Origin of the sequence: Microbispora sp. CA-102843, assembly GCF_050936215.1 — a bacterium.
Lineage (GTDB): Bacteria > Actinomycetota > Actinomycetes > Streptosporangiales > Streptosporangiaceae > Microbispora.
Genome location: NZ_JBNJNF010000001.1, coordinates 3,435,406 through 3,663,095 on the forward strand (window position 1 = coordinate 3,435,406; position 227,690 = coordinate 3,663,095).

At 72.3% G+C, this 227,690-nt stretch carries 203 protein-coding genes and 1 pseudogene (2 of these 204 only partly in view); 118 read left to right on the forward strand and 86 right to left on the reverse strand.

Going from position 1 to position 227,690, the window contains the following annotated elements:
* Positions 1-707, forward strand: partial view of a GNAT family N-acetyltransferase gene (locus tag ACQEVJ_RS16145; RefSeq protein WP_433101673.1) — the 3' portion only. 370 nt of this gene lie to the left of the window's left edge; 707 of the gene's 1,077 nt are visible here — the last part of the coding sequence; the start codon falls outside the window, past its left edge; the stop codon is at positions 705-707.
* A gap of 71 nt (positions 708-778) precedes the next feature.
* Here ACQEVJ_RS16145 and ACQEVJ_RS16150 read toward each other — a convergent pair whose 3' ends face one another.
* Positions 779-1,345 carry a YciI family protein gene (locus ACQEVJ_RS16150; RefSeq protein ID WP_433101675.1) on the reverse strand — a complete coding sequence of 189 codons (567 nt, stop codon included), beginning with the start codon at positions 1,343-1,345 and terminating at the stop codon, positions 779-781.
* Positions 1,346-1,382: 37 nt separating this feature from the next.
* Between ACQEVJ_RS16150 and ACQEVJ_RS16155 the strand changes: the two genes are divergently transcribed.
* On the forward strand, positions 1,383-2,279 hold the full coding sequence (locus tag ACQEVJ_RS16155) for a hypothetical protein (protein ID WP_433101677.1): 897 nt from the start codon (positions 1,383-1,385) through the stop codon (positions 2,277-2,279).
* Positions 2,280-2,521: 242 nt separating this feature from the next.
* Here the strand turns inward: ACQEVJ_RS16155 and pgl are convergent, their stop codons facing one another.
* Genes pgl through tkt form a run of 6 tightly spaced genes read right to left on the reverse strand, consistent with a single transcriptional unit; the run spans position 2,522 to position 10,873 of the window.
* A complete protein-coding gene (pgl, locus tag ACQEVJ_RS16160; RefSeq protein WP_433101679.1) occupies positions 2,522-3,301 on the reverse strand; it encodes a 6-phosphogluconolactonase in 780 nt (259 codons plus the stop codon).
* The gene (locus tag ACQEVJ_RS16165; protein ID WP_433101681.1) at positions 3,298-4,221 is read right to left on the reverse strand and encodes a glucose-6-phosphate dehydrogenase assembly protein OpcA; all 924 of its coding nucleotides are present in this window, start codon (positions 4,219-4,221) and stop codon (positions 3,298-3,300) included. The genes pgl and ACQEVJ_RS16165 overlap by 4 nt, the downstream gene beginning before the upstream one ends.
* Positions 4,222-4,258: 37 nt before the next feature.
* Positions 4,259-5,938, reverse strand: coding sequence for a glucose-6-phosphate dehydrogenase (zwf, locus tag ACQEVJ_RS16170; RefSeq protein WP_433101683.1), 1,680 nt, complete (start codon positions 5,936-5,938; stop codon positions 4,259-4,261).
* Positions 5,939-5,984: 46 nt separating this feature from the next.
* A complete protein-coding gene (locus tag ACQEVJ_RS16175) occupies positions 5,985-7,610 on the reverse strand; it encodes a glucose-6-phosphate isomerase (protein WP_433101685.1) in 1,626 nt (541 codons plus the stop codon).
* 7 nt (positions 7,611-7,617) lie between these two features.
* Complete coding sequence (gene tal, locus ACQEVJ_RS16180) at positions 7,618-8,721, reverse strand: transaldolase (RefSeq protein ID WP_433101687.1); 1,104 nt, start codon at positions 8,719-8,721, stop codon at positions 7,618-7,620.
* A gap of 10 nt (positions 8,722-8,731) precedes the next feature.
* Positions 8,732-10,873, reverse strand: coding sequence for a transketolase (tkt, locus tag ACQEVJ_RS16185; RefSeq protein ID WP_433101689.1), 2,142 nt, complete (start codon positions 10,871-10,873; stop codon positions 8,732-8,734).
* A gap of 213 nt (positions 10,874-11,086) precedes the next feature.
* Here tkt and ACQEVJ_RS16190 point away from each other — a divergent pair, with 213 nt between their 5' ends.
* Positions 11,087-12,040 (forward strand): heme o synthase, encoded by a 954-nt coding sequence (locus ACQEVJ_RS16190; protein WP_433101691.1) that lies wholly within the window; start codon positions 11,087-11,089, stop codon positions 12,038-12,040.
* A gap of 100 nt (positions 12,041-12,140) precedes the next feature.
* Here ACQEVJ_RS16190 and ACQEVJ_RS16195 read toward each other — a convergent pair whose 3' ends face one another.
* Complete coding sequence (locus tag ACQEVJ_RS16195) at positions 12,141-13,691, reverse strand: N,N-dimethylformamidase beta subunit family domain-containing protein (protein ID WP_433101693.1); 1,551 nt, start codon at positions 13,689-13,691, stop codon at positions 12,141-12,143.
* A 145-nt stretch (positions 13,692-13,836) separates the two neighbouring features.
* On the opposite strand from ACQEVJ_RS16195, the gene ACQEVJ_RS16200 reads away from it, so the two are divergent.
* The gene (locus tag ACQEVJ_RS16200) at positions 13,837-15,270 is read left to right on the forward strand and encodes a PrsW family intramembrane metalloprotease (protein ID WP_433101695.1); all 1,434 of its coding nucleotides are present in this window, start codon (positions 13,837-13,839) and stop codon (positions 15,268-15,270) included.
* A gap of 226 nt (positions 15,271-15,496) precedes the next feature.
* On the forward strand, positions 15,497-16,576 hold the full coding sequence (locus ACQEVJ_RS16205) for a lytic polysaccharide monooxygenase auxiliary activity family 9 protein (RefSeq protein WP_433101697.1): 1,080 nt from the start codon (positions 15,497-15,499) through the stop codon (positions 16,574-16,576).
* Positions 16,577-16,951: 375 nt separating this feature from the next.
* Here the strand turns inward: ACQEVJ_RS16205 and ACQEVJ_RS16210 are convergent, their stop codons facing one another.
* Both ACQEVJ_RS16210 and ACQEVJ_RS16215 read right to left on the reverse strand, forming a co-directional pair.
* The gene (locus ACQEVJ_RS16210; protein ID WP_433101699.1) at positions 16,952-17,692 is read right to left on the reverse strand and encodes a SanA/YdcF family protein; all 741 of its coding nucleotides are present in this window, start codon (positions 17,690-17,692) and stop codon (positions 16,952-16,954) included.
* Between the two features lie 6 nt (positions 17,693-17,698).
* Positions 17,699-18,697 carry a COX15/CtaA family protein gene (locus ACQEVJ_RS16215; RefSeq protein WP_433101701.1) on the reverse strand — a complete coding sequence of 333 codons (999 nt, stop codon included), beginning with the start codon at positions 18,695-18,697 and terminating at the stop codon, positions 17,699-17,701.
* Positions 18,698-18,854: 157 nt separating this feature from the next.
* Between ACQEVJ_RS16215 and ACQEVJ_RS16220 the strand changes: the two genes are divergently transcribed.
* Positions 18,855-19,562 (forward strand): GntR family transcriptional regulator, encoded by a 708-nt coding sequence (locus tag ACQEVJ_RS16220; RefSeq protein WP_433101703.1) that lies wholly within the window; start codon positions 18,855-18,857, stop codon positions 19,560-19,562.
* A 10-nt stretch (positions 19,563-19,572) separates the two neighbouring features.
* Here the strand turns inward: ACQEVJ_RS16220 and ACQEVJ_RS16225 are convergent, their stop codons facing one another.
* From ACQEVJ_RS16225 to ACQEVJ_RS16235, 3 genes are all read right to left on the reverse strand, one after another.
* Positions 19,573-20,487, reverse strand: a complete 915-nt coding sequence (locus tag ACQEVJ_RS16225; protein WP_433101705.1) for an EamA family transporter — start codon at positions 20,485-20,487, stop codon at positions 19,573-19,575.
* Positions 20,488-20,659: 172 nt separating this feature from the next.
* The gene (locus ACQEVJ_RS16230) at positions 20,660-21,376 is read right to left on the reverse strand and encodes an ABC transporter permease (protein ID WP_433112781.1); all 717 of its coding nucleotides are present in this window, start codon (positions 21,374-21,376) and stop codon (positions 20,660-20,662) included.
* A gap of 56 nt (positions 21,377-21,432) precedes the next feature.
* Positions 21,433-22,389, reverse strand: a complete 957-nt coding sequence (locus ACQEVJ_RS16235; protein ID WP_433101707.1) for an ABC transporter ATP-binding protein — start codon at positions 22,387-22,389, stop codon at positions 21,433-21,435.
* Between the two features lie 338 nt (positions 22,390-22,727).
* Between ACQEVJ_RS16235 and ACQEVJ_RS16240 the strand changes: the two genes are divergently transcribed.
* The 10 genes from ACQEVJ_RS16240 (at position 22,728) to ACQEVJ_RS16285 (ending at position 33,180) form a co-directional block, all read left to right on the forward strand.
* Positions 22,728-23,480, forward strand: a complete 753-nt coding sequence (locus ACQEVJ_RS16240) for a helix-turn-helix transcriptional regulator (protein WP_433112784.1) — start codon at positions 22,728-22,730, stop codon at positions 23,478-23,480.
* The gene (gene sufB / locus ACQEVJ_RS16245) at positions 23,477-24,889 is read left to right on the forward strand and encodes a Fe-S cluster assembly protein SufB (RefSeq protein ID WP_433101709.1); all 1,413 of its coding nucleotides are present in this window, start codon (positions 23,477-23,479) and stop codon (positions 24,887-24,889) included. The genes ACQEVJ_RS16240 and sufB overlap by 4 nt, the downstream gene beginning before the upstream one ends.
* Positions 24,889-26,013, forward strand: a complete 1,125-nt coding sequence (sufD, locus tag ACQEVJ_RS16250; RefSeq protein ID WP_433101711.1) for a Fe-S cluster assembly protein SufD — start codon at positions 24,889-24,891, stop codon at positions 26,011-26,013. Before sufB ends, sufD begins: the two co-directional genes overlap by 1 nt.
* Positions 26,010-26,339 carry a non-heme iron oxygenase ferredoxin subunit gene (locus ACQEVJ_RS16255; protein ID WP_433101713.1) on the forward strand — a complete coding sequence of 110 codons (330 nt, stop codon included), beginning with the start codon at positions 26,010-26,012 and terminating at the stop codon, positions 26,337-26,339. The genes sufD and ACQEVJ_RS16255 overlap by 4 nt, the downstream gene beginning before the upstream one ends.
* A 6-nt stretch (positions 26,340-26,345) precedes the next feature.
* A complete protein-coding gene (sufC, locus tag ACQEVJ_RS16260) occupies positions 26,346-27,098 on the forward strand; it encodes a Fe-S cluster assembly ATPase SufC (RefSeq protein ID WP_433101715.1) in 753 nt (250 codons plus the stop codon).
* Positions 27,098-28,360 (forward strand): cysteine desulfurase, encoded by a 1,263-nt coding sequence (locus ACQEVJ_RS16265; protein WP_433101717.1) that lies wholly within the window; start codon positions 27,098-27,100, stop codon positions 28,358-28,360. The genes sufC and ACQEVJ_RS16265 overlap by 1 nt, the downstream gene beginning before the upstream one ends.
* A 3-nt stretch (positions 28,361-28,363) precedes the next feature.
* Positions 28,364-28,801, forward strand: a complete 438-nt coding sequence (sufU, locus tag ACQEVJ_RS16270; RefSeq protein ID WP_357221914.1) for a Fe-S cluster assembly sulfur transfer protein SufU — start codon at positions 28,364-28,366, stop codon at positions 28,799-28,801.
* Positions 28,802-28,868: 67 nt separating this feature from the next.
* The gene (locus ACQEVJ_RS16275) at positions 28,869-29,267 is read left to right on the forward strand and encodes a metal-sulfur cluster assembly factor (protein WP_433101719.1); all 399 of its coding nucleotides are present in this window, start codon (positions 28,869-28,871) and stop codon (positions 29,265-29,267) included.
* 414 nt (positions 29,268-29,681) lie between these two features.
* On the forward strand, positions 29,682-31,241 hold the full coding sequence (locus tag ACQEVJ_RS16280) for a DEAD/DEAH box helicase (RefSeq protein ID WP_433112787.1): 1,560 nt from the start codon (positions 29,682-29,684) through the stop codon (positions 31,239-31,241).
* Positions 31,242-31,353: 112 nt separating this feature from the next.
* Positions 31,354-33,180, forward strand: a complete 1,827-nt coding sequence (locus ACQEVJ_RS16285) for an alpha/beta fold hydrolase (protein WP_433101721.1) — start codon at positions 31,354-31,356, stop codon at positions 33,178-33,180.
* A gap of 16 nt (positions 33,181-33,196) precedes the next feature.
* On the opposite strand, the gene ACQEVJ_RS16290 is transcribed toward ACQEVJ_RS16285, so the two are convergent.
* From ACQEVJ_RS16290 to ACQEVJ_RS16300, 3 genes are all read right to left on the reverse strand, one after another.
* Positions 33,197-34,156 carry a carbohydrate ABC transporter permease gene (locus ACQEVJ_RS16290; protein ID WP_433101723.1) on the reverse strand — a complete coding sequence of 320 codons (960 nt, stop codon included), beginning with the start codon at positions 34,154-34,156 and terminating at the stop codon, positions 33,197-33,199.
* The gene (locus ACQEVJ_RS16295; RefSeq protein ID WP_433101725.1) at positions 34,156-35,070 is read right to left on the reverse strand and encodes a carbohydrate ABC transporter permease; all 915 of its coding nucleotides are present in this window, start codon (positions 35,068-35,070) and stop codon (positions 34,156-34,158) included. Before ACQEVJ_RS16295 ends, ACQEVJ_RS16290 begins: the two co-directional genes overlap by 1 nt.
* A 156-nt stretch (positions 35,071-35,226) precedes the next feature.
* Positions 35,227-36,483 carry an extracellular solute-binding protein gene (locus ACQEVJ_RS16300; protein ID WP_433101727.1) on the reverse strand — a complete coding sequence of 419 codons (1,257 nt, stop codon included), beginning with the start codon at positions 36,481-36,483 and terminating at the stop codon, positions 35,227-35,229.
* A gap of 331 nt (positions 36,484-36,814) precedes the next feature.
* Here ACQEVJ_RS16300 and ACQEVJ_RS16305 point away from each other — a divergent pair, with 331 nt between their 5' ends.
* The 3 genes from ACQEVJ_RS16305 to hisG all read left to right on the forward strand — a co-directional run bounded on the left by ACQEVJ_RS16305 (position 36,815) and on the right by hisG (position 39,050).
* Positions 36,815-37,780 (forward strand): acetylxylan esterase, encoded by a 966-nt coding sequence (locus ACQEVJ_RS16305; protein ID WP_433101729.1) that lies wholly within the window; start codon positions 36,815-36,817, stop codon positions 37,778-37,780.
* A gap of 100 nt (positions 37,781-37,880) precedes the next feature.
* Positions 37,881-38,144: a phosphoribosyl-ATP diphosphatase gene (locus ACQEVJ_RS16310; protein WP_030507281.1), complete on the forward strand. Its 264-nt coding sequence runs from the start codon at positions 37,881-37,883 to the stop codon at positions 38,142-38,144.
* Positions 38,145-38,204: 60 nt separating this feature from the next.
* Entirely contained in the window at positions 38,205-39,050 is an 846-nt protein-coding gene (gene hisG / locus ACQEVJ_RS16315) for an ATP phosphoribosyltransferase (protein ID WP_433101731.1), read from the forward strand.
* A gap of 23 nt (positions 39,051-39,073) precedes the next feature.
* Here the strand turns inward: hisG and ACQEVJ_RS16320 are convergent, their stop codons facing one another.
* Entirely contained in the window at positions 39,074-40,669 is a 1,596-nt protein-coding gene (locus tag ACQEVJ_RS16320) for an FAD-dependent monooxygenase (protein ID WP_433101733.1), read from the reverse strand.
* A 131-nt stretch (positions 40,670-40,800) separates the two neighbouring features.
* Here ACQEVJ_RS16320 and ACQEVJ_RS16325 point away from each other — a divergent pair, with 131 nt between their 5' ends.
* A complete protein-coding gene (locus tag ACQEVJ_RS16325) occupies positions 40,801-41,226 on the forward strand; it encodes a MarR family winged helix-turn-helix transcriptional regulator (protein WP_433101735.1) in 426 nt (141 codons plus the stop codon).
* A gap of 35 nt (positions 41,227-41,261) precedes the next feature.
* Here the strand turns inward: ACQEVJ_RS16325 and ACQEVJ_RS16330 are convergent, their stop codons facing one another.
* Entirely contained in the window at positions 41,262-42,335 is a 1,074-nt protein-coding gene (locus tag ACQEVJ_RS16330) for a PP2C family protein-serine/threonine phosphatase (protein WP_433101737.1), read from the reverse strand.
* Positions 42,336-42,531: 196 nt separating this feature from the next.
* On the opposite strand from ACQEVJ_RS16330, the gene ACQEVJ_RS16335 reads away from it, so the two are divergent.
* The 5 genes from ACQEVJ_RS16335 to ACQEVJ_RS16355 all read left to right on the forward strand — a co-directional run bounded on the left by ACQEVJ_RS16335 (position 42,532) and on the right by ACQEVJ_RS16355 (position 46,539).
* A complete protein-coding gene (locus ACQEVJ_RS16335) occupies positions 42,532-43,416 on the forward strand; it encodes an ABC transporter ATP-binding protein (protein WP_433101739.1) in 885 nt (294 codons plus the stop codon).
* Between the two features lie 2 nt (positions 43,417-43,418).
* Positions 43,419-44,156, forward strand: coding sequence for an ABC transporter permease (locus ACQEVJ_RS16340; RefSeq protein WP_433101741.1), 738 nt, complete (start codon positions 43,419-43,421; stop codon positions 44,154-44,156).
* A gap of 28 nt (positions 44,157-44,184) precedes the next feature.
* Positions 44,185-45,354, forward strand: a complete 1,170-nt coding sequence (locus tag ACQEVJ_RS16345) for a sensor histidine kinase (RefSeq protein WP_433101743.1) — start codon at positions 44,185-44,187, stop codon at positions 45,352-45,354.
* Positions 45,351-45,956, forward strand: a complete 606-nt coding sequence (locus tag ACQEVJ_RS16350) for a response regulator transcription factor (RefSeq protein WP_433101745.1) — start codon at positions 45,351-45,353, stop codon at positions 45,954-45,956. The genes ACQEVJ_RS16345 and ACQEVJ_RS16350 overlap by 4 nt, the downstream gene beginning before the upstream one ends.
* A gap of 229 nt (positions 45,957-46,185) precedes the next feature.
* Positions 46,186-46,539 (forward strand): hypothetical protein, encoded by a 354-nt coding sequence (locus tag ACQEVJ_RS16355; protein WP_433101747.1) that lies wholly within the window; start codon positions 46,186-46,188, stop codon positions 46,537-46,539.
* Between the two features lie 282 nt (positions 46,540-46,821).
* On the opposite strand, the gene ACQEVJ_RS16360 is transcribed toward ACQEVJ_RS16355, so the two are convergent.
* Positions 46,822-48,156, reverse strand: a complete 1,335-nt coding sequence (locus ACQEVJ_RS16360; RefSeq protein WP_433101749.1) for an EAL domain-containing protein — start codon at positions 48,154-48,156, stop codon at positions 46,822-46,824.
* Positions 48,157-48,274: 118 nt separating this feature from the next.
* Here ACQEVJ_RS16360 and ACQEVJ_RS16365 point away from each other — a divergent pair, with 118 nt between their 5' ends.
* The 5 genes from ACQEVJ_RS16365 (at position 48,275) to ACQEVJ_RS16385 (ending at position 54,103) form a co-directional block, all read left to right on the forward strand.
* Positions 48,275-48,970: an acVLRF1 family peptidyl-tRNA hydrolase gene (locus ACQEVJ_RS16365; protein WP_433101751.1), complete on the forward strand. Its 696-nt coding sequence runs from the start codon at positions 48,275-48,277 to the stop codon at positions 48,968-48,970.
* 130 nt (positions 48,971-49,100) lie between these two features.
* A complete protein-coding gene (locus ACQEVJ_RS16370) occupies positions 49,101-50,699 on the forward strand; it encodes an ABC-F family ATP-binding cassette domain-containing protein (RefSeq protein WP_433101753.1) in 1,599 nt (532 codons plus the stop codon).
* Positions 50,700-50,814: 115 nt separating this feature from the next.
* A complete protein-coding gene (locus ACQEVJ_RS16375) occupies positions 50,815-51,030 on the forward strand; it encodes a helix-turn-helix domain-containing protein (RefSeq protein WP_030507271.1) in 216 nt (71 codons plus the stop codon).
* 202 nt (positions 51,031-51,232) lie between these two features.
* Positions 51,233-52,087 (forward strand): enoyl-CoA hydratase/isomerase family protein, encoded by an 855-nt coding sequence (locus tag ACQEVJ_RS16380; RefSeq protein ID WP_433101755.1) that lies wholly within the window; start codon positions 51,233-51,235, stop codon positions 52,085-52,087.
* A gap of 129 nt (positions 52,088-52,216) precedes the next feature.
* On the forward strand, positions 52,217-54,103 hold the full coding sequence (locus tag ACQEVJ_RS16385) for an ABC transporter ATP-binding protein (RefSeq protein ID WP_433101757.1): 1,887 nt from the start codon (positions 52,217-52,219) through the stop codon (positions 54,101-54,103).
* 9 nt (positions 54,104-54,112) lie between these two features.
* On the opposite strand, the gene ACQEVJ_RS16390 is transcribed toward ACQEVJ_RS16385, so the two are convergent.
* Positions 54,113-54,991: a sulfotransferase family protein gene (locus tag ACQEVJ_RS16390; RefSeq protein ID WP_433101759.1), complete on the reverse strand. Its 879-nt coding sequence runs from the start codon at positions 54,989-54,991 to the stop codon at positions 54,113-54,115.
* 31 nt (positions 54,992-55,022) lie between these two features.
* On the opposite strand from ACQEVJ_RS16390, the gene ACQEVJ_RS16395 reads away from it, so the two are divergent.
* Positions 55,023-55,985 carry a S66 peptidase family protein gene (locus tag ACQEVJ_RS16395; protein WP_433101761.1) on the forward strand — a complete coding sequence of 321 codons (963 nt, stop codon included), beginning with the start codon at positions 55,023-55,025 and terminating at the stop codon, positions 55,983-55,985.
* Positions 55,986-56,028: 43 nt separating this feature from the next.
* Entirely contained in the window at positions 56,029-56,934 is a 906-nt protein-coding gene (locus ACQEVJ_RS16400) for a hypothetical protein (protein WP_433101763.1), read from the forward strand.
* 127 nt (positions 56,935-57,061) lie between these two features.
* On the opposite strand, the gene ACQEVJ_RS16405 is transcribed toward ACQEVJ_RS16400, so the two are convergent.
* From ACQEVJ_RS16405 to ACQEVJ_RS16420, 4 genes and pseudogenes are all read right to left on the reverse strand, one after another.
* Positions 57,062-57,499 carry a hypothetical protein gene (locus ACQEVJ_RS16405; RefSeq protein WP_433101765.1) on the reverse strand — a complete coding sequence of 146 codons (438 nt, stop codon included), beginning with the start codon at positions 57,497-57,499 and terminating at the stop codon, positions 57,062-57,064.
* 195 nt (positions 57,500-57,694) lie between these two features.
* The gene (locus tag ACQEVJ_RS16410) at positions 57,695-59,473 is read right to left on the reverse strand and encodes a glycoside hydrolase family 15 protein (RefSeq protein ID WP_433101767.1); all 1,779 of its coding nucleotides are present in this window, start codon (positions 59,471-59,473) and stop codon (positions 57,695-57,697) included.
* A 110-nt stretch (positions 59,474-59,583) separates the two neighbouring features.
* A pseudogene (locus ACQEVJ_RS16415) lies at positions 59,584-61,383 on the reverse strand (glycoside hydrolase family 15 protein); the annotation flags it as partial.
* Between the two features lie 66 nt (positions 61,384-61,449).
* The gene (locus tag ACQEVJ_RS16420) at positions 61,450-62,088 is read right to left on the reverse strand and encodes a YczE/YyaS/YitT family protein (RefSeq protein WP_433101769.1); all 639 of its coding nucleotides are present in this window, start codon (positions 62,086-62,088) and stop codon (positions 61,450-61,452) included.
* Positions 62,089-62,152: 64 nt separating this feature from the next.
* Here ACQEVJ_RS16420 and ACQEVJ_RS16425 point away from each other — a divergent pair, with 64 nt between their 5' ends.
* Positions 62,153-63,610, forward strand: coding sequence for a PLP-dependent aminotransferase family protein (locus tag ACQEVJ_RS16425; protein ID WP_433101771.1), 1,458 nt, complete (start codon positions 62,153-62,155; stop codon positions 63,608-63,610).
* 26 nt (positions 63,611-63,636) lie between these two features.
* Here the strand turns inward: ACQEVJ_RS16425 and ACQEVJ_RS16430 are convergent, their stop codons facing one another.
* Positions 63,637-65,142 carry a peptide MFS transporter gene (locus ACQEVJ_RS16430; RefSeq protein WP_433101773.1) on the reverse strand — a complete coding sequence of 502 codons (1,506 nt, stop codon included), beginning with the start codon at positions 65,140-65,142 and terminating at the stop codon, positions 63,637-63,639.
* 179 nt (positions 65,143-65,321) lie between these two features.
* Here ACQEVJ_RS16430 and ACQEVJ_RS16435 point away from each other — a divergent pair, with 179 nt between their 5' ends.
* The 4 genes from ACQEVJ_RS16435 (at position 65,322) to ACQEVJ_RS16450 (ending at position 70,117) form a co-directional block, all read left to right on the forward strand.
* Positions 65,322-67,163 (forward strand): AMP-dependent synthetase/ligase, encoded by a 1,842-nt coding sequence (locus ACQEVJ_RS16435; protein WP_433101775.1) that lies wholly within the window; start codon positions 65,322-65,324, stop codon positions 67,161-67,163.
* A gap of 108 nt (positions 67,164-67,271) precedes the next feature.
* Positions 67,272-68,168: a hypothetical protein gene (locus ACQEVJ_RS16440; RefSeq protein WP_433101777.1), complete on the forward strand. Its 897-nt coding sequence runs from the start codon at positions 67,272-67,274 to the stop codon at positions 68,166-68,168.
* 170 nt (positions 68,169-68,338) lie between these two features.
* Complete coding sequence (locus tag ACQEVJ_RS16445; RefSeq protein WP_433101779.1) at positions 68,339-69,271, forward strand: hypothetical protein; 933 nt, start codon at positions 68,339-68,341, stop codon at positions 69,269-69,271.
* A gap of 189 nt (positions 69,272-69,460) precedes the next feature.
* Complete coding sequence (locus ACQEVJ_RS16450; RefSeq protein WP_433101781.1) at positions 69,461-70,117, forward strand: response regulator transcription factor; 657 nt, start codon at positions 69,461-69,463, stop codon at positions 70,115-70,117.
* Here ACQEVJ_RS16450 and ACQEVJ_RS16455 read toward each other — a convergent pair.
* From ACQEVJ_RS16455 to ACQEVJ_RS16495, 9 genes are all read right to left on the reverse strand, one after another.
* Positions 70,019-71,827 (reverse strand): ATP-binding cassette domain-containing protein, encoded by a 1,809-nt coding sequence (locus ACQEVJ_RS16455; protein WP_433101783.1) that lies wholly within the window; start codon positions 71,825-71,827, stop codon positions 70,019-70,021. The two genes, ACQEVJ_RS16450 and ACQEVJ_RS16455, sit on opposite strands and share 99 nt — an antisense overlap.
* On the reverse strand, positions 71,824-73,557 hold the full coding sequence (locus ACQEVJ_RS16460) for an ABC transporter ATP-binding protein (protein ID WP_433101785.1): 1,734 nt from the start codon (positions 73,555-73,557) through the stop codon (positions 71,824-71,826). Before ACQEVJ_RS16460 ends, ACQEVJ_RS16455 begins: the two co-directional genes overlap by 4 nt.
* Before the next feature lie 127 nt (positions 73,558-73,684).
* A complete protein-coding gene (locus tag ACQEVJ_RS16465) occupies positions 73,685-73,825 on the reverse strand; it encodes a SapB/AmfS family lanthipeptide (protein WP_433101787.1) in 141 nt (46 codons plus the stop codon).
* A 70-nt stretch (positions 73,826-73,895) separates the two neighbouring features.
* Positions 73,896-74,039 carry a SapB/AmfS family lanthipeptide gene (locus ACQEVJ_RS16470; protein WP_433101789.1) on the reverse strand — a complete coding sequence of 48 codons (144 nt, stop codon included), beginning with the start codon at positions 74,037-74,039 and terminating at the stop codon, positions 73,896-73,898.
* Positions 74,036-76,651: a class III lanthionine synthetase LanKC gene (lanKC, locus tag ACQEVJ_RS16475; RefSeq protein WP_433101791.1), complete on the reverse strand. Its 2,616-nt coding sequence runs from the start codon at positions 76,649-76,651 to the stop codon at positions 74,036-74,038. Before lanKC ends, ACQEVJ_RS16470 begins: the two co-directional genes overlap by 4 nt.
* A 380-nt stretch (positions 76,652-77,031) precedes the next feature.
* Complete coding sequence (locus ACQEVJ_RS16480) at positions 77,032-77,754, reverse strand: sensor histidine kinase (RefSeq protein ID WP_433101793.1); 723 nt, start codon at positions 77,752-77,754, stop codon at positions 77,032-77,034.
* 250 nt (positions 77,755-78,004) lie between these two features.
* A complete protein-coding gene (locus ACQEVJ_RS16485) occupies positions 78,005-79,111 on the reverse strand; it encodes an NAD(P)/FAD-dependent oxidoreductase (RefSeq protein ID WP_433101795.1) in 1,107 nt (368 codons plus the stop codon).
* Positions 79,108-79,680 carry an isoprenylcysteine carboxyl methyltransferase family protein gene (locus ACQEVJ_RS16490; protein WP_433101797.1) on the reverse strand — a complete coding sequence of 191 codons (573 nt, stop codon included), beginning with the start codon at positions 79,678-79,680 and terminating at the stop codon, positions 79,108-79,110. Before ACQEVJ_RS16490 ends, ACQEVJ_RS16485 begins: the two co-directional genes overlap by 4 nt.
* A gap of 14 nt (positions 79,681-79,694) precedes the next feature.
* The gene (locus ACQEVJ_RS16495; protein ID WP_433101799.1) at positions 79,695-80,762 is read right to left on the reverse strand and encodes a type III polyketide synthase; all 1,068 of its coding nucleotides are present in this window, start codon (positions 80,760-80,762) and stop codon (positions 79,695-79,697) included.
* 119 nt (positions 80,763-80,881) lie between these two features.
* Here ACQEVJ_RS16495 and ACQEVJ_RS16500 point away from each other — a divergent pair, with 119 nt between their 5' ends.
* Complete coding sequence (locus tag ACQEVJ_RS16500) at positions 80,882-81,880, forward strand: UbiA family prenyltransferase (protein ID WP_433101801.1); 999 nt, start codon at positions 80,882-80,884, stop codon at positions 81,878-81,880.
* Positions 81,881-81,902: 22 nt separating this feature from the next.
* Here the strand turns inward: ACQEVJ_RS16500 and ACQEVJ_RS16505 are convergent, their stop codons facing one another.
* Positions 81,903-83,060 carry an MFS transporter gene (locus tag ACQEVJ_RS16505; RefSeq protein ID WP_433101803.1) on the reverse strand — a complete coding sequence of 386 codons (1,158 nt, stop codon included), beginning with the start codon at positions 83,058-83,060 and terminating at the stop codon, positions 81,903-81,905.
* 75 nt (positions 83,061-83,135) lie between these two features.
* On the opposite strand from ACQEVJ_RS16505, the gene ACQEVJ_RS16510 reads away from it, so the two are divergent.
* Complete coding sequence (locus ACQEVJ_RS16510) at positions 83,136-83,879, forward strand: AraC family transcriptional regulator (protein ID WP_433101805.1); 744 nt, start codon at positions 83,136-83,138, stop codon at positions 83,877-83,879.
* Between the two features lie 6 nt (positions 83,880-83,885).
* Here the strand turns inward: ACQEVJ_RS16510 and ACQEVJ_RS16515 are convergent, their stop codons facing one another.
* The 4 genes from ACQEVJ_RS16515 to ACQEVJ_RS16530 form a co-directional block, all read right to left on the reverse strand.
* A complete protein-coding gene (locus tag ACQEVJ_RS16515; protein WP_433101807.1) occupies positions 83,886-85,379 on the reverse strand; it encodes a DUF2079 domain-containing protein in 1,494 nt (497 codons plus the stop codon).
* Between the two features lie 142 nt (positions 85,380-85,521).
* On the reverse strand, positions 85,522-86,142 hold the full coding sequence (locus tag ACQEVJ_RS16520; RefSeq protein ID WP_433101809.1) for a methyltransferase domain-containing protein: 621 nt from the start codon (positions 86,140-86,142) through the stop codon (positions 85,522-85,524).
* On the reverse strand, positions 86,139-86,801 hold the full coding sequence (locus ACQEVJ_RS16525) for a TIGR04282 family arsenosugar biosynthesis glycosyltransferase (protein WP_433101811.1): 663 nt from the start codon (positions 86,799-86,801) through the stop codon (positions 86,139-86,141). Before ACQEVJ_RS16525 ends, ACQEVJ_RS16520 begins: the two co-directional genes overlap by 4 nt.
* Entirely contained in the window at positions 86,798-87,442 is a 645-nt protein-coding gene (locus tag ACQEVJ_RS16530; RefSeq protein ID WP_433101813.1) for a glycosyltransferase family 2 protein, read from the reverse strand. The genes ACQEVJ_RS16525 and ACQEVJ_RS16530 overlap by 4 nt, the downstream gene beginning before the upstream one ends.
* 103 nt (positions 87,443-87,545) lie before the next feature.
* Between ACQEVJ_RS16530 and ACQEVJ_RS16535 the strand changes: the two genes are divergently transcribed.
* Positions 87,546-88,823 (forward strand): hypothetical protein, encoded by a 1,278-nt coding sequence (locus tag ACQEVJ_RS16535; protein ID WP_433101815.1) that lies wholly within the window; start codon positions 87,546-87,548, stop codon positions 88,821-88,823.
* A 12-nt stretch (positions 88,824-88,835) separates the two neighbouring features.
* Here the strand turns inward: ACQEVJ_RS16535 and ACQEVJ_RS16540 are convergent, their stop codons facing one another.
* Positions 88,836-89,849 (reverse strand): NAD-dependent epimerase/dehydratase family protein, encoded by a 1,014-nt coding sequence (locus tag ACQEVJ_RS16540; protein WP_433101817.1) that lies wholly within the window; start codon positions 89,847-89,849, stop codon positions 88,836-88,838.
* A 151-nt stretch (positions 89,850-90,000) separates the two neighbouring features.
* Here ACQEVJ_RS16540 and ACQEVJ_RS16545 point away from each other — a divergent pair, with 151 nt between their 5' ends.
* A complete protein-coding gene (locus tag ACQEVJ_RS16545) occupies positions 90,001-91,152 on the forward strand; it encodes a cellulose binding domain-containing protein (protein ID WP_433101819.1) in 1,152 nt (383 codons plus the stop codon).
* Between the two features lie 59 nt (positions 91,153-91,211).
* Complete coding sequence (locus ACQEVJ_RS16550; protein ID WP_433101821.1) at positions 91,212-92,495, forward strand: cytochrome P450; 1,284 nt, start codon at positions 91,212-91,214, stop codon at positions 92,493-92,495.
* Here the strand turns inward: ACQEVJ_RS16550 and ACQEVJ_RS16555 are convergent.
* Positions 92,483-93,637: an RtcB family protein gene (locus tag ACQEVJ_RS16555; protein ID WP_433101823.1), complete on the reverse strand. Its 1,155-nt coding sequence runs from the start codon at positions 93,635-93,637 to the stop codon at positions 92,483-92,485. The two genes, ACQEVJ_RS16550 and ACQEVJ_RS16555, sit on opposite strands and share 13 nt — an antisense overlap.
* A gap of 116 nt (positions 93,638-93,753) precedes the next feature.
* On the opposite strand from ACQEVJ_RS16555, the gene ACQEVJ_RS16560 reads away from it, so the two are divergent.
* Entirely contained in the window at positions 93,754-94,782 is a 1,029-nt protein-coding gene (locus ACQEVJ_RS16560) for a phosphotransferase (RefSeq protein ID WP_433101825.1), read from the forward strand.
* A 190-nt stretch (positions 94,783-94,972) separates the two neighbouring features.
* Positions 94,973-95,407, forward strand: coding sequence for a hypothetical protein (locus tag ACQEVJ_RS16565; protein WP_433101827.1), 435 nt, complete (start codon positions 94,973-94,975; stop codon positions 95,405-95,407).
* Positions 95,408-95,426: 19 nt separating this feature from the next.
* Here ACQEVJ_RS16565 and ACQEVJ_RS16570 read toward each other — a convergent pair whose 3' ends face one another.
* Positions 95,427-95,759 (reverse strand): cupin domain-containing protein, encoded by a 333-nt coding sequence (locus ACQEVJ_RS16570; protein ID WP_433101829.1) that lies wholly within the window; start codon positions 95,757-95,759, stop codon positions 95,427-95,429.
* A gap of 268 nt (positions 95,760-96,027) precedes the next feature.
* Between ACQEVJ_RS16570 and ACQEVJ_RS16575 the strand changes: the two genes are divergently transcribed.
* The 4 genes from ACQEVJ_RS16575 to ACQEVJ_RS16590 all read left to right on the forward strand — a co-directional run bounded on the left by ACQEVJ_RS16575 (position 96,028) and on the right by ACQEVJ_RS16590 (position 98,580).
* Positions 96,028-96,450: a YjdF family protein gene (locus tag ACQEVJ_RS16575; protein ID WP_433101831.1), complete on the forward strand. Its 423-nt coding sequence runs from the start codon at positions 96,028-96,030 to the stop codon at positions 96,448-96,450.
* A 194-nt stretch (positions 96,451-96,644) separates the two neighbouring features.
* Positions 96,645-97,634 (forward strand): GTP 3',8-cyclase MoaA, encoded by a 990-nt coding sequence (gene moaA, locus ACQEVJ_RS16580; protein ID WP_433101833.1) that lies wholly within the window; start codon positions 96,645-96,647, stop codon positions 97,632-97,634.
* 41 nt (positions 97,635-97,675) lie between these two features.
* Positions 97,676-98,296 (forward strand): molybdenum cofactor guanylyltransferase, encoded by a 621-nt coding sequence (mobA, locus tag ACQEVJ_RS16585; RefSeq protein WP_433101835.1) that lies wholly within the window; start codon positions 97,676-97,678, stop codon positions 98,294-98,296.
* Positions 98,297-98,307: 11 nt separating this feature from the next.
* On the forward strand, positions 98,308-98,580 hold the full coding sequence (locus tag ACQEVJ_RS16590; protein WP_433101837.1) for a DUF6457 domain-containing protein: 273 nt from the start codon (positions 98,308-98,310) through the stop codon (positions 98,578-98,580).
* A 291-nt stretch (positions 98,581-98,871) separates the two neighbouring features.
* Here ACQEVJ_RS16590 and ACQEVJ_RS16595 read toward each other — a convergent pair whose 3' ends face one another.
* The gene (locus tag ACQEVJ_RS16595) at positions 98,872-99,195 is read right to left on the reverse strand and encodes a DUF3099 domain-containing protein (RefSeq protein WP_433101839.1); all 324 of its coding nucleotides are present in this window, start codon (positions 99,193-99,195) and stop codon (positions 98,872-98,874) included.
* A gap of 85 nt (positions 99,196-99,280) precedes the next feature.
* Here ACQEVJ_RS16595 and ACQEVJ_RS16600 point away from each other — a divergent pair, with 85 nt between their 5' ends.
* Positions 99,281-99,496, forward strand: a complete 216-nt coding sequence (locus tag ACQEVJ_RS16600; protein WP_079314915.1) for a dodecin — start codon at positions 99,281-99,283, stop codon at positions 99,494-99,496.
* Positions 99,497-99,499: 3 nt separating this feature from the next.
* Here ACQEVJ_RS16600 and ACQEVJ_RS16605 read toward each other — a convergent pair whose 3' ends face one another.
* A complete protein-coding gene (locus ACQEVJ_RS16605) occupies positions 99,500-100,882 on the reverse strand; it encodes a metallopeptidase TldD-related protein (protein ID WP_433101841.1) in 1,383 nt (460 codons plus the stop codon).
* The gene (locus ACQEVJ_RS16610; RefSeq protein WP_433101843.1) at positions 100,879-102,375 is read right to left on the reverse strand and encodes a TldD/PmbA family protein; all 1,497 of its coding nucleotides are present in this window, start codon (positions 102,373-102,375) and stop codon (positions 100,879-100,881) included. The genes ACQEVJ_RS16605 and ACQEVJ_RS16610 overlap by 4 nt, the downstream gene beginning before the upstream one ends.
* A gap of 77 nt (positions 102,376-102,452) precedes the next feature.
* Here ACQEVJ_RS16610 and ACQEVJ_RS16615 point away from each other — a divergent pair, with 77 nt between their 5' ends.
* The 3 genes from ACQEVJ_RS16615 (at position 102,453) to ACQEVJ_RS16625 (ending at position 104,535) form a co-directional block, all read left to right on the forward strand.
* The gene (locus ACQEVJ_RS16615) at positions 102,453-103,157 is read left to right on the forward strand and encodes a beta-ketoacyl-ACP reductase (RefSeq protein ID WP_433101845.1); all 705 of its coding nucleotides are present in this window, start codon (positions 102,453-102,455) and stop codon (positions 103,155-103,157) included.
* Between the two features lie 24 nt (positions 103,158-103,181).
* Complete coding sequence (gene fabI, locus ACQEVJ_RS16620) at positions 103,182-103,946, forward strand: enoyl-ACP reductase FabI (RefSeq protein WP_433101847.1); 765 nt, start codon at positions 103,182-103,184, stop codon at positions 103,944-103,946.
* Between the two features lie 100 nt (positions 103,947-104,046).
* Positions 104,047-104,535: a hypothetical protein gene (locus ACQEVJ_RS16625; RefSeq protein ID WP_433101849.1), complete on the forward strand. Its 489-nt coding sequence runs from the start codon at positions 104,047-104,049 to the stop codon at positions 104,533-104,535.
* A gap of 87 nt (positions 104,536-104,622) precedes the next feature.
* Here ACQEVJ_RS16625 and ACQEVJ_RS16630 read toward each other — a convergent pair whose 3' ends face one another.
* From ACQEVJ_RS16630 to ACQEVJ_RS16650, 5 genes are all read right to left on the reverse strand, one after another.
* Positions 104,623-105,780 carry an LLM class flavin-dependent oxidoreductase gene (locus ACQEVJ_RS16630; RefSeq protein ID WP_433101851.1) on the reverse strand — a complete coding sequence of 386 codons (1,158 nt, stop codon included), beginning with the start codon at positions 105,778-105,780 and terminating at the stop codon, positions 104,623-104,625.
* Positions 105,781-105,790: 10 nt separating this feature from the next.
* Positions 105,791-106,342 (reverse strand): NADPH-dependent FMN reductase, encoded by a 552-nt coding sequence (ssuE, locus tag ACQEVJ_RS16635; protein ID WP_433101853.1) that lies wholly within the window; start codon positions 106,340-106,342, stop codon positions 105,791-105,793.
* 52 nt (positions 106,343-106,394) lie between these two features.
* Positions 106,395-107,627: an SfnB family sulfur acquisition oxidoreductase gene (locus ACQEVJ_RS16640; protein WP_433101855.1), complete on the reverse strand. Its 1,233-nt coding sequence runs from the start codon at positions 107,625-107,627 to the stop codon at positions 106,395-106,397.
* Between the two features lie 4 nt (positions 107,628-107,631).
* The gene (sfnG, locus tag ACQEVJ_RS16645) at positions 107,632-108,765 is read right to left on the reverse strand and encodes a dimethylsulfone monooxygenase SfnG (protein WP_433101857.1); all 1,134 of its coding nucleotides are present in this window, start codon (positions 108,763-108,765) and stop codon (positions 107,632-107,634) included.
* A 143-nt stretch (positions 108,766-108,908) separates the two neighbouring features.
* Positions 108,909-109,835: a LysR family transcriptional regulator gene (locus ACQEVJ_RS16650; RefSeq protein WP_433101859.1), complete on the reverse strand. Its 927-nt coding sequence runs from the start codon at positions 109,833-109,835 to the stop codon at positions 108,909-108,911.
* 152 nt (positions 109,836-109,987) lie between these two features.
* On the opposite strand from ACQEVJ_RS16650, the gene ACQEVJ_RS16655 reads away from it, so the two are divergent.
* Positions 109,988-111,211 (forward strand): acyl-CoA dehydrogenase family protein, encoded by a 1,224-nt coding sequence (locus tag ACQEVJ_RS16655; protein ID WP_433101861.1) that lies wholly within the window; start codon positions 109,988-109,990, stop codon positions 111,209-111,211.
* An 82-nt stretch (positions 111,212-111,293) separates the two neighbouring features.
* On the opposite strand, the gene ACQEVJ_RS16660 is transcribed toward ACQEVJ_RS16655, so the two are convergent.
* Positions 111,294-112,325 carry a hypothetical protein gene (locus ACQEVJ_RS16660; protein ID WP_433101863.1) on the reverse strand — a complete coding sequence of 344 codons (1,032 nt, stop codon included), beginning with the start codon at positions 112,323-112,325 and terminating at the stop codon, positions 111,294-111,296.
* 151 nt (positions 112,326-112,476) lie between these two features.
* On the reverse strand, positions 112,477-113,415 hold the full coding sequence (locus ACQEVJ_RS16665) for an aldo/keto reductase (RefSeq protein ID WP_433101865.1): 939 nt from the start codon (positions 113,413-113,415) through the stop codon (positions 112,477-112,479).
* Between the two features lie 35 nt (positions 113,416-113,450).
* On the opposite strand from ACQEVJ_RS16665, the gene ACQEVJ_RS16670 reads away from it, so the two are divergent.
* The 6 genes from ACQEVJ_RS16670 (at position 113,451) to mshC (ending at position 118,446) form a co-directional block, all read left to right on the forward strand.
* Positions 113,451-114,269, forward strand: a complete 819-nt coding sequence (locus ACQEVJ_RS16670; RefSeq protein ID WP_193206615.1) for an undecaprenyl-diphosphate phosphatase — start codon at positions 113,451-113,453, stop codon at positions 114,267-114,269.
* A complete protein-coding gene (locus tag ACQEVJ_RS16675) occupies positions 114,266-114,967 on the forward strand; it encodes a histidine phosphatase family protein (RefSeq protein ID WP_433101867.1) in 702 nt (233 codons plus the stop codon). The genes ACQEVJ_RS16670 and ACQEVJ_RS16675 overlap by 4 nt, the downstream gene beginning before the upstream one ends.
* A gap of 9 nt (positions 114,968-114,976) precedes the next feature.
* Positions 114,977-115,546: a DUF3090 family protein gene (locus ACQEVJ_RS16680; protein ID WP_433101869.1), complete on the forward strand. Its 570-nt coding sequence runs from the start codon at positions 114,977-114,979 to the stop codon at positions 115,544-115,546.
* A 57-nt stretch (positions 115,547-115,603) separates the two neighbouring features.
* Entirely contained in the window at positions 115,604-116,365 is a 762-nt protein-coding gene (locus tag ACQEVJ_RS16685) for an SCO1664 family protein (RefSeq protein ID WP_433101871.1), read from the forward strand.
* Between the two features lie 94 nt (positions 116,366-116,459).
* Positions 116,460-117,224 (forward strand): NRDE family protein, encoded by a 765-nt coding sequence (locus ACQEVJ_RS16690; RefSeq protein ID WP_433101873.1) that lies wholly within the window; start codon positions 116,460-116,462, stop codon positions 117,222-117,224.
* A 10-nt stretch (positions 117,225-117,234) separates the two neighbouring features.
* Entirely contained in the window at positions 117,235-118,446 is a 1,212-nt protein-coding gene (gene mshC / locus ACQEVJ_RS16695) for a cysteine--1-D-myo-inosityl 2-amino-2-deoxy-alpha-D-glucopyranoside ligase (protein WP_433101875.1), read from the forward strand.
* A 76-nt stretch (positions 118,447-118,522) separates the two neighbouring features.
* Here mshC and ACQEVJ_RS16700 read toward each other — a convergent pair whose 3' ends face one another.
* The 3 genes from ACQEVJ_RS16700 to ACQEVJ_RS16710 all read right to left on the reverse strand — a co-directional run bounded on the left by ACQEVJ_RS16700 (position 118,523) and on the right by ACQEVJ_RS16710 (position 120,135).
* The gene (locus ACQEVJ_RS16700) at positions 118,523-119,143 is read right to left on the reverse strand and encodes a snapalysin family zinc-dependent metalloprotease (protein ID WP_433101877.1); all 621 of its coding nucleotides are present in this window, start codon (positions 119,141-119,143) and stop codon (positions 118,523-118,525) included.
* Positions 119,144-119,326: 183 nt separating this feature from the next.
* Positions 119,327-119,467: a hypothetical protein gene (locus ACQEVJ_RS16705; RefSeq protein ID WP_433101879.1), complete on the reverse strand. Its 141-nt coding sequence runs from the start codon at positions 119,465-119,467 to the stop codon at positions 119,327-119,329.
* 47 nt (positions 119,468-119,514) lie between these two features.
* The gene (locus tag ACQEVJ_RS16710) at positions 119,515-120,135 is read right to left on the reverse strand and encodes a class E sortase (RefSeq protein WP_433101881.1); all 621 of its coding nucleotides are present in this window, start codon (positions 120,133-120,135) and stop codon (positions 119,515-119,517) included.
* A 302-nt stretch (positions 120,136-120,437) separates the two neighbouring features.
* Between ACQEVJ_RS16710 and ACQEVJ_RS16715 the strand changes: the two genes are divergently transcribed.
* The 3 genes from ACQEVJ_RS16715 (at position 120,438) to ACQEVJ_RS16725 (ending at position 123,639) form a co-directional block, all read left to right on the forward strand.
* Entirely contained in the window at positions 120,438-121,136 is a 699-nt protein-coding gene (locus ACQEVJ_RS16715) for a hypothetical protein (RefSeq protein WP_433101883.1), read from the forward strand.
* A complete protein-coding gene (locus ACQEVJ_RS16720) occupies positions 121,126-122,889 on the forward strand; it encodes a DUF4012 domain-containing protein (RefSeq protein ID WP_433101885.1) in 1,764 nt (587 codons plus the stop codon). The genes ACQEVJ_RS16715 and ACQEVJ_RS16720 overlap by 11 nt, the downstream gene beginning before the upstream one ends.
* A gap of 102 nt (positions 122,890-122,991) precedes the next feature.
* On the forward strand, positions 122,992-123,639 hold the full coding sequence (locus ACQEVJ_RS16725; protein WP_433101887.1) for a hypothetical protein: 648 nt from the start codon (positions 122,992-122,994) through the stop codon (positions 123,637-123,639).
* Here ACQEVJ_RS16725 and ACQEVJ_RS16730 read toward each other — a convergent pair.
* The 6 genes from ACQEVJ_RS16730 to ACQEVJ_RS16755 all read right to left on the reverse strand — a co-directional run bounded on the left by ACQEVJ_RS16730 (position 123,626) and on the right by ACQEVJ_RS16755 (position 129,659).
* Positions 123,626-125,011 (reverse strand): polysaccharide biosynthesis tyrosine autokinase, encoded by a 1,386-nt coding sequence (locus ACQEVJ_RS16730; RefSeq protein ID WP_433101889.1) that lies wholly within the window; start codon positions 125,009-125,011, stop codon positions 123,626-123,628. The genes ACQEVJ_RS16725 and ACQEVJ_RS16730 overlap by 14 nt on opposite strands.
* A 6-nt stretch (positions 125,012-125,017) precedes the next feature.
* A complete protein-coding gene (locus tag ACQEVJ_RS16735) occupies positions 125,018-126,049 on the reverse strand; it encodes a glycosyltransferase family 4 protein (RefSeq protein WP_433101891.1) in 1,032 nt (343 codons plus the stop codon).
* A complete protein-coding gene (locus ACQEVJ_RS16740) occupies positions 126,046-127,035 on the reverse strand; it encodes an NAD-dependent epimerase/dehydratase family protein (protein WP_433101893.1) in 990 nt (329 codons plus the stop codon). The genes ACQEVJ_RS16735 and ACQEVJ_RS16740 overlap by 4 nt, the downstream gene beginning before the upstream one ends.
* A complete protein-coding gene (locus ACQEVJ_RS16745) occupies positions 127,028-128,056 on the reverse strand; it encodes an NAD-dependent epimerase/dehydratase family protein (RefSeq protein WP_433101895.1) in 1,029 nt (342 codons plus the stop codon). Before ACQEVJ_RS16745 ends, ACQEVJ_RS16740 begins: the two co-directional genes overlap by 8 nt.
* Positions 128,053-129,261: a glycosyltransferase gene (locus ACQEVJ_RS16750; protein WP_433101897.1), complete on the reverse strand. Its 1,209-nt coding sequence runs from the start codon at positions 129,259-129,261 to the stop codon at positions 128,053-128,055. Before ACQEVJ_RS16750 ends, ACQEVJ_RS16745 begins: the two co-directional genes overlap by 4 nt.
* Positions 129,262-129,335: 74 nt before the next feature.
* A complete protein-coding gene (locus ACQEVJ_RS16755) occupies positions 129,336-129,659 on the reverse strand; it encodes a hypothetical protein (RefSeq protein WP_433101899.1) in 324 nt (107 codons plus the stop codon).
* Positions 129,660-129,677: 18 nt separating this feature from the next.
* On the opposite strand from ACQEVJ_RS16755, the gene ACQEVJ_RS16760 reads away from it, so the two are divergent.
* Positions 129,678-130,550, forward strand: coding sequence for a glycosyltransferase family 4 protein (locus ACQEVJ_RS16760; protein WP_433101901.1), 873 nt, complete (start codon positions 129,678-129,680; stop codon positions 130,548-130,550).
* A gap of 13 nt (positions 130,551-130,563) precedes the next feature.
* Here the strand turns inward: ACQEVJ_RS16760 and ACQEVJ_RS16765 are convergent, their stop codons facing one another.
* The 4 genes from ACQEVJ_RS16765 to ACQEVJ_RS16780 are packed head-to-tail and all read right to left on the reverse strand — an operon-like array spanning position 130,564 to position 135,279.
* Positions 130,564-131,904: a hypothetical protein gene (locus ACQEVJ_RS16765; protein WP_433101903.1), complete on the reverse strand. Its 1,341-nt coding sequence runs from the start codon at positions 131,902-131,904 to the stop codon at positions 130,564-130,566.
* Between the two features lie 8 nt (positions 131,905-131,912).
* Complete coding sequence (locus tag ACQEVJ_RS16770) at positions 131,913-133,010, reverse strand: glycosyltransferase (RefSeq protein ID WP_433101905.1); 1,098 nt, start codon at positions 133,008-133,010, stop codon at positions 131,913-131,915.
* Positions 133,007-134,131 carry a glycosyltransferase family 4 protein gene (locus ACQEVJ_RS16775; RefSeq protein WP_433101907.1) on the reverse strand — a complete coding sequence of 375 codons (1,125 nt, stop codon included), beginning with the start codon at positions 134,129-134,131 and terminating at the stop codon, positions 133,007-133,009. The genes ACQEVJ_RS16770 and ACQEVJ_RS16775 overlap by 4 nt, the downstream gene beginning before the upstream one ends.
* On the reverse strand, positions 134,128-135,279 hold the full coding sequence (locus ACQEVJ_RS16780; protein ID WP_433101909.1) for a glycosyltransferase family 4 protein: 1,152 nt from the start codon (positions 135,277-135,279) through the stop codon (positions 134,128-134,130). Before ACQEVJ_RS16780 ends, ACQEVJ_RS16775 begins: the two co-directional genes overlap by 4 nt.
* A gap of 368 nt (positions 135,280-135,647) precedes the next feature.
* Here ACQEVJ_RS16780 and ACQEVJ_RS16785 point away from each other — a divergent pair, with 368 nt between their 5' ends.
* Complete coding sequence (locus tag ACQEVJ_RS16785; RefSeq protein WP_433101911.1) at positions 135,648-136,889, forward strand: hypothetical protein; 1,242 nt, start codon at positions 135,648-135,650, stop codon at positions 136,887-136,889.
* Here ACQEVJ_RS16785 and ACQEVJ_RS16790 read toward each other — a convergent pair.
* Positions 136,865-139,222 carry a hypothetical protein gene (locus ACQEVJ_RS16790; protein WP_433101913.1) on the reverse strand — a complete coding sequence of 786 codons (2,358 nt, stop codon included), beginning with the start codon at positions 139,220-139,222 and terminating at the stop codon, positions 136,865-136,867. The two genes, ACQEVJ_RS16785 and ACQEVJ_RS16790, sit on opposite strands and share 25 nt — an antisense overlap.
* 229 nt (positions 139,223-139,451) lie before the next feature.
* Here ACQEVJ_RS16790 and ACQEVJ_RS16795 point away from each other — a divergent pair, with 229 nt between their 5' ends.
* Positions 139,452-140,465: a class I SAM-dependent methyltransferase gene (locus ACQEVJ_RS16795; RefSeq protein ID WP_433101915.1), complete on the forward strand. Its 1,014-nt coding sequence runs from the start codon at positions 139,452-139,454 to the stop codon at positions 140,463-140,465.
* On the opposite strand, the gene ACQEVJ_RS16800 is transcribed toward ACQEVJ_RS16795, so the two are convergent.
* Together ACQEVJ_RS16800 and ACQEVJ_RS16805 are read right to left on the reverse strand one after the other, a co-directional pair.
* Positions 140,405-141,541, reverse strand: coding sequence for a glycosyltransferase family 4 protein (locus tag ACQEVJ_RS16800; RefSeq protein WP_433101917.1), 1,137 nt, complete (start codon positions 141,539-141,541; stop codon positions 140,405-140,407). The two genes, ACQEVJ_RS16795 and ACQEVJ_RS16800, sit on opposite strands and share 61 nt — an antisense overlap.
* 232 nt (positions 141,542-141,773) lie before the next feature.
* Complete coding sequence (locus ACQEVJ_RS16805) at positions 141,774-145,172, reverse strand: N,N-dimethylformamidase beta subunit family domain-containing protein (protein WP_433101919.1); 3,399 nt, start codon at positions 145,170-145,172, stop codon at positions 141,774-141,776.
* Positions 145,173-145,709: 537 nt separating this feature from the next.
* Here ACQEVJ_RS16805 and ACQEVJ_RS16810 point away from each other — a divergent pair.
* The 3 genes from ACQEVJ_RS16810 (at position 145,710) to ACQEVJ_RS16820 (ending at position 149,815) form a co-directional block, all read left to right on the forward strand.
* Positions 145,710-147,788 (forward strand): DUF4082 domain-containing protein, encoded by a 2,079-nt coding sequence (locus ACQEVJ_RS16810; RefSeq protein WP_433101921.1) that lies wholly within the window; start codon positions 145,710-145,712, stop codon positions 147,786-147,788.
* A 99-nt stretch (positions 147,789-147,887) separates the two neighbouring features.
* A complete protein-coding gene (gene rffA, locus ACQEVJ_RS16815; protein ID WP_433101923.1) occupies positions 147,888-149,045 on the forward strand; it encodes a dTDP-4-amino-4,6-dideoxygalactose transaminase in 1,158 nt (385 codons plus the stop codon).
* Positions 149,042-149,815: a GNAT family N-acetyltransferase gene (locus ACQEVJ_RS16820; protein WP_433101925.1), complete on the forward strand. Its 774-nt coding sequence runs from the start codon at positions 149,042-149,044 to the stop codon at positions 149,813-149,815. Before rffA ends, ACQEVJ_RS16820 begins: the two co-directional genes overlap by 4 nt.
* Here the strand turns inward: ACQEVJ_RS16820 and ACQEVJ_RS16825 are convergent.
* The gene (locus ACQEVJ_RS16825; protein WP_433101927.1) at positions 149,766-150,782 is read right to left on the reverse strand and encodes a glycosyltransferase family 2 protein; all 1,017 of its coding nucleotides are present in this window, start codon (positions 150,780-150,782) and stop codon (positions 149,766-149,768) included. The two genes, ACQEVJ_RS16820 and ACQEVJ_RS16825, sit on opposite strands and share 50 nt — an antisense overlap.
* Before the next feature lie 77 nt (positions 150,783-150,859).
* Here ACQEVJ_RS16825 and ACQEVJ_RS16830 point away from each other — a divergent pair, with 77 nt between their 5' ends.
* From ACQEVJ_RS16830 to ACQEVJ_RS16845, 4 genes are all read left to right on the forward strand, one after another.
* Positions 150,860-151,294 (forward strand): GtrA family protein, encoded by a 435-nt coding sequence (locus tag ACQEVJ_RS16830; protein ID WP_433101929.1) that lies wholly within the window; start codon positions 150,860-150,862, stop codon positions 151,292-151,294.
* A 180-nt stretch (positions 151,295-151,474) separates the two neighbouring features.
* Positions 151,475-152,542, forward strand: coding sequence for a glucose-1-phosphate thymidylyltransferase (locus ACQEVJ_RS16835; protein WP_433101931.1), 1,068 nt, complete (start codon positions 151,475-151,477; stop codon positions 152,540-152,542).
* Positions 152,539-153,516 carry a dTDP-glucose 4,6-dehydratase gene (rfbB, locus tag ACQEVJ_RS16840; protein WP_433101933.1) on the forward strand — a complete coding sequence of 326 codons (978 nt, stop codon included), beginning with the start codon at positions 152,539-152,541 and terminating at the stop codon, positions 153,514-153,516. Before ACQEVJ_RS16835 ends, rfbB begins: the two co-directional genes overlap by 4 nt.
* Positions 153,517-153,528: 12 nt before the next feature.
* Positions 153,529-154,812 (forward strand): nucleotide sugar dehydrogenase, encoded by a 1,284-nt coding sequence (locus tag ACQEVJ_RS16845; RefSeq protein WP_433101935.1) that lies wholly within the window; start codon positions 153,529-153,531, stop codon positions 154,810-154,812.
* 33 nt (positions 154,813-154,845) lie between these two features.
* Here the strand turns inward: ACQEVJ_RS16845 and ACQEVJ_RS16850 are convergent, their stop codons facing one another.
* On the reverse strand, positions 154,846-155,427 hold the full coding sequence (locus ACQEVJ_RS16850; protein ID WP_433101937.1) for a helix-turn-helix domain-containing protein: 582 nt from the start codon (positions 155,425-155,427) through the stop codon (positions 154,846-154,848).
* Between the two features lie 67 nt (positions 155,428-155,494).
* On the opposite strand from ACQEVJ_RS16850, the gene ACQEVJ_RS16855 reads away from it, so the two are divergent.
* Positions 155,495-156,331, forward strand: a complete 837-nt coding sequence (locus tag ACQEVJ_RS16855; protein WP_433101939.1) for an EamA family transporter — start codon at positions 155,495-155,497, stop codon at positions 156,329-156,331.
* 13 nt (positions 156,332-156,344) lie between these two features.
* Here ACQEVJ_RS16855 and ACQEVJ_RS16860 read toward each other — a convergent pair whose 3' ends face one another.
* On the reverse strand, positions 156,345-157,160 hold the full coding sequence (locus ACQEVJ_RS16860) for a peptidoglycan recognition protein family protein (RefSeq protein ID WP_433101941.1): 816 nt from the start codon (positions 157,158-157,160) through the stop codon (positions 156,345-156,347).
* A 473-nt stretch (positions 157,161-157,633) separates the two neighbouring features.
* Between ACQEVJ_RS16860 and ACQEVJ_RS16865 the strand changes: the two genes are divergently transcribed.
* The 7 genes from ACQEVJ_RS16865 to ACQEVJ_RS16895 all read left to right on the forward strand — a co-directional run bounded on the left by ACQEVJ_RS16865 (position 157,634) and on the right by ACQEVJ_RS16895 (position 167,512).
* Positions 157,634-159,004 carry an MFS transporter gene (locus ACQEVJ_RS16865; protein ID WP_433101943.1) on the forward strand — a complete coding sequence of 457 codons (1,371 nt, stop codon included), beginning with the start codon at positions 157,634-157,636 and terminating at the stop codon, positions 159,002-159,004.
* Between the two features lie 236 nt (positions 159,005-159,240).
* Positions 159,241-161,355, forward strand: coding sequence for a molybdopterin oxidoreductase family protein (locus ACQEVJ_RS16870; RefSeq protein ID WP_433112790.1), 2,115 nt, complete (start codon positions 159,241-159,243; stop codon positions 161,353-161,355).
* Positions 161,352-162,791 (forward strand): FAD-dependent oxidoreductase, encoded by a 1,440-nt coding sequence (locus ACQEVJ_RS16875; protein ID WP_433101945.1) that lies wholly within the window; start codon positions 161,352-161,354, stop codon positions 162,789-162,791. Before ACQEVJ_RS16870 ends, ACQEVJ_RS16875 begins: the two co-directional genes overlap by 4 nt.
* 32 nt (positions 162,792-162,823) lie before the next feature.
* On the forward strand, positions 162,824-165,277 hold the full coding sequence (nirB, locus tag ACQEVJ_RS16880; protein WP_433101947.1) for a nitrite reductase large subunit NirB: 2,454 nt from the start codon (positions 162,824-162,826) through the stop codon (positions 165,275-165,277).
* Entirely contained in the window at positions 165,274-165,630 is a 357-nt protein-coding gene (gene nirD / locus ACQEVJ_RS16885) for a nitrite reductase small subunit NirD (protein WP_433101949.1), read from the forward strand. The genes nirB and nirD overlap by 4 nt, the downstream gene beginning before the upstream one ends.
* Positions 165,627-166,805 carry a uroporphyrinogen-III synthase gene (locus tag ACQEVJ_RS16890; RefSeq protein ID WP_433101951.1) on the forward strand — a complete coding sequence of 393 codons (1,179 nt, stop codon included), beginning with the start codon at positions 165,627-165,629 and terminating at the stop codon, positions 166,803-166,805. The genes nirD and ACQEVJ_RS16890 overlap by 4 nt, the downstream gene beginning before the upstream one ends.
* Positions 166,802-167,512: a sirohydrochlorin chelatase gene (locus ACQEVJ_RS16895; protein ID WP_433101953.1), complete on the forward strand. Its 711-nt coding sequence runs from the start codon at positions 166,802-166,804 to the stop codon at positions 167,510-167,512. The genes ACQEVJ_RS16890 and ACQEVJ_RS16895 overlap by 4 nt, the downstream gene beginning before the upstream one ends.
* Here ACQEVJ_RS16895 and ACQEVJ_RS16900 read toward each other — a convergent pair.
* The 3 genes from ACQEVJ_RS16900 to ACQEVJ_RS16910 all read right to left on the reverse strand — a co-directional run bounded on the left by ACQEVJ_RS16900 (position 167,470) and on the right by ACQEVJ_RS16910 (position 169,081).
* Complete coding sequence (locus tag ACQEVJ_RS16900; RefSeq protein ID WP_433101955.1) at positions 167,470-168,132, reverse strand: SGNH/GDSL hydrolase family protein; 663 nt, start codon at positions 168,130-168,132, stop codon at positions 167,470-167,472. The two genes, ACQEVJ_RS16895 and ACQEVJ_RS16900, sit on opposite strands and share 43 nt — an antisense overlap.
* A gap of 86 nt (positions 168,133-168,218) precedes the next feature.
* Entirely contained in the window at positions 168,219-168,752 is a 534-nt protein-coding gene (locus tag ACQEVJ_RS16905; RefSeq protein ID WP_433101957.1) for a hypothetical protein, read from the reverse strand.
* Positions 168,647-169,081, reverse strand: a complete 435-nt coding sequence (locus tag ACQEVJ_RS16910) for an FAD-dependent oxidoreductase (RefSeq protein WP_433101959.1) — start codon at positions 169,079-169,081, stop codon at positions 168,647-168,649. The genes ACQEVJ_RS16905 and ACQEVJ_RS16910 overlap by 106 nt, the downstream gene beginning before the upstream one ends.
* Before the next feature lie 188 nt (positions 169,082-169,269).
* Here ACQEVJ_RS16910 and ACQEVJ_RS16915 point away from each other — a divergent pair, with 188 nt between their 5' ends.
* Complete coding sequence (locus ACQEVJ_RS16915) at positions 169,270-172,530, forward strand: BTAD domain-containing putative transcriptional regulator (RefSeq protein WP_433101961.1); 3,261 nt, start codon at positions 169,270-169,272, stop codon at positions 172,528-172,530.
* A gap of 13 nt (positions 172,531-172,543) precedes the next feature.
* Here the strand turns inward: ACQEVJ_RS16915 and ACQEVJ_RS16920 are convergent, their stop codons facing one another.
* Positions 172,544-173,476 (reverse strand): LLM class flavin-dependent oxidoreductase, encoded by a 933-nt coding sequence (locus tag ACQEVJ_RS16920; protein ID WP_433101963.1) that lies wholly within the window; start codon positions 173,474-173,476, stop codon positions 172,544-172,546.
* Positions 173,477-173,552: 76 nt separating this feature from the next.
* On the opposite strand from ACQEVJ_RS16920, the gene ACQEVJ_RS16925 reads away from it, so the two are divergent.
* The 4 genes from ACQEVJ_RS16925 to ACQEVJ_RS16940 all read left to right on the forward strand — a co-directional run bounded on the left by ACQEVJ_RS16925 (position 173,553) and on the right by ACQEVJ_RS16940 (position 176,989).
* Positions 173,553-174,299: a helix-turn-helix domain-containing protein gene (locus ACQEVJ_RS16925; protein ID WP_433101965.1), complete on the forward strand. Its 747-nt coding sequence runs from the start codon at positions 173,553-173,555 to the stop codon at positions 174,297-174,299.
* 182 nt (positions 174,300-174,481) lie between these two features.
* The gene (locus tag ACQEVJ_RS16930) at positions 174,482-175,426 is read left to right on the forward strand and encodes an NAD-dependent epimerase/dehydratase family protein (RefSeq protein ID WP_433101967.1); all 945 of its coding nucleotides are present in this window, start codon (positions 174,482-174,484) and stop codon (positions 175,424-175,426) included.
* A 6-nt stretch (positions 175,427-175,432) separates the two neighbouring features.
* Positions 175,433-176,359 carry an RNA polymerase sigma-70 factor gene (locus ACQEVJ_RS16935; RefSeq protein WP_433101969.1) on the forward strand — a complete coding sequence of 309 codons (927 nt, stop codon included), beginning with the start codon at positions 175,433-175,435 and terminating at the stop codon, positions 176,357-176,359.
* 246 nt (positions 176,360-176,605) lie between these two features.
* A complete protein-coding gene (locus ACQEVJ_RS16940) occupies positions 176,606-176,989 on the forward strand; it encodes a DoxX family protein (RefSeq protein ID WP_433101971.1) in 384 nt (127 codons plus the stop codon).
* A gap of 57 nt (positions 176,990-177,046) precedes the next feature.
* Here ACQEVJ_RS16940 and ACQEVJ_RS16945 read toward each other — a convergent pair whose 3' ends face one another.
* The gene (locus ACQEVJ_RS16945; protein WP_433101973.1) at positions 177,047-177,757 is read right to left on the reverse strand and encodes a TetR/AcrR family transcriptional regulator; all 711 of its coding nucleotides are present in this window, start codon (positions 177,755-177,757) and stop codon (positions 177,047-177,049) included.
* A gap of 142 nt (positions 177,758-177,899) precedes the next feature.
* On the opposite strand from ACQEVJ_RS16945, the gene ACQEVJ_RS16950 reads away from it, so the two are divergent.
* The 8 genes from ACQEVJ_RS16950 to ACQEVJ_RS16985 all read left to right on the forward strand — a co-directional run bounded on the left by ACQEVJ_RS16950 (position 177,900) and on the right by ACQEVJ_RS16985 (position 188,516).
* Positions 177,900-179,024, forward strand: a complete 1,125-nt coding sequence (locus ACQEVJ_RS16950; RefSeq protein ID WP_433101975.1) for an FAD-dependent oxidoreductase — start codon at positions 177,900-177,902, stop codon at positions 179,022-179,024.
* A gap of 286 nt (positions 179,025-179,310) precedes the next feature.
* Entirely contained in the window at positions 179,311-181,125 is a 1,815-nt protein-coding gene (locus ACQEVJ_RS16955) for an FAD-dependent monooxygenase (RefSeq protein WP_433101977.1), read from the forward strand.
* A 400-nt stretch (positions 181,126-181,525) separates the two neighbouring features.
* Positions 181,526-183,514, forward strand: coding sequence for a serine O-acetyltransferase EpsC (gene epsC / locus ACQEVJ_RS16960; protein ID WP_433101979.1), 1,989 nt, complete (start codon positions 181,526-181,528; stop codon positions 183,512-183,514).
* Complete coding sequence (locus tag ACQEVJ_RS16965) at positions 183,511-184,785, forward strand: hypothetical protein (protein WP_433101981.1); 1,275 nt, start codon at positions 183,511-183,513, stop codon at positions 184,783-184,785. Before epsC ends, ACQEVJ_RS16965 begins: the two co-directional genes overlap by 4 nt.
* Positions 184,782-186,152, forward strand: coding sequence for an MFS transporter (locus ACQEVJ_RS16970; RefSeq protein ID WP_433101983.1), 1,371 nt, complete (start codon positions 184,782-184,784; stop codon positions 186,150-186,152). The genes ACQEVJ_RS16965 and ACQEVJ_RS16970 overlap by 4 nt, the downstream gene beginning before the upstream one ends.
* Positions 186,152-186,829, forward strand: coding sequence for a TRM11 family SAM-dependent methyltransferase (locus ACQEVJ_RS16975; protein WP_433101985.1), 678 nt, complete (start codon positions 186,152-186,154; stop codon positions 186,827-186,829). Before ACQEVJ_RS16970 ends, ACQEVJ_RS16975 begins: the two co-directional genes overlap by 1 nt.
* Complete coding sequence (locus tag ACQEVJ_RS16980) at positions 186,826-187,761, forward strand: PLP-dependent cysteine synthase family protein (protein ID WP_433101987.1); 936 nt, start codon at positions 186,826-186,828, stop codon at positions 187,759-187,761. Before ACQEVJ_RS16975 ends, ACQEVJ_RS16980 begins: the two co-directional genes overlap by 4 nt.
* Positions 187,762-188,294: 533 nt before the next feature.
* Positions 188,295-188,516: a hypothetical protein gene (locus tag ACQEVJ_RS16985; RefSeq protein ID WP_433101989.1), complete on the forward strand. Its 222-nt coding sequence runs from the start codon at positions 188,295-188,297 to the stop codon at positions 188,514-188,516.
* 448 nt (positions 188,517-188,964) lie between these two features.
* On the opposite strand, the gene ACQEVJ_RS16990 is transcribed toward ACQEVJ_RS16985, so the two are convergent.
* On the reverse strand, positions 188,965-189,459 hold the full coding sequence (locus ACQEVJ_RS16990) for a MarR family winged helix-turn-helix transcriptional regulator (protein ID WP_433101991.1): 495 nt from the start codon (positions 189,457-189,459) through the stop codon (positions 188,965-188,967).
* Positions 189,460-189,527: 68 nt separating this feature from the next.
* On the opposite strand from ACQEVJ_RS16990, the gene ACQEVJ_RS16995 reads away from it, so the two are divergent.
* From ACQEVJ_RS16995 to ACQEVJ_RS17015, 5 genes are all read left to right on the forward strand, one after another.
* Positions 189,528-190,313, forward strand: a complete 786-nt coding sequence (locus tag ACQEVJ_RS16995; protein WP_433101993.1) for an SDR family NAD(P)-dependent oxidoreductase — start codon at positions 189,528-189,530, stop codon at positions 190,311-190,313.
* 62 nt (positions 190,314-190,375) lie between these two features.
* The gene (locus ACQEVJ_RS17000) at positions 190,376-191,056 is read left to right on the forward strand and encodes a hypothetical protein (RefSeq protein ID WP_433101995.1); all 681 of its coding nucleotides are present in this window, start codon (positions 190,376-190,378) and stop codon (positions 191,054-191,056) included.
* Positions 191,053-191,880 (forward strand): SGNH/GDSL hydrolase family protein, encoded by an 828-nt coding sequence (locus ACQEVJ_RS17005; protein ID WP_433101997.1) that lies wholly within the window; start codon positions 191,053-191,055, stop codon positions 191,878-191,880. Before ACQEVJ_RS17000 ends, ACQEVJ_RS17005 begins: the two co-directional genes overlap by 4 nt.
* Complete coding sequence (locus tag ACQEVJ_RS17010; protein WP_433101999.1) at positions 191,877-192,386, forward strand: NAD(P)-dependent oxidoreductase; 510 nt, start codon at positions 191,877-191,879, stop codon at positions 192,384-192,386. Before ACQEVJ_RS17005 ends, ACQEVJ_RS17010 begins: the two co-directional genes overlap by 4 nt.
* A gap of 95 nt (positions 192,387-192,481) precedes the next feature.
* Positions 192,482-193,024: a GNAT family N-acetyltransferase gene (locus ACQEVJ_RS17015; protein ID WP_433102001.1), complete on the forward strand. Its 543-nt coding sequence runs from the start codon at positions 192,482-192,484 to the stop codon at positions 193,022-193,024.
* Between the two features lie 299 nt (positions 193,025-193,323).
* Here ACQEVJ_RS17015 and ACQEVJ_RS17020 read toward each other — a convergent pair whose 3' ends face one another.
* On the reverse strand, positions 193,324-194,178 hold the full coding sequence (locus ACQEVJ_RS17020) for a PAC2 family protein (RefSeq protein ID WP_433102003.1): 855 nt from the start codon (positions 194,176-194,178) through the stop codon (positions 193,324-193,326).
* A 218-nt stretch (positions 194,179-194,396) separates the two neighbouring features.
* Between ACQEVJ_RS17020 and metH the strand changes: the two genes are divergently transcribed.
* The 8 genes from metH (at position 194,397) to ACQEVJ_RS17060 (ending at position 205,502) form a co-directional block, all read left to right on the forward strand.
* Positions 194,397-197,861, forward strand: a complete 3,465-nt coding sequence (gene metH / locus ACQEVJ_RS17025) for a methionine synthase (RefSeq protein WP_433102005.1) — start codon at positions 194,397-194,399, stop codon at positions 197,859-197,861.
* 80 nt (positions 197,862-197,941) lie between these two features.
* Positions 197,942-198,583, forward strand: coding sequence for an HAD family hydrolase (locus ACQEVJ_RS17030; RefSeq protein WP_433102007.1), 642 nt, complete (start codon positions 197,942-197,944; stop codon positions 198,581-198,583).
* Between the two features lie 69 nt (positions 198,584-198,652).
* Positions 198,653-199,123, forward strand: coding sequence for a cellulose synthase (locus ACQEVJ_RS17035; RefSeq protein ID WP_433102009.1), 471 nt, complete (start codon positions 198,653-198,655; stop codon positions 199,121-199,123).
* A gap of 366 nt (positions 199,124-199,489) precedes the next feature.
* The gene (locus ACQEVJ_RS17040) at positions 199,490-200,482 is read left to right on the forward strand and encodes an ABC transporter permease (RefSeq protein WP_433102011.1); all 993 of its coding nucleotides are present in this window, start codon (positions 199,490-199,492) and stop codon (positions 200,480-200,482) included.
* Positions 200,483-200,569: 87 nt separating this feature from the next.
* Positions 200,570-202,345: an ABC transporter substrate-binding protein gene (locus tag ACQEVJ_RS17045; RefSeq protein WP_433102013.1), complete on the forward strand. Its 1,776-nt coding sequence runs from the start codon at positions 200,570-200,572 to the stop codon at positions 202,343-202,345.
* Positions 202,346-202,435: 90 nt separating this feature from the next.
* Entirely contained in the window at positions 202,436-203,455 is a 1,020-nt protein-coding gene (locus ACQEVJ_RS17050) for an ABC transporter permease (protein WP_433102015.1), read from the forward strand.
* A complete protein-coding gene (locus ACQEVJ_RS17055) occupies positions 203,452-204,477 on the forward strand; it encodes an ABC transporter ATP-binding protein (protein ID WP_433102017.1) in 1,026 nt (341 codons plus the stop codon). Before ACQEVJ_RS17050 ends, ACQEVJ_RS17055 begins: the two co-directional genes overlap by 4 nt.
* Positions 204,474-205,502, forward strand: a complete 1,029-nt coding sequence (locus ACQEVJ_RS17060) for an ABC transporter ATP-binding protein (RefSeq protein ID WP_433102019.1) — start codon at positions 204,474-204,476, stop codon at positions 205,500-205,502. Before ACQEVJ_RS17055 ends, ACQEVJ_RS17060 begins: the two co-directional genes overlap by 4 nt.
* 210 nt (positions 205,503-205,712) lie before the next feature.
* Here the strand turns inward: ACQEVJ_RS17060 and ACQEVJ_RS17065 are convergent, their stop codons facing one another.
* The 4 genes from ACQEVJ_RS17065 to ACQEVJ_RS17080 form a co-directional block, all read right to left on the reverse strand.
* The gene (locus tag ACQEVJ_RS17065; protein WP_079315259.1) at positions 205,713-206,396 is read right to left on the reverse strand and encodes a response regulator; all 684 of its coding nucleotides are present in this window, start codon (positions 206,394-206,396) and stop codon (positions 205,713-205,715) included.
* Between the two features lie 95 nt (positions 206,397-206,491).
* On the reverse strand, positions 206,492-207,721 hold the full coding sequence (locus ACQEVJ_RS17070; protein ID WP_433102021.1) for a sensor histidine kinase: 1,230 nt from the start codon (positions 207,719-207,721) through the stop codon (positions 206,492-206,494).
* 136 nt (positions 207,722-207,857) lie between these two features.
* On the reverse strand, positions 207,858-208,718 hold the full coding sequence (locus tag ACQEVJ_RS17075) for a RecB family exonuclease (RefSeq protein WP_433102023.1): 861 nt from the start codon (positions 208,716-208,718) through the stop codon (positions 207,858-207,860).
* Positions 208,719-208,784: 66 nt separating this feature from the next.
* Positions 208,785-209,729, reverse strand: a complete 945-nt coding sequence (locus ACQEVJ_RS17080) for a sensor histidine kinase (RefSeq protein ID WP_433102025.1) — start codon at positions 209,727-209,729, stop codon at positions 208,785-208,787.
* 233 nt (positions 209,730-209,962) lie between these two features.
* On the opposite strand from ACQEVJ_RS17080, the gene ACQEVJ_RS17085 reads away from it, so the two are divergent.
* Complete coding sequence (locus tag ACQEVJ_RS17085; RefSeq protein WP_433102027.1) at positions 209,963-211,093, forward strand: site-2 protease family protein; 1,131 nt, start codon at positions 209,963-209,965, stop codon at positions 211,091-211,093.
* Positions 211,094-211,280: 187 nt separating this feature from the next.
* Complete coding sequence (locus ACQEVJ_RS17090) at positions 211,281-212,783, forward strand: FHA domain-containing protein (protein ID WP_433102029.1); 1,503 nt, start codon at positions 211,281-211,283, stop codon at positions 212,781-212,783.
* 45 nt (positions 212,784-212,828) lie between these two features.
* Here the strand turns inward: ACQEVJ_RS17090 and ACQEVJ_RS17095 are convergent, their stop codons facing one another.
* The gene (locus ACQEVJ_RS17095; protein WP_433102031.1) at positions 212,829-213,419 is read right to left on the reverse strand and encodes a TetR/AcrR family transcriptional regulator; all 591 of its coding nucleotides are present in this window, start codon (positions 213,417-213,419) and stop codon (positions 212,829-212,831) included.
* A gap of 52 nt (positions 213,420-213,471) precedes the next feature.
* Between ACQEVJ_RS17095 and ACQEVJ_RS17100 the strand changes: the two genes are divergently transcribed.
* Both ACQEVJ_RS17100 and ACQEVJ_RS17105 read left to right on the forward strand, forming a co-directional pair.
* Positions 213,472-214,377, forward strand: coding sequence for a carbohydrate kinase family protein (locus tag ACQEVJ_RS17100; RefSeq protein ID WP_433102033.1), 906 nt, complete (start codon positions 213,472-213,474; stop codon positions 214,375-214,377).
* Positions 214,378-214,426: 49 nt separating this feature from the next.
* On the forward strand, positions 214,427-215,650 hold the full coding sequence (locus tag ACQEVJ_RS17105; RefSeq protein ID WP_433102035.1) for an aminotransferase class III-fold pyridoxal phosphate-dependent enzyme: 1,224 nt from the start codon (positions 214,427-214,429) through the stop codon (positions 215,648-215,650).
* A 232-nt stretch (positions 215,651-215,882) separates the two neighbouring features.
* Here ACQEVJ_RS17105 and ACQEVJ_RS17110 read toward each other — a convergent pair whose 3' ends face one another.
* The gene (locus ACQEVJ_RS17110; protein WP_433102037.1) at positions 215,883-216,995 is read right to left on the reverse strand and encodes a GNAT family N-acetyltransferase; all 1,113 of its coding nucleotides are present in this window, start codon (positions 216,993-216,995) and stop codon (positions 215,883-215,885) included.
* Between the two features lie 302 nt (positions 216,996-217,297).
* Here ACQEVJ_RS17110 and ACQEVJ_RS17115 point away from each other — a divergent pair, with 302 nt between their 5' ends.
* The 4 genes from ACQEVJ_RS17115 (at position 217,298) to dop (ending at position 223,190) form a co-directional block, all read left to right on the forward strand.
* Entirely contained in the window at positions 217,298-218,161 is an 864-nt protein-coding gene (locus ACQEVJ_RS17115) for a tRNA (adenine-N1)-methyltransferase (protein ID WP_433102039.1), read from the forward strand.
* A gap of 205 nt (positions 218,162-218,366) precedes the next feature.
* Complete coding sequence (gene arc / locus ACQEVJ_RS17120) at positions 218,367-220,130, forward strand: proteasome ATPase (protein WP_433102041.1); 1,764 nt, start codon at positions 218,367-218,369, stop codon at positions 220,128-220,130.
* Positions 220,131-220,352: 222 nt separating this feature from the next.
* Positions 220,353-221,597: an acyltransferase family protein gene (locus tag ACQEVJ_RS17125; RefSeq protein WP_433102043.1), complete on the forward strand. Its 1,245-nt coding sequence runs from the start codon at positions 220,353-220,355 to the stop codon at positions 221,595-221,597.
* A 75-nt stretch (positions 221,598-221,672) separates the two neighbouring features.
* Positions 221,673-223,190: a depupylase/deamidase Dop gene (gene dop, locus ACQEVJ_RS17130; RefSeq protein WP_433102045.1), complete on the forward strand. Its 1,518-nt coding sequence runs from the start codon at positions 221,673-221,675 to the stop codon at positions 223,188-223,190.
* A 20-nt stretch (positions 223,191-223,210) separates the two neighbouring features.
* On the opposite strand, the gene ACQEVJ_RS17135 is transcribed toward dop, so the two are convergent.
* Positions 223,211-223,693 (reverse strand): hypothetical protein, encoded by a 483-nt coding sequence (locus ACQEVJ_RS17135; RefSeq protein ID WP_433102047.1) that lies wholly within the window; start codon positions 223,691-223,693, stop codon positions 223,211-223,213.
* A gap of 94 nt (positions 223,694-223,787) precedes the next feature.
* Here ACQEVJ_RS17135 and ACQEVJ_RS17140 point away from each other — a divergent pair, with 94 nt between their 5' ends.
* The 4 genes from ACQEVJ_RS17140 (at position 223,788) to ACQEVJ_RS17155 (ending at position 226,832) form a co-directional block, all read left to right on the forward strand.
* Entirely contained in the window at positions 223,788-224,480 is a 693-nt protein-coding gene (locus ACQEVJ_RS17140; RefSeq protein WP_433102049.1) for a response regulator transcription factor, read from the forward strand.
* 4 nt (positions 224,481-224,484) lie between these two features.
* The gene (locus ACQEVJ_RS17145) at positions 224,485-225,765 is read left to right on the forward strand and encodes a sensor histidine kinase (protein WP_433102051.1); all 1,281 of its coding nucleotides are present in this window, start codon (positions 224,485-224,487) and stop codon (positions 225,763-225,765) included.
* Positions 225,766-225,970: 205 nt separating this feature from the next.
* Positions 225,971-226,417, forward strand: coding sequence for a hypothetical protein (locus tag ACQEVJ_RS17150; protein WP_433102053.1), 447 nt, complete (start codon positions 225,971-225,973; stop codon positions 226,415-226,417).
* 85 nt (positions 226,418-226,502) lie between these two features.
* The gene (locus tag ACQEVJ_RS17155; RefSeq protein ID WP_433102055.1) at positions 226,503-226,832 is read left to right on the forward strand and encodes a PepSY domain-containing protein; all 330 of its coding nucleotides are present in this window, start codon (positions 226,503-226,505) and stop codon (positions 226,830-226,832) included.
* A gap of 101 nt (positions 226,833-226,933) precedes the next feature.
* On the opposite strand, the gene ACQEVJ_RS17160 is transcribed toward ACQEVJ_RS17155, so the two are convergent.
* Positions 226,934-227,690, reverse strand: the 3' portion of a protein-coding gene (locus tag ACQEVJ_RS17160) for a serine/threonine-protein kinase (RefSeq protein WP_433102057.1). Its footprint extends 311 nt past the window's final position; only the last 757 of its 1,068 coding nucleotides appear in the window; its start codon lies beyond the right edge, outside the window; the stop codon is at positions 226,934-226,936.

Below are 227,690 nucleotides of genomic sequence, written 5' to 3' on the forward strand. Positions count from 1 at the left end.
GCTCACGGAACGAGGACGGCGAGCGGGACGAGGGGGAGGCTCTGGAGCTGCCCGACCCGACCCTTCTGGTGGTGCCCGTGGCGCCGCGGCGGTCGATCCGGCTGCGCCGCTCCGGGCTCCCGTTCACCCTGACGGAGGCGGCCCGCGCCGCCGCGATGGTGAGGCTGGCGCAGCCGCCGGCGGAACCGTCCGCGGCCGAGGGGCCGGTGCGGCTCGCCGACGGCGCGGAGGTGCAGGTCAAGCCGCTGACCGCGCTCTACCGCGAGGCGCTGCGCGACCTGCACGAGCGCTGCTCGCCTGAGACGCGCAGGTTCCGCTACTTCACCGCCAACCCCAACCTGCCGCCGCGCGTGTTCGACCGGCTGTGCGACCGGGCCCGCGGCCAGTCGCTCGTCGCGGGGCACGACGGCCAGGTCGTCGCGCTCGCGTCGCTGATGTTCACCGCGGACCCGGGCATCGCGGAGATCGCCTTCCTCGTGGAGGACCGCTGGCAGGGCCGGGGACTCGGCGGCCGGCTGGCCAGGACGCTCCTCGCCCAGGCCAGGGACCTCGGCTTCGCCGAGGTGCGGGCGACGCTCCTGTACGACAACGCGCGCATGCGCAGACTGTTGAACTCCCTCGGCGCGACGCTCACCCACACCGAGGATCCCGGTGTGATGGAGGCGCGGATCGCCGTGGGCGTGATGGCGACGGCATCCCCGAGCTGACGTCCTCACGGGTGATCCTCCTGGTCCGGCGTAGCTCAGGGCGCCGGACCAGGACGGGTCGCCGCGGTTCGTTACCGCCGCCCGCCGAACTCCCAGTCGTGCACCTCGATGTCGGCGTACCGGTCCCGGGTCAGGACGGCGCGTGCCGTATCCGGGTCCTGCGCCCGGACCAGCAGCGCCGTACCCAGCCAGGTGGCGCCGTCGTCGGACAGCAGCGGCCCATACGCGATCAGCTCGTCCCGGTCGGGCGGCGGGACGAGGTCGGCGGCCTCCCCGGAGCCCAGGCCCAGCACCAGATATCGGTTGCCGCCGTCCCGGCCGCCGGGGAAATCCCACATGGTGCGCCCCAACACGTTGCGCCATCGGCGCACCATCACGTCCCGATACGCACCGGCCTGGTAGTTGGGCTCGTCGAAGGCGAAAGCACGAGCGGCGGCGAGATCCGGCAGGTCGACGATGTGCACGCTGCCGGTGGCGACATCGGTGACACGGTCGAAGGTCGGGCCACGGGCGATCATCTCCGCGGCGTACCGGTCCATGTAGGACCAGTGCTCTTCGAGCAGTTCGTCGCGCAGCGCCCCGGAGCCGGGCCGATCGCGGTGATAACAGAAGAACTCCATGCCGAGAGTACCTACCATTGTGGAACGCCACGGGGAACTCAGGTACACGTGGTCTGTGGACTTCGACGAGGCGGCCGACCGGCTCTACGGCATGATGCCCGAGGAGTTCACCTCGGCCCGCGACGCGCTGGCCAAGGAGGCGAAGGCGGCCGGCGACGCCGCGCCGGCCAAGCGGATCAAGGCGCTGCGCAAGCCCACGGTCGTCGCCTGGGCCGTCAACCGGACGGCCAGGGAGCGCGGTGAGGAACTCGGCCAGCTGCTCGACCTCGGCCGGCGGCTGCGGGAGGCCTGGCGGGCTCAGGACACCGACGCCCTGGCCGAGGCGGGCCGCGAACGCACTCCGCTCATCGCCCGCCTCGTGCGATCCGTACGCGAGGAGGCGGAGGCGGCCGGGCATCCGCTGGCCCCCACGGCCGACCTGGAGATCGAGCAGACCCTCGACGCCGCCGTGGTGGACGAGGACGCGGCCGAGCAGGTGCGCCGGGGCCGGCTGACCCGCCCCCTGAGCTACAGCGGCTTCACTCCCGCCCCGGTCGTACGGCCCGCACCCGAACCGGCGGCGCGCGCACAGCCCGCGCCGAAGGCCGGACGCGAAGCCGAGCACCGGGCCGCCGAGGAAAAACGCCGGAAGGCGGAGCGCGAGCGCCGTATCAGGGAACTGGAGAGTGCCCTCGCCGAGGCCGAGCAGGCCGCGCAGGAGGCGGAGCGGGGCCGCGCCGACTGGGAGGCCGAGCGGGCCGAGGCCGTAAGCGAGCACGAGCGGCGCTCGGCCAAGGTCGAGACGCTGACGGCCAGGCTGGCCAAGGCCAAGGACAAGCTGAACGCGGCCGAACACCGGCTGGAGGTCGCCCGCCGGGAGGAGACGAACGCAGAACGCGCCGCCCGGTCCGCCCGCCAGCGTGCCGACCAGGCCCGCGCCGCCCTGGACGAGGCGCGATCCGCCCAAGAATGAAGGCGAGGCAGGGAAGGAGCGGAGCGGGCGGGAGGGAGGACCGCAGCGAAGGCCCAGCGGAGCGGGCTTCGCGAGGACCGGAGCTTCCGCCCGGCGCAGTGACGTCTCAAACGGCCGGGCTGGGGCCGGTTCGTCGTGGCCTCCGACCTTGACGAACATCTGCGAGCGTGCGCAGTCGGTTGGAAACGGAACGGCCGGGCTGGGGCGTGTGCCCCGGCCCGGCCGTTCCGCTGTGATCTCCGTCAGGGGGAGGCGATCCGCCCCATGGACGGTGGGATCTTGTGCGCGGCGGCGCGGTCGAGCAGGAACAGCGTGCGCTGCCGCCCGCGCGCCCCGGCGGCCGGCACCTGGAACGGTCCGGCGTCGGACAGCGCCATCCTGACCGCCTGCGCCTTCTCCTCGCCCGCCGCGACGACCCAGACATCCCTGGCGGCCCGCAGCGCGGGGAACGTCAGCGACAGCCGGGTCGGCGGCGGCTTGGGGGAGCCGTGCACGGACACGACCGGCCGCTCCTCCTCGTAGATGGCCGGCTGGCCGGGGAACAGCGAGGCCACGTGGCCGTCGGGGCCCATGCCGAGCATCAGCACGTCGAACGAGGGCACCGGCCCGTGGTCCTCCGGCCTGGCCGCCTTGGCCAGCTCCACCGCGTACGCGTCGGCGGCCTCCTCGGCGGTCATCCCCGAGTCGGGGCCGGGCATCGGATGCACCCGCGCCGGGTCCACCTCGACGTGGTCGAGCAGGGCCTGGCGTGCCCCGGTCTCGTTGCGCTCGGGATGGCCGGTCGGCAGGAACCGCTCGTCACCCCACCAGATGTCGAGCGCCCGCCAGTCGATGGCGTCGTGCGCCGCCGTCCCCGCGAGGGCGGCGAGCGTCGCGATGCCCACGGTGCCGCCGGTCAGCACCAGGTGCGCGGAGCCGCGGGCCGCCTGCGTGTCCACCAGCCGCGTGATGAGGCGGGCGGCCACGGCCTGGGCCAGCAGTTCGGCGTCGCGGTGGACGATGACGGTGGGAACGCCGGTCACGCCCGTCCCCGCCCCTTCATCTCCGCCAGGCGGCGGATCGAGGCGGCGTAGATGTCGTCCGGGTCGAGCCTGCGCAGCTCCTCGGCCAGCAGCTCCGAGGTCGGCCTGCGGGCCAGGGCGACCCGCCGGTCGGGGTTGCCGGGCCGCGACAGCGTGGCGAGCCTGGCGTCGCCCCTGCTCACCGTCAGCTCGCCGCCACCCTCGATCGACAGCCGCACGCCCGTCAGGCCGGGGCCGCCGGAGGCGACGACCTCGATCGGCGCCTCCAGCCGGTCGCACAGCCAGGCGGCCAGCAGCGGCGCGCTCGGGTTGCCCGGCGCGGCCTCCACCACGCCCCCGGTGATCTTCCCCATGGGCTGGTCGAAGGCGGCGGCCAGCAGGCTGCGCCACGGCGTGAGCCGGGTCCAGGCCAGGTCGGTGTCGCCGGGGACGTAGCTGCCGGCCCGCGAGGAAATGGCGGTGACCGCGTCCGCGGCCGACCTGGCGTCCATGATCCGGCGGCTGCCCAGGTGCCCGATCGGGTGCTTGGCGGGGATCTCCGGGCACTCGCCCGGCCACCACACCACCACCGGCGTGTCGGTGAGCAGCAGCGGCGTGATCACCGAGTCGGCGTGCTCGGTCAGCTCGCCGTACAGACGCAGCAGCACGACCTCGCCCGGCGCCGACTCGCCCACGCGGATCTCCGCGTCCAGCCGGTTGGGCTCGGCCGGGTCGCGGATGATCACCATCAGGATGCGCGAAGGGTGCTCGCGCGCCGCATCGGTGGCCGCGCGCAGGGCGTCGTACTGCCCCGCCTCGTCCACCACCACGACGAGGGTCAGCACCATGCCGACGGCGGGCGCGCCCATCTGGTGCCGCAGGCGGGTAAGCGTCGAAGAGATCTTCGACGCGGTCGTCTCGGTCAGGTTGAAGGTCGTCACACCGCTCTCCGCTCGCTCCGCCTTGGATACGTCGCGCTCACAGCCGCCTCCAGGCGCGGCCGTCCCTGGCGAGCATCGCGTCGGCCGAGGCGGGGCCCCAGGAGCCGGACGCGTACCCCTCGGGCTGGCCCTGGGAGGCCCAGAACTCCTCGATCGGGTCGAGGATGTTCCACGACAGCTCCACCTCCCGCTGGTGCGGGAACAGCGGCGGGTCGCCGATGAGCACGTCGAGCAGCAGCCGCTCGTACGCCTCGGGGGAGGACTCCATGAACGACTCGCCGTAGGCGAAGTCCATGTTGACGTCCCTGACCTCCATGGCCGTGCCCGGCACCTTGGAGCCGAAGCGCACCGTGATGCCCTCGTCCGGCTGGACGCGGATGACCAGCGCGTTGTGCCCGAGGATCTCGGTGTCGTCCTTGCTGAACGGCAGGTGCGGCGCCCGCTGGAAGACGACGGCCACCTCGGTCATCCGGCGGCTGAGCCGCTTGCCCGTACGCAGGTAGAACGGCACCCCGGCCCACCGGCGGTTGGCCACCTCCAGCTTCACCGCGGCGTACGTCTCGGTGGCGGAGTCGGAGGAGATGCCCTGCTCCTCCAGGTAGCCGACGACGGGCTCGCCGCCCTGCCAGCCCCGGACGTACTGACCGCGGGCGGTGCCGGTGGCCAGGTCGGCGGGCAGCTTGACGGCCCGCAGCACCTTCTCCTTCTCCCGGCGCAGCGCGTCGGCGTCGAAGGAGGTGGGGTCCTCCATCGCGACCAGCGCGAGGAGCTGGAGCAGGTGGTTCTGGATCACGTCGCGAGCCGCGCCGATGCCGTCGTAGTAGCCGGCCCGGCCGCCGATGCCGATGTCCTCGGCCATCGTGATCTGAACGTGGTCGACGTAGCCGCGGTTCCAGATCGGCTCGTACAGGGTGTTGGCGAAGCGGAGCGCCAGGATGTTCTGGACGGTCTCCTTGCCGAGGTAGTGGTCGATCCTGAAGACCGAGCTCTCCGGGAACACCGCGCTGGTGATCGCGTTGAGCTCCTGGGCGCTCTTCAGGTCGTGCCCGAACGGCTTCTCGATGACGACCCGGCGCCAGGAGCCCTCGGGGCCCTTGGCCAGGTTCGTCCGCTTGAGCTGCTCGATCACGAGCGGGAAGAACTTCGGCGGCACCGACAGGTAGAACGCGTAGTTGCCGCCGGTGCCCCGGGTCTCGTCGATCTCCTTGAGCATCATGGCGAGCACGTCGAAGGCGCCGTCGTCGCCGAACTCGCCCGGGCAGAAGTGGATGCCCTCGCTGAGCTGCTTCCAGACCTCCTCGCGGAACGGCGTCCGCGCGTGCTCCTTGACCGCCTCGTACGTGACCTGGGCGAAGTCCTCGTGCGCCCAGTCGCGGCGGGCGAAGCCGACCAGGGAGAAGCCCGGGGGCAGCAGCCCCCGGTTCCCCAGGTCGTAGATCGCCGGCAGCAGCTTGCGCTTGGCGAGGTCGCCCGTGACGCCGAACAGCACGAGCACGCAGGGCCCGGCGACCCGGGGCAGGCGCCGGTCACGCGGGTCGCGCAGCGGGTTGGCGGCCACGGTCAGCTCGGTCGTCGCGGTCGTGGCGGCCTGAGCGGCGGCCAGGACCGCCTGCTCGACGCCCGTCAGCTCGTCCCCCGCCTGCTGCGCGGCACCGCGCGCCTCCGGCGCCTGCAAGGCGTCGTCGGCGGGGGCCTGCGGCTCCTGTTGCTCCGTCATGTGTCCTCCCTGCGGGCGGGCCCTTCGCCAGTAACGCATCGCATGGTCAGAGCTCCTCCGCCACGGAGAGCAGGTGCCTGACCCCGGCGACGCGATCGGTGAGGTGCAGGCGCACGGCCGGCCTGCCGCGGGAGGTCAGGGCTCCCAGGTCGCCCAGCGCCTGCGCGAGCTGCAGCCTGCCCAGGGTGTAGGGCTTGCCGGGGACCTCGACGTCGTCGGTCACCGCCCCGGTGATCTGCAGGAACACGCCCGACGCCGGCCCGCCCTTGTGATACTGGCCGGTGGAGTGCAGGAATCGCGGGCCCCAGCCGAACGTGATCGCGTGGTCGGTGCGGTAGTCGAGCAGCGCCCGCAGGGTGGCGACGTCGGCGCTCGCCCAGGTCTCGGTCATCTCCTCGAAGGACGCCTCGCCGACGACCGCCGCGTCGAACGCGGCCTCGCGGTCGAGGTACGCCATGATCGCCAGGTAGCCGCGCTCGGGAATCGCGCGCAGCAGCCAGGTGAGGACGTCGGCCAGGTTCTTCAGGTCGCCGGGCAGGTCGCCGTACACCTCGACCGGGCCGTCGGTGAGCATCGGGGTGCCGGTCGGCAGCGGGCCGTCCCCCGCCTCCTGCAGGATCCTGGTGGTGTTCTCCTTCGACTCGGCGACGTTCGGCTGGTCGAACGGGTTGATCCCGAGCACCCGGCCCGCGATCGCCGTGGCGTACTCCCAGACGAGGAACTGCGCACCGAGCGGGCCGTCGACGGCGGTGCCGCTTTCGGGCCCGATGGTGACGAGGAACTGGTCGTCCGCCTCGGCGGCCTCGGCGCCGACGACGGGCAGGATGCCCTTGCCCTCCTTGCCGGTCGACTCGGCGATGAGCTGCTCGATCCAGTCGGGCAGGCCCGTGATGTCGGACGGCGCGTCGCGCAGGATCAGCTTGTCGCGGCCGTGCAGCGCCCGCGCGCCGAGCAGCGCGCCGAGCTCCAGGCCCGGGTTGCCCTCGTCCTGCGCGAGCAGCGGCGCCACCGCGGCGGCGTCGTCGAGCAGCTTGGCCACGTCGGCGCCCGCCAGGGCGCTCGGGACCAGGCCGAACGCGGTGAGCGCGCTGTAGCGGCCGCCCACGTTCGGGTCGGCGAGCACGACCGGGTATCCGGCCTCGATGGCCGTCCGCTCCAGCGGGGAGCCGGGGTCGGTGACGACCACGATCCGCTCGGCCGGGTCGATGCCCGCGTCCCGGAACGCCTGCTCGTAGACGCGCCGGTGGCTGTCGGTCTCGATCGTGCCGCCGCTCTTGCTCGCCACCACCACGATCGTGCGGTCGAGCCGGTCGGCGAGCGCGCGCCGCACCTGGTGCGGGTCGGTCGTGTCGAGGACGGTCAGCGGCACGTCCTCGGTGGCGCAGATCACCTCGGGGGCGAGGGAGGAGCCGCCCATGCCGGCGAGCACCACGTGGTCAAGGCCCTCGGCGCGGGCCCGCTCCACCAGCTTGGCGATCTCCGGCAGCAGCTCCCGGCTCGCCTGCGGGAGGCCGAGCCAGCCCAGCCGGATCGCGGCCTCGGACTGCGCCTGCGGGCCCCACAGCGTGGAGTCGCCCGCGGCGAGGGCCGCGGGCACCCCCTCGGCCACGAGCTTGTCCTCGACCGCCTTGACGGCGTCCGCCTCGTCGCCGAGGGTCACCTCGATTGTCATATGCAGCTCAGGCCTTCCGCAGCTCGCCGTCGACGGTTTCGAGAAGCTCGCTCCAGGACGTCTCGAACTTCTCGACGCCCTCCTCCTCCAGCGCGCGGACGACGTCGTCGTAGTCGATGCCGGCCTGCTTCAGCGAGGCCATGACGTCCCACGCCTGCTGGTAGAAGGGGCGGATCGTGTCGCCCGAGATCCGGCCGTGGTCGGCCGAGGAGTCCAGCGTCTTCTCCGGCATGGTGTTGACGACCCCGGCCGTGACCAGCTGCTCCACGTACAGAGTGTCGGGGTAGTCCGGGTTCTTCACGCCCGTGGAGGCCCACAGCGGGCGCTGCGGGTGCGCGCCGGCCGCGCGCAGCGCCTGCCAGCGCGGCGAGTTCATGACCTCCTCGTACGCGGCGTACGCCAGGCGGGCGTTGGCCACGGCGGCCTTGCCCTTCAGCTCGGCGGCCTCCGGCGTGCCGATCTTGTCGAGGCGCTTGTCGATCTCGGTGTCGACGCGGCTGACGAAGAACGACGCGACCGATTCGATCGTGGCCAGGTTGAGGCCGTTGGCCTTCGCCTTCTCCAGCCCGCTCAGCCAGGCGTCCATCACCTGGCGGTACCGCTCCAGCGAGAAGATCAGCGTGACGTTGACGCTGATGCCCTCGGAGATGGCCTGGGTGATCGCCGGCAGGCCCTCGACGGTCGCCGGGATCTTGATGTGCACGTTGGGCCGGTCGACCAGCCACCACAGCGCGCGGGCCTCGGCGATCGTCGCCTCGGTCTTGCGGGCCAGGCGCGGGTCCACCTCGATCGACACGCGCCCGTCGACGCCGCGGGTGGCGTCGAAGACCGGCCGCAGCACGTCGGCCCCCCAGCGGATGTCGAACGTGGTGATCGCGCGCACGGCCTCCTCGACCGTGACGCCGCGGGTGGCGAGGTCGCGCAGCTGCGCGTCGTAGGCGTCGCCCTTGCTCAGCGCGGAGGCGAAGATCGTGGGATTGGAGGTGACCCCCGTCACGTTCTTGTCGCGGATCAGGGCGGCGAGGTTGCCGGAGCGCAGCCGCTCCCGGCTGATGTCGTCGAGCCAGATGGAGACTCCGGCGTCGGATAGCCGCTTCAGATTCTCATTCATCCTTCGTCCCTCAGTTTCCGGTCGTCTCGCCCTTGTCGGCGCCCGTCTTGGCCAGGCTGGCCTTGGCGGCGGCGACGACGCGGTCGGCGGTGAGGCCGAACTGCTCGTAGATCGTCTTGTACGGCGCGGAGGCGCCGAAGTGGTCGAGACCCAGGACCTCGCCCGCATCTCCCACGAACTCGCGCCAGCCGAGCGTGATTCCCGCCTCGACCGCGACCCGGGCCTTGACGGCGGGGGGCAGCACGGTCTGCTTGTAGGCGGCGTCCTGCTCCTGGAACCACTCCACGCACGGCATCGAGACCACGCGGGTCGGGATGCCCTGCGACTCCAGGATCGTGCGGGCCTCGACGGCGAGCTGGACCTCGCTGCCGGTGCCGATGATCACGACCGCGGGCTGGCCGTTGGACGCGTCCTGCAGGACGTAGCCGCCCCGCGCGACGGCGTCGGGGTCGCCCGCGCCGTCCAGGGTGGGGACGTTCTGCCGGGTCAGGGCGAGGCCCGCCGGGCGGTCGTTGTGCTCAAGGACGGCCTTCCACGCGGCCGCCGTCTCGTTGGCGTCGGCCGGGCGGACGACGTCCAGGCCCGGGATCGCGCGCAGCGCCCACAGGTGCTCGATCGGCTGGTGGGTCGGGCCGTCCTCGCCGAGGCCGATCGAGTCGTGCGTCCAGACGTAGGTCACCGGCAGCTTCATCAGCGCGGCGAGCCGCACCGACGGGCGCATGTAGTCGCTGAACACCAGGAACGTGCCGCCGTACGGGCGGGTGCCGTTGTGCAGCGCGATGCCGTTCAGGATCGCGCCCATGCCGTGCTCGCGGATGCCGAAGTGCAGCGTGCGGCCGTACCGGTTCCCGGGGAACTCCTTGGTCTGGTACTCGTCCGGGATGAAGGACGGCTCGCCCTTCATCGTGGTGTTGTTGGACTCCGCGAGGTCGGCCGAGCCGCCCCACAGCTCCGGCAGCACCGGCGCGAGCGCGCTCAGCACCTCGCCGGACGCCTTGCGGGTGGCGACCTGCGAGCCGATCTCGAACGACGGCAGCGCCTTGTCCCAGCCCTCCGGCAGCTTGCGCTTGGAGATGCGGTCGAACAGCTCCGCCCGCTCGGGGTTGGCCTCGCGCCAGCTCTGGTAGCCCTTGTCCCAGTCGCCATGCAGGGCCCGGCCGCGCTGGACGACCTCACGCGCGTGGTCCAGCACCTCGGCGGGGACCGCGAAGCTCTTGTCGGGGTCCATGCCGAGGACGCGCTTGGTCGCGGCGACCTCGTCGGCGCCCAGGGCCGAGCCGTGGATCTTGCCGGTGTTCTGCTTGTTCGGCGCCGGCCAGCCGATGATCGTGCGGAGCTTGATGAACGTCGGCCGCTCGGTTTCGGCGCGGGCCGCCTCCAGCGCGTCGTACAGCGCCTGGACGTCCTCCTCGTAGTCGCCGGTGGCGGTCCAGTCGACCTCAAGGACCTGCCAGCCGTACGCCTCGTAGCGCTTGGCGATGTCCTCGGACAGGGCGATCTGGGTGTCGTCCTCGATGGAGATGTGGTTGGAGTCGAAGACCACGGCCAGGTTGCCGAGCTTCTGGTGGCCGGCGAGGGCGCTGACCTCGTGGCTGATGCCCTCTTCGAGGTCACCCTCGGAGGCGAAGCACCAGATCATGTGGTCGAACGGCGAGGCGCCCTGCGCCGCGTCGGGGTCGAACAGGCCGCGCTCGCGGCGGGCCGCCATGGCCATGCCGACCGCGTTGCCGATGCCCTGGCCGAGGGGGCCGGTCGTGGTCTCCACGCCTGCCGTGTGGCCGTACTCGGGGTGGCCCGGGGTGAGGCTGCCCCACTGCCGGAGCGCCTTGAGATCGTCCAGGGTCAGGCCGTAGCCGGACAGGTAGAGCTGAATGTAAAGCGTCAGGCTCGAATGCCCGCAGGAAAGGACGAACCTGTCCCGTCCCGCCCACTTGGGATCCGAGGGGTCATGACGCAGGACCCGCTGGAACAGAAGGTAGGCGGCGGGCGCGAGGCTCATCGCGGTGCCGGGGTGACCCGATCCCGCCTTCTCCACGGCGTCCATCGCCAGGGCCCGCACGACGTCGACCGCCTGCCGGTCAAGGTCACTCCACTCAAGGCTTGCGCTGCTCAACTGCTCGATCCCCTCTTGTTTTCGCGCCGGTTCTGGCATTTCCCGCCCACAGGGGACCCTAACGGGTTCCTCGTAATACCGTTTGGTAGCCACCTCGGTAACAGAGCCTGTGGCTTCGGCCCCGGTTCGGGGACCACCTGCGGTGGCGACTACAGTGATTGACCAAGTGCCGGCTGCTGCCCGGAGACAGGCTGCCCGGAGATCCGCCCTAATCAGAGGTTACGCGTTGACCCCGCACGTGTTGGAAGCGCCTTGACGGTCCTGACGAACAAGCAGACGGTGGCCCCCCTCGGGTCCACCGCGACGGCCACGGCTCCCCGCTCCATCGGGGCGCTCGTGAAGGCCTACGTGGCGCTCACCAAGCCCCGGATCATCGAGCTGCTGCTGATCACGACCCTGCCGGTCATGTTCCTCGCGGCGCACGGTCTGCCCAACCTGTGGACGGCGACCGCCACCATGGTGTTCGGCACCCTGTCGGCGGGCAGCGCGAACGTCTTGAACTGCTACATCGACCGGGACATCGACCGGACGATGCGGCGCACCCGCAGGCGGCCGCTCGCCAAGCATGACGTGTCGCCGATGGGCGCGCTGATTTTCGGTGTGATCCTCGGCACTCTTTCCACGCTCGGGCTCGCGCTCACGGTCAACGGACTGGCCGCGGCGCTGTCGCTGGGCGCGATCCTGTTCTACGTCTTCGTGTACTCGCTGGTGCTCAAGCGGCGCACGTCGCAGAACATCGTGTGGGGCGGCATCGCCGGCTGCATGCCGGTGCTGATCGGCTGGGCCGGCATCACCGGCGGGCTTTCGTGGGCCCCGGTCGTGCTGTTCGGCGTCGTGTTCTTCTGGACGCCGCCGCACACCTGGACGCTCGCCATGCGCTACCGCGAGGACTACGCGGCTGCCGAGGTGCCCATGCTCCCGGTGGTCGCCACCGAGCGCCGGGTCGTCCAGCAGGTCGTCGCCTACACCTGGGCCACCGTGCTCTGCTCGCTGCTGCTGTGGCCGATCGCCGGCACGTCCCTGCTGTACCCGGCCGCCGCGCTCGTGCTCGGCGCGGTCTGCCTGGTGGAGGTCTACCGCCTGCTCGGCCGGGTGAACGCCGGCAAGACCGGCGTCGACCTGCGCCCGATGCGGTTCTTCCACTGGTCGAACATCTACCTGGCGCTGCTGTTCCTCGCCGTCGCGCTCGACTCCCTGCTCGTCTGATTCGACGCTCGCCTGACTCCGGCACCGCTGGGCGCACGACTCCCTGCGGCGCCGGCCGGCTTGACGATCGGGACGGAAGAGACGGCCGGCGCGTGCGGCGTCAGGCGCGGTAGGTGCGGCGGACGTTGTCGTCGGGCGTGGGAAGGCGCTCGGCGGCGGGTCCTTCGGCGAAGCCCTTCAGCAGGTTGGTCGTCGCGGTGGTGACGAAGGCCCGCGTACGCGCGCCGATCCCATGGGCCCGCGGCAGATCGCGGGTGCCCGCCATGAGCGTCTCGGCCCACCGCATGGTCCCCGAGGCGAACACCCCGGCCCCGCTCTGCACCGTGTAGTAGGCCGCGTCGGCGAAGCTGGGCCGCCCCACGCAGGTCACCGGAGAGTGGGCGAGGATCTGCAGCGGCCTCGGCGTCGGCACGTTCGTGTTCACCCGGTCGTACTCCACCCCCACGAGGTGCGGGAACGCGTCACCGCGGCGCACGCCGGTGCCCGCGAAAAGCCAGTGGCCGGGCTCGTGCACCACGAACGGCGCGTCCACGGGATACCCGTCGTAGTACACCCCGACGAGCGACGACTCGGGGTCGGCCTTCGGCGCCGCCCTGAAGTCGGTCGTCGCCAGCGACGGGCGCGTGCGGACCAGCGGGTCGCGGTCCACCGCGGTCTTGTAACAGACCACCAGCCTGCCGTCCTCCTCCATGCGGACGCGGCGGTAGCAGGTGTTGGCGCCCAGGAAGGCCAGGTTGGCGCCCGCGTCGCGGGCCTCGGTCACGGTGCGGCGCACCCCGGGCGTCCAGTACTCGTCGTGCCCCAGGAAGATCACCGCCGCGGCGCCGGTGAGCACGTCGTCGCCGGCCTCCAGGTCGCCGCCCGTCGTGTACGCCAGGGGCAGGCCGAGCCGTTCGGCCAGCGCCACCACCGGCCGCTCGTGGATGAGGAACTTCTCCATCCCCGTGCGGTCGTAGGGGCGTTCGAAGCTGACCGCGAGCGAGCGGCTCTCGTAGCGGCCGTCCTCGCCGTAGTAGAGGCTGTAGCCGCCCCACCGGTTGTACGCCTGCCAGGTGGGGGTGGCGTGGACCAGGACCGTGCGGCCGGCCCCGGAGGCCGAGCGCACGACGAGCGGCACGTACCGCTGGTGGCCGCGCTCGGTGTCCAGGCGCAGCAGGTAGGCCCCCTCCGGCCAGCCTTCGGTGGACACGTTCAGGGAGCGCCGCCACCCGGCCCGTACGGTGCGGGTGTCGCCGACGAGCCGTCCGCGGCCCTGGTCGCGCCCCCTCATCCACCCCGAACGCCACACCCGGCGGGCGAGTGTGCCGCCGTACCAGCCCATCCGGTAGGCCGTGATCCGGTAGCGGCCCTCGGTGGTGGAGACGTGCAGCCCGAACGTCTCCCCGGGCAGCACGCTCGCGCGGTCGCTGTAGCCCTCGATCGCCTCGTCGGGGCCGCGCCTGCGCGCCCGCCAGTCCGGGTCGCCGGGCAGCAGCCGTTCCTGCGCCGGCTTCCTGGCCGCCGTCGTGGAGGCGGGAGAGGACGTGGGGGAGGCGGGAGCGGATGCTTCCCGGGACCCAGGCGCGCATGCGGCGACCGAGCCGACGACGGCGGCGCACGCGACACGGAGGAAACCGCGTCGTCCGAGCCCGTCACGTGGTGCGACATCCATGATCGCCCATTGTGCCCGTAACCGGGACGTGCTCGGGACGGCCGACGCGCCCGGCCTGCGAGATACTTGTCCCGGCACGGAACGCATGGGGATCTTTTGGGGCCGGAGGAGGACCGCGGCGGGCGTGGTCGGTTACAGTCGCACAGTGGCAGGCCTCGACCCCCGCGCCGTTCTCAGGGAGCGTCCGTCCATCGGCCTCATCGTGGGTCTGGTCGTCGCCGGAATCTGCGCCCTGGTGTCGTTCTCCTTCGACATCATCAACGGCGAGCCGGTCCAGTTCTTCATCGCGCTCGGGCTCGCCGTGGCTCCGGTGCCGCTGCTGCTCGCGGGCGTGCTCGCCCTCGACCGCATGGAACCGGAACCGCGCAGCAACCTGATATTCGCGTTCGCCTGGGGCGCCGGCATCGCCGTCCTGCTCGCCGGCGTGCTCAATTCGCTCAACCTCGTCTACGTGGCCCATCAGCTCGGGGACACGACCAGCGCGCGCAACCTCGTCGCCACCTTCGGCGCCCCGCCCGTGGAGGAGACGGCCAAGGGGCTGGTCCTGCTCGGGCTGCTGTGGTTCCGGCGGCAGGAGCTGGACGGGCCCACCGACGGGATCATCTACGCCAGCATGGTCGGGCTCGGCTTCGCCATGTCGGAGAACGTCAGCTACTACCTGGCCGCCCTGGAGGAGAACGGCGCGCAGGGGCTGGCCGCCACGCTCGTGCTGCGGGCCGTGCTGTCGCCGTTCGCCCATCCGCTGTTCACCTCCCTGATCGGCATCGCGGTGGCGTACGCCGCTCAGCGCGGGGGCGCGGTGGGGGTCGTCGTCATCGTCATCGGGTGGATCGGCGCCATGCTGCTGCACGGCCTCTGGAACGGCTTCGCCTCCTTCGGCGGCCTCGGCGGGCTCGCCATCGCGTACCTGCTGCTGATGATCCTGCTCATCATCGAGCTCATCGTGATCTTCCGGGACAGACGCCGGATCGTCGGCCTGATCCAGCACTACCTGCCGCCGTACGAGCGCAACGGGCTGATCAACCAGGCCGACATCTTCATGCTGTCGTCCCTGCGCCGGAGGCGGCAGGCCAGGGCGTGGGCCAAGGCCCACGGCGGCAGGGCCGGGGCACGGGCGATGATCGACTACCAGGTCGCCTCCACCGAGCTCGGGCTGCTGCACGCCCGCGCGGCCCGGGGCGGGGTGGACGAGGAGACCTTCCGCGCCCAGCAGCGGTCGCTCGCGGACCTCATGGCCTACACCCGGCTGTCGTTCCCGCTGCCTGAACGCCACCAGGCGAACGCCGCGCGGGGGGTGCCCCCGCCGGGGTACGCGCCGGGCGCCCCGCCCCCGGGCCGGTGGCCCGGCAGCGGCCCTGCTGTGCCGCCCTGGTACGGGCAGCAACCGGGCGGGCAGGGATACGGTCCGCCGACGGGCGGGCAGGGATACGGTCCTCCGCCGGGCGGGCCGCCTCCCGGGTACGGGCAGCTCCCGGGCGGTCCCGGACAGCCTCCAGGTCCGCCACAGGGCCCGCCGCAGGGCGGTCCGGGCCCCGCCGGTGCCGGGCCGGGTCCCGGGCCCGGCGACCCGCGTCGCTGATCCCGCGGCGCTGATCCCGCGGCGCTGATCGCGCGCCGCGGCAAGATCGCGGCACCGCTTGGCCCGGACGGCCGGTGCGTGTTTCAATCACTGTGCGCGGTGGCCACTTGATGGGTGGGCTCCAGGAGGGCGTGCGGCGATGCCGCACGCGTTCTTCTCGTACGACAGCCCCGAGACGGCGCGCCCTTCCCCGAAGGCGTGCCCGCCCACCATGAGGAGAACCCCAATGCAATCCCCGCGTGTGAGATCGCTGTCCCTGAGATCCGGGCGCAAAATCGCCGTCCTCTCCGCGGTGGCGGCCGTGCTCGCCGGCCTCGTCGCGGTCCTGACGCAGACCGCGGCCGAGGCGCACGGCGCCCTGCAGGCCCCCGCGAGCCGAACGTACGCGTGCTACACCGACGGGCTCACCGGCGGCCAGATCATCCCGAACAACCCCGCCTGCAAGGACGCGGTGGCGGCCGGCGGCACCCAGCCCCTCTACGACTGGTATGGCGTGCTCCGCTCCGACGGGGGCGGCCGGACCCGGGGCTTCATCCCCGACGGCCAGCTGTGCAGCGGCGGTTTCAGCAAGTACGCCGCCTATGACGCGCCCAGGGCCGACTGGCCGACCACCACGCTGAAGGCCAACAGCACGTACGACTTCGTCTACGGCGCGTGGGTGCCGCACCCCGGCGGCTTCAAGCTCTACGTCACCAAGGACGGCTACAACCCGACCAAGCCGCTGACGTGGGCTGACATGGAGGAGCAGCCGTTCCTCACGGTCGACCCCGAGCCCGCGGTCAGCAACGGCGCCTACCGCTTCTCCGGCAGGCTGCCCGACAAGAGCGGCCGGCACATCATCTACGCGGTCTGGTACCGGTCGGACAGCCAGGAGACCTTCTACGGCTGCTCGGACGTGAACTTCATCAAGGACACCGCCACGCCCAGCCCCTCGCCGAGCGTCAGTCCCAGCGCCACCCCGAGCGCCACGCCCAGCAAGAGCCCCTCGCCCTCCCCGACCTCCGGGAACCCGGCGTGCACGGCCACGGTGAAGCTGACCAACACCTGGCAGGGCGGCTTCCAGGGCGAGGTCACGATCAAGAACACCGGCACGGGCCCGCTCAACGGCTGGTACGTCCAGTGGCAGATGTCGAACGGCGCGACGATCAACCAGGCGTGGAACGGGACGTCGATGCAGAGCGGGCCGTTCGCGATGATCCACGCGCCGGAGTGGAACTCCTCACTGGCCCCGGGGGCATCGGCCACGGCCGGGTTCCTCGGCACCGGGTCGGCCACGCCGTCGATCAGCGACATCAGCTGCGGCTGAGTGGGTCCCGGCGGTGCCGGGCGGCCGGGCGGGGCCTGTTCTCGCCGGGTGCGGCCCGGCACCGGAGTCCGCGGGAGACGCCCGGGGAGGCCGTCACGGCGGCTCCCCGGGCGTTGCGCGATGGGTGGGCGGAGGAGGATCCGCCTCGTACCCGCGGTGCGATAGCCACTGTGGGTGTGGCCTCACCTCCCTCTGGGGATGGTGGGAGCGCTCCCACATGGCCCGGACCCTAACGCGCCGCGCCGTCACCGGCCAGCGGGCCCGCCTCCGCCCGCCCTGTCCGCCCAGCTCACGGCGGGTCGTCCGATGAAAGTTTCGCCCCGCCGCCCCGCGCCGCCCCGCGCCGCTCACCGGGGCCGCCGGGGGGGGCGGGAGTCAGCCGGCCAGCGCCCGGTCGAGCGCGGTCTCGCGCCGGCCGAGGAACCGCGGCGAGGAGTGCAGGACCAGGCTGTCCAGCAGGGCCTTGGCCGAGGCGGGGAACTCCCTGACGGCGTAGGCCACCGTCTCCACCGGCCAGTCGCGGCTGGAGTCGTCGCCGACGCCGAACGCGTCCAGCCCGGCCGCGCGGCACAGCGCGACGGCCCTGGGGAGGTGGAACACCTGGGTCACGACGACGAGACGGGACGCACCGAAGATCGTCTTGGCCCGCACGCAGGAGTCCCACGTGTCGAACCCGGCGTAGTCGAGCACGATCTTTCCGGCCGGGACGCCGTGCGAGATCAGGTAGCCGCGCATGATCGAGGGCTCGTCGTAGTCCCTGCGGCTGTTGTCGCCGGACAGCAGCAGGGCCCGCACCCTGCCCGTGCGGTACAGCTCGGCCGCGATGTCGAGCCGGGCGCTCAGCATCGCGCTGGGCTTCCCGTTCCAGACGCCCGCGCCCAGCACGAGCGCGGCAGGCATCGCGGGCACCTCGGCGGTCCAGCGCGTGCCCGGCTCGGCCGTCACCCGGTGGGCGGCGCTCGTCAGCCAGGCCCAGGTCATCGGCGCCAGCGGCAGCACGCTCAGGGCGACCAGCGCCTGGAAGGCCCGGCGCAGGGCCGTACGGGACCAGGTCCAGGGGCGGCCGATCCGCGACAGGACGCCCTTGCGCGACGAGGAGCCCGGTAAGCCCTCCACCTCGGGTCACACCCCCGCGTGGTGGAGCTCCGGCTGCTCGGGAGCGGGGGCGGGCGCGGGGCCCCGGGTCCGCATCAGGAACACGACGCGCAGCGCGCAGACCCACACGAGCGTCGCTCCCAGCACGTGCAGGAGCACCAGCGCCGCGGGGACGGCGAGGAAGTACTGCACATACCCGATCACGCCCTGGGACAGTTCCACCCCGAGCAGCACGAGCGCGGCGCGCCGGGCCCGGCCGGGGGAGTCGCTGACGTGGAGGGCGAACAGCAGGGCGAACGTCAGCCCGACGACGACGTAGGCGATGTCGGTGTGCAGCCGCACCACGCTCTGGATGTCGAAGCCGAAGCGGGAGGCGGCCTCGTCTCCCGAGTGCGGCCCGGTGCCGGTCACCACCACCCCGGCCAGCAGCAGCGCGAAGGCGGCCGCGGCCAGCACGTATCCGAGCGTGCGGATGTCCTTGTGGACCAGCCGTTGCGCCGGGGCGTCGCCCTCGTCCGCCCGGGCGAACAGCACGACGGCGGCGGCGGTCATGCCGATGGACAGCAGGAAGTGGACGCTCACGGTCACCGGGTTGAGCATCGTGTGGACCACGAGCCCGCCCCACAGGGCCTGGACGACGACGCCGGCCGGCTGCAGCAGCGCGAGCCGCAGCAGGACCGGACGGCCGCGCTCGCCCCGCGACAGCTGCCACGCGGCGATCACACACGCGACCGCGACCGCGAGCACGAGGAACGACAGCAGCCGGTTTCCGAACTCGATCGCCATATTGACGGGCGCGTGGGTGTCGATCTTCGCCGGCACGAAGCTGTCCGGCGTGCAGCGCGGCCAGGTCGGGCAGCCGAGGCCGGAGTCGGTGACGCGGACGGCGGCGCCGGTGACCGTGATGCCGACGTTGACCACGATCGCCGCCAGGGCCCACCGCCGCATCGACTCGCCCGTCGGGAACATGAACGAGCGGTAGAAGGCGAGCAGCGTGCCGCGGATCCGGTCAGTCGTGGGCTTCACGGCATTCATCGTAGGCGGCCATGTGGGTGGTCCCTTCTCCGGGCCGCGCGCCGTCCGGCGAGGCCACGCCGCCCCCGGCCGCACGCGTGCTGATCATTTTCCCGGCGGGGGCCGGTACGATCGGCCGTACGGGACCGAGGAGGGCGGTGGCCGGTCGATGAGCGGGGCGTGGGACGGACCGGCGGGCCGCGAGCGCGACGACCGCCGCGCGCCGGCCGCCGGAGTGCGGCAGAACCTGCGCGAGCAGGTGGCGCAGGCGCTGCGCGACGCGCTGGTGGCCGGTGAGATGCGGCCGGGCGTCGTCTACTCGGCCCCCGCGCTGGCGGCCAGGTTCGGGGTCTCGGCCACACCGGTGCGGGAGGCGATGCTCGACCTCGCCAAGGAGGGCCTGTTCGAGGCCCTGCGCAACAAGGGCTTCCGGGTCGCGGAGGTGTCCGAGCGCGACCTCGACGAGATCATCGAGATCAGGCGGCTGATCGAGGTGCCCACGGTGGCCCGGCTCGCCGGAGAGTCCCGGGGCGCGCAGGCGGAGGCGCTGCGCCCGATCGCCGAGGAGATCGTCTCGGCCGCGGGAAGGGGCGACCTGCTCGCCTACGTGGCCGCCGATCAGCGGTTCCACCTCGCCCTGCTGGCCCTGTCGGGCAACGCGCGGCTGGTCGAGACGGTCAGGGACCTGCGCGCCCGGGCCCGGCTCTACGGACTGCGCGGGCTGCCCGACGCGCGGATGATGGCGGCCTCGGCGCGCGAGCACCTCGACCTTCTCGACGCCCTCGTACGCGGCGACGCCCAGGCGGCCGAGCGCCTGATGAACCACCATCTCCAGCACGTGCGCGCGATCTGGTCGGCCGACCCGCCCCCGGCCTGAGCGGTACGGCTCAGGCGTCGCCGACGCGGGTGGCGCCGATGGAGGCGACGACCACGCAGCCGATCGCCGCCCACTCGCGGACCTGGAGCACCTCGTGCAGGACGAACAGGCCGACGAGCGCGGCGGCGGCGGGCTCCAGGCTCATCAGGATGCCGAAGACCCGCTTGGGCATCCGGCGCAGGGCCTCGAGTTCCAGCGAGTAGGGGATGACCGAGGAGAGCAGGCCGACCCCCGCGCCGATCAGCAGGATCTCGGGCCGCAGCAAGTCGCCCCCGCCCGCGGTTACCCCGATGGGCGCGATGACGATCGTGGACACGATCATGGCGAACGACAGCCCGCTCGCGCCGGGGAAGCGGGCGCCGGTGGCCGCGGAGAACACGATGTAGGCGGCCCAGAACGCCCCCGCCAGCGCCGCGAAGCCGATGCCCACCCAGCTCGCGGTCCCCGCCCCTCCCCAGGGAGCGAGCAGGATCACGCCCGCGGCGGCCAGCGCCACCCACAGCAGGTCGAGCCGGCGGCGGGAGGACACCACGGCCAGGGTGAGCGGCCCGACGAACTCGATGGCCACCGCGACCCCGATCGGCAGCCGGGCGAGGGCTTCGTAGAACGACAGGTTCATCAGGCCGAGGCTGAGCCCGAACGCGACGCCGACGGCGAGGTCGCGCCGCGACAGCCCGCGCACCTTGGGCCGGGCGATGGCCAGCAGCATGACGGCGCCGGTGGCGATGCGCAGGAAGACCACGGCCGAAGGGGGCAGCTGCGTGAACAGGTTCTTGGCCAGTCCGGCGCCCACCTGGACCGACAGGATGCCCAGCAGCACCAGCCCCGGCGGCGGTATCGCGTCCGAAGCGGCCCGCAGTGCCCTGCCGGGCGACGGCCTCATGCGATACGGCTCGGCGGCCCCGGGCAGCGATTCAGCCGTCATGCCGCAACTCTCATTTCTCGCCCGTGATCACGCACAACGCCCGCAATCATATGCGCGGGCCGTCGGCGCGCCTCGCGGGACCTCCGGGGTTCCGGCGCGGACAAGGCGGGCGGATGCGGTGGGCCGGCCGGGATGAGGGCCGGGCGGGGTTACTCCCAGCGGCCGGGCGGGGTTACTCCCAGCGGAACGTGCGGGCGGCCAGGGCGAGCGCGGCCACCGTCCAGCACAGCAGCACGAGCAGCGCGCCGCCGGGGAAGCCGCCGCCGTCGCTCAGGACGGTCCGCAGGCCGGAGGTGAGGGCGCTGATCGGCAGCAGCCCGAGCACGTGCTGCACCCCGGCCGGGAACCGGTCCAGCGGGAACAGCACGCCGCCGAGCCCGAGCAGCACCAGGTAGACGAGGTTGGCCCCGGCCAGCGTGGCCTCCGCCCGCAGTGTGCCGGCCATGAGCAGGCCGAGGCCGCTGAAGGCCGCCGTGCCCAGCAGCAGGAGCGGCAGGGCCCAGAGCGGGTCGCCGTGCGGCGACCAGCCGAGCGCCAGCGCCACCGCGACGATCACCACGACCTGCAGCGCCTCCACGGCGACGACCGCGACGGTCTTGGCCAGCAGCAGCCCGGTCCGCGACAGCGGGGTCGCGCCCAGGCGCTTGAGCACGCCGTACCTGCGCTCGAAGCCGGTCGCGATCGCCTGCCCGGTGAACGCGGTCGACATGACCGCCAGCGCGAGGATGCCGGGGGCGACGAAGCCGACGCGCGGGCCGCCGCCGACGTCCACCAGCGGGGCCGTGGAGAAACCGACGAGCAGCAGGATCGGGATGATCATCGTGAGCAGGAGCTGCTCGCCGTTGCGCAGCATGGCGCGGATCTCCGCGCCCGCCTGGGCGAGGACCATCCGGTGCAGCGGCGCGGCCCCCGGCCGCGGCGTGAGGTCCAGCGTGGCGATCGTGCTCAACGCAGCTCCCTGCCGGTCAGTTCGAGGAAGACGTCCTCCAGCGTGCGCCGCTCGATGCGCAGGTCCTCGGCGGTGACGCCCTCGGTCGCGCACCATGCGGTGACGGTGGCGAGCAGCTGCGGGCCGACCTGCCCCTCGATGATGTAGTGCCCCGAGGGCGACTCCTTGGCGGCGCTGCCCGGCGGCAGCGCCGCCAGCAGTTCCTCCAGGTCGAGTCCCGGGCGCGCGCGGAACCTGAGCTGGCGCTCGGCGCCGGTCAGCGACTCGGGCGTGCCCTCGGCCACCACCCGGCCGTGGTCGATGACCACCACGTGGTCGGAGAGCTTCTCCGCCTCGTCCATCTGGTGGGTCGTCAGCACCACCGACACCCCGGCGGTGCGCAGCGCGGCGACCAGGTCCCAGCAGGCGTGCCGCGCCTGCGGGTCGAGCCCGGCGGTCGGCTCGTCCAGGAAGACCAGCTCGGGCCGCCCGATCACCGCCGCCGCGAGCGACAGGCGCTGCTGCTGGCCGCCCGACAACCGCCGGTACGGCGTGCGCGTGTGCCCGGCCAGGCCGAGCAGGCCGAGCAGGGCGTCCGGGTCGAGCGGGTGGGCGTAGAACCGGGAGACCACCCGCAGCCACTCGCCGGCGCGGGCGGCGGGAGGCACCCCTCCCGTCTGCGGCATGATCCCCAGGCGCGGCCTGAGGGCGGGGTCGGCCGGGTCCAGGCCGAGCACGCGCACGGTCCCGCCGTCCGGCCGGCGGAAGCCCTCGCAGATCTCGATCGTGGAGGTCTTGCCCGCGCCGTTCGGCCCGAGGATCGCCGTGACGGCGCCCCGCGCGCAGGTGAGGGACAGCCCGTCGACGGCCGTGGTGCTCCCGTAGCGCTTGACCAGCCCGTCGATCTCGACCGCCGGCGCGCCGTCGCCCGCGCTGCCGAGCGTGCTCTCGAACGTGCTGTCAACCCCCGGCACTCCCACCGGCCTCCCCTCGCAGGACCGACCGCCGGAGCCGGCCGGATGCGGGCGGCCCTGGTCAGTCGTCGACGGCATCGAGTCTAGGGAGCGGGAGGCGCGCTCTCGTCGGCGAGTACCGCCATTCCAGCCCTTGGAGGTAAAGGATGCGGAAAAGTCATGTCGTCGCAGGTTAGGTAAGGCTTGCCTACGTGAGAAATTACATCCCCATCGACCTCGCCTTGGGTTTGTCGGCGGGGAAGGAATTACGGCACACTGATGTTGTGAAATACGTGCAGGGGAAGCAGATCGCCGAGAAGGCCGTGGTGACGCGGCCCGTCTCGGCATCCCCTGTGCACATGGACATCAGTGCCGAGCGCGGGACCCGTGCCAGGGTGGCACGGCTCATCCTGGAGCACGGCCCGGTGACCGCGGCGGCGCTCGGTGAGCGGCTCGGGCTGACCCCGGCCGCGGTGCGCCGCCATCTCGACGCGCTGCTGGCCGAGGGCATGATAGAGCCCCGTACGGCCCGCCCGCGCGGCCAGCGGGGGCGCGGCAGGCCGGCGAAGATGTTCGCGATCACCGACGCGGGCCGCAGCGCATTCGTCCACGCCTATGACGACCTCGCCGGCAGCGCGCTGCGCTTCCTGGCCGAGCGCCTGGGCGGCGAGGCGGTGTCGGAGTTCGCGCAGGCGCAGGTGTCCGGGCTGGTCGGCCGGCTCGAGGCGCTGATGCGCGAGGTCCCCGCCGAGCAGCGGGTCCGCGTGCTGGCCGAGGCGCTGTCCGCCGAGGGCTACGCGGCGTCGGCGTCCGCGACGGGCAAGGGCGGCGAGCAGCTGTGCCAGCACCACTGCCCGGTCGCGCACGTCGCGGCGCAGTTCCCGCAGCTGTGCGAGGCGGAGACCGAGGCCTTCGCCCGGCTGCTTGGCACGCCGGTGCAGCGGCTCGCCACGATCGCCAACGGCGACGGGGTCTGCACCACCCACGTGAGTTCACACGCGCTCGCCGCACGGCACGCGCGTCCCGATCTATCGACCGCCGATCTATCGTCCGCCGATCTATCGGCCGCACATCTATCGAGCACAACGACGAGCAAGGAGTCCGGAAGGTGACTGTCACCGACCGCCCGGAGCTGGAAGGCCTCGGGAATTACAAGTTCGGCTGGGCCGACACGGACGTGGCCGGGGCCACCGCCCGGCGTGGGCTGTCCGAAGAGGTCGTCCGCAACATCTCCGCGCTCAAGAACGAGCCGGAGTGGATGCTCGACCTGCGCCTCAAGGGCCTTCGGCTGTTCGGGAAGAAGCCGCTGCCGACCTGGGGCTCCGACCTCACCGGCATCGACTTCGACAACATCAAGTACTTCGTCCGCTCGACCGAGAAGCAGGCGGCGTCCTGGGACGAGCTGCCCGCGGACATCAAGAACACCTACGACAAGCTCGGCATCCCCGAGGCGGAGAAGCAGCGCCTCATCGCCGGCGTCGCCGCCCAGTACGAGTCCGAGGTCGTCTACCACAAGATCCGTGAGGACCTCGAAGAGAAGGGCGTCATCTTCGTCGACACCGACACCGGCCTGCGCGAGCACGAGGAGCTCTTCAAGGAGTACTTCGGCACGGTGATCCCGGTGGGCGACAACAAGTTCGCCGCGCTCAACACCGCCGTGTGGTCGGGCGGCTCGTTCATCTACGTGCCGCCGAACGTGCACGTCGAGATCCCGCTGCAGGCCTACTTCCGGATCAACACGGAGAACATGGGCCAGTTCGAGCGGACGCTGATCATCGTGGACGAGAACTCCTACGTCCACTACGTAGAGGGCTGCACCGCGCCGATCTACTCGTCCGACTCGCTCCACTCGGCGGTCGTCGAGATCATCGTGAAGAAGGGCGCGCGCTGCCGCTACACGACGATCCAGAACTGGTCGAACAACGTCTACAACCTGGTCACCAAGCGCGCCGTGGCGTACGAGGGCGCGACCATGGAGTGGATCGACGGCAACATCGGCTCCAAGGTCACGATGAAGTACCCGGCCGTCTACCTCATGGGCGAGCACGCCAAGGGTGAGACGCTGTCGGTCGCCTTCGCCGGCGAGGGCCAGCACCAGGACGCGGGCGCCAAGATGGTGCACCTCGCGCCCAAGACGTCCTCGACGATCATCTCCAAGTCCGTGGCGCGCGGCGGCGGCCGCACGTCCTACCGGGGCCTGGTGCAGATCGAGGAGGGCGCGGCCGGCTCGGCCTCGACCGTCAAGTGCGACGCGCTGCTGGTCGACCAGATCAGCCGGTCCGACACCTACCCCTACGTGGACGTCCGCGAGGACGACGTGTCGATGGGCCACGAGGCCACGGTCTCCAAGGTGTCGGAGGACCAGCTCTTCTACCTGATGAGCCGCGGCCTCGGCGAGGACGAGGCGATGGCCATGATCGTGCGCGGCTTCGTCGAGCCGATCGCCCGCGAGCTGCCCATGGAGTACGCCCTGGAGCTCAACCGCCTGATCGAGCTGCAGATGGAAGGAGCGGTCGGCTGATGGGCCTGGAGACCAAGCCGCTGTCGACGCTGCACGAGAAGTCGTCCTACGACGTGGCCGACTTCCCGGTGCCGACGGGCCGCGAGGAGGAGTGGCGGTTCACGCCGCTGTCGCGGCTGAAGGGGCTGCACAACGGCACCGTCGCCGTCACCGGCGGCGTCGTGGTGGACGTCGAGGCGGCGCCCGAGGTGCGCGTCGAGACCGTCGGCCGCGACGACGCCCGGCTGGGCCGGGCGTACACGCCGGCCGACCGGGTCAGCGCGCAGGCGTACTCGGCGTTCGAGAAGGCCACCGTCGTCACGGTGCCGAAGATGACGGCCGCCTCCCGGCCCACCGTGATCACGCTGCGGGGGTCCGGGGCGGGCGCCGCCGCGTACGGGCACATCCTCGTGTCGGTGGAGCCGATGGCCGAGGCCGTGCTGGTCCTGGACCACGGCGGCAGCGCCGTCTACGCCGACAACGTCGAGTTCGACGTGGCCGAGGGCGCGACGCTCAAGGTCGTCAGCCTGCAGGACTGGGACGACGACGCCGTGCACGTCTCCCACCACCACGCGCGGCTCGGCAAGGACGCGACGTTCCGCTCGTTCGTGGTCACCCTCGGCGGCGACCTCGTACGGCTGTCGCCCTCGGTGTCGTACACCGCCCAGGGCGGCGACGCCGACCTGACCGGCCTGTACTTCGTGGACGCGGGCCAGCACCTGGAGCACCGCCTGCTGGTGGACCACAGCGTGCCGAACTGCCGCAGCAACGTGACCTACAAGGGCGCGCTGCAGGGCGACGGCGCCCACGCGGTCTGGATCGGCGACGTGATCATCCGGGCCGAGGCCGAGGGCACCGACACCTACGAGCTGAACCGCAACCTCATCCTCACCGACGGCGCCCGCGCCGACTCGGTGCCCAACCTGGAGATCCTCACCGGCGAGGTCGCGGGAGCGGGCCACGCGTCCGCCTCCGGCCGCCTCGACGACGAGCACATCTTCTACCTGCAGGCCCGCGGCATCCCGTTCGACGAGGCGCGCCGCCTGGTCATCCACGGCTTCTTCGCCCAGCTGCTGGAGAAGATCGAGGTGCCGGAGATCCGCGAGCGCGTCATGTCCGCGGTCGAGGCGGAGCTGGCCCGATGAGCGCCGAGACCGCCCACTGGGAGAAGGTCTGCCAGGTCGGCGACATCCCCGAGGGCGGCGTCATCGGCCTGGAGGTCGGGGAGACGCCGGTCGCGCTGGTGCGGACCGGCGACGAGGTCTTCGCCCTGCACGACGTGTGCTCCCACGCCGAGGTCCGCCTCAGCGAGGGCGAGGTCTACGACCACACGCTGGAGTGCTGGCTGCACGGCTCCTGCTTCGACCTGCGCAGCGGCAAGCCCACCGGGCCGCCCGCGACCAGGCCCGTCAACGTCTACCGAGTCAAGATCGAAGGCGACGACGTGTACGTCTCGCTCTCGAAGGAGTAAATACAAGTGTCCACCCTTGAGATTCGTGACCTGCACGTCGCCGTGGGCGACAAGGAGATCCTGCGCGGCGTCGACCTGACGGTCCGCAGCGGCGAGACCCACGCCATCATGGGCCCGAACGGCTCGGGCAAGTCCACGCTGGCGTACGCCGTCGCGGGGCACCCCAAGTACACCGTCACCTCCGGCTCCGTGCTGCTCGACGGCGAGGACCTGCTGGAGATGTCGGTGGACGAGCGCGCCCGCGCCGGCCTGTTCCTCGCCATGCAGTACCCCGTCGAGGTTCCCGGCGTCAGCGTGTCGAACTTCCTGCGCTCGGCGATCACCGCGGTCCGCGGCGAGGCGCCCAAGCTGCGCGAGTTCGCCAAGGAGTTGAAGGCGGGCATGGACGGGCTGTCCATCGACCCGGCCTTCGCCCAGCGCAACACCAACGAGGGCTTCTCCGGCGGTGAGAAGAAGCGCCACGAGATCCTCCAGCTCGAGCTGCTCAAGCCCAAGATCGCCGTGCTGGACGAGACCGACTCCGGCCTCGACGTCGACGCGCTGCGCGTGGTCTCCGAGGGCATCAACAGGTTCCGCGCCTCCGGTGACACCGGCGTGCTGCTGATCACCCACTACACCCGCATCTTGCGCTACGTGAAGCCGGACTTCGTCCACGTCTTCGCCGGCGGGCGCGTGGTCGAGGAGGGCGGCCCCGAGCTGGCCGACAAGCTGGAGAACGAGGGGTACGAGGCGTACACAACGAAGGCGGCGTCCGCCTGATGAGTGCGCCCGGCTTCGACGTGGAGAGGATCAGGAAGGACTTTCCGGTCCTCGCCCGCGAACTCCCCGGAGGCAGGTCGCTGGTCTACCTCGACTCCGGCAACTCCTCCCAGAAGCCGACCCAGGTGATCGAGACCATGCGCGATCACCTGACCTGGCACTACGGCAACGTCGGCCGGGCGCTGCACGTGCTGGGCAGCGAGTCGACCGAGGCGTACGAGGCCGCGCGCGACAAGGTCGCCGCGTTCGTCAAGGCCCCGTCGCGCGAGGAGATCGTCTTCACCAAGAACGCCTCCGAGGCCCTCAACCTCGTGGCGTACGCCTTCGGCAACCCTGTCGGCGAGGACGAGCGGTTCAGGATCGGCCCCGGCGACGAGATCGTCATCTCGGAGATGGAGCACCACTCCAACATCGTGCCGTGGCAGCTGCTCGCGCAGCGGACCGGCGCGACGCTGCGCTGGTTCCCGGTGACCGACGAGGGCCGCCTCGACATCGGGAACCTGGATGAGCTGGTCAACGAGCGCACGAAGATCGTCTCGATCGCGCACCAGTCGAACGTGCTCGGCACGGTCAACTCGGTCTCGCCGATCCTGGCCCGCGTGCGCGAGGTCGGCGCGCTGATGATGCTCGACGCGTCGCAGTCGGTGCCCCACCAGCCCGTGGACGTGACCGAGCTGGGCGTCGACTTCGTCGCGTTCACCGGCCACAAGATGGTCGGGCCGTCCGGCATCGGCGTGCTGTGGGGCCGCCGCGAGCTGCTCGACGCCATGCCGCCGTTCCTCGGCGGCGGCGAGATGATCGAGGCGGTCTGGATGGACCGCTCGACGTACGCGCCGGTGCCGCACAAGTTCGAGGCGGGGACGCCGCCCATCGTCGAGGCCATCGGCCTCGGCGCCGCGGTCGACTACCTGACCGCCGTGGGCATGGACCAGATCAAGGCGCACGAGAAGGAACTGGTCGCGTACGCGCTGGACGCGCTGCCGGAGGTCCCCGGGCTCAGGATCATCGGCCCGCACACGCCCATCGCCCGCGGCGGCACGATCTCGTTCACGCTGGAGGGGATCCACCCGCACGACGTGGGGCAGATCCTCGACGACGTGTACGGGATCGCGGTGCGGGTAGGTCATCACTGCGCCCGGCCACTGCACCTCAGGTTCGGAATTCCGGCGACCACGCGGGCGTCTTTCTACCTGTACAACACGACGGCCGAGATCGACGCGCTGGTCCGCGGCCTCCACCACGTGCAGAAGGTGTTCGGCTGAGCCATGATCGGTGAATCGATGTACCAGGAGCTGATCCTGGAGCACTACAAGCATCCCCAGGGGCGGGGCCTGCGTGAGCCGTACGACGCGGAGGTGCACCACGTCAACCCGACCTGCGGCGACGAGGTGACGCTGCGAGTGAAGGTGGCCGACGGCGGCAAGGTGCTCGACGTGTCCTACGACGGTCAGGGTTGCTCCATCAGCCAGGCCGCCGCCTCCGTGCTGCACGAGCTCGCCACCGGCTCCACGGTGGAGGAGTCGCTGTCGGTGGTGGACGAGTTCACCCGGCTCATGCAGGGCAGGGGCCAGGTGGAGCCCGACGAGGACGTGCTGGGCGACGCGGTGGCGTTCGCCGGTGTGGCGAAGTTCCCCGCCCGCGTCAAGTGCGCGCTGCTGGCCTGGATGGCCTACAAGGACGCGCTGATGAGGAGCCAGGGATGACCGGCGGCCGCCGGTGCGTTGGTGAGAACGGCGCCGCGCCGCGGGCGCCGCGAGGTGAGGAGACGACGTGAGCAAGCCGACCCAGACCCCCACGGGACCGGTCGCCGAGACGGACGGCGCCGCCCCCGGCACGTACGACGGGGAGACCGCCCTCGACGACGTGCTGGATGCGCTGAAGGACGTCGTGGACCCCGAGCTGGGGATCAACGTGGTGGACCTCGGCCTCGTGTACGGAGTGAACCTCGACCCGGCCGGCGAGGGCGAGCGCCCGATAGCCACCATCGACATGACGCTGACCAGCGCCGCCTGCCCGCTGACCGACGTGATCGAGGACCAGGCCAACTCGGCGCTCGCCGACCTGGTCTCCAACGTGGTCATCAACTGGGTGTGGCTGCCGCCGTGGGGCCCCGACAAGATCACCGACGAGGGTCGCGACCAGCTTCGCATGCTCGGTTTCAACGTCTGACCGGCCGGACCGGGTCCGGTCCTGCCACCCGTGTGTCCGGGGTCTCGCGCCCCGGACACGCGCGTTCCACCGGTCGTTCCCTCGGTGTTCGATCCTGCCGGGCTCGACGCGGCGCCTCCGCCGCCGTCCGGCCGCGGAATCGCCATCCCGGCGCGGGAATGCCGTACAGTTGTTCTTTGCTTTGCTTTGCGCGACGTGAGTGACGGGCGTCCGTGGGATGCCGCCACCCAGCGGTCTCCACTTCTGCGGGACGCACTCACGGCATCACCCGGGCGCAGGCCGCTTTCAGTCTCCGACCCGCGGCGCTCGATCGGTACGGCTCGCCTGCCGTACGTGTTCCGGCTCGTCCTTTCGCAGAAGTGACGCGCCCACGTGTTCCGGCACGTCATTGACGAAAGGCACGATTACGTGACCATGCTCGACCTCGGTGAGGGCACCGAGACCCGCGCCGAGTTCGCACTGCTGGGGCTGCCCAAGCCGCTCGTGGCGGGGCTGGCCCGGCAGGGCATCACCGCGCCGTTCCCGATCCAACGGGCGGCCATCCCCGACATCCTCGCCGGCTGCGACGTCCTCGGCCGGGGCCAGACCGGCTCCGGCAAGACGCTCGCCTTCGGCCTGCCCACGCTGACCAGGATCGCGGGGGAGAAGGCACGCCCCGGCCGGCCCCGGGCTCTCGTCCTGGTGCCCACCCGCGAACTGGCCCTGCAGGTGGCCGACGCCCTCGAACCGCTCGGCCGCGGGCTGTCGCTGCGCACCCGCACGGTCGTCGGCGGCATGTCCATGGGCCGCCAGATCGAGGACCTGCGCCGGGGGGTCGACATCGTCGTCGCCACGCCCGGCCGTCTCACGGACCTCATCGAGCAGGGCGAGTGCGCGCTGGACGACGTCCAGATCACCGTCCTCGACGAGGCCGACCACATGTGCGACCTCGGGTTCCTGCCCGTGGTCAGCGCGCTGCTGGCGCGCACGCCCGCCGACGGGCAGCGCCTGCTGTTCTCCGCGACGCTCGACGGCGACGTGGACAGGCTGGTCACGCGCTTCCTGACCGACCCGGTGATCCACTCCCTGGACCCGGCCACCTCCTCGGTGGAGACGATGGAGCACCACCTGCTCCAGGTGCACCGCGACGACAAGGCGGACGTGACGGCGGAGATCGCCAACCGGGCCGGCCGTACGATCCTGTTCGTCCGCACCCAGCACGGCGTGGACCGCGTCGTGAAGCAACTCGCCCGGTCGGGGGTCCGCGCGGGCGGCCTGCACGGCGGCAAGCGGCAAAACCAGCGCACCCGCATCCTCGACGGGTTCCGCGAGGGCACCATCGGGGTGCTCGTCTGCACCGACGTCGCCGCCCGCGGCATCCACGTGGACGACGTGAGCCTCGTGCTGCACGTGGACCCGCCGGCCGACCACAAGAGCTACCTGCACCGGGGCGGCCGCACGGCCCGCGCGGGCGAGCGCGGCGTGGTGCTGACGCTGGTCCTGCCGAGCGAGCGCCGCGCCACCGAGTCGATGACCCGCAAGGCGGGGGTCACCCCGTCCCGTCACCGGGTGGCGCCGGGCGACCCGATCCTGGCCGAGATCGCCGGGGCCCGACGGCTGAGCGGCGAGGCCGTGCCGGTGTGGGAGCCCGACGTGCGCAGGCCGCTGCGGCCCGCGCGGGACGACCGGGCCGGCCGTCGCAGGCACGGCGGGGAGCGTCATCGCGGCGCCGACCGCGCGGGCGACGGGGACGGCCGTCGCAGGCGGTCGGACCAGGGTGAGCGGCCTCGCGGTCCCTGGACCGGCGACGGCCGGGCCGACGGCCGCGCCGAGCCGCACGGCGGCCAGCGCCGTGGCCGCACGGGTGGGCACGGCGGCCAGGCCGGGCACGGGGGTCAGAGCGGGCACGGGGGTCAGGGCGGACGCGGAGGCTACGGCGGGGATGCCGGCCGTGGCGGGCGCCGCGGCGGCGGAAGCCGCTTCACCGGCCGCTGAGTCCTCCCCATCGCGCTGTCTTCCACACCAACGGGCCGTCCGAACGGGCGGCCCGTTGGCGTACGGGGGTCCTGTTGACACGAAATATGTAGACCGGTCTATTCTTCTCCGCATGGTCGGAACCAAGAGAGCCGAGCCTCGGGACGACGGGGCATCCCCTGACGACGGCACGGAGGTCTCGTCAGCCGGGGACCGGCACGCGCTGGTCCTGGGCGCGACCGGCTTCGTCGGACGCCACCTGGTTCTCGCGCTCGGTCACGCCGGCGTCCGGGTGAGCACGGCCGGCCGGAGCCACGAGTCCTACCGGCGGCTCGCCCGCTGGCTGGCCGAGCACGGGCATGACGAGGCCCCGGCCGACCTCCGGGTCGATTTCACGAAGCCGTCGCTGATCGAGGGGGGACTCGACGACGTCACGGAGGTCTACAACTGCGCCGGCGCCTACCGGTTCGGCATGCCGGCGGACGAGGCCCGCCGTGCCAACGTCGACAGCGTCCGCGCGGTCGTCGCCTTCGCGGCGCGACTGCCGCGGCTGCGCCGCCTCGTCCACGTCTCCGGGTATCGCGTGGGCCGGCAGGACCCCCGTCCCTGGAGCGAGGAGCAGCGGCGGAAGACCTACCGGGCCCTGGGCGCGTACGAGGCGTCCAAGGTGGAGGCGGACGCCGTCTTCCAGACCGAGGCGGAGCGGCTGGGCGTGCCCTGGTCGGTCGTCAATCCGGCGAGCGTGATCGGTGACAGCGTCACCGGCGAGTCAGGACAGTACCTCGGGCTCGCGTCGACCCTGCGCGACCTCTGGCAGGGCGGTCTCGCGGCGGTTCCGGGGAACGCGCGGACGTTCGTCCCCGTGGTCGCGGTCGACTACCTCGCCCGGTTCATGACCCTGCTGCCGGTGGACGAGACCGCCGAGCGCGCCTCCTACTGGTTGCTGGACGACGACACGCCCCCGCTGCCCGGCCTGCTCGCGCTCGTCGCGGAGCACTACCGGGTCGAGACGCCCCGCGTGCGGGTTCCGGTGGCCCTGGTGAAGCGCCTGCCCCGCCGGCTCACGAAGGCCGATCCGGAGACGCTGACGTTCCTGTCGAGCGACCGTTATCCCACCGGCTCGGCGCGTGCCTTCGCCGCCCGTCACGGGCTGGCCATGCCGGACACCGCCACGACGATCCGCCGCTGGGCCGACCACCTGGCGGCGACCCGCTTCGGGGACGCCCCCGCCGGCGGTGGACGGTTCACCGGCCCGGCTGGGGTGCGGACCTTCGAGCTCGGCGAGTCGGGCGCGTCCACGGTGGTGTTGCCGGGTCTGCCGGTCAACGCCGACACCTGGGCGCCGGTCGTCGCGGCGATGGGCCGCGCCCGCGCCGCCGACCTGCCGGGGCTGGGGATGAGCGCGGGAGGCCGCGACGACTGGCCGTCCTGGCTGACCGCCCTCATCACCGAGACCGGCGCACACCACCTGGTCGGTCACTCCATCGGCGCCGCCGCAGCCGTCGAGGCCGCGGCCGCCCATCCGGGCGCGGTGGACCGGCTCACGCTCGTGGCGCCGTTCTTCCTCCAGGCGCGCTCCGCTCCCGCCGTCCGGCTTATGGCCCGCTGGTACCTCAGCCGGGTCTCTCCCCGGGCGCTGTCCGAGCGGCTCACCGGAGATTCGGCGCACGCGCCCGCCCTCCACTCCAGCGTGGCGGATCTGCGCTGCGGCGCCGCCGCGGCGGCCGCCCGGCTCCTGGCCGCCGCGGCGTCGGACCGGTGGCGGGCGGACCTCCGGGCCGAGCTGGCGCGCTACCCGGGACGCGTGCACGTCGTCGTGGGCTCCCGCGACCCCCTCAGCCCGGAAGGGCGGGCCCTGCTGGACACGCTCCCGAGGGCCACCGTGACGGTGATCCCGGGCGCGGGTCATCACCCCCAGCTGACGCACCCGGAGGAGGTCGCCAGGGCCGCCGGCGCGTAGCGCGCCAGTGCGCCGTTCAGCCCTTCAGGCCGCTCAGCACGATCCCGCGGGTGAAGTAGCGCTGGAAGGCGAGGAAGAAGGCGATCGACGGCAGGGAGGCGAGCAGGCCGCCCGCCATGATCGCTCCCTGGTTCTGCGCGCCCGTGAAGTAGGAGTTGAGGCGGGCCAGCGCGACCGGGATGTTCGCCATCTCGTCGCTCTGCACGATGATCAGCGGCCAGAGGAAGTTGTTCCACTCCGCGAGCACGATGAAGATCGACATCGCGGCGAGGGCCGGGCGCAGCAGCGGCAGCACGATCTGCCACCAGATGCGCCACTCCCCGGCGCCGTCGACCCGGGCGGCCTGGATGAGCTCGTCCGGGATCGAGTGGAGGAACTGCACCAGGAAGAACAGCACGAACGCCTTGGCCAACGCCGGGATGATGTAGCCCTGATAGGTGTCCAGCCAGCCCAGGTTCCGCATGATGACGTAGTTCGGCACCAGGGTGGTCTGCCAGGGCACCATCATCGAGGCGACGACCAGCAGGAAGATCAGCCGCCGCCCCGGCACGCGGTGCTTGGTGATGACGTACGCCGCCAGCGAGGCGATCAGCAGCGACCCGACCGTGATCGCGACCGTGATGACGAAACTGTTGAACATGAAGCGGCCGAACCCGAAGTCCACCTGGAACCGCTGGAAGATGCCCTGGAGATGGCCGGGGTTGACCTGGGTGGGGGAGTAGCCGGGGTCGTAGAAGTTGTTCAGCGTGGGATGCTCGGGCACGAACGAGGGCGGCTGCCGGTTCAGCTCCGTCACCGGCTTGAACACCGTGATCAGCATCCAGTAGAACGGCGTGATCATGGTGAGCGACAGCAGGTAGAACGGCAGGCGCAGCAGGTGTCCCCGCCAGGTGGTGCCCGTCCCGGCGGCGGGCGCCTGCCGGGTCGCGGCGGCCGGGTCGGCGACGATCGGTGTGGTCGTGGGGGCGACGGCCATCACAGCTCCTTCAGGGCGCGGCCGATGCGGAGGTTGACCATGCTGAGGGCGAAGATGATCAGGAAGAGCACCCACGCGATCGCCGAGGCGTAGCCGAGCTTGAAGTGCGTGAAGCCCTGGTCGTACAGGTAGGGCACGATCATCAGGCCCGAGTCGAGCACGCCGCCGATGTTGTTGGTGCCCCGGAACACGATGTAGACGGCTTCGAAGACCTGGAAGGCCCCGATCAGGCCGGTCACGACCACGTACGTGGTGACCGGGCGCAGCAGCGGCAGCGTCACCCGGCGGAACTGCTGCCAGGCGGTGGCGCCGTCGATGCGGGCCGCCTCGTAGTACACCTGCGGGATCGTGTTGAGCCCGGCGACGTACAGGACCATGCCGTAGCCCATCCCGCCCCACACCGACATGAGCACGAGGATCGGGATCGTCAGCCCGGGGGTGGCCAGCCACTCGACGGCCCTGCCGCCGACCCAGGTGGCGACGGTGTTGGCCAGGCCGAAGTCCCCTGGGTTGAAGATCCACTTCCAGAGCAGCATGAGCGCGATCGACGAGGTCACCGAGGGCAGGAAGAAGATCGTCCGCATGATGCGGTGCGGCCAGCTCGACCCGCTGAAGGCCAGCGCGAGGCCGAGCGACAGCAGCGTGCCGATTCCGACGGACGCCACGACGTAGAGGAACGTGTTGCCGAGGGCGTGCCGGAACCGGTCGTCGTCGAACAGCAGACGGCGGAAGTTCTCCAGCCCCTGAAACTCGGGGGCGTTCACCCCGTCGAACTTCGTGAAGCTGAGGTAGAGCGAGTTGGCCAGCGGCCAGACGAGGAACCCGGCGAACAGGCCGAGGAACGGCAGCAGCATCAGATAGGAGGTGCCGTAGCGGCGCCATCGTTGCCGGGGCGCGGCGGCGTGGGTTGCCATGTCGTCTCCAGTCAGGTCGTTCCCTGGTCGGGTCGTTCCCTGGTCGGGTCGTTCCCCGGTCGCAGGGAAACCGTGGGCGGACCCGGGCAGGTGTGGAGGACGGAGGCCGCGGCCGGTGAGTGGTCAGGCGTCACCGGCGAGCCACGGCCGTCCCGGCTATCCGGCGTTGCGCTCCATGACCTCGGCGGCCTCGCCCAGGGCCGTCTTCACGTCGGCCTTGCCGAGGATCGCGGCCTGGAATTGCTTGGCCACGTCGGACGCGCTCTCGTCCCAGCCGGGACACCCGGGCGCCGCCGCGCCGGTCTTGATGATCTCCGCGAACACCGCCGAGTGCTCCGGCGTGAACGGGGAGTCGGCGACCTTGTCCGGGCGGGGCGGGATGTAGGCGACGTTGCGTGCCTTCGACTCCGCCGACACCGCGTCGACGGCCTCGTCGGTGTAGAGGAACTTGACGAAGTCCGCCGCCTGCTGGATGTGCTTGCTGTAGGACGTGACCCCGACGGCCCGGCCGCCGATGAAGGTCGTGGGCCCCGCCGGGCCGGCCGGCAGCGGGGCGATCGCCCACTTGCCCTTCATCTTGGGCTTGCTGGTGTCGATGCCGAGGGCGTTCCAGTTGCCGCCGTAGACCATCGCGGTGCCCGCGTCCAGCGCGTCGGAGGTCGTCACCGTGTCGGTCGGCGCGCCGTACTTGCGGTGCAGGTCGATCCAGTACGACAGCGCCTGCTCGGCCTGCGGGGTGTTCAGCGAGGGCTTGCAGTCCGGCGTGTAGAAGGTGCCGCCCGCCTGGTAGAGGAAGTTGAAGTAGCCGATCCAGTCGAGGTTGCCCCAGTCGATGCTGAACGGCGTCTTGACCCCCGACTTCTTGAGCTTCTCGATGTCGGCGGTCAGTTCCTCCCAGGTCTTGGGCGGCTCCTTGATCCCCGCCTTGTCGAACAGGTCGGTCCGGTAGTAGAGCGCCTCGGTGGACATGTCGAGGGGAACGCCGTAGATCGTGCCGTCGGGGGAGACGGCCGACTTCCACTGGGCGGGCTGCGCCTGGGCCTGGAGCTGCTCGATGCCGTACTTGCGCAGGTCGACCATCCCGCCGCGCAGGCCGAACTGGATGGTCCAGGTCATGCCGCCGGAGATGATGTCGGGCCCGCTACGGCTGGTCGAGGCCGCCAGCAGCTTCGCGTACGCGTCGTCCCAGCTCAGCGTCTGCACCTTGATCGTCACGTTGGGGTGCGTCTTCGTGTACAGGTCGGCCGCCTTCTGGAAGGACGCCGTCTCGTCGTCGCCCCCGGTGGACCACCACGTGATCGAGGCGGGGGCGTTCGCGTCCGCCTGCTTGGTCTCCGACGTACCGCTTGTCGCGCAGCCCGCGCCGAAGGCGGCGATCAGGGCGGCGCAGGTGGCCGCCGTCGTTCGTCGCATGGACGTCTCCGATCTCTACGGAAAGTGATCGACTGACATGTCGTGCCCCCCGAGAGGCGGCCCGCCGCGAGGCCGTGCCCGTGCGGTGCACCTCCCACGCTTCGAATTCGTGCAGAGTCCAGCACTAAACCGGATTAGTTTCAAGAGGGCGTTTCATGCCGTCAATCCGGACGTCACGCCGTTCAGGGCGCGATTTCGCAGGTCAGACGGGTTGTCGATGGCGAGGCGGTTTCCGGCGGAAGACTCTTAACCGGGTCAGAAGTCTGAAACAGGGCACTTGTGTAACCTTGCGGCGTACACGAGCCAGGCCCACCACCCACGGGAGCCCCCCATGTTCGTCGACATGCCCCTTGACCGGCTGCGCGCGTACCTGCCCGAGCGCCGGGAGCCCGCCGACTTCGACGCCTTCTGGGAGCGCACGCTGGCCGAGGCCCGCGCGCACGACCTGAACCCCGTCTTCGAGCCTTACGAGGCCGACCTCGCGCTGGTGGACGTGGCCGATGTGACGTTCGCGGGATTCGGCGGGCATCCGATCAAGGGGTGGTTCATCGCGCCCGCGGGCGCGTCAGGACCGTTGCCGTGCGTGGTGGAGTTCATCGGGTACGGCGGCGGCCGCGGCCGGCCGCACGACTGGCTGCTGTGGCCGGCCGCCGGATACGCGACCTTTGTGATGGACACCCGCGGGCAGGGCGGCACCTGGCGCTCCGGCGACACCCCCGACCCGGTGGGCGGCAACGGCGCGCAGATCCCCGGCAAGCTCACCCAGGGTGTGTTCGACCGGGACGACTACTACTACCGGCGGCTCTACACCGACGTCGTGCGCGCGGTCGAGGCTGCGAGGTCGCACCCCCTGGTGGACGCCGGGCGGGTCGTCGTGACCGGCGGCAGCCAGGGCGGCGGCATGGCGCTGGCGGCCGCCGCGCTCGTGCCGGACCTCGCCTACGCGTTCGTCAACGTGCCGTTCATGTGCGACATCCGGCGGGCCGTCGAGATCACCGAGGAGGACCCGTACGGCGAGCTGGGCCGGTTCTGCGGGATCCACAGGACCCGGGTCGAGGACGTCTTCGCGACCCTCGACTACTTCGACGGACTGCACTTCGCGGCCCGGGCCCGCACGCCCGCCCGGTTCTCCGTCGCCCTGCGCGACGGCGTCACCCCGGCCTCGACCGTGTTCGGGACCTACAACCACTACGCCGGCCCCAAGGACATCACGGTCTGGCCGTTCAACGGCCACGAGGGCGGGGAGTCGCAGCAGGCGCTCGAGCAGCTGAGGCTGGCCAGGAAGATCCTCGGCTGAACTCGATCTCGCAGGATGGACGCGGGGGGCGGCGGTCCGCCCCCGCGACTACCCTGGGGCCGATACCCTGAACGCGCAGGCCCACGACCCGAGAGAGACCATGAAGACCTTCGAAGAGCTGTACGCCGAGCTGGCAGAGAAGGCGCGCACCCGGCCCGCGGGGTCCGGCACCGTGGCCGCCCTGGACGCCGGCGTCCATGCCATCGGCAAGAAGGTCGTGGAGGAGGCCGCGGAGAGCTGGATGGCGGCCGAGCACGAGTCGGCGGACCGGGCGGCCGAGGAGATCTCGCAGCTGCTCTACCACGTCCAGGTCCTGATGCTGGCGCGCGGGATCGGGCTGGACGAGGTCTACAAGCATCTGTAGCCGCCGCGGCGGCCCCGGATCGTCCATCGACCTCGTTCTGCCTGAAAGGATCTCCTGCTCATGCTGCGCATCGCCGTACCGAACAAGGGCGCGCTCTCCGAGGCCGCCCAGACCATGCTGAAGGAGGCGGGCTACCGCCAGCGCAGGGACAGCAAGGAGCTCGTGGTCGTCGACTCCGAGAACTCCTGCGAGCTGTTCTTCCTCCGCCCGCGCGACATCGCCGTCTACGTCGGCGAGGGCACCCTCGACGCCGGGATCACCGGCCGCGACATGCTGTTCGACTCCGGCGCCCCGGCCGAGGAGGTCATGCCGCTCGGGTTCGGCCGGTCGACGTTCCGCTTCGCCTCCACGGCGGGCGCCTACTCCGACGTCTCCGCCCTGTCCGGCCTGCGCATCGCCACCTCGTACGCCGGGCTGCTCGGCAAGTACCTCGCCGACCAGGGCGTGGACGCGCGGGTCATCAAGCTCGACGGCGCGGTCGAGACGGCGATCAGGCTCGGCGTCGCCGACGCGGTCGCCGACGTCGTGGAGACCGGCACGACGCTGCGCAACGTCGGCCTGGAGGTGTTCGGCGAGCCGATCGCGCACTCCGAGGCCATCTTGATCAAGAGGGCCGGCGCCCTGGAGGCCAACGGGTTCCAGCAGCTCATCCGCCGCCTCCAGGGCGTGATCGTGGCCCGCGACTTCGTCATGATCGACTACGACATTCGGGCCGAGCGCATAGACGAGGCCATCGCCCTCACCCCGGGCATGGAGGGGCCGACCGTCTCCCCGCTCCACCGCGAGGGCTGGGTGGCCGTGCGGGCGATGGTCCCGCGCAAGGGCCACCAGCAGGTGATGGACCAGCTCTGGGAGATCGGCGCCAAGGCGGTCCTCGCCACCGCCATATTCGCCTGCCGGCTCTGACCCGTCGGACGGCGTCGGCGCGCTCACCCGAGGACGGAACGCAACGCGCCTTCCAGCTCCGGGAGGCCGGCGTCGCCGGACGACCGCCAGGCGATGATCCCGTCCGGGCGTACGAGCACGGCTCCGGCAGCCGTGATCCCGTACGCGGCGGGGAACCGTCCGTCCGGGTCGCCGAGCACGGACGGGCCGCCGACGACGTGCGTCTCCACGGCGACGCGGAGATTCCGCGCGGCCTCGGTCGCCGCCTTCTCCCAGGCCGGTCCCTCGGCGCCCGCGAGCACCGTGAACGCGGGGCCGAACAGATCGCGGGTCGAGACCGGCACGCCGTCGCGGCTGAGCCGCACATGGGGTGCCCGGGTCCCCGGACGTCCCGAGGGCGAGGCCGGGTCCTCGAAGAGCGGGCGCTCCTCTCCCGGCTCCCGGACGAACGCGCCCGACGGGCAGACGTACCCGAACAACCCGACCGCGGGATCCAAGATCTCCGCGACGGTGTCGTCGCGTAGCTGCGGCGCCTGGCGCTGGACCATGTTCGCGTACTGCTGCTCGGCGAGGGCGTCGGCGAACGGGCGGCGCTCGGCGTCGTAGGAGGCGACCAGGCCGGGACCGGCCACTCCCGCCAGCGTGTACGCGAGCCTCCAAGCGAGGTGGTAGCCGTCCATGACGGCGGCGTTGCCGCCCTGCCCGCCGGCCGGCGGCATCAGGTGCGCGGCGTCGCCGGCGAGGAGGACCCGGCCGCTGTGGAACGTGTCGGCGACGCGCGTGAGGCGCCCGCCGGAGGACGACCACGCCACGTCCACGATCGCCACCTCCAGGTCCGGCACCCCGCAGGCGGTGCGGACGATGTCGGCGAGGTCGTCCCGGCCGGGCTCCTCGCCCGGGTCGAACACGCAGCTCACGACGTACCGGCCGGGGTGGTCGGTGGTCACCACGGTGGCCGACCCACTGGGCAGGGCGGGATCGCGGAGGTAGTACAGGCCGAACGCGGCGTTCTCGAACGCGACGTCGAGGTCGGCCTCGAACTGCAGGAAAAGCGTCCGGACGGGCCGGGACGAGGTCCGTCCGTGCGCCGGGATGCCGAGGGCGTCCCTGGTCGTGCCCTTGTGGCCGTCCGCGCCGACCAGATAGCGGGAGGTCACCGTCCGCCGCCGCCCGGTGGCGGTGTCGAGGAGCGTGGCGACGACCCCGTCGCCCTCCTGCCGGAAGGACTCCAGGGTGGTGGAGAACCTGATCTCGGCTCCCAGTTCCACCGCCCTCTCGGCGAGGATGCGTTCGGCGCGTTCCTGACTGGTCGCCGCCATAGGTGCGGGGGAGAAGTCGGACAGGTCCGGCGCTGTTTGCACGAAGTCGTGCAGGGCTCTGCCGGTGACGCTCTCCGCGATCACGATGATGCCCTCGGTCCGCCCGGGCGGCGCGGCCTCCAGGAACCGTTCGGCCACGCCGGCCGTGGCGAGTGCCTCCATGGTCGGGGGCGTCTGCCCCCGCGCCTTGGGCTGGGTGGACAGGCCCGCGTGGCGTTCCACGACGAGCGCGGGCACCCCGTGCAGGCCGAGGAACATGGCGGTGGACAGCCCGGCCAGGCCGGCTCCGGCGACGAGGACGGGTGCGGACTCCATAGGCATGATCGGCTCCCCGCGATAGACTTCTTCCGATGAAGAGGAAATCTCGATTCATCGAGATATCTACTTATGAACTATCTGGAGCCCCCGTGTCAACCCACAGATCCGCGGCACTTCGGTCCCTCTCGGAGGCGATGCGCGAGAACGCCGGCCGCGCGGTCGTGCTGCACCAGGCCATCGCGGACCGTTTCGGGCTTGGGCCGACCGATCTGAAGTGCCTCGACCTGGCCCGCCACGAGCCGGAGCTGACCGCGGGGCGGCTGGCCGAGTTCACCGGGCTGAGCACGTCGGCCGTCACGTCGGTGATCGACCGGCTCGAACGCGGCGGCTTCGTCGAGCGCCGCCGGGACGACCTCGACCGCCGCAAGGTGCTGATCCGCTCGACCGGACGGCACGAGGCGGCACTCGAGGAGATCTTCGCCCGGGTGGAGTCGGAGTTCCTGGCGATCGCCGCCGACTACGACGACGACCAGCTGGAGATGTTCACCGGATTCGTCCGCCGTCTCAACGCGGGGGCGCAGGAGGTGACGGCGGGGCTCGTCGCGCGTCCGTCCGAGTGACCGCGCCGCCGTGGTGCGGCTGACGGCCGTACGGCTCAGGGATCCGGCGTCGGCAGGCGCTCGATCGCGATCATGACGGTGTCGTCTTCAGGCCGGCCGGCCACGTGGTCGAACAGGCGCTCGCGGAGCCGCTCGACGAGGGTGCCGATGTCCTCGCCGGCCCGTTCGCCCAGGTGTGCGGGAAGATCGAAGAACATGCCGGCGCGGTCGCGGGCCTCGATGACGCCGTCGGTGTACAGCAGGAGGATGTCGCCGGGTTCGAAGGGGAATGTCGCCGGCCGAGGTTCGGATGCCGTCATCAGTTCGAGTCCCAAGGGGGGAGCGACCTGGTCCGGCTGCAGGGTCAGCACCCGGTTTCCGCGGAGGAGGAGCGGCGGCGGGTGGCCACAGGCGATCACGTTCACCGTCGGTTCGGTGTCGGAGATCTCGACGACGGCCGCGGTGACGAAGCATTCCTGGGCGTCCGTGTCGGTCTCGGAGTACTCGGCGAGGTTCTGGCAGATGCTGGAATCCATACGCGTCATCAGGTCGGAGAGGGTCGTACGGCCGTGTGACGCCTCGCGGAATGCGCAGAGGGACGCCGCGGCGTCGTTGATCGCGGCCAGCCCCTTTCCCCGTACGTCACCGATCAGCAGACGGGTGGCGCCGTCCGCCCGGGTGGCCGCGTACAGATCGCCGCCGATCCTCGCCTCCGCCGCCGCGGCCAGATAGATCGAGGCGATGCGCAAGGGGCCGACCTGCCGGGGCAGTGGCCGCAGCAGGACGCGTTGGGTGATCTCGGAGACCGCCCGGACCTGGTGGAGCACGGCCTGGTGCCGCTCGTGGATCGCGCGGAAGACGACCACGACGGCCGACACGGCGAACAGGGCGATCATCTCGACGTGGTGTTCGGAGCTTCCCAGGATGCCCTGTCCCAGACCGTCCACCACTTCGGCGACCAACGCCAGCGCTCCGATCGCCGCGGTGCACCACGGGCCGGCGAACGACGCGGTGAGCGCGGGAGCGACGACGAGCAGCGGCCCCAGGTGAACGCTCTTCGGAAGCGCGAGGTCGACGGCCGTGATGATCACGATGAGCCCAAGCGGGATCACCAGCAGGACGTGGCTCACCTGGAGAACCTGGCGGAGATTTCGGAAGGCCGCCATACGGCGCATTTCTCCTGGTTATCACGTTTTGGGTACGTCCGGCACCCAGGGCCGGACGGTGGGCGGAGGACCGGCCGGCCCGGCGGATGACAAATGTCATCGCGAAGGCCGGAGGCAGGGCACTGACGGCATAGGGGTCCCGATTTCTACCGTGAAGCCCATGAACGCCATCGCCTTCACCGACGTCACCAAGAGATACGGGGACGTGCTCGCGGTCGACGGCCTCGACCTGGAGGTCCCGGCCGGCGCCACGGTCGCCCTCCTCGGGCCGAACGGAGCCGGGAAGTCCACCTCGATCAACATGCTGCTCGGCCTGCTGCGGCCCAGCTCCGGCGAGATCCGGGTCTTCGGCGAGCAGCCGGAGACGGCGGTCGCCAACGGGGAGATCGGCGCGATGCTCCAGGAGGGCGCGCTGATCCCCGAGCTGACCGTGGCGGAGACCGTCGACTTCGTCCGGCGGCTCTACCCTCGTCCGCTGCCGCTGGAGGAGATCCTCCGACTGGCCGACCTCACCGAGCTCGCCCGGCGGCGGGCCGACCGGCTCTCCGGCGGGCAGACCCAGCGGGTCCGGTTCGCGCTGGCGATCGCGGGCGGGCCGAGGCTGCTGCTGCTCGACGAGCCGACCGCGGCCATGGACGTCGAGTCCCGCCGTACGTTCTGGGACAACATGCGGGCGTACGCCGCGCGGGGCCGGACGATCCTGTTCGCCACCCACTACCTGGAGGAGGCCGACGAGAACGCCGACCGGGTCATCGTGATCGCCCGCGGCCGGGTCGTCGCCGACGGCAGCGCCGCCGAGATCAAGGCCGGGGTCGCCGGTCAGTCGGTGAGCTTCCTGCTGGGCGAGCAGCCGGTCGCCGGGCTCGACGCCCTGCCCGGGACGACCGGGGTGGAACTCCAGGGCGACCGGGTCACGCTGCGCACCACCGACCTCGACGCCACCGTCGCCGCGCTCTATCGCAAGACCACCCTCGACATCCGCGACCTCCAGCTCCACGGGGCCGATCTGGAGGACGCCTTCCTCGCCCTCACCAAGGAGGCCTGACGATGCGGCACTACATCAAGGTCGAACTGCTGCGGATGCTGCGCAACAAGCGCTACGTCATCTTCGTGGTCGCCTTCCCCGTCGGGTTCTACCTCCTCTACTCCAACCTCTGGGGGTCGGAGTCCGACCAGGCGACCGGGCTGCGGGGCAGCGTCCTGCTGATGGTCTCGATGGCCGCGTACGGCGCGCTGGCCGCCGCCATGATGTCGACGGCCGTGCCCTGGTCGCAGGAGCGGCACAGCGGCTGGCTGCGGCAGCTCCAGATCACCCCGCTGCCGGGCCGGGCGATCATCCTGACGAAGCTGGTCTCCTCGCTGCTGCTGGTCCTGCCGTCGCTGCTGCTGGTCGGCCTGGCCGCGGTGCTGACCCAGCACGTGTCGCTGTCGCCGGTGCGGTGGGTGGAGCTGATCCTGGCGATGTGGGCCGGCACGATCCCCTTCGCGGCGCTGGGCCTGGCGATCGGGTCCCTGCTGCCGCCCGACACCGCGCAGCCCGTCGCGATGATCGGCATGTTCGGACTGGCCCTGCTCGGCGGGCTCTGGTTCCCCGAGAGCATGATGCCCGCGGCCATGAAGAACATCGCCCACGTGACGCCGTCGTACGATTACGCGCGCATCGGATGGCGGATCGCGGCGGGCGAGACCCCGCACCCGGCCGACGCCGTCGGCATCCTCGCCTGGGGGGTGGCCCTGGTGGCGCTGGCACTCTTCGCCTACCGTCGCGCCACGGTGCGCGCCTGATCCACCACGTTCACGGAGGGACAGCGGGATGAGCCGGCTGGCCAGAGTGTTCACCTTCGGCGGGATGGACGACCGTCCCTCCCGCCTGAGGCGCCTGATGGGCATGTCGCTGGGCCTGATCTACCTCTTCTACCCGGTGTCCGAGGTGGTCGACGGCACGGTGAGCGGCGCGCAGGCGGTCTGGCGGATGGCCGCGCTCGCGGTCTTCGTGGCCGTCTACCTGACGGTCGTGCTGGGGCCGCGCGCCCTTGACGACCATCCCCGGTGGATGTTCCCCCTGCTCGGCGTCGCGACGGCGATGGGGGCCGTCTTCCCGTTGATCTTCCGGAGTCCTTCCTGGCTGACCCTGCCGGTCTACCTGGTGGTCGTCTACGCCATGGGACTGCCGCCCCGCCGCGCCCTGCTGGGTGTCGCAGCCATGGCCGCGCTCGTCGTCGTCGAGGGCAAGGTCATGGGCGCCGACGACGGCACGCTGTGGGCGCTCGTGTTGCAGGTCGTCACGCTCGGCGTGCTGTTCATGAGCGTCCGCAACACCCGCGTCCTCGTCGTCCAGCTCAGGCAGGCGCAGAGCGAGGTGGCCCGGCTGGCCGCCACGGAGGAGCGGCTGCGGATCGCCCGCGACCTGCACGACCTGCTGGGACACAGCCTCTCGCTCATCGTGCTCAAGAGCGAGCTGGCCCGCCGCCTGGGCGAGCAGGGCTCGCCGAAGGCCACAGGGGAGGTGGCCGACATCGAGTCGGTGGCGCGACAGGCGCTGGCCCAGGTGCGCGAGGCCGTCAGCGGATACCGCCGGCGCCGCCTGTCGGAGGAGATCGACGGCGCCAGGTCGGCGCTGGGCGCCGCCGACGTCGCCCTCACCGTGCGCACCCGCGGCACTCCGCTGCCCGAGGACCTCGACGGCCTGTTCGGCTGGGCCGTACGCGAGGCCACCACCAACGTCGTACGGCACTCCGGGGCCACCCGCTGCGAGATCGACGTGTCGTACGGCGAGGAGGGCGCGGTGCTGGAGATCGCCGACAACGGCGGCGGCGGGGCGTACGAGCCGGGCAACGGCCTCACCGGGCTCGGCGAGCGGGTGCGCGCGGCGGGCGGGAACCTGGAGGTCGAGGCGGGCAAACAGGGGTTCCGGGTGCGGGTCGCGGTTCCGCCGCCCCTGGAGCGTACGGCGGAGATGATCGCGGATAGGTTGGGCGAGTGATCAGGGTGGTGCTGGCGGAGGACCAGAGCATGGTGCGGGGAGCGCTCGCCTCCCTGCTCGGCCTGGAGCCCGACATCGAGGTGGTCGGAGAGGCGGCGAACGGGGACGAGGCGATCACCGTCGCCGAGGCGACCCGGCCGGACATCGCGCTGCTCGACATCGAGATGCCCGGCAGGGACGGGATCGCCGCCGCCGAGGAGCTGAGCCGCCGGGTCCCGGAATGCCGGGTGGTGATCCTCACCACGTTCGGCCGGCCCGGCTACCTGCGCCGCGCGATGGAGGCGGGGGCGGTGGCCTTCCTGGTCAAGGACAGCCCCGCGAGCGAACTGGCCGCGGCGATCAGGAGGGTGCTGCGGGGCGAGCGCGTGATCGATCCGGGGCTGGCCGCCGCCGCGCTCAGCGCCGGGCCGAACCCGCTGTCGCCGCGCGAGCGCGACGTGCTGTCCGCCGCCGCGGACGGCTCGACGATCAACGACATCGCGCTGCGGCTGCACCTATCGGAGGGCACGGTGCGCAACTACCTGTCGGCGGCCATCCAGAAGACCGGGGCGCGCAACCGTATCGAGGCCGTCCAGAAGGCCCAGGCGCAGGGCTGGCTCTAGCTGTACGTGGCCGGCGGGTCGGTGACACGCGCCGGGCCGTACCCCAGTGCGATCACGAGCAGCCCGTGGGACCTGCGCGAGGCCGGACGTAGCCTCGTGGCGGCCCGCGTTCTACCGGGGCCTATACCTCACATATACCGGCCCGTCCGATCCTCAACCGGAGCCGATCCCGGCTTGGTCCCCGATCGTCGGCGGGTGCGCCGTGACGCACCGCCAGGGAGAGGAAGCAATGACGACATCGAAAAGACGTGTTGGCGCCGCCACCGCGGTGACCATGATGGCGGCGACAGCCTCGGTGTTCTTCGTGGCCCACCCGGCCGGCGCGGTCACCTGCTCTGTCACTCCGGCGCCGGGGGTCAGCGCCGTCTCCATCCGGTCCCAGAAGAGCACCACGTCCGGCTACGTCATCACGACGCTCTACGCGGGCCAGTACCTCCCGTCGCTGTGCCAGAGCGAGAGCGGTGGCTACTACAGCTCTTGCGGCGGGTCCAGCTACTGGATCTACATCCCGGGTGAGCTGACCTGGCCGAGATGGGTCGCGGCCGCATGTGTGCGGCTCGTGAAGGACCGGGTCGGCATGTGACCATCGCCCTGACCGGCCTCATCCGTGGGTCCGGCGTGAGCGCGCCGGCCGCCCTCCGTCGCAGACGAGGCACCTGACGGCGGCGCAGGATCCGCGAGACGGTCCAGTCCGGGCACCCCGGTCTGCTCGGCGGTGTGGGCAGGGCCGCGACGGCCGGTGCGGCGGCAGGCCGGCACGTGGGCCTCGACGGGGGCGGGGGTGCGGTCGGCGACGTGGTGCGGGCGTGAGGAACGCTCGCGCAGACCCGCCGGACGCACCCTCAGTCGCGATCCAGTGGCGGTCTCAGCGGGCCGGCTGCGGCTGGAGGTCGGCGGCGTGCCGCAGCAGGTCGCCGACCCGGACCACGCCCATGCACCTGCCGACCTCGTCGACCACCACGAGGTCGTCGTACACGCGGGCGTTGTCCCGTCCCGCCACCTGCATGGCCGCGACCACGGGGGTCGTCTTCGCCACGATCTTCGCGGTGTCCGCCAGGCGGCCGGCCCGCTTCTTCGCGTGCAGCGCGTGGCCGTACGCCCCGGCCATGAAGAGCAGGAACCGGCTGCGATCGATGCTGCCCTGCGGCCGCTGATACTCGTCCACCAGGATCACGCTCGTGATCGAGGGCTCGGCGCTCAGCACGGCGACCACCTCCTCGGCCGTCGACTCGGCCGGCAGCGTCACCGCCGGAAGCAGGAACTCCTGCACCCGGGGGCCCAGCGCGGCGTTGACGGCTGCCGCCTCCGGCACCGGCAGCGGCACGTGGACGCGGTTGTATCCGTGGGTGGGCCGCCAGTCGGACGGCGCGAGCAGGGGACCCTGCGCGAGCCTGATGCCCCAGCCGCGTACGGCCGCCAGTTGCGCCTCGTCCCGCACGCCCGGGGCGAGCACGTGCGCGCCGACGCCGCGCGCCAGGCGGACCAGCGACTCCGCGAGCGCGCCGCGCCGGGGATCGCGCGGCCCCCGCACCACCAGGTCGGCGGACAGCGCGATCACGTACGGCGAGGCGTCGGCGAGCAGGTCGAGCGGCAGCGCGGCGGTGCCGATCCCGCCGAACGCGATGAGGTAGCCCACCGCGCGCAGGCCGTCGATCCCGGACAGCAGGGCCGTACGCTCCACGGACGCGAAATCGCCCTCGATCACGAGGATGACCTCGCGCGGGCGCCGGTTGCACACGCGCATCGCCTCGTGCAGCGGCGCGAGGCCGGCCGAACCCCCGGCCACGGCGGCGGCGGAGATCGGCAGGACCAGCGGCAATAGGGCCTCCTCGCGGGCGGCGGCCAGCACGCTGTTCACCGTGCCCGTCACCCCCGGGCCGCCGGAGGAGGCGCCCTCCGAGATCACCTCGATGGCCACGGCGCCGCCGGTGTCGAGGTCGACCACCGGGAGGAAGAGCGGAGCGGCCGGGCCGGGGAAGCCGGGCGCGGGGGTGTACGCGCGCTGGTCGTACGGCTGGGCGGCAGCCGCCGGGGTGTACCTCCGCACCATGTTCGCCGGGGCGTGTTCCCATGCGGTGTTCGCCGGGCCGTGTTCCCATGCGGTGTCCGGGGGGAACGGGGTCGCCGGGGCCGGGCCGGGCGCCGGGACGTGCTGAGGGGTCGCGGCGTGCGGCGCCGCCGAGGGGGAGGGGAGCGACACGATTGAATTGTGGGACGCCGGGCCCCGGACGTTGACGTCCGCAGGAGGAAATTCACCTATATTTCCCCGTCAGTTGGACGGAATCCGACAGACGGGTGCACGAGTAGGCTGATCAGCCATGACGGCACGGCCCGCCGCGGGAGGCGGCAGATGGGTCTCGGTCGCCCCCGAGCGGCTCGCGGGGTGGATCGCGCGCTTCGCCGAGCGGCACGGCGCGATCGAGGCCGTCGTCCTGCCGGACCTGGTCCGTCTCGACGCCGCCGACGGCGCGGTCGCCGAGTGCCCTGTGCCGTTCCCGCCGCTGCGCCCCTCCCGCGATGGTGAGGATGGCGGCGGGCGCGAGGGCGAGTTCCGCCTTCCTCCGCCTGCGGCGGCGCTGGTGGCCCACGTGTGCCGTGAGCGGACCGTCGGCGTGCTGCTGGCCCGGCTCGGCGGTCACGCCGCCGGCGTCTTCACCGGCGCCCGCCTCGTCAGCGGCAAGGTCGGCTCGCGCCAGGTCCACGGGCGCAGCGCGGCGGGCGGGTGGTCGCAGCAGCGCTTCGCCCGGCGCAGGGACAAGCAGTCGGCAGAGGCGCTGCGGGCCGCCGCCGACGTGGCCGTCCGGGTGCTCCTGCCGGGGCTCGCGGACCTGGAGGCCGTCGTGCTCGGCGGAGACCGGCGCTCGATCGACGAGATCAGGCGGGACCGGCGCCTCGCGCCGCTGTTCGCGCTGGAGACCGGCCCCTTCCTCACCGTCCCCGACCCCCGGCTGACGGTCCTGGAGGGCGCCCCCGCACTGTTCCGCGCCGTACGGATCCACCTGCTCGACCCCTGACCGGCCGCGAGAGTTTCTCCGCAGGCGGTGGTGGATGCGGCGGCACTACACTTGAGCCCATGCGCGCTCCCGATTGATCGCTCCCGGTGCCGATCCTGACCTCATCACCTACGGGAGTGTCCCCTTCATCATGATCATCGCAACCGACATCGAACTTCGCGCCGGCTCGCGCCTGCTCATCGAGGGCGCCTCGTTCCGGGTGAACCCGAGCGACAAGATCGGTTTGGTCGGCCGCAACGGAGCCGGCAAGACCACCCTCACCAAGGTCCTGGCCGGAGAGGGCCTGCCCGCCACGGGCACGGTCACGATCTCCGGCAGCGTCGGCTACCTGCCGCAGGACCCCCGCACCGGCGACCTGAGCGTGCTGGCGCGCGACCGGATCCTGTCGGCGCGCGGCCTCGACGACGTGCTCCGCGAACTGCGCGAGGCCGAGGCCGGCATGGCGGCCGACGACCAGCGCGTACGCGACCGGGCGGTGCGCGCGTACGGCCGCCTGGAGGACCGCCTGCACGTCCTCGGCGGCTATGCGGCGGAGTCGGAGGCGGCCTCGATCGCCTCCAGCCTCGGGCTGCCCGACCGCGTCCTCGGCCAGCCGCTGGAGACCCTGTCCGGCGGCCAGCGACGCCGGGTGGAACTGGCCCGCATCCTGTTCTCCGGAGCGGAGACTCTCCTGCTTGACGAGCCGACAAACCACCTCGATGCGGACTCGATCGGCTGGCTTCGTGATTTTTTGCGCTCGCACCAGGGCGGCTTGGTGATCATCAGCCATGACGTAAACCTTCTTGAAGCGACGGTAAACCGGGTGCTCCACCTCGACGCCAACCGCTGCGTGATCGACACCTACAATGTCGGCTGGAAGGCCTACCTCGCCCAGCGGGAGACCGACGAGAAGCGGCGCAAGCGCGAGCGGGCCAACGCCGAGCGGCAGGCGTCCGCCCTGCTGTCCCAGGCCGACCGCATGCGGGCGAAGGCCACCAAGGCCAAGGCGGCCCAGGACATGGAGCGGCGCGCGCGGCGGCTGCTCTCCGGCGTCGAGGGCGAGCGGCGCTCCGACCGCGTCGCCAGGCTGCGCTTCCCCGACCCCGCGCCCTGCGGGAAGACCCCGCTGACGGCCCGCGGCCTGTCCAAGTCGTACGGCTCGCTGGAGGTGTTCACCGACGTCGACGCCGCCGTCGACCGGGGCTCGCGGGTTGTCATCCTGGGCCTGAACGGCGCGGGCAAGACCACACTGCTGCGCCTGTTCGCGGGCATCGAGAAGCCCGACACCGGCGAGGTCATGCCGGGCCACGGGCTCAAGCTCGGCTACTACGCGCAGGAGCACGAGACGCTCGACCCCGGGCGCACGGTCCTGGAGAACATGCGGTCGGCCGGGCCCGACATGGCCGACGTCGACCTGCGCAAGGTGCTGGGGTCGTTCCTGTTCACCGGCGACGACGTGGACAAGCCCGCCGGGGTCCTGTCCGGCGGCGAGAAGACCCGTCTCGCCCTCGCGACGCTGGTGCTGTCGAGCGCCAACGTGCTGCTGCTCGACGAGCCCACCAACAACCTCGATCCGGCATCCCGCGATCAGGTGCTGGCGGCCCTCGGCTCCTACACGGGCGCGATTGTGCTGGTCACGCACGACGAGGGCGCCGTGGAGGCGCTCAAGCCCGATAGGGTGATTCTGTTGCCAGACGGAGTAGAAGACGCATGGAGTGACGAATTTTCCGATCTTGTGGCGCTTGCCTGATCTTAATTTGAGCGGGTAGGGATCTTTTCCCGCGGAGTAGGTAGCCGATCCCGTCGAAATGACTGATCATGGGCTGAAGTAACGCTGCGGAAGTCTGGCACTACAGGAGGTACTCGTGGCCGAGACTCTGAAGAAGGGCACCCGGGTGACCGGGGCCGACCGGGAAAAGCTGGCCGCTGATCTCAAGAAGCGCTATTCCGCGGGTGAGAGCATCCGCGCTCTGGCTGCTTCCACCGGCCGCTCGTACGGGTTCATCCACCGCATCCTGAGCGAGTCCGGCGTGACTCTGCGCGGGCGCGGCGGCGCGACCCGGGGCAAGTCCAAGCGCTAGAGATCCACCTCAAAGACGCGCGACCGCAGCCGCTCGTTCCTGCAGGAGGAGCGGTCGCGTCCGACTCGCCAGAACGATATTCGGTAAGCTCGGGCGCGACCGCGGGATGAACAGGAGGGCGGACGCCCCGGCACGGACGGTGCGCCGCACCGGACCGGCCGTGCGAGGCGACGTCGCTCCGCACCGGACGCAGGAGCAGGGCATGGCGGAAGCGGCAATGGGGGGGAATCGGGAGCACGCCCGTGAGACGGGCGAGGGCTCCGATGTGTCGACGATCTCGGCGGCCGCGCCGGCCGAGGTCGGACTGCGCTTCGAGGTGGACGGCGAGATCGCGACCGTCACTTTGGACCGGCCGGACAAGCGCAACGCGCAGACGTTCGCGACCTGGTCGGCCCTGGCCCGGATCGGGGAGACCCTTCCGGAGCAGGTGAGAGTGGTCGTGGTCAGAGGCGAGGGGCCGTCCTTCTCAGCCGGGATCGACCTGCGCATGTTCACGCCCGAGGGGGTTCCCGGGCAGGGATCGTTCGCGAGCGCCGCGGCGCTCGGCGACACCGAGTTCGAGCAGCGGATCGCGGAGGCCCAGAAGGGCTTCCTGTGGCTGCGCAGGCCGGAGATCGTGTCGATAGCGGCCGTGCAGGGCCACGCGATCGGGGCGGGCTTCCAGCTCGCACTCGCGTGTGACCTGCGTGTCGTCGCGGACGACGTGAAGTTCTGCATGAAGGAGCCCGCGCTGGGGCTGGTTCCCGACCTGACCGGGACCAAGCCCCTGGCCGACATCGTGGGGGTTCCGCGGGCCATCGAGATGTGCCTGACCGCGCGTACCGTCGGGGCCGCCGAGGCCGTACGGCTCGGCCTGGCCGAGATCGCGGTGCCCGCGTCCGAGCTGACCCAGGCCGTACAGGACCTGGCCGCCGCGCTGCTGGCGACCGACCGCGCCGCCGCGGCCGCCACCAAGAGGCTGCTGCAGGCCGCGCCGGGACGCACGCTGGAGGAGCAGGCCGCCGCCGAGCGGGCCGAGCAGGCGACGCGCATCCGGGCACTGTTCGGATCGAACTGAAGGGCACTGCTCAGGTCGAACTGAAGGCACTGTTCGGACCGAACTGACCGACAGGTCTGTTCGCTTCGAGCTGACGGGGGAATCGGGGGAGTCCTCCCACCGCTGCACGGCTGGGAGGATGAACGGTATATGTCGATGATGAACGGGGGCTACGGCCTTCAGGTGATGCGGTCCTTACGGCGTGACAGCTCCGTGACGAAGGAGCGGATCGCGCCGGGGACCGTCCGGCGCATCGCCGGCTACGCCCGGCCGTTCCGCGCCCAGATCGCCGGGTTCCTCGCGCTGGTCGTGGTCGACGCGGTCATCGTGGTCGCCAACCCGCTGCTGATGAAGGCGATCATCGACTACGGCATCACCCCCGGGCGGGTCGACGTGGTGGTGTGGCTCGCCGTGGCGATCGGGGCGCTGGCGGTGCTGGACGCCGGGCTGGGCCTGCTGCAGCGGTGGTACTCCGCCCGCATCGGCGAGGGCCTGATCTACAACCTGCGCACCGAGGTCTTCGACCACGTGCAGCGGATGCCCGTCGCGTTCTTCATGCGCGCCCAGACCGGCGCGCTGGTCTCCCGGCTGAACACCGATGTCATCGGGGCGCAGCGGGCCCTCACCAGCACCCTGTCGTCGGTGGTGTCCAACGTCATCAGCCTGGTCATGGTGCTCGCCACCATGCTCGTGCTGTCGTGGCAGGTCACGCTGGTCGCGCTGGTCCTGTTGCCGATCTTCATCTTCCCGGCCAAGTGGGTCGGCCGCCGGATGTCCGCGCTGACCCGTGAGCAGATGCAGCTCGACGCCGAGATGAGCTCGGTGATGACCGAGCGGTTCAACGTGGCCGGGGCCATGGTCGCCAAGCTGTACGGCAGGCCGGGCGACGAGGCGGTCCACTTCGCGGAGCGCGCGGGCCGGGTCCGCGACGTCGGCGTGATCGTCGCCATGTACGGCGCGGTGTTCCGCATCGCGCTCGGCCTGGTCGCCGCGCTGGCGACCGCGCTGGTCTACGGTCTCGGCGGCGTGCTCGCGATCTCGGGGGCCTTCGCGCTCGGCACCCTGGTCGCCCAGTCGTCCCTGCTCATGCGCCTGTACGGCCCGCTGACCAGCCTGTCGAACGTCCACGTGGACGTGATGACCGCGCTGGTGAGCTTCGACCGGGTCTTCGAGGTGCTCGACCTCAAGCCGATGGTCGCCGAGAAGCCGGACGCGCGGCCGATCCCCGAGGGGCCGGTCACGATCGAGTTCGACGACGTGCGCTTCCGCTACCCGGCGGCCTCCGAGGTGTCGCTGGCGTCGCTCGAGTCGGTGGCCCGCCCGGACACCGGGCCCTCGCAGGAGGTGCTCAAGAGTGTGTCGTTCACCGCGCACCCGGGCGAGCTGGTGGCGCTCGTCGGCCACTCGGGCGCGGGCAAGACGACCATCACCTCACTGGTGTCCCGGCTGTACGACGTGGACGAGGGGGCCGTCCGCATCAACGGCGTGGACGTCCGCGACGCCACCCTCGACGACATCAGGGACACGGTGGGAGTGGTCATGCAGGACGCCCACCTGTTCCACGACACGATCGGCAACAACCTCCGCTACGCCCGTCCTGAGGCGGCCGACGAGGAGATCTGGGAGGCCCTGCGCGCCGCCCAGATCGCCGACCTGGTCAAGAACCTGCCGGAGGAGCTGGAGACGGTCGTCGGCGACCGCGGCTACCGGCTGTCGGGAGGGGAGAAGCAGCGCATCGCCCTGGCCCGGCTCCTGCTGAAGGCGCCGCGGGTGGTGGTGCTGGACGAGGCCACCGCCCACCTCGACTCGGAGTCCGAGGCCGCGGTGCAGCAGGCGCTGAAGACCGCCCTGCGGGGAAGGACCTCGCTGGTGATCGCTCATCGGCTGTCGACCATCCGCGAGGCCGACACGATCCTGGTGGTCGAGGACGGCCGGGTCGTCGAGCGCGGCCGGCACGGGGAGCTGCTGGAGCGGGGCGGCGCGTACGCCGAGCTGTACCGCACCCAGTTCACCGCCTCGGGCCAGGGCGGCTCCTGAGACGGCCTCTCAGCGGTAGCCGAGGCGGGTGAGCTCCTCCCTGGCCACCTTCTCCACCAGCTCGGCGTCCTCGGCCGACAGCCGCCTGCGCCAGCTTCCCGGCCGGGGGACCGTCGCGCCGTACAGCGCGATCATGGAGATCTTGGCCTCAAGGAAGGACGACACCGCGTCGATCGCCTCTCCCGGCGAGGCCACGATGTCCTCGTAGCGCAGGGTGAGCAGGTGCTCGCCGGGCAGCTCGCGGCGCAGGGCGGCGCTCAGCCGTACGGCGCCGCGCCAGCGCAGGGCGCACTTGCCCGCGGGCGGCATCCCGGCCCAGCGCTCGCGGTGCTCGGCCGAGCGCACGCCGAGGAACGGGTTGGGAAACTCGGCGTCCTCGCTCAGCATGTGGGGCTTGACCCAGGTCATGCACGCGGGGTCGGCGAGCATGTCGGCGACCACGTCACGGCCGTCGCGGATGACCTGGATGAACCGGGCGTCGGGGAACGCCTGCAGCAGCACCGGCGTGCTGTAGAGCAGATCGGGGCTGGCGTCGCCGAACCGGGACAGCGAGCCCGGCCCGACGCAGGGCCCCGCGCCGACGATGCCGCCCGCCTCCCGGCAGGTGGCCGTGCACTCCGCGCACGCCGCCGGGACCACCTGCCACGCCTCCGCCAGCACGTCGCGCAGCACCTGCGGGGCGCCGCCGCTGCGGGCGATCGACGGCCTCCTGGCGAAGGCGTAGACGACCCGGGCCACCGGGCCCCTGCCCATGGTCACGTGGAAGCCGGGCGAGCGCTTGAGGGCACGGCCCAGCAGGTCCGCGCCGGAGTGCGGCGCCGCGACAACGAACACCGGACGGCGGACCTTGACACCGTTGACCACGAGGATGTGCGTCGGAGGTCGCATAGATACCGCTAAGTCTGACACCCTTTGAAGGGTGAGCGAGCGTTTCCCCGGCGGGGCGGGCGGTGACGCCTCGGTAACGGTCCCGAGCCTGCCCCGGCGGCTGCGGCCCGGCGACACCGTCGCGCTGGTCGCCCCGGCCGGCCCCGTCGATCCCGTACGGCTCGAGCGCGGCACCGAGGTCCTGACCGGGCTCGGGCTGCGGGTCGTGCACGGGGCGTCGATCCTCGCACGGCAGGGCTACCTGGCCGGGCCGGACGCCGCGCGGGCGGCCGACCTCCAGGACGCGTGGTGCGATCCCGCGGTGGCGGCGGTCGTCTGCGCCAGGGGCGGCTACGGCACCACCCGGCTGCTCGGGCTGCTCGACTGGGAGGCCATGGCGGCGGCCGGTCCGAAGATCCTGCTCGGGTCGAGCGACATCACCGCGCTGCACCGGGCCTTCGCCGACCGGCTTGGCCTTGCGACGCTGTTCGGGCCGATGCCGGCCTGCGCGACGATCAGCGACCCGGAGGGGCCGGAGCCGGTCACCTTCGCCCACCTGCGGGAGGCCCTGTTCGAGGGCGGCACGCCCGCGCCGATCAAGGGCGACCGGGTGATCGTGCCGGGACGGGCCGAGGGCCGGCTCACCGGGGGCAACCTCGCCCTGCTCGCCGCCCTGTGCGGCACGCCGTACGCGCTGCGCTCCCAGGGCCGTATCGTGCTGCTGGAGGACGTGACCGAGGAGCCGTACCGGATCGACCGCATGGTGACGCAACTGCTCCAGTCGGGGTGTCTCGACGGCGCGGCGGGCATCGTGCTGGGATCGTGGGTGGACTGCGGCGACCCGCTGCCCGTGCTGGCCGAACTCCTGGCCCCGCTGGGCGTGCCGACCGTCGCGGGCCTGCCCGTCGGCCACGGCACACCACAGATGGCGATGTGGTTGGAGACGAATGTGGCTATTGTGACCGAATCGTGCTCTGTCGCGGGCACCTTCCGCGACTCTGACGCGGCAACCTGAGACGCGCCCGGATGCGCCCGGGCCGTGGCGAAGGGATGGTGCGTTGGGACTCTTGCGGCGACTGCTCAGCCGGACGCGGCCGGATCATCCCGCCCCGAGAGCCGTCGAGGACGTCGATCTCGACTCCCTGCTGGCCCTGGTCGCCGAGACCATGGGCTACACCTGCGCGTTCGCGGCCGACGGCACGGCGCTGACGCTGACCTCGCCCGAGCGTGAGCGGGTGGTGAACCTCGTCGGCCTGCGCAGGGAGGCCGGTCGCCGCACCCGCGAGGACTGGCCGATGCTGGTCTCCGAGCACCTGGCCCACGCCGTGTCGGGCGAGCCGTTCGACGCCTGCAACCTCACGCCGATCAAGCCGCTGCTGCGCACGCGGGTCCACGCCGCCGACGACCCGGCCTTCCCCGACCCCTCCCGGATCATCGGCCGCCACCTCAGCGCCGACCTGATCGAGGTGCTGACCATCGGCGCCCGCCCGGTACGCCCCGAGGAGGCGTTCTGCTGGCCGATCCCGCCGGCCGAGGCGCTCAACGTGGCCATCGGCAACGCCCTGACCGACGAGCGGCCCACCGTGTCGCGGCTCGACCTCGGCGGGACCGAGGTGTCGCTGCTGACCGCGCCCAGCGCGGCGGCCCACCTGCGCCGCCTGACGGCGTACATGGACGTGCCCGAGGACGGCATGCTCGCCGTGCTGCCGCACCGGGGCATGGTCGCGGTGCACCCGGTGGCCGGCATCGGCGTGGTCCGCGCGATCGAGCGCCTGCGCATCTTCGCCCACCGCGAGCACGCCGGCCGGCCCGACGGGCTCAGCCCCCACGTGTACTGGTGGCGGCGGGGCAAGCTGACCCGCATCCAGGCCGACCTCATCAGCCACGACGGGCAGACCCGGCTGGTCGTCGCGCCTCCGCCGGAGTTCGCCCGGCTCCTCGCCCGCATCGCCGGCCAGTTGTAAGCCCGCGCGCGAGGGGGCCGCGGTCAGGGTGAGACTGGCCGGCATGACGACCGCGCCTTTCGACCGCAGACCGTACGCCGGGGCGGAGGACCTGCACGCGATGCAGGATCTCGTCGGCCGGCTGTGGTCACCAGGGGTGACCTGGCACATCGGCGACCTGGCGTGGGAACGCTTCCAGCACACGGGCAGGGAGCACGAGTGGCCGACCATGCTCTGGGACGCCGGCGGCCGGACCGCCGCCTGGGGATGGGCCGATTCCGGTCACCTCGGTCTGGTGGCCGATCCGGGGCACCCCGCACTGGCCGACGAGGTTCTGGACTGGTTCGCCGCGACGGCACCGGGGCCGGCCCGTACGGTCGCGGTCTCCAGCGCCGAGACGCACCTGTTCCCGGCGCTCCACCGGCACGGCTATCGCCGTACGGACGAGGGGCCCTTCTTCCTGCACATGCTCATGGACCTGGACGACGCCCTGCCCGAGCCGAGCCCGCCCGCCGGATATCGCCTGCGCGCGGTCGGCGACGGCGAGGTCCCGGAACGCGTCGCCGCGCACCGGGCGGCGTTCCATCCGTCGAGGGTGACCGAGGAGAGCTACCGGGCGGTCCGGCGGGCCTGGCCGTACCGGCCGGACCTGGACTGGATCGCCGAGGCGGCGGGCGGGCGCACGGTGGGCGGTGGTGAGCCCGCGCGGCGACGTCGGCTACCCGGTGCCCGCCCGGCTCTACCGGTCGCTCGGGTTCCGCGAGTGCGCCAGGAGCCTGGGCTACCGCCGCTGAGGAGCGGCGTAGCGGGCCAGCGCCTGGGCCGTGCGGATCAGGTGGATGTGGGTGAACGCCTGGGGGAAGTTGCCGAGTTGGCGGCCTGTCATGGGGTCGTACTCCTCGGCGAGGAGGCCGACGTCGTTCGACAGTGCGACGAGGCGTTCGAACAGTTCGACGGCGTCGTCGTGGCGGCCGGTGATGGCTCTGGCTTCGGCGAGCCAGAAGCTGCAGGCGAGGAAGGCGCCTTCGCCGCCGGGGAGGCCGTCGACGGGGTTGTCTTCGGCTATGGGGTAGCGCAGGACGAAGCCGTCGGTCATGAGTTCGCGTTCGATTGCGTCGATGGTGCCGGTGACGCGGGGGTCGTCGGGTGGGAGGAAGCCGACGATGGGGATCTGCAGGAGGGCGGCGTCGAGTTCCCGTGATCCGTAGGACTGGGTGAAGGTGTTGCGTTCGGGGTCGTAGCCCTTGTCGCAGACCTCGGCGTGGATGCGGTCGCGCAGGGCGCTCCAGCGCTCCACGTCGCCGCGCCGGCCCAGCTCCTCGATGACACGGACCATGCGGTCGGCCGCGACCCAGGCCATGACCTTGGAGTGGACGAAGTGGCGGCGGGGGCCGCGCACCTCCCACAGTCCCTCGTCGGGCTGGTCCCAGTTGTGCTCGAAGAACTCCATGACCTTCGTGACCAGGGCCCACGCGTGGTTGTCCGGCGCCATGCCCTGCTTGCGCGCCTGATAGAGGGCGTCGACGAACTCCCCGTAGATGTCGAGCTGGAGCTGGGTCGCCGCGCCGTTGCCGATCCGCACGGGCGTCGAGTTCTCGTATCCCGACAGCCAGTCGAGGGTCATCTCCGGCAGGCGGCGTTCGCCGGCCACGCCGTAGAGGACCTGGACGTCCTCGGGGCGGCCGGCGATGGCGCGCAGCAGCCAGGAACGCCAGGCGGCGGCCTCCTCGACATACCCGGCGCCGGTCAGCGCGTCGAGCGTCATGGAGGCGTCGCGCAGCCAGCAGTAGCGGTAGTCCCAGTTGCGCACCCCGCCCAGGTGCTCGGGCAGCGAGGTGGTCGGCGCGGCCACGATGCCGCCGGTCGGGCTGTAGGTGAGGGCCTTGAGCGTGATCAGCGAGCGGACCACGGCGTCGCGCCAGCGGCCCTGGTAACCGCATCGGGAGACCCACTCCTCCCACAGGAGCCTGGTCTCGGCGAGCTGCTCCAGCGGGTCGATCCGCTCCGGCTCCGGCTGGTGGGAGGGGTGCCAGGTGAACACGAACGGCAGTTGCTGCCCGGCGGTGACCGTGAACGTCGCCTCGTGCCGGTAGTCGCCGCCGCGCAGCGGGACGGGCGAGTGGATCCAGACCGAGTCGGGGCCGCCGATGGCGTGCAGGTGCCCGTTCCTGCGGCGCACCCAGGGGACGATGCGGCCGTAGTCGAAGCGGATGCGGATCTCCGTCGTCATCTCCACGGTTCCGGACAGGCCCTCCACGATCCGTACGAGATCGGGGTTGGCGTGCCGGGGCGGCATGAAGTCGATCACCTTGACCGCGCCGGTGGGCGTCTCCCAGACGGTCTCCAGGATGAGCGTGTCCTCGACGTACGCGCGGCGCGTGGCCTGCTCGTGCCCCGTGGGGGCCAGGCGCCAGAAGCCGTTGGACTCGTCGCCGAGCAGCCGGGTGAAGCAGGAGGGGGAGTCGAACCGTGGCAGGCACAGCCAGTCGATCGAGCCGTCCCGGCCGACGAGGGCGGCCGACTGCATGTCGCCCACCAGGGCGTAGTCCTCGATCCGCATGCCCGTCACGCTACCGGGCCCGGGCCGCCCTCACATCCGCGGTCCATTGCCGTGCCGATTGAACGGCTTTGCCGGCGCGGGACGAGAACGCGGTTTTCCGGGCTTGCGCTTCAGACGCTCATCACCCGCGCCGTGCCGGCGCTGCGTACCTCTCCGCTCAGCGCCTGGGCGGTGTGGATCAGGTGGATGTGGCTGAAGGCCTGGGGGAAGTTGCCGAGTTGGCGGCCTGATCGGGGGTCGTATTCCTCGGCGAGGAGGCCGACGTCGTTGGTGAGGTTGATGAGGCGTTCGAAGAGTTCGACGGCGTCGTCGTGGCGGCCGGTGATGGCTCTGGCTTCGGCGAGCCAGAAGCTGCAGGCGAGGAAGGCGCCTTCGCCGCCGGGGAGGCCGTCGACGGGGTTGTCTTCGGCTATGGGGTAGCGCAGGACGAAGCCGTCGGTCATGAGTTCGCGTTCGATGGCGTCGATGGTGCCGGTGACGCGGGGGTCGTCGGGTGGGAGGAAGCCGACGATGGGGATCTGCAGGAGGGCGGCGTCGAGTTCGCGGGAGCCGTAGGACTGGGTGAAGGTGTTGCGTTCGGGGTCGTAGCCCTTGTCGCAGACCTCGGCGTGGATACGGTCGCGCAGGGCGCTCCACCGGTCGAACGGCCCGGTACGGCCGAGCTCCGCGGCCCCCCGGGTCATGCGGTCCATGGCGAGCCACGCCATGATCTTGGAGTGGACGAAGTGGCGGCGGGGGCCGCGCACCTCCCACAGTCCCTCGTCGGGCTGGTCCCAGTTCTGTTCGAGGAACTCGGCCCCTTTCACCAGCAGCGCCCAGATGTACTCGTCGGGCGGCATGCCCCGCTTGCGCGCCCGGTAGAGGGCGTTGACCACCTGGCCGTAGACGTCGAGCTGGAACTGGCCGGCGGCGCCGTTGCCGATGCGGACGGGGCGTGAGCCCTCATAGCCGGGCAGCCAGTCGAGGGTCATCTCCGGCAGGCGGCGTTCGCCGGCCACGCCGTACATGATCTGGTGGTCCTCGGGGCGGCCGGCGACGGCGCGCAGCAGCCACACCCGCCAGGCGTTCGCCTCCTCGACGTACCCGGCCCGCAGGAGCGCGTCGAGGGTCATGGAGGCGTCGCGCAGCCAGCAGTAGCGGTAGTCCCAGTTGCGCACCCCGCCCAGGTGCTCGGGCAGCGAGGTGGTCGGTGCCGCGACGATGCCGCCGGTCGGGCTGTAGGTGAGGGCCTTGAGCGTGATCAGCGAGCGGACCACGGCGTCGCGCCAGGGGCCCCGGTAACCGCAACGGGCGGTCCAGTCCTGCCACGTCTGGACGGTCAGGCCGAGCTCGGCGAGGGGGTCGATGGCCTGGGGCTGCGGCTGGTGGGAGGGGTGCCAGGTGAACACGAACGGCAGCCGCTGCCCGGCGGCGACCCTGAACGTCGCCTCGTGCCGGTAGTCGCTGCCGCGCAGCGGGACGGGCGAGTGGATCCAGACCGAGTCGGGGCCGCCGATGGCGTGCAGATGGCCGCCCACCCGGCGTGCCCACGGCACGATCCTGCCGTAGTCGAAACGGATGCGGATCTCCGTCGTCATCTTGACGACCCCGGACAGGCCCTCCACCACCCGGACCAGGTCCGGGTTGCCGGAGCGAACCGGCATGAAGTCGACCACTCTGGCCGTCCCGGTGGGGGTCTCCCAGTCGGTCGCGAGCACCAGCGAGTCCTCGACGTACGCCCGCCGGGCGGCCCTGGCCTGTCCCACGGCGGCCACCCGCCAGAAACCGTTGTGCTCGTCGCCGAGCAGCCGGGCGAAGCAGGAGGGGGAGTCGAACCGCGGCAGGCACAGCCAGTCGATCGAGCCGTCCAGGCCGATCAGGGCGGCCGACTGCGTGTCCCCGATCAGGGCGTAGTCCTCGATCCGCATGCGCTCACCTCCCCGCGCGTACGGTGTGTCCCCCCAGCGCCGGGCGTGGGCCTCCTCCCTAGCGCCTCGTCATGACGGCTTCGTACCCGATGGCCGGTCGCTGTCCCCGGCGGGAGCCCACAGCTTCATGAAGACCTGCGTCGCCGGGCCGATCGTCAGGGCGAACACGACCGTGCCGATCCCGACCGTGCCGCCGAGCAGCCAGCCCACCGCGAGCACGGCGATCTCGACGACCGTGCGGGCGAGCCGGATCGACAGGCCGAGCCGGTTGAGGCCCGTCATCAGGCCGTCGCGCGGCCCCGGGCCGAAGCCCGCGTGGATGTAGAGCCCGGAGGCGGCGGCGATGGCGACGATGCCGCCCAGGAGGAAGGCCCACTGGACCGGCCAGGCCGCGGGCGCGGGGACCAGCGCCATCACCCCGTCGGCGCAGGTGCCGACCACCAGGACGTTGCTGATCGTGCCCAGGCCGGGCCGTTGCCGCAGGGGGATCCACAACAGCAGCACCAGCGCGCCCACCAGGTTGATGCACAGGCCGATCGACCACCCGGTGCGCACCGACATCCCCTGGTGGAAGACCTCCCAGGGGTCGAGGCCCAGCCCGGACCTGACAAGCAGGGCGATCCCGGCGCCGTACAGTGCCAGGCCGACATAGAGGCGGACCAGCCGCAGCGGGAGCGAACGGGGGCGGGGGAGGGAGAGTTCGGTCATAGTCGGCCCATCGTGCAGGCAGGCGGGGTTGCGGGAAAAGGGCCAATCAGAGAAATTGGCCTCTATGGATCGGTATCTCAGCGCTCCCCAGCTCGCCAGGCTCGTCCGGGGCGGCGCAGGAAAAGCCGAGCGAAACGGCGCGGGAAACACGCCGGACGCCCGGCCCTACTACCGGGCGCTCGCAGAGGCCGTACGCGGCCTGGTCCTCGACGGCAGGCTCGCCGTGGGGGTGCGCCTGCCGGCCGAGCGGCACCTGGCCGAGGCCCTCGGCGTGAGCCGCACCACCGTGACCGCCGCGTACGACCGGCTGCGCGAGCAGGGCTACCTGGAGAGCAGGCAGGGATCCGGCAGCCGCGCGGCCCTGCCCGACGCCGGCGCGCTCGGGACCGACAACCCGTGGCTCGCGTCCGACGACGACGGGCTGCTGCCGCTGCACTCCGCCGCGCCCCCGGCGACCGCCCTGCTCGGCGAGGCCATCGAGGAGGCGGGCCGGGCCTACCACCGGTACGCGCTGGGCATGGGCTACCACCCGGCCGGGCTGGCGCCGCTGCGCGAGGCGATCGCCCGCAGGTACGGCGAGCGGGGACTGCCCACCCGGCCCGAGCAGATCCTCGTCACGGCCGGGGCACAGCAGGCCATCCACCTGCTGATGTCGGCGTTCGCCGGGCCGGGCGACCCGGTGCTGGTCGAGTCGCCGACCTACCCGCACGCGATCGACGCGGCCCGGATGCGGGGGGCCCGCGTGGTGCCGGTGGGCGTCCAGGAGGACGGCTGGCATCTCGACCTGGTGAGCTGCGCGATGCGCCAGTCGGCGGCCCGCCTGGCCTACGTCATCCCCGACTTCCAGAACCCGACCGGCCACCTGATGGCCGACGCCGACCGCGCCGAACTGGTGGAGGCGGCCCGCCGGTACGGCGTCACGCTGATCGCCGACGAGAGCTGGGCGGAGATCGCGCTGGACGAGACGGCGCGTGCGGCGCCGCTGGCCTCGTTCGGCACCGGCGGCCGGGTGATCAGCGTCGGCTCGGCCTCGAAGCTGTGGTGGGGCGGCCTGCGGGTCGGCTGGATCCGGGCGAGCGCCGCGACCGTCCGCCGCCTGGCCGGGCTGCGGGCCGCCGTGGACATCGCGGGCGCGGTCTTCGAGCAGCTCGTGGTGGCGCGCCTGTTCGAGCGGGTCGAGGAGGCGCGCGCCGAGCGCCGCCGTGCGCTCGGCGCGTCATGCGCCGCGCTCGCCGCGGTCCTGCGCGAGGAGCTGCCCGGCTGGGCGTTCACGGCGCCGCGCGGCGGCGGCTCGCTGTGGGTGCGACTCGACGGGCCGGTGGCGAGCTCGGTCGCCGAGGCCGCCGCCGCCCGTGGCGTACGGCTGGCCCCGGGCCCGTGGTTCGGCGTGGACGGCACGCTGGAGCGCTACCTGCGGCTGCCGTTCACCCAGCCGCCGGCCGTGATGGAGGAGGCGGTGCGCCGCATCGCCCGCGACCCCGCCGGTTATCGTCCGTGCGAGCCGCTCACGCCGACCCTGTGAGCCGCTGTGTTCAGCCCTGTCTCTGTTCAGCTGGGCGCGGGCACGGACGGCACGTGGTGCTCGGCCATCAGCGTGCGGAGCCTGCGGACGAACAGCAGCATGAGAAGCCCCGCCACGATCGCGGCGAGCGCGAGGGAGAGGTAGTACATGGGCATCGGCACGACCTTGGTCAGCCGGTAGGCCTGGCCGCCGATGGAGTCGCCGAGGGCCGTCGCGAGGAACCACAGGCCCATGAGCTGGTTCTCGAACGCCCGGGGGGCGAGCTTGTTGGTGACCGACAGCCCGGCCGGGCTGAGGAACAGTTCGGCGACGGTCTGGATGAGGTAGACCGACAGCAGCCACATGACCGAGACCTTCACCCCGCCGGAGGCGACGCCGGCCGCGACCGACATGACGACGAAGCTCAGGCCGACGATCACCAGGCCGACCGCGAACTTGAGCGGCGTGCTGATCCGGGTGCCGGCCTTGAGGAACATCTCCGCGAAGAGGGGGGCGACGAGGATGATCGCGAGTGAGTTGACGTTGCCCACCCAGCCCGGCGGGATGGCGAAGCCCAGCACGTTCAGGTCGGTGTCGTTCTTCGCGAACAGCAGCAGCGCGCTGCCGGCCTGGTCGTAGACGAGCCAGAAGATCGCGGCGGCCAGGAACAGCCACACGTACGCGAACAGCCCGGTCCGCTCCTCAGCGGTGACGTCGCGCGAGGAGAACAGGAAGGCGAAGTAGGCGACGGGCACGATGGCCGTCACGACCGTGAGCACGAGGGCGAAGCGGTCCACGGTGAGCGTGCCGCTGAGCGCCCACAGGGCCAGCGCGCCCGCGCCGACGGCGAGCCCGACGCCCGCGACGACCTTGAAGCGCCGCTCCTCCTCCGGTGTCAGGCGGTGGTCCGGCACCTCGCCGGCGCCGCACAGGGTGGCCCGGCCCCGCACGTACTGTGTCAGGCCGACGGCCATGCCGAGCGCCGCCGCGCCGAAGGCGAGGTGCCAGCGGCCGCCCGTCTGCAGCCAGGGCACGAGCATGATGCCGAGGAAGGCGCCCAGGTTGATGCCCATGTAGAAGATCGTGTAGCCGGAGTCGCGCCGGGCGTCGTCCTCGTGCCGGTACAGCTCGCCCACCAGCGCCGACATGTTCGGCTTGAGCAGTCCGCTGCCCAGCGCGATCAGCACGAGGCCGAGCCAGACGAAGCCGCCGCCCATGGGCATCGCCATGCTGACGTGGCCGCCCATGATGACCAGGGCGCCGCACAGCACGGTCCTGCGCGCTCCGAGCAGCCGGTCGGCGAGCCAGCCGCCCGCGAGGGCGAGCAGGTAGACCGAGGCGATGTAGACGCCGTAGATGCCGACCGCGGTCGTCTCGGGCAGGCCCATGCCGCCGCGCGTGACGGGCGCGGTCAGGAACAGCACGAGGATGGCGCGCATGCCGTAGTAGCTGAAGCGCTCCCACATCTCCGTGCTGAACAGCGTGGCCAGCCCCCGTGGATGGCCGAAGAACGTCCGCTCGCCCACCGGCGGACCGGATCTTCCAGATGCCATGCGATCCCCCCGATCACGCACCATCCCCGTACCTTACCTGCCTTTATGTCTTGTTTGTCCGATTATGGTGGCCGTCTATAGCACATCCCGCCGTGCTTCCCGCCGCCGGGGTCTTGTCCGCGGTGATCTCGTGTGGTGCGATGCATCCCACGCGTGCAAGATGCCCGTTGGGAGGCGCGATGACCGGCGTACTTGAGGAACGGGCCGCGATCGAGCGGGAGATCGCGGGCAGGACGGTGTGCGAGCAGCTCAGATGGGCCGCGCAGGAGCATCCGGACTCGCCGGCCTACTCCGATCCCGCCGGCGACGGCTGGGCGACGCTGACCTACGCCGAGGCGCGGAGGAGGGTGCTGCAGATCGCCGCGGGCTACGCCGCGCTGGGCCTGCGGCCCGGCGACGCCGTCGCGCTGATGCTGGTCAACCGCAGCGAGCACGTGCTGGCCGACCTCGGGGCCGTCCACGCGGGCGCCGTCCCCTGCTCCATCTACGCGACCTTCGCCCCCGAGCAGGTCGCGTACGTCGCCCGCGACGTCGGGGCGCGGATCGCGGTGCTCGGCGGCCCGGCCGACCTGGCCCGCTGGGAGCCGGTCCTCGGCGAGCTGCCCGCGCTGACGAGGATCGTCATGCTGGAGGGCGCCCCAGAAGGCGATGAGCGCTTCCTGAGCTGGGAGACGTTCCTGAAGCTCGGGGCCGACGCGCTGGCCGCCGACCCGGCCGCGGTGGACGCGCGCTGGCGCGCGGTGACCCCGGAGGACACGCTGGCCGTCCTCTACACCTCGGGGACGACGGGCAACCCCAAGGGCGTCCCGCTGACGCACGCGAACGTGCTGTTCGAGATCGTCACCACCCAGCGGATGATCGTCCTGCCCACGCACGGCACGCAGATCTCCTACCTTACCTACGCCCACATCGCCGAGCGGGTGCTCAGCCTGTACCTGCCGTTGGTGAAGGTCAACCACGTCTACTTCTGCACGGACATGGCGAACCTCGGCGCCACGCTCGGCCAGGTGCGCCCGGTGCTGTTCTTCGGCGTCCCCCGCGTCTGGGAGAAGATGACGGCCCGGCTGCAGGCGCTGCTGGCCACCCAGCCGCCCGAGCAGCAGGAGAACGTGCGCGCCGCGATGGCCGCCGGGCTCGCGTACGTCGAGGGGCTGCAGTACGGCCACACGGTCACGCCCGAGGTGCGGGAGGCCTACGAGCGGGCCGACGCCGCGCTGCTGTCGGTCGTCCGCGGCCTGATCGGGCTCGACCAGGCCCGCTGGTGCGCCACCGCCGCCGCGCCGATGCCGGACGAGGTGCAGCGGTTCTTCGCCGGGCTCGGCCTGAAGGTCATCGACGTGTACGGCATGACCGAGACGACCGGCGCCTTCACCGTCAACTCCCCGGACGTCTTCAAGCTCGGCACGGTGGGCCGGGCCGAGCCGGGCGTCGAGGTGCGGATCGCCGAGGACGGCGAGATCCTCACCCGCAGCCCGCTCAACACCCGCGGCTACCTCGGCCTGCCCGAGGCGACCGCCGAGCTCCTCGACGACGACGGCTGGCTGCACACCGGCGACGTCGGGTCGGTCGACGAGGACGGCTTCGTCCGCATCGTCGACCGCAAGAAGGAGCTGTTCATCACCTCGGGCGGGGAGAACGTCTCCCCGGCCGTCATCGAGGGCCACCTGAAGGAGCACCCGCTCATCGGGCAGGCCCTCGCGTACGGGGACCGCCGGCCGTACCCGGTGGCGATCCTCACCCTGGACGGCGAGGTGGCGCCCGAGTGGGCGCGGGCGCGCGGCATCGCCTTCGGCTCCCTGGCCGACCTGGCAGGGCACCCGGACGTGCTCAAGGAGGTCGAGGCGGCGGTCGAGTCCGCCAACCGCAAGCTCGCCCGGGTGCAGCAGGTCAAGCGGTGGCTGCTGCTGCCCGTCGAGTGGACGGCCGAGACCGAGGAGCTCACCCCCAGCCTCAAGCTCAAGCGCCGGGTCGTCCACGCCAGGTACGCCGAGGCGATCGAGGAGCTGTACGCGACCGGCTGATCGCGAGGCGGGTTCTCACCGGGCCGAGTTTTACCGGGCCGAGTTTTTACCCGGATGGGAGTGTGTCGGGGGCGGGACGGCCCGCGGGCGTGCGTACGGTCACGGGGCATGATGAGACCTCTGCTCGCGACGCTGGTCCTCGCGACCGCGACGACCGTGACGACGGCGGCGGCCGCGCCGGCCTCCGCCTCCGGCGACCTGGCCATCCGCTCGGTCGAGGTGCGCCCGTCCGACCCCGTGGTCGGCCCGAGCGGGTCGGTGCGGCTGGTCGTCGACGTGGTGGCGCGCGGCGCGGACCGCGTCTCCGTCGTCCTGGAGCCCGGCCGCGCCCCCTCCGGAGACGACGAGCCCGGAGGGGAGCCCGAGCCGGACGTGATTCCCTCGCCGCCGTCCGGCGACGCCGTGCCGGTGCCGTCGGTCACCCCGGATCCGGCGGTCTCTTCGGGCTCCGCCGTACCCGCGGGCGTGCCCCTGCCGGGCCTGGGCGGGCTGGCGTCCGCCGCGATGCCCGGCATGATGGGCGCGTCGCGGGCGGGGGGCCGGCCGGCGCGACGGATCTCGTCCGGGGAGTGGGAGACCTGGCGGTTCTTCCCGGACAAGCCGCTGTCGCGGTGGTATCCGAGCGGCCCGTGGACGGTCACCGCGACCGCGGTGAACGCGCGGGGTGAGCGGGCCGTCGCCCGGGTGGGCTTCAACCTGCGCCGGGCGACCGAGATCGAAGGGCTCAAGGTGGTGCGCGACGGGGACGGCGTGCGCGTCACCGGGACGCTGATACGGGTGGACCCGCTCGGGAAGGTCGACTACCGGCCCTTCGCCGGGCAGCGGGTCAGGATCTGCTTCCGCCCCGCCGGGTCGTCCCGCTGGAAGACCGTGGGAGAGGCGGTCACCCGCAGGGACGGCTGGTTCACCGCCCGGGTCCGCGTGGACGGCGAGGGCGCGTGGCGTGCCGAATATGCCGGTACTTCCAGGTATGCCGCCGATGCCAGCCCGCAACGAGGAGCGTAAACAAACCTTTGATGCCCCAAAAAGGTACAAAATAGACTTAAAGGACAGTTATCGTTTTGTAATCTCTTTTATGAACGAGTGAGGCAACTTTTCTCGCCCTTGTGACGTCTATGACGTAGGCGCGCCCCAAACCGGGGGCGCGTGCCTAAACGGGGAGAGGATTTACCCTCATGGTGAAACGAGCGGCTACCACCCTGGTAGCGGTCGCCATGGGCGCCACAGCGCTCGCGACTGCGCCCGCGTACGCGGACCCTGTCGCGCCTTCGTCGTCGCCCACGCCGAGCCCCACCGCTGGGGACACCGCCCGCAAGCCGTACACGCCCGACCCGCGCATCGTGTCGGTCGACGTCGACCCCGACGTGGTCGTGGTGAGCAAGGGCCGGTCCGCCCGGGTCACCGCCCGGGTCACGACCAAGGACGTCCAGAGCGTCGACATCGACCTGTGGGGTCCGAGGGGCCGCGGCGACCACGGCGGCGACCATGGCGGCGACCACTGGTTCGGCAAGCGGAAGGGCGGCCCGAACGACGGTCCGAAGTTCGACCGCGCCTCGCGGTCGTGGAGCTTCGACTGGAGCGACCGGGCGGGCACCTACCGCGTGCACGTCGAGGCGATCGGGCTCGACGGCAAGAAGTACACCGAGGACCGCTCCTTCACGGTGAAGCGCAAGGAGTGGCACTCGCCGCGGCCGACGGGCGCCAAGGCGACCCGCATCGCCGGCTTCGACGCCACGCCCAACCCGGTCCGCAAGGGCCGCGCGCTGACCCTGAAGGGCAAGCTGCAGGTCGCCCAGTGCTGGGGTGACTGGTACTACGACGACTGGAACGACTTCTCCGGCCGTCGCGGCGGCGACCGCTACTGCTCCGACAGCCGCAACTACTGGAACAACTGGCGCTGGCTGGGCTCCCAGGACGTGAAGATCTACTTCCAGTCCTCGGGCTCCCACAGGTGGCAGTACGTGGACACCATCGAGACCAACGGTGACGGCGGCTTCGCCGCCAAGGTCCGGGCCTTGCGGTCCGGCACCTGGGCGGTGCGGTTCGACGGCAACCGCGGGCTCAAGGGTTCCGAGGCGACCGACTACGTGAAGGTCTGGCGCCACTAGAAGACCCGACCGCGACGCCCGGCTCCCCTGAAGGGGCCGGGCGTCCGGTTTTTGGCTTACGCGGTTCCTGATTAAAGGTGACAGTTCGGGTAGAGAGGTCCCGGCATGCGCGCGGAACCTTCATAGTGAGTTGAAGCGCGGCGGTCACCAACGGCGAGCACCCGCTCGCACCGCGTGTAGGGGGCTGGCTTGATCCGACTGATGCTCGCCGAGGACATGCATCTCATCCGCAAGGCGCTGGTCGCTCTGCTGTCGAGCGAGGACGACCTCGAGGTGGTGGCCGAGGCGGACAAGGGAGAGGACATCGTCCGGCTCGGCTGCCTGCGGCGTCCCGACGTCGCGGTGCTCGACATCGGGATGCCCGGTGTCGACGGCCTCACCGCGGCGGCCGAGCTGCACCGCCGATTACCCTCCTGCAGGACCGTCGTCCTCACCGGCCTCGGGACGCCCACGGCGCTGCGCAAGGCGCTGGACGCCAACGTGCGCGGCTTCGTCGTGAAGGACGCCTCGCCGGGCCACCTCGTGGACTGCATCCGCCGGGTGGCGAAGGGCGAGCGGGTCATCGACCCCGAGCTCGCGGTGGCCGCGCTCGACGCCGACAGCAACCCGCTGACCGCCCGCGAGCTGGACGTCCTGGAGACCGCGGCCTGCGGCGCCACCGTCAGTGAGATCGCCGACCGCCTGTCGCTGTCGCGGGGCACGGTCCGCAACTACCTGTCCCGCATCCTCACCAAGGTCGGCGCCCGCTCACGCGTCGAGGCGATCCAGATCGCCTCCGAGTCCGGCTGGCTGTGGCCCGCGGCCGGCCGCGACCTCGGCATCCTGCGCTACCGCCCCCGCCGGTAGCCGCTCCGGGCCCTCCCAGTGGCCCACCAGGTCCGCGTACAGCGGTGAGGAGGCGACCATCTCCTCGTGCGTGCCGAGCAGGACGCGGGTGCCGTCCATCACGAGCACCCGCCGGGCCCGCAGGGCCGAGGAGATCCGGTGCGCCACGACGATCACCGTGCCCTCGCGCGCCGCGAACGCCGCCTCCGCCCGCGCCTCCGCCGCCGGATCGAGATGGCAGGTCGCCTCGTCGAGCACGACCAGCCGGGCGGGGGACAGGTAGGTCCTGGCCAGCGCGACGAGCTGCCGCTCGCCCGCCGACAGCTCGGCCGGGTCGAGCGGGCCGCCCGCGGTGCGCTGCGCGAGCTCCGCCAGCCCGAACGCCGCCACCGCCTCGTCCACCCGCTCGGGAGGCGTCCCCGGCGCGAGGTACGTCAGGTTCTCCGCCAGGGTGCCGGGGAAGACGTACGCCTCCTGGGGGATCAGCGCGCGGCCGGCCGGGTGGACCCGCGCGGCCGGGACGCCGCCGACGAGGACCTCGCCGTCGTCCGGGGGCAGCAGGCCGGCGACGAGCGCGGCCAGCGTGGACTTGCCGATCCCGCTCGGGCCGACGACGGCCAGGTGGTCGCCCTCGGGCACGTCGAGGTCCAGGCCGTCGATCACCGGCTCGGCGGCCTTCTGCCCTGGCCTGCCGTAGGCGAAGCGGACCCCGCGCAGCTCCAGCCGGACCCCGCCGGGCTCCCGGTCGCCGTGCGGCACGGGCGGGCCGGGCGCGTGGAGGATGCGCTCCAGCGTGACGGCCAGGCGGACGCCGCTGACGCCGAGGCCCTGGACGAGGCCGCCGAGCGCGGGGGAGAGCGACTGCATCACATAGGTCAGCGAGCCGAGGATCACCCCGCCGGTGACCCCCTGGCGCACCAGCCAGGGCGCGCCCGCGAGCAGGAGCACCACCGGCAGCCACGCGCCCACCGCCAGCGCCAGCGTCCGCGACGCCGTCACCCGGGCCAGCGCCCGCGCGGCCCTCTCCTGCCGGGAGACCTCGCGCCCGACGCTCGCCGCGACGCGCGCCTCGCCGCCGCAGGCGGTCACGTCCCGCAGGCCGCCCGCCATCGCGGCCACCGCGGTGGCCGTGCGCTCGTCGGCGACGATGAACTCGCGCTGACGCCGGGCCAGGGCGGGCAGGGAGACGAGGAACAGGCCGAGCCCCAGGGCCACCGGAGCCAGCACGAGCGGGACGACCTCCGAGGCCAGGGTCGTCAGCCCCACCGCCACACCGGCCAGCGTGAACACGAAGGTCCTGACCACCGTGATGATCGCGCCGAAGGCGTCCCTGGCCAGCTCGACCTGGTGGTTCATCCGGGCGACGGCCGCGCTGTCGCCGCCCCGCCCGGCCCGCAGCGCCCCGGTCACCACGCGCTCCAGCAGGTCGTCGCGGAACGGCTCGACGATCCCGGCGATGAGCAGCAGGACCTGCCGGGCGGCCACCGCGGCCACCGCCCACGCGGCGGCGAGCACGCCCAGCCACATCAGGCCGGTGCCCGGCCGCCCCGCGGCGAAGCCGTCGTCCACGGCCCGCGCGATCGCGTATCCGCCGGTCAGCGCGGGCAGGGCCTCCGCCACCGACCAGCAGGCCAGCCACAGCAGCCGGGCGGGTTCGCGCCGCAGCGCACCCACGACCACCCGCCTGGCGTCCGCTCCCGGCCGCCCTCCACCGGGCGCGCGGCGCCTCACGAGGCCTCCTCGGCGCGGAAGACCGCGCGGTAGCCGGGGTCGTCCCACAGCCGGTCGTGCGTGCCGGTCGCGCGGACCCGCCCGTTCTCCAGCCACACGACCTGGTCGGCCTGCGCCGCCGTCGTCACGCGATGGGCCACCACCAGCCGGGTGCGGTCGGACAGGCTTCCGGTGAGCGCCCGCCCGACCTGCCGCTCGGTCACCGTGTCCAGGCTCGACATGGCGTCGTCCAGGATCAGCAGCCGGCCGGCCTGGGCGAACGCGCGGGCCAGGCCGACCCGCTGGATCTCGCCCCCGGACATCGGCGCCTCGCCGACCGGGGTGGCGTACCCGAGCGGCAGCCGCCGGATGAAGGCGTCGGCGCGGGCGGCGCCCGCGGCCGCCCGCACCGCGTCCGCGCTCCGCTCGCCGGGGGCGTCCCGTGCGCCGAGGCCGAAGGCGACCGCCTCGCCCAGCGTCTCGCCGAACAGCGCGGGCCGCTCGAACGCGTACCCGACCGCGCGGCGAAGCGGCTCCCGGCCGATCTCGCGCAGGGGCACGCCGTCCAGCAGGACCGCGCCGCGTTCGGGATCCACGAGCCGCCCGGCGACGGCGGCCAGCGACGACTTGCCGGAGCCCGAGCGGCCCACCACCGCCGTGCACGTGCCGCCGGGCACGACCAGGCTGACACCGCTCAGCAGTCGCACGCCGTCGGCCCGTACGGTCACGTCGCGCAGCTCCAGGGTCCCCGGGCCCGGCGGCAGCGGCCGGTCCCCGTACGCCGGGGGCGGCACGGCGAACAGCTGCTCCAGGCGCTGGGCGGCCGACCGGGCGCGGGCGATGCGGGCCGCGTACCCGAGCGCCGACCCCAGGCCCGCCCCGAGCACGACGTAGCGCGCGGCGGCGAGCAGTTCCCCGACGGTGAGGCCGCCGGCCGACAGGCGCAGCCCGCCGACGGCGAGCACGGCGATCTCCAGGAGCGGGACGACGACGGCGGCCTGCACGCCGGCCCGCGCCTGCAGCCGCCACAGCGCCAGGCCGTGGGCGCGCAGGCGGGGGAGCGGGGCGAGCACGCGCGCGGCCTCCCGGTCCTCGGTGCCCGCCGCGGTGATGGTGCGGGCCCCGGCGAGGGCGCCCACCAGCATGGCCGCGATCTCCCCCTGGGCCTGCTGGTAGCCGCCGGAGGCCGCCGTGGTCCTGCGCATGAACGCGCGCAGCACGGCCACGATCAGGAGCAGACCGGCCACCAGCGTCACCGCGAGCCACGGGTCGATCAGCGCGAGGGCGACAACGCTGCCGGCCGCCGGAACGATCAGCGTGGCGGCGGTGACCACCGCCTCGGGGGTCCGCCCGGCCTCCTCCACGTTCACCCCGGCGCGGGTGACGATCTCACCCGGCGTGAAGTGGCGGGTCATGCTGGCGCCGGCGGACAGGGTGTGGGCCACCACCCGGGAGCGCAGCCACCGCGCGGCCCGCGCTCCGCTCACACCGGCCGCGAGCACGCCCAGCGCGTCGCACGCGACGACCAGCGCGACCAGCAGCGCGGCGGCCGTGAGCGGGCCGGTGAGCCCGAAACCGGCCTCGGCCCCCGCCTGGGTCCGCACCACGGCGTCGACGGCGCGGCCGAGCGCCGCCGGGAGCAGCAGGTCGGCCGCGGCGCCCAGCAGCGCCGTCGCCGTCAGCGCCGCGAGCCACGGGCCGCCGCGCCGTACGGCCCGTGCGATCAGCAGGTCCGCCGGACGAGAGCTCACCGGGTCCTCCAGAGGTGAAAGGCCGGACAGGACGGGGGGACGGGGACGGCTCCCGCGGCCGGCCGGGGCCGGAAACGCGGAAGCCTGGGCGGCCGCGACGACCGCCCAGGACTCCCTCAGCGTGCTATCAGCCGCAGATGATGCTGAGGCTGCTGTTCTCGTGCGGGGTGCACCCGAGCAGGCTCAGGTTGCTGCCGCCGCCACCGCCGCCACCGCCGCCGCCGTGGCCGCCGGGGATCTCGAGGGTCTGCAGGTCGAGAAGCGCCATGTGGATCATCTCCTTGTATGGGTTCCATCAGCCGGGATGAGGCTGAAGTTCGTGTTCACCGGAGGGTCCGTCAGCCGCAGATGATGCTGAGGCTGCTGTTCTCGTGCGGGGTGCACCCGAGCAGGCTCAGGTTGCTGCCGCCGCCACCGCCGCCGCCGTGGCCGCCGGGGGCCTCGAGGGTCTGAAGGTCGAGGAGCGTCATTGTGCGATTCACCTCCTCTCGGGGCTGGTCGGGACATGTGACCCGGCGGCGGTGCGCAGGGGCCCCTGCGCCTGGGACCGTCCGGGGGGCTCGAGGAACGGGAGGTGAACCGGCTCGTCGTGCAGCGCGGTGCCGAGTGCGAGCAGCACGCCGGCGCTCCCGGTGGCGAGATCCATCGACAGGCGGAGCAACTGGGCCCCGGGGAAGGCCAGCCCGCCCTGGTGGGGAAGCTCGTGCCAGGCCAGCCGGGCGATCTGCGCCGCGGCGGCCTCGGGGTCGGGACGGGAGCCGGACGACAGGCAGGCGATCATGCCGGCCCGGCCCGCGAACAGCCCCGACTGGACGTAATAGTGCAGTGTCGTGACCGGCCGGATGGCGGCCAGCGACTCGGCGAAGGTCTCGTCGTGCCGGTGGGCGAGGTAGCGGTCCAGCACCAGGCCGATGCCGGCCGACCCCTCGTCGAGGTAGGGGTTGGTCCGCCAGCCCTGCTGCACCTGGAGCTGACCGTCCTCGCGGCCGACGCACCGGCGCAGGTCCTGCCGCAGCGCGGTGGCCGCGAGGTCGAGCAGCCCGGGGTCGCCGGTGTGCTCGTAGGCGTGCAGGAACATCAGGGCGGGTCCGGCCGAGCCGTACATCAGCCCCGCGTGCGGATACTTCCCGCCGCTGATCTCGGGCACGTCGTCCGGGCCGCCGAGCCGGTCGGCCACCAGCGCCACGACACGCGCGGCCCGCTCGCGGAACTCCGGCTCGCCGGTCGCGTCGTGCAGGCGCATCAGGGCGAGGGCGACGCCGGACAGGCCGCGGTAGAGGCTCAGGTCCAGCCCTTCACGAAGCTCCCGCGCGCATCGCTGCGCCACGTCGAGCGCGTCCTCGCGGCGGCCGAGCGCCTCCAGCGCGTACGCCACGCCGTGCAGGCCGTTGTAGAAGCCGGGCCCGATGCCGGGCTTCGCGGCCTGCCTGAGCAGCCACTCCTCGTGCTCGGGGAAGCGCCCCGCCCCGGTCGTCGCCAGCGCGTACAGGACGCCGGCCGCGCCGTTGGCCAGGCTCACCCCGCCGCCGGGCTCGAACTGCACGATGTCGCCGGGGAACAGCCGGTCCTCGCGGTCCGGCGTGGCCGAGGCGAGGATCGCCATCGCCAGCGCCTCCCGTACGGCGGGCCAGCCCTCCCTGGGACGGTCCGGCCGAGGGAGCCGGCTCGGCTCAGGCGCGGGCGGATCCTGCCCGAGGATCGTCCGTACGGCTCCCTCGATCAGCGCGGGGGGCACGGGGAACATCTCGGTGATCAGCCGGCCGAGCCGGGCGGCCTTGGGCCGGTGGAGCTGCAGCAGCATGGTGGTCATCGGGGCGAACACGCCCAGGTGCAGGCAGGCCAGCGCGTACTCGTCGGCCTCGACGCCGGCCAGCTCGCGCGGCGGCACGAAGCCGGGGTTGGCGAGCGTGGGCCGCCTGCGCTCCTCGACCGCCGAGGAGACCTCGAAGTCGATCAGGACCACGCGGTCGCCGTCCACCAGGACGTTGAAGGGGTGCAGGTCGCCGAACACCACGCCGCGCCCGTGCAGCGCGGAGACCGCCGCCCGCACCTTGGCGAGCATCCCGACGGCCCACTCGGCGTAGTCCGCGTCCAGCTCGGAGGTGCGGTCGGCCCGCGTGAGGGGGTGCTTCTGGGCGATGAGCTGGCTGAGCGAGGTGCCGTCGACGTACTCCTGCACCAGGAAGTGGTGCTCGCCGACCGTGAAGTAGTCGCGCAGCGCCGGCACGACGTCGAGGCCGGCCAGGCGCTCCATGATCGCGGCCTCGTGCCGCAGGCGGGTGACGGCGTCGCGTCCCTCGACGTCGAGCCCGGCGTGCGGGCGGGCCTCCTTCAGCACCACCTGCTCGCCGGTGCGCCTGTCGCGCCCGAGGTAGACGCCGCCGCCGTTGGAGAAGTGCAGGACGCTGTCCACCTCGTACGGCACGCCTTCGAACGTCACCGCGTTGCGCGCCGCCAAGTGCGGTTCGAGGAACGCCGGCAGGGTCACCCAGGAGGGCAGGGCGAACGCGGGACCGCGCACATCGGGGACGAGGTGGCCGTCGGCGTCCTCGATCGCGAGCACCCGCTCGCCGTTGTCGTCGAGGCAGTGGCGCTCGGCGAACCCGCCATACCGGACGAACAGGGGCCCTTCGCCGTAACGCAGGTCGCTGAGGATGTACGGGCCCTCGACGCCGTCGAGGATCTCGGCGAGCTCCTTGAGCGTCAGCTCCAGCTGGGCCTCGTCCACGGGGTAGATGGTGACCAGCTTGCCGCTCGACCCGCGGAAGGCGTACTTGGAGTTCTGCATCGTCATCACGCGCCGGCCGCGCAGGAACTTGAAGGCCAGCCCGCGGGGCACGCAGTAATCCCACGCCGCGGCGATCACCCGCTCCGCCTCCGGTACGGAGGAGGAGATGTGGATCTTCCAGCCCTGTGTGGGCAGGGCCGCGCCGGCCGGCGCGTAGTGCAGCCAGGTCTCGCTCTCGGCGTGCGCCCACCCGTCGGGTGTGGGCCGGGCGGCGATGGCGAAGTCGGGATGCTCAGCGCGCTTGGTGTCGAGGGTGTCGTAGAACAAGGGATCTGCGAGGCAGTAAATCTCGTACTTACTAATCACCAGATGTCCCCTTAGGCCGGTCACGTCAAAGAATTCCGGAAATAGAAAGAACGGCCAAGTTACGTCCGTCAACTGCGTCATGTGAAATCTGCACATAACGAACCGTGACGCAGTCATGGGTCGACGGTGATGCTGTTCACGGCCGTCTCCGGGATGCCGGATGAAGCATTCGGTCAAGGGGCTGGTCAAACGCGCGACCCCGTCCGGGCCGGCCGGGGCCTGCGCGAGGGGTGAACGGGGCGTTGCCGGACGCTCGCGCCCAGCGGGCGCTCAGGGATCTGCGCAGGAACGCTCGGGGGCCAGCACACGCTGTCCAGGCGGCTCCGTCGCGGATCCGTGCCCCGCAGGCCGGGCGGCCCGGCGGGCGAGCGCGGCCGGCGTCAGCGGCGGTCCCCGCCCTTGCGGGGGATCTCGGCGATGAGGCGGAACCAGCCGTCCGGGTCGAGGACCGTTCCCACGACGCCGTCGAGCGCCGCCGCCCGGTTGCGGAGGTTGTCCAGCCCGGTGCCGTCGCCGGGCGGCACGGAGGGGTCGACGCCGTCGTTGGTGACGGTGAGCGTCGCCAGGCCGCCGCGCACGACGATCTCGATCGTGCACAGCGTCGCCCTGCTGTGGCGCAGGACGTTGGTCACCGCCTCCCGCACCATGATCGCGAGCACCGCGCTCACCTCGTCGCTCAGCTCCGCCTCGGTCGCCTCGATCTTGCAGTCGGTTCCGTACGCCCGGAGCACGGCCCGCGCGTTGGCCAGTTCCGAGGCGAGCGAGACGTCCCGGAAGGAGCGGGTCACGTTGCGGATGTCGGCGGACGCCTGGCGGATCGAATGCACCACGTCGGCCAGTGCCGGTCGCAGGGGGCTGTCGTCGTCCGAGAGCCGGTAGGCGAGCTCGCTGCGCAGGGTGGCCAGCCACAGGCGGCTGCTCACGAGGTCGTGCACGTCGCGGCCGAACTGCTCGCGCGCTTCGGCCGCCGCCTGCCGTACGGCCTCGGCCTGCATGTCGCGCAACCGGCGCAGGCGGACCACGAGGACGACCAGCGCGGCGATCAGGAGCGTACCGAGCAGGGCTAGCAGGGCGAGCAGGACGATGTGCGGCAGGTGGGGCAAAAGACGACCCTCCAGTCACCCTTGCCGTAACATCGGCCTCGCCATTCGGTACACACGCTAGATCTTTGCATACCGGTCACGAAATATGGCCACTTCGCCAATCTCGAAGTAGGTTCTATTACCACCGCGTATAGAAGTCTCCGGGGCGCCCTAAAAACGGGCGTTCATGAATTGTGAATCCGGCTGTAACAATTCAGGGGTGTCGTGCCCGTTTCGCGCAGAAGCGTGGGGATCGTGGAAGGCGGTGCGCTCAGGCGAGCGCCCGCACCGCCGCCCCGAACACCGCGGGCAGGCGCCGCGCGGCGGGCACGATCATCCGGGCCGCGGGGGGATGCCGCCGGGCCCGCACCAGCGCGGCCGTCAGCAGCCGGGAACGCCGCGACAGGCGCCGCCAGGCGGTCTCGTACTCCTCGGGGCGGCCCGCCCGCAGGCAGTCGACCAGGGCGCGGGCCGAAAGCAGCGCGAGCGAGATCCCCTCGCCGGTCAGCGCGTCCACGTAGCCCGCGGCGTCGCCGACGAGCAGCACCCGCCCCGCCACCCGCCGCCGCACCCGCTGGCGCAGCGGCCCGGCCCCGCGCACGGGGGTGGCGGGCGGGCCCCCCAGCCGGGCGAGCAGGTCGGGGAACTGCGCCAGGTGCTCGTCGTACGGCCGGCGCTCGCTGCTCAGCACGGCCACGCCGACCAGGTCGTCGCCCACCGGCGTGACGTACGCCTCGCCGCCGGGCGCCCAGTGCACCTCCACGAAGTCCGTCCACGGCGCGACCCGGTAGTGGCGGCGCAGGCCATACCTGCGCGGGCCGCCGGAGGGCAGGTCGAGCCCGAGCCGCGCCCTGATCGGCGAGTGCAGCCCGTCGGCCGCGACCAGCCACCGCGCGCCCAGTTCCGGCCCGTCCAGCTGCGGTCCGTCCAGTTCCGGCCCGTCCAGCTGCGGTCCGCCCAGTTCCGGGCCACACGGTTCCGGCCAGCCTGTCACGCGGGCGCGCACGCCCTCGTCGGCGGCGCGCACCGCCTCCACCCGGCCGGGCACCACGCGGACGCCGAGGTCCCGGGCGCGGCGGGCGAGCGCGGTGTGCAGGGCGGTGCGGCGCACGCCCAGCCCGTGGCCGTTCCGGAACTCCGCCTGCACCCGGTGCCGCCCGTCCACGTAGCGGATGCCGAGGAACGGCCTGCCGTCCTGCACCGCCACCCCGAGATCCGCCAGCGCGGCGGCGCCGGTGGGCATCAGGCCCTCCCCGCACGCCTTGTCGACCGGGCCCGGCCGCGGCTCGACCACGACCGCCTCCATGCCGGCCAGCGCCGCGTGGATGGCCGTGGCCAGCCCGGCGGGCCCGCCACCGGCGACCAGCACGTCGATCACGCGGCGGTCCCCGTCCCGGCGTCACGCGGGGCGAAGCCGGGGGCGGTGGCGAGGGCGGCGTTCTCGCAGCGCAGGCGCACGGCCATGAGCGGCACGTTGAGCAGGGTGAAGGCCAGCGCGGTCAGCCAGGCGGAGTGCACGAGCGGCAGCGCCGCGCCCTCCACCGCCACCGCGACGTAGTTGGGGTGGCGCAGCCACCCGAACCGGTAGGGCCCGCGCCGCACGAGCGGCAGGCCGGGCACGACGATGACCTGGGTGTTCCACTGGGGGCCGAGCGCGGTGACGCACCACCAGCGCAGCGCCTGCGCGGCCAGGACCAGCCCGAGCATCGGCCAGCCCAGGCCCGGGACGAACGGCCGGTCCGCCAGCCACACCTCCAGCAGGCATCCGGCCAGCAGGCCGGTGTGCAGGGCGACCATCCAGGGATAGTGGCCCCTGCCGTACATCACGCCGCCCCGGCCGAGGCTCCAGCGGGCGTTGCGGCGCGCGACGACCAGTTCGGCGAGGCGCTCCACCGCGACGAGCGCGACGAGCAGCACGTACCAAAGTGACACGGGCCAGGGCGACACGGGCCAGGTCCTCCCTACCAGCGCAGCAGGACGAGTTCGGAGCAGAACCCCGGGCCCATCGCCAGCAGCAGGCCCGGAGTGCCCGGCGGCGGGGGCCGCAGGGAGAGCGTGTCACGCAGCACGTGCAGCACCGAGGCCGACGACAGGTTTCCGTTGTCGGCCAGCGAGCGCCAGGTGAGGTCGAGCGCGCCGTCCGGAAGCGCGAGCGTCTCCGCGACGGCCTCCAGCACCTTGGGGCCGCCGGGATGGCAGACCCAGGCGGTGATGTCGCCGGCGGCCAGGCCGTGGTCGGCGAGGAACCCGTGCACGTCGCCGGCCAGGTGGGCGCGGACCACGTCGGGCACCCCGGCGTCCAGCACGACCCGGAAGCCGCTGTCGCGGACGTCCCAGCCCATCACGCGCTCGGAGTCGGGATACAGACGGCTGCGCGTCGCCACCACCACGGGCTCCGCCGCATCCGCGCGTGGCGGCTCCCGCTCGTCCCCGTACGCGACCACGGCGGCGGCGCCGTCCCCGAACAGGGCGCCCGCCACGAGGTTGGCCGTGGAGGTGTCGCCGCGCTGCAACGTGAGGGAGCACAGCTCGACCGAGAGCAGCACCGCCACGTGGCCGGGCCAGCCGCGCAGGTAGTCGTGCAGCCGGGCGATCCCCGCCGCGCCCGCCACGCACCCGAGGCCGAACACCGGCACCCGCTTCACGTCCGGGCGCAGCCCGATCCGGTTGGCCAGCCGCGCGTCCAGCGACGGCGCGGCGACGCCGGTGACCGACGTGCACATGATCATGTCGACGTCGGCCGGGGTGAGGCCGGCCGCGTCCAGCGCCCTCGTGACGGCCTGCGCGCCCAATTCGAGCGCGGCCTCGATGAACAGGTCGTTGGCGCTGCCGAAGCCGTCGAGCTTGCCGTACTGGTCGAGCGGCAGCACCAGATTGCGGTGCTCCACCCGGGCACTGGCGTGCAGCCGGTCGAGGAGCCGGCGATCGGCGCCCGGCGGAAGGCAGACCCTCGCCAACGCGTCCGCGATCTCCGCCTGTGAGTGGCGATGAGGGGGAACGACACCATGGACGGCCGCGATCCGCGTCATCTCACATCCCCGTGCAGGCGAAAACCGTGACAAGTCCCTCTTGCCCGTTGGTAGCCGCCGCATACCTTCCGGAGGCAGATCGTGATCTGTACCAGGGATGCCCGGTTACGCTCGGGATCGTGACCGGTTCAGGGGAACTGCCCGACGACCCGGCGGCCGCCGGCGGCGCGGGTGCCGCCGTGCCGGTTCGCGGCGCGCGTCGCGCGAATCCCGCCTCGGCGGACATCGCGGGCGAGGCGGGTGGGCGCCGCCGGGCGGCCGGAACGGCGCGGACGGCGGCCGGGCTGGCCCGCGCGTGCCATCCGGGTCCGACGGCGGCGGTGACGACCCTGGTCGCCGCGCTTGTGGCGGTCGCCGGGTGGGGCCCGGCGGGGACGGCGCTGACGGCTCTCGCCGTGCTGACCGGTCAGCTGTCCGTGGGCTGGTGCAACGACGCCGTCGACGCCGCCAGGGACGCCGCGGCCGGCCGGACCGCCAAGCCGATCATCGCCGGCCTGGTGTCCGCGCGTACGGTGCGCGTCGTGGCGTTCGCCGCGCTGGCGGCCTGCGTGCCGCTCTCGCTGGCCTGCGGCGTGGTGGCCGGGGCGACCCACCTGTCGGCCGTCGCCGCGGCCTGGGTCTACAACCTGTGGCTCAAGGGCACGGCGGCCTCGTGGGCGCCGTACGCGGCCGGGTTCGGCGCGGTGCCGGTGTTCGTGACGGCGGGGCCGCCGGGCCGTGCCCTGCCCGCCTCCCTGCCCGCCTCCCTGCCCGCGTGGTGGGCCGTGCTCGCCGCGGCGCTGCTCGGCTGCGCGGCGCACCTCGCCAACGTGCTGCCCGACATCGAGACGGACGTCGCGACGGGGGTGCGGGGCTGGCCGCAGCGTCTCGGCCCCGCCCGGGTGCGGGTTCTCCTCCCGCTGCCGCTGCTGGCCGCGTCCGCGCTGCTGGTGGTCGCGCCTCCGGGACCGGCAGGCCCGGCCGGGTGGCTCGCGCTCGCCGGGGTGGCCGCGTGCGCAGCGGCCGGTCTGCTGCTCGGCCGGCGCGTGCCCGTGGCGCCCTTCGCCGCCGCCATCGGCGCCGCCGGGATCGACGTCCTGCTGCTCGCGGCCACGCCGGGCGTCGTCACCGCCCGCTGAGGCTCGGCAGCACCTGCGGAGGTCACCTGCGGGGGAGGAACAGCCCCAGTCCCACGGCCGCGATCGGCACCAGGCAGAGGATCGTGAAGACGCCCTGCGGGCCGTACGCCTCCGCCGTGACGCCGAGCACCGGCGCGGCGAGCCCTCCGACGCTCACGGCGAGCCCGAGCGTGACGCCGGCGGCGGTGCCCGGCCGGTTCGGCAGGTAGTCCTGGCCCAGCTTCACCAGCACGGCGAACGGGATGTTGATCGCGATGCCCGCCAGCACGGCGAACAGCAGCGGCAGGTAGGGCCCAGGGAGCAGGCGCAGCCCGGCGAGCGTGGGTATGGCCAGCAGGCCGCCGATCTGCACGGTCCGCACGAGCCCGATCCGGTCGGCGAGGCGCCCCCCGATCAGCGTGCCCGCGACCCCGCCGACCAGGAAGCAGGCCAGCGCCGCGCCCGCGACGCCGCGCCCGGCGTCGAGGTGCCTGATCCAGAACAGCTCGATGAAGGTGAGCACGCCGAAGAACGTCACCGACCTGACGACCTCGATGCCGGTGAGGACCATGAACGGCGCCCACCTGTCGGCGCCGGCGCGCGCGCCCGCCGTGGCCGCCTGGCCCGAGGGCCGGTTCCTGAGCAGCGCGAACGCGACGAGCAGGGCCGGCGGGATGAACAGCGCCGTGGCGCCGACGCCCATCGCGATGAGGGCGGGCGTGGCCAGCACCGGCGCGAGGAAGAAGCCGACGCTCCCGCCCGCCGCGAACACGCTCATGGCCGTCGCGCTGTCTCCCGCCGTCTCCCGGGCCCCCTTGCCCGCCGCCGGGTGGAACATGGCCACCCCGAGCCCGGACAGCAGGACGAGGGTCCAGACCGCGGCGTACGGCTCCACCAGCCCGGACAGGCCGAGGCCGAGCCCGGCCAGCGCGACGCCGGCGGCGGCCAGCCAGCCGAGGCGGAAGCGGTCGACCGCCAGGCCGATGAACGGCTGCGGGATCGAACTGCCGAGAGCCGCGGCCAGCGTCAGCCCGGAGGCCGCCACGTAGCCGTAGTGCCTGTCGAGCACGAAGTAGGGCACGCAGGCCGGCACCAGGCCCTGGTAGAGGTCGTCGACGGCGTGCGCGGCCGCCCACAGCCACATGCGCCGCCACGCGGACGTCGCCCGCGCCGCAGGCGCCCGAACGGGTGTCTCTGTCACTGATCGTCTCCTTGAGAGGCTCCGTCGAGCATCCCGGAGGACCGATTCGGCGAACTAGCGATACTCTGCCGACTCATGTCGACAACCCGCCATCCCGCGAGCGGCGGCCCGTCCCGCGTGCCGCTGGCCCACCGCGAGCGCATCGACTGGCACGACCACGCATCGCACCAGCTCATCCATCCGCACAGTGGCGTGTTGCGGATCTCGACCCCGATCGGCGACTGGGTGGTGCCGCCGCATCGGGGCGTGTGGATACCGGCCGGGGTGGCGCACGCGCACGAGGCGTACGGGCCGACCGAGATGCGGGCGCTGGTCTTCGACCCCCCGGTCAACCCGCTGTGGCTCGACCGGCCCACGGTCCTGGCGATCACGCCGCTGCTGCGGGAGGTGGTGCTCGCCCTGACCGGCGACGACGAGCTGACCGCGAGGCAGCGGGCCAACCTGGAACGCGTGCTGCTCGACCGGCTCCGCGGGGTCGAGGCGCTCCCGCTGTGCCTGCCCGCGCCGTCCGATCCCCGGCTGCGCGACGTGGCCGCGATCCTGGAGGCGGATCCGGCGGACGGCCGGACGCTCGCCGAACTGGGCGCGGCGGTGGGCGCCTCCGAACGCACGCTCAGCAGGTTGTTCCGCGCGGAGACCGGCATGAGCTTCCCACAGTGGCGCACCCAGTTGCGGCTGCATCGCGCGCTCATCCTGCTGGCCGGCGGCCGATCGGTGACCTCCACGGCCGCCGCCTGCGGCTACAGCGGCCCCAGCGCGTTCATCCAGTCGTTCAAGCACGCCTTCGGCACGACCCCGCACGCGTACGTGCGCTCTTGAGGCGGCCTACGGCCGGGTGAGCACCACGTAGCCGGCCTCCCGGAACACCACCCGGTAGCCCTGCTCGAGCAGCGTCTCGACCCGGGCGATCTGCCGCCGGACCGAGTCGAAGGGGAAGTCCCTGGTCCCCACGTCGGCGGCGACCCACGGCGCTCCGCGCGGCGTGCGATCCAACAGCAGGGTCCGCGTACGCGGCGACAGGGCAGGGGCCAGGGAGGAGGCCGCCTCGACCAGCACGCCGTCGGGCACGGCCGCGACGGCGCGCCCGGCCGCGCGCGTCCGTGCCGTCTCCGCGTAGAAGGAGGGCGTGAACAGCGCGCCGAACGAGAAGAACGGCACGAGCGCGAGCGCGGTGGCGAGCACGAGCAGCGCCCATCCGCGCACGAGCCTTCCGGGGGACCGTCCGGGAAAGCGGGCGGCCGCCCGCAGCGCACCGTCGACCCCGGCGGCGAAGACCACCGCGACCACGAAGGCCGTGTAGTGGTATCTCGGCGTCCACCAGTTCGGATAGGTGCTGGCGAGCAAGCGTTCCAGCAGCGGCGGCAGGAGTGTGAGCGCCAATGGGGACAGCACGGCGGTGAACAGCACGGGCGCGAGCGTCAGCACGAGCGTGCGCAGCTTCAGCGGCGGGTCGGCGAGCAGCGCGACGACGTCGCCGGGCCGCGTGACGGCGTGCACCACGGCCCGGCGCAGGTCCGGGCCCAGGGTCCAGTACGCCCAGTAGTAGCCGGCTCTGCCGCCGAAGTGCGGGATGAGGAGCCGCGTCGCCACCAGGGTCGCGGCGAGGCCTCCGGCGACGAGCAGCGCGCCCGATATCCGGTCGCGGCGGCGGGTGAGGAGGAACAGCCCGAACCCGGCCACCAGCAGGCCCATGTCCTCCTTGACCAGCACAAGCGCCAGCCCCGCGAGGAGCGCCGCCCGCCCGCGCCCGGCCTGGTGACGCTCCAGTATGGCCGCCGTGAGCAGCGGCGCGAACGCCACCTCGTGGAAGTCGAAGGCCACGGCCTCGGCGATCGGCCACGACAGGGCGTAGGCGAGCGCGACGGGATAGGCGACGCGCCGTCCGGCCATCACCGCCGAGGAGGCGCGGAAGGCGTACGCCCACACGAACGGGATCGACAGCGCGAGCAGGACGGCCTGCGCGACGAGCAGCGTCGCGGGCCCGTCGTGGATCCAGTACAGCGGCGCCAGCAGCGCGAGCGCCGGAGACCAGTGGTCGCCGAGCACGCAGAACCCCGGCCCGAACCCGTTGTGCACTCCCTTCAGCATCGAGACCGGCGGCTGGAAGTGCGCGTACGAGCGGATCGCCTGGTCGAATATCACCAGGTCGTACGCGCCCGCCCGGAACCGCGCCAGCGTCACGCACGAGTAGAACGCGTAGAGCGCCGCCGCCGCGACCGTGAGGGCCGAGACGCAGGCGAGGTCCCTGCGGGCGATGTCACCGTCGATGAGGTTTCCGTGCCGCGCCCGCGACGGCCGTGTCCTGGACCGTGCGACCATCCATGCGACAAACCGCGCGATCCCGGGCATCCGTGTCGTCCGCTTCCGCCTGCTTCCCGCGCAGGCTATCGGCGGCGCCGCCGTGCGGACCGGGACCGCCGCCCCTGTTTCCCGTCATCGGCCGTCAAAGCTCCGGCCTGCCTCACCGGGGCCGGCTCAGGACGGAGAACCAACGGCCGGCCTCGGTCCACACCTCCGCCGGGCGGAAGCCGGTGCGCCCGGCGAGCGGCCCGATGTCGGACACGCTGACCCGCGCCCAGGCGAACCACCCGGTGACGCGGCCCTCCCGGCGCAGCCGGACCCGTTCCGTGCGGGTCGCCGCGCCGGGCGGGTCGAGCTCGGTGACGACCTCGCCGCCTGGCCGCAGCAGCTCGCGGACCCGCCGCAACAGGGCGTCGGGGTCGCCGCCGATGCCGATGTTGCCGTCGGCCAGCAGCACGGTGCCCCAGCGGCCGGCGCCGGGCACGTGGCCGAACACGTCACGGCACAGGGCCCGCCCGCCGGCCAGGCGGGTGAGCCGGACGGCCCGGGGGGTGACGTCGATGCCGAGCGCCCGCACCCCGCGCCTCGTCAGCGCCACGGTCAGCCGCCCCGGTCCCGAACCCACGTCGAGCGTCGGGTCGGCGCAGCGGGTGAGCATGGCCTCGTCCCCCTCGGCGCCGTCGATCCAGCGCCACGACTCCAGCGGCCACGTCCTGCCGTCGGCCGACTCGACCTTGACCCGCGCGCCGTCCAGCGACTCGGCGTAGAGGGGGCCGATCACGCGACGACGTCCGTGCCGAGGGCCGCCAGCGTCATCGCGAACCGTGAGGAGGGGATCCGCGCGGCCACGGCGCGCGCGTCGGCGGCGGTGTCCACGTCGGTCAGCTCGGGCAGCAGGGCGGCCCGCACGCCCGCGGCCCGGATCCGTTCCATCAGCAGCGCCCCGGTGTCGGGCCGTGACATCGGCAGCCCGGCCAGGAGGGCGGGGTCGGGCCTGCGCTGCCCGAGCAGCCAGAACCCGCCGTCGGCGGCCGGGCCGACCACGACCTCGTGCCCGCCCAGCAACCGCCCCGCCTCGGCCAGCAGAGCGGGCGTGACCTGCGGGGTGTCCATGCCGATCAGCACGACCGGGACGGGAAGGGTCGCCCAGGCGTCGGCGAAGGCGGCGGCCAGCCGTGCCGCCAGGCCGTCCCCCCGCTGCGCGACCACGTCGTACCCCGAGGGCAGCCAGGGCCCCGGCTCGCCGAGCAGGGCCAGCACCCGGCGCGCGGCGGGGGCGGCGGCGACGGCCGACAGCGTGTCGCGCAGCGCCGCCTCCGCGAGCGCGGCGGCCTCCCGCGCGGTGTAGGACGGCGTGAGCCGGGTCTTGACCGTCCCAGGCACGGGCGCCTTGGCGATGACGACGATCTGCGTCGCGTTCCGGCTCGTGGTCGGCGTCACGCTGCCCGCCACATGTCGCGGACCGTCCGCACGGTGCCGCGGACGGTCCCCGTCACCTTCGAGCGGCCCACCCGCGGCAGGTAGTCGACCTCGACCTCGCCGATGCGCCAGTCCGCCTCGCTCGCCCGCAGCACCATCTCCAGCGGGTAGCCGAACCGCCGGTCCCGCAGGCCCAGGGCGAGCAGCGCCTCACGGCGGGCCGCGCGCATCGGGCCGAGGTCGTGCAGCGGGGCGCCGGTGCGGCGGCGCAGCCGCCAGGCGAGCACCCGGTTGCCCAGCCGGGCGTGCGCGGGCCACGCCGATCCGGTGACGGGCCTGCGGCGGCCCAGCACCAGGTCGGCGGCGCCGCTCACCACCCCCTCCGCGACGTACGGGACCTGCCGCGGGTCGAGGGAGGCGTCGGCGTCCATGAAGCACACGACGGGGGCGGTCGCGGCCGCCAGACCCGCGTGGCAGGCGGCGCCGAAGCCCGGCGTGGGCTCGGTCACCACGAGCGCGCCGTGCCGGGCGGCGACCTCGGCCGACCCGTCGGTGGACCCGTTGTCCACGACGATGGCGCGGCAGCCGTCCGGCATCCGGCCGAGCACCCAGGGCAGCGCCGCCGCCTCGTCGAGGCAGGGAAGCACCACATCGATCTGCATGCCGCAGAAGCTAGGGCCGCCGGGGCCGCCCAGTTCTTACGAAGTGACTACGGGGCCGTCCGCGGGCGGGAACGGCGGCGCCGGCGCGCCTACGGTGTCGGTCGTGACGGCACGGTCGATCGCAGGGTGGCGGACACTGGTCGCCTGGGCCGCAACGGTGGCGGGCGCGTTCGCGGTGGGCGGTCTGCTGCACGCCCGCGGGGTGCTGCGCATCGACCATCTCCCGCCGCTGCACGCGCTGGCGCGGCTGCCCACGCTCGCGCTGCTTCCGGCGGCAGCCTTCGCCGCGGTCGCCGTCCCCGCGCTGCCCCGGCTGACCGCGCACCTGCCGATGCGCGCGGCGCTGGCGGCGGCCTTCGCCGCGTCGCTCGCGTGGACGGTCCTGCTGGCTGTGTCGGGGGAGGGGCTGGCATGGCCGTTCACCCACCCGCAGGAGTACCTGGCCGGGCTCGGGGCCGTGGGCGACGACCCCTTCGGCTGGCTCGCCGGGTTCACCCGCGACCTGCCGGCCTATCCCACGCACGTACGCGGCCATCCTCCGCTGCCGGTGCTCGTGCTGTGGGCGCTCGCCGCCGCCGGGCTGCCGGGGCCGTTCTGGGCCGCCGTCCTCGTGGTCGTGACCGGGTGCTCGGCCACGGTCGCGATCGGGCTGGCCGTGTGGCGCGTCGCGGGGGAGGAGGCGGCCAGGCGCGCGCTGCCATATCTCGCCCTGTGCCCCGCGGCGGTGTGGATCGCGACGACCATGGACGCGTTCTTCGCGGGCGTGGGGGCGTGGGGGACGGCGCTGCTGGTGCTCGGCTCGCGGAGCCGGGCGGGCCGGGTGGCGCTCGGCCTCGGCGCGGGGCTGGCCCTGGGCGCGCTGCCCTACCTCAGCTACGGCCTGGTGCCGTTCCTGCTCGTCCCCCTCGTGGCGGCGGTCGCGACGGGGGCGCCGCGTACGGCCGTGGCCGCCTGCCTGGTCGGGATGGCGGCGGTGAGCGCCCTGTTCGCCGCCGGGGGGTTCTGGTGGCCCGCCGGAGTGCTCGCCACCCGCGCCGAGTGGGCGGCCGACCCCGGCGCGGCCCGGCCGTACCTGTACTTCCTGTTCGCCGACCTGGCCGTGCTCGCCCTGGTGACCGGCCCCGCCGCCGCGGTCGGCCTGGTGGCGCCGGGGCGGGCCGGGGAGCGGATCCTGCCCGTGGCGGCGCTGGCCGCGGTGCTCGCCCTCGACGTCAGCGGTGTCACCCGGGGCGAGGTGGAACGGATCTGGCTGCCGTACGCCCTGTGGGTCGTCGCGGCGGCCGGGCGTACGGGAGCCGCGCGTGCGGGTGACCGCCGCCTGCTCGCCGCGCAGGCGGTGGCGGGCCTGCTGCTGCAGGGGTTCGTCCGGTCGCCCTGGTGAGCGAGCCGTATGTCAGCCGGCCAGCGGGGCGTGGGCCAATTCCCGCATGCCGTCCGCGAAGCGGATCCGGGCTCGGAAGCCGAGGTCGGCGGCGGCGCGGTCCGGGGAGGCCACGATGTGCCGCACGTCGCCGAGCCGGTAGCGGCCGGTGACCTCGGGGGCCGGTCCGCCCCGCGCCGCGCTGAGCGCGTCCGCCAGGTCGCCGATCGTGCGAGGCTCACCGCTGGCCACGTTGTAGGCGCGAAGCCGGCCTGCCGGGGCGGACTCCAGTGCGTCGAGCGCGGCGAGGTTGGCCGCCGCGACGTCCCCGACGTGGACGAAGTCCCTGCGCTGGCCGCCGTCCTCGAACACCAGCGGCGCCCGCCCGGCCTCCAACGCGGACCGGAAGATCGCGGCCACGCCCGAGTAGGGGGTGTCGCGCGGCATGGCCGGCCCGTACACGTTGTGGTAGCGCAGGGCGACCGCCGCGCCGCCGGTCTCGCGGGCCCAGTTGGCCGCCAGGTGCTCCTGGGCGAGCTTGCTCGTGGCGTACGCGTTGCGCGGATCGGCCGGGACGTCCTCGTCCACGGTCCCCGGCGCCGGCGGCCGCCCGCAGCGCGGGCACGCGGGCTCGAACCGCCCCTCGGCGAGGTCCTCCTCGGTCCGGGGGCCGGGGCGCAGGCGGCCGTGCTCCGCGCAGTCGTAGACGCCCTCGCCGTAGACCACCATCGACGAGGCCAGGACCAGCCGGGCGACCCCGTGCCGCGCCATCGCGGCGAGCAGCACAGCGGTCCCGAGCGCGTTGACCGACACGTACTCAGGGAGGTCCCGCACGTCGACGCCGAGGCCGACCTTGGCCGCCTGGTGCACGACGGCGTCGGCGCCGTCGAGGGCGCGGCCGAGGGCCTCCTCGTCCCGCACGTCACCGGCCGCGACGTCCTCGCCGCCGCGCAGGTCGAATCCCCGCACCTCGTGCCCAGCGTCGCGCAGCAGCCCGGCGACGCGGCTCCCGATGAAACCGGCCGCGCCGGTGACCAAGATCTTCATCTCGTGACGGTAGCAACGACCCGCCTCGCTGAAAGTTTCATGTTCCTTACGGAACGACCGGCGCGGACGCGAACGGAGTTGACTGGACCGCCCCGGCGATCGATGATCCGGGCGATGTCGTCGGCGGATCGTCGTCCCAAAGGGGTGGCTCGTGTCCAGACTGTCGTGGCCGGCCGCGTGGACCGCGGCGGGCACCGTCGCCGCCGCGCTGCTGGCGGCCAACATCGCCGCGCCGCCCGTCCTCGCGACGAGCGCGGCACCGGCGTACGCCGCTCCCGCCTTCGCGGACGACCCGAGCCCGCAGCCGAGCGGGTCCCCCGGGACGGGCACCACGCCGACGACCCCGGGCGAGGTGCGGGCCTGCCCGCCGCCCCTGCCCACGGGCGGCACGCCCCAGGGCGTGGTCGGCCTCTGCTGGACGGCGTCCACCGACGACGTCGGCGTCACCGGCTACGAGGTCTACCGCCTCACCACGGACGGCTTCGTCAAGGCGACCTCAACCACGTCCACGATCACCGTGATGACCGGCCTGACCCTCGGCCGCACCTACACGTTCTACATCGTGGCCAAGGACGCCGAGGGCAACACCAGCCGGCCCACCGCGCCGTTCAGCACCGCGGCGGTCACCGGCATGTCCGTCTCGCCGAGCCCCGGAACGGGCGACACGACCCCGCCGACCAAACCGATCGGGATGCAGGCGAACTGCCTGCCGGACTTCCGAGGCACGTCGTTCTGCTGGACCCCGTCCACCGACGACGTCGGCGTCGCGGGCTATGACGTCTACCGGCGCACCGACACCGGCTGGACGCGGGCGGGCACGGCCTCCGGCACCGCCCCGTACTTCACGGAGGGCAACCTCGTCACCGGCCAGTCGTACGTCTACTTCGTCGTGGCCAGGGACGCCGCGGGCAACCTCAGCCTGCCGTCCGACCTGGTGACGACCGTGGCGTCGGCGGGCTTCCCGACGTATTCGCCGCCCCCGGTCAGCTGCAAGATCAAGTACGACTGGTGGCCCTGGAGCGGCGGCTTCACGTCCACCGTGACGATCACCAACCTCGGCCAGACGGCGATGAACGGCTGGACGCTGCGCTTCGTCCTCCCCGACGCGGGACAGAAGATCGCCAGCGGCTGGTCGGCCACCTGGTCGCAGTCGGGCAAGGACGTCACCGCCGTGAACACGTCGTGGAACTCGGTGATCCAGGGCGGCGCGTCCCTGCAGATCGGCTTCAACGGCACTTCCACGGGCGCCAACCCCGAGCCCACCGGCTTCACGCTCAACGGCGGAGCCTGCATCCGGGGCTGACCGCCGTATCGGCCCCATCGGACCGTTTCCCGGGGGCTAATCGGGGCAGGCAGGACGGTATGCCGCTGCTCGACACCACGCTGCTCCTGCTGTTCGAGGGCTACGCCTGGCTGCCGGCCCGCTGGCGGGAGACCCAGGGAGAGATGGTCCACACCCGGCTGATGGGCCAGCGCGCCGTCGTGCTGCGCGGGCCGGACGCCGTCCGCTTCTTCTACGACGACAACCACGTCCAGCGGGCTCCCGCGCTGCCCGAGCCGATCAAGAGCACGCTGTTCGGCCACGGCGCCGTGCACACGCTCGACCAGGCCGCGCACCGGGCGCGCAAGGGCATGTTCATGTCGCTCATGACACCGCTGAGCGTCGCCGCCCTGGTAGGCGAGACCGTCGCGGCGTGGGACGCGGCGGTGGCGACGTGGCCGGGCAGGGGACAGGTCGTGCTCTTCGACGAGGCCGCCCGGTTCATCACCCGGGGGGCGTGCCGGTGGGCGGGCATCCCGCTCACCGAGGAGGAGACCGGGCCCCTCGCCGCCGACCTCGTCGCGATGGTCGACGGCTTCGGGTCGCCGGGCCCGCGGCACTGGCGGGCCCGCGGCGCCCGCAGGCGCCGCGAGGCGTGGCTGGCGGGACTGGTCGAAGACGTGCGGCGCGGGTCCCTGCGGGTGCCGGACACCTCGGCGCTCGCCGTGGCCGCCCGCCACCGGGAGCCCGACGGAGAGCCGCTCGCGCCCCGGATCGCGGCGGTCGAACTGCTCAACCTGGTGCGCCCCACCGTCGCCGTGAGCTGGTTCCTCATGTTCGCCGCGCACGCGCTGCACTGCTGGCCGGTCAACCGCGTCCGGCTGGCCGAGGACGCCGACGGCACGTACGCCGAGGCGTTCGCGCACGAGGTGCGGCGCTTCTACCCCTTCGCGCCGTTCGTCGCGGGAAAGGCCGTCAAGGACCTCACCTGGAAGGGCGAGCCGATCCTGGCCGACTGGCTCGTGCTGCTCGACGTCTGGGGCCAGAACCACGACCCCGCGCTCTGGCCGAACCCGTGCACGTTCGACCCGCAGCGCTTCGTCGGACGCGAGATCGGCCCGTACGACCTGATCCCGCAGGGCGGGGGCGACCCGGCGGACGGCCACCGGTGCCCGGGCGAGCCGGTCGTCGTGGGCCTGCTCGAGGCCCTCGCGCCGCGGCTGGCCAGGCTGGACTACACCGTGCCGGAGCAGGACCTCACCATCTCGCCGTACCGGATTCCGGCCCGGGTGGCGAGCGGTTTCGTCCTGCGTCCGGCCGGCGCCGCCGTGCCCCGCGAGACCGTGGGGGCGGAACGGCGGCGCCCCTCCGTTCATCCCTTGTAGTTGAAGACCTGGCGCAGCGTGTGCCGGACCTCCACGAGGTCCTTCTGGTCGGCCATCACCTGGTCGATCGGCTTGTACGCCTCGGGGTGCTCGTCGACCAGGGCGGCGGCCCGGTCGGAGTTCCAGGTCCGGCCGCGCATCGCCTCCCTGAGCGAGGCCGGCGACAGCTCACGCTTGGCCCGGCTCCTGGACATCCTGCGCCCCGCGCCGTGCGAGCAGGAGTTGTACGACAGCGGGTTGCCCCGCCCGTGCACGATGTAGGACCGGGTGCCCATCGAGCCGGGGATCACACCCTCGTCCCCGGTGTCCGCCTTGATCGCCCCCTTGCGGGTGATCCACAGATCCTTGCCCTGATGGGTCTCCATCTGGGTGAAATTGTGGTGGCAGTTGATCGTCCTGACCCGCGTGCCCGCGCCGACGACCCGGAACAGCGCCTCGATCAGCACCCTGTCCATCCGCGCCCGAGACGCCATCGCGTAGCGCTGCGCCCACAGCATGTCCTCGATGTACGCGGTGAACTCCGGAGTGCCCTGGGTGAAGTAGGCGAGGTCGTAGTCCTCCAACCCGATCCCCAGGCTCCGCATGAGCCGCTTCGCGCCGGTGATGTGCGCGGTGGCGAGCTGGTTGCCGATCCCACGCGAGCCGGAGTGCAGCACGGTCCAGACCCGGTCGCGCTCGTCGAGGCAGACCTCCACGAAGTGGTTGCCCGAGCCGAGGGTCCCGAACTGGCAGGCCACGGTGTTCTCCTGCTTGGGCGTCAGGCCGGTGTGCGGCCGGCCCAGCTCGCCGAGCGCGCGGTCCACCGTGCGGTCGTCGTGCCCCTTGCCCACGCCCGCCGGGATGCGCCGCTCCACCAGCCGCATCAGCGGGTCGAGCGAGTCGGGCAGGTCGGCGGCCGTGAGCGTGGTCTCGGTCGCGACCATGCCGCAGCCGATGTCCACGCCGACGGCGGACGGGATGATCGCGCCCTCCGTGGGGATCACGGAGCCGACCGTCGCGCCGATGCCCACGTGCGCGTCCGGCATGAGCGCGACGTGACCTGGCACGAACGGCAGGCGCGCCGCCCGGGCGGCCTGGTCGATCGTCCCGTCGTCGATCTCGCTCGCCCAGGACAGCACCTTCGGGGCGATGTGCTTCGGCATCGTGGTTCTCCTCCTCGGTCGAGATCCACTGTGCCGGGGACCGGCGGGAATCCCAACCGAATATCCGCGCGGAAAGTCGTTTGCCGCCCTACCCGCCCGCCGCCCATCATGCCGGAATGAGCGACGATTCCCGGGACCCCGGCGGTCAGGACGAGGAGGAGCGGCAGCGCCGCCCCGGCGACGACGGCCCGCCTCCCGTCGCCGGCGGCGTACGACTGCCGTGGACCGCGGTGCCCGCGCACCTGCGGCTGGCCGTCGAGCTGCGTCTCGGGGACCGCGTGACCGAGGCCGTCACCCAGCCCGGCGGCTTCTCCCCGGGGGTTGCGGCCCGCCTGCGGCTCGCGGGTGGTGGCAGGGCCTTCGTCAAGGCGGTCGGGCCCGAGCCGAACCCGGTCAGCCCCGGCATCCACCGGTCGGAGGCCCGGGTGGCCGCCGCGCTGCCGGCCACGGCGCCCGCGCCCCGGCTGCTCGCGTCCTTCGACGAGGACGGCTGGGTGGTCCTGCTGTTCGAGGACGTCGAGGGACGGCCGCCGGCCCAGCCCTGGGACCCGGCGGAGCTGGGCCTCGTGCTCGGCGCGATGGCCGAGCTGGCCGAGTCGCTCACCCCCGCGCCCGTGGCCGTGCCGCCGGCCGCCGAGCGGCTCGCGGAGGAGTACCGGGGATGGCGGCGGCTGGCGGCCGGTGTGGACGGCCCCGGTGTGGACGGATCCGATGCCGCGTGGGCCCGGCGGCACCTGGACCGGCTGGCGGAGCTGGAGGCGGCCTGGGGCCGGGCGGTGGAGGGCGACACGCTGGCCCACGCCGACCTCCGGGCCGACAACCTGCTGCTCACCGCGGACGGACGCGTGTATGTGGTGGACTGGCCCTGGGCGTGCCTGGCGGCCCCGTGGTTCGACCTGCTCGGGATGCTCCCGAGCGTGGCCATGCAGGGCGGGCCGCCGCCGGCCGAGGTCTTCGACGGCCACCCGGTCGCGGCGAAGGCGGACGGCGACGCCGTCACCTCGGTCCTGGCCGCCGTGACCGGCTTCTTCCTGCAGCGGGGAAGCCTCCCCCCGCCGCCGGGCCTGCCCACGCTCCGCGCGTTCCAGCTCGCGCAGGGCCGGGCGGCGCTGGCCTGGCTGCGGCAGCGGACCGGCTGGAAATGACGAAGCGCTGCGGGGGTAGCGAGGACGGCGGCGAGCGGCGGTTTCCGGCCGGCACGTGACCCCTGGTTCGGGGACCGCGCCGCACGCGTGGAACCCTGGGCGACGGCGGAAGCCGTGATCGGCAGGACGGCTCGCCGGAGCCGGGCCCCGTCGGCCCGGCCGATTTCGCGTGCGCGAGAGGATAGCGACGATGAACCCCGCCTCGGCCGCAGTGGGCGGCGCGGCCACCTTCGTCTGGCTCGGAATGGTGCTGGCGATCTCCTTCCTGGAGGCGCCCCTGAAGTTCCGTGCGCCGGGGGTGACGATCCCGATCGGGCTCGGCATCGGCCGGCTCGTCTTCCGCGCGCTCAACGCCGCCGAGGCCGTGCTGGCGGTCGTCGTGATCGTGGCGATCGCGACCGGATCGCCCGCCACCGCCGCGGTGGCGCTCACGGCGGTCGCAGCGGCCGTCCTGGTGATCCAGATCGCCGTCGTACGCCCGCCGCTCAACCGCAGGTCCGACCGCGTCCTGTCCGGCGAGGACCCGGCGCTGCACAGGTCGAAGGCGCACCTGTACTACGTGGTGCTGGAGGCCGTGAAGGTCGTGTCGCTGCTCGCCCTGGGCTGCGTCCTCCTGGCCGCCTAGCTTCGCCCGGCGGGCGCGGTCAGGGGAGTTTGACGACCGTGAGCAGGACCGCGCTGTCCTCGAGCGCTTCGAGGCCGTGACGCGCCTCGGGGATGGGGATCAGATCCCCCTGCCTGCCCTCCCATGACGCGCCGCCGCTGGTGAGCCGTACGTGCCCGAGGAGCACGACCAGGGTCGCCTCGCCAGGGTTCTCGTGCTCGGCCAGGGCGGCCCCGGCCTTGAGGGTGAGCAGCGTCTGCCGCAGCGCGCGGCCGGGGCCCCCGTGGACCGTGTCCGCGGCGCGCCCGCTTGAGGCGGCCGTGGCCCGTTCGAGCAGTTCCCTGGCGTGTGTGCCGAGAGCGATGATCTCCACCCTCCCAGTATCCCCAGGAGCCCGCATCAGGACCCGTCCCCGTCACCGCTGGTCTCCGCTGTCCCGGGGCGGACGCCTGTATCCTGGTCGCGCACACGAAAACGCGGTCCCGGTCGGTAGCCCGGGCACCCGTCGGCCTCCGGTTCGGAACCGGTGCCGGCGGTCCTCGTATCCGCCTCTCGTGTCCCCTCGGGGAGCCTCGGAGGATGTCCGGTGTGCCGGAAAGCGGCTTCGCCAAGCCGCCTGTCGGCATACCTGTGGAGGCATCGTGGTTTCCCTGTCCGTCTACTTCGAGAGCCCGTTCTGGGTGGGCGTCCTGGAGATCGCCGAGGACGGCGAGCTTCGCGCGACCCGGTTCGTCCTCGGCTCTGAACCCACCGACCCCGAGCTGTACGAGTTCCTCATGCGGCACGGAGTCGCCCTGCTCGAACGCGCGGAGGCGGCCCCCGCCGTACGGGTGGAGGGGCGCGGGGGGCGGCGTGTCAATCCCAAGCGGGCGGCCAAGCTGGCCGCCCGCGCGGCGGCCCGGGTCACGCGGCGCGGCACCGCCGCGCAGGAGGCGCTGCGGCTCGAACTGGAGAGCGGCAAGAGCGAGGCGCGCGTGAACCGGCGCGAGCGCGAGCGCGCGCTGGCCGAGCACCGGCGCGAGGTCGCCCGTCGCAAGCGGATCGAGCGCCGCCGCGACCGCTGACTTCGCGCGGCGGTGGTCGCGCCGCCCGCGGTCCGCTGGGTGGCCGGCGGCGGCGCACCGTCGCGAACCTGCCCCGGGGACGGGCCCCTTTCCGTCCGTCCCGGGGCGGGGGAATCACTCCGAGGTGACCGAGGTTGTCGCCATTGTGACGGCAGGGCTTAGGCTTGAGGCTCTCTGGGGTTGGAGGTCCTCTCGTGCTGGTTGACTCGTTCGGACGGGTCGCGACCGATCTGAGGGTGTCGCTGACCGACCGGTGCAACCTGCGGTGCGCGTACTGCATGCCGCCCGAGGGCCTCGACTGGCTGCCCAAGCCCGAGCTGCTCACCGGCGAGGAGATCGTCCGCCTGGTGACGATCGGCGTGGAACGGCTCGGCGTCCGGGAGGTCCGCTTCACCGGTGGCGAGCCGCTGCTGCGGCGTGAACTCGCCGAGATCGTGGCCGCGACCGCCGCGCTGCGCCCGCGCCCCCAGGTGTCGCTGACGACCAACGGGATCGGCCTGGCCCGCCTGGCGGAGCCCCTCGCGCGGGCCGGTCTCGACCGCGTCAACGTCTCGCTGGACACGCTCGACCGCGACGTGTTCGTCCGGCTGGCGCACCGCGACCGGCTGCGCGATGTGCTGGACGGGCTTGAGGCGGCGACGGCGGCGGGCCTCACGCCGGTCAAGGTCAACGCGGTGCTGATGCGCGGCGTCAACGAGCACGAGGCCGCGCCGCTGCTGCGCTTCTGCCTCGACCGGGGATACGAGCTGCGCTTCATCGAGCAGATGCCGCTCGACGCCCAGCACGGCTGGAGCCGCGACGACATGATCACGGCCGACGAGATCCTCGGGCTGCTGAAGGACTCCTTCGACCTCAGCGAGGACGACCCGCGCGAGCGGGGCAGCGCCCCCGCCGAGCTGTTCCTGGTGGACGGCGGCCCGCACCGGGTGGGCGTGATCGGCTCGGTCACCCGGCCGTTCTGCGGCGCCTGCGACCGCGTCCGGATCACCGCCGACGGCCAGGTCCGCAACTGCCTGTTCGCCACGGAGGAGTCCGACCTGCGTACGGCGCTGCGTTCGGGCGCCCCGGACGAGGAACTGGCGGCGCGGTGGGTCGCGGCGGTGCGGGGGAAGAGGGCCGGGCACGGCATCGACGACCCCGCGTTCCTCCAGCCGGCCCGCCCGATGTCGGCCATCGGCGGCTGACGGAGTCCCGAGAGAGTCCCGAAAGAGATCAGGGAGCACCCGTGCGTCCCCGTCCCGCCAGCGGCGCCGGTGAGGCGCCCTGCCCGCCGCCGTACGACGCCGTGATCCTGGCGGGGGGCCGGGCCGAGCGGCTCGGCGGGGCGGACAAGCCGGGCGCGCTCGTCGGCGGGCTGCCCCTCGTCGAGCGGGTGGCGTCGGCGGTCCGCGACGCCCGCGCGGTGGTCGTGGTGGGCCCGCCCAGGGACATGCCGGGCGCGCTGTTCACCCGTGAGGAGCCGCCGGGCGGCGGACCGGTTCCGGCGCTGCGCGCCGGGCTCGCCGAGGTGACGTCACCGCTGGTCGTCCTGCTCGCCGCCGACCTGCCGTTCGTCCTCGCCGGTCATGTCAGGGCGCTCCTGGCGGCCGTGCCGGAGGACGGCGCGGGCGCGGTGCTCGTGGACGACGAGGGCCGCGAGCAGTGGCTCACCGGTGCGTGGCGGACGGCGGCCTTGCGGGCCGCGCTCGGCGCGTACGAGGGGCGGTCGCTGCGCGGGCTGCTCGGCCCGCTGGGGCCGGTGCCCGTGCGCCCGCCGGTGGCGCCCGGGGAGACCCCGCCGTGGTTCGATTGCGACACCGTCGACGATCTGCGCGCGGCCCGCGAGCGGGCCAGAGGTCGCGAGTGAAGGGAGTGCGTGTGAACGTGCTGGAGGAATGGACGGCACTGGTCTGCAGCGAGCTGGGCATCGACCCCGCCCGGGTGGACCGGGCCGCGCTGCTCGACCTGACCAGGGATGTGGCGCACGGCGTGGCGCGGCCTGCCGCCCCGCTGACCGCCTATCTGGTGGGGCTGGCGCAGGGGGCCGGCACCGCGCCGCCGGACGTCGTGGAGCGGGTGTCCCGGATGGCGAAGGACTGGGCGGAGACGACCGCGCAGACGCGCGCGACTCCTGACACCCCCGACTCCTGACACAGGATTCCACGGCCCCGGCGCCGCGTAGAGGGGAAGGGCGGGCGCCGGGGGCCGCTCGGCGGAAGGGCCGTCCCATGCGGGGGGACGACCGCGACGGCCGGTCCGTGAGGCCCGTGCGAAGTCGTCGGAAATAGGGCGACGCCGGGTGGTTACGGGGGCAAACCACCCGGCGTCGCTTCATCGGCGTTCCGACGGGGGCCCGGAACGCCGGCACCAGCGCTCCGACGGGGGACCAGAGCGCTTGGCTAAACTGTACACCTCCAACCCATGGGTTGCGTCAAGACTTTGTCACGACCCGATCTCGCGTCGATGGCGTGGTATCTCGTTTTGGTTAGGCGAGGTCAAGTCCGGGGGCGGAGGAGGCTCGTGACCTCTCTGATTGGCCCCGATAACGGCAAGGTAAGGCAAAATAACCGCCCCCGCCACGAACAGCGCCTTGACGGGCCAGGGAGCGGGCACCGCTACGGCCAAAATGAGGCAGGCGAGCCGGATGCCCATCTTGATGAGGTAGCTGATCTCACGCTTGCGCACGTCGTCGGACAGCGACGGCTGAGCGTCCGTCACCTGGTGAACGACCGGGCGGTCTTTTCGCAACCTGCGCCATGGATTCACGATTTCCACGGTAGACCCCGGGGGAGGCGGGGGTGACGCCCGCACGGCGATACGATCACGCGACAGGCACAGGCAGGAGGACGTGATGTCGGACCGCACCTACCGGGTGACCGAGATAGTGGGCACCTCGGCCGAGAGCGTCGACCAGGCCATCCGCAACGGCGTCAGGCGCGCCGCCCAGACGCTGCGGCACCTGGACTGGTTCGAGGTGACCGAGGTGCGCGGGCACATCGTGGACGGCGAGGTGGCCCACTTCCAGGTCGGCATGAAAGTGGGCTTCCGCCTCGAGGACGCCGAATAGGACTCAGCTGGCCTGGCTGACCGTCGACATGTTGAAGTCGGGCACCCGGACCGGCGGCATGACGGCGCGGGTGAACCAGTCGTTCCACTCGCGTGGCAGCGTCTGCTCGCTCGGGCCCACCTCGCTGAGGCGGCCGAGCAGGTCGACCGGAGACTCGTTGAACCGGAAGTTGTTGACCTCGCCCACGACCTCGCCGTTCTCGACGAGGTAGACGCCGTCCCTGGTCAGCCCGGTCAGGAGCAGCGACTGCGGGTCGACCTCCCGGATGTACCACAGGCAGGTCAGCAGCAGGCCACGCTCGGTCGAGGCGATCATCTCCTCCAGCGAGCGGCCGCCCTCGGGCCCCGTCATGACCAGGTTGTCGATCTGCGGGGTGGTGGCGAGACCGGTCAGCTCGGCGGAGTGCCGGGTCTGCACGAGGTTGGCCAGCGTGCCGTCGCCGATCCACTCGGTGCGGTCCAGGGGCAGGCCGTTGTCGAAGACCGACTGCTCCCGGCTGGAGGCGTGCGCGACGACGAACGGCGCGCACTCGACGCCGGCCCGCGCCGGGTCGCTGTGGAGCGAGATCGGCAGCGTCGAGAGCCGCTCGCCCACACGAGTGCCGCCGCCGGGCCGGGAGAACACCGTACGGCCGTCGGCGGCGTCGCGCGCGCCGGCCGCCCAGTACAGGTAGATCATCAGGTCGGAGACCGCCGTCGGCGGCAGGAGCGTCTCGTAGCGGCCGGGCTCCAGGCTGATCCGCCGCTTGGCCCAGTCCAGCCGCCGGACGAGCGTCTCGTCCAGGGCGGCCACGTCCACGTCGGAGAAGTCGCGGGTGGCCACGCCCGTCCACGCCGAGCGCGTCATGTCCGTGGACTTGGCGTTCAGTTCGAGCCGCCCGGTCGGCTGGTCGTGGCGCAGCCGCAGGCCCGTGGACGAGCCGACGAACGTCGAGGTCACGCTGTGCTCGGCGAAGCCGTACAGCCTGCGGCCGGAGGCGTCGGCAGCGGCGAACGCCTCGCCGAGGGCGGGGGCGAAATCCCCGAACACGTCGATGGAGGTCGGCTCCACCGGGCGCTCCCAGCCCTCCCCGGCCGTGCCCTCCACCAGAGGCCGGGCGTCCTCCGACGGCCGGGCCTCCCGCGCGGCGCGGTCCGCCGCGGCCACCACGTCGGCCAGCTGGTCGGCCCGTACGGCGGAGCGCGAGACGACTCCCACTCCGGCACCCACGACGGAGATCACGGTGAGCCGGGACGAGCGCGCGACCCCGTTGGTCGTCAGCGTGTTGCCGGCGAAGCGGAGGTTGGCGGTCGAGCCCTCGTCCGCGATGACGACGCAGCCGTCGGCCTCGCTCAGCGCGAGCGCCCGCTCCACCGTCTCCTGCGGTGTGGTCACCCCGTCGCTCACTTGCTGCCACCCTCCTGGACGGTGTTGAGGATCCGTACGCCGCGGAACAGGGCCGACGGAGCGCCGTGACTGACCGGCGCGACCTGGCCGGGCTGGCCCTTGCCGCAGTTGAAGGCGCCGCCGAGCACGTACGTCTCCGGGCCGCCGACGGCCTCCATGGAGCGCCAGAAGTCCGTCGTGGTCGCCTGGTAGGCCACGTCGCGCAGCTGCCCGGCCAGGCGGCCGTTCTCAATGCGGTAGAACCGCTGGCCCGTGAACTGGAAGTTGTACCGCTGCATGTCGATCGACCAGCTCTTGTCGCCGATGACGTAGATCCCGCGCTCGACCCGCGAGATCAGCTCGTCGGTGGAGGGGCCGTCCGCCGCCGGCTGGAGCGACACATTGGCCATCCGCTGGATCGGCACGTGCCCGGGGGAGTCGGCGAACGCGCAGCCGTTCGACCGCCCGAGGCCCTTCAGCAGCGCCATCCTCCGGTCGAGCTGGTAGCCCACCAGCGTGCCCTCGCGGACGATGTCGAACGACTGGCCCGCCACGCCCTCGTCGTCCCAGCCGACGGTGGCCAGGCCGTGCTCGACGGTGCGGTCGCCCGTCACCGTCATCACGGGCGAGCCGTAGTGCAGGGTGCCGAGCTGGTCGAAGGTGGCGAACGAGGTGCCGGCGTAGGCCGCCTCGTAGCCGAGCGCCCGGTCCAGCTCGGTCGCGTGGCCGATCGACTCGTGGATCGTCAGCCACAGGTTCGACGGATCGATCACCAGGTCGTACGGCCCGGCCTCGACCGAGGGCGCCTTGAGCTTCTCGTCCAGCAGGTCGGGGATCTCGGCCAGCTCGGCGGGGAAGTCCCAGCCGGTGCCGGTCAGGTACTCGTACCCGCGGCCGACCGGCGGGGCCAGCGTGCGCATGTCGTCGAACCGGTCGCCGTCGGCCCGCATCGCCGTCAGGACGGGGTGCAGCCGCACGCGCTGCTGGGTGGTCACCGTGCCCGCCGTGTCGGCGTAGAACTTCTGCTCCTTGACCTGCATGAGCGAGGCCGAGACGTGGTCGACCCGGCCGAGCAGGCCGGACGACCACTCCGCCAGCAGCGCCGCTTTGTCCGGCAGCGGCACGTCGAACGGGTCGACCTCGTAGGCCGACACCCAGGTCACGTCGTCGTACACCGGCTCGGGGGCGAGCTCCACCGGCTCGCGGTTGATGGGCGCGCTGACCGCCGCCACCCGCACGGCCTCCTCGGCGGCCCGGGCCGCCGCCTCCGGGGTCAGCTCGATCCCGGACGCGAAGCCCCAGGTGCCGTCCTTGATCACTCGTACGGCGAAGCCGAGGTCGTCGGCGTCCGAGGACCCCTCGAGCCGGGCGTCGAACAGGCGCAGCGTCTCGGCGCGCACGCGTTCGAGCCGGAACGAGGCGTGCTCGGCTCCCAGGTCACGGGCGCGCTGCAGGGCCGCGTCCGCCAGCCGCCGCAGTGGCAGGGCGAGGAAGTCGGGGTCGATCTGGCGCATGTCCACGATCCTAACCCTGTGATCTTGTGCCCTGCGGACAAGTGGACTACCCCCAAGTAGCCGATACGGTCGGTCACATGGTTCGCTCTGTTCTCGTCACCGGCGGAAATCGCGGCATCGGCCTCGCGATCGCCCGCGAGCTCGCCGCCGCGGGGGACGCCGTCGCCGTCACCTACCGTTCCGGCGAGCCCCCGGAGGGGCTGTTCGGGGTTCGCTGCGACGTGACGAGCTCCGCCGACGTCGACGCCGCCTTCGAGAAGGCCGAGGCCGAGCACGGCCCGGTCGAGGTGGTAATCGCCAACGCGGGGATCACCAAGGACACGCTGCTGCCGATGATGAAGGAGGAGACCTTCACCGACGTCATCGACACGAACCTGACCGGCGCCTACCGCGTCGCCAAGCGGGCCGTGCGCCCCATGCTGCGGATGCGGCGCGGACGCATCATCCTGATCTCCTCCGTCGTGGGCATGCTCGGCTCGGCCGGCCAGACGAACTACGCCGCCTCCAAGGCCGGCCTGGTCGGCTTCGGCCGGTCGCTGGCCCGCGAGCTCGGCTCGCGGGGCATCACGGTCAACGTGGTCGCGCCGGGATTCGTGGAGACCGACATGACCGCGGTGCTCGACGAGGCGCAGCAGGAGCAGATCCGCAAGAGCATCCCGCTCGGGCGGCAGGCGCACGCGGAGGAGATCGCGCGGGTCGTCAGATTCCTGGCGAGCGAGGACGCCTCCTATATCACCGGGGCGGTCATCCCCGTCGACGGCGGCCTCGGCATGGGCCACTGAGCGGACGACAGACTGGAGCTGGACATGGGTTTGCTGGACGGTAAGCGACTGCTGGTCACCGGCGTCCTGACCGACTCGTCGATCGCCTTCAACGTCGCGAAGCTGGCGCAGGAGGAGGGCGCCCAGGTCGTGCTGACCGGCTTCGGCCGCCTCAGCCTGGTCGAGCGCATCGCCAAGCGGCTGCCCGAGCCGCCGCCGGTGGTCGAACTCGACGTGCAGGACGACGAGCACCTCGACACGCTCGCCGACCGCGTCGGCGCGCACCTCGACGGGCTGGACGGGGTCGTCCACTCGATCGGGTTCGCCCCGCAGTCCTGCCTGGGCGGCAACTTCCTCAACACCTCGTGGGAGGACGTCGCCACGGCGGTCCACGTCTCGACGTTCTCGTTCAAGTCGCTCGCCGTCGCGTGCCTGCCGCTGATGAAGGAGGGCGGCGCGGTCGTCGGCCTGGACTTCGACGCGACCAAGGCGTGGCCGGTCTACGACTGGATGGGCGTGGCCAAGGCCGGGCTTGAGTCGTGCTCGCGCTACCTGGCGCGCGACCTCGCCAAGCACGGCATCCGGGTCAACCTCGTCGCCGCCGGCCCGCTCCGCACGATGGCCGCCAAGAGCATCCCCGGGTTCAAGGAGTTCGAGGACTCCTGGCCGGAGCGTGCCCCGCTGGGCTGGGACCTCGCCGACACCGCCCCCGCCGCCAAGGCCTGCGTCGCGCTGCTGTCCGACTGGTTCCCCGCCACCACCGGCGAGATCGTCCACGTCGACGGCGGCGTGCACGCGATGGGCGCCTGACGGCACTCGGCTCGCGACATCCCGCCTCCCGCATCGGCGGGCCACGGGCCGCGGCGGATCGCGAATTTTGCCGCGGCCCGTCCCCGCGCTTAGCGTCTGGGTGTGTCTGACGCCCGCCCCTCCTCCGGAGTGGGCACGGGCTGTCAGGCGCGAGCGTGGTGCCCGGGCCGCCCCGTCCCCGTACGCCCCCGTCCCCGTACGCCCCCGGACGGCGTCGCCCGCGGCGACGTGGCCGCCGGACTCGTGCGGGGACCATGGGACGACCAGAGCGCGACCTCAGCCCAGAGGGGCGGTCCCGCTGAACCTGCCCGACGGCACCCGCTTCGGCACGCTCCGGCTGCGGCGCAGCCCCGAGTGCGACACGGCCTGGGCGTCGGCGTACTTCGACGATCCCCGCCTCTACACCGTGTGGCTCGCCGCGCACCGTCCGGCGGACAACGCCCAGGTCCGCTCCCAGTGGTCGAACAACACGCCGCCGGGCAGCTATGGGGACCTGCTCTCCCTCGCACGCGGATGCGTCTGGGTGGAGGGATGGGTGGTCACCGAGCAGGGGGAAGGCCTTCACGCGAAAGCCCGCTGCGCGCGCTGACCCCGCATGCCTCCGTTCACTCCCTCGCCGCGTGCGCTCCGTCCTCGGCGGTGCTGCGGTGCGCAGGGCGCGCCTGGGAGCCCACCGTCACCGGGACGCGGTGCCGGCGAACGGGATGGCGGCGGGGAGCGGGTCGTCGGGCGCGTTCACCGGGTGCCGCCACAACCCCCTGCGGCGCAGCAGGGGCAGGACGCCCTCGCCGAACCAGTAGGCCTCCTCCAGGTGCGGGTGACCGGACAGCACGAACTCGTCGATGCCGAGAGCGTGGTACTCCTCGATCCGCTCGGCCACCTCGACGTGGCTGCCCACGAGGGCCGTGCCCGCGCCGCCGCGGACGAGCCCCACACCGGCCCACAGGTTCGGCGAGACCTCCAGCGTGTCCGTGCGGCCCCCGTGCAGGGCCCGCATCCGCCGCTGCCCCTCCGACCCGCTGCGCGCGAGACCGGCCTGCACCGACGCGATGACCGCCGGGTCCAGGGCGGACAGCAGGCGCTCGGCCTCCGCCCACGCCTGCGCCGAGGTGTCCCGGCTGATCACGTGGAGCCGGATGCCGAAGCGCACCTCACGGCCGGCCGCGGCGGCCTCCCGGCGGATCCAGGCGAGCTTCTCGGCGACCTGCGCGGGCGGCTCGCCCCAGGTCAGGTAGACGTCGCTGTGCCGCGCCGCCACCCTGCCCGCGGCCGGGGACGACCCGCCGAAGTACACGGCCGGCACCGGGGACGGCACCCGGCTCAGCGCGGCGTCCGCGACCCTGACGTGCCTGCCCTCCAGGGTGACCCGTTCCCCGCGCCACAGGGCGCGTACGACCGTGAGGAACTCGTCGGTGCGCTCGTAACGCTCGTCCTTGGCGAGGAAGTCGCCGTAGGCGCGTTGCTCGTGGTCCTCGCCGCCGGTGACGACGTTCACCAGCAGGCGCCCGGCCGAGTGCCGCTGGAACGTGGCGGCCATCTGCGCGGCGAGCGTGGGCGACAGCAGCCCCGGCCGGAAGGCGACCAGGAACTTCAGCCGCTCTGAGCCCGCGACCAGCATGGCGGTGGTCAGCCAGGCGTCCTCGCACCACGCGCCGGCCGGGGTGAGGGCCCCCTCGAAGCCGAGTTGCTCGGCGGCGCGCACGATCTGGCCCAGGTACGCCAGGGTGGCGGGCCGGTCCCCGCCGGCCGTGGTGATGTCCGTGCCGTGCCCGCCGCCTACGAGGTGACGGCTGTCGCCGTACGTGGGCAGGAACCAGTGGAACGTCAGTGTCATCGGGGCCCCCTCAGGACGCGGCCAGCAGCGGGCGGCGCGCGGCCACGGCCGACCCGAAGGCGTCGACCACGCGGTAGAGCGGGGCGGCGTGGTCCGGGTCGAGGCCGGTCTCGTCGCCGCGGACCGCGATGTGCCGGTCCAGGACGAACCATCCCGGCACGACGTGGTCGGCCCCGAGCGAGGTCAGGACCGGGCGCAGCGCGTAGTCGATGGCCAGCACGTGGGCGGGGCTGCCGCCGGTGACGATCGGCAGCACGACCTTGCCCGCGAACGCGAACTGGGGCAGCAGGTCGAGCAGCGTCTTCAGCAGTCCGCTGTAGGCGGCCTTGTACACGGGTGAGGCGACCAGGACGCCGTCCGCCTCGCCGATGAGGTCGACGACCTCGGCGATCCGCGGGTGCCCCGTGTCCGCCGACAGCAGCGCCTCCGCCGGCAGGTCGCGCACGTGCACGGTGCGGACCTCGTGACCGAGGAGGCGCAGCCGGTCGGCGAGGTGCGCGCACAGGGCCGCGGTACGCGAGACCGCCGAGGGGCTGCCGGACAGGACGACGATGGTGGACATGGCGGAACCTCCGTCAGATGGGACCGGATTCGGATGAGGCCGGATTCGCGGATCAGATCAGGCCGTGCCGTGGGGGCGGGGTCCGGTTCAGCGCGTACCGGCCGATGTGCTGGATCTTCCAGCGCACCGGATCATGCAGGGTGTGGGTGCGGGCGTTGCGCCAGTGCCGGTGCAGGTTGAGCGAGTCGAGCGCCGACCTGGTGCCGGACACCTCGAACAGGGCGTTGGTCACCTCGACGGCTGCCGGGTCGGCGAACGCCTTCGCCGTGGCGACCGCGATGGACGCCGCCGCCGCGGTCTCGTCGTCGAGTCGTTCCCGCGCCCGGTCGACCGCCCGCCCGGCCTCGCCCAGCAGCGCCTCCGCGGCCCGTACGGAGACCTCCAGCTCTCCGAAGCGCTGGATGGTCAGAGGGTCCTCGGCGGCGTGGTCGAGGCCGCTCTCGGACCACGGCCTGCTGCGGGTGCGGACGAACTCGGCGGCCTCGGTGAGCGCGGCGCGGGCGATGCCGACGTCGATCGCGGCGTGCAGCAGTTGCGCGTGGGCGCCGTGCAGTTGCGGCCCGGTGAAGGTCAGGTGGTGGGGGACCACACGGTCGGCGGGCACCCGCACGCCCTCCAGCCGGACGGTGCCGCTGGCCGTGGTGCGCTGGCCCATGCCGTCCCAGTCGTCCACGACCGTGAGACCGGGCGCGCCGGCCGGCACGTACGCGACGACGAGCCGGTCGGCGGGGTCCTTGGCCAGCACGGTGACCCAGTCGGCGAACAGGGCCCCGGTCGAGTAGTGCTTGACGCCGTCGAGGACGAAGCCGCCGTCCTCGTCGGGACGCAGCCGGGTGCGGTAGTCCTGCACGTGCCGGGTGCCCGCCTCCGACTGGGCGTTGCCGAACCGCCTGCCCGCGAGGACCTCGGCGAAGAAGAACTCCCGCTGCGCCGCGGACCCCTGCTGCCGCAGCACGTTGACGTACACGAAGTGGCTCTGCGGGATCTGGGCGATGTTGGGGTCGGCGGTGGCGAGCAGGCGGACGACCTCCGCCAGTGTGGCGGTCCGCACGTCGGCGCCGCCGTGCTCGCGGGGGACGGTGACGCCGAGCAGGCCGCTCGCCGACAGCTCGGCCAGCTCGGCGACCGGGAGCTCGCGGCGGGCGTCCCGTTCGGCGGCGCCGTTCGCGAACCGCCCGGCCAGCTCGGCGGCGACGGCGAGGGCCTCCTCGTCGCCGGTGACGACGTGCGCGGTCCCCGATGCGTGAACAGGTGCGCGAAGCGCCGCGTTGACGAGATCGGTCATGGGATCAGGCCCGGGCCGGTTCCACCGGGAACGCGCCCTGCGCCGCGAGTTCGCCCTCCAGCTCGCGGATGATGGGCAGCACGTGGCGGCCGAAGTACTCGACCTCCTCGTGGTAGTGCAGGAAGCCGAGCAGGAGCAGGTCGACGCCGCGCTTCTTGTACTCGATCGCCCGGTGCGCGATCTGCTCCGGCGTGCCGATGAGACGGGTGCGGAAGCCGTCGTTGTACTGCACCAGGTCCTCGAACGAGGAGTCGGCCCACATTCCCCGTCCGTCCTGGGCGGACCGGCCGGCCTGGCGGACCGCGTCGCGGAACCCGTGGACGGCCTCGACGTCGGCCTTGGCCACGATCTCGCGCAGCGTCTCGCGCGCTTCGGCCTCGGTGTCCCTGGCGATGAGGAATCCGTTCAGGCCGAACCGCACCCGGCGGCCGTGTGCCCGCGCCACCGCGCCGACCTCCTCGATCTGCTCGGTGACGCCGTCGAAGTCCTTGCCGTTGCTGAAGTACCAGTCGGAGACCCGGCCGGCCATGGCGCGTGCCGCGGTGGAGTTGCCGCCCTGGAAGATCTCGGGGTGCGGGCGGTCGGGCCCGGACAACGGCTTGGGCTGCAGGTCGTAGCCGTGCAGCCGGTAGAAGTCGCCCTGGAACTGCGCTTTGTCCTCGGTCCAGCTCGCCCGCAGGACGCGGATGAACTCCTCGGCCCGGCGGTAGCGCTCATCGTGCTCTAGCCACGGCTCGCCCAGGGCGGTGAATTCGCCCTTGAACCAGCCGCTCACCACGTTGACGGCGGCACGGCCACCCGAGAGGTGGTCGGCGGTGCTGAGCAGCTTGGCCAGCACCGCCGGGTGCCACAGGCCCGGGTGGACGGCGGCGATCACCTTCAGCCGCTGGGTGGCGAGCAGCAGCGCCAGGCTGAAGCTCGTCGACTCCTGCTGGAACGCGGCGCCGTAGCTGGCCATGTAGCGGACCTGGGACAGCGCGTACTCGAAGCCGTTGTTCTCCGCGAGCACCGCCAGCTTCCGGTTGTAGTCGTAGCTCCAGTCGGTGCGTTGCTCGATCGTGCTGGTGACGAGCCCGCCGCTGACGTTGGGCACCCAGTAGGCGAACCGCAGCGGCTCGGGACTGACGTTCGCGGACACGAAGGACCCCTTCCAGGCATTTCCTACTTGACTAATGGGGATCGTACGGTGGCCGTGCCCGGAGTTCCACACGTGATCGGCGGGGTGGTGATAGGGCCGCCCTGTCACCCCGCCCTGTCACCCCGCGCTGTCACCCCGCGCTCTCATCCGGCGGTGCGCGCTCGGGCGCCGGTGCGGCACTCGCGTGCCCGGTCCAGGAGGAACCGGTGCAGGTCGCGGGCCACCCGGGGCGCGGAGGCCGATCGCTGCGACTGGATCACGAGGAGCACCTCCGCCATGCGCTGCGCCAGTGGCCGGTAGGTGATCGCGCCGCTGCGCAGGAGGGGGTCGCCGGCCACGCTGAACTCGGGCAGCACGGTGGCGCCGAGCCCCTCGGCGACCATGAGCTTGCCCATCTCGGCGCCGTCGGTCGAATACGAGAACGACGGCGCCCGCCCGCCGAGCAGTCGGTGCACCAGGCGGTGCATGACATAGCCGGAGCGCATCACGATCAGGGGCTCGCGAAGCAGGTCGGCGACCTCGACCGCGGGCAGCGAGGCCAGCGGGCTGTCGGGCCGTACGCACACGACCGGACGGCCGCGCAGCAGTTCGGTCGTGGCGAGGTCGGGCGGCAGGTCGTCGCCGCTCAGGTAATTCACCAGCCCGAGGTCGAAGCTCCCCTCCCGGATGCGCCGGTGGATCTCGGCCTGCTGGGCGCCGACGACCTCGACCTGGGTCGCCGGATGGGCCTCCCGGAACGCCCGTACGGCGGGGATCAGCAGCGGGACCGTGGCCGCGTTGACCGTGCCCAGCCTGACGATGCGGGCCGTGTGGTGCTGCTCGTCGGCCGCGCCGCGCAGGCGGTCGACCGCCTCCAGCACGCCGTTGATGTACGGCAGCAGCTCGCGGCCCTTGTCGCTGACGGTGGCGCCGGAACGGCGCCGCTCCAGGAGGTCGACGCCGAGTTCCCGCTCCAGGTTGCGCACCGTCTCGCTGAGCGCCGGCTGGGACAGGTGCAGGTGGTCGGCCGCCCGGCGGAGCGAGCCGAGGCGGGTCACCGCGCGGATGTACTCGAGTTGTTCGATGCGCATCGTCGTCCACCTCGTCCAAGGGGTTCGCCGGCGGTGTTCAAGGGCGACCCTACCGGCCGTTCGGAGATTTTCCTACTTAACAAGTAGAGAATGTTGCCTAACCTGGTGAGCGACAGCCGGCGCGACGCGCCGCACACGAGAGGAGACGAGACGTGACCATCGCTCACGCCAGCCGTACGGACTGGACGGACGGCCCGGCGCCGCACACGTCCGACGAGTGGATCGCGCGCGCCGGCGAGGTGGCGGCCGTCCTCGCGGTGGACGCCGCCGAGCGCGACAGGGCCGCGAAGACCCCGTACGCGGAGATCGGGCTGCTGAAGGACTCCGGCCTGGTCACGCTGCTCGGACCGGCCGGGCACGGCGGCGCGGGACAGGACTGGCCCACCGCCTACCGCGTCGTCCGCGAGGTGGCCGCGGCCGACGGCTCCATCGGGCAGCTGCTCGGCTACCACTACCTCTGGAACTGGGCGGCGCGCCTGGTGGGCACCCGCGAGCAGTGGGAGCGCGTCGAGGCCGAGGCCGCCCGGCACCGATGGTTCTTCGGCGGGGCCGTCAACCCCCGCGACCGGGACATCGTCGTGCGCGACGAGGGCGACACCCTCGTCTTCGACGGGCGCAAGACCTTCTCCACCGGCAGCAAGGTCTCCGACGTCACCGTCCTGGAGGGCGTGCTGGAGGGCACGGACAAGCACGTCTTCGCCATCGTCCCCTCGAACTCCGAGGGGCTGACCTTCCACGACGACTGGGACAACATCGGCCAGCGGCTGACCGAGAGCGGCAGCGTCACCGTCTCCGGCGTGCGCGCGCCGTGGCGCGACGCCCTCGGCTACGTGGACAAGGAGTTCCAGCCGCGCGTCTACGCCACCCTCAACGTGCCGGCCATCCAGCTCGTGTTCGTGAACTTCTACCTCGGCATCGCCAAGGGGGCGCTGGAGACCGCGCTGGCGTACACGAGGGAGCACACCCGCCCGTGGCTGCACGGCGGGCACGAGCGCGCGGTCGACGAGCCCTACGTCATCGACATCTACGGCGACCTCACCGCCAAGCTGTGGGCGGCCGAGGCGCTGGCCGACGAGGTCGCCCGGGAGGGCCTCTGGTTCCACCTCAACCCGGACGAGGTCACCCCCCGGCTGCGTGGGGAGCACGAGGTGCGGGTGGCCGCGGTCAAGGCGCACGCCACCGACGTGGCCCTGGAGGTCACCTCGCGTGTCTTCGAGGCCACGGGTGCCCGCTCGACCGCGTCCCGATACGGGCTCGACCGGTTCTGGCGCAACGTGCGCACCCACACCCTGCACGATCCTGTGGCGTACAAGCGCCGCGAGGTGGGCGTCCACCGCCTGCGGGACGAGATCCCCGAGCCCACCTGGTACTCCTGACGGCCGCGTCCGGCCTCCTCACGAGTGCGTGAGGAGGCCGGACGACCGCGGGACCAGGTCGCAGCTCAGGCCCGCGCACACGTCAGGCGAGCCGGTGACGTCCCGCCTTGCCCGGCAGTCGCAGGCCGCCCTCGAAGGGGATCGACTCGTGCGGCTCCTGCTGCCCGGCGCGCGCCCGCCGGGCCGAGACCACACGAGTGGCGAGCAGCGCCGAGAGCAGCAGCGCCGCGGTGAGGGCCGTCCCCGCCGCGTCGTAGGACCGGTGGGCCCGAGCGCGCGCGCCCGCCGGGTCGCCGTGCAGTTCGGACAGTTCGGGGATCTTCTGCCCGGGCCACAGGAGGGGGATCACGCCGTCCACGTCGGGGTCCACCCTCGCCGCGCGGTCCGTCCTCGGCGTGTCGTCGAGCGCCGCGACGAGACGCGGCCGGTACGGCTCGGGCGAAAGGGCGCCTTCGGGCGTCATGGACGCCTTCGGCCGCGCCGGCTTCGTGCCGGCCGTTCGCGTCTTTCCGCCGCTCTGCGCGCCCTCGCCTGCCTCGCCGCTGTCACGCTGCCCGTGGGACGCGCAGCCCTCGCCGGCGACCAGGGGCAGGCAGGTGTCCTGGACGGTGCGGGTCAGCCCGTCGGTGAGCTTCTGGACGCTGGGGACGGGGCTGTGCGTGGCCGCGGATCCGCCTTCGGCGCCGCCGCCCGTCGCCGCTCCCGCCGCTCCGCTCGCCGCGCCGACCGCGCTGTCCGCCGCACCGCCCGCTGCTCCGACCGCGGTGTCCGTCGCACCGGTGAGCGTCCGGCCGGCCTTGTCGACCGCCTTGCCGACGTCGTTCACCGCCGTGCCCGCGGCTCCGGTGGTCGTCTTCAGCGTGTCGTCCACGGCCTTCGTGACCGGTTCCGTCGCTCCGCCGGTGGCCTTGTCCGCGACGTCGGTCACGCCGTCCGCCAGTCGGCCCACGCCGTCCACCAGGGAGCAGACGCCGCTGGTGATGCCCGAGACCAGGCCGCCGCCGCTCGTGCAGTCGAGCGCCTGTGCCGGGGATGCGGCGAGAGGGAGTCCTCCTGCCAGGGTGATCGCGAGAGCCCCGGCGGAGATCGCGGAGGCCTTGCCTACGATCCCCATGTGTCCCCTTCCGCAGTGCTCTGGTCCATCCCCCGACATACCCGCCACTCTTCGCCAGAGCGCGGGGTTATGCAGTAGAAAGTTGCAGTTCGGTATCGATGTGTGATACGTGAGGGCGATTCTCGTTCGCCTCACGCACCCGGCACGGCGATCAGGGGTCGGAGACGTCGTCCAGAGCCTCGCGGATCTCCCACGGCAGTGTCAGCTTCTCGGCCTGCAACACGCCGAGGAGCTGCGCGTGGGTGCGCGCGCCGACGATCGCCGACGACACGCCCGGGCGGTCGCGCACCCAGGCGAGCGCCACGGCGAGCGGCGACACGCCGAGCCCCTCGGCCGCCGTGGTCACCGACTCCACGATGCTGCGGCACCGTTCGTCCAGATATGGACGGACGAACTCGGCGAAGTGCGGGGTGGCGGCGCGGGAGTCCGCGGGGATGCCGGTGCGGTACTTGCCGGTCAGCACGCCGCGTCCCAGCGGCGACCAGGCGAGGACCCCGGCGCCCGCGTGCCCGGCGGCCGGCAGCAGCTCCTCCTCGGCGTCCCTGGCCAGCAGGGAGTACTCCACCTGCGCCGCGACGATCGGGGCCCGTGAGTCGCCGCACCGCTGCCATGTGGCGGCGGCCGCGAGCTGCCAGCCCGTGTAGTTGCACACGCCCGCGTAGGCCGTACGCCCGGTGGAGACGGCGAAGTCGACGGCGGCGAGCGTCTCCTCCAGCGGCACCCGGGGGTCGAACGCGTGGAGCTGCCACAGGTCGACCTCCTCCAGCCCGAGCCGGGCCAGGGAGGCGTCGAGCGCGCGGATGAGGTGACGGCGGGAGGCGTCGCGCTCGCCGTCGGGGGTGAGCACGGCCTTGGTGGCGATGACCAGCTCCGAGCGCGGCACCACGTCGCGGATGAGCCGGCCGATCAGGCGCTCGGCGTCGCCGCCGCCGTACACGTCGGCCGTGTCGATCAGCGTGCCGCCCGCCTCGGCGAAGGCGGTGAGCTGCGCCGTCGCCTCCTCGGCGGAGGTGTCGCGGGCCCAGGTCATCGTGCCGAGCCCGATCCTGGACACCGACAGACCGCTGCGCCCGACTAGTCGCTGGTCCATGGTGCGGACAGACTAGCCGATAGGCTGTCCGCACCATGGACGTACTACAGGCGATCGTGCTCGGGCTCGTGCAGGGCCTCACCGAGTTCCTGCCCATCTCCAGCTCGGCCCACCTGCTGATCGTGCCCAAGCTGGCCGGATGGGGCGACCCCGGCGCCGCGTTCACCGCGGTGATCCAGCTCGGCACCATGCTCGCGGTGCTCATCTACTTCTGGCGGGACATCGTCCGCATCACCTGGACCTGGCTGCGCAGCCTGTGGACCCCGGAGCTGCGCGGCGACCTCGACGCGCGCATGGGGTGGTACATCGGCCTGGGCACGATCCCGATCGGTGTCGCCGGCCTGCTGTTCAAGGACGCGATCGAGGGCCCCGCCCGCAACCTCTGGCTGAACGCGGCCATGCTCATCGTCTTCGGCCTGCTGCTGCTCGTGGCCGACCAGATGGGGCGCAAGAAGAAGGAGGTCGCCGACCTCACCATGCGCGACGGCCTGATCATCGGCGCCTGGCAGATGCTGCCGCTGATCCCCGGCGCCTCCCGCTCGGGCTCCACGATGACCGGCGCGTTGTTCCTCGGGTACACGCGCGAGGCGGCCGCCCGCTACTCCTTCCTGCTGTCGATCCCGGCGGTGATCCTCTCGGGACTGTTCGAGCTGCGGCACGTCGGCGACGGCGGCGGCCCGCCGGTCGCGCCGACCCTGATCGCGACCGTCGTGTCGTTCGTCGTCGGATACGCCTCGATCGCCTGGCTGCTGCGCTACGTGGCGCGCCACTCGACCATCGTCTTCGTCGTCTACCGCGTCTTCGCGGGAACGTTCCTCCTCACGCTGCTGGCTCTCGGGGTGGTGCAGTCATGACGACCGTCCTCCTCGTACGGCACGGCCTCACCGCGATGACCGGCCCGGTGCTGGCGGGCTGGACCCCGGGGGTCCACCTCGACGAGCGCGGCCGGGAGCAGGCGCGCGCGGTGGCGGAACGGCTCGCGCCCCTGGAACTGGACGCCATCGTGTCCAGCCCGCTTGAGCGGTGCAGGGAGACCGCCGCCGCCATCGCGCAGGGCCGTCCCGTCTCGGTGGAGACCGACGACAGGTTCGGCGAGTGCGGGTACGGCGATTGGACGGGCAGGCCGCTGAAGGAGCTCGCCGAGGAGCCGCTCTGGCGGGTGGTGCAGGCCCACCCCAGCGCCGCGGTGTTCCCCGGCGGGGAGGCCCTGGCGGAGGTGCAGAACCGGGCCGTGCGGGCCGTACGCGACTGGAACGAGCGGCTCGGCGAGAAGGCCACCTATCTGGTGTGCAGCCACGGGGACGTGATCAAGGCGATCGTGGCCGACGCGCTGGGCCTGCACCTGGACCAGTTCCAGCGGATCACGGCCGATCCCGCGTCCGTCACGGTGATCCGCTACACCCCCCTGCGTCCCTTCCTGCTCAGGGCGAACGACGTGGGCGGGGGAGTGGCCAACCTGGTGCCGCCGCCGGAGGTGTCGGGGGACCAAGACGGGGGAGAAACCATCACCGGAAGCGATGCCGCCGTCGGCGGTGGACCCGGGAACACATAAGGTCGGGCTATGCCGGTCTTCGACTACGATCCGCCTGACAGGTTCGTGGCCGGTGCCGTGGGGCAACCGGGCGCACGAGCCTTCTTCCTCCAGGCGCGCGGCCAGGGCAGGATCACCACGGTGGCGCTCGAGAAGTTCCAGGTCGCCGTGCTGGCCGACCGCCTCGACGAGCTGCTCGACGAGGTGCTGCGGCGCAGCGGCGGGCGCGCGCCCGTCCCGGCCATGGCCCCGACGGAGCTGGCCGACGAGGGTCCGCTCGACCTGCCCATCGACGAGGACTTCCGGGTGGGGACGATGGCGCTCGCCTGGGATCCCGAGACCGCCCAGGTGATCATCGAGGCGCAGGAGGCGACCGAGGACGAAGAGGAGGAGGACGAGCCGCCGCTGGACGACCGTCCCGAGCCCGCCGTCCTCAGGGTGCGGATCAGCGCCGCCGCCGCCCGCGCGTTCAGCCGCCGGGCGCTGGATGTGGTCGCCGCGGGCCGCCCGCCGTGCCCGCTGTGCGGCCGGCCCCTCGATCCCGATGGTCACATCTGCGTCCGCCTCAACGGTCACCACCCCGGGGGATTGTCGGCATGAGAGGCGCGGCGTGAACGGGTGGAAGGGCGGCCTCGCGCCGCGCGGGCGAGGAACCGGATGACAGCCGAGGGCGAGGCGAGCATCAGCGACGTGGACGGGCCGGGACTGGACGACGCGGCGGCCATGCGCCTGCTGCGGGAGGGCACCTTAGAAGTGGCCGGACGACTCGTCGAGGCCACGAACATGACGCTCTACTGCTCCATCAGGAACGGCGAGCACGCGGCGGCGTGCGTGTACAAGCCGGTGCGCGGGGAGCGCCCCCTGTGGGACTTCCCCGACGGCACGCTCGCGGCCCGGGAGGTGGCCGCCTATGAGGTGGCGGCCGCCACCGGATGGCGCATCGTGCCGCCGACCGTCTACCGGGACGGTCCCTTCGGCGCGGGGATGGTGCAGCTGTGGATCGACGCCGATCCCGAGACCGACCTGATGGCCCTGATGCGCAGTCGCAACCCCGCCCTGCGCCGCATGGCCGTGTTCGACGCTGTAGTGAACAACGCCGACCGCAAGGGCGGCCACCTGCTGCCGCTGCCCGACGGGCACGTGTACGGGGTCGACCACGGGGTCTGCTTCGCGGTGGAGGACAAGCTGCGCACCGTGCTGTGGCAGTGGCGCGGCAAGACGCTCCCGCGCGAGGCGGTCAACGTGCTGGTGCGGCTGGAGCGCGAGATCGAGCGGGGACGCCTCGGCCGGCGCCTGCGTGAGCTGCTGACCCAGGCCGAGGTGGAGGCCACGTGGGAGCGGGTCAAGAGGCTGCTGGCCACCGGGGTCCACCCGCACCCCTCCGAGGATTGGCCGGCGATTCCGTGGCCCCCGATTTGATCAACGTAGGCAGGCTTGCGCAAAACGTGCGAATTGTGCACTCTGCAGGGGTCTCTACCGATATTGGAGGGAACACGCATTGTGTACGGTCATCGTGAGCGTCGAGCCGGAGGCCGGCGCGCCGGTGCTCCTGGCGGGAGTGCGTGACGAGTTCGTCACGCGGCCGTGGATGTCGCCGGACCGGCACTGGCCCGCGTACCCCGGCCTGATCGGAGGCCGCGATCTGGAGGCGGGCGGCACCTGGCTGGCCGCCGACCCCGCCGGGCGGCGCGTGGCCGCGCTGCTCAACGGCGACGGCGTCGCGGCCCCGGCGGGCCGGCGCCACTCGCGCGGCGAGCTGCCGCTCCTCGCCGCCGCCGCGGGGGAGCTTCCGCCGCTCGATTTGTCCTGGTACGACCCTTTCCATCTCGTCCTCGGCGGGCTTGACGGCGTACGGCTGTGGAGCTGGGACGGCAAGACCCTGGCCGAGGAGAAGCTGCCCGAGGGCGTGCACGTGATCGTGAACACGGGCTGGGACCGCGGCGAGACCCAGCCGCGCACCGCCTGGTTCAGGCCCCGCATCGCCCGGGCCGCCCGGCCCGGGTGGACCACGGGCGGCTCGCCCGAGCGGTTCTGGGGGGAATGGCTCTATCCCGCGTCGGGCGCGGGGATGCCCTGGGACGATCCCCGGGCACTGGTCATGCGGCGGCGGCTGCCGGACGGGCGGGTCTTCGCCAGCCTCTCGGTCACGCTGATCGCCCTCGCGGAGCAGGGGCTGCGCTACGACTTCTGCCCCCAGCCGGACGACCCCGCCACCTGGCACGAGATCGACACCTCGTGGAGCGCACCGGCTGAACGGGTCCGCCGGTCTCGCGGATAGGCTTCACACCATGCGATCGTGGTCTGCTCCGAATGTCCCCAGGCTGCCAGGTTCGGGCCTTGTGCTCCGTCTGTACGACACCGCCGCCCGTGAGGTGCGGGAGACGGCCCCCTCCGGCGAGGCCCGGCTGTACGTCTGCGGCATCACGCCGTACGACGCCACCCATCTCGGGCACGCCAACACCTACCTCGCCTTCGACTTGGTCAACCGGGTGTGGCGGGACGCCGGCCACGACGTGCACTACACCCAGAACGCCACCGACGTGGACGACCCCCTGCTGGAGCGGGCCGAGGCGACCGGCACCGACTGGCGGTCCCTCGGCGAGCGCGAGATCGAGCTGTTCCGCTCCGACATGGAGGCGCTGCGCATCCTGCCGCCCCGCGAGTACGTCGGGGTCACCGAGACCATCGGGGAGATCGCCGATCTGATCAGCCGGCTGGCCGAGCGGGGCGCCACGTACGAGATCGACGGGGACGTCTACTTCTCGGTCGCGTCCGCGCCCAAGTTCGGCGCGGTCTCCGGCTACTCCGAGGAGACCATGCTGGAGCTGTTCGGCGAGCGCGGGGGCGACCCCGGCAGGGAGGGCAAGCGCCATCCGCTCGACTGGCTGCTGTGGCGGGCGGAACGGCCGGGAGAGCCGTCCTGGGAGTCGCCGTTCGGTCACGGCAGGCCCGGCTGGCACATCGAGTGCACGGCCATCGCCCTGCGCCACCTCGGCAGCGGCTTCGACGTCGCCGGCGGCGGCTCGGACCTGATCTTCCCCCACCACGAGATGGGCGCCTGCGAGGGCCACGTGGCCACCGGCGAGTGGCCGTTCGCCCGGGCGTACGTCCACGCGGGCATGGTCGGCCTGGACGGCGAGAAGATGTCGAAGTCCAAGGGCAACCTCGTGTTCGTCTCCAGGCTGCGGCAGACCGCCGACCCCATGGCCGTGCGCCTGGCCCTGCTGGCGCGCCATTACCGCGCGGACTGGGAGTGGACACAGGACCAGCTCGCCGCGGCCGAGGACAGGCTGGCACGGTGGCGGGCGGCGGTGGCGCGCCCGGCGGGCCCCGCGGGCGCCCCGGTGCTGACGGCGGTGCGCGAGCGCCTCGCCGACGACCTCGACGCCCCGGGCGCCCTCGCTGCGATCGACGCCTGGGCGGCGGAGGAGGGCGACGACGCCTCCTCCCCGGCGCTGGTGCGCGAGGTCGCCGACGCGCTCCTCGGTGTCGCTCTCTGAACAGCCCCTTCTGAACCGCGCCTTCTGAACAGCGCCTTCTGAACAGCGCCGTCCGAACCGTGCTCTCTGACGCCGGCTACGGCGCGGGGACCAGGTCGCCGGCCGCGTCCGCGCGGTCGACGAAGAGTCCGCCGGCGCGTTCGCCGGCGGACAGGGCGGAGCCGGCGAAGTTCGCCTCGACCTCGCTGCGCTCCGCCGCGCTGGGGTTGGCGTTGGTGCAGCTCACCGGCGCGCTGTGGCCGGACATGAGGTCGGTGCAGCGGCCGGTGCGCCGGTCGGGCAGACCGAGGATGTGGCCGATCTCATGGGTGGCGATGCGCAGGGGGTAGTAACCCTCGGCGGTCGCCTCCCTGCCCATCCAGATGGTGCCCCGGCCCAGCCTGGTGACGCTCGTGCGGGGCCAGCCGTTGTCGGCGAGCACCACGAAGTCGGCGGGCGTGCCCGCTACGAGCCGGACGTTGGTGACGGCGGCGTTCCAGACCTGCGCGGCCTGGTCCATCACGGTGCGGAACTCGGCGGCCCGGCTCGCGTCGTAGCGCAGCACGCGCACGGCGCTCGCCGCCGCGTCGCCGACCGGCGCGGCCGCCCGGGCCGGCGACACCGTGAACAGCACGGCCAGTCCCAGGAGCAGGGCCGAGACGGCCCGGAGGAACCTTGACGTCCGCATCGGGGACACGTGCGTCGGGGACATGTGCATCGGGGTCTCCTCGGTCGGGGGATGACCACCACGAGGCGCACCGGATGGATCGGCGGCGCGGGCACGCCGGTGATCGGTGGAGTCTCGGGGTGGGGCACCCGCCAACGTACGTCGGGCGGGCGCGGCAGGGGACAGGCCAGTTCTCCCCTACCTCCGTGTTATGGGGGACAGGGACAGCCTTCGCTATCCGAGCGGCACCCGCGGCGCCAGCCAGGGGAACACGACGTACCACAGCGCGGCCACGGTGACGCCGGTCAGCAGCAGCACGACGGCCAGCCGGAGCGCGGTGCCGCCGGGCAGCCGCCGCCAGAGGAATCTGTACACGCCGGATCTCCCTCGGTCAGTCCTGGGTCGTGCCTGACAAATGCTCCCTAGCGTTCCTCGCGGCGGACGAGCACGCTCTGGACGACCAGGCGCTGCGCCGCGGAGAACTTGGGGTGACAGGTGGTCATGGTCATGAACGCGGTCGTGGGCCGCCGCCCCGGATGGCCGGGGACGGGATCGACGACGTCGACGTCGCCGGGGTCCACGACCTCCTTGCGCGTCACCTGGTAGGTGTAGCGGGCGTCCCGCGCGTCCACCACGATGTCGTCGCCGGCCCTCAGCTGGTCGATCCGGTTGAACGGCGCGGCGTAGGTCGTGCGATGCCCGGAGAGAACGAAGTTGCCCACCTGGCCGGGCAGCGCGGTGCCGGGGAAGTGGCCGGGGCCCTTGCGCAGCTCCGCCGGGCCGACGCCCTCGACGACGGCGAACCGGTAGCCGGCGCCCAGCCGGGGGATGCGCAGCAGCGCCAGGGCATCGCCCAGCTTCACCCGGCCAGGGCCCGCTTGACCGCCGTGCCTGGTGAAGACCTCACCGAGCCGTTGCTGCAGGACGCGCTGCTCCCGCTCGGTCTCCGCGCCGGTGCCCCACAGCAGGTACGCGTAGAACAGCAGCAGGACCAGCCCCACGGGCAGGCACAGCTCGCCGATCACCCGCGTTACCGTTCTCACGGCTCCGTCGTCTTCTCCGCGCACGGACCGAGTATGGCCTTGGGCCATCTCCCGGCGGCGGCTTCGCGGGGGGCGTTGGCGAACTCTTTGGCACGCCTATTCGGCTGTGGTCAACGAAGCGAAAACCTGGCCGATCCTTCGGTAAGCACCGTGCGCCGTGATGGGGCGGCTCTTCGCCGGGCGCATATAACAGTCGAGCAGCGAGATATCGCTGGCAATCCGGGCAATTGCTCAATTAATTGAGCGGCCGTTATCGGGAGTCCAAAGTGGCGCGAAAAAATACTGTACCTATTCTTCTGGCGGTGACGGTCGCGGGTGGCCTGGCGCTCGGTGTCCCCGGGGCCGCGGCCGCGCGGACCGTCATGTCACCGGTGATCCCGGCGGGGGACGGCGTCTATCCGCCGAGGCCCATCAAGGTGGAGAACGTCGTGGAGCCGGTGGTGACACCGGTCCAGCAGAACGAGCAGGCGGAGCCGCAGACCGTCTGCGAGGGCAACAACTGCAACAACAACGGCTGGTTCTGGCCGCAGCAGCAGAACTGGCAGGGCTGGAACTGGCCGCAGGCCTACACGACCAACGACACCAAGACCGGCAACGCGCAGCCCATCGTCGCCCCCGCCGGCGCGGGCGCGGGCGGCCCCGGCGGGGTCATGCCGGTGCAGAACGCGGCGCAGAGCGCTCAGGGATCGCCTGAGGGGGCCGCCGAGGAGGCCGAGCCCACGGAGGAGGAGTCGGAGGAGGCCCCCGAGGAGGAGACCGCCGAGGAGGAGGCGCCGGAGGAGGAGAGCTTCGGGGAGGAGGCGCCGGCCGGCATGGGTCCCGAGGAGAACATGGGCGGGGGCGGTCCCGGACCGGTCGCGGCCGGCCCGTCGGGCGGCGGTCAGCTGCCGTTCACGGGCGCGCCGGCGGGCGTGGCCGCCGCGGGCGCGGGCCTGCTGGCCGTCGCCCTGGGCTGCACCCTGGTCTCCGCGCGACGCCGCCGGTCGAGCGGTGCCGAGTAGGAGGAATCGCCGGCTGGTCGTCGTCGGCCTGCCGTCGCTGGCCCTCGGCCTCGTGCTGGCCGGGGGCTGGGCGGCCCACCTCGGGCTGAGCGTGCGCGACCATCTGGAGGCGACGCGGGCCGCCCTGCTCCGGCTGCGGCCGGGCGACATCGGGTCGGCCCGCTCGGCCGCGGCTGCGCTCGCCGAAGCCCGTGGTCACGCGGCGGAGGCGCGGCGGCTGACCGGCGGCGCCTACTGGGCGTTGCTCACCCACCTGCCCGTGGTGGGCGACGGCGCGGCGACGACCCGGGGGCTGGCCGCGTCGGTCGCGGACATCACCGATGTGCTGTCCCGGGTGGAGCGCGCGACCGCGCCGTTCCTGTCCGCGAGCGCCAAGGCGCAGGGGGATCTGCGGGGCGCGCTGGCCGCCCTCGACGCGATGGCGCCGGTGCTGCGCGACGGCGCCGTCCGCGTGGAGGCCGCGAGGTCGCGCGTCGCGGGCACCCCGGCGTCGACCGGGCTGGCGGCCCTGGACGGTGCGCGCTACACCCTGCTCCGCGAGGCGGCCCGGCTGCGCGGCTTCCTGAGCCGGGGGGCGGACGCCGCCGCGCTGCTGCCGCCCATGCTCGGCCGCGACGGTCCCCGCCGCTACTTCCTGGCGTTCGAGACCAACGCCGAGGCCCGGGGCACCGGCGGTCTCGTGGGCGCGTTCGGCATCCTGAAAGCCGATCACGGCAGGCTGTCCGTCGCACGGCTGTCCGCCAACAGCGGCCTGGCGGCGAGCGCGGAGTCCGTCGCCGACCCAGGCTCGCGGTTCGTCTCCCGGTACGGGCGGGGCGCGACCACGACGCTGTCGGTCTCCAACCTGTCCCCGCACTTCCCCTATGCCGCGGCCACCTGGACCGGGCTGTGGCGCCACCAGACCGGCCAGGAGCTTGACGGGGCCATCGCCACCGACCCGGTCGGGCTCTCCTACATCCTGGGCGCGATCGGGCCGGTCAAGCTTCCCGGCGGGGAGACGGTGACGGCCGGCAACGTCGTCGACCTGACGGAACGGACGGCCTACGCCCGCTACCAGGACCCGGCGGAGCGCAAGAGATACCTGGTCAGGATCGCCGGCGCGGTCAGCGAGGCACTGTCCGGCGCGCTGGATCGGCCCGCGCGGCTGCTGCCCGCCTTCGCGCGCATGGTCAACGAGCGTCGGCTCACCGTCTGGAGCCGGGCCGAGGACGAGCAGCGGCGGATCGCGGCGACCCCGCTCGGCGGGGTGCTGCCCGAGCGGCGCGAGCCGTACGCCGGGCTCGTGGTCAACAACTCGGCCGGCACCAAGCTCGACTACTACCTGGACCGCTCGGTCACCTACGAACTCGGCCCGTGCCGCCCGGACGGGCTGCGCACCTCCCGGGTGCGGATCCGCCTGACCAACGACGTGCCGCACGGCCGGCTGCCCTCGTACGTCACCACCAGGCTCGACGCCCCGGGGCGACCGCCCGCCGCCGGCTCCAACCTGCTGTGGGTGTCGCTGTACGCCGCGGTCGGGGCGAAGGCGACGGCGGTCAGGCTCGACGGCCGGCCGATCTCGTATTACGCGGAGACCGAGCGGTCCCACCCCGTCTACTCCAAGGTGCTGGAGTTCGCGCCCGGCCAGTCGAGGACACTGGAGTTCGACCTGCTCGAACCGTACTCGGCGGCGGCCCCCGTGGTCCCGGTGCAGCCGCTCGTGCGGCCGCAGCGGACGCTGGTGACGGCCGACGGCAGAGGCTGCGGCCTCTGAGCGCGTCTTTCGAACCGGGGCTCCCGAGAGGAAGCGACAGGAAGCGTAAAGCCCGGCGTGCCGCGAGCGGCGGCACGCCGGGCGCGGCCTAGCGTCCCGCTCATGGAGCGTACGAGTGGGGGGAAGGCTACGGCCGGAGCGGTCCCCGAGACGGTGCACGACCCGGAGATCCCGGGGACCCGGACGGACGCGGAGACCTTCCGCGTCCTGTTCGTGTGCTCGGGGAACATCTGCAGGTCGGCCATGGCCGAGCGGCTCGCCCTGGCGGCGCTCGGGCCAGGCTCGCCGATCCAGGTGGGCAGTGCGGGCACCCGCGCCGTGTGGGGGCAGCCGATGGCCGAGCGGGCGCGCGCCGCGCTGCTGCGGCACGGCGGGGATCCGGAGGGTTTCGCCTCTCGCCCGCTGACCGCGGAGGCGGTCGTCTGCGCCGATCTCGTGCTGGCGGCCTCGTCCGAGCACCGCGCCGAGGCGGTGGCCCTGCATCCGCGCGCGGCCGCGCGCGCGTTCACGATCGCCGAGTTCGGTGTGCTGGTCCGCGCGGTCCCGTCCGGCGAGGTGCTGCGGCACGGGGATCCCGTCCGCCGGGCACGGGTGCTGCTGGAGGAGGCCGGAGCGCTGCGCGGGCTGGTCCGGGTGGACCAGCCCGACATCGCCGACCCGTACGGAGGTCCCCGCAGGGGCTACCGGGAGGCGGCCCGCCGCATCGCGGACGCGCTCGCCGTCCCGATCAGCCTGCTCACACGGGGATAGGCGTGCTCTGCTGCGCGATGTCCTGTTCCGCCGCCGGCTGGTATCCGTACGCGTAGCCGTAGTAGTCGCCCGTCTTGGCCGGCGCGAAGTTCATCACGGCGCCGACGAGACGGGCGTTGATCGACGACAGCAGCTCCGCGGCGCGCACCACCTGCTCGCGCCGGGTCTTGCCGTGCCGCACGACGAGCAGCGCGGCGTCGCAGATCGCGCCCAGCGCGGCGGCGTCGGTCACGGGCAGCAGCGGCGGCGCGTCGATGATCACCATGTCGTACTCGGCGGTCAGCTGGGCCAGCACCGCGCGCATCCCCTGCGAGCCGAGCAGTTCGCTGGGGTTCGGCGGGACGCGCCCGCTCGGCAGCGCGGAAAGGCCCGGGCGCCCCCATGTCTGGATGACCTCGGGCAGGCGGGCCCTGTCGATGAGGACGTCGGTGAGACCCGTGCCGCCCTCGATGCCGAGATAGCCGGCAACGCTGGGGCGGCGCAGGTCGCCGTCGACCAGGATCACGCGCCAGCCCGCCTGCGCCATCGCGATCGCCAGGTTCGCCGAGACGGACGACTTGCCCTCGTTGGGCAGGCAGCTGGTGACCACCAGTGACTTCGGCTGCCGGTCCACCCCGATGAACTGCAGGTTGGTCCGCAGCGAGCGGAACGCCTCCGACCGGGACGAGCGTCCGCTCCCGCCGGTGATCAGGGGGTTCCTGCGTGCGTCCCGCTCGTATCCGATCACGCCGAGTATCGAGGTCTTGGCGACCTGCTGCAGCGCCTCGGCCGTCTTGACGCTGGTGTCCAGGCGGTCGCGCAGCACCAGCCCGCCGACGGCCGTCAACAGCGCGATCAACAGGCCGAGCGCCACGTTGACCATTGGCCGGGGCGCGACCGGGTTCTCGGGGATCTCCGCGTCGTCCACGACCGTGACCCGGACCGTGGGAGGGCTCTTGGGCGTGGGCCGCTCGATCTGGTCGATCACCGCGGTGAACGCGTCGCCCAGGGCGTCGGCCCGCGCGGCGGCGCGCCGGGGCTCGGAGTCGGCGACGGTGGCCCGCAGCAGGGAGGTGTTGGGGATGGCCTCGGCCGTCACGTCGGCCTGGAAGCCCTCGGCGTCCCCGTCACCGGCGATCTTCGCGAGCACTCGTCGGCTGGTCAGCAGGGTGGCGTAGGACTGCACCCGCTGCTGAGACAGCACCCCGGCCTGTACGGCGGTGGAGACGCTGCCCTCCCTGTCGTCCGCCGAGACGAGCATCGTGATGGTGGCGACGTATCTGGGCGGGGTCCGCACGGTCACCACCAGAGCGGCGGTCAGCCCGACGAGCAGCGCGAGCACCAGCAACAGCCAGTTCCCGCGTATGAGGCGCAGGTAGTAGAGGAGTTCCATGGACGTTTACCGCCTTACACGAAGAGAGTCTTGCGGCCGGACCGGCGACGGGTAGACCCGAACCCGCTGTGCCAGGACGACGATGGCGCAGGCGGCGGCCGTACCGCCGAGCGCCGCACCGAGCGGCGGCAGCCAGGCAAGCGTCATCGCGAGGTCGAGCACGCCGGCCGCGGCCGCGAGCGCGGCGAGCGTGAGGGCCGTGAGCCGCACGCCCAGGCCGAGCCGGTGGACGCGGTGGGACAGGTGATCGGTCCCGCCCTGCAGCACCGATCGGCCCGCCCGCCGCCTCGACAGCAGCACCACACCCGTGTCGGCGACCGCGACGAAGGCGGGCAGCAGCAGGCCCGCGACGGCGGTGCCCGTGCCGGTGCCCGTGACCAACGCCGCCGCCGAGGAGGTGAGGACGAACCCGATGAACAGCGAGCCCGCGTCGCCCATGAAGATCCTCGCCGGCGCCCAGTTGTACGGCAGGAAGCCCAGGGCGGCGGCGGACAGGGTCACCAGGACCAGCCCCGTGAGCGGCTGCGCGGACACGAAGGCCGCCGCGGCGAGGAACACGGCGCTGACCACGGTGACGCCGCCGAGGACGCCGTCCATGTTGTCGAGCAGGTTGAAGGAGTTGGTCACGACGACGATCCACAGCACTGTGATCGGGCCGTCCAGCGGACCGCCGGTTATCGGAGCCGCGACCCCGCTCACGACGACCACCCCGGCCGCGAGCGCCTCGACGGCCAGCCGGTTGAGCGGGGGGAGCGGCGAGATGTCGTCCATCAGGCCGAGCAGGGTCATGGCCAGGGCCCCGACGAGGAGGCCCGCCATGCGCTGGCCCGCCGCCCCCGCGACCATGGCCGCGGGGACGACGGTGCCCAGCATGATCGCGATGCCGCCCAGGCACGGGGTGGGACGCCGGTGAGTCTTGTGGCCGCCCGGTCTGTCGGTGACTCCCCACCGCAGGGCGAGACGGCGCAGTACGAAGGTCGCCGCGACGCTCAACAGGAAACCGGCGCAGGCCGCGGTGAGATAGGCCGAGGCGTTCACCGACGCGGGTTCACCAGCTCGGCGCGGGCGTCGGCGATGGTCTCCACCAGGATGTCGTCGAGCGTGCGCCGGGGCACCCAGCCGGTGAGCTCGCGCAGCCTGGTGGTGTCGGGAACCCGCCGGGTCATGTCCTCGAAGCCCGTCCCGTACGCCTCGGCGTAGGGGACGAGGTCGATCCCCGACGTGCTGCCGGTCAGCTCGGTGACGAGCTTGGCGAGCTCCAGGATGCTCACCTCGTCGCCGGACCCGATGTTGAAGGTCTGGCCCACGGCACGCTCGTCGTCGAGCAGTCTGAGCAGGGCGTCCACCACGTCCCGCACATGGGCGAAGCAGCGTGTCTGGGTGCCGTCGCCGTAGACGGTGAGCGGGACGCCGGTGATCGCCTGCCGGACGAGCCGCGGGATGACCATCCCGTAGGCGGGGCTCTGCCGCGGGCCGACGGTGTTGAACAGCCTCACGATGATCGCGGGCAGGCCGCGCTCGCTGTGGTAGGCGTTGGCCAGGATCTCGTCGACGGCCTTGGCCGTGCTGTAGGCCCACCGTACGACGCAGGGGCTGCCCAGGACGCGGTCGGAGTCCTCGGGCAGAGGCCCGCTGGAGTTCTTCCCGTAGATCTCGCTCGTACTGGTGACGAGTATCTTGCGCCGGTACCGGTGCGCGGCCTCGATCACGATCTCCGACCCTCGGATGTTCGTCGTGAAGGAGTGCAGCGGCTGCTCGACGATCAGCTTCACACCGACCGCCGCCGCGAGGTGGACCACGACGTCACACTGGTGGACGAGTTCGTCGACCATCAGCTCGTCGAGCACCGAGCCCTGGACGAAGCGCAGGCGGGGGTGCGGGCGGAGGTTGGACAGCCTGCCGGTGGACAGGTTGTCGAGGACGACGACGAAGTCACCGCGCGCGAGCAGCGCGTCGGCGAGGTGTGACCCGATGAAGCCGCTGCCACCTGTGAGCAGGTAGGTGCTTCGTGGCGAGTTAGTCACCGACTTCTCCCGTGGACATGGAACGACATGGTTGGCTGGAATCGACGGGTCGCCCGGGCGGGACCGTCTCGCGGTGGCCGGCGCCCACCGGTTCCGCGCTCCGCCGGAACCACTCCACGGTCGCGCGGAGTCCGTCGGCCAGCGGCACGGGACGCACTGCCGGGAACAGGCCGAGCAGCAGCCGGGCGGACGCCTGCGACTCGCGGATGTCGCCCGCCCTGGCGTGCAGGAACTCCGCTTCCACCGGGCGGCCGAGCACCTCGGCGAGCGCGTCCTTGAGAGACAGCAGGGAGATCCGGGCGCCGAACGCGAGGTTCACCGGCGTGCCGCTCGTCACCCGCCGGACCGCGGCGTCCGCGAGCACCTCGGTCACGGAGCCCACGTAGGTGAAGTCGCGTGCCTGCGCCCCGTCGCCGTGGATCGGCACCGGCAGGCCGCGCAGGGCGGCTGACACGAACGCCGGGATGACCGCCGCGTACGCGTGCCCGGCCGGCTGGAGCGGGCCGTACACGTTGAAGAACCGGAACGGCAGGACCGGCAGCGCGAAACTCGCGGCGTAGGCCAGCGCGTAGGCCTCGGTGGCGAGTTTGGTCGCGCCGTACGGGCTCAGGGGCCGCGTGGGCAGGTCCTCGTGCTTGTACGGCGCCGGGCTGTCGCCGTACACCGACGACGAGGACGCCAGGATCACGTGCGGACGGGTCGCACGGCACGCCTCGAGCACGTGCAGGGTGCCGGTGGCGTTCACCGCGTGCGAGGCCAGCGGGTCGGCCAGGGACCGCGGCACCGAGGGCCGCGCGGCGAGGTGGATCACCGTGGTGGCGCCGGTCACGAGCCGGGCGAGCAGGCCGGAGTCGAGGATGCTGCCCTCGGCCAGTTCCACGGGCAGGTCCGCGAGATTGCGGGCGTCCCCGGTGGACAGGTCGTCGAGCACGGTGATCCGTTCGACCTCGGCCAGGCCGGCCAGTCGGCGGCAGAGGTTCGCGCCGATGAACCCGGCACCCCCGGTCACCAGGACTTTCATCGGGACATCTCCCCTTGTGCGACGAGTGGCCGCCGGCGGCGGCCGAGGGACCGGTAGAGCGCCTCGGTGTCGGCGACCAGCCGCTCCACGCCGAACGACGACGTCGTCCAGCGGCGGGCCGCCTCGCCCATGCGGCACGCGAGTTCCGGGTCGGAGAGCAGTCGCAGGACGTGGGCGGCGAGTTCGCCGGCGTCGGGGGCGGCCAGCAGGCCGGTGCTCCCGTCCCTGACCACCTCCGCGACGCTGCCGACCCGGGTCGCCACCACCGGCGTGCCCGCCATTCCCGCCTCCACGAGCGACAGCGGCGTGCCCTCGTTGTCCGAGGTCAGCACCACCACGTCGGCCGCGGCGTAGACGGTCTCCACGTCCGCGCGCCAGCCGAGCAGCCGCACCGGGCCGTCCGCGTGCCTCGCCTCCCGCTCCACGTCCTCGCGCAGGTCGCCGTCGCCGCAGACCACGAAGCGGCAGGCGGGCACGCGGGCGAGAACCGCGTGCGCCACCGCGAGGAACCGGTCGGGCCGTTTCACCCGGGTGAGGCGGCCGACGAACGCGACGACGGGAGCCTCCGGAGAAAGCCCCAGCGCGGCGCGTGCCGCCTCCCGGCCGGGCACCTCGCCCAGCCGCACCCCCGGCGGGATCACCACGTACTGTCCTGGCCGTCCGATGCCTTCGGCCAGCAGATCGTCGCGGACCCTCTCTCCCACCGTGACCAGCCGGTCGGACATGGAGGCGAGGCGCCGCTCCGCCCAGACGTACGCGCGGCGCTTGGCCGGGGAGAAGTAGCCGTGGAGCAGGTGCCCGTGGAACACGTGCGCGGTGGCCGCGCCGACGCACGCAAGGCGGGCGGCCACGCGGCCGAGTGCTCCCGCCTTGGCCGTGTGGGTGTGCACGACGTGCGGCCGGAAGTCGCGCATGGCGGCGACGAGTCGCAGCAGCGCGAGGGCGTCGTCGCCTGGCCGGACCGAGCGGCCGAGGCCCGGGATCGGGTGCACCTCCATCGCGGCACGTCCCAGCGCGACATGGTCGCCCTCGGCGCTGTCGACCTGCCCGGCGTAGAGGCGGTGGTCGAACTCGTCGCGGTTCAGCTCTTGGCACAATCCCCCGACCTGGGTCGCGGGACCGCCGACGTTCAGCCGGGCGATGATCTCCATGACGCGGATCCGGCCGTCCGTTTCATCTGGCGCTCCTCGGCAGGTCTCGTTCACGCGGGAGAAAGTAACCCGGTTCAGCGGCCCGACCGGTCCCGTGTCGCGGCGCTTGGGGGAAGTTTCCCTATTCCCTACTTCGCAATGATCCGGTTCGGCCGGAAACGAAGCATGAAAAAATGGGGTGCGGTGTGTCGGCTCTTGCCCTTCGCCGGGAATCGGGTCATGGTTGCCCCGTGCGATTCAGCGAGGTGAAAATAGCGGATCTGTGGTCCGGTAGGGTCGCGGAAAGTCGGATATTCCATACCAACATCTGGTTCCGCAGCGTCAACAACGCGCGCTATGCGAGCCTGTTGCCCTGCCTTGATCGGGTGGACAATCTGATGCTGCGCTGCACGGACCGGAAAGTATTGAGGGGCCTGCATTTCCGTGCGCTGAACGCGACCGTCGGACTTCACGCCCGTTTCCTTTTTCGCATGGCCGCCAGATGCTACGACTATGGATTCGTTACCAATACCCGGCACCTCCCGCTGGTCGGGTTTCCCGTGGTGATGGACATGGACGACCCCTACTTCAGCGAGGAGGAGGTGCGCGTCCTGCGGTCCTCGCCGCACCTCGCCGCCATGGTCGTCACGAACCGCGCGGCCGCCGACCGCTACCGCGCCTTGGGCGTGACCTGTCCCATTCATGTCATCGGCCAGGGGGTTCCGGCGGCCGGGGCCGACCCGCGGACCGCCGGTGAACCGCACCGCCGGAAGCGGCCGGGCGAGCTGACCGTGGGATACGCCGCCGCCTGGCATCTGTGCGGAGCGGACCGCGGAGCCGAGCCGATGTACGACGTCGACCATCTCGTGGACGAACTGTGGCCGAAGGTCGTGGCCGCCTGCCCGCGGGCGCGGCTGTGGCTCGTGGGTCGCGTGGGCGGCGTGCTGGAACGCAGGCTCGCGCGCCGGCCGGACGTCGAACTGGTCGGGCACGTGCCGCCGGAACGGGTGCCGGACTTCCTGGCGGCGTTCGACGTGGGCCTCTACCCGCGCCGGATCCAGCACGAGCGGTCGTCGGTCAAGGTGGCGCAGTACCTCGGATGCGGGGTGCCCGTCGTCGGCTACCGGGGCGTCCCGACGGAGCTGATCAGCGACGTGGGGTCGGGGCTCATCGTCGACTCGCCCGCGCAGTTCGTGGCGGCGGTGGTGCGACTTCTCGGCGACGCGTCCCTGCGGTCACGGCTGTCCGCGCTTGCGCTGTCCGAGGCCCACCGCGTGCGCTGGGACGTGCTGGGGGAGAGGTACGCCCAATTGCTGGACGACGTGCTTCCCCTGAAGGGAGCGGCGAGCGGGCCCGCGCGGTGAGGCACCCGGCGCGTCACCCAGTCGTGGCGGCGCCGCCGTCGTCGTCGACGAGCCTCCTGCCGGCCCAGACCCAGTAGGCCGACCCCAGGACGGCGAGGGCAAGGGAGCCGCATCCGAAGACGACCGCCGCCGGCACCGCGCCCGATGTGGCCCGGCCGCCGGCCGCCAGCAGGCCGAGGAGCAGCAGGCCCTCGGCCGTGAGGAAGGCCAGGCGCAACCCGGGCCGGCCGAGGGCGAGCGGGAGCACCTTGGCCCAGGACACCCCGGCCTTGACGCAGGCCACGCCGAGGAGCAGCACGGCCGCCGGGGCCGCCTGCGCGTACGGCACGCCGTAGGCCAGGCCGAGCAACGGGCCGGTGACGGGCACCGCGGCCAGCAGCGCGGCTGCGCCGACCGCGCCGAGCACGAGGGTCGACCGCCTGATGTCCGTCCTGATGCGCCCGGTGTCGCCGGCCGCCGCGGCCTCGGCCAGCCGGGGGTACAGCATCGAGGCGACCGGACTGACCAGGCTCGTGTAGAGACGGCTCGGAGCCGACGCGACCTTGAGGACGGTCACCAGGGACGGGCCGCCGACCAGGCCCGCCAGCGCGAGGATCCCCGAATCGGAGGCGGCCGCCACCGACGCGCCCGCGGACGCCCTGAGCGAGAACCGGAGCAGGCCGGCGGGCAGGGGCGCGGGCGAGGTGGGGGGCCCGAACTCGGCGCGGACGGCCCGCAGCCCGACGCGGGCGAGCACCGCCGCCGTCACGAGGGCGCCCGCGGCCTGGCCCGCGAGGTAACCGGGAGCGCCGGCCGCGAACAGGCCGCCGAGGGACAGGACCGCCGACACGGCCGCGCAGCCCAGCCGGATCGGGCCGAGCGCGTGCAACCGCCCCGCCAGGGCGAAGGCCGCTCCCGCCGAACCGGTCGAGGACGCGGCCCCCGCGGCGACCACGGCGAGCGCCAGCATCAGTGCCAGGTCGGCTGGGGCGGCCCCGATCGACCACGCGGCGAGGACGCCCAGGAACGCCAGGCCGCACGCGGCCGCGCCGATCCCCACGTCCCAGCGCAGGAGCCGGCCGAACAACGCGGACGCGCTGCCGTCGCGCCGCCCCGCCAGGGGCACGTACCGCTGCGCCGCGTCCTCCAGTCGCGGATCACACAGGAGGAACCAGACGGCCGTCGCCGCCTGGGCGAACAGCGCCTTCCCCGACTCGGCGGACGGTGTGGACCGTACCAGGACGATCACGCTGAGCATGGACAGGACCGCCTCACCCTGGCTGCCGAGGGTGAGTCGGGTGAACGTCCGCAACTGCCGCCGCGAGGGCGGCCGGACGCTGCGGACGACGGTGCCGAGCAGGGGCGTTCTGGTCATCGGTGCGGTCATCGGCGGACCTCGTCGTACAGCCGCTCGAACCAGACCGCGGTGCGGCCGATGTCGACGAGCGACGCGCTGTCGTCGGCGCCCCCGCGAAGACGGGCGTGCACGTCGGGCCGCATGGCCTGCCGGATCGCGTCCGCCAGCGCCCCTGCGTCACCGGGCGGCGTGAGCAGGCCGTTATGGCCGTGCCGGACCAGGTCGGGAACGCCGCCGACCGCCGTGGAGACGACCGGCACGCCCGCGGCGAGAGCCTCCATCACGACGACGGGCAGGCCCTCGTGGTCGGAGCTCAGCACCAGGAGGTCGCAGGCGGCGACGAGCCGGCCCGCCGCGGGGACGTGCCCCGCGAGGCGGACCCGGTCCAGGCCCAGCGCGCCGACCCGCTCGGCGGTGCGCGCCCGCAGTGGCCCCGACCCGGCGAGCAGGAACAGGGCTCGCGGCTCCGCCGCGAGCACCCGGGCCGCCGCGTCCAGCAGCAGCCGGTGGTTCTTCTGCGGCCGGAAGTTCGCCACGTGCCCGATCAGAAAGGCGTCCTCGGCGACCCCCCACTCCCGCCGCGTCCGCGCCCTGTCCCGGGCGTGGCGTCGCTGCTCCTCGACCCGCACCCCGTGGACGCGGGTGACCAGGCCGCGGGCGCGCCAGATCGTCCGTGCCCGGGCCACCTGAGGAGAGACCGCCACGGTCCGCGCGTCGAGCCACCCCGTCGCACGGTCGAGCAGCAGAGTCGGCAGCCGGTAGCTCACGTTGTGGACGGTGCAGACGAGCGCGGGCCGGCGCCGCCACAGGCGCGAGACGGGGCGCAGCACCGACGCCGGCAGAGGGGAGTGGAGATTGAGCACGTCCGGCCTCAGCCGCCGCACCACCGCGACCATGCGGGCCAGGCGCCACCGGCGCGGGCACGCGGTCAGGTCGACCACCGCGATCCCGGCCGCCCGCAGCGGTCCGATCAGCTCCTGGGTGGAGGCGTGCAGGCAGACGACCGTGTAGCGCGTGTCCGTTCTGGGCGCCGCGAGCAGCCGCTCGGCGAGCAGCACCTCGGCGCCGCCGACGTCGAGCGTCTTGATCACTTCGCAGACATGTGTGCCCTTCCCCCCGCTCATCGGTCGGCCTCCGCGAGCCGCGCGACGCGGCGGCGCAGGAGCGGCTCGTACACGTCCTGCACCCGGGCGGCGACCAGGGGCCAGTCGAGCGCGGCCGCGGCCAGGCGGCCCCGCCGGGACAGGTCGCGGCGCAGGGACGCGTCCGCGAGGACCGCGTCCAGCCGCGCCGCGAGGGCGGCGGCGGAGCCGCTGGGAAAGGCCAGGTAGGCGCGCGGGTCGGTGACGGCAGGGCCGAGCGAGGCGTCCCCGGACACGACGACCGGGGTGCCCAGCGCGAGCGCCTCCAGCGCCGCCGTCGGCACGCCCTCGCCGACCGTGCCGAGCGTGCGGGAGGCGAGGACGAACGCCTCGGCCCGGCCCACCAGGGCGTACACGTCCTCGGCCGGCAGGTGGCCGGCGAGGTGCACGCCGCGGCCCGGCCCGGCCAGGCGTTCGAGGCGGGCGCGCTGGCTGCCCTCGCCGACGATGACGAGGCGGGCGTGCGGGTGGCGCGCCTGCACCGCGCCGAACGCCTCGATCAGCAGCGCGTGGTTCTTCACCGGCTCCAGCGACCCGACGCTGACGACCAGTCCCCGCTCGGTCCGGCCGCGATACTCGGAGAGATGGGCGAGGTCCAGGCCGCTGGACATCGTGTGGATGCGTCCCGCGGGCACTCCCGCCGTCAGGAGTCCGTCGCGCGGCCGGGTCCCGAGCGCGATGAAGCGGTCCACGTGCCGGAACGCCCGCCGCATGAGGGGCCGGTGGAGGCCGCCCGCGAGAGCGCCGTGCACGGTGACCACCAGCGGGACTCCCAGCCGCCGTACGGCCGGCCCGAGCACGAGCGTCTCACGGTGGTCGCCGTGGAGGTGGACGAGGTCCAGCCGGCCCACCCCGGACAGCGCCCCGGCGCACTCCAGCGCGAAGGCGACCACGTCGTTCCCGGCGGACACCAGGCGGCTCGCGGGGGTGGGCGTCAGCGGCAGGGCGCGCGTGCCCGGTGGCGGCTCGCCCCGCCGGTGGGCGACGACCACCTCGTGCCCGGCAGCGAGCTGCTGCCTGGTCAGGCGGTCGAGGTGGCGCTCCTTCCCGCCGCGCTCGGGCGGCAGCCGGTATCCCACCCGCAGAATACGCAGCGGTTTCACAGGATCTCCTCCAGCATCCGGGCGGCACACTGCGGGGAGAACCTCTCCCTCGCCCTGTGCCGCAGGCGGGCTCCGAGCGCCTCGCGCTCCGACGGCGGCAGGCACGCCACCGCGGCCGTCCCCGCCGCCAGGCCGTCCAGGTCGCCCGTGTCGCAGAGGTACGGGTAGCCGGGGCCCACGACGTCGGCCGAGCCGCCGGCCCGCGTCGTCACGATCGGCAGAGCCGTGCTCATCGCCTCCAGCAGCACGCGGGGGAACCCCTCCTCGTAGCTCGGCATGAGGAAGCAGTCCGCCGCGCCGTACAGGGGAGGCAGGTCCCGGTTGGGGACCGCGCCCAGGATCTCCAGGCCCGGTTCTCCGGCGGCCAGGCGTTCCAGCAGGGCCCGGTCGGGACCGTCGCCGGCCACGACCAGCCGTACGGGACGGTCCAGCCGGCCGCGCACCGCGCGGAGCAGAGGCGCCAGCAGCCGCGTGCCCCGGCGGAACGACAGGCGGTGCACGAAGAGGACGACGAACTCTTCCTCACGCCAGCCGAGGCGGCGGCGGGTCTCCGCACGGTCCGCGGGGGACGGCGGCGCGAAGCGGTCACCGTCGATGTCGTTGTAGAGCAGGCGCATCTTTCGGTGGGGGATACGCCAGCGCGCGCGCATGACGGGCACCATCGCCTCCGGTCCCGTGACGAACCCGTGGACGCAACGGGACAGCGCGTAGTTCACCGTGTCGTCCAGCCGGGCGCGCAGGCTCCTCGTCGCGCCGGGCTCCAGGAGGTCGGCGGTGCCGCTGCGCCACAGGAGGATGCGCGGCCGATAAAGGGGATAGGTCACGATCAGCGCGACCAGCAGGAAGCGGGAGTAGCGCAGGAAGTACGTGCGATAGCCGGAGCGGCTGAGCCGGTGGATCGCCCGGATGTATCCGAGGAACCTCGCCGCCCTGCGATGGCCCGCGACGGAGCAGACGGCATGCACGCCGGGGAGGGAGGACGGCGGGGCGCCCCGCTCGACCAGGGCCACCAGGTCCGTCCGCGCCCCCAGGGACTCCAGCAGGGCGGGCACGTGGGCGAAGTGCTCGGACTCGTCTCCGGAAAGATGGGGAACGACGTAGACGACTTTCTTGCGCCCGCCGGGAGTGGCGGCGTCTTTCCTGATCACCGGGCCATGGTGCCGCCCGGGAAACGGCGGCGAGGCCGGCGGCACCCCGGGCGGAACGGAATATTGGCCCGGCATTACAAAGGTATTGCTGGAATTCGTCATCCATTTTCTGAATCGCTCCGGAGTCTTGTTCTCGCGGCGGATTCTCCCACCCCTGTACGGCTCCTATCGGCGTCTCGACACGCGGCCTTGCCCGGTGCGGAAGGCGAGGTGGGGCGCCGTCGCTGGCGTAAAGTCGCTGGCGTGCTGTGGGACATCGACCGGAATTCGATTGACGTTTTCAGGCGAGGACACGGCCTCGTATTCACGAGGCGGGTGCCGCTGTGACGCCGGGGCGGTGGCATCGGCCCGGGCCGCCTGGTGACGCGGTGTTCGCGGTCGGCCTGGCCGTCGTGATCGCCATGCTCGCGGGCGCGGCCGTGATGGAGGGGAGCGCACCCGCGCTGACGCTGCTGGGGGTCGCCGCGGGCATCCCGGTTTTCCTGCTGGCGGCGCCGGACCGGCTGGTCGCGCTCACGCTGGCCGTGGCGGCCCTGTCGGTGCCGGAGGCGTGGCCGACGCTTGCCTCGCCCGGGGGCGTGGACATCTCGCTGGGGGACGCTCTCGCCGTGCTCGCCGCGACCACGGCGCTGCTGCGGAGAAAGGCCCCCCTATCGCATCGGCTCGTCGTCGCCGTCGTCCTGTTCCTGGTCGCCGGAGTCGTTAACAGCGACTGGGACGGCGCCCTCGCCTTCCTCCGCATGGCCGGGCCGCTGGCCTTCGGCGTCGTGCTGGGACTGTTCGCCCGTCCGGGCCTGGACCTGTGGCGGGATGTCCGCTGGCTCTGCGTCCTCCTGATCGCGACGGCCCCCCTGATCTCCGATCCCGCCGCGCGGTGGGCGGGCTTCCCCGGCGGCCCCAACGAGGTCGGCCTCGTGGCGGCCGTCCTGACCGTTCTTGGGGCGGCGGAGCGCCGCAGGCCGGTGAAACTCGTCCTCGTCGCGGTGGGACTGGCCGGCCTGGCGGGCAGCAAGGGCATCGTCTCGACGATCGCGATGATCGCGGGCCTGGCGATGCTGGGCAGGCTGTCACCGGCCGGCTGGATGGCCCGCACGCGGATGAGCCGCGTCCACCCCCTGCTGCTCGTCGTGTCCGCTCTGGTCGCGGTCGCCGTCATCCCGGTGGTGCGCCCCGACCTTCCGGTCACGCTGTCCGTCCACGCGGCGCAGGCCGGGGTGTTCGGCAGCGTCGTCGACCAGGGCGACCCGTTGTTCGGCGCGGGCTGGGCCAACGTCGACCCGGCCGCGTTCGCCGGCACGCCCCTGCGTGAGCTGCACAACGTCTATTTGGACGTCGCCGCGTATCTCGGCCTGCTGGGGCTCGTCCTCCTCGGGCTGATCCTGCTGCCGGTCGTGCGCCGGGCCGACCCGCTGACCCGGGCCGTCCTGTGCACCGTGGTCGTCTGGTTCAACACCACGGGCGCCTTTCCCGGCCCGGGGTGGGGGATGCTCGGTCTGGTGCTCGCGGCCACGATCGCGCACGAGCGCGCCGCCGACCCGGCCGTACGCGGGGTGCGGGCGCCCGCGCCGGCCGTGGCGGCGGGAGATCAGAGGCTGTCCGGGATCCGGTAGACGAGGAAGTCCCCGGAGCGATACTCCAGAGTCACCATCGGGGTGAACCTCTCGGCGGGCGCCGAGGTGCGGGCGTCGGCGATGAGCCAGCGCACGCCGTACCGGTCGCGCAGGAGCCGCAGGGCGGGCTTCGAGGGCGCGGCGAAGACGCCGTCGTTCAGCCGGAGCCGCTCGCCGTCCCAGAACGGAAGGTTCTCCGGCTGGCTGCCGCCCCGGCGCCAGCGGCTCATGGTCGCCGCCGTGTACGCCCATCCCTCGACCAGCATCCGCCGCTCCGACAGCGCGGCCATCCAGAAGTGCCTGCTGTCGCAGGGGACGGCGGCGGGGGAGACGCAGTGCGCGTCGGTGGCCACCACGTCGTCCGGATCGGAGTGGTCGCGAAGCCAGCGCCCCGCTTCCAGCGCTCCCCGCGGGACCGCGGCAGGCGCGGGTGCCTGCGCGGAGTCGGGGGAGACGTCGGCGGCGGGACCGCGGGACACCGCGGAGACGACCCGGGTGAGCCACGCGCCGGGCAGACCGGCCGCGGAGAGCAGGCACAGCGTCAGGGCCGCGGCCACGGCGGGGCGCCGCCTCCGGACGGCGAACAGCAGCGCGGCCACGGCCGAGACGGCGAGCGCCAGAACGAGGTACGGCCGGTAAAGCGCGGAGTCGTCCAGGCCCGGCCCCAGGGGCACGTGGACGGCGCACGCGGCCCGGACCAGGCAGGGGAGGGCCGCCCCCGCCGCCGCCGCGCAGGCCACGGCCCGGAGAGGCACCCGGGCGCGCCGTACGACGACAACGAGCCCGTACGCCGCCGTGATCGCCAGGAACGGGTAGGACGCGTCGAAGAAGTAGGTCTGCGCCATGTGCGGATGCCCGAACAGGGGCACCGCGCACAGACCGGCGGCGCCGACGGTCAGCGTGAGGACGACCGCGGGGCGCAGGAGCAGGCGCGGCCGAGTCAGCAGCCCGAGGACCCCGCACCACACGATGCCCCAGGTCAGGGCGTAGAGCAGGGTCACTCCCAGCGCTGCGGCGAACGGCGCGGCGGCTTCGCTCCCGCGGCCGGTCAGCCCTCCCCACATGCGTGCGAAGGTGGCGAGCGGGTCCACGTAGACGCCCTGCTGGGCACGGCCGAACAGCACGAACTGGGCGTACAGGCTGCAGGCGCCGGTGAGCGCGAGCGCGGCGAGCGCGCGCCGCGGCGGCCGGCGGCGCCTCAGCGTCTCGACGACCACGACGGCCGCGAGCCCGGCCGCGATCAAGGGCAGGTAGGTCGACTTGGCGCCCGTGAGCGCAGCGCCGAACACGACGGCGAGCAGCCACCGTCCGGCGTCGCGCCCCCTGCCCTCCAGGAGACCCCTGCCCTCCAGGAGATCGGCCAGGACGAGGATCACCGGAACGGACATCAGGGCGCCGAAGGTCTGCGTCGGGCTCACCCACGACAGGGCGCCCCTCCAGGTGAACACCCCGACGTTCAGGCCCGCATAGAGGTTCGGCGCCGCCATGAGGACCGCGCCGGTCACGGCGAGCGGGCCCGCCGCCCACGAGGTGGCCAGGCGCCGTGCGGCCAGCCCGACGAGCACGGTGAAGGCGGCCATCATGGGCAGCGGCGTCAGGCGGAACAGCAGCACGAGCGGTTCCGCGCCGGTGACCCAGCTCGCCGCGGCGATGTGGGCGTAGACGAACCAGTGGTAGTAGAGCGGCTCGCCGGCCACCAGCGGCACCGTCGGTGGCATGTGGTGCCTCAGCTCGCCGGCCAGGGCCAGGTGATAGGGCATGTCGACGTAGGAGGCGGCGAGGGCCGGCCAGGTCAGCGCGTTGCTCCTGAAGAAGTTGACCGCGCTCCACACCACCTGGTAAGCGACGACGAGCGCGAGGAACCACGCCCACCACAGCGGCGCCCGCGTGCGCGTACGGCCGGGGCGCCAGTGCCGGCGCAGGCCCGGCACCAGGAGGAAGGCCGCGTAGGTGCCGACCGGCCAGGCGAGCACCAGCAACGGCTGCCCCAGAGCCCTGGCGCCCGCGTAGGCGAACACCTCGAGCGCGTAGCCCAGCACGAGCCCGAGGGCGGCCTCCTCCGCCAATGTGCGGCTCCCGCCGTACAGAGCCCTGATCAGCAGCATGCCGGGTGCCGTGAGCCCCAGGAGGACGTACGCCCCGAAGACGGCGGTGTCCCGGGGGGAGACGCCGAAACGCGTCAGCACCAGCAGGGCGAGAACCGCGACGCAGACGGCGGGCGGCCACCCCGAACCACACGCACGCCGGAGCGCCCCGGTCCTCTCCGGCCGATCCGGCCGGTCCCGGTCCGGGCGGCGGCAGACGGGCTCGTTGAGAGGCGAGGTGCTGGTCATGCGGCGAGTGTTGCAGAGGGGTGTGTCCCGCCAGGCGCGGCCGATCGCGACCCGAGCAAGTCGTTGCCGCACTTTGGGCGAGCCGGCGAACGCGGGGGCGGCCCTCCGTGGCGAACGGCGGGCGCCGCCGGTGCGGAGAGGACAAGGCGCGGGAAAATACGGGCAAGGACATGAGCCGCCCGCGGGTCGCCGCGCGGGCGCCGTGCCCGCCGTTGATGAGACTCCCCGCATGGACAGGACCAGGCCAGTTCACGTGCCAGATCACGGGCCCGACCACGGTGGCGCGCCCGATCCCGCCGACGACCGCGGGGGCGCCGTGATGAGCCGCCCCGTCGATCGCATCCGTAGCGTGCTCGCCTGTCCGTCCTGTCGCGTCCCACTCGACGGCGCGTACGCGTGCCCCGCGTGCGGGCTGGGCGGACGCCGCGACGGCGACCGGCTGCTTTTCGGCGGCTTCGCCGACGCCGAGTTGCGGGAAGACCCGCTGAACCGGCTCAAGGACGCAGTGAAACGGCGGCTGCCCTGGGCGTACCCCCTCGCGGTGCAGGTGGTCTCCCCGGTCCTGCTGCGGCGTTTCGTCCGGCCTTTCCTCGCCGGTTTCGACCTGGATCGCGACCTCGTCGCGGATCTCGGCGCGGGCACCAACCGGTATGATCCGAGGGTGCTCTGCGTGGACGGCGCCGCATATCCCACCGTCGACCTGGTGGGGGACCTGCGCGCGCTGCCCCTCGCCGGCGAGTCGCTGGACGGCGTGATCAGCGTCGCGGTGCTGGAACACGTCCCCGACCCCCGGGCGCACGTCGAGGAGATGTGGCGTCTCCTCCGGCCCGGCGGGCGTCTCCTGTGCTACGTGCCTTTCATGCAGCCGTTCCACGCCTCGCCCTACGACTACCAGAGGTTCAGCCGGGCGGGCCTGGCCGAGCTGTTCCGCGGTTTCGAGGTGCTGGGCGTGCGGGTGGGGGCGGGCCCGACGTCGGCGCTGGTCTGGGTGCTGCAGGAGTGGCTCGCGCTCCTGCTGTCGTTCGGCAGCAGCCGGCTGTACCGGCTGCTGACCCCGCTGATGTGGCTGCTGTCGCCGCTGAAGCTCGTCGACCTCCTGCTGGCGCGGCACCCCGAGGCGGCCGTCTCGGCCAGCGGGTTCGTGGTGGAGGCCCGGAAACCGTTGCGGGCCTCCACTCAGCCTCAGCTCGGGGCGGCGGCGGTCGGCCCGAGGGCGGCCACCGAGAGGATCAGCTCCGCGTAGCGGTCCATCTGGGTCTCGAAGTCGTGGTGAGCGGTCACGAACTCCCGTCCGTGACGTCCCGCGGCCGCGGCGGCCGCAGGATCGGCGAGCAGCCGGCTGACCGCCTCCGCCCAGCCGCCGACGTCGCCGGGGGCCACCAGCCGCGCGGCGGGCGGGACCGCGATCTCCCGGTGGGCGGTGATGTCGCTGCAGATCACGGGGAGGCCGCACGCCATCGCCTCCAGTACGGCGCGGGGCTGACCCTCCGACCAGGACGGGTGCAGCAGGCATCCCGCGGTGCGGAGCAGGGCCGCGACCTGCCGATGCGGCACGGCGCCGCGCAGCTCCACATGGTCGCGCAGGCCGAGTTCGCCGATCGCCGTCTCCAGTTCCGGACGGCACGGACCTTCTCCCAGCAGGAGCAGCCGGGCGTCCGGGAAGGCGGCGGCGACCCGCTGCCAGGCCCGCACGACGGTGAGATGGTTCTTGACCGGGAGGAGGCCGCCGACCATGACGGCGGCGACGGACGCCCGCTCGCCCCCGGCCTGCGGGGTGAACAGCCGGGTGTCCACGCGGCTCCCGAGGTAGACGACGGGCCGCGACGTCAGGGACTCGACGATCGGGCGCATGCCCTCGCGCACCACGCGCACCGCCGTCGCGCGCCGGACCGCGGACCTCGTGGCCAGCGCGATGCCCAACCGTTTGAGCCGCCCGCCATACTCCGGCCCCGGGCTCAGGATCTCGCCCTGCACCTGGAAGATGTGCGGCAGCGCCCTCCGTGCGCGCGAGGACTCGACCGCCAGGGCCGCGAGGGGATCGCTCGACATGAGGACGTGTGTGCCGGACGCGGCGACGCCGTCCACCACCCGGCGGGCGGCCGGGACGAAGGCCGCCCGCCGGGCGGTGCGCACCCGGTGGACGCGCACCGCGCCCAGGTCGATCGTGCCGGGAGCGGCGTCCCCGCAGGGGCAGACGATGTCGTACCGGCCGCCGAGCCGATCGGCGAGCGCCTGTGCGGTACGGACGTTGGGGTCGTCGCGGGGCGGACCGGCGCGCCAGGCGCTCGCCCCCACGACGAGCACCGACAGCGGGCTCACCGCGGAACCACCGGCAGGGCCGCCGGTCCGCGCCCGCCCCCGGCCGGCGCCCGGTATTCGGCGTTCGATTGGGTGATGAATTGCTCGGTCAAGGAATTCCCCCGTTGCTGAGCCGATAGGCCGGGCGGAAAACCGCAGGCCACGGCCGGTGTGCGTGGATCACGATACCGGCGGAATCCGCTTCGATGGCGGCGGCCGTCCGGCGGGTTGACCGAAGCCGGAATGGCTGCGATCAGCGGATGACGAATCCCTTGGAAACGAATCGCCGATGCCTGCCCCAGTAATTCCCGTCCGGTGGAACAGGCAGGGATTTCGTCTCCGGCCGGAGGCCCGGGTGGGACCGCCCCGCCGGGAGACCGGCGTGGGGCCGCACGCGGCGCAGGGGCCGGCGGGCGGCGGGCTGCGGCGGGTCGGGGTCGAACAGCACGTCCACCCAGTAGTTGGTGGCCTGGAAGCTCTTGTTCGGGAAGGCGTTCGCCGCGCTGTAGACGTAGACCCCGTTGCCCCCGCTCCCGCCGCTCGCCGGAGCGGTGAGCGGCCCCCGGGTGTAGGCGTTGAGGAAGTAGAAACGGTCCGTCGCGTACCCCGTCGTGGTGGAGTACGACGCGACGTACGTGGTGCCCGCGCTGATGGAGATGGCCGGTGAGAAGGTCACCTGCTGCCAGCCGCTCGCGGTCTCGTCGGTGAAGGTCGCGCTCGCCAGGAGTTGGCCGTCGGCGGTCCAGAGGCTGCCGACGTGGGTGCCGGTGTTCTGGGCGCCCTTGTAGAACCTGACCCCCCTGATCTTGCCTGAGGCGGTGGCCTGGAACTTCACCCCGAGCACGACCGGATTCGGGTCGGCCTGGAACGGGGTCGTCGGCGTCGTGGTGTCGTCCCACAGCGTGGTGGCCGAGGTGAACACCACGTCGACCCAGTAGTTGGTGGCCTGGTAGGTCTTGGTCGGGAACGTGCTCGCCGGGCTGTAGGCGTACAGGCCGTTGCCTCCACCGTCGCCGTTCGCCGGGGCCGTCAGCAGCCCGTTCGAGTACTGGCTGGTGAAGTAGGGCCTGGTCACCGCATAGTTCCCGGGCGTGTGATAGGAGACGACGTAGTCGGCGCCCTCGATCACGGGCACGGGGGTCGGGAAGTTCACCTGCTGCCAGCCGCTCGCGGTCTCGTTGGTGAAGGTCGCCTGCGCCAGGAGCTGGCCGTCGGCGGTCCAGAGGCTGCCGACGTGGGTGCCGGTGTTCAGCGAGCCCTTGTAGAACCTGACCCCGGAGACGTAGCCCGGCGACGTGGCGCGGAACCTGACGCCGAGCTCCACCGGCGTGTTGTCGGCCAGGCTCGGCTGGGCGGGCGTGCTGTCGGACGGCCAGATGGAGCACGGGCACCCCGCGTTGACGGTCAGCGTCCTCGTGGTCGTGGGGTTCTGCATGTTGCCGATGTCGTCGACGGCCCGGGACTGGATCGTGACCGTCTGGGACGTGGGCGTCGCCCAGCGGTACTGCCAGCTAGTCCTGCCCGCCGCCCGGTGCCATGTCGTGCCGCCGTCGACCGAGACGTCGACCCCGGCCACCACCCCGCCTCCGGTGTCGGCCGCCGTGCCGCTGATCGTCACGACCGTCCCGCCGGGCACCGAGGCGCCGGTCGTCGGAATGGAGATCGCCGACGTCGGGGGAGCGGTGTCCGTCGACGGCGTCGCCGGGACGAGGCCCTGCTCCAGAGTGGCCGGCTGCACTCCCATGTCGGCGAAGAGGTTCACCGTGGCCTGCTTCATGTTGATGTCGGTGGGAGTGCCCGGGCGGTCGTGGACGGCGTCCAGCCCCCAGGCCCACTGGGTGGTTCCCGCGCCGAAGACGAGCGCGTTACCGGAGGTGCGATAGAGCGTCAGGTTGTGCGTGGCGGTCCCGTAGCCGTACGTGCTGCCGAAGTCGAGCAGGAACTTGTCGGGCGTGGTCAGGGTCGTGCCGGACAGCCGCACCAGGCCGGTCGGGACGCTGGCGTCGTCGGGCGCCCCGTCCCACTCGTAGCCGAGCGTGCCCGCGGGGAAGACCGCGACCTGGCCGGGCTGGAGGTTCGCGACCGACGTGTTGCGCCACAGCCGCATGGACGCGTCCTCGTACGGGACGGTGATCGAGTCGTTGGAGAGCCCGTTGACCCGGTAGAGCGTTCCGGTCACGGCGTTCTCCGGCCTGCCGCCGTCCGACGGCGGGGAGAACCTGGGATCCCGCCATGTCCCCGTCCACGTCGTGGTGGGGTCGATCTTGGCGTTGGCGAGCGTCTCCTTGTAGCAGACCATCGTCCGGAACGGCGTGCCCGAGCCGTCGATGCTGTTCTCCCACCTCGTCTTCCAGAACGACTCGTTGCCGGAGAAGAAGGTCACGTTCACGCCGTTGCTGATGGCGTTGGTCACGTTGGTTCGCATCTCGTTCGACCAGTACTCGTCGTGCCCGGACGACATGAAGATCTTGTGGTTGAGCAGCTGCGCCTGGCGTGTCGCCGTGTCGACGTTGCTGGTGTAGGCGACGTCGTAGCTGTTCGCCTCGAGCCACCGGATCATCGGGTACTCCGAGTCGAAGAAGTTGCTCTCCGGGTGCGTGCGCCGGGTGTTGAGGGGACGGTTGTAGCTCACCTTGAAGGCGCGTCCGGCTGGGCTGCCCTCGTACAGGCTGTTGCCGCCGAAGCTGTTGTACGCCTGCCAGGTGGCGTCGGAGGTCTGCACGAGGATGTCGGAGTTGCGGGCGTCGTTGCGCACGACGAAGATCGCCTGATTGACGCCGCTGGTGCCGTCGGTCCTGACGAAGTCGGCGAGGTAGACCCCGGAGACGGCGTCGGGCGGCACGGCCCAGGACGCCGAGACCGCCCAGTTGCCGCAGTCCACCAGCCCCGTCGTGGAGTCGGTGAGACAGGCGGGCTGCGGCTGCGGCAGGGGGGCGGACGGAGTGACGCTGGCGATCTGCCGCGCTCCCAGACCCTGGTAGTAGCCGACGCGGTAGATGTCGATCCGGTACGAGGTGACCGTGGGCGCCAGCACCTTGAACTGCTCGGTCTCCCCCGCGTTGACGCTCATCTGGGTGGGGAACCCGGCGATGGCGGCGCTCCCCGACCCCGGCACGTCCCATTGCGACGGCGGGCTGCCCGGCAGGCTGTTCTCGATGCAGATGATCGAGGTGGGCGGGCAGGTCTGGCGCAGCGCCCGGGCGCGGGCGCCCCTGCGGGTCCTCCGGTCGCGCGGCGCCGCTGACTGCGCGGCGGCTTCGGGGCCGGGCGAGGCGCTCGCGCCCGGCGGGGACGGCTGCGGCGTGCCGCTCGCCGAGGGGACCGGGACGGTGTCGCCCGTGTCGCCCGTGTCGCCCATGTCGCCGGAGTCGGCGGAAGCCACTTCGGGAGAGACCTCGGGAGAGGATCCGGGAGAGGGGCCGGGCGAGGCCGAGACCTCAGTGCCGGGCGTCGCGCCGGTCCCGTCGTGGGCGGGCGCATCCACGATCTCGACGCCGCTCCGGCCCGCGTCGTCCTCGGCGAAGGCCGGGGTGAAGGCCGCGGTCCAGGCGGCCATGAGGACGGCGGTCACAGTGCAGACGGCGCCGAGGATTCGCAGGGTCGTGGCCCTCCGGTTCCGGCCGTCGCCGGCCGCTGTGCCTACGCCTGGCATGTTGCACCCCTGGTCCTGCAGCGGAACGCCGTGTCAAGGGGAGATCAGCGCAGGATAGCCAGTGCCGGCCGGGCCCGGCGTCCACCCCGGAGCCGGCGTGTTTCCCCGCAACGCGGGAACTATTTCTCATTTCCCAGGCATTCGCGGCGGCGAGCGGCTCTGTCGGCATATATCGCCTCTTATATGGATTTGCCCGCGGAATCCGATGGCTATTGTGGAAAGTGCCCACAACAATATGGAAATCATGAATAGTGGAGAGTAGCATTCGACCGCGCGGGCATTCATGTAGATCGTTTCCTCCCGCGGATAGATCATCGGCACAGGCGCGGCAATCAGCGGCTCCCTCCGCCCTTTCTCGCGCCATCGTTCTCCGTGACGACTCTCGCCCCGGTGTCCCGCGTCCACCGGCCGGCGGCCCCTCCGATCGGCCGCCGCGGCACGAGCACCGAGAGCCGAATCGCCGTCGAGATCCACAACAGGTGCTTCCGCACCTGACACATCACGGTGCCACGCACCAGGACGCGAGGTAGGTCGCAGATGAAACGCTCAGCCCCGGAAGAGCGCGGGCGGGAGCCCGCAGCAGTCAGGTCCCGCGCGCGCGGTCGCCGCGCCAGGCGGGGCACCCGTCGCCACCGGCTCGCGGCGGTGCTCGCCGCGGCGCTCACCTTCACCGTCGGCGTCGTCGTCGCGGCGCAGGGGGAGGCCGTCGCCGCTTCCCCCACTCTCGGCAACGCCGCCTCCTACGGGGTCCTGGCCTCGGTATCGGTCACCAACACCGACAACACGACAGTCACCGGCGACCTCGGGGTGAGCCCGGGAAACTCGGTGAGCGGCTTCCCGCCCGGCACCGTCACCGGGTCCGTCCATGCGGGCGATTCCGCCGCGGCGAGCGCCATGGCCGACGCGGTCGCGGCCCGCAACGCCATCGTGGCGATGCCCGCCGACGGCACCCTGGGGCCCAACCTCGGCGGGACGACCGTGACGCCCGGCGTGTGGGACGCGGCCGGCGGCGCCTTCTCGATCAGCGGCACGCTCACGCTCGACGCGCAGGCCAACCCGGACGCGATCTTCGTGTTGCGGGCCGCCACCCTCACCGCCGCCAACGTGAGCAACATCGCCCTCACCAACGGGGCGCAGGAGAACAACCTGTACTGGCAGCTCAGCGGCACCGCCTCGCTGGGCACGTACCCCACCTTCCGGGGGAACGTCCTCGCCTCGGGCAACGTCTCCGTGGGCTCCGGCTCCGCGGTGTTCGGGCGGATGTTCTCCCTGGGCGGCACGGTCGCCATCACCGGGACCACGAGCATCCCCGCCACCCGGATCACGCTGCCGAACTACCCGCCCACCACCACGACCCTGACCTCGTCGCGCAACCCCTCCCGTACGGGGGACGCGGTGACGTTCACGGCGACGGTCCAGCCGCAGTCCGGCTCGCTCGTGCCGCAGGGCGACGTGGTCTTCAAGGAGAACGGCGTGGTCCTCGGCAGGGACCAGCAGACCACCTCTCATCCCGCGACGTTCACGACGTCGAGCCTCTCGCCCGGCCAGCACCGGATCATCGCCGTCTACCTGGGCGGCGACACGTTCGACCACGAGGCGCTCGTCCACTTCGCCCCCAGCACGTCGCAACCGGTCGTGCAGAGCGTGTCGAGCACCAGCCTGTGGAGCGACAGCACGACCCCCGCCGTCGCCTCGCAGAACGACCCGAACGCCGTCGTGGTCGGAGTGAAGTTCCGCGCCAGCCAGGACGGCCTGATCACCGGCATCCGGTTCTACAAGGGCGCGCAGAACACCGGGACGCACACCGGGAGCTTATGGACCGCCGCCGGCCAGCAGCTCGCGACCGTGGTCTTCAGCGGCGAGACCGCCTCCGGCTGGCAGCTGATGAACTTCCCGGAACCCGTCGCCATCTCCGCGAACACGACCTACGTCGCGTCCTACCACACCACGTCCGGGTACTACTCGGTCGACCGCAACTACTTCACCTCCCAGTACGTGAACGGCCCGCTCACCGCCCTCGCCAACGGGCCGTCGGGAGGTAACGGCGTGTACGCCTACAGCGCCACCAACACCTTCCCCACCAACTCCTTCCAGTCCTCGAACTACTGGGTCGACGTCATGTTCACACCGGCGGAGACCCTCTGGGACAACACGGCGACCCCCGCCGTCGCCTCGCAGAACGACACCAACCCCATCGTGGTCGGAGTGAAGTTCCAGTCGACGCAGGACGGCTCCGTCACCGGCGTCCGGTTCTACAAGGGCGTGCAGAACACCGGCACCCACACCGGCAGCATCTGGACGGCGGGCGGCGCCCACCTGGCGAGCGTGACCTTCACCGGCGAGACCGCGTCCGGATGGCAGCAGGCGCAGTTCGCCACGCCCGTTCCCATCACCGCCAACACGACCTACGTGGTGTCGTACCACACGACGTCGGGACGCTACGCGGTCGACCAGAACTACTTCGTCTCGCAGCGCAACAGGGGGACGCTCGTCGCGCTCAACGACGCCGTGTCGTTCGGCAACGGTGTCTACACCTACAGCGCCGGCGACGTCTTCCCCGTCAGTTCCTACCACGCCTCGAACTACTGGGTCGATCCGGTGGTCGAGTACAACTGAGGGCCGGTTCGCGGCCCTCGGTAAGGCTTGCGCAAGGACATCGCCACGGCGGGCCGGGGCGGAACCGCCCGCTCGCCGTGCCGATGTTCACTACCGGAAGTGAGCACAACCAGCCTGACGGCGGTCCCCTTCAACCGGACCCACGTCTGCGACAACGAGGTCGGCTATCTCACCGAAGCCGTGCGCGGGGGATTCACCTGCGGCGACGGGCCGTTCACCCGGAGGGCCACCGCGCTCCTGCGCGAACTCACCGGGGCCGGGCACGCCCTGCTGACCACCTCCTGCACGCACGCGCTGGAGATGTCGGCGATCCTGCTCGGCCTGCGGCCGGGCGACGAGGTCATCATGCCGTCGTTCACCTTCGTGTCCACGGCCAACGCGTACGCCCTGCGCGGGGCGGTGCCCGTCTTCGCCGACTGCAGGCCCGACACCCTCAACATCGACGAGCGCCTGATCGAGGCCGCCGTCACCGACCGCACCCGGGCGGTCGTGGTCGTCCACTACGCGGGCGTGGCCTGCGAGATGGAGGCCGTCGCCGCGGTCGCCGGCCGGTACGGCCTGGCCGTGATCGAGGACAACGCGCACGGCCTGGGCGGGTCCTACCGGGGCAGGCCGCTGGGGTCGTTCGGGGTGATGGCGGCGCAGAGCTTCCACGCGACCAAGAACGTGCAGTGCGGAGAGGGCGGCGCCCTGCTCCTGAACGACGCAGCCCTCGCCACCCGGGCGGAGATCGTCCGGGAGAAGGGCACCGACCGCAGCCGCTTCTACCGGGGTCAGGTCGCCAAGTACCAGTGGGTCGACATCGGCTCCAGCTATCTGCCGTCCGATGTCCTCGCCGCCATGCTGACGGCGCAACTGGAGTCGTTCGACCGGATCCAGGCGCGCCGGCACGTGGTCTGGCGGGCGTACCACGAGGGGTTGTCGGAGTGGGCCGCGGACAACGGCGTCGCCCAGCCGGTCGTGCCCGAGGACCGCCGGCATCCGGCGCACCTCTACCACCTTCTGCTGCCCGACCTGCGGAACCGGCAGGCGTTCATCGCCCACCTCGCCGAGGCGGGCGTGCAGGCGGTGTTCCATTACCAGCCGCTGCACAACGCCCCGGCCGGGCTGCGGTACGGCCGCCCGGCCCCGGGCGGCTGCCCCGTCACCGAGGACGTCGCGGACCGGCTCGTACGGCTGCCGCTGTACGCCGGCCTGGACGACGCGGACGTCACGCGGGTGATGGAGGCGGTGCGCTCCTACCGGGTGCTCCCATGAGCCGGCACGCCGTGGCGGAGTCCGGGGCCCTGCGGACCAGCCCCTCGCCGCTGGAGTCCGCACGGTTCGGCCGCCCGGTCGAGCGCCTCACCGTCCCCGCCGCGTCGCCGGCGCCCTTGCCGGCCGTGTGCGAGGCGGTCGCGCGGTCGCAGGCCGACGTGGTCATCCTGCGCTACCCGGCCGAGCACGTGGGCTGGTTCGCCGGGCTGACCGCGCTCGGCCGCACCGCGGTGCTCGCCGACACGCTCGTCTACTGGCGGCTGCGCGCGGGGGAGGGCAGGGCGCCGCGGCCCGAGCCCGGTCTCCGGGCGGACGGCCCACCCGGCGCCGCCGACGTGCGCGCCTTCGTCAGGCGGACCTTCGCCGCGTACGGCAACCACTACCTGGCCAACCCCCTGTTCGACCCGGCCGCGGCGGCCGAGGGGTACGAGGAGTGGGCGCTCGGATCGGCGGCACGGGGCGGATGCGTGACCCTGCGGGGCCCGGACGGCGTGCTCGCGCTCGCCACGGTCGAGGAGGACGGGCCGCGCACCGAGATCCTGCTCGCCGGCGTCACGCCGGCCGCGCAGGGGCGCGGCGTCTACGCGCACCTGCTCCGGGCGGTGGAGGACCGGGCGGTCTCACGCGGGGCGGGCGAGGTCGTCATCTCCACGCAGGCGCACAACACGCGGGTGCAGCGGGCCTGGGCGAGGTACGGGTTCGAGCCGGTGCACGCGCTCCTCACCGTTCACCTGATCCGGCCCTCTGCTTGGGGGCCGCCGCCGCGGTGAGGGCGACGCCGCCCGGCCGGGCCTCGCCCGCGCGCTCGCGCGCCGCGGAGTCCGCGCGCTCCCGCACGACGTAGGTCGGGCGGCCCATGCCGCCGCCGTGGATCCGTCCGATGTACTCCCCGAGCACCCCGATCGAGATCAACTGCGCCGACGAGAACAGCGCGACCATCGACGCGAGCGTGGTGAAGCCCGCGACCGTGATGCCTCCCGTGACGAACCGCCACAGCACCGCCCCGCCGAGCAGCAGGCCGACGATCCCTACCAGGAACCCCAGGTAGCTGGCCGCTCTCAGCGGCGCCGCGCTGTAGCCGGCCAGCATGTTCACGGCATGCCGGACCAGCATGCGGGCGGTGTAGTTGGACCGGCCGTGGCCGCGCCGGTGCATCCGCACCCGCACCGAGCCGACGCGGGTGGTGGTCCACGACAGCGCCACGTCGACGGAGGCGTGCGGCCCGCGCAGCCCGTCGAACCCGTCGCGCAGGCACGTGCGGAAGGCGCGGAACGCGCTGATCTCCCGGGCGGTCCCGATGCCGAGCGCCGCCGCCATCCCCGCCTTCACCGAACGGGACGCGAGACTGCGCAGGTAGCCGTGCTCCTCCTCGTACGGCACGCCGTACACCAGGTCGAGTCGCTCCCGCTCCAGCGCGTCCAGCAGCAGGGGGATCTGCTCCGGCGGATGCTGGAGATCGTCGTCCATCGTGACGACGACGTCGAACCTGGCCTCCCTGATGCCCGCGACGAGGGCGTTGTGCTGTCCGTAGTTGCGGGACAGATGGACCGCGCGCACGTTCTGCACGTCGCGGGCGAGGCCGGCTGCGGCGGCCCAGGTGTCGTCCGGGCTGCCGTCGACGACGAGGATCACCTCGTGCTCGGGGGAGACCTCGCGCAGCACCGGCAGGAGCCCGGCGACCAGCGGCCCGAGCGTCCGCGCGGAGCGATAACACGGAATTACCACCGACACCGACATGATTCCCCTGTTCGGTTCTCGCCGCCGATTACACTCCTGCTGACCGGCCTCGGCAGCACACCGAAAGCGACGGCAGCATGCTAGAACTGGAAAGCCGGAGGCCGGGGAAAACCCTGGTCGCGGCGCTCCCGGCTTTTCTCGGCCAGCGCATCACATATCTGATGGCCAGCGCCCTGACGGCAGTGGTGTATTACGCTCTTCTTGGCCTGGGTTTGCTGGTCGGCAGGAATGCGGTGCCCTATCTTTTCCTCGTGGCGGGCAGCCATCTCGCCACTGTGCTGATCGTCTATCCGGTGTACCGGCTTGCCGTCTTCGCCACCTGCACCATCGGGTGGGTGCACGGCTACCTGCGCTTCTACGCCGTGGGGCTGACGTTCCTCGGCGCGTCCCTCGCCGGCCTGCCGCTGCTGGTGGAAATCGCCGGGATGCCGCTCATGGGGGCGCAGGCGCTGATAATCCTGCTGAGCCCGCCGCTGAGTTACGCCGTCAACCGGGCGTGGGCCTTCCGGTAGACCGGCGTCGGTTCCGACGCCGGCAAGCCGTGCCACGCCGTTCCGTAAAACGGCGAGCGGCGGCGCGGCCCGTTTTTCCGGCGCCTGATACATTCGGGCGACCGGCCACGTGATTTTCCCTGGAGAAGTCCGCGACTTTCCCAATCGGCCGGCAAACATCGTGGAAGGAATCGAAAAGCGGTGAAGGCACTCGTCCTGGCGGGCGGCAAGGGCACGAGGCTGCGCCCGCTGACCCACACCTCGGCCAAGCAGCTCGTCCCCGTCGCCAACAAGCCGGTGCTCTTCTACGGGCTTGAGGCGATCAGGGACGCCGGTATCACCGACGTGGGGATCATCGTCGGCGACACGGGGCGGGAGGTCCGCGATGCCGTCGGCGACGGCTCGGCCTTTGGGCTCGACGTCACCTACATCCCGCAGGAGGCGCCGCTCGGGCTGGCGCACTGCGTCCTCGTCGCGCGGGAGTTCCTGGCCGGCGACCCGTTCGTCATGTACTTGGGCGACAACTTCCTGGTCGGCGGCATCCGCGGCCTGGTCGACGCCTTCCGCGCCGAGGAGTGCGACGCCCGCATCCTGCTCACCCGGGTGGCCGAGCCGCAGTTCTACGGCGTCGCCGAGCTCGGTCCCGACGGGGAGATCGTCGCGCTGGAGGAGAAGCCGCGGTTTCCCCGCAGCGACCTCGCGATCGTCGGGGTCTACACGTTCTCCCCCGCGATCCACGAGGCCGTACGCGCGATCGGGCCGTCCGCCCGGGGCGAGCTGGAGATCACCGACGCGATCAAGTGGCTCATCGAAACGGGCCACCGCGTGCGGTCGCACTTCGTCACCGGCTACTGGCGCGACACGGGCCGCCTGCAGGACATGCTGGAGTGCAACCGCATCGTGCTGGAGGCGATCGAGCCCGACGTCGCGGGCAGCGTGGACGGGCTGTCGGAGGTGAGTGGGCGCGTGGTGATCCCCCCGGGCGCCGTGGTGGAGGGCTCGGTCATCCGCGGCCCGGTGGTGATCGGCGCCGACACCAAGATCATCGGCTCGTACGTCGGGCCGTACACCTCGATCGGCGAGGGCTGTGTGATCGAGGACGCCGAGGTGGACTACAGCATCGTGCTCGCCGACTCGGCCATCCGGGGCGTCCGCGGCATGACCCACTCGCTGATCGGCCGCAACGCGGAGGTCACGAAGGCGACCGGCGTGCCCAACGCCTACCAGCTCATGATCGGAGACCACAGCAAGGTGCAGGTGCGGGCGTGAAACTTCTCGTCACCGGCGCGGCCGGCTTCATCGGCTCCCACTACGTCCGCTCGCTGCTGTCGGGCGCCTACCCCGGGTACGAGGACGCCCAGGTCACGGTGCTGGACAAGCTCACCTACGCCGGCAACCCGGCCAACCTCGCCCCGGTGGAGACCAACCCCGCCTTCACGTTCGCTTACGGGGACGTGTGCGACGCGGATCTGCTGCGCGAGCTGGTTCCCGGGCACGACGTGGTCGTGAACTTCGCCGCCGAGACCCACGTCGACCGGTCGATCACCGGGGCGGGCGACTTCGTGACGACCAACGTGCTGGGCACACAGCGGCTGCTGCAGGCGGCGCTGGAGGCGGGCGTGCGCACGTTCGTCCAGGTGTCCACCGACGAGGTGTACGGCTCGGTCGACGAGGGGACGTGGACGGAGGCGGAGCCGCTGCTGCCGAACTCGCCCTACTCGGCCGCCAAGGCCGGGGCCGACCTGCTCTGCCGCGCCTACCACCGCACGTACGGGCTGGACGTCCGGCTGACCCGGTGCTCCAACAACTACGGGCCGTACCAGTACCCGGAGAAGGTCGTCCCGCTGTTCGTCACCAACCTGATCGACGGGCGGCCGGTGCCGTTGTACGGCGACGGGCGCAACGTGCGGGAGTGGCTGCACGTGGACGACCACTGCCGGGGCGTCCAGCTCGTGCTGGACAAGGGGGAGCCCGGCGAGGTCTACAACATCGGCGGCGGGGTCGAGCTGAGCAACCTCGACCTCACCCGCCGGATCCTGGACGCCTTCGGCGCGGGATGGGAGATGGTCGAGCACGTACCCGACCGGCCCGGGCACGACCGGCGTTACGCGCTGGACTGCGGCAAGATCCGGGCGATCGGCTACGAGCCCCGGGTGGACTTCGACGAGGGCCTCGCGGACGTCGTGCGCTGGTATCGGGACCACCAGGACTGGTGGCGCCCGCTCCTGAACCGCCGCGGCTGAGGACGGCACATCGTGACAGACAAGGGACGGGGGTCCTTGATGGAGAAACTGGTGGTGGTCGGGCAGGGCTACGTCGGCCTGCCGCTGGCCGTACGCGCCGTGCACGCCGGGTTCGACGTTGTGGGCGTCGAGGCGGACGAGTGGAGGGTCAAGCGGCTCAACGCCTGCCAGTCGTACGTCGAGGACGTCGGCGACGACGCGCTCGCGGCGGCGCACGCGACGGGCCGCTACCGGGCCAGCGCGGACTACACCGACGCCGAGGGCTTCGACGTCTGCGTCATCACCGTGCCGACGCCGCTGACCGACGGCGTGCCCGACCTCAGCCACATCGCGTCGGCGGGCCGTTCGCTCGCCCCACGCCTGCGGCCGGGCGCGACCGTGGTGCTGGAGTCGACCACCTATCCGGGTACGACGGAGGAGTACCTGCGCCCGATCCTGGAGGAGGGATCGGGCCTGCGCGCTCCCGGCGACTTCCACCTCGGCTACAGCCCCGAGCGGATCGACCCCGGCAACGCGCGGTGGCGCCTGGAGAACACGCCGAAGGTCGTCTCCGGCCTCGGCGACGCCGCCCTCGCACGGGTCCGGGCCTTCTACGAGGCCGTCGTCGAATGCGTCGTCCCCGTGTCCTCGCCGCAGGTGGCCGAGTTGTGCAAGCTCCTGGAAAACACCTTCAGGCACGTCAACATCGCCCTGGTCAACGAGCTGTCGGTCTTCGCCAGGCAGCTCGGAATCGACGTATGGGAGGCCATCGACGCCGCCTCGACCAAGCCGTTCGGCTACATGCGTTTCACCCCCGGGCCCGGCGTCGGCGGCCACTGCCTGCCGATCGACCCGTCGTACCTGTCCTGGAAGGTCAAGCGCAGCCTGGGGCACAACTTCCGGTTCGTGGAGCTGGCCAACGACGTCAACGACCACATGCCCGCGCACGTCGTCGACCGGCTGGTGCTGGCGCTGAACGACCGGCGCAAGGCCCTGAACGGCAGCCGGGTGCTCCTGCTCGGCCTGTCGTACAAGAAGAACACCGGCGACTGCCGCGAGTCCCCGGCGCTGGAGGTGGCCAGGCACCTGCACAAGCTGGGCGCGGACGTGCGCGCGGCCGACCCGCACGTCGACCTCGGCCTCGTGCCCGAGGGGGTGGCGATCGCCGAGGCCTCGCCGCGGGAGATCGCGGCGGCCGACGCCGTCGTGGTCCTCACCGACCACGACTGCTTCGACTACGCCCTGGTCGAGCGCGAGAGCGCCTTCGTCTTCGACACCCGCAACCGCTGCCGGGGGCCGAACGTCGAGCGGCTCTGACGGCCGGCGGCGCCGTCCCGTTGACGGCGGGTGCTATCCGCCGGTGGTGTGCGGCGGCAGGTGCACGGTCATGAGCAGCTCGCAGGGCTCGGCGCCGCCACCCCGGTAGGTGTGGGGGACGCCACCGTCGAACGTGGCGGTGGCCCCGGCCGGGACCTGGTGTTCCACGCCGTCGAGGACAAGGGTCAGGCAGCCGCGGATGACGCTGACGGTCTCCACCACCCCGGCCGGGTGGGGATGGCTGGGATACGCCTCGCCGGGGTGCAGGCGCCAGCGCCACACCTCCACCGGCGCCGGACCGCTGGTGGTGAGCATGAGGCGGGCCTCGCCGCCCTGCTCTCCGGTCCACAGCGGTTCGGTGCCGGCGGCCTCGACGATCTGGATGCCGCGATGCCGGGGGCCCTCGGTGAGGGCCGACACCGACATGCCCAGGGCGTCGGCGAGGCGCACCAGCGTGGCCAGGTTAGGGTTGCCCTGGGCGTTCTCCAGGCTGACCAGCGCTCCCTTGCTCACCTGCGCCCGGGCGCTGAGCTGCTCCACGGACAGGCCCGCCCGCAGCCGGGCCGCCTTCACGTTGGACGCCACCGCGCGCAGAGCCGCCGCCGTCTGCCCCACTGTTTGCCATCCCTCCTGTCGGTCACTTTATTGTACCTTACGGTCGTTCCGCTGAAAGGTATGCCTTGTGACCGCTCTTCTGCTGGCCCTGGCCAGCTCTCTCGCGTACGGCTGCGCCGACTTCCTCGGCGGGCTCAGCGCCCGCGGCGCGCACGTCCTGCGCACCGTCGTCATCGCGGCCCCCGCCAGTCTCGTCGTCGAGCTCGCCTTGTGGCCCTTCCTCGGCGCGCACTGGAGTCCGGCCGCGCTGGCCTGGGGCGCCGCGTCCGGAGCCGCGTCGGCCGCGGCCTTCGCGCTGCTCTATCGCACCCTGGCGATCGGTCCCATGAGCGTGCTTTCTCCCATCACCGCGCTGGTCTCCGCCGTCCTGCCGGTCGGCCTCGGCCTGGCCCAGGGCGAACACCTCACCACCTACGCCCTGCTCGGCCTGCCGCTCGCGCTGACCGCCGTCGTCCTGGTCAGCGCGGGCCCCGGCGCGGGCGCCTCCCGTCCCAGCCGCACGGCCCTGCTGCTGGCCCTGGGCGCGGGCACCGCCATCGCCGCCCAGCTCATCTGCCTCCATCAGGCCCCCGCCGACAGCGGCCTCGCCCCGATCATCGCCGGCCGCGCCGTCTCCTCCGCCCTCGTCCTGACCGCGGCCGCCCTGCTGCGCAAGCGCCTCGGCGACCGGCGCCCCGCGCCCGCCCTGTGCGCTGCCGCGGGCATGCTGGACTCCCTGGCCAACCTCGCCTTCCTCCTGGCCGCCCGCAGCGGAGACCTCGCCGTCGTCGCCGTCATCACCGCGCTCTATCCGGCCGGCACCGTCCTGCTGGCTCGCGTCGTCCTGGCCGAGCGCATCCACCGCAGCCAGCTCACCGGGCTCGGCGCCGCCGCCGTCGCCGTCAGCCTTCTCGCACTCAACTGACCACCGGCCCCCGTCAGCGGGTCAGGTCGTGCGGGCCGACGGCGGGACCGTGCTCCAACGGCAGGTCGCCGATCAGAGCGGCCCCCTCGTACGGACCGTCGGGCAGCGCGAGCCGCGGCGGCCGCGGCTCGGCCCGCCCGGACCCGCGCCCGCCCAGGCGGCGCGCGACGTCGTCCCGCAGTTGCGGCAGGTACGCGTAGAGGCGGTCGCCCGGGCAGGCGGTCCTGTTGAGGTCGCGGTGGCCGACGATGGCCTCGTGCGGGTCGAGCGCGTACGCATCGCACAGCCAGGCCAGCAGGGCGGTCAGCGCGGACAGCTGGCGGGCCGGGGGCAGGCAGGAGGTGTACGTCCCCTCGGTCTCGATGCCCAGCGTGTGGTCGTTGTGGTCGGCCGCCTGCGCGCCCATCACGTGCTTGCCCGCCTCGACGGCGGGCAGCGAGCGATTGCGGCCCTCCATGACGTATCCGCCCCGGCTGACGGTGAACTGCTCGCCGATGTCCTCCCAGCCGTTGTGCTTCATGTGGTAGCGCTGGATCGTCCGCGACAGCCGGAAGGCCGCATCGAGATCGGTCGCGCCCGTGTTCGCCGTCGCCGTGTGGTGGACGACGAGGCGGTCGGGCGCACGGTCGAGCACCTCGGCCTTGCCTCTGGGCGGATCGGCCTTCCAGTCCGACCGGGTGTACACGCGCGGCCGCCGCGGGCGGTTCCCGGCCCAGACGGGCGTGGCGGTCGCGGTGAGCCCGCCCTGCGCGGTCAGGACCGCCGCGGGCAGGCACGCCGACCAGAGGAGCCCCGTCGAAAGAAACGCGCGGCGTGAGACCGCTGGCATCCGTCCTCCCCGAGTGCGCACGGGCCCTCGGGGGGCCCTCGTCAGGCGGGAGGCGGCATCGATATCCCCTTTCCCTGCCGCGGATATTCCTGCGAGCGGAAAACCGGTCACATGTCAACCGAAATGTCCGTGCCATCCCGCAGCGGAAAATGCCATAGTCCGGTCATAGAATGGCGCTACCGCGATCGCGGGAATTTCCCGAAATACCCGCGTACGGGATAGGGCGGACGTGCTGACCTTGCGTGACGACGGCCGGTCCGGCCGCCGTTCGCCCGGCGTCACGCGGACGAAACGCGGGCGGCGCGAGGGGCGAGCCCGTGTTAACCCGATGTTGCCTCCGTTATGCGTGTGGATTGCATGTTTCGCGGGTGCGGCACATGTAACGGCCGCACGGTCACGCTTGGTCAAAGTGCGTAACGCGCTCTTTCTAGCTTCTGTTACTGGCCCCAGCCGACAAGGACGCAGGAGGAGCGATGACGGCGACGCAGGCGGCGCGCACGGCCCCGGAAGAACCCCGGAAGGGCCGCTGGATCGGTGACTGGCGACCGGACGATCCCGTCTTCTGGGAGAGCACCGGCAAGAAGGTGGCCCGGCGGAACCTGGCGTTCTCGATCCTGGCCGAGCATCTGGGCTTCACGCTGTGGACCGTCTGGAGCATCGTCTCGGTCAAGCTCGGCGCCTACAAGTTCTCCACCGACCAGCTGTTCTGGATCGTCTCGCTGCCCAACCTCGTGGGCTCCGCGCTGCGCATCCCCTACACGTTCGCGCCCGCCCGGTTCGGCGGCCGGAACTGGACGGTGGTCAGCGCGATGCTGCTGCTGGTGCCCGCCGTCCTGCTCGCGGTGGCCGTGAACGACCCGGGCACGCCCTACTGGGCCTTCCTGGTCATCGCGGCGACGGCCGGGCTCGGCGGCGGCAACTTCGCCTCCAGCATGGCCAACATCACCTACTTCTACCCGCAGAACAGGCAGGGCGCCGCCCTCGGCCTGAACGCGGCCGGCGGCAACATCGGCGTCAGCTCCGTGCAGTTGCTGATGCCGCTGGTCATCGCCGGGTTCGGGCTGGCCGCGGCCGGACTGTTCTGGGTGCCCTTCGTCCTGGCCGCCGCCGCAGGGGCGTACTTCTGCATGGACAACCTCACCTTGGCCAGGGCCGAGCCGAGGGAGATGGCCAAGGCGGCCGGCCGGGCGCAGACCTGGATCATGTCGGTCCTCTACATCGGCACGTTCGGCTCGTTCATCGGCTACTCCACCGCGTTCCCGCTGCTCATCAAGTCGCAGTTCCCCGAGCACGCCTCGCTGACCTCGCTGGCGTTCCTCGGCCCGCTGGTCGGGTCGCTCATCCGGCCGGTCGGCGGCTGGCTGTCGGACCGCCTCGGCGGCGCCTCGGTGACGTTCTGGAACTTCGCCGCGATGATCGCCTCGGTCCTGCTCGTCTGGCAGGCCATGTCGGCCCGCGACTTCGTGCTGTTCTTCGCCGCGTTCATGCTGCTGATCGGCACCGCGGGTGTCGGCAACGGCTCCACGTACCGGATGATCCCGGCGATCTTCCGGGCGAAGGCGGTGGCCGGCGTCGAGCCCGGCACCCCCGCGTACGAGGAGGCGCTGGCGACCGGCAAGCGCGACGCCTCGGCCGCCATCGGGTTCATCTCCGCGGTGGGCGCCTTCGGCGGGTTCTTCATCAACCGCGGGTTCGGCAGCTCCATCTCCGCCACGGGCGGCGCGGGGGCGGCGCTCGCGGCCTTCGCCGCCTTCTACGCCGTCTGCTTCGCGCTCACCTGGTTCTGCTACATACGCACCTTCGGAGCGAAGTCGGCGCCGAGCCTGGCGGCGGCCCGGGTCTGAGACGCGGCCTCTCGCGGGCGCCCGCGCGGCGCCCGCCTTTTTCGGACTCATGCCTCACGAGCGGCGACAGCACAAGTGAGCTTTCGAGACGACGGGGTCTCTCACACGCCGCGCTCGCCGAAGTTAGCGCGGTTGGCGCCTTGTAGCACAGCGGTAACAGAAGGGACCCAGCGGTGAAACCGCCTGTCAGCACCATCGGATCCATGCCGATCTCACTGCACGTTCCCGGTCCTGTGATGTCACAGGCGGACACCCCGGTGCACACGGATGCAGTGTCCGGGGATACGACCGTGGGCTCGGCCACCCACTGCCCGTACTGCGCGCTCCAGTGTGGCATGTACGTCGCGAAGGGCGAGATCACCCCGCGTGAGGACATCCCGGCCAACGCCGGCGGCCTGTGCCAGAAGGGCTGGACGGCGGCCGAGCTGCTGACCTCGCCGGACCGGCTCACCACCCCGCTGCTGCACGGCGAACCGGTGAGCTGGGACGAGGCGCTCGACTACGTCGCGGCCCGGATCGAGGCCATCAGGGCGGAGCACGGGCCGGACGCCGTGGCGGTGTTCGGCGGCGGCGGGCTGACCAACGAGAAGGCCTACCAGCTCGGCAAGTTCGCCCGGGTCGCGCTGCGGACCAGCCAGATCGACTACAACGGCAGGTTCTGCATGTCCTCGGCGGCGGCCGCGGTCAACCGGGCCTTCGGCATGGACCGGGGGCTGCCGTTCCCCATCACCGACATCGCCCGCGCCGGCGCCGTCCTGTTCGCCGGGGGCAACGTCGCGGAGACCATGCCCCCCTTCGTGCGGCACCTGACCGCGATGCGCTCCGGGGGCGGCCGGCTCGTCGTCGTCGACCCGCGCCTCACCCAGACCGCCAAGATGGCCGACCTGCACCTGCAGGTCACCCCGGGCACCGACCTCGCGCTGGCGCTCGGCCTGCTGCACATCGCGATCGCCGAGGGGTACGCCGACCTGGACTACCTGGCCGCCCGCACGAGCGGCTTCGAGGAGGTGCGCACCTCCGTGTCGGCCTGGTGGCCCGAGCGGGTGGAGCGCGTCACCGGCGTCCCAGTCGCGCACATGCGCGAGGCCGTACGGATCCTCGGCGAGGCGGAGCGCGCGATGGTGCTGACCGGCAGGGGCGCCGAGCAGCACGCCAAGGGCACCGACACGGTCACGGCGTTCGTCAACCTGGCGCTCACCCTCGGGCTGCCCGGCCGTGAGGGCTCCGGCTACGGCTGCGTGACCGGCCAGGGCAACGGCCAGGGCGGCAGGGAGCACGGCCAGAAGGCCGACCAGCTCCCCGGCTACCGGAAGATCGACGACCCGGCGGCCCGGGCGCACGTCGCGGCCGTCTGGGGGATCGACCCCGCCGGCCTGCCCGGCCCCGGCCGGTCCGCGTACGAGCTGCTGGACGCGCTCGGCACGCCGGAGGGCCCGAGGGCGCTGCTGCTGTTCGGCTCCAACCCCGTCGTCTCCGCGCCGCGCGCCGGGCACGTCACCCGGCGGCTGGAGGCGCTCGACCTGCTCGTGGTCTCCGACTTCGTGCTGTCGGAGACCGCGGCCATGGCCGACGTCGTGCTCCCCACGACCCAGTGGGCCGAGGAGGCGGGCACGATGACGAACCTGGAGGGCCGGGTCCTGCTGCGCCGCCAGGCCGCCGCACCGCCGCCCGGCGCGCGCAGCGACCTGGAGATCCTCCAGGGGCTGGCCGAGCGGCTCGGCTGCGGCGAGAAGTTCCCCGCCGACCCGCGCACGGTCTTCGACGAGCTGCGCCGCGCCTCCGCCGGGGGCGTCGCCGACTACTCCGGCATCACCTACGAGCGCATCGCGGCCGAGACCGGCGTGTTCTGGCCGTGTCCAGAGACGGCGGAGGAGCCCCACCCGGGAACGCCGCGGCCGTTCCTGGACGGCTTCGCCACCCCGGACGGCCGGGCCCGCCTGGTGCCGGTGGACCACCGCCCGCCCGCCGAGGACGTGGACGAGGAGTTCCCGCTCTACCTGACGTCGGGGCGGGTGCTCGCCCACTACCAGTCGGGGGCGCAGACGCGCCGCATCCGCCCGCTCACGCAGGCGTCGCCCGAGGTGTTCGTGGAGCTGAACCCGGACCTCGCCGAGCGGCTCGGCGTCGTCCCCGGCGACCGCGTCCGGGTGCGCAGCCGCCGGGGCGCCGCCGTGGGCGTGGCCCGCGTGAGCGCCTCGATCCGGCCGGACACGCTGTTCATGCCGTTCCACTGGGAGGGCGTCAACCTGCTCACCAACCCGGCGCTCGACCCGACGTCGCGGATGCCGGAGTTCAAGGTCTGCGCCGCCGCGATCGAGCGGTGCGCCGAAGACGGGGAGCGTGTCGCGTGAGGCTCGTCGTGGTGGGCAACGGGATGGCGGGCTCGCGCCTGGTGAGCGAGGTCCGCGCCCGGGACAAGGACGTGAAGATCACGGTGTTCGGCGCCGAGGCGTGGCAGCCGTACAACCGGGTCCTGCTGTCGAACGTGGTGGCCGGCACGTCGAGCCCGGAACAGGTCCGGCTCCTCGACCCCCGCTGGTACGCCGACCACGGCGTGACCGCCCGCCTCGGCGTCGCGGTCACCGCGATCGACCGGGACTGCCAGACGGTGATCGCCGCCGACGGGACGCGCGAGCCGTACGACGTGCTCGTGCTCGCCACGGGCAGCGAGCCGGTCGTCCCGCCGATCCCCGGCGTGGAGCGGGCGACGGCGTTCCGCACGCTGGACGACTGCGAGCGGATCAGGGAGGCCGCCGCGAGCGCGCGCAGCGCGGTCGTGGTCGGCGGCGGGCTGCTCGGCATCGAGGCCGCGCGGGGCCTGGCCGGCCGGGGCGTCCCGGTGACGCTGCTGCACCTGGCCGGGCACCTGATGGAGCGCCAGCTCGACGAGGAGGCCGGGCTGATCCTCCGTGAGACGCTCGGCGCGCTCGGCGTCGCCATCCGCACCGGCGTCACCGTGAGCGCGATCCGGGAGCGGCACGTCGAACTTGCCAACGGGGAACTCGCCGACGGGGAACTCGCCACCGGCGAGCTGATCGACGCCGATCTGGTCGTGCTGGCCTGCGGCGTGCGCCCGGTCGTCGGCCTCGCTGACCAGGCAGGACTGGAGGTGGGGCGAGGTGTTGTAGTGGACGACGAGCTGCGTACCGACGACCCGTCCATCTTCGCGATCGGGGAGTGCGCCCAGCACGCCGGCCGGGTCTACGGACTGGTCGCCCCCGGCTGGGAGCAGGCGTCGGTCGTGGCCGACCTCGTCACAGGCGCCGACAAGGGCGCGCGCTACCGGGGCTCGCGGCTGGTCACCCGGCTGAAGGCCAGGAGCGTGGAGCTCGCGGCGATGGGGGAGACCCAGCTGACGGAGGACGAGGCGGAGATCGTCCGCTTCTCCCACCGGCACAAGGGCACCTACCGCAAACTCGTCATCCGGGACGGCCGGCTGGTCGGCGCGATCCTGCTGGGCGAGACCTCCGCGGTGGGCACGCTGACCCAGCTCTTCGACCGGGGAGGTCCCCTGCCCGGCGACCGCACCGGGCTGCTGTTCCCCGATCTCGCGGGCGTGGGCGGTGCGGCGGTGGCCGACAGCCCCACCCGGATGCCGGACTCGGCCCGGGTCTGCCAGTGCAACAACGTGACGAAGGGCCAGATCAGGGCGTGCTGGGAGTCCGGCGCGCGGGACGTGGAGGCAGTGGCCGCCGCGACGAGGGCCACCACCGGCTGCGGGAGCTGCCGCGACGCGGTCGAGGGCATCGTCGGCTGGCTGTGTGAGCAGGAGGGCGTAAGCGCATGAGGGACCGTAAGCGCATGAGGGACCGTAAGCGCATGAGACTCGTCGTTGTAGGACACGGCCCGGCGGCACACCGCCTGATCGAGACGCTCGCCGGCCGGGGCTTCGACGGGACGGTCACCGTTTTCGGGGAGGAGCCCCGCCCGGCCTACGACCGGGTGGCGCTCACCTCCTACCTCAGCGGCAAGAGCGTCGAGGACCTCACCTATCCGGTTCCGGACCGCGTCACGCTCAGGACCGGCGTCCGCGTCACCGCGATCGACCGCGCGAACCGCACCGTCACCACCGACGCCGGCGACAGCGAGCCGTACGACGTGCTGGTGCTGGCCACCGGGTCGGCGCCGTTCGTGCCGCCGGTGCCGGGCCGGGACCTGCCGGGCTGCTTCGTGTACCGGACGATCGACGACCTGGACGCCATCAGGGACGCCTCGCGGGACGCCCGGGCGGGTGTGGTCATCGGCGGCGGCCTGCTCGGCCTGGAGGCGGCCGACGCCCTGCGCGGGCTCGGCCTGGACACGCACATCATCGAGATGAGCGGCTGGCTCATGCCGCGCCAGGTGGACGAGGGCGGCGGCTCCGTGCTGCGCGGGCACATCGAGGGGCTCGGGCTGACGATCCACACGGGTGCGGGCGTGCGCTCGATCGAGGCCGGCCCCGGCGGCCGGGTCACGTCGCTCGTCAAGCCCGACGGCGAGGCGATCGACGCGCAGGTCGTCGTCTTCTCCGCCGGCATCCGGCCGCGCGACGAGCTCGCCCGCGCCTGCGGCCTGGAGGTCGGCGAGCGCGGCGGCGTCGTGGTCGACGAGGGCATGCGCACCTCCGACGAGCGCATCTACGCGATCGGCGAGTGCGCCCTGGCCGGGGGCATGGTCTACGGCCTCGTCGGGCCCTGCAACACGCAGGCGGAGGTGGCCGCCGAGCGCATCCTGGACGGGTCCGCGGCCTTCACCGGCGCCGACATGTCCACCAAGCTCAAGCTGCTGGGCGTGGAGGTCGCGCAGTTCGGAGCCATGTCGGGCGCGCTCGACGTCACCTACATGGACCCCGTGGGCGGCGTCTACAAGCGGCTGTTCATCAGCGACGACGCCACGACCCTGCTCGGCGGCATCTGCGTCGGCGACGCCTCGCCGTACAACGCGCTGCGGCCGTTCGTCGGCAAGCCGCTGCCCGGCGCGCCGAGCGACCTGCTGTTCGCCGGCGCGGGCAAGGCGTCGGTCGACCTGCCCGACGACGCGCAGGTCTGCTCCTGCAACAACGTCACCAAGGGCAGGATCTGCGCGGCCATCACCGACAAGGGCCTGACCGACGTGCAGGGCATCAAGGACTGCACCCGGGCCGGCACCACCTGCGGAAGCTGCGTGCCGATGCTCAAGCAGATCCTGGTGAAGTCGGGCGTCGACGTCGGCAAGGCGCTGTGCGAGCACTTTCCGCACAGCAGGGCCGAGCTGTTCGACATCGTCAACGTCCGGGGGATCACGACGTTCTCCCAGCTCATCGCCGAGCACGGGACCGGCCGCGGCTGCGACATCTGCAAGCCCGCGGTCGCCTCGATCCTCGCCTCCCTCGGTCGCGGCCACATCCTCGACGGCGAGCAGGCCGCGCTGCAGGACACCAACGACCAGTTCCTGGCCAACATCCAGAAGAACGGCACCTACTCGGTCGTCCCGCGCATCCCGGGCGGCGAGATCACCCCGGACAAGCTCATCGTGATCGGCGAGGTGGCCCGCGAATTCGGGCTCTACACGAAGATCACCGGAGCGCAGCGCATCGACCTGCTCGGGGCCCGGGTCGAGCAGCTGCCCGCCATCTGGCGCCGCCTCGTCGACGCCGGCTTCGAGTCCGGTCACGCGTACGGCAAGGCGCTGCGGACGGTGAAGTCCTGCGTCGGATCCACCTGGTGCCGCTACGGCGTGCAGGACTCGGTGGGCCTGGCCATCGCGCTGGAGCTGCGCTACCGGGGGCTGCGCTCGCCGCACAAGCTGAAGTCGGCCGTCTCCGGCTGTGCCCGGGAGTGCGCCGAGGCCCGGTCGAAGGACTTCGGCATCATCGCGACCGAGCAGGGCTGGAACCTCTACGTGGGCGGCAACGGCGGCTTCAAGCCCCGCCACGCCGACCTGCTCGCGTCCGACCTGTCCACCGACGACCTGGTCAGGACCATCGACAGGTTCCTGATGTTCTACATCCGCACCGCCGACCGGCTCCAGCGCACCGCCGCGTGGCTGGAGAACCTGGACGGCGGGCTCGACTACCTCCGTGAGGTGGTCATGGAGGACTCGCTCGGCATCTGCGCCGAACTCGACGCGCAGATGGAGCGGCACGCGTCCACGTATGTCGACGAGTGGCGGGCCACCATCGAGGACCCCGACAAGCTGCGCCGCTTCGTCAGCTTCGTCAACGCCCCCGGCGTTCCCGACCCCTCGATCTCCTTCGAGACCGAGCGCGACCAGATAAAGCCGGTGCTGATCCCACTGGAGGTGACCCGCACATGACCATCCTCGACGAGACCCCGGCCCTTGCCGGCCACTGGACCCCGGTCTGCTCCTACACCGACCTGCTGCCCGAGCGGGGCGCGGCGGTGCTCGTAGGCGACCGGCAGGTGGCCGTCTTCCGCACCTTCGACGGCGCCCTGTACGCCCTGGGCAACCTCGACCCGTTCAGCGGGGCGTACGTGATGTCCCGGGGCATCGTCGGCACCAGGAACGGCGAGCCGACCGTGGCCTCGCCCATGCACAAGCAGGTGTTCTCGCTGGTGACGGGCGTGTGCGCGGACGACTCCGGCGTCGCCGTACCGACCTACCCCATTCGAGTCACCGACGGAACCGTGGAGGTGAGCGTGGTATGACCGTGCTGGTGGACCCCGCACTCGTGGACGGGGCCCCGATGAGCCTGGAGACGGCGCCGGACGCGCTGGCCGGGTTCACGATCGGGGTGACGGCGACCCGCCGCAGCGAGGAACTGGCCGCGCTCCTCGAACGGCGGGGCGCCCGGGTGGTGCGGGCGCCCGCGATCCGCATCGTGCCGCTCGCGGAGGACGCCGGGCTGCTCGCCGCGACCCGGGCCTGCCTGGAGGCGCCCGTCGACGACGTGGTCATCACCACGGGCGTGGGGTTCCGCGGGTGGATGGCGGCGGCGGAGGGCTGGGGCCTGTCCGCCGACCTGAACGCGCACCTGGGCGGCGCGCGGCTGCTCGCCCGCGGCCCGAAGGCGCGCGGGGCCGTCCGCGCGGCCGGCCTGGTGGACTTCTGGACGCCGGCCACCGAGTCGTGCGAGGAGGTCAAGGAGTACCTGCTCGCGCAGGATCTGCACGGCCGCCGCATCGCCGTGCAACTGCACGGCGAGCCGCTCGACGGCTTCGTCGCGTCGCTGCGGGAGGCGGGCGCCGAGGTGATCGAGGTGCCGGTCTACCGGTGGCTGCCCTACCGCGACACCTCGCCGCTGCGCCGCCTGATCAGCCAGGCGATCACCGGCTCGGTGGACGCGGTGGCCTTCACCAGCGCGCCCGCCGTGCTGGCCATGCTCGGCGCCGCCCGCGCCGACGGGCTGGAGGACGCGCTGCTCGCGGCGTTCGACGCCCGCGTCGTGGCGGCCTGCGTGGGCCCGGTCACGGCCGGGCCGCTGACCCAGCGCGGCGTGCGGGTCGTCCAGCCCGACCGGGCCCGCCTCGGCGCGCTCGCCCGGACCCTCGCCCGCCACCTGCCGGAAAGCGGCGTCACGAGGCTCGTCGCGGGCGGGCACGAACTGGAGATCCGCGGCCACGCCGTGGTGGTCGACGGCGAGCTCAAGCCGCTGCCGCCCGCCCCGATGGCCGTGCTCAAGCGGCTCGCCGAGCGTCCCGGGCACGTGGTGAACCGGGCCGACCTGCGGGTCGTGCTGCCCGGCGGCCCCTCCCGCGACTCGGCCGAGCACGCGGTCGAGATGGCCATCACCCGCCTGCGCCGGGCGCTGGGCCCCTCGGGCATCGTCGAGACCGTCGTCAAGCGCGGCTACCGCCTCGCCTGCGGCCGGGACGAGCGGTGACCCCGACTCTGGTGATGGCGGCGCACGGGGCGCGCAGCGGCCACTGGGAGTCGGTCATGGACTCCCTGGCGGCCCGGGTGCGCCGCGCCCGGCCCGGCGCGCCGGTCGAACTCGGGTTCCTGGAGATCAGCGCGCCGCTGCTGTCCGACGTGCTGTCGCGGGTGGCAGGACCGGTCGTGGTGGTCCCCATGCTGCTCGCCGGGGGATACCACGCGCACATCGACCTGCCGGCCGTCGTCGCCCGCACCCGGCCCGACGCGGTCGTCGCCGGGCAGCTCGGACCACACCGGCTGCTGACCTCGGTGCTGGCGCGCCGCCTGGCCGCGGCCGGTCTGCGGCCCTGCGACGCCGTGATCCTGGGCGCGGCGGGCTCGTCCGACCCCGCCGCGCTCGACGACGTCCGCGCCGCCGCCCGGCTGCTGTCCGTACGGCTCTCGCGTCCCGTCACCGCCGCCTTCGCCTCGGCCGGGACGCCCACGCTCGCCGAGGCGCTGGAGCGCGTCAGGGCCGGCCTCGCCCCGCGCGTCGCCGTCGCCTCCTACCTGCTCGCGCCCGGCTTCTTCCACGACCGGCTGGTGAGGGGCGGCGCCGACCTGGTCAGCGCGCCCCTCGGCGTGGACGACGACCTGGCCGCCCTCGTCTGGGCCCGCTTCGACGAGGCCGGTCACGCGACCAGGCGCAGCCAGGCCGCCGAGAGTGCGGCGTGACCGGCCGGCGTCGGGTGCACGCCGTCCGCGGCCCAGTACTCCGGCCCGGTCGTCGCGGCGAGCTCGGCGAACATGCCGTCAGCGGCGAGCAGGTGCGCGCCGTGCTTGCGGGCGAGCTCGCGCACGACCTGGATCTTCGGGTCCAGGTCGGCTCGCCACTTCTTCCGCTCCTCTTCGCCGACGTGCGCGTCGCCGACCTCGACAAGGCCGCGAATCGGCAGGAGGAACGGCTCGATGAGGATCAGTTCCGTGCCCGCCTCGGCGAGGGGCGCGAGCAGGCGGTCGTAACCCGCCGCGTAGTCCTCCACGGGGATCACGTAGCCGTCCGGGTCGTACGTGTGCCAGGCCACGTCATTGCCGCCGGCGAGGATCGACACCACGTCCGGGCGCGCGTCGAGCACGTCCGCCTGCCAGCGGGCTTCGAGGTCCATCACCTTGTCGCCCGCGATCCCGGTGTTCAGCCAGGTCACGGGCCGGTCCGGGTGCCGGAGGCCCCACTCGCCCGCGACATGCAGCGGGTAGCCGAACCCGAGACCCTGTTCGCTGTCCAACCGCCGGCAGTCGGTGATCGAATCGCCGGTGAACATCACGGTGCTTCCCGGCCGGAGGGTGATCGTCATGTGCGCTCCTTGAACTCGTTGAGGGGAGGAAGGGTTCCGCGCCCGTGCAGCGCCCACAGCGGCGACAAGGGAGCGGGGTGACTGCTTCAGATTTCCGGGCTGCCGAACCAATGGGCGGCGGCCCGCTCGAACGCTTCACGATCAGGGTCTCGATCACCTGCCCAGGCGACTATGCCGTCAGGCCGGACAAGCACGGCACCCGATCCGAGGTCGTTTCTCGCCGGGCCTGCCGCGTACCGCATCCGGCTTTTCCAGCCCATCGCCGAACCGTGCAGGCATCGGTCGGCGCTGAAATCGAGCGCGACGCCTCGTCCGTCCCGCATCAGGTCGCCGAGGCGGGTGCCGTCCTCAAGACGAAGGTCCGGGGCGTTGCGGCCGACCAGCGACTGCTCGCTGCCGAGGTCGTAGCGGATCGACGATCCCGATGTCCTGTCGAACACGTAGGTCGTTCCGTCACGCGTCCCGATCAGGTCGCGGATCACTCCCTGGATCGCCTGCGCATGCGGGTCCGGCCTCATGGCCGCCGCCTGGGCGCGCGTCCAGTCGAGCACCCACGCCACGATCGGATGGCGCTCGCGGGTGTAGGTATCGAGAAGCCCGTCCGGCGCGTACCCGTGCACGGTCGCCGCGAGCTTCCATCCCAGTCGACCTTGGCCGGATCGAGCATCATGCCGGCGAAGTGGCCCGCGCCGCGAGGGGGCGCGGGCTCGTCCGCGCCGGGATGGTCGTCGACGCCCGACGTCTTCAGCAGCGGGTGCAGCATGCCGCGGCGGTAGAACGCCTCGACCGACGTGGCGGACAGGCCCCGCATCCCGAGCGGGTCCGCCTTCCACGGCGAGCGGGGCTCCGGCTCCCGCTCGAGCACCAGGACAGAGCAGCCCGCGAGGCCGAGCTCGCAGGCAAGGAACAGACCAACCGGGCCGGCTCCCACGATCACTACGTCATGCACGAGACCTCCCCTTCCGAAGATCGCGGTCCTGTTCTCTTCAGGCACGCAAAGACTGAAGCGGGCCGCTCACACGGGGCTCACACGGGGCTCACACGGCGCTGACGGGGGCGCACGCGGCGCTGACACTCCCGTCCTGCGGGCCCTGCCGTGATTTGGGGACTCGAGGGTGCGTGCGCGAATATCGGGAGATGGACGGGGACGCGCGGCTTCGCGTCACGCTGCTCGGCGCCTTTCAGGCGGCTCGCGGTGACGCCGCCCTGCCCGTTCCGGGTGCGCGGTTGCAGGGTCTGGTCGTACGGCTGGCGCTCGCCGGCGGGCGCGCGGTCGAGCAGGGCGTCCTGGTCGACGCGATCTGGGCCGAGGACCCGCCGACCGGGCCCGCCCACGCCCTGCAGGCCCTCGTCTCGCGGTTGCGCCGGGCCCTCGGCTCGGCCGGCGACGTCGCGCAGGTCGCGGGCGGCTACCGGCTGGACGTGGACGCGGCCGACGTGGACGCGCTGCGGTTCGAGCGGCTCGCCGCCGCCGGTCGTGACCGCCTGCGCGCCGGCGACCCGATCGCCGCGGCGGCCGTGCTCGGCGAGGCCGTGGCGCTGTGGGGCGACCGTCCCGGTGCCGAGCCCGCGGTCGTCGCCGCGGTAGCGCCAGCCGCCGCGACCCGGCTGGCCCACGCCTCGGTCGAGGCCGTCGCCGACCTCGCCGTCGCCGAGCTGTCCCTGGGCCGTGCCGGCGAGGCCGCGGCCCGCCTGACCGCCCTGCTCGCCGAGCACCCCGTCGACGAGCGGGCGGCCGCGCTGCTCATGGACGCGCTCGCCGCTCAGGGTCGCCAGGCCGAGGCCCTGGCCCTGTACGAGCGGGTCCGCGAAACCCTGGCCGACGTCCTCGGCACCGACCCGGGCGCCGCGCTGCGCGAGCGCCACCTGCGCCTGCTGCTCGCGGAGCGGCCCGACCCGGCCGCCGACGCCGCGCAGACCAGGCCGAGCAACCTGCCCGCGCCGCTGACCAGCTTCATCGGGCGCGACGACGACCTCGCCCGGATCGACACGCTGCTCGCCGCCGGGCGCCTGGTCACCGTGCTCGGTCCCGGCGGCTCAGGCAAGACGCGCCTCGCCGTCGAGGCCGCCCGCCGCCACCGCCACGAGTACCGCGACGGCGCCTGGATGATCGACCTCGCCTCGGTCACCGAGCCGGCCAAGGTCGGCGCGGCCGTGCTCGCCGGGATCGGGCTCCGCGCGGGCGCGATGTTCGAGGCCCGGACGCGGGTCGAGGGCGACGAGCTGGACGTACTCGCCGACAAGCTCGGCGGCCGGGAGAGCCTGCTGCTGGTCGACAACTGCGAGCACCTGATCGACGCCGTGGCCCACCTGGTCGCGGCACTGCTGTCCCGCTGCTCCGGGCTGCGCGTGCTCGCCACCAGCCGCGAACCCCTCGCGGTCGACGGCGAGGCGCTGGTGCCGCTCGGCCCTCTCGCCCTGCCCGGGCCGGACGACGGCGTGGAGCAGGCCCGCCGGGCGGCGTCGGTACGCCTGTTCACCGAGCGGGCCGCGGCCGTGCGCCCGGGCTTCGACGTGGACGAGACGACGCTGCCCGAGGTCCGGCGGGTGGTCCGCGGCCTGGACGGGATGCCGCTGGCGCTGGAGCTGGCCGCGGCCCGGCTGCGGACGCTGTCGCTGCCCGAGCTGGCCGACGGGCTGTCCGACCGGTTCCGGCTGCTGACCACCGGCAGCCGCACCGCGCTGCCCCGGCACCGCACGCTGCGCGCGGTCATCGCCTGGAGCTGGGAGCTGCTGAGCGAGCACGAGCGTACGGTCGCCGAACGCGTCTCGATCCTGCCCGGCGGTGTCACGCCTGCCTCGGCCGCCGCGGTCTGCGCCGGCACCGCGGTGCCGGCTGCCGAGATCGCCGAGCTGCTCGCGGGCCTGGTCGACCGGTCGCTGCTGCAGCTCGCGCCCGACCCGGGCCGCTACCGCATGCTGGAGACGCTGCGCGAGTACGGCACCGACCGCCTGGCCGAGACGGGCGACCTCGGCACCGTCCGCGACCTGGCCGCCGCGTACTTCGCCGAGCTGATGGCCCGGTACGACCCGCAGCTGCGCGGACCCGGCCAGATGGCGGCCATACGAGTCATCAGCGCCGAGTACGACAACGCGCTGGCCGCCCTGCGCCGGCGGTGCGACACCGGCGACGCCCTCGGCGCGGTCGCTCTCGCCCTGAACCTGACCTGGTACTGGCAGATGTTCGACCGGCGCACCGACGCGGCCTACTGGCTGGGCGAGGCACTGGCGGTGCCCGGCGGCGAGCCGACGCCCGACCGCGACTGCGCCCACGCGATCCACCTGATCAACCGGGTCGGCACCCGGCCAGGGACGACCGCCGAGGAGGTCGCGGACGACCGGGCGCGGCTGCGCGAGCTGGCCGACCGGCTGCTTGTGTACCCGGAGCTGCCGGGCCCCTACGGCGCGCTCACCGCGCTCCCGCTCGCGTTCCTCAAGGAGGAGAAGAGCACGCCCGCGATCATCGAGCACCTGGCCGACGGTGGCGACGTGTGGCTGTCCGGGCTGGCGCGCATGTTCCGGGCCCAGTTCACCGAGAACGCGGGCGAGCTCGACAAGACGCGCACCGACGTGGAGGCGGCCCTGGCCTGTTTCCGGCAGGTCGGCGACCGCTGGGGCCAGGCCAGCGTGCTGCCGATGCGCGCCCAGCTGCGGCAGTACGACGACGACCTCGACGGCGCGCTGGCCGACCTGCGCGAGGCCCGGTCGCTGGCCGGTGAGTTCGGTTCGCTCAGCCTCGGCGACGAGGTGTTCGGCGACCTGCGCTGGATCGACCTGCACCTGCGGCGCGGCGACACCGACCTGGCGATCGCGATGATCGACTCGGCCCGGGAGCGGGCGCTGCGCGCGGCCTCGCCGGAGATGCTGTTCCTGGTCGACGGGTGGGAGGCCGTCTTCCGGGTGCGGCGCGGCGACCTGGACCGGGCGCGGGAACTGCTCGACGACGCCGAACGGGGCCTGCACGGCGACACCGGGTTCCCCGCCGACCACGTGCGAACGCTGGTCGGCGGCGTACGGGCCTCGCTCTGCCTGGAGACGGGTGACCTGACCGGCGCGGAGAAGGCGCTGGAGAAGGCGTACGCGGCGGCGCTGGAGACCCGGGATCTGCCGATCCTGTCGCGGGTGGCGGTGAACGCGGCCGCGCTCGCCGAGGCGCACGGGCGGCATCACGAGTCGGCCGTCCTGCTCGGCGCCGCCTCCCGGCTGCGCGGCGCGCGCGACCGCACCGATCGGCAGGTTCGCGAGCTCACCCGCCGGGGGCGGGCCGCGCTGGGCGAGGAAGCCTTCGCCGCGGCGTACGGGAAGGGCTGGGAGCTGGACCGGAAGACGGCCGTGACCGAAGTCGACCCGGCCCGGCTGCGCCGGGAATTCAGGACGGCTCACCCAGATTCCGACTGATCTGGCCGGCGGTTCAGTGCGTCGGGCGGGCGATGTGGGCGAGGACTTCCAACTGGTCGAGCTGAGCGGCGAGGGAGAGCGCCGCGATTCGGCAGACCAGGTGCTGCGCGCCCGCCGCCGTGTAGCGGGCCAGTGTGGCGGCCACATGCTCGGCCGGGCCCGCGACCATCGCCTGGATCGTCCGCGCCGTCTCGTACGGCAGGCCATAAGTGGCCTGGCAGTAGGCGTCGAGCTGCCGTTCTCCCCCTTGTGCGTCGTCGGTGACCAGCACGGTGACGAACAGCGCCGGGGTGACCGCGTCCACGGGACGCATTGCCGGCGCCGCGGCCCGCCGCACCTCCGCCAGGCCGGCCCGGTAGTCGGCGGGATCGGGCGGGTAGGGCAGCCACCCGTCGTAGAGCCGCCCGGCGCGCTCCAGCGCCGACGGGCTCGCCCCTCCCAGCCAGATCGGCGGCCCGCCGGGCCGGTGGGAGGGGGTGGACGCGGGCAGCTCATCGAAGCGCAGCACCTTGCCGTGGAAGGCCCGCTCGCCCGCCCACAGCGCCCGCCACAGGGCCACCGTGTCGTCCAACCGTGCGAAGCGGCGCTCCCACGGCACCTCCGACACCGCGTATTCGATCTCCGACCGGCCGGGGAAGCCCGCCCCCACGGTGACGACCAACCGCCCGGCGGACAGGTGGTCGAGAGAGGCGAGTTCCTGCGCGGCCATGACCGGACGGCGGAAGGCCGGCAGCAGCGTCGCCGTGCCGAGCGTGACGCGCTCGGTCGCCGTTGAGAGGGCGGCGAGCATCGCCAGCGGTTCGATCCGCGGGCCGAGGAGGGTGTCATTGGCCCACACCGAGTCGTAGCCGAGCCGTTCGGCGCGGACGCCGAAGTCGACCAGCCGGCGGGCGTCGTTCCACTGGTTCTGGCCGGTGGGGAGCAGGATTCCCAGTCGGGTGTTCATGGCACGGATCGTGTCCCGCGCCGGGAGTGAGAACAATTCCCTACAAGGAATGGACGGAAGCAGCACACTGGGACGAGTGGATTTCCCTCAGGCCCTGCGCGCGACCCGGCAGCGCTGCCGTCTCAGCCAGCTCGACCTCGCACTGCGCGCGGGCACGACGCAACGCCACCTCAGCTTCATCGAAAGCGGCCGCTCCCGGCCCGGCCGGTCCATGGTGGTGCGGCTCAGTGAGTCGATGGAGCTTCCGCTGCGGGAACGCAACGAGCTCCTGCTCGCGGCCGGCTACGCCCCTGTCTACCCGCAGACTCCGCTGGACGACCCCGCCCTGCACCATGTGCGCACCGCCCTGCGGCACATTCTGGCCGGGCACCTGCCCTATCCCGCGATCGTCGTGGACGCGCGGCACGAGCTGGTGCTCGCCAACGACGCGTTCGACCTGCTCGCCGAGGGCGTCGCGGAGCACCTGCTGCGCCCGCCGGTCAACGTGCCGCGCCTCGCCCTGCACCCGGACGGCCTGGCGCCGCGGATCGTCAACCTGGCGCAGTGGGCGCGGCACATCCTCGACCGCATCTCCCGAGACGACGACCTGTACGAAGAGCTGTCCGGTTACGTGCCGTACGCCGCGCCGGGCCCCGACCACGTGGGATTCGCCGTCCCCGTGCGGCTGCGCTCGGCGCGCGGTGAGCTCCGGCTGACGACCACGATCACGACGTTCGCGACAGCGCTGGACGTGACCGTGGCGGAGCTGAAGCTGGAGGCGTTCCTGCCCGCCGACGCGGCCACGGCAGCGCTGTTGACCGGCCGGGCCGCAGACACCCCTTGACGTGACCCGCCCGCCCGGCCTGGACCTCTTGCGGCAGGCCTCGATCGGGGCCGGTTCGACGCCGAATGCAGGGTGCGCGCCGTTGGCATCGTGTGAGTTGGGTCACTGCCGTTCATGGGAAGCCGGGGTCCCTCGTCTCTAGTGCTGAGCGCAACTTGCTGAGCGCAACGAACGGAGACGTCATGAGAATCTTCATCGCCGGGGCGTCCGGCGCGATCGGCGGCCGGCTCGTCACCCAGCTGGTGGTGCGCGGCCACGAGGTGGTCGGCACGACCCGCTCGCAGGCCAAGACCGGGCCGCTGCGCGCGCTGGGCGCCGAACCGGTCGTCGTCGACGCGCTCGATCCGGACTCGGTGGCCGACGCGGTGGCCAAGGCCGCGCCCGAGGTGATCGTCCACCAGCTCACCGCGCTGAGCGGACCGTCGAGCATGCGGCAGGTCAAGCGGATGGCGGCCGCCACCAACCGGCTGCGCACCGAGGGCACCGACCACCTGCTGGCCGCGGCGCGCGCGGTCGGCGTCGGCAGGTTCGTGGCGCAGAGCAACTCCCTGTGGATGGAGCGCACCGGCGGGCCGGTCGCCGACGAGAACGGCCGGATCGAGCCGAACCCGCCCGCCGACGCCGCGGCGGCGGTGGCCGCGTTGCGCCACCTGGAGGACGCGGTGACCGGCATCACCTGGGCCGACGGCATCGTGCTCCGCTACGGTTCCTTCTATGGCCCCGAAACCGGCCTCAGCGCCGCGCCGGACGCGGTCATGACCGAGCAGATCCGCAAGCGGAGGTTCCCCATCGTCGGCAGCGGCGATGGAGTGTGGTCGCTGGTGCACATCGCCGATGCCGCAGCGGCCACCGTCGCGGCCATCGAAGAAGGCAAGCCCGGGATCTACCACGTCGCCGATGACGACCCGGCACCGGTGCGCGTCTGGCTGCCCTACCTGGCCCGCACGCTCGGCGCCGAACCGCCGCGCCGCGTGCCCGCCTGGCTCGCCCGCCCGCTGGCAGGCGAGGGCGCGGTCGACATGATGACGCGGGCCCGCGGGATCTCATGCGAGAAGACCAAGCGCGAACTGGGCTGGACGCCGCAGCACCCAAGCTGGCGCACGGGGTTCACCGACGGATTGAGCTGACGCGACGTGTCCGCATCGGATCTGTATGGCGAGCTGCGGCCGCGGGCCTTCGCCATCGCCTACCAGATGCTCGGCAGCGTCAGCGAAGCCGAAGACGTGGTGCAGGAAGCGTTCCTGCGGCTGCACCAGACCCAGCGTGGAGGCGAGACGATCGCCTCGCCGCGGGCCTACATCGCCACCTTGGTCACTCGGTTGGCCATCGACCAGTTGCGCTCGGCACGGGTGCGGCGGGAGCGGTACGTCGGTGAGTGGCTACCGGAACCGCTGGCCGAAGACCCCTCACCGGGCGAGCACGCCGAGACCGCCGACTCGCTGTCGTTGGCCGTCCTGGTGCTGCTGGAAAGCCTGTCGCCGCAGCAGCGGGCCGCGTTCCTGCTGCGCGAGGTCTTCGACTATCCGTACCCGGAGGTCGCCGAGATCATCGGCACCGATGTGGACAGCACGCGGCACCTGGTCGCCCGGGCCCGCAAACACCTCCAGCAGCGCCGCCCGCGCTACCACGCGTCCCGGCAGCAGCGACAACAGCTCGCTCGGCGCTTCTTCGCCGCCGTCGAACACGGCGACCTGCGCGCGCTGGAAGAGCTGCTGGCGCAGGACGTGGCGATGCACGGCGACGGCGGCGGCAATGTGCCGGCGCTGGGACGGCCGGTCAACGGACGTCAACGCGTGGCGCGCGTCCTGGCGGCGATGGCGCCCATGCTGGCCCGTGCCGGCGGCGTGCGCTTCGACCTCACCCAGGTCAACGGCCAGCCGGGCGCCCTGGTCTTCGACGCCCGCGACGTACTGGTCGGGGTGATGGGACTGGACATCGCCGACGACCGGATCCAGACCATCCACTCCATCGTCAACCCCGACAAGCTCCGGCACTTCGACCGGGTCGGCGACCTCGGCGCCCTGGTACGCGCGGACCGGAAGGCCACCGGCAAGGACTGAACCCGCCGGTCACAAGGGTCACGATGGCCACCGGCGGCGAGCGGCCGCCCTGGACCTGACCGAGCAAGGCGCTCGCATCGCTGATGTGGGCCGAGCGGTGCCACACCTGAACCGTCATCGTCCCGCAGCCGCCGGCGACCACCGGCCCTCCTGCCGCCGGCCCAACGATCAGCGATCTCCCCACTCCTTCCGCACCCCTGGGCGCGTCCACGACGTTCGCACGCCTGATCACGATCGGAGAACTCGATGAACCTCGCACTGTGGCTCGGTGCCGTACTGCTGGCCGTAGTAGCCCTGGCCGGCGGCGCCATCAAGATATTCGTGCCCAAGGAGAAACTGTCCGCGACTCCTGGTGGAGCATGGACTCAAAGCGTCAGCGCCGGCAGGGTCAAGACGCTCGGCGTCCTCGAGGTCCTCGCCGCGGCCGGCCTGATACTGCCCGCCGCGGTCGGCATCGCACCGGTCCTGGTGCCGGTGACCGCCCTTTGCTGGATTCTGCTGATGGCCGGAGCGATGATCACTCACGGCCGCCGCCGCGAGTTCCGGTTCGCGGCGCTGAACCTGGCCTATCTCGCGCTCGCCGCATTCATCGCCTGGGGCCGCTTCGGCCCCGGCGCCTTCGCCGGCTGACCGGCCCTGCCGGGCCGTCGTGCGCGGGCGGCTCGGCGGAGTGCCCGATCGAGGCGGCTACGTGGTGAGCGGGTGGATCGCGGTGATGCCGGCGAGGATGAGAGCGATCCCGGCGAGGAACTGTTCGCGGTCGTCGTGCCCGCGCACCTGCTCCGCGACGGCCCGGGTGAACGGGTAGTCGTCCGGGTCGAGCTCTTCCCATGCCGCCGATACGGCGTCGAGGAACTCGGCGCGGTCCACGCCGGACCCGAGAGGGCCGGTACTCGCGGTGTTCGCGGCGTTCTGGCCGGCGGCGCCGAGGATGTAGTGCATCAGCGCCGAGGTCGCCGTGAACCAACTGCCCTCGGGCACGCCCAGCGCGCGGACCTGCCGGCCGATGCTTTCGAAGATCCGCGGCGCCACCGTCCCCCAGGGGCTGCGGGAGAGCTGGGTCGCGAGCTGCGTGGCGAGCCACGGGTGTTCTTCGATCGCGTCGAACAGGCCGAGCGCGACGGCGCGGATCCCGTCCTGCGGCGAGTCCGGAGACTCGGTGGGCTCGACGGACACAGCGGCGGCGACGACGGCGTCGGTGGCGGCGGCGAGGAGTTCGGTCTTGCCCTCAACGTGCCAGTAGATCGCCCCGGGGCCCGTCGCGAGGCGCTCGGCCAGTGCGCGGAACGTGAGACCGCCCTCGCCCACCGTGTCGAGGAGCTCGACGGCGGCGCTGACGATGCGCTCCCGCGAGAGCGGTCCCTGCCGTCGTTCCGGACGACGCGTCCTGGTTGCCATGCGTCGATTCTAGACACACTGGAACGCCATTCCAGCTTGACATCGCATGGAACGTCGTTCCACACTGCCACTTGCTGGAACAACATTCCAGGCGTGACTCCGGCGGGTGTCACCCAGCAGTGCGCGATCAGAAGGAAGCGCCATGACCACTCATGTCACGATCATCGGAGCCGGACTCGGCGGCCTCACGCTCGCCCGCGTCCTGCACGTCCATGGAATCCCGGCCACCGTCTACGAGGCGGAATCCTCCCTCGCGGCGCGAGCGCAGGGCGGGATGCTCGACATCCATGACCACAACGGCCAACCGGCTCTTCGGGCGGCGGGCCTGATCGAGGAGCTTCGCGGCCTCGTCCTGGAGGGCCGCCAGGCGGCACGGGCCCTCGCTCCGGACGGGACCGTTCTGTTCGAAGAACCCGACGACGGCACGGGTGGGCGCCCCGAGGTGATGCGCGGCGAGCTGCGGCGGATGCTGCTCGACTCACTCCCGGCCGGCGCCGTCCGGTGGGGCCACAAGGTCGGCGACGTTCGTGCCCTCGGCGACAGCCGCCACAAGGTGACCTTCGCCGACGGCACCTCCGTCGTCACGAGCCTGCTGGTCGGCGCGGACGGCGCGTGGTCACGGGTGCGGCCGCTGCTCTCCGACGCCACACCCGAGTACGTCGGCATGTCGTTCATCGAGACCTACCTGTTCGACGCCGACACCCGGCACCCGGCCGGCGCGAAAGCGGTCGGCGGCGGGGCGATGTACGCGCTCGCGCCGGGAAAGGCGATCCAAGCTCACCGGGAGAGCGGCGGGACCCTCCACGCGTACGTGGCGCTCCGGAGGCCGCAGGAGTGGTTCGCCGGCATCGATTTCACCGATTCGACCGCGGCCACCACGCGGATCGCGCAGGAGTTCGACGGCTGGGCGACGGAGCTCACCGCGCTGATCACCGACAGCGACACCGCGCCGGTCCTGCGTCCCCTCAACACCCTGCCCACCGGGCACCGGTGGGATCGCGTGCCGGGGGTGACCCTGCTCGGCGACGCCGCCCACCTCATGCCCCCGTCCGGCGAAGGCGCCAACCTGGCCATGTACGACGGCGCCGAACTCGGCAAGGCCATCGCCGCGCACCCCGACGACGTCGAGGCCGCGCTCACCGAATACGAGCAGGCTTTGTTCCCCCGCAGCGCCGCGGAAGCCGCCGACGCCGCCCACCTCCACGAGCTCATGTACGGCGACGACGCACCCCACAGCCTGATCGACATGTTCACCGGACACGAGTAGCCCTCCGATTCACGGACGGATGTCCGTCACTGCGGGGAACTATCGGACCGCCTTGAGTTGAGCCTTCGGGTGTGAGTGAAGCAGCACTTCGGATGGCTCCTCGTTTTACGGACATGTGTCCGCTGTATGGACAACAACCCGGCGAGGGGGACAGGATAGGCGGGCACGGGTGACGGGCAGGTCATGGATGTCCGGTTTTCGGTGATCTTGCGGACGCTTGTCCGCCGTATCCGCCTGTCGTTTCCCGTCTGATCAGAACGGCCAGCTACCACTGGAGGTCGTACGAGTGACCGGAATCGACCAGTATCCCGTCGTCGTCGTGGGCGGAGGCCCGGTCGGGCTCACCACCTCGATCCTGCTGAGCCGGCTCGGCGTACGGCACGCGGTGTTCGAGCGGCACCCCGGCACGTCGGTGCATCCCAAGGCGGTGGGGCTCAACCAGCGGACCATCGAGATCCTGCGATCCGCCGGGCTCGCGAAGGACATCGACGCCGCTGCCGCGCCGCCGCGCACGGTCGGCCGAACCGCCTGGTACACCTCCTTCGCCGGTTCCACTCCGCTGCACGGCCGGAGGATCGCCGTACGGGACGCCTGGGGCGGCGGCGTCTACGCCGACGAGTACGCCCAGGCCAGCCCTTCGCGCTACACGGTGCTCCCGCAGATCAGGCTGGAGCCGATCCTGCGCGCCCACGCCGAGTCGTCGCCGTCGGCCGACGTGGCGTTCGGCGCCTGCGTCACCGAGGTGACCGCGGGGCGGGACGACGTGACGGTGACGGTCGAGCATGCAGACGGGACCACCCGGCGGGTGCGGGCGGGCTACCTGGTGGCGGCCGACGGCGGACGCACGGTCGCCGACCTGCTCGGCATCGGGATGATCGGGCCGACCAACCTCGTCGACATGGTCAGCGCCCACTTCGGCGCCGACCTCGGTCCCTACCTGCCCGACGACGGCTGCCTGATCAACTGGTTCGTCAACCCCGACTTCGGCGGGTCCATCGGCAGCGGCTACCTCTACCACCTCGGCCCCTGGTCTCCCGAGGGCGCGTCCGAGGAGTGGGTGTTCGCCTGCGGGTTCCACGCCGACGACCCGGAGCGGTTCGACGAGGAGGGGATGCGCGGGCGCATCACCCGTTCGCTCGGCCTGCCCGACCTCGAGATCTCCATGCACTCCATCAGCCACTGGTATCTGCAGGCGGTGGTGGCGGAGCGGTTCCGCGAGGGCCGCTGCTTCCTGGTCGGCGACGCCGCGCACCGGATCCCGCCGTGGGGCGCGCTGGGCCTGAACACCGGCATCCAGGACGCGCACAACCTCGTATGGAAGATCGCCGCGGCGCTGCGCGACCCGAGCCTGAGCGGTCTGCTGGACAGCTACGAGACGGAGCGGCGCCCGGTCGCGCTCGCGGTCGCCGGGACCTCGCTGCACAACTTCCAGAGCCACGGCGGCGTCGTCGACGTCGCCCTCGGGCTGTCGCCGGACACCCCGCCGGCCGAGGGCTGGGCGGCGCTGGAGACGCTGTGGTCGGACGGCCCGGAGGGCGACGCGAAGCGGGCGGCGGTCGCCGGGGCGATGAGGCTGCTCGACAAGGAGTTCCACGCCCACGGCGCGGAGAACGGGTTCGCGTACCAGGCCGGGGCGCTCGTCCCGGAGGGCGAGGGCGCCCCCGTGCATGAGGACATGCTCGTCTACCGCCCGACGTCCACGCCCGGACACCACGTTCCGCACACCTGGCTGGCGACCCCCGCCGGGCGGGCGTCCACGCTCGACCTGGCGGCGCCCGGCAGGTTCGCCCTGGTGGTCGACGAGCACGCCGACGCCTGGCGTACGGCGCTCGCCGGGCTGGACCACCCCCTCGCCCGGCTGGTGGACGTGGCCGAGGTGGGCACCGGTCCGGGGAAGGCGTGTCACGACACCGAGGGCCGATGGGAACGGCTGCGCGAGGTCGGCGGCGACGGAGCCCTCCTGGTGCGGCCGGACACCATCGTCGCCTGGCGGCACGCCGGGCTTCCCCGCGATCCCGGAGCGGCCTTGCGTGAGGCGCTGGACGCGATCACCGAGCCCGCGGCGGTCCCCGTTCCCTCCGGAGAGTCGGCCACCGCCTGAGCCGTGCCAATTTCGGCGGCGTCTCCGAGGGCCGCCCGCCGAGTCGACGTTCGCCTTCATAATCTTTTTCACCGCGCCGGTCTGTTCGCAGGCCGGCGCGTCCGCATTCTGTGCCCCCGCCGGACCCGGGGAATTCCCCCACGGGCTCGGAGAATTCGGTACGACGCCTGTCCGATCGGGGTTGTCGGCCCGCCGATTACCGGTCGAAGGTCCGTCGGGTAGGGGTTGACCTGTGGTTCCTGGACCCTCACGCTTACCCAATAACCGAGGAAAAAGGGTCCGTAATTCACTTTCCCGGAAATGGCCGTGGAGGATCTCCAGGCCAGTGGCGGTCTGCCATTCCATAGATCCGGGCTTTCATTCATGGTTTGTTCGCCGAGGTGATTGTGAGGAGGCGAAGATGCCGCATGCCGATTTCAGGTGTTCTCCGTCACCCCAGAGAATCGAACGGCCGGAAAGACTGCTACGTCTTCTGGCCGAGGACCTGCGGACGATCGTCGAGCGGGACCCGTCCGTCCGTGACAGGAAGGAGGCGTTGCTGCACCCGGGGCTTCCGGCGCTGTGGCTGCACCGGGTCGCCCACCGGCTGCACCGGCGCGGCCGGCGACTGCCGGCCCGGCTGCTGATGCTCCTCGCGCGATGCGTCACCGGGGTGGAGATCCACCCGGGTGCGGTGCTCGGGCGCAGGGTCTTCGTCGACCACGGCGCGGCCGTGGTGATCGGGGAGACCGCGGTCGTGGGCGACGACGTGACCATCTACCACCAGGTGACCCTGGGGGCGGTCGGCTGGTGGCGCGACAACCTGCGCGCGGACGGGGAACGGCGGCACCCGGTGATCGGAGCCCGCGTGGTGCTGGGCGTCGGCGCGACCGTTCTCGGCCCGGTGTGCGTGGGAGACGACGCCGTCATCGGGGCGCGGGCGCTCGTCCTCCACGACGTGCCCGCCGGTGCGCGCGCCCTCGCCTCCGCCGTGACCGTGTCACCGCCCCGCGGCGGCACGTCGTCCCGTACGGCCCGAGCCGGCCTGCCCCGACCCTCCGACGAAAGGAATGGATCGATGAATCCTGACAGCACGGTCCTGATAGTCGGCGCCACCGACGAAACCGTGCGCAAGGCCAAGGAGCTGGGCCTGACCGTCCTGCTGCTCCAGCACCCCACCAAGGTCAGCCCCGAGCAGGAGGAACTCGCCGACGTCCTGCGCGTCCTGGACTACACCGACTGGGCGGCCGTCGAGCCCGTCGCCAGGGAACTGTGGCAGGAGCCCGGGTTCCGCGTCGCGCTGTCCATCACCGAGCCCGGGCTGGAGAACGCGGGACGGGTCAACGACCTGTTCGGCCTGGGCGGCACCGGCTACGAGGTCACCAGGAGGTTCCGCGACAAACTGGTCATGCGCCGCCACCTCGCGTCGGTTCCGGGCGCGGAGCTCGACCCGTCCGCGGTGGCCGCCGCGCCGCTCCTGCGGCGCGAGGACCTGGACGTCTTCGGCGCCGTCCACGGCTACCCGTTCATCGTCAAGCCGACCGACGCGACCGCGAGCATCGGCGTCTTCCGGATCGGGGGGCCGGAGGACGCCGAGCGGGTCTGGGCCACGGTGGAAGGGCTGCGCGGCACCCGGACCGACCGGGTCTCGACCATGTACCTCCTGCGGGACTTCCTCATGGAGGAGTACGTCGAGGGACCGGAGTTCAGCGTCGAGTCGTTCAGCTTCGCGGGCCGCCACGTCGTGGTGGCGATCACCGAGAAGTTCGTGCACGCCGACCGGTTCGCGGAGCTCGGCCACGCCGTGCCCGCCCGGCTGGACGAGCCGGTGGGGGAGCGGATCCGCGCGAGCGTGCGCCGATTCCTCGACCTGATCGGCCTCAGGGACGGCGTCACGCACACCGAGCTGCGGCTCGGCCCGCACGGCCCCGTGGTCATCGAGAGCCACAACCGGGTCGCCGGCGACATGATCCCGGAGCTCGTACGCGGGGCGTACGGCATCGACCTGGTCGAATACGCACTGGGCTGGCCGTTCGGGCTGGTCCCCGAACTGCCGGACCGGCCGGAGGCGCACGCCGGGGCCAGCGTGCGCTCCCTGGTGAGCGAGCCGGGGCGGGTCGAGTCGGTGGAGGGCGTCGCCGACGCCGCGGCGCGGGACGGCGTCCTGGACGTGCGCGTCACCGCCAAGCCCGGCGACCCCGTGCACGCCTTACGCGACAACTGGGACCGGCTCGGCCTGGTGGCGGTGACCGGCCCTGACACGGACGCGGCCATCCGCCGCGGCGCGGAGGTCATCGACGACGCCATCCGGATCCGGGTCGTGGGCGAGGACGGGCGGACCTGGCTCGCGCGGGTGGCCGAGGCGCACTCCCCGGCGCAGGCGCGGACGCTCGCGGAGGTGCCGGCATGAGTGTCGTCATCGTGCACCGCAGCCCGCTGGAGCCGTTCCCGTACGACCGCTGGCTGCGCGACTACGAGGGCCCGGTGGTGATCCTCGCCGCCCGCGACAGGTTCGAGCCGTTCGGCGAGCGGATCCCCGAGGGGAACCTCGGCTACACGCACCTGGAGCTCTTCGACCACGACGACCAGGTGGCCGGGCGGGCCGCGCACCTCGCCGCAGAGTACGGCGCCACCCACCTGATCGGGGAGCACGAGGCCGACGTGCTGCGCGTGGCCGCCCTGCGCGAGGAGCTCGGTCTGCCCGGCGCACGGGCCGCCGACGTGCTGCCGTTCCGGGACAAGGCACTGATGAAGGAGCACGCGGTGCGGGCCGGTGTGGAGGTCGCGCCGCACACCGTGCCGCGGACCGCGGCGGACGTGCTGGCCTTCGCCGGCGTCCACGGCTTCCCCCTGGTGTTCAAGAACAGGGCCGGTTTCAACTCCATCGGCCTGCGCATCCTGCGCGACCGGGACGCGCTGACGGCCTTCCTCGCCGAGGCGTACGGCTCGCAGCGGGACGAGCAGCGGTACGACCTGCTGCTGGAGGCGTACGTGCCCGGCCGCATGTGCCACGTCGACGGGCTGGTGGTGGACGGCGAGGTCGTGCTGGCCTGGCCCTCGCAGTACCAGTACGAGCTCGCGTCGTTCGGCAGCGACCCCGGCTCCCGGGTCGACCTGGCGCTCGACCCCGGCGACCCGCTCACCGGCCGCCTGCTGGAGCTGACCGGGCGGACGCTGGCGGCGCTGCGGCGGCCCGGCGGCCGGCTGCGCGACCACGCCTTCCACGCGGAGATCTTCCACACGCCCGACGACCGGCTGGTGCTGTGCGAGATCGCCTGCCGGTCGGGCGGCGGGAAGATCCGCGAGGTCTTCCACACCCTGTTCGGGGTCAACCTCGCCGAGTGCTCCATCCGGGCCCAGCTCGGCCTGCCGCTGCCCGACGTGGAGCGGGCCGTACGTCCCGGGCGGCGGCCGGAACCCGCGCGGATGGCCGGTCAGGTGCTGATGATGAAGCGGCCGGGACTCATCCACGCGCTGCCCGACGCCCCGCGGGATCCCTGGGTGGAGCACTTCTGGCTCTACGCGCGGCCGGGCCAGGTGGTCCCGCCTGCCGCGGGCTCGGCCGACTTCCTGACCGTGGCCATCGCGTCGGCCCCCACCCGCGCGGAGTGCGAGCGCAGGCTGCGCTCGCTCGGCGCGCGGCTGGAGGAGCAGGTGCGGATCGAGGCGGTGCCGTCGTGACCCGCCCGTCGACGCAGGTGCGCTACATGGCCGGAATGGTGGTCGACGCCACCGGCAGCGGCATGTACCTGCCCCTGTCCCTGCTGTTCTTCCACCACGTCACCGGGCTGCCGATCGAGCGGGTCGGCGTCATCATGACCGCGGCGGCGCTGTTCAGCCTGATCGCCAATCCGATCGCGGGCGTGCTCGTCGACCGCTTCGGCGCGCGGGCCGTCGTCGTGGGTGGCTATCTGGTGCGCGCCGCGGGGTTCGCCGCCTACCCGCTGGTGGACTCGCCGCTGACGATGTTCCTCGCGGTGGCGCTGGTGGCGCTCGGCGACGGCTCCTACCCGCCGTCGATCCAGTCGTTCGTCGCCGCGATCGCGCGGGGCGCGGACCGCGACAAACTCCTCGCCGCGCAGCGCAGCCTGCGCAACGCCGGCCTCGGCGCGGGCGGCCTCATCGCGGGCGTCGCGCTCGGCCTGGGCAGCGACGCCGCCTATCGGGTGATCGTCCTGGTCAGCGCGGCCGCGTTCGCCGGCGCCTCGCTGATCCTCCGCACGATCCCTGTTCCCGGTGGCCCTGTTCCGGGCGGCCCTGTTCCGGGCGGCTCTGTTCCGGGCGGCTCTGTTCCCGATGGGGCGGTGCCCGGCGCGCAGGGCCGTACGGCACCGCGGGCGGCGGCGACGGCCCGGCGGAGCGGGGGATACCGGCTCGTCCTGCGCGACCGGACGTTCCTCGCGCTGACCCTGCAGAACGTGCCGACCGCCTTCGGCTACATGGTGCTGTCGGTGGCGCTGCCCGTCTACGTCACCCAGGAACTGGACGTCCCCGCGTCGCTGGTCGGCGTGCTGTACGCGGTCAACACCGTCGGCATCGCGCTGCTGCAGATCCCGGTGACGCGGCGGCTCATCCGGTATCGGCGCACCCGCACCGTCGCGGCGGGCGCCGCCACGTTCGCGGCGTCGTTCGCGGCGTTCGCCCTGCTGGCCGGGGTCCCCGTGCGGTCGGTCGCCCTGGCCGGGGTCTTCGCCGCGACGGCGCTGTTCACCCTGGGGGAGATGCTGCACGGCGCGCCGCTGTCCGCGCTCGTGTCGAGCGCGGCCCCAGAGGAGACCCGCGGCAGGTACATGGCGGTCTACCAGTTCTCCTGGGCCATCCCGATCACGCTGGCCCCGGCCGTGCTGACCGCGCTGCTGAGCCTGTCGCCGATCTCCATGTGGCTGCTGCTCGCGGCAGGCGTCGCCGGCTCGGCCCTCACCATGCTCCGCCTGGAATCCCGGCTGCCCGCCCGGGCCGTCCACGCGCGGACTCAGGAAGACCACGAAGAGACAGATACGGAAGACCGTCGCGTCGCGACGACGACACAGAAGGCTGGTGTGGACTGATGGGAAGATCGAGTTGGCATGTGCTGCAGGGAGAGGACCCCGCGTACGCGCTGCCGGAGGCCGCCGGTCAGTGCGGCTGGGTCAGCCAGTTGCGGCCCTTGATCCTCGAGATGAGCCGGCCGGGCGACGTCGTGCTCGACCCGTTCGCCGGCTGGGGGACCACGCTGGTGGCGTGCGCGGTCGAGTCCCGGAAGGGTATCGGCCTGGAGGTCTCGCCCGAGCGCGCGGAGCAGGCGCGAAAGCGCCTGGAGGAGTATCCCGGCCAGACGATGCTGTGCGCCGACGCCCGCACCCCGCCGCTGCCGGAGGAGTCGGTGGACTTCGTCCTGGCGGACCTGCCCTATTTCGGCACCAACCTCGACACCGACTCCTCGGTGGAGGGTCAGTTCTACGCGCTGCGGGACTACGACGAGTACCTGAGCGCGCTCGACGAGGCCTTCGCCGCGGTGGCGAGGGTCATGCGGCCCGGCGCGCGGGCGGTGCTGGCCGTGCAGAACCGCCGCCTGGCCGGCAGGTTCGTGCCGCTGGCCTGGGACGTCGCCCGGGTGCTCGGCCGGCATCTGACCCTCGGCGACGAGCGGATCCACTGCTACGACCGGCCGGTGAGCGACGACGACCCGATGACGACCAACCGCTCGCACGAGTACCTGCTGGTGGCCGCGAAGGAGCAGACATGATCCCTCTGATCGACCGGGAGATAGCGACCAGGATCGACGATCTCATCGGCAACACGCCCCTGCTCCGCCTCGCCCTCGACGGCCTGCCCCCGGCCGCGACCCTGCTCGCCAAGCTGGAGGCGGCCAACCCGCTGTCGAGCATCAAGGACCGGGTGGCGCTGCGCATGATCGAGGAGGCCGAGGCGTCTGGGGCCCTGACCCCCGGCGCGACCGTGATCGAGTCCACCTCGGGCAACACCGGCATCGCCCTGGCGGCGCTCGCGGTCAGCCGGGGATACCCGTGCATCGTCGTGATGCCGGACAACGCGTCGCGGGAGCGCACGCTGACCCTGCGCATGCTGGGCGCCCGGGTCGAGTTCACCGACCACGTCCTCGGCTTCCAGGGGTGCGTCGACCGGGCGACGGAACTGCACGCCGCCGTCCCCGGGTCGTGGTACGCCCGCCAGCACGAGAACCCCGCCAACGTCATGGCCCACTACACGACCACAGGACCGGAGATCTGGGCCGCCACCGGCGGCGAGGTCGACGTGCTGGTGTGCGGGGTCGGGACCGGCGGCACCCTCACCGGAACGGCTCGCTACCTCCGCGAGCGCAACCCCCGGCTGCGCGTCGTCGCGGTGGAGCCTGAGGGCTCCCCCCTGCTGTCGGGAGGCGCCCCCGGGCCGCATCGGATTCCGGGCCTCAACGGCGGCTTCACCAGTCCCGTCACCGACGTCACCCTCATCGACGACGTGATCACCGTGCCGGACGACGAGGCGGCCGCCATGACCCGGTTCGTCGCGGCCACCACCGGGCTGCTGGTCGGGGTCTCCTCGGGCGCGGCGGCGTACGGATGCGCCGAGCTCGCCCGCCGCGGGGACCTGTCGGGGCAGACGATCGTGACGATCTTCCCGGACACCGGAGAACGCTACCTCAGCTGGTGGCCGGCCTGACTGACGAACGGCATGAGCAGCGCTTTCAACGCGAGGTTGACCGAGGGGTGATCTCCGGCCTACGGTCCTTCCAATCATTGGCAGGCGACGCCCGAGCGACTGTTCCTCGCCCACACCGATCCCGCGTCGCGGCTGCGGACGCGATCGCTGGTGTTCGAGCCGACCATCGCCGAGCAGTTCACCGGTTCGGACCGCCAGGCGCTGCTGCGGGCCGATCGGCCGGGCCTACGTGGTGGAGGAGGCGTTCCGCTGGCAGGCCTACGCTTCCGGTCTGGCGATCGTCGACGTGGCCGCGGCCGGTCCCGGCCGCGGCGGCGTCACCGTGCGGGTCTCCACACGGCTGCAGTTGGTGTGGCGGGCCGGCGACTGGCGGGTGGTGGCGCCGCCCTCCGGTGACTGGACGCGGTCCTCGGCCCCGGTGACCGACCTGACCGGCTACACCCTGTCCGGATCGGGGGTGACAGCGTGGATATCTTCACGGCCGACTGGCGGGCGGGGACGGCGTACGCGATGACGCTCAGGTCATCCGGACGGTGCTGCGCAAGGCGGGGCGTCGGGAGTTCAGCGAGCGCCAGGGCGGGTTCGTCGTCGAGGGTGGTGGCGACGGAAGGCCATTCCAGGTCGCTTGCACCGACGCCGCCGAGGTGTCCGCGCAGGAGTTCGCCCAGTACTCCGACGACCTGCGCAAGGCCGGTTACCGAGTCGAACCCGATGCTGACGATGATCAGGTGCTGCTGGTGCGGAAGTCCTCCTGACCGTGCTCCAGCGCGTGGGGTGGAGTTCAGCGGGGACGGCGGCGCTGGGCGGGGTTCGGCTTCGTCCTTTTCGGTCGTGACGCGGGCGGAAGGCTTTTCACCGAGCGCGCGGCCGCTCGGCCGGTATCGCCTCGGTCGTCTCCAGATGCTCCGCATCACGCGAGCGCGATCCGGTCACCACCGGGTACTCGCGTGCACCGGGCACCGTCGCCGGCGTCACCTGCCGCAGTTCCTCGAACCCGGTCAGCAGGCCCAGCCCGGCCTACGCCGGTGACTGATCGTCCGGGAAGACGAACAGGTCCCGCGGAGTCCGGGTCGATCTCCTCGCCACGTCCTCCAGCTTCCCATTGCATGGCAGCCGCGCCTGACGCAGTGGCGAGTTCGCGACTCCAGCGCGTCGAGCGGCGCGGCGTACCAGCCTCCTTGCGGCAAGGGGGCCAGGGCGCCGTTACCGGTAGCCAGGGTGGACGCCGGGTGTGAGCTTCTGCTGGGCGGCGATGGCTTCCAGTAGCTCGGTCAGCTGGGCGCGCTGGGCGTGGTCCAGGGCGGCGCAGATGTCGTCCTCATGTGCTTTGCCGAGCCGGCGCATCTGTGTCATGACGTGGGTGCCTTGCTCCGTGAGGTGCAGGGCGTAGTTGCGGCGGTCCTGCGGGTTTCGCCGTCGTTCGACGAGCCCTTTGCGCTCCAGGTTGTCGATCAGCGCCACCACCCGGCTCGGCACGACGCCCAGTTCTTCGGCCAGGGACTGCTGACTGCGTCCGGGGCGAGTGGCGATCATGCGCAGGAGGCCGACGTCGGCGGGCACCACCTCCAGCTCGCTGATCCGCTCGGCGAACCGTGCCGCGGCGTGCGCACCCACCTGCGCAAGCAGGAACGCTGTTCTCTTTGGCGCGGATCGCGCGGCCGGTTCCCCGGTGGTGCCGGCCGGTGGCGGTGTGCTCATGGGGTGATACTAGTACTGACTGAATAGTTCTGTATTATGAATGATTCACAGGCGAGAAAGGAGTGGAGATGGTCGCAGAGCTCGGCGGAGCACGGCCGTGTTATCCGGACCTGGCGGGCAAGGTCGCGCTGGTCACAGGCGGCTCCAGGGGAATCGGGGCACAGACCTGCGCCACCCTGGCGGAGAACGGGGTCAAGGTTGCGGTGAACGGCCGGAACCAGGCGGCGATCGACGCCGTGGTCGGCGGCATCGCGGCAGCCGGGGGCACGGCGGTGGCGGCGCCGGGCGACGTCACCGACGAGGCGGCCGTACGGCGGATGCATGACATCGTCGAGCGCGAGCTGGGGGCGGTGGACATCCTCGCGGCGTTCGCCGGAGGCCAGGGCGCCCCCACGCCGACGATCGAACTGGGTGCCGATCGGTGGCGTGCGATCATCGCATCCGACCTGACCTCGGTCTACCTGACGGCGGCCGCGTTCCTGCCCGGCATGATCAGCAAGGGCGCGGGGTCGATCATCACCATGTCGTCCACCGCGGGACGCCGGCCGGGCGGCTCGAACGCGGCGTACGCGGCCGCGAAGGCCGGCGTGGTAATGCTCACCCGACACCTGGCCGGCGAGGTCGGCCGGCATGGCATCCGGGTCAACTGCCTCGCCCCCTCGGCGGTGCTCAACGATCGCATGCGGCGCTTCATGTCCGCGGAGCAACGGGACGAGTTGGCCGCCGCCTACCCGCTGGGCCGCATCGGCCAGCCCGGCGACGTCGCCCAGGCCGTGCTGTATCTCGCCTCCGAAGCGTCGTCCTGGGTGAGCGGGGCGACGCTCGACCTGACCGGCGGGCGGGTGAGCGCGTGATGAGCGCGCAGCGCACCCGACCCCAGAGGCAGGGCGGGCCGCCGCCGGGCATTCTCGCCGCGGTGTTCACGGTTTTGTTCGCCGGGGGAATCGCCGCCAGCACGGCGCTGGCGGGCGGTGTCGTCTTCCCGTCTCCGTTCGGCTCCCCGCAGGAGATCCTCGCGTTCTTCCCCGAGCACCACAACGCCGTACAGGTGAGCGCGTTGCTGCACTTCGCTGCCTCCGTGCCGATGGCGATCTACGCCGCCACCATGTCCGTTCGGCTTCGCGACCTGGGGATCCGTGCCCCGGGCGCCACGATCGCCCTGGCCGGGGGCCTGCTGGCCGCCGGCCTGCTCGCCCTGTCCGCGCTGTTGCAATGGGCACTGTCCCGGCCGGCGGCGCTCACCGAACCCGCTTTGGTCCGCGTGCTGCACGATCTCGCGTTCGCCACCGGAGGCATCGCACACGTGGTGTTTCTCGGGCTGCTGGTGGCGGGCGTCGCCGTACCGGGGCTGCTGGCAGGGCTGCTGCCCCGGCCGCTCGCGCTCGCCGGTCTGGTGATCGCCGCCGTCGCGGAGATCTCCACCCTGACCTTGCTCGTCACCGAGGCGGCCTTCCTGCTGCCCGTGGCCCGTTTCACGGCCCTGGCCTGGCTCATCGCCGCGGGCTTCCTGCTGCCCCGCACCCGTACTCGACAGACCGGTTCCAGCCGCAACCGAGCGAAAGCACCAGAAGAGCGGAAAGAAGAGCCAACCGCATGAACTCCGAACGACTCATCCGTTTCCAGCACCCGCAGAAGGTCCTGGGCTACCTCGGCAGGCTCGGCGACGACCGTATCGCCAACCTGTTCGGACTCGAAGTCGACGTCTACCGCCAGACGCGCCAAGCGTACGGCGCGCAGGCGCGCGACGCCGCGACGGACCTGCTCGCCGATCCCGAATTCGCGGCGAAGGTGGACCGGCTTCCCTTCAAGCCGGGCCAGCGCGTCATAGCCATCGGCGAGAGCACGACCGGCGACCTGCTGTCCTGGTTCGAAATCTTGCGTCACCTCCTCGACCTGCGGCGCCCGGCCGACGCCATCACCCTCATCAACATGGCGATCTCCGGGCAGACGACCACCCAGGCCCTGGCCGCGCTGCCCGGCCTCTGCCTGCAACGCCCCGATTGGGTGCTGTGCATGCTGGGCGCCAACGACGTCCAGCGTTTCCGACCTGCTGAAGAGCCGGCCGACGGGCCCACTCTGGTCAGCCTCGCCGAGACCGAACGCAACCTGTGCGCGCTACGCGAGCTCACGGCGCAGCGCACGACGGCACGCTGGGTGTGGCTGACGCCTCCCACGGTGGACGAGGCCCGGGTCGCGGCCTACCCGCCGTTCCAGCACCTGGGGATCACGTGGGCCAATCGCGACATCGACGCCGTCGGCCACATCGTGACCCGGCTGCCGGACAGCACGGTCGACACGCGGCCCGTCATCGCCGGGCAGACGGCAGAGCCGTTCCATGTTGAAGACGGGCTGCACCTTTCCCTCACCGGTCAGCGGGCGCTTGCCGCCGCTCTGGTGGACGCCCTCGCCGATGCGCCATGAAGCTGCTCATCTTCGGTGCCACCGGCGGCACCGGTGCCCAACTCCTGGCCCAGGCTCTCGACGCCGGCCACGACGTCACCGTTGTCGCCCGCAACCCGGACAAGATCCCGGCACACCATCGTGACCGGTCAGTCATCGTCCCCGGGGATGTGCTGCAAGCCCGGACGTGGGACGCCGTGACCGGTGGTCACGACGCCGTCCTGTCCTGTCTGGGCAGCCGTGATCGTCGGCATCCCACCGTTATCTACTCCCAAGGCACGGCCAACATCATCGGCGCGATGCGCATGGCCCTGATGGAAGGCATCGTCACAGCCAGCCCACTCGACTGGACGATCATCCGCCCACCGATGCTCACCGACCGGCCGCCCACCGGGCGCTACAGGGCCGCCGCGGGCCACCATCTGCCAGACCAGAAAAGCATCTCCCGCGCCGATCTCGCCCACTACATGCTGAATCACATCGAGGATCAGAAGACCTGGAAGAAGATCGTCTGGCCGAGCGGCTAAGAGGCCCTAACGCAATGAGCGTTGGAAGTGCCGCCAGCAGATAGGAGTTCTTATTGATTTGTCGCAGGCCAGCCCGGTCCGATAGGAAGTTCGCCATGCTGAGGGGCGACAAGGTCGGGCTCAGGGCCCGATACGAGGAAGATATCCCGATCCTGCTGGCCGAGCTTTACGACGACGTGGTCAACGGCTCGCGGGCCGAAGGCCGGCCGTGGCGGCCGATCACGCCGGGCTCGAAGGACCCGCGGCTCGTGGTGGACGACAAGGAGGAGGGGCGCGTCCCGTTCTCCGTGGTGGAGCTGGACGGCGGCACGCTGGTCGGCACCGCGACGTTGTGGGGCATCGACAACCACAACCGGTCCGCGCACATCGGGCTGGGGCTGCTGCCGTCCTCCCGCGGCAAGGGCTACGGCACCGATGTGGTCGCGGTGCTGTGCCACTACGGTTTCGTCGTGCGCGGCCTGCAGCGACTGCAGATCGAGACGCTTTCGGACAACGCCGCGATGCTGCGCTCCGCCCAGCGTAACGGCTTCGTCCGCGAGGGCGTGCTGCGCTCCTCGGCCTGGGTGATGGGCGAGTTCCTGGACCAGGTGCTGCTCGGGCTCCTCGTCCAGGACTGGAAGCCTGACTCGAAGGGCTAGTTTAGATCGCGCCGGGGCCGCCGCCGGTCTGCCGGCGGACCTCGAACACCATCCGGACCGCGCGCTCACGAAGCTCTTGGGGGTACTTCCTCGGGGCCGGCATCGTGTCGTGATTGTTCCTTCCGCCAGCAGATGATGCTGGCTTCAGGGCCTCCACGAAAGTCGGAGTGGTTCAGTTGGGTGAGGAACACCCTGACACGCTGACCAGCCGCAACAACCTTGCAGTCCTATGACCCGGCCGGCGATCGGCGAACGGCGCCGACCGGTTTCGATACGAGCCCGGACGCCGCTCAGCCGGGTCAGCGGTCGGTGCCGCGGTCGCGGCGGCGCAGGTAGCGCTCGAACTCCGCCGCGATGGCGTCGCCGCTGGCCTCGGGCAGCTCGGCCGCGTCCTTGCGCTCCTCGAGCTCCCGCACGTACTCCGCCACCTCGCTGTCCTGGGCCGCCAGCTCGTCCACGCCGTGCTCCCAGGCCCGCGCCTCCTCGGCCAGGTCGCCGTACGGCATCGGGATGTCGAGCATGTCCTCGATGCGGCGCAGCAACGCCAGGGTGGCCTTGGGGTTGGGCGGCTGGGCGACGTAGTGCGGGACCGACGCCCACAGGGACACCGTCCGCAGCCCGGCGGTGCCCAGGGTGTGCTGCAGCACACCCACGATCCCCGTCGGGCCCTCGTACTTGGTCAGCTCCAGGTTGAGCGCGCGGGCCATGCCGAGGTCGCTGACCGAGCCGGTGATCGGCACAGGACGCGTGTGCGGCGAGTCGTTGAGCAGCGCGCCGAGCAGGATGGCCAGCTCGATGCCGAGATCGTGGCAGAGCCCGACGATCTCGGCGCAGAACGACCGCCACCGCATGTTGGGCTCGATGCCGCGCAGCAGCACCACGTCGCGCTTGGCGCCCGGCGGGCGGGCCAGCAGCAGCCGGGTCGTCGGCCAGACGACGGAGCGGGTCACACCGTCGCCGAGCTCGACCACCGGCCGCGTCACCTGGAAGTCGTAGTAGTCCTCCGGGTCCAGCTCGACGAGCGGGGTGGCCTTCCACTCGGACTCGAGGTGCGCGAGCACGCCGCTGGACGCCTCGCCGGCATCGTTCCATCCCTCGAACGCGGCGATCAGCACCGGGTCGACGAGCTCGGGGAGCCCTTCGAACTCGATCACGCGCCGCCTCCTCACTGGCCTTGTGCAGTATGGCTCAGTCCAAGACTATTCGGTGAGGGGCCCCGTACGTCACCTTCGCCGGGCACCGGCCCGTCGCGCGGCGCTGACCTGCGGCGCCGTGCCGGAGGCCGCGGGCCCTCCGCCTCTCACGCGACCGGTATTCCCGTTACGCGCGCGCGGACGATATTCCATTCGGCGGGGCCGATAGGCTTGCCTCCATGACCAGCAGACCGTCGTTCCGAGAAGTGCTGTCCGAGCGAGTCCTGATCGCCGACGGAGCCATGGGGACGATGCTGCAGTCCTACGACCCCACTCTTGACGACTTCCAGGGCCACGAGGGCTGCAACGACGTGCTCAACGTGAGCCGCCCCGACATCGTGCAGGCCGTACACGACGCGTACCTGGAGGTGGGCGTCGACTGCGTCGAGACCAACACCTTCAACGCCAACCGCGCCGCCCTGGGCGAGTACGGCATCGAGGACCGCATCTTCGAGCTCTCCAAGGCCGGCGCGCGCCTGGCCAGGGAGCGCGCCGACCACTGGTCGACGCCGGACCGGCCCCGGTTCGTCCTCGGCTCGATGGGCCCCGGCACGAAGCTCCCCACGCTCGGCCACCTGCCGTACGAGACGCTGCGCGACGCCTACCGGGACAACGCCGCCGGCCTGATCGCCGGCGGGGCGGACGCCCTGATCGTCGAGACCTGCCAGGACCTGCTGCAGGTGCGGGCGGCGGTCGTCGGCGCCAAGCGGGCGGTCGAGGCCTCCGGGCGGGACGTGGTGATCATCACGCAGGTCACCATCGAGACCAACGGCGCGATGCTGCTCGGCTCCGAGATCGGCGCCGCGCTGACCGCGATCGAGCCGCTCGGCGTCGACCTGATCGGCCTCAACTGCGCCACCGGCCCCAGCGAGATGAGCGAGCACCTGCGCTACCTGGCCAGGCACTCGCGGATCCCGATCTCCTGCATGCCGAACGCCGGTCTGCCGCAGCTCACCGCCGACGGCGCGTACTACCCGCTGAGCCCGGGGGAGTTGGCGGACGCGCACGAGGCGTTCACCCGCGACTACGGGCTCGCGCTGGTGGGCGGCTGCTGCGGCACCACGCCCGAGCACCTGCGCCAGGTGGTCGAGCGGGTGGGCGGGCACGCCCGCGGCGAGCGGCGGCCCCGCCCGGAGGCGGGGGCGGCGTCGCTCTACCAGCACGTGCCGTTCCGGCAGGACACCTCCTACCTCGCCATCGGCGAGCGGACCAACGCCAACGGCTCCAAGGCGTTCCGCGAGGCGATGCTGGCCGGCGACTACGAGGAGTGCGTGGAGATCGCCAGGGCGCAGGCCCGCGACGGCGCGCACCTGCTCGACCTGTGCGTCGACTACGTCGGCCGCGACGGCGTGACGGACATGAAGGAGCTGGCGTTCCGCTTCGCCACCGCCTCGACGCTCCCGATCGTGATCGACTCGACCGAGCCCGCCGTCATCGAGGCGGGGCTGGAGATGCTCGGCGGCCGGGCCGTGGTCAACTCGGTCAACTACGAGGACGGCGACGGCCCGGACTCGCGCTACCAGAAGATCATGCGCCTGGTGAAGGAGCACGGCGCGGCCGTGGTCGCGCTGACCATCGACGAGGAGGGCCAGGCCCGCACCGCCGAGTGGAAGGTGCGGATCGCCACCCGGCTCGTCGACGACCTGGTGCGGAACTGGGGCATGCGGGTCGAGGACATCATCGTCGACTGCCTGACATTCCCGATCGCCACCGGCCAGGAGGAGACCCGGCGCGACGGGCTCGAGACGATCGACGCGATCCGCGAGCTCAAGCGCCGCTACCCGGGCGTGCAGACCACGCTGGGCCTGTCCAACGTGTCGTTCGGCCTCAACCCGGCCGCCCGCATGGTGCTGAACTCGGTGTTCCTCAACGAGTGCGTCAACGCCGGGCTCGACTCGGCCATCGTGCACGCCTCGAAGATCCTGCCGATGGCGCGCATCCCGGACGAGCAGCGCCAGGTCGCGCTCGACCTCGTGTACGACCGCAGGCGCGAGGGCTACGACCCGCTGCAGCGGTTCATGGAGCTGTTCGAGGGCGTGGACGCGGCGTCCATGAAGGCCGGCAAGGCGGCCGAGCTGCTCGGGCTGCCGCTGTGGGAGCGGCTCAAGCGGCGCATCATCGACGGCGAGCGCAAGGGCCTGGAGGCCGACCTCGACGAGGCCCTGGCCCAGCGGCCTGCCCTGGAGATCATCAACGACGTGCTGCTCGACGGCATGAAGGTCGTCGGCGAGCTGTTCGGCTCCGGCGAGATGCAGCTTCCCTTCGTGCTGCAGTCGGCCGAAGTGATGAAGAACGCCGTGGCCTACCTCGAACCGCACATGGAGAAGGTCGAGGGCAGCAGCAAGGGCCGCATCGTGCTGGCCACGGTCAAGGGCGACGTCCACGACATCGGCAAGAACCTCGTGGACATCATCCTGTCCAACAACGGCTACGACGTGGTGAACCTCGGCATCAAGCAGCCGGTGTCGGCGATCCTGGAGGCCGCCGAGGAGCACCGCGCCGACGTGGTCGGCATGTCCGGGCTCCTGGTCAAGTCCACGGTGGTCATGAAGGAGAACCTCGAGGAGATGAACTCCCGGGGCATCGCGGACAGATACCCCGTGCTGCTCGGCGGCGCCGCCCTGACCAGGGCGTACGTCGAGCAGGACCTGGCCGACGTCTACCGGGGCGAGGTCCGTTACGCGCGTGACGCGTTCGAGGGCCTGCGCCTCATGGACGCCTTCATGGCGGTCAAGCGCGGTGAGGACGGCGCGACGCTGCCGCCGCTGCGCGCGCGGCGGGTGAAGACCGGCGCCGCGCTGAAGCGGACCGCGGAGGAGGACCTGCCGGCCCGCTCCGACGTCGCGGCCGACAACCCGGTGCCCACCCCGCCGTTCCTCGGCGACCGGGTCGTGAAGGGCATCCCGTTGGCCGACTACGCCGCCTTCCTCGACGAGCGGGCGACGTTCATGGGCCAGTGGGGCCTCAAGGCCGCCCGGGGCGGCGAGGGCCCGTCGTACGAGGAACTGGTCGAGACCGAGGGCAGGCCCCGGCTGCGGATGTGGCTGGAGCGGCTGCAGACGGAGAACCTGCTGGAGGCGGCGGTCGCCTACGGCTACTTCCCCTGCGTGAGCGAGGGCGACAGCCTGATCATCCTGGACGACGACGGGAAGGAACGGACCCGCTTCACCTTCCCGCGGCAGCGGCGCGACCGGCACCTGTGCCTGGCCGACTTCTTCCGCTCCCGCGAGTCCGGCGAGACCGACGTCGTCGCCTTCCAGGTGGTCACGATGGGCAACCGGATCAGCGAGGCCACGGCCGAGTTGTTCGCCAAGGACGCCTACCGCGAATACCTGGAGCTCCATGGCCTGTCGGTGCAGCTCACCGAGGCGTTGGCCGAATACTGGCACGCGCGGGCGCGGTCGGAGCTGGGCATCGGCGGCGACGAGTCGCTGGACGACATGCTCAAGGTGAACATCACCGGCTGCCGCTACTCCTTCGGCTACCCGGCCTGCCCCAACCTGGAGGACCAGGTGCAGGTGATGGAACTGCTCGACCCCGCGCGCATCGGCGTGACGCTGTCGGAGGAGTTCCAGCTCCATCCCGAGCAGGCCACCTCCGCCCTGGTCGTCCATCACCCCGAGGCGAAGTACTTCAACGTCTGACCGGCCGCACGGCTGTTCACGCGCGCCCCTTACCATGTTGCTCCCCCCTGATCGGGGGTCTCACCGGGGGAAGGGGCCACGTGGACGCCGTGCTGTTCGACATGGACGGGTTGCTCGTCGACACCGAAAGGGTGTGGTTCGAGGTCGAGACCGAGGTGGTCATCCGCCTCGGCGGAACCTGGGGCCCGGAGCACCAGGAGCAGCTCGTGGGCGGCTCCTGGGACCGCACCGTCGCGTACATGCTGGAGCTGACGCAGGCCGACGTCGACCCCGCCGTGGTGGGGGAGTGGCTGATCGACGGCATGGAGAGCCGGCTGTCGAGAGGCGTCGAGCCCATGCCGGGGGCCCTCGACCTGCTGCGCGGGCTCGGTGACCAGGGCGTGCGCACGGCGCTGGTCACCTCGTCGCTGCGGATCATCGCCGACGCCGTTCTCAAGGCCGTCGGCCGGGAGCACTTCGAGATCGTCGTGACGGCCGACGACGTCACGCGCACCAAGCCTCACCCGGAGCCATACCTGACCGCGGCCGACCTGCTGTCGGTGGACCCGGGGCGGTGCGTCGCGCTGGAGGACTCGCCGAACGGCGTCGCCTCGGCGACCGCAGCGGGCTGCCGGGTCGTCGCGGTGCCGAGCGTCCTGCCGATCGCCCAGGCGCCCGGGCGGGTCGTCATGCCCTCGCTGCTCGACGTGGACGTGGACTTCCTGCGGTCGCTCGTCCGGTGACGCGGGCCCCCGCATGATCGCCTGCGGAGTGCCAGGATGGGGGTACACCGCGATAAAGGGGGCCCCACCATGACTTTCAACGACATCGCCTGGCTGCCGCTGTGCGGCGGCCTCACCGTGGTGGGCATCGGGCTGAGCTACCTGGCCTTCCGGCGCAGGGGGGTGACCGCCGGCCTGCGGGCCACCGCCTGGTCCCTGCTGCCGCTGGCCGCCTACCTCACCGGCGCGCTGCAGACGCTCTGGAACATCGGCGCGGCGGCGGTGGGCTTCGTGACCGGCCTGGTCCTGTCGCCGGCGGTGTGGGCGGGGGTGGTCCTGGCCGGGCTGTCGGCGCTGCTGTTCGTCGTCTCCGGCACGCTGCGCGGCCGTGCGCTGTCCCGGACCCGGCCGGAGCCGGGTGGCGCCACCGCGGCGCCTGAGCGGCCTGCCACGCCTAAAACGGCACAGACCGGGAAGACGGCGCCACGACAGGTGGAACAGCCCGCTGGGGACGATTTCTCGGACATCGAGGACATTCTCAAGCGCCGGGGGATCAGCTGAACATCCCACATCGTGGGACCAAGTTACCGATCAGTGCAATGTTACAGTTCCACGACATAATCGAAACGGGACGCAGACAAACCATTCAAGATCAACACGAATGAGTTTCGCGTGAATCACAGTTGAGCCACAGGGCACCCCTGGGGACTGGTCAGCCCAGCTCAGACCATAGATTCTGCCTCCGGGGGTCGCACAACACGCGGCCCCTTCGGACAATGTCGTCTGGGATCCAGGGGGCCTGCACCAAATGGCCGTGCGAGGCAAGGTCGTGAGCGGCCGCCGCTTCTTCGTCGCCGGATCGATCCCGGGCTACCCCGAGCGCGTCACCGCAGGCGCGGTCCGCTCGGGCAGGGCGAAGGAGGATCGATGACCGCGCCGATGGACGTCACCGGGGGTGACGCGCAGGCCACGCCGGAGGCCGTCGTCGACACGTCGGACGCGAAGGCGATCCAGGGCAGGTCCCTCGGTCAGATCGCCTGGATGCGTCTCAAGCGCGACAAGGTGGCCCTCGCCGGCGGTCTGATCGTCATCTTCCTGATCCTGGTCGCCGTCTTCGCGCCGGTGATCGCCGGGGCGTTCGGGCAGGACCCGACGCAGTTCAACTCCGACCTCATCGACTCCTCCACGATGGCGCCCAAGACGGGCACCGGCATCAGCGCCGACCATCTGTTCGGCATCGAGCCGGTGAACGGTCGCGACATCTTCAGCCGGGTCGTGTACGGCGCGCGGATCTCGCTGCTCATCGCCTTCCTGGCCACGCTGCTCTCGGTGGTCATCGGCACCCTGCTCGGGGTCACCGCCGGATACTTCGGCGGCCTGGTCGACTCGATCATCAGCAAGGCCATGGACGTCTTCCTGGCGTTCCCGATCCTGGTCTTCGCGATCGCGTTGGCGGGCATCGTCCCCGACTCCGCGTTCGGCCTGACCGGCGACACGCTGCGCGTCTCGCTGCTGGTGTTCATCATCGGCTTCTTCAACTGGCCGTACATCGGGCGGATCATCCGGGGGCAGACGCTGTCGCTGCGCGAGCGGGAGTTCGTGGACGCGGCGCGCAGCCTCGGGGCGCGCGGGCCGTACATCATCTTCCGTGAGCTGCTGCCGAACCTGGTGGCGCCGATCCTCGTCTACGCGACGCTGCTGATCCCCACGAACGTCTTGTTCGAGGCGGCGCTGTCGTTCCTCGGCGTCGGCGTGCGTCCGCCCACCCCCACCTGGGGCGGCATGCTGTCGGACGCGGTGCGGTTCTACACGATCCCGCACTTCATGTTCTTCCCCGGCATGGCGATCTTCATCACGGTCCTGGCGTTCAACCTGTTCGGCGACGGCCTGCGGGACGCTCTCGACCCGAAGGCCCGCTGAGTCCTCCCTTCTCCACAAAGTCCCGCTCTCGTAAAGTCCCCGGGCTCTCGTAAAGTCCCCCCGGCTCCTATCACCAAGGGGTTTGCAATGCTAAGAAGAAGACTGGGCGTGGCGGCCACCGGCGCCGTGCTCGCCCTCGCCGTGGCCGCCTGCGGCGGCGGTTCGGGTAGCAGCACGCCGTCGTCCTCCGGCGGTGCCGCGGCCGGCTCCGACTCCGCGAGCGAGTTCAACGCCGCCCTGACGGGGGTGGTCAACCCCTCGGACAAGAAGGGCGGCATCCTCAAGTTCGCCAACGGCGGTGACTGGGACTCCCTCGACCCGGGCGACACCTACTACGGCTACTCCTGGAACTTCATCCGGCTGTACGGCCGGTCGCTGCTGATGTTCAAGTCCGCCGTGGGCAAGGAGGGCAACCAGCTCGCCCCCGACCTCGCCGAGGACCTGGGCAAGCCGAGCGACGACGCCAAGACCTGGACGTACAAGCTCAAGCAGGGCATCAAGTTCGAGGACGGCACCCCGGTCACGTCCAAGGACGTGAAGTACGCCGTGGAGCGGTCGTTCGACAAGGAGGTGTTCCCCGACGGGTACACCTACTTCAACGACTTCCTCGACTGGCCCAAGGACTACAAGGGCGCGTACAAGTCCAAGGACGTCAACACCGACAGCGCGATCGAGACGCCCGACGACTCCACGATCGTCTTCCACCTCAAGCAGCCGCTGAGCAACTTCGACTACTTCGCCCAGCTTCCCGCCACGATCCCGGTCCCCAAGGACAAGGACACCGGCGCGAAGTACAAGGAGCACATCATCTCCACCGGGCCGTACAAGTTCGAGAAGAACGAGATCGGCAAGGGCTTCACGCTGGTCCGCAACGACCAGTGGGACGCGGCGACCGACCCCAACCGCAAGGCGCTGCCGGACGGCTACGAGGTCTCCACCAACGTCAACGCCGACGACATCGACAACCGGATCATCGCCGGCGACCTCGACGTCGACGTGGCGGGCATCGGCGTGCAGTCGGCGGCCCTCGGCCGGGTCCTGCCCGACCCGGCGATGAAGGCGAACGCCGACAACCCGACCAGCACCCGCCTCTGGTACACCTCGATCAACGGCAACGTCCCGCCGCTCGACAACATCGACTGCCGCAAGGCCGTCGAGTACGCCACGGACAAGGTCTCCCTCCAGACCGCCTGGGGCGGCGAGTTCTCCGGCGGTCAGATCGCGACCAGCCTGCTGCCGCCGGCGATCCCCGGCCACGAGGACTTCAACCTCTACCCGCCGGGCGCCGACAACAAGGGCGACCTGGCCAAGGCCAAGGAGGCGCTGACCGCCTGCGGCCAGCCCGACGGCTTCGAGACCAACATCTCCTACCGCGCGGAGCGGCCGAAGGAGAAGGCGGCCGCCGAGGCGCTGCAGCAGTCGCTCGGCCGGGTCGGCATCAAGCTCACGCTCAAGCCGTTCCCGCAGGCCGACTACTTCGCGCTCTACGCCGGCAAGCCGGGCTACGCCAAGGACAACAAGATCGGCCTGGCCCAGAACGGCTGGCAGTCCGACTGGCCCGACGGCTTCGGCTTCCTGCAGCAGATCGTCGACAGCCGCGTCATCCGCGACACCGGCGGCTCCTCCAACGTCAGCGTCCGCGACCCCGAGGTCGACAAGCTCATCGACCAGGCGATGAAGGAGACCGACACCAACGCCCGCAACGCGATCTGGACCCAGATCGACAAGAAGGTCATGGAGGGCGCCTACATCCTGCCGAACGTGTGGACGAAGACCCTGCTCGTGCGCAGCAAGAACGCGACGAACATCTTCGTGAACGACGCGTACGGCATGTACGACTACCTCGGCATGGGCGTCAAGTAAGCGTCCGCCGAGACCAGACAGATCCGATAGACGCGTGAACGCGGCAAGGGGGCCGGTCCCACCGGACCGGCCCCCGGAGCCGGGGGGACTGTGGTCACATACATCATCCGGCGGCTGATCTGGGCGGTCGTGATGCTCACCATCGTGAGTATCGCCACGTTCGCCATCTTCTTCCTGGTGCCCCGCCTGGCGGGCGCCACCTCGGAGAGCCTGGCCGCGCGCTACGTGGGGCGCACCGCCTCGGCGGAACAGGTCAAGCTCGCGGCCGAGAAGCTTGGCTTCAACGATCCGCTGGTCGTGCAGTACGGGCGGTTCGCCAAGGGCATCGTCGTCGGCGCCGACTACGACTACGGCCCCGGCGTGGAGCGCTGCCCGGCGCCCTGCTTCGGCTACTCGTTCCTCACCCGGCTCCCCGTCTGGCCGGACCTGCTCGACCGGCTGCCCGTGACGATCTCGCTGGCCATCGGGGCCGCCGCCATCTGGGTGTTAGCCGGTGTGGCGACCGGCGTGCTGTCCGCGCTGAGACGCGGCAGCTTCTTCGACCGGGCCGCGATGAGCGTCGCCCTGGCGGGCGTGTCACTGCCGATCTTCTTCACCGGCATCGTCTCGCTGGTCGTCTTCAGCTATGGCACTCCGTTCCGCATCACCGCTCCGGGCGGCAGCTTCACGCCGTTCGACGAAAACCCGGCCATGTGGGCCTACAACCTGATCCTGCCGTGGATCACGCTGGCCTTCCTGTACGCCGCCGGGTACGCGCGGCTCACCCGGGCGGGCATGCTGGAGACGATGAACGAGGACTACATCCGCACCGCCCGGGCCAAGGGCCTGAACGAGCGGACCGTCGTGGTCAAGCACGGCCTGCGCGGCGCGCTGACCCCGATCCTCACGATCTTCGGCCTCGACCTCGGCCTGCTGCTCGGCGGCGCCGTGCTCACCGAGAGCACCTACTCGCTGCCCGGCATGGGCAAGTACGCGATCGACGCGATCACCAACCAGGACCTGCCCAAGGTCATGGGCGTGACGCTCGTCGCCGCGTTCTTCGTGGTCTTCGCGAACCTGATCGTCGACCTCCTGTACGCCGTCGTGGACCCGAGGGTGAGGCTGGGATGAGCTTCCTGGAACTGAAGGACCTGCGCATCCACTTCCCGACGGACGACGGCCTGGTCAAGTCCGTCGACGGGCTGTCGTTCACGCTGGAGCGGGGCAAGACGCTCGGCATCGTCGGCGAGTCCGGCTCCGGCAAGAGCGTGACCAGCCTCGGCATCCTCGGCCTGCACAAGGGCGGGCGCGCCCGCATCTCCGGCGAGATCTGGCTGGACGGCGAGGAACTCGTCGGGGCCAGCCAGGAGCACGTCCGGACGCTGCGCGGCAAGAAGATGGCGATGATCTTCCAGGATCCGCTGTCGGCGATGCACCCGTTCTACACGGTCGGCCAGCAGATCATCGAGGCCTACCGCATCCACAACGACGTCAGCAAGAAGGTCGCCCGCAAGCACGCGATCGACATGCTCGGCCGGGTGGGCATCCCGCAGCCGGATCGCCGCGTGGACAGCTACCCCCACGAGTTCTCCGGCGGCATGCGGCAGCGCGCCATGATCGCGATGGCGCTGAGCTGCGACCCCGAACTGCTGATCGCCGACGAGCCGACGACCGCGCTCGACGTGACCGTGCAGGCGCAGATCCTCGACCTGATGCGCGACCTGCAGCGCGACTTCAACGCCGCGCTGATCATCATCACGCACGACCTCGGCGTCGTCGCCGAGCTGTCCGACGACATCCTCGTGATGTACGGCGGCAAGTGCATCGAGTACGGCACCTCCGAGGACATCTTCGAGCGGCCCGAGCACCCCTACACCTGGGGCCTGCTCGGCTCGATGCCGCGCCTGGACCGCGAGCCGACCGAGCGGCTGTTGCCGATCAAGGGCTCGCCGCCCTCGCTGATCAACGTGCCGTCCGGCTGTGCCTTCCACCCGCGCTGCGCCTTCGAGGAGCGTACGGGCGGGCAGGCCAAGACGCAGGTCCCCGAGCTGCTGGAGACCGAGGGCGGCCACCTCGTGCGCTGCCACCTGCCGCGCGAGCGGCGGCGCGCCATCTGGGAGAACGAGATCAAGCCGAACCTGGAGGCTTCGTGAACGAGGAGCCCTTGCTGTCCGTACAGGGGCTGGAAAAGCACTTCCCGGTCACGAAGGGCCTGCTCAAGCGGCAGGTCGGCGCGGTCAGGGCCGTCGACGGCATCAGCTTCGACGTGCAGAAGGGCGAGACCCTGGGCCTGGTCGGCGAGTCGGGATGCGGCAAGACCACCACCGGACGCCTCATCACGCGGCTGATCGAGCCGACCGGCGGGAAGATCCTGTTCGAGGGCAACGACATCACGCACATGTCCCAGGGCCGGATGCGTCCGCTCCGCCGGGACGTGCAGATCATCTTCCAGGACCCCTACAGCTCGCTCAACCCCCGGCACACGGTCGGCGCCATCGTGGGCGCGCCGTTCCGGATCCAGGGCATCAAGACCGAGGAGGGCACCAAGAAGGCGGTCCAGGAGATCCTCGAACTGGTCGGTCTCAACCCCGAGCACTACAACCGCTACCCGCACGAGTTCTCCGGCGGTCAGCGGCAGCGCATCGGCATCGCCAGGACGCTCGCGCTCAAGCCCAAGCTGATCATCGCGGACGAGCCGGTGTCCGCGCTCGACGTGTCGATCCAGGCCCAGGTCGTCAACCTGCTGGAGGACCTGCAGACCGAGCTCGACCTCACCTACGTGGTGATCGCGCACGACCTGTCGGTGGTCCGGCACATCAGCGACCGCGTCGCGGTGATGTACCTCGGCAAGATCGTAGAGATCTCCGACCGCAAGGACCTGTACGACACGCCGATGCACCCGTACACCAACGCGCTGCTGTCGGCGGTCCCGATCCCGGATCCCAAGCGGCGCAAGGAACGGGAGCGGATCCGGCTGCAGGGCGACGTGCCCTCCCCGCTCAACCCGCCGCCCGCCTGCCGGTTCCACACCCGATGCTGGAAGGCGCAGGAGATCTGCAAGCAGGTCGAGCCGCCGCTGGAGACGCTCGCCCCCGGCCACCAGGTGGCCTGCCACTTCCCCGAGAACGCCCCTTCCGGCGGCGCGGCCGCATCCCCGCCGGAGACGGCCGCCGTGTGAGCCATCCCGCCGGTACGGCCCCCGCCGCCTTCCCCCCAGACGGTCCGCGGGAGCCGTACCGGCGGGGCGTGTTCCGCCACCTCGGCCACGCCCCTGTCACGACGGTATCGGGGCGCGCCCCCGCCCGGCATCGGCCTCCCGTACGGCTCTCGCCCGCGACCAGGGGAGGACCGGGCCCGTTTCGCTCCTCCTGTGGTCGTAGATCGATCGTCAGGAGAAGGCGCCAGGCACGATCAGACCGGTCTCGTACGCGAGCACGACCGCTTGGACCCGGTCGCGCAGCCCCAGCTTGGTCAGCACGTTGCCCACGTGGGTCTTCACGGTCGTCTCGCTGACCACGAGCTGGGCGGCGATCTCGGCGTTCGACATGCCCTTCGCGATCAGGCGCAGCACCTCCAGCTCGCGCTCGGTGAGCCGGTCGAGCCGCGCGGGGGTGGCCTGCTGGTGCGCGGAGGGCAGCCGGGTGGCGAACCTGTCCAGCAGCCGCCGGGTGACGCTCGGCGCCACGATCGCGTCGCCGGCCGCCACCACGCGGATCGCCTGGACCAGCTCGTCCGGCGGCACGTCCTTGAGGAGGAACCCGCTCGCGCCCGCGCGCAGCGCCTCCACGATGTACTCGTCCAGGTCGAACGTGGTCAGCACGAGCACCTTCGGCACGTGGGCGCTGGGCGCGGCCTCCCGCACGATGCGGCGGGTCGCCTCGATGCCGTCGGTGCCGGGCATGCGGACGTCCATGAGCACCACGTCGGGCAGCAGGGCCCGGGACTGCTCCATGGCCACCGCGCCGTCGCCCGCCTCGCCCACGACGGTGACGTCCGGCTCCGCCTCCAGGATGAACCGGAACCCGGTGCGCAGCAGCGGCTGGTCGTCGACCAGCAACACCCGGATCGTCATGATGCGTCCGTCCTGGGATGGGCGGCGGGCCGCCGGGTGGAGGTGGACACCCTGATCGTCATGCTCTGTCCTTGAGGAGGCTCTGCGTGAGGGGATTACTTGAGGGGGCTGTGATTGCGGGGGCTGTGATTGAGGGGGAAGCGGGCGCGGACCTCGAACCCGCCCCCGGTGCGGGGCCCGATCCGCAGAACTCCACCATAGAGCGCCACACGCTCGCGGATGCCGACGAGGCCGTGGCCCTTGCCCCCGATCCGCGCCGACTCCTCCGCCGCGCCGCGCCCGTCGTCCTCGACGTGGATGGCCAGCTCGTTCGGCTCGTGCCGTACGGTGACCCATGCGCGGGCGGCGGGTCCGGCGTGCCGCAGGCTGTTGGTCAGCGCCTCCTGCACGAGCCGGTAGGCGGCGAGATCCACCCCGGGCGGCAGGCCGCGCCGCTCGCCCTCGATCCACAGCTGGGTCCGCAGCCCCGCCTCGCGCATCTGCTCCACGAGCGCGGGCAGGTCGCGCATGCCCGGCTGCGGCCCGCGCTCGGCCGGGCCGTCGGTGCGCAGCACGCCGACGATGCTGCGCATCTCCGCCATCGCCGTACGCCCCATCTCCTCGATGGCGGTGAGGGCGTCCCGCGTCACGTCGGGCTTGGTGTCGAGCATCTTGCGGGCGGCGGCGGCCTGGACCGTCATCACGCTGACGTGATGGGCCACGACGTCGTGCAGCTCCCTGGCGATGCGGGAGCGCTCCTCGGCTCGGGCGGCCCTGGTGTCGGCTTCCCGCGCCCGCTCCAGCCGGTCGGCCCGCTGCACCAGCTCCGCGAGGTAGGCGCGGCGCAGCCGCAGCGCCCGGCCGCACACCCAGCACAGCAGCAGGACGGCCGTGACGACGACGTGGTCGGTCCAGGACGGGGTGATGACCCCGGCGACGGCGCCGGCGACGTAGGAGGAGAAGGAGACGACGAGGGCGGCCAGGCTCAGCGCCAGCCCCCGGCAGGCGGCCACCGAATAGAGCAGGACGAGCCCGCCGAACTCGCTCAGGCCGGGGTCGTAGTGGAGCGCGTCGAGCGCCGCCTGAGGGACGCAGGTGGCCACCAGCAGCACGAAGGGCCGGCTACGCCGCAGGGCGACCGGCAGCGTGCAGGCCGCCGCCAGGATCAGGTTCAGGGCGTCCGCCGGACGCGGCGGGACTGACCGCAGCCAGCCGGCCCCCTCCCCGGAGCCGGCCGAGGCGATCCACCACAGGGACGCGGTCGTCAGCACCACCGCGAGGATCGAGTCGGAGACCAGGGGACGAGCCCGAAGCCAGGACCGCGTTCTGCCGGGGGTGGTGCGCACGTACCAAATCTAGGCGTTCGCCGCCCGCGTCCACCCTGCCCGGGAGGGATATCCCGCCTCCTCCCCGCGGAGGAGTCCCACGGTGGAGGCCACGGTGGAGGCCACGGTGGAGGCCCACGGTGGAGCCCCGCGGGCGTCACAGTTCGTCGCTGGCCGACCTTCTGCTGACGCGGGCGGACAGTCCGGGCTCGCGGTCGGGCACGGGCGGCGGGGTGCCGCCGAACTCCGGGCACAGCGCCTGGTGGTCGCACCAGTCGCACAGCCGCGAGCGGCGGGCGCGCCACTCGCGGGTGCGTACGGCACGCTCGATGGCCGCCCAGAGCGCCTCGACCTTGCGCTCGGTCGCCCGCAGGTCCGCCTCGTCGGGGACGTAACGGACGATCTCGCCGTTGCCCAGGTACATGAGCTGGAGCATCCGGGGGACCTGGCCGCCGCGCCGCCACAGCGCCAGCGCGTAGAACTTCATCTGGAACAGCGCCTTGGCCTCCCACTCGCGCCCCGGCGCCGTGCCCGTCTTGTAGTCCACGACCCGCATCTCGCCGGTCGGGGCGACGTCGAGCCTGTCGATGTAGCCGCGCAGCAGCAGCCCGCTGTCGAGGACGACCTCGACGTACATCTCACGCTCGGCCGGCTCCAGCCGCTGGGGGTCCTCCAGCGTGAAGTAACGCTCGACCATGCCGCGGGCCTGCGCCAGCCAGGCGTCCCGCTCCGCGTCGTCCTCGAAGAGCCCCGCGTAGTCGGGTTCCTCGGAGAGCAGCCGCCGCCATTGGGGCTCCAGCAGATCCTGGGCGGCGGCGACCGTCCGCGCTTCCGCGGGCAGGTCGTAGAGCCGTTCCAGCACGGCGTGAACGAGCGTGCCCCTGACCGCGGCGGCCGAGGGCCGCTCGGGGAGCTGGTCGATCACCCTGAACCGGTAGAGCAGGGGGCAGGTCATGAAGTCACCGGCCCGGGAGGGGGAAAGCGCCCCGATGACGGCGCGCTCTTCGGCGAGGGTCATGCCCGAACTGTAGGACACCGGGCCGACAGAACGCTCCCGTCCCTCGCCATGCGCGCCGTGGCGGGCTCAGGCGGAGCCCGACCCCGCGGCGGCGAGTACCGGCACATCACGCCGCACCGGATCGATGGCCGGCAGCCGGACCACGAAGCGCGCGCCGCCGGCGGCGGAGTCCTCGATGTGTATGGTGCCGCCGTGCGCCGAGGCCATCTCCCGGCAGATCGCCAGACCGAGCCCGGCGCCGTGAGGATCGACTCGGAGCGACTTCTCCGACCTGAAGAACCGCTCGAAGAGCCGCTCCCGATCGGCGAGCGGCACCCCGTCCCCGTCGTCGTCGACGGCCATCTCGGCGATGTCACGATCACGCCGCACGGTGACGACGATCGATCGCCTGGCATGCCGCTGGGCGTTGCTCAGCAGGTTGAGCAGGATCCGGCCGAGCTGTGTCGGCACGCCGTTCACGTACACGCCGGGCTGGAGCCGGAGCAGGACCGGGACGGGTCCGCTCTGCCGGGAGACATCCTCCTTCACCACCTCGGAGACGTCGACCGGGCGCGGCCGGGTGGTCGCGATCCCCGCCCGCAGCCGGCACAACGTGAGGAGGTCGTCGATGATGGATGTCAGCCGGTCGATGTCCCGCAAGCCCTCGCGGAGCAGTTCATCCAGCTCGATCTCCGGAATGTGAAGCTGCGCCTCCTCGAGCTTCACCCGGAGGGCGGTGAGGGGGCTGCGGAGCTCGTGCGAGACGTCGGAGGCGAACTGGGAGCACCGAGCGGCGTGGTCGAGGGTGGCGTTGATGCTCTCGGCCAGTGGGGCCATTCCCGTGTGGTGCTCCGGCTTCTCGATCCGCCCGCTGCCGTCACCGCTGTTGATCTCGTCGAGGCGTCGGCGGAACCGCTCGACGAGGGCGGGCTCGGGCCGGACGAGCCGATGCGCCAGCCATCCCATGCGCATGAGCAGCGCCGTCGTCAGGGCGCTGGTCATGCTGTCGGACAGGCGCGCGCGCAGGCCCATGTCCGCCCGACTACCCAGGAGAGCGGGGAATGACCCACACGGCGCGAAACTATGTGCGAAATTTCACCCACGGCACGCATGAATCCGCATTCGTCGCCGCGCCGGCCCGGCTGGCGCGGTTCCGGCCCACGCACCGGGACGATCACACGGTTCGCGGCGGGCGGACGAGCTCTTAGGCTGATCTCACGCCGCGGCGCGTAGCATCAAGGGGCGTGGGAGGGGAAGGCGGCCACATGAGCACACCTGTCAAGGAGTCCACCGGACTGCGGATGGGACGGCCGTTCGGCATCCCGGTCTACGTCTCACCCACCTGGCTCATCGTGGCGGCGTTCATCACGATCAGCTTCCAGCCCCAGTTCGCCGCCATGCTGCCGGACTACAGCGAGGCCGCGGCGTACGCCGTCGCGCTGGCCTTCGCGGTCCTGCTGTACGTCTCGGTCCTGCTGCACGAGCTGGCGCACTGCGTCGTGGCCAAGCACTACGGCCTGCCGGTGCGCCGGATCACCCTCTACATGCTCGGCGGCGTCTCGGAGATCGAGCGCGAGCCCGAGACGGCGGGCAGGGAGTTCGCCGTCGCCTTCGCCGGGCCGCTGCTGTCGCTGGGGCTGGCCGGGATCGGGGCCCTGGCGGAGGCGTTCGTCGTGCCGTCGGGCGGCCTGGCGCAGGTGCTCGTGTGGCAGCTGTGGCTGTCCAACCTGATCGTCGGGCTGTTCAACCTGCTGCCCGGCCTGCCGCTCGACGGAGGCCGGATGCTGCGGGCCGCCGTGTGGAAGGTCAAGCGCGACGCGGGCACGGGCACGATGGCCGCCGCCTGGGTCGGCCGCGGCGTCGCGGTCGCGGTGGTCGTGGTGCCGCTCCTGATGAACCTGATGGCCGGACAGGAGCCCGGCATCGGGAGCATGCTCTGGACGGTGGTGCTGGCGTCGTTCATCTGGCTCGGGGCCTCCCAGTCGCTGCGGGTGGCCCGCGTACGGGCCCGGCTGCCGCAGTTGCGGGCCCGGGTGCTGGCCCGCCGGGCGATCCCGGTCACCGCCGAGGTGCCGCTGTCGGAGGGCCTGCGCCGGGCGCGGGAGTCGGGGGCGGGGGCCATGGTGGTGGTCGACCACGACGGGCGGCCGGTGGGCATCGTCAACGAGGCGGCGGTCAACGCCACTCCTGAGCAGCGCAGGCCGTGGGTGAACGTCGGCGCCCTGTCCCGCTCCCTGGAGCCCTCGCTCGTGCTCGGCGCCGATCTGGAGGGTGAGTCCCTGCTCGACGCCATGCGGGAGACCCCGGCGCCTGAGTACCTGCTCGTCGAGCGGGGCGGCGAGATCTACGGGGTGCTCGCCACCGCCGACGTCAACCGCATGTTCAGCGGCGTGTGAGCGCGGCGTCGCCGGGGACTAGGGTGCTGATCGAGACCGGGGCCAGGCGCCGTACGGCCGCCCACCGCGGGCTCCGGCAGGCCGGTTCGCCACTCTTTTTTGCTACTTTCTGGGGTGATCGATCCGGCACATGGCGTGCCGGCGATGGTGCCGGTCATCCGGTGGCGTTTCCGGAGGGAGAACTTCTGTGACGGAACAGGGCGTGGGGGTGGTCCGCCCGCTGCCGGGGGAGGGCGTGGTCGCCCATCTGAACGGTTTGCTGCTCGTGTGCGGCACCGGCGGTGACCAGCCGGTCGACGACCTGCTGGGCGCGCTGAGCGAGACCGCCACGACGGGCGGGGACGGTCGGGCGCTGGCCCGGCGGGTGGCCCAGGTCCTCGCGCGCGCCATGGACAGGTCGATCGGCGGGGAGCCGGTGGCCTGCGCGGTCGCCGGGCCGGCCGGGGGCGGCGTGGCCGTGCTGGTCAGCGGGGCCGCGTACGCGACCGTGTCGGGCGGCCCAGACGGCGAGGTCCGCCTCGCCGGGCACGACGCGCTGACCTGGACCGACCGTCTCGTCAACGGCCCGGTGTCCCGGATCGAGCTGCGCCTGCCCGGAGCGGGGCCGTCGAGCCCGTACTCCAGGCTGGACGGCGGTGTGGTCACCGGAGCCGGGCTGGAGTGCGACTTCACCCGGCACGGCGACCTCGTCTTCCCGCCGCTGCCTCCGCGTCCGCCCCAGTCGCAGCAGCAGGGTCAGCAGCAGGGCGTGCAGCCCCCGCCCATCGGCGCTCCGGAGCCGATCGCCCCACGCGGGCCCGTGGTGCCGCCGCCCCCCGTGTCGCCGTTCCCGGCGGGTCCGATGCCCGGTGGCGGGCCGTCGGGCGAGCAGGCGGCGCCGTCCCCGGGATCGTCCCAGCCGCTCGCTCCGCCGCCGTCCCACATCTCCCAGCCGCTGCCGCCGCTGCCGCCCGCCCTCTCCGACCCGGGGCCGGTGCACCACTCGGGGCCGCAGCCGATGCCCCCGCTGCCCGAGCCCGCCGAGGACCGGGGCGCCCCGCACGACCTGAACCCTCCGTACGATCTGAACCCTCCCTACGACCTGGGTGGGCCGCACGACCTGGGCGGGCCGGACGGCCCGCCGAGCGGGCCGTTCGAGCCGGTGCCGCACGCACCCGCCGACGAGGAGCCGGGCGAGGCGACCCAGATGGACGCGGCGCCCGAGCTGGAGCAGCGGCCGATGGTCTACGGCGTCGACTGCAAGAACGACCACTTCAACGACCCGCGCGCGCCCTACTGCGCGGTCTGCGGCATCCCCATCGACCAGCGGGCGGTGGTGCCCTACAAGGGTCCCCGGCCGCAGCTCGGCGTACTGCTGCTCGACGACGGCATGGCGCTGCCGCTGGAGGCCGACTACCTGCTGGGCCGCGACCCCGATCGCGCCCCCGAGGTGCAGTCGGGCGAGGCCAGGCCGGCCAGGGTCACCAGCCCTGACGGCTCGGTGTCGCGCCGCCACCTGCGGGTCTTCCTGGACAACTGGGACGTCAACCTGCTCGACCTGGGCTCGGTGAACGGCACCCAGATCCAGCCGCCCGGCGACCCCAACTTCTACGACATCCCGCCGAACGAGCCGGTGCCGATCCTGCCCGGCACGACCGTGCGTGTCGGCGTCTCGCGCACGATGCGGTACGAGCCCCACCGCGGCGCCTGACGACCTCCGAGTCCGCCGGGGCCCACCGGGCTCCCGGCGGCCGGATCAGGGGCGCAGCCGCTCGATCTCGCCCAGGATCATCCGTTCCAGCCGCTCGCCGGTGACGTGCGCCGGATACAGCAGCCGGTGCACGCTCAACCCGTCCACGAGCGCCAGCAGCCGTTCCGCGACGTCCTCCAGGTCCTCGTCCGTACGGATCTCACCGGCCTCGGCGGCGGACCTGAGCAGGCTCGTCAGCAGATAGCGGAGCTCGGCGGCCTCCCGCCGCTGGACCTCCAGCAGCGCGGGGCTGGTCAGGCTGCGCCCCCAGAAGCCCACCTCGAGCCCGGTCTCCCCGGCCCGCTCGTCGTCCAGGGGCACGTTGTCGAGCAGCAGTTCACGCAGCGCCGCCAGGCCGGTGCGGCCCGACAGCTTCTCCCGCAGCCGGTCGACGATCCGGCGATGGGACGCCTCCAGGGCCGACAGCAGGATCTCGTCCTTGTCGGCGAAGTAGTGCGTGAGCACCCCGTTGGAGTAGCCGGCCTCCTTGGCGATGGCCCGGGTCGTCGCGGCCTCGATGCCATCGCGCAGGATGATCCGGCGGGCCGCCGCGACGACCTCGCCCCTGCGCTCCTCGTGATTGACGATCTTCGGCATGGTCCACCACCTCGGTTGACATTTTAGTCGGGCGCCCGTCTATTATCCGCTCATGACGGTAGTGACGGTCGGCGTGCATATCGTCGACGTCCTGGCCCGCCCGGTCGAGTCCATCCCGGCCGGTCAGGACACCCACCTGCTGGAGCAGATCCGCATCACGGCGGCCGGTGCGGCCGCGGGCACGGCCGTGGCCCTGGCGAAGATCGGCGTGCCGGTCGCCTCGATGGGCGCCGTCGGCGACGACGAGCTGGGCGACTTCCTCCTGATGATCATGGCGCGGCACGGTGTGGACGTGAGCGGCGTGGTGCGCAGGCCGGGGGAGCAGACGGCGGCCTCGATCCTGCCCATCCGCCCCGACGGCGGACGGCCCTCCTTCCACGTGCCCGGGGCCAACCTGGGCCTGGCGACCGCCGACCTCGACGCGGACCGCCTTACCGGCGGGAAGGTGGTGCACCTCGGCGGCATGGACGTCACCTGGGGCCTGCACGACCCCGCCTTCTTCGCGCTGCTCGACAAGGCCCGCGAGGGCGGCACGACCGTCACGCTGGACCTGCTGTCCAACATGGCCGACCTGATGCCCGGCGTCCGCGCGTTCCTGCCCCACGTCGACTATCTCCTGCCGAACGAGGAGCAGGCGCTCATGCTCAGCGGGGCGCCGACGCCGGAGGAGGCCGCGGCCGCGCTGCTCGCCGAGGGCCCGAAGGGCGTGATCGTCACCCTGGGGGCCGCCGGCAGCCTCGTGGCCACCGCCGCCGGAGTCACCCGGGTGCCCGCCCTGGACGTGCCGGTCGTCGACACCACGGGCTGCGGCGACGCGTACTGCGCCGGATTCGCCGCGGGACTGCTGCGCGGCCGGGACGTCCTCGGCGCCGCCCGCCTCGGCACCGCCGTCGCCGCGCGGGTCGCGGGCGGGCTCGGCTCCGACGCCGGCCTGGACGGCTCCATCCCGGACGCCTGATCCCCGGCCCCACCTCTCCCCGATTCCCCCGATCTCAGGAGTGCCGCCCATGTCCCTCGACGCCTCCCTGCGGGCCCGTGCCGCGAAGGTCATCCCCGGTGGCATGTACGGCCACCTCAACGCGGCCCTGCACGGGGACCGCTACCCCCAGTTCTTCGTCCGCGCCGAGGGCGCCCGGCAGTGGGACGCCGACGGCCGTGAGTACGTCGACCTGATGTGCAGCTGGGGGCCGATGATCGTCGGCCACCGCAACCCGCGGGTGGAGGCCGCCGCGGCGGCGCAGCAGGCGGAGGGCGACTGCCTGAACGGACCCGGCCCGGTCATGGTGGAGCTCGCCGAGCTGCTGGTGGACCTCATCCCCTCCGCCGACTGGGCCATGTTCTCCAAGAACGGCACCGACGCCACCACCCAGGCCCTGATGGTGGCCAGGGCGGCGACGGGCAGGACCAAGGCGCTGGTCGCCCACGGCGCCTACCACGGCGCCGACCCCTGGTGCACGCCCGGCCTGTCCGGGGTCACCCCCAACCAGCGGGCGGACACGATCGAGTTCACCTACAACGACCTGGCCAGTGCCGAGGCCGCCGCGGCCCAGGCGGACGGCGACGTCGCCGCCATCCTGGTCACGCCGTTCAAGCACGACTCGTTCGAGGACCAGGAGCACGCCGACGCGGAGTTCGCCCGGGGCGTGCGGGCCCTGGCCGACCGGATCGGCGCGGCACTGGTCATCGACGACGTACGCGCCGGGTGGCGGCTGGACCTGCGCGGTTCGTGGGAGCCGCTCGGCGTGCGGCCCGACCTGACGGCCTGGAGCAAGGCGATGGCCAACGGCTTCCCCATCGCGGCGCTCACCGGGACGGACGCGCTGCGCGGGGCGGCCCAGACGCTGTACTCGACCGGCTCCTTCTGGTTCTCGGCCACCGCCATGGCCGCCGCCAAGGCGACGATCGAGATCCTGCGCGAGACCGACGGCGTCGCGCTCATGCACCGGGCCGGGACCCGGCTGCGCGAGGGGCTCGCCGCCCAGGCGGCGGCGCACGGCTTCGTGGTCCGCCAGACCGGCCCGGTGCAGGTGCCGTGGCTGTCGTTCGAGGGCGACGACACCCTGGAGAAGGGCATCGCCTGGGCCGGGGCCTGCCTGGAGGAGGGGGTCTACCTCCATCCCTGGCACAACTGGTTCCTGTCGGCCGCGCACACCGACGAGGAGATCGACCGGGCCCTCCAGGGCACCGGCGCCGCCTTCGCCAAGCTGAGGGCCGCGTACGGAGCCGACTGAGGGAGCGGAGCGAACCCGACGCAGTGAGCGGAGTGGTCCGCGAGGTACGAGCGGCCCGCGCAGCGAACGAGGAGCGGTGAGCGACCGACGACACAGCAGTCACCGGCGTGGCCGGGACGCCCGGACGGGCGTGCCGCGCCACGGACGGCCCGCGCTCGGGCACCGGGTTCCGGGCGGCGCCCGAGCGCGGGAGGTCCGTTCAGCGATCCCCCGCGGGGTCCGGGGAAGGGGCTCAGGGGCGCGTCCTCGCCCACTGGACGTCGTCCAGGCGGGTGCCTCCGGGGCCGGGCAGAAGCCCCTTGACTGTGTTCTCCCGGGTGAAGCCCGCCCGTTCGAGCACACGCTGCGAGGCCGTGTTGCCCGGCGTGGTCCCGGCGACGATCCGCCCCAGCGGCGTGTTCGCGAACGCCCACTCGACCAGCAGGTTGACCGCCCGCGTCGTCAGGCCCCTGCCGCGGAATTCCGGACGGAGGCTGTAGCCGAGCATCGCCTGGCCGAGCGGCGGGACGACGCCGGTGAGCTGGATGTCCCCGGCGAACTCGCCGGTCGCCGCGTCCCTGATGGCGATGTCCGCACGCTGGCCGGTCAGCCACCGGTGCGCGGTGTACCGGCAGACGACCTCGCTGCCCGCGTACTCCGGCCGTACGGGCGGGACGTGTGAGTCCATCACGTCGGGCACGGACGCCAGCGCGAAATGGTCGGCGGCGTCGGCGGTGGTCAGCGGCGTGAGCCGGACGACGCCGTCGGTGAGCGAGCCCCCGGGGAACCCCCCGGGGAAGAACGGCAGGAAGGGCGCGATCGGGTCGCCGGGGTCGGTGCTCAGCCGCCCGAACACCGCCAGGTCGGCGCGGGCGTCCCCACGGGCAGAGCCGGCCGCGCGCAGCACGCCCTCGTGCGTGAATCCGCAGCGGTATGCGACCTGCTGGCTCGGGATGTTGTCCACCTCGGCGATCAGCGAGATGCGGGGGACGCCCCGGGCGAAGGCCCGCTCGGCGAGCGCCCGCACGGCGGCCGTGACGACGCCGCGCCCGCGGGCCCACGGCGCGAGCCAGTAGCCCACCTCCGTCGCGCCGAACCGGTCCGGCGGCTTGAGCCCGGCGGTGCCGAGGACCTCGTCCGTGGCGGCGTCGGCGACGAGGAAGTCGGCGCCGCCGTTCTCCCAGGTGGCGGGCGCGGTCTTGGTGATCCACGCCAGCGCGTCGTCCCGCGTGTACGGCGAGGGAACGAAGGGGATGAACCTCGCGATCTCGGGGTCGGCGCAGGCTCGGGCGATCTGGTCGGCGTCCCCCTCGACCGGCAGGCGCAGAACGGCCGGCCCGGCGGGGATCGCCTCTTGGGGCAACATGTCCCATTGTTACCAGCAGTGACACCGCACCGGCCAGGTGTTTTCCCGGCCGGCTCCGCCGTCGTCCGCCTTGCGATGCACCACTCTGGACACCGCTCCGTCCGGGCAAACCTCGTCGGTCGCGGCACCCGTGCCCCTCCCGCCAATCTTTGCCCCGTCGCGTCGCCCAGAGCGGCACCTCGCTGCGTTGTCGTCGTCGCCGATGACGCTGTCATCGGCTCCTCCTCCGCCTTGCGATGCACCACTCTGGACACCGCTCCGTCCGGGCAAACCTTGTCGGTCGCGGCACTAGCCTTTTCCGCATGGGTTTTCGCAGGCACGGCCCGTTTCAGGCCGGAGATCAGGTCCAGCTCACCGACCCCAAGAACAAGCGGCACACGGTGACGCTGAAAGAGGGCGGCGTCTTCCACACGCACAAGGGGTCGATCCCGCACGACGACCTGATCGGACAGCCCGAGGGGTCCGTGGTGCGGTCCTCCGGCGGCACGGCCTACCTGGCGTTCCGGCACCTGCTCGCCGACTACGCGGTGTCGATGCCGCGCGGCGCCGCCGTGGTCTACCCGAAGGACGCGGCGCAGATCGTCGCCATGGCCGACATCTTCCCCGGCGCCCGGGTGGTCGAGGCCGGTGTGGGGTCCGGCGCGCTCACCTGCTTCCTGCTGCGCGCGGTCGGCCCGGAGGGGAAGGTCACCTCCTACGAACGGCGCGCGGACTTCGCCGAGGTGGCCACCAAGAACGTGGAGAAGTTCTTCGGCGGCCCGGTGGGGCAGTGGCGCCTGGTGGTCGGCGACTTCGTCGACGCGCTGGACGAGGCGGACGTGGACCGCGTCGTCCTCGACATGCTCGCTCCTTGGGAGTGCGTTGACGCGGCGGCGAAGTCCCTTACCCCTGGGGGAGTTATTTGCTGCTATGTTGCGACAACGACCCAAATGTCCAGAACGGTGGAAACCCTGCGGGAGCACGGGAGTTTCACCGAGCCTCACGCGTGGGAGACCCTGGTTCGCGACTGGCATGTCGAGGGCCTCGCCGTCCGGCCCGACCACCGGATGGTCGGCCACACGGGATTTCTCGTCATGGCCCGTCGCATGGCGGACGGCGTCACGCCCCCGCCGCGGCGCAGGCGTCCCGCCAAGGGGGCGTATGGAGAGGGGACCGAGCAAGTGTGACGATTCAGCCACAACCCGGCAAAGCCACGTGACACGGGAACATATGGGTGTGTTCCTAATGGTGACCCGAACAATCGGTCCATAAGGTATCAAACGCCGAACACCCAACGTAACTACACGAACACTGCCCGGCCAGGTTACGTACAGCGCCAAGATAGGTAGGGTCTTGAGTAGTCGTTCTCGACGGGGAAGGAGGTGACGGGGCGTGGCAGCTCGCGACGACGCTGAGGCTCGAGCCGCGCAGCGCGAACGGGAGGTCGCGGATCTCACAACACAGGTCTCCTTCCTGCAAGAGGAGATCACCGCGTTGCGCCGGAAGCTGGCCGAGTCTCCCCGGCAGGCCAGGGTCATCGAGGAGCGTCTCCACGAGGCGCAGGCCCAGGTGGCCGCCCTCACAAGCCAGAACGAGCGTGTGGTCTCCACCCTCAAGGAGGCCAGGGATCAGATCGTCGCCCTCAAGGAGGAGGTCGACCGGCTGGCACAGCCGCCGTCCGGATTCGGCGTTTTCCTCGAGGCCAGGGATGACGGCACGATCGAGGTGTTCACCGGCGGGCGCAAGCTCCGTGTGAACGTCAGTCCGGCGGTGGACGTCGACTCGCTCAAGCGTGGCCAGGAGGTCATGCTGAACGAGGCGCTCAACGTCGTCGAGGCCCTCGGCTACGAGGACGTCGGCGAGATCGTGATGCTCAAGGAGTTGCTGGAGAACGGCGACCGCGCGCTCGTCATCTCGCACGCCGACGAGGAGCGGGTCGTCAAGCTCGCCCACTCGCTGCTGGACCAGCCGCTGCGGGCCGGCGACTCCCTCCTGCTCGAACCCCGTTCCAACTACGTCTACGAACGCATCCCCAAGTCCGAGGTGGAGGAGCTCGTCCTCGAGGAGGTCCCCGACATCTCCTACGAGGAGATCGGCGGCCTCAGCCGGCAGATCGAGCAGATCAGGGACGCCATCGAGCTGCCCTACCTGCACGCCGACCTGTTCCGCGAGCACAAGCTCCGGCCGCCGAAGGGCGTCCTGCTGTACGGCCCGCCCGGCTGCGGCAAGACGCTCATCGCGAAGGCCGTCGCCAACTCCCTGGCCAAGCAGGTCGCGGAGAAGACCGGCCAGTCGGGCAAGAGCTTCTTCCTCAACATCAAGGGTCCCGAGCTTCTCAACAAGTACGTCGGCGAGACCGAGCGGCACATCCGCCTGGTCTTCCAGCGGGCCCGCGAGAAGGCCTCCGAGGGCACCCCGGTGATCGTGTTCTTCGACGAGATGGACTCGATCTTCCGGACTCGTGGCTCGGGCGTCTCCTCCGACGTCGAGAACACCATCGTCCCCCAGCTCCTGTCGGAGATCGACGGTGTCGAGGGCCTGGAGAACGTCATCGTCATCGGCGCCTCCAACCGCGAGGACATGATCGACCCGGCGATCCTGCGGCCCGGCCGCCTGGACGTCAAGATCAAGATCGAGCGGCCGGACGCCGAGGCGGCCAAGGACATCTTCTCGAAGTACATCGTCAGCGACCTGCCGCTGCACCCGGACGACCTGACCGAGCACGGCGACAGCCGTGACGGCACGATCGCCGCGATGATCCAGCGGGTCGTCGAGCGGATGTACGCCGAGAGCGAGGAGAACCGCTTCCTCGAGGTGACCTACGCCAACGGCGACAAGGAAGTCCTCTACTTCAAGGACTTCAACTCCGGCGCCATGATCCAGAACATCGTGGACCGGGGCAAGAAGATGGCCATCAAGGAGTTCCTCGACACCGGGCAGAAGGGTCTGCGGATCTCGCACCTGCTGGCCGCCTGCGTGGACGAGTTCTCCGAGAACGAGGACCTGCCCAACACCACCAACCCCGACGACTGGGCCCGCATCTCCGGCAAGAAGGGCGAGCGGATCGTCTACATCCGCACCCTCGTCCAGGGCAAGCAGGGCACCGAGGCCGGGCGGTCGATCGACACGGTCGCCAACACCGGCCAGTACCTGTAACACCCCGGCTCCGGCCGGACCGGTGCCATCGAGGAGCGGCGCGACCCGAATCGCGCCGCTCCTCCGGCTTTCCGGGCGCTTTCCGACGCCGGCACGCGGACGGGGCGGCATCGGGTGCGACAAAAGTGACCTTTGGTGACGATCGTGGTTCGCGGGAACCGAAGCCGGGAGTGATCACGTCAAAGAGGGCGTGATCTTCCTTGGCTCGCGCGGGTGACTGCGGTGAGACAGCCCGTAAGACAGCCCGTGCGGCAGTCCGGCCCGGCCCCGGCCGCGCCGGGTGCGGTCCCGGCGCGGGGTGCCGACGCGGCCGCCGGGAGCCGCCGCCTGGTCGAGCTCGACGTCCTGCGCTTCGTGGCCGCGTTCGCCGTCATGGCCTTCCACTTCATGGCGGCCAGCAAATCGCTGTGGGACGAGTACCCGACCAAGCTGTTCGAGCCGGTCGCCCGCCTGACCACGCTGGGCATCCTCGGCGTGGAGTTGTTCTTCCTCATCAGCGGGTTCGTCATCCTGATGAGCGTCTGGGGGCACACGGTCGGCGAGTTCGCCGTGTCCCGGGTGTCGCGGCTGTACCCGGCGTACTGGTTCGCCGTGCTCGTGATCTTCATCATGTACCGCTTCATCGGGGTCGCCGGATTCGACCCCAAGCTCAGCGACGGCGAGTACCTGCTCAACCTGACCATGTTCCAGGGCGCGTTCGACGTGGGCCACGCCGGCGGCGTCTTCTGGTCCCTCTGGGTGGAGCTGCGGTTCTACGTCCTCCTGGCGCTGTTCTCCCTCGTGGGGATCACGCTGCGGCGTTGCCTGGTGTTCCTGGCGGCCTGGTTCGGCCTGGCGCTGCTGGCCGAGTTCACCCAGAACGAGACGCTCGTCTTCGTCTTCATGCCGCGGCAGGCGCCGTACTTCATCGCGGGCATGGCCTTCTTCCTGATCCATCGCTTCGGGGTGCGTTCGGGGGCCTTCGTCCCATGGCTGCTCGTGGCCGCCGGCTACGGGATGTCCCTGTACGCCGCCATGGAGCGCGTAGGGGAGCGGGTGCGGCTGGTCGGCATCGCCCATTACCCGGCGCCCCCGGAGGCCGTCGTCGTCGCGATCACGGTCGTCTACCTCCTGATGGCCGCGGTCGCCCTCGGCTGGCTGCGGTGGGTGCGCTGGCGTCGCCTGGTCACCCTCGGGGCCCTCACGTATCCGCTCTATCTCGTGCATCAGACGGTCTCGGCGGTCCTGATCCCCGCGTACCGGGACGTGGTGAACCCGTGGCTGATGGCCGCGATCACGATGGCGGTCTCGATCGGGCTCGGTTACCTGATCTACCGTATGGTCGACAAGCCCGGTCAGCGCTGGCTTCGTGCCAGGCTGGGGGCCCTGCTCGACCGCTCCCGGAGGTCTCGCCCCCGGGGCCGCGACGGTACCTCCCGGACTGCGGCGGCCATTCCGGCGCAAAGTCCCGAGGCATCTGTGCCGTAACTGTTCGGTAGCAGGGCATAGAGAAAGGGCTAGGCTCGGATATGACTACGACGGCCTGAAACAGGCGGGGTGCGAATGACGGTTCGGCGGGTGATGGGCATCGAGACCGAGTACGGCATCGCCGTGCCCGGTCAACCGGGAGCGAACGCGATGGTGACCTCCTCACAGGTCGTCAACGCGTACCTGGCGGCGTCGGCCGCCCGGGCTCGCCGGGCCCGGTGGGACTTCGAGGAGGAGAACCCGCTCCGCGATGCCCGAGGGTTCGACCTGGCCCGTGAGGTGGCCGACCAGAGCCAGCTCACGGACGAGGACCTCGGGCTCGCCAACGTGATCCTCACCAACGGCGCACGCCTGTACGTCGACCACGCGCACCCGGAGTACTCCACGCCGGAGTGCACCAACCCCCGGGCCGCGGTGATCTGGGACAAGGCGGGCGAGCGGGTGATGTACGACGCCGCCGTGCGGGCGTCCTCCGTCCCCGGCAACGCCCCCATCCAGCTCTACAAGAACAACACCGACGCCAAGGGCGCGTCGTACGGCTGTCACGAGAACTACCTCATGCGCCGGGCGACGCCGTTCGCCGACATCGTCAGGCACCTGACGCCGTTCTTCGTCTCGCGCCAGGTCGTCTGCGGTGCGGGCAAGGTCGGCATCGGCCAGGACTCGCGTGGCGAGGGCTTCCAGATCAGCCAGCGGGCCGACTTCTTCGAGGTCGAGGTCGGACTGGAGACCACCCTCAAGCGGCCGATCATCAACACCCGGGACGAGCCGCACGCCGACCCGGAGAAGTACCGGCGACTGCACGTGATCATCGGCGACGCCAACATGTCGGAAATTTCGACATATTTGAAGCTCGGCACGACGGCGCTGGTCCTGGCGATGATTGAGGAAGGGTTCCTCACCATCGACCTGACCCCCGAGTCGCCGGTTGCGGCGCTGCGCGCGGTCTCCCACGACCCGACCTGCAAGTACGAGATCGCGCTGCGCAACGGGCGGAAGATGACCGCCGTGCAGTTGCAGATGGAATACCTGGAGCAGGCCCGCAAGTACGTCGAGGACCGCTTCGGCTCGGGCGTCGACGACCTCACCAAGGACGTGCTCAACCGCTGGGAGTCGGTGCTCACCCGGCTCGCGGAGGACCCGATGCAGCTGTCCAGGGAGCTCGACTGGGTCGCCAAGCTGGAGATCCTCGAGGGCTACCGCACCCGAGACAACCTGCCGTGGTCGCACCCGCGGCTGCAACTGGTCGACCTGCAGTACTCCGACATCCGCCCCGACCGCGGCCTGTACAACCGGCTGGTCGCCAGAGGCCGCATGCATCGTCTGGTGACCGACGAGGACGTCGACCGCGCGGTCGAGATGCCGCCCACCGACACCCGGGCCTACTTCCGCGGCCGGTGCCTGCGGCAGTACAGCGAGTCGGTCGCCGCCGCGTCCTGGGACTCGGTCATCTTCGACATCCCGGGCCGCGAGTCGCTCCAGCGCGTGCCGACCCTGGAGCCGCTGCGCGGCACCAAGGCGCATGTGGGCGACCTGCTCGACCGGTGCCGTACGGCCGCCGACCTCGTCGCCGCCCTCACCGGCGAGGGCTGAGCGGGGAGCCGATGACCCGGTCAGTCGTGCCGGGTGATCCGGGGGACCGGCACGCCGCCGGCGCAGCGCACCTCCACCTCGAGCCTGCCCTCGTCCGACTCGAACTTCACCCGGGCGCGGTCGTCCGGCCCCGGGTCGACGTCGTCCACCTCGAAGCCCTGCGCCGGGGTCCACGACTGGAGCCGGACCAGTCCTCCCTCGCATCGGGCGATCAGGCTGCCCGCGGCCGTGGAGACGAGCCTGCGTCCCTTCGCGGGCGCGGCGTTCGGCGTCTCACCGCCGGGGGAGTCCGCCGGGGCCGCACCGGCGGGTGTGGAGGCCGGGGACGGCGGAGCCGGGGTGTCCCGGGCGAGTGCGAGGCGGATCTCCTCGGCCGTCATCGGCCGCTCCGCCGGGCCCGTGAGCGGCCGGCCGAGCAGGCCGAGCACCGCGACGCCCGTGCCGGTGGCGAGGGCGGCGGCCAGGAGCCACCCGGCGACGGCGAGTACGAGGCGGCTGTGCACGCCGCCCACTCTCCCACCGCGAACGCTAAGAGATTGCTAAGGCCCGGATAACGGACTTATGCCGCTTTCGTCGGACGGCTACCGTAGCGCTCAAATGCCAAGCGTGCTGCTCATCGAAGACGACGCCCCCATCCGCACCTCCCTCACCCGGAGCCTGCGCGATCGCGGCCATGCCGTCTCCTCCGTCTCCACCGCCCTCGACGGCCTCCGGTCGGTCGTCGAGGACCGCCCCGACCTGATCGTGCTCGACCTCGGCCTGCCCGACATGGACGGCGCCGACCTGCTGCGCATGCTGCGCGCGGTGAGCCGCGTCCCGGTCATCGTCGCCACCGCCAGGGACGGGGAGGCCGACATGGTCCGCCTGCTCGACGCCGGCGCGGACGACTACGTGGTCAAGCCCTACAGCGCCGCGCAACTCGACGCACGCATCCGCGCCGTGCTGCGCCGGGTCGACACCGGGCGTACGGACACCTCCGTGACGGTGGGAACGCTGCGCGTGGACCCGGGCGCCAGGGAGGCGACCCTCGACGGCGCGGCGCTGGACCTGACGCCGCGAGAGTTCGACCTGCTGCACTATCTGGCGGCCCGCGCCGGGCAGGTCGTCACCAAGCGCGAGTTGCTCACCGAGGTCTGGCGCATCCCCTATGGAGGCACCGACAAGACGGTCGACGTCCACCTGTCCTGGCTGCGCCGCAAACTCGGCGAGACCGCCCAGCAACCGCGCTACCTCCAGACGGTCCGCGGGGTGGGCGTGCGCCTGACCGCGCCGCCTTCGCCAGGGAAGTGAGCTGATGAGGCGCTGGCTCGCGGCCCTCGTCGCGGCGACGACGTCGCTCGTCCTGGTGTCCCTGCTGGTGCCGCTGGCGTTGCTGGTGCGGTCGGTGGCGCACAGCGAGGCCGTCGCCTCCGCGACCCGGGCCGCCGAGTCCGTCGCGGTGGCCGTCGGCGCGGTGGACGAGGAGACGCTGCGGCTGACCGCCGAGCAGGCGGGCGCGTCGAGCGGACACCCCGTCACGGTCTTCCTCGCGGACGGCCGTGTGCTCGGGGCCGTGGCGGCCCGCACCCGCGCCGTCGACCTCGCCGCACGCGGCCGGAGCCTGACCGCGGCCGTGCCGGGCGGCCGGGAGATCCTGGTGGCCGTGCAGGGGGCGCCGGGCGGCACCGCCGTCGTCCGCGCCTTCCTCGGCGACGACGACCTCGACCGCGGCGTCCACCGGACGTGGCTCGCGCTGCTGATCCTCGGGGTCGCCCTGGTCGGGCTCGGCATCCTGGTCGCCGATCGCCTCGCCCGCGCGGTCGTGCGGCCCACCACGGCGCTCGCCCAGGTCTCCCACCGCCTCGCGAAGGGCGACCTGACCGCCAGGGCGACCCCGCAGGGCCCGCCCGAGGTCCGTACGGCGGGCCTGGCCCTCAACCACCTCGCGGGACGCATCTCCGGCCTGCTCGCCGAGGAGCGCGAGACGGTGGCGGACGTCTCCCATCGGCTCCGCACCCCTCTGACCGGCCTGCGGCTCGAAGCGGAGTCGCTGGCGGACCCCGGCGAGGCGGCCAGGATGGAGGCCCGCGTCGACGCGCTGGAGCGGGCGGTGACCGCCGTCATCAACGATGTGCGGCGGCGGTCGCGGGAGCGGGCCTCCTGCGACGCCGTCGCGGTGGTGCGCGGCAGAGTCGAGTTCTGGTCGGTGCTGGCGGAGGACCAGTCCAGGACCTTCGAGCTCGACCTCGTGCCCGGCCCGCTGCCGGTGGCGGTTGCCGCCGAGGACCTGGCCGACTGCGTCGACGCTCTCCTCGGCAACGTCTTCGCGCACACTCCCGACGGGACGTCCTTCCGCGTGCGCCTGGCCTCCGGGCCGGGTGACGAGGTGGCCCTGACGGTGTCGGACGCCGGGCCCGGCTTCGGCCCGGGAGATCCGCCACGACGCGGGGAGAGCGGCGCGGGCTCGACGGGACTCGGGCTGGACATCGCCCGCCGTGTGGCCGAGGATTCGGGCGGCTCCCTGGCCGTCGGCCGATCGGACCTCGGCGGCGCCGAGGTGCGCCTGCTCCTGGGCTCAGGACCTGTTCCCGGCTGAGACCATGTGGCGGTTCGAAGGCCGCGGATCCGGTGGCCGGGCCGGGGCTGGCACTGGGACCGATGTCCGTGCTGACACGGATCACTCTCAGCCGGTCGCGAGCCTAACTTGGGAGCCGTGGACTCGCCATGCAGAACGGCGTCCACGCCGCTGTGTTCACCGCCAGGTGACAGGCATCAGTGAAGAATCATCGGGAGGGCCGCGAATGATCAACGTTGGGAAGAGCCTCACCGCCGTCGCGGCGATCGTGCTCGTCTCGCTCGCCGCGGCCTGCGGCGGCGACGGCAGCGGCGGCGGCGGCAGCGCCGGGAGTGGAGCCGGCAAGGCAGCCGACGTCACCGAGGTCGCCGGGGGAGGTGCCGCGGGCGGCACGGACAACGCGGCGCTCTGCGCGGAGGCTGTCGCCGCGTCGGGCGACTTCATGAGCAAGGTGATGGCGGCGGCCACCGACCCCAAGGGCATCGACAAGGCGATCTCAGACCACGCAGGCACGCTCAAGAAGATCTCCGAGCGGGCTGACGGCGATCTCAAGACGGCCCTGTCCGAGATGGTCGACGCGTTCTCCGAGCTCGACGTCGACTCCGTCACGGCGGCCGAGGTCGGCAAGAAGGCCGACGCGGCTACCAAGAAGCTCATGGCCGCCTGCTCCTGACCCCCTTCCGGTCCTCCCAGTCCGGAAACCACGCTTTAGGGATCGCTTAGCGCGGCCCTAGCATGATCGCTGCGAACCTCGAGGCATGAGACAGACAACGAAGATCGCTCTCGCCGCCGCCGTCACGGTCGCCGCTCTGGCCGCCGGGGGAACCGCCGTCGCCGCCGCCGCGCCCGCCCCTCTCTCCTCGACCGCCTCGGCTTCCCTTTCCCAGACCTCGGTCACCAGGAGCCAGGCGATCGCGATCGCGCTGAGGCGGGTGCCCGGCGCCCGGGTCACCGAGGTCGAACGCGAGTGGGAGCACGGCCACCGCACCTGGAAGGTCGAGCTGCGCAAGGGCCACCGGGAGTACCGGGTCTACGTCGCGATCGCGACCGGGCGGATCGTCAAGTTCCGCGCCCACCACGACGACTGACCGCAGGAAGGAAGGCACGGGCGGCTCCCCGGGCGCGTACCCGGGGGAGCCGCCCTGCGGGTCCCGTCCCCGCGAAGCCGGAGGCCGGCCGGTGCGGGGGGCTACCGGAGGCGCGGAGGTCCGGGGCGGCGGGGCCCGGTCGTGGGGGCGGCCCAGTAGGGATTGTCCCGGCGACGCGAATCCACGTCGTGAATGCGCCCGGTCGTGAATTCCCCGGGCGCTGTGAATTCCCCGGGCGCGAGGGGCCATCCGTGGCCGGAGGAGCGGCCGTAGGGTTGCGCCCCACTTCGTTTGGGCGCGGTACGGCTGGGCAGCTCGCCGGCCGTCCGGCCCGGCGTCGCCGCCGGGATGCCCTGCCGCCGCAACACGTCCACGAGCACGTGCATCGCCTGGTCGACGGTGAGCCGTTCGTCCGGGTCGTGCCGCAGCAGGCCGTCGATCAGCGGTCGCAGGAGGCCCGCCCGGCGCGGCGGCTCCGGCTCGCGGCCGAGCAGCGCCGCGGCCGGCAGCGGGCCCGAGCTCGGGTATGGCGGCCGCCCCTCGACCCCGCAGTACAGCGTGGCGCCGAACGACCACAGGTCGGCGGAGGGGGCCAGGCCCTTCCCGCGCAGCCGCTCGGGGGCGAGATAGGCGCCGGACCGCGCCACGGGCACGGTCGTCGACCCGGACGGATCCCGGTCGAAGGCGGCGATGCCGAAGTCGGTCAGCACCACCCGGTCCTCGGTCAGCATGACGTTGGCGGGCCGGATGTCCCCGTGGACGACGCCCAGCGCGTGCGCGTGCCGCACGCCCGACAGGAGCTGGAAGCCCACCCAGGCGGCCCAGTGGACCGGCAGCCGCCCGAGGTGGCGGACGGTG

Excerpts from the sequence above, each read along its gene's own strand:
- ACQEVJ_RS16150 (WP_433101675.1), bottom strand. The coding sequence starts at position 1,345 with ATGGTAGGTACTCTCGGCATGGAGTTCTTCTGTTATCACCGCGATCGG.
- zwf (WP_433101683.1), bottom strand. The coding sequence starts at position 5,938 with ATGACGGAGCAACAGGAGCCGCAGGCCCCCGCCGACGACGCCTTGCAG.
- ACQEVJ_RS16175 (WP_433101685.1), bottom strand. The coding sequence starts at position 7,610 with ATGACAATCGAGGTGACCCTCGGCGACGAGGCGGACGCCGTCAAGGCG.
- tal (WP_433101687.1), bottom strand. The coding sequence starts at position 8,721 with ATGAATGAGAATCTGAAGCGGCTATCCGACGCCGGAGTCTCCATCTGG.
- tkt (WP_433101689.1), bottom strand. The coding sequence starts at position 10,873 with ATGCCAGAACCGGCGCGAAAACAAGAGGGGATCGAGCAGTTGAGCAGC.
- ACQEVJ_RS16195 (WP_433101693.1), bottom strand. The coding sequence starts at position 13,691 with ATGGATGTCGCACCACGTGACGGGCTCGGACGACGCGGTTTCCTCCGT.
- ACQEVJ_RS16205 (WP_433101697.1), top strand. The coding sequence starts at position 15,497 with ATGCAATCCCCGCGTGTGAGATCGCTGTCCCTGAGATCCGGGCGCAAA.
- ACQEVJ_RS16220 (WP_433101703.1), top strand. The coding sequence starts at position 18,855 with ATGAGCGGGGCGTGGGACGGACCGGCGGGCCGCGAGCGCGACGACCGC.
- ACQEVJ_RS16225 (WP_433101705.1), bottom strand. The coding sequence starts at position 20,487 with ATGACGGCTGAATCGCTGCCCGGGGCCGCCGAGCCGTATCGCATGAGG.
- ACQEVJ_RS16230 (WP_433112781.1), bottom strand. The coding sequence starts at position 21,376 with ATGGTCCTCGCCCAGGCGGGCGCGGAGATCCGCGCCATGCTGCGCAAC.
- ACQEVJ_RS16240 (WP_433112784.1), top strand. The coding sequence starts at position 22,728 with ATGGACATCAGTGCCGAGCGCGGGACCCGTGCCAGGGTGGCACGGCTC.
- sufD (WP_433101711.1), top strand. The coding sequence starts at position 24,889 with ATGGGCCTGGAGACCAAGCCGCTGTCGACGCTGCACGAGAAGTCGTCC.
- ACQEVJ_RS16255 (WP_433101713.1), top strand. The coding sequence starts at position 26,010 with ATGAGCGCCGAGACCGCCCACTGGGAGAAGGTCTGCCAGGTCGGCGAC.
- ACQEVJ_RS16265 (WP_433101717.1), top strand. The coding sequence starts at position 27,098 with ATGAGTGCGCCCGGCTTCGACGTGGAGAGGATCAGGAAGGACTTTCCG.
- sufU (WP_357221914.1), top strand. The coding sequence starts at position 28,364 with ATGATCGGTGAATCGATGTACCAGGAGCTGATCCTGGAGCACTACAAG.
- ACQEVJ_RS16280 (WP_433112787.1), top strand. The coding sequence starts at position 29,682 with ATGCTCGACCTCGGTGAGGGCACCGAGACCCGCGCCGAGTTCGCACTG.
- ACQEVJ_RS16285 (WP_433101721.1), top strand. The coding sequence starts at position 31,354 with ATGGTCGGAACCAAGAGAGCCGAGCCTCGGGACGACGGGGCATCCCCT.
- ACQEVJ_RS16290 (WP_433101723.1), bottom strand. The coding sequence starts at position 34,156 with ATGGCCGTCGCCCCCACGACCACACCGATCGTCGCCGACCCGGCCGCC.
- ACQEVJ_RS16295 (WP_433101725.1), bottom strand. The coding sequence starts at position 35,070 with ATGGCAACCCACGCCGCCGCGCCCCGGCAACGATGGCGCCGCTACGGC.
- ACQEVJ_RS16300 (WP_433101727.1), bottom strand. The coding sequence starts at position 36,483 with ATGCGACGAACGACGGCGGCCACCTGCGCCGCCCTGATCGCCGCCTTC.
- ACQEVJ_RS16305 (WP_433101729.1), top strand. The coding sequence starts at position 36,815 with ATGTTCGTCGACATGCCCCTTGACCGGCTGCGCGCGTACCTGCCCGAG.
- ACQEVJ_RS16310 (WP_030507281.1), top strand. The coding sequence starts at position 37,881 with ATGAAGACCTTCGAAGAGCTGTACGCCGAGCTGGCAGAGAAGGCGCGC.
- hisG (WP_433101731.1), top strand. The coding sequence starts at position 38,205 with ATGCTGCGCATCGCCGTACCGAACAAGGGCGCGCTCTCCGAGGCCGCC.
- ACQEVJ_RS16320 (WP_433101733.1), bottom strand. The coding sequence starts at position 40,669 with ATGCCTATGGAGTCCGCACCCGTCCTCGTCGCCGGAGCCGGCCTGGCC.
- ACQEVJ_RS16325 (WP_433101735.1), top strand. The coding sequence starts at position 40,801 with ATGCGCGAGAACGCCGGCCGCGCGGTCGTGCTGCACCAGGCCATCGCG.
- ACQEVJ_RS16335 (WP_433101739.1), top strand. The coding sequence starts at position 42,532 with ATGAACGCCATCGCCTTCACCGACGTCACCAAGAGATACGGGGACGTG.
- ACQEVJ_RS16340 (WP_433101741.1), top strand. The coding sequence starts at position 43,419 with ATGCGGCACTACATCAAGGTCGAACTGCTGCGGATGCTGCGCAACAAG.
- ACQEVJ_RS16345 (WP_433101743.1), top strand. The coding sequence starts at position 44,185 with ATGAGCCGGCTGGCCAGAGTGTTCACCTTCGGCGGGATGGACGACCGT.
- ACQEVJ_RS16355 (WP_433101747.1), top strand. The coding sequence starts at position 46,186 with ATGACGACATCGAAAAGACGTGTTGGCGCCGCCACCGCGGTGACCATG.
- ACQEVJ_RS16365 (WP_433101751.1), top strand. The coding sequence starts at position 48,275 with ATGACGGCACGGCCCGCCGCGGGAGGCGGCAGATGGGTCTCGGTCGCC.
- ACQEVJ_RS16370 (WP_433101753.1), top strand. The coding sequence starts at position 49,101 with ATGATCATCGCAACCGACATCGAACTTCGCGCCGGCTCGCGCCTGCTC.
- ACQEVJ_RS16380 (WP_433101755.1), top strand. The coding sequence starts at position 51,233 with ATGGCGGAAGCGGCAATGGGGGGGAATCGGGAGCACGCCCGTGAGACG.
- ACQEVJ_RS16385 (WP_433101757.1), top strand. The coding sequence starts at position 52,217 with ATGTCGATGATGAACGGGGGCTACGGCCTTCAGGTGATGCGGTCCTTA.
- ACQEVJ_RS16390 (WP_433101759.1), bottom strand. The coding sequence starts at position 54,991 with ATGCGACCTCCGACGCACATCCTCGTGGTCAACGGTGTCAAGGTCCGC.
- ACQEVJ_RS16405 (WP_433101765.1), bottom strand. The coding sequence starts at position 57,499 with ATGGAACGCCGCCCGGTGCGCGGCGACGCGTTCCGGGACCTCGCCGTC.
- ACQEVJ_RS16410 (WP_433101767.1), bottom strand. The coding sequence starts at position 59,473 with ATGCGGATCGAGGACTACGCCCTGGTGGGCGACATGCAGTCGGCCGCC.
- ACQEVJ_RS16420 (WP_433101769.1), bottom strand. The coding sequence starts at position 62,088 with ATGACCGAACTCTCCCTCCCCCGCCCCCGTTCGCTCCCGCTGCGGCTG.
- ACQEVJ_RS16425 (WP_433101771.1), top strand. The coding sequence starts at position 62,153 with ATGGATCGGTATCTCAGCGCTCCCCAGCTCGCCAGGCTCGTCCGGGGC.
- ACQEVJ_RS16430 (WP_433101773.1), bottom strand. The coding sequence starts at position 65,142 with ATGGCATCTGGAAGATCCGGTCCGCCGGTGGGCGAGCGGACGTTCTTC.
- ACQEVJ_RS16435 (WP_433101775.1), top strand. The coding sequence starts at position 65,322 with ATGACCGGCGTACTTGAGGAACGGGCCGCGATCGAGCGGGAGATCGCG.
- ACQEVJ_RS16440 (WP_433101777.1), top strand. The coding sequence starts at position 67,272 with ATGATGAGACCTCTGCTCGCGACGCTGGTCCTCGCGACCGCGACGACC.
- ACQEVJ_RS16445 (WP_433101779.1), top strand. The coding sequence starts at position 68,339 with ATGGTGAAACGAGCGGCTACCACCCTGGTAGCGGTCGCCATGGGCGCC.
- ACQEVJ_RS16465 (WP_433101787.1), bottom strand. The coding sequence starts at position 73,825 with ATGGCGCTTCTCGACCTGCAGACCCTCGAGATCCCCGGCGGCCACGGC.
- ACQEVJ_RS16495 (WP_433101799.1), bottom strand. The coding sequence starts at position 80,762 with ATGACGCGGATCGCGGCCGTCCATGGTGTCGTTCCCCCTCATCGCCAC.
- ACQEVJ_RS16510 (WP_433101805.1), top strand. The coding sequence starts at position 83,136 with ATGTCGACAACCCGCCATCCCGCGAGCGGCGGCCCGTCCCGCGTGCCG.
- ACQEVJ_RS16515 (WP_433101807.1), bottom strand. The coding sequence starts at position 85,379 with ATGGTCGCACGGTCCAGGACACGGCCGTCGCGGGCGCGGCACGGAAAC.
- ACQEVJ_RS16530 (WP_433101813.1), bottom strand. The coding sequence starts at position 87,442 with ATGCAGATCGATGTGGTGCTTCCCTGCCTCGACGAGGCGGCGGCGCTG.
- ACQEVJ_RS16540 (WP_433101817.1), bottom strand. The coding sequence starts at position 89,849 with ATGAAGATCTTGGTCACCGGCGCGGCCGGTTTCATCGGGAGCCGCGTC.
- ACQEVJ_RS16550 (WP_433101821.1), top strand. The coding sequence starts at position 91,212 with ATGCCGCTGCTCGACACCACGCTGCTCCTGCTGTTCGAGGGCTACGCC.
- ACQEVJ_RS16555 (WP_433101823.1), bottom strand. The coding sequence starts at position 93,637 with ATGCCGAAGCACATCGCCCCGAAGGTGCTGTCCTGGGCGAGCGAGATC.
- ACQEVJ_RS16560 (WP_433101825.1), top strand. The coding sequence starts at position 93,754 with ATGAGCGACGATTCCCGGGACCCCGGCGGTCAGGACGAGGAGGAGCGG.
- ACQEVJ_RS16565 (WP_433101827.1), top strand. The coding sequence starts at position 94,973 with ATGAACCCCGCCTCGGCCGCAGTGGGCGGCGCGGCCACCTTCGTCTGG.
- ACQEVJ_RS16600 (WP_079314915.1), top strand. The coding sequence starts at position 99,281 with ATGTCGGACCGCACCTACCGGGTGACCGAGATAGTGGGCACCTCGGCC.
- ACQEVJ_RS16610 (WP_433101843.1), bottom strand. The coding sequence starts at position 102,375 with ATGCGCCAGATCGACCCCGACTTCCTCGCCCTGCCACTGCGGCGGCTG.
- ACQEVJ_RS16615 (WP_433101845.1), top strand. The coding sequence starts at position 102,453 with ATGGTTCGCTCTGTTCTCGTCACCGGCGGAAATCGCGGCATCGGCCTC.
- fabI (WP_433101847.1), top strand. The coding sequence starts at position 103,182 with ATGGGTTTGCTGGACGGTAAGCGACTGCTGGTCACCGGCGTCCTGACC.
- ACQEVJ_RS16630 (WP_433101851.1), bottom strand. The coding sequence starts at position 105,780 with ATGACACTGACGTTCCACTGGTTCCTGCCCACGTACGGCGACAGCCGT.
- ssuE (WP_433101853.1), bottom strand. The coding sequence starts at position 106,342 with ATGTCCACCATCGTCGTCCTGTCCGGCAGCCCCTCGGCGGTCTCGCGT.
- ACQEVJ_RS16640 (WP_433101855.1), bottom strand. The coding sequence starts at position 107,627 with ATGACCGATCTCGTCAACGCGGCGCTTCGCGCACCTGTTCACGCATCG.
- ACQEVJ_RS16650 (WP_433101859.1), bottom strand. The coding sequence starts at position 109,835 with ATGCGCATCGAACAACTCGAGTACATCCGCGCGGTGACCCGCCTCGGC.
- ACQEVJ_RS16660 (WP_433101863.1), bottom strand. The coding sequence starts at position 112,325 with ATGGGGATCGTAGGCAAGGCCTCCGCGATCTCCGCCGGGGCTCTCGCG.
- ACQEVJ_RS16665 (WP_433101865.1), bottom strand. The coding sequence starts at position 113,415 with ATGGACCAGCGACTAGTCGGGCGCAGCGGTCTGTCGGTGTCCAGGATC.
- ACQEVJ_RS16670 (WP_193206615.1), top strand. The coding sequence starts at position 113,451 with ATGGACGTACTACAGGCGATCGTGCTCGGGCTCGTGCAGGGCCTCACC.
- ACQEVJ_RS16675 (WP_433101867.1), top strand. The coding sequence starts at position 114,266 with ATGACGACCGTCCTCCTCGTACGGCACGGCCTCACCGCGATGACCGGC.
- ACQEVJ_RS16680 (WP_433101869.1), top strand. The coding sequence starts at position 114,977 with ATGCCGGTCTTCGACTACGATCCGCCTGACAGGTTCGTGGCCGGTGCC.
- ACQEVJ_RS16685 (WP_433101871.1), top strand. The coding sequence starts at position 115,604 with ATGACAGCCGAGGGCGAGGCGAGCATCAGCGACGTGGACGGGCCGGGA.
- mshC (WP_433101875.1), top strand. The coding sequence starts at position 117,235 with ATGCGATCGTGGTCTGCTCCGAATGTCCCCAGGCTGCCAGGTTCGGGC.
- ACQEVJ_RS16700 (WP_433101877.1), bottom strand. The coding sequence starts at position 119,143 with ATGCACATGTCCCCGACGCACGTGTCCCCGATGCGGACGTCAAGGTTC.
- ACQEVJ_RS16725 (WP_433101887.1), top strand. The coding sequence starts at position 122,992 with ATGGAGCGTACGAGTGGGGGGAAGGCTACGGCCGGAGCGGTCCCCGAG.
- ACQEVJ_RS16730 (WP_433101889.1), bottom strand. The coding sequence starts at position 125,011 with ATGGAACTCCTCTACTACCTGCGCCTCATACGCGGGAACTGGCTGTTG.
- ACQEVJ_RS16745 (WP_433101895.1), bottom strand. The coding sequence starts at position 128,056 with ATGAAAGTCCTGGTGACCGGGGGTGCCGGGTTCATCGGCGCGAACCTC.
- ACQEVJ_RS16760 (WP_433101901.1), top strand. The coding sequence starts at position 129,678 with ATGGCCGCCAGATGCTACGACTATGGATTCGTTACCAATACCCGGCAC.
- ACQEVJ_RS16765 (WP_433101903.1), bottom strand. The coding sequence starts at position 131,904 with ATGACCAGAACGCCCCTGCTCGGCACCGTCGTCCGCAGCGTCCGGCCG.
- ACQEVJ_RS16770 (WP_433101905.1), bottom strand. The coding sequence starts at position 133,010 with ATGAGCGGGGGGAAGGGCACACATGTCTGCGAAGTGATCAAGACGCTC.
- ACQEVJ_RS16790 (WP_433101913.1), bottom strand. The coding sequence starts at position 139,222 with ATGACCAGCACCTCGCCTCTCAACGAGCCCGTCTGCCGCCGCCCGGAC.
- ACQEVJ_RS16795 (WP_433101915.1), top strand. The coding sequence starts at position 139,452 with ATGGACAGGACCAGGCCAGTTCACGTGCCAGATCACGGGCCCGACCAC.
- ACQEVJ_RS16805 (WP_433101919.1), bottom strand. The coding sequence starts at position 145,172 with ATGCCAGGCGTAGGCACAGCGGCCGGCGACGGCCGGAACCGGAGGGCC.
- ACQEVJ_RS16810 (WP_433101921.1), top strand. The coding sequence starts at position 145,710 with ATGAAACGCTCAGCCCCGGAAGAGCGCGGGCGGGAGCCCGCAGCAGTC.
- ACQEVJ_RS16820 (WP_433101925.1), top strand. The coding sequence starts at position 149,042 with ATGAGCCGGCACGCCGTGGCGGAGTCCGGGGCCCTGCGGACCAGCCCC.
- ACQEVJ_RS16825 (WP_433101927.1), bottom strand. The coding sequence starts at position 150,782 with ATGTCGGTGTCGGTGGTAATTCCGTGTTATCGCTCCGCGCGGACGCTC.
- ACQEVJ_RS16830 (WP_433101929.1), top strand. The coding sequence starts at position 150,860 with ATGCTAGAACTGGAAAGCCGGAGGCCGGGGAAAACCCTGGTCGCGGCG.
- ACQEVJ_RS16860 (WP_433101941.1), bottom strand. The coding sequence starts at position 157,160 with ATGCCAGCGGTCTCACGCCGCGCGTTTCTTTCGACGGGGCTCCTCTGG.
- ACQEVJ_RS16865 (WP_433101943.1), top strand. The coding sequence starts at position 157,634 with ATGACGGCGACGCAGGCGGCGCGCACGGCCCCGGAAGAACCCCGGAAG.
- ACQEVJ_RS16870 (WP_433112790.1), top strand. The coding sequence starts at position 159,241 with ATGTCACAGGCGGACACCCCGGTGCACACGGATGCAGTGTCCGGGGAT.
- nirB (WP_433101947.1), top strand. The coding sequence starts at position 162,824 with ATGAGACTCGTCGTTGTAGGACACGGCCCGGCGGCACACCGCCTGATC.
- nirD (WP_433101949.1), top strand. The coding sequence starts at position 165,274 with ATGACCATCCTCGACGAGACCCCGGCCCTTGCCGGCCACTGGACCCCG.
- ACQEVJ_RS16890 (WP_433101951.1), top strand. The coding sequence starts at position 165,627 with ATGACCGTGCTGGTGGACCCCGCACTCGTGGACGGGGCCCCGATGAGC.
- ACQEVJ_RS16900 (WP_433101955.1), bottom strand. The coding sequence starts at position 168,132 with ATGACGATCACCCTCCGGCCGGGAAGCACCGTGATGTTCACCGGCGAT.
- ACQEVJ_RS16915 (WP_433101961.1), top strand. The coding sequence starts at position 169,270 with ATGGACGGGGACGCGCGGCTTCGCGTCACGCTGCTCGGCGCCTTTCAG.
- ACQEVJ_RS16920 (WP_433101963.1), bottom strand. The coding sequence starts at position 173,476 with ATGAACACCCGACTGGGAATCCTGCTCCCCACCGGCCAGAACCAGTGG.
- ACQEVJ_RS16930 (WP_433101967.1), top strand. The coding sequence starts at position 174,482 with ATGAGAATCTTCATCGCCGGGGCGTCCGGCGCGATCGGCGGCCGGCTC.
- ACQEVJ_RS16940 (WP_433101971.1), top strand. The coding sequence starts at position 176,606 with ATGAACCTCGCACTGTGGCTCGGTGCCGTACTGCTGGCCGTAGTAGCC.
- ACQEVJ_RS16945 (WP_433101973.1), bottom strand. The coding sequence starts at position 177,757 with ATGGCAACCAGGACGCGTCGTCCGGAACGACGGCAGGGACCGCTCTCG.
- ACQEVJ_RS16950 (WP_433101975.1), top strand. The coding sequence starts at position 177,900 with ATGACCACTCATGTCACGATCATCGGAGCCGGACTCGGCGGCCTCACG.
- epsC (WP_433101979.1), top strand. The coding sequence starts at position 181,526 with ATGCCGCATGCCGATTTCAGGTGTTCTCCGTCACCCCAGAGAATCGAA.
- ACQEVJ_RS16965 (WP_433101981.1), top strand. The coding sequence starts at position 183,511 with ATGAGTGTCGTCATCGTGCACCGCAGCCCGCTGGAGCCGTTCCCGTAC.
- ACQEVJ_RS16975 (WP_433101985.1), top strand. The coding sequence starts at position 186,152 with ATGGGAAGATCGAGTTGGCATGTGCTGCAGGGAGAGGACCCCGCGTAC.
- ACQEVJ_RS16980 (WP_433101987.1), top strand. The coding sequence starts at position 186,826 with ATGATCCCTCTGATCGACCGGGAGATAGCGACCAGGATCGACGATCTC.
- ACQEVJ_RS16990 (WP_433101991.1), bottom strand. The coding sequence starts at position 189,459 with ATGAGCACACCGCCACCGGCCGGCACCACCGGGGAACCGGCCGCGCGA.
- ACQEVJ_RS16995 (WP_433101993.1), top strand. The coding sequence starts at position 189,528 with ATGGTCGCAGAGCTCGGCGGAGCACGGCCGTGTTATCCGGACCTGGCG.
- ACQEVJ_RS17005 (WP_433101997.1), top strand. The coding sequence starts at position 191,053 with ATGAACTCCGAACGACTCATCCGTTTCCAGCACCCGCAGAAGGTCCTG.
- ACQEVJ_RS17010 (WP_433101999.1), top strand. The coding sequence starts at position 191,877 with ATGAAGCTGCTCATCTTCGGTGCCACCGGCGGCACCGGTGCCCAACTC.
- ACQEVJ_RS17015 (WP_433102001.1), top strand. The coding sequence starts at position 192,482 with ATGCTGAGGGGCGACAAGGTCGGGCTCAGGGCCCGATACGAGGAAGAT.
- metH (WP_433102005.1), top strand. The coding sequence starts at position 194,397 with ATGACCAGCAGACCGTCGTTCCGAGAAGTGCTGTCCGAGCGAGTCCTG.
- ACQEVJ_RS17035 (WP_433102009.1), top strand. The coding sequence starts at position 198,653 with ATGACTTTCAACGACATCGCCTGGCTGCCGCTGTGCGGCGGCCTCACC.
- ACQEVJ_RS17040 (WP_433102011.1), top strand. The coding sequence starts at position 199,490 with ATGACCGCGCCGATGGACGTCACCGGGGGTGACGCGCAGGCCACGCCG.
- ACQEVJ_RS17045 (WP_433102013.1), top strand. The coding sequence starts at position 200,570 with ATGCTAAGAAGAAGACTGGGCGTGGCGGCCACCGGCGCCGTGCTCGCC.
- ACQEVJ_RS17055 (WP_433102017.1), top strand. The coding sequence starts at position 203,452 with ATGAGCTTCCTGGAACTGAAGGACCTGCGCATCCACTTCCCGACGGAC.
- ACQEVJ_RS17065 (WP_079315259.1), bottom strand. The coding sequence starts at position 206,396 with ATGACGATCCGGGTGTTGCTGGTCGACGACCAGCCGCTGCTGCGCACC.
- ACQEVJ_RS17075 (WP_433102023.1), bottom strand. The coding sequence starts at position 208,718 with ATGACCCTCGCCGAAGAGCGCGCCGTCATCGGGGCGCTTTCCCCCTCC.
- ACQEVJ_RS17080 (WP_433102025.1), bottom strand. The coding sequence starts at position 209,729 with ATGGGCCTGCGCGCGCGCCTGTCCGACAGCATGACCAGCGCCCTGACG.
- ACQEVJ_RS17085 (WP_433102027.1), top strand. The coding sequence starts at position 209,963 with ATGAGCACACCTGTCAAGGAGTCCACCGGACTGCGGATGGGACGGCCG.
- ACQEVJ_RS17095 (WP_433102031.1), bottom strand. The coding sequence starts at position 213,419 with ATGCCGAAGATCGTCAATCACGAGGAGCGCAGGGGCGAGGTCGTCGCG.
- ACQEVJ_RS17100 (WP_433102033.1), top strand. The coding sequence starts at position 213,472 with ATGACGGTAGTGACGGTCGGCGTGCATATCGTCGACGTCCTGGCCCGC.
- ACQEVJ_RS17105 (WP_433102035.1), top strand. The coding sequence starts at position 214,427 with ATGTCCCTCGACGCCTCCCTGCGGGCCCGTGCCGCGAAGGTCATCCCC.
- ACQEVJ_RS17110 (WP_433102037.1), bottom strand. The coding sequence starts at position 216,995 with ATGTTGCCCCAAGAGGCGATCCCCGCCGGGCCGGCCGTTCTGCGCCTG.
- ACQEVJ_RS17115 (WP_433102039.1), top strand. The coding sequence starts at position 217,298 with ATGGGTTTTCGCAGGCACGGCCCGTTTCAGGCCGGAGATCAGGTCCAG.
- dop (WP_433102045.1), top strand. The coding sequence starts at position 221,673 with ATGACGGTTCGGCGGGTGATGGGCATCGAGACCGAGTACGGCATCGCC.
- ACQEVJ_RS17140 (WP_433102049.1), top strand. The coding sequence starts at position 223,788 with ATGCCAAGCGTGCTGCTCATCGAAGACGACGCCCCCATCCGCACCTCC.
- ACQEVJ_RS17145 (WP_433102051.1), top strand. The coding sequence starts at position 224,485 with ATGAGGCGCTGGCTCGCGGCCCTCGTCGCGGCGACGACGTCGCTCGTC.
- ACQEVJ_RS17150 (WP_433102053.1), top strand. The coding sequence starts at position 225,971 with ATGATCAACGTTGGGAAGAGCCTCACCGCCGTCGCGGCGATCGTGCTC.
- ACQEVJ_RS17155 (WP_433102055.1), top strand. The coding sequence starts at position 226,503 with ATGAGACAGACAACGAAGATCGCTCTCGCCGCCGCCGTCACGGTCGCC.